At 69.1% G+C, this 224,340-nt stretch carries 197 protein-coding genes, 1 other RNA gene and 2 riboswitches (2 of these 200 cut by a window edge); of the genes, 105 read left to right on the forward strand and 93 right to left on the reverse strand.

The genetic code is table 11. The features are described from left to right. Both mutY and KHC28_RS24510 read left to right on the forward strand, forming a co-directional pair. On the forward strand, positions 1-757 hold the 3' portion of the coding sequence (gene mutY, locus KHC28_RS24505) for an A/G-specific adenine glycosylase (RefSeq protein WP_214011001.1). Its footprint begins 356 nt before the window's first position; 757 of the gene's 1,113 nt are visible here — the last part of the coding sequence; the start codon falls outside the window, past its left edge; it ends in the stop codon at positions 755-757. A gap of 85 nt (positions 758-842) precedes the next feature. Beyond that, positions 843-1,031 carry a CsbD family protein gene (locus tag KHC28_RS24510; RefSeq protein WP_214011002.1) on the forward strand — a complete coding sequence of 63 codons (189 nt, stop codon included), beginning with the start codon at positions 843-845 and terminating at the stop codon, positions 1,029-1,031. Between the two features lie 138 nt (positions 1,032-1,169). Here KHC28_RS24510 and KHC28_RS24515 read toward each other — a convergent pair whose 3' ends face one another. Next, on the reverse strand, positions 1,170-1,775 hold the full coding sequence (locus KHC28_RS24515; protein WP_214011003.1) for a glutathione S-transferase family protein: 606 nt from the start codon (positions 1,773-1,775) through the stop codon (positions 1,170-1,172). Positions 1,776-1,881: 106 nt separating this feature from the next. Continuing rightward, entirely contained in the window at positions 1,882-3,075 is a 1,194-nt protein-coding gene (locus tag KHC28_RS24520) for a site-specific DNA-methyltransferase (RefSeq protein WP_214011004.1), read from the reverse strand. 110 nt (positions 3,076-3,185) lie between these two features. On the opposite strand from KHC28_RS24520, the gene KHC28_RS24525 reads away from it, so the two are divergent. Then, positions 3,186-4,235 carry an FUSC family protein gene (locus KHC28_RS24525; protein ID WP_214011005.1) on the forward strand — a complete coding sequence of 350 codons (1,050 nt, stop codon included), beginning with the start codon at positions 3,186-3,188 and terminating at the stop codon, positions 4,233-4,235. Between the two features lie 41 nt (positions 4,236-4,276). Here KHC28_RS24525 and KHC28_RS24530 read toward each other — a convergent pair whose 3' ends face one another. From KHC28_RS24530 to KHC28_RS24540, 3 genes are all read right to left on the reverse strand, one after another. After that, positions 4,277-4,930 (reverse strand): methyltransferase family protein, encoded by a 654-nt coding sequence (locus KHC28_RS24530; protein WP_214011006.1) that lies wholly within the window; start codon positions 4,928-4,930, stop codon positions 4,277-4,279. Positions 4,931-4,986: 56 nt separating this feature from the next. Beyond that, positions 4,987-5,955 carry a DMT family transporter gene (locus KHC28_RS24535; RefSeq protein ID WP_214011007.1) on the reverse strand — a complete coding sequence of 323 codons (969 nt, stop codon included), beginning with the start codon at positions 5,953-5,955 and terminating at the stop codon, positions 4,987-4,989. Positions 5,956-6,098: 143 nt separating this feature from the next. Further along, complete coding sequence (locus tag KHC28_RS24540; RefSeq protein WP_214011008.1) at positions 6,099-6,650, reverse strand: Lrp/AsnC family transcriptional regulator; 552 nt, start codon at positions 6,648-6,650, stop codon at positions 6,099-6,101. 257 nt (positions 6,651-6,907) lie between these two features. Here KHC28_RS24540 and smc point away from each other — a divergent pair, with 257 nt between their 5' ends. Then, positions 6,908-10,408 carry a chromosome segregation protein SMC gene (smc, locus tag KHC28_RS24545; RefSeq protein WP_214011484.1) on the forward strand — a complete coding sequence of 1,167 codons (3,501 nt, stop codon included), beginning with the start codon at positions 6,908-6,910 and terminating at the stop codon, positions 10,406-10,408. A gap of 271 nt (positions 10,409-10,679) precedes the next feature. After that, positions 10,680-11,060, forward strand: coding sequence for an AtpZ/AtpI family protein (locus KHC28_RS24550; RefSeq protein WP_214011009.1), 381 nt, complete (start codon positions 10,680-10,682; stop codon positions 11,058-11,060). Between the two features lie 3 nt (positions 11,061-11,063). Here the strand turns inward: KHC28_RS24550 and KHC28_RS24555 are convergent, their stop codons facing one another. Then, the gene (locus KHC28_RS24555; RefSeq protein ID WP_214011010.1) at positions 11,064-11,234 is read right to left on the reverse strand and encodes a hypothetical protein; all 171 of its coding nucleotides are present in this window, start codon (positions 11,232-11,234) and stop codon (positions 11,064-11,066) included. Positions 11,235-11,316: 82 nt separating this feature from the next. Between KHC28_RS24555 and KHC28_RS24560 the strand changes: the two genes are divergently transcribed. The 4 genes from KHC28_RS24560 to KHC28_RS24575 all read left to right on the forward strand — a co-directional run bounded on the left by KHC28_RS24560 (position 11,317) and on the right by KHC28_RS24575 (position 13,555). Continuing rightward, positions 11,317-12,075 carry a F0F1 ATP synthase subunit A gene (locus tag KHC28_RS24560; protein ID WP_214011011.1) on the forward strand — a complete coding sequence of 253 codons (759 nt, stop codon included), beginning with the start codon at positions 11,317-11,319 and terminating at the stop codon, positions 12,073-12,075. A gap of 65 nt (positions 12,076-12,140) precedes the next feature. Further along, on the forward strand, positions 12,141-12,368 hold the full coding sequence (locus KHC28_RS24565) for a F0F1 ATP synthase subunit C (protein ID WP_029350478.1): 228 nt from the start codon (positions 12,141-12,143) through the stop codon (positions 12,366-12,368). A 74-nt stretch (positions 12,369-12,442) separates the two neighbouring features. Beyond that, entirely contained in the window at positions 12,443-13,066 is a 624-nt protein-coding gene (locus tag KHC28_RS24570) for a F0F1 ATP synthase subunit B (protein ID WP_214011012.1), read from the forward strand. Between the two features lie 6 nt (positions 13,067-13,072). After that, a complete protein-coding gene (locus tag KHC28_RS24575) occupies positions 13,073-13,555 on the forward strand; it encodes a F0F1 ATP synthase subunit B family protein (RefSeq protein WP_214011013.1) in 483 nt (160 codons plus the stop codon). 283 nt (positions 13,556-13,838) lie between these two features. On the opposite strand, the gene KHC28_RS24580 is transcribed toward KHC28_RS24575, so the two are convergent. The 3 genes from KHC28_RS24580 to KHC28_RS24590 form a co-directional block, all read right to left on the reverse strand. Beyond that, entirely contained in the window at positions 13,839-13,982 is a 144-nt protein-coding gene (locus tag KHC28_RS24580; protein WP_214011014.1) for a hypothetical protein, read from the reverse strand. 469 nt (positions 13,983-14,451) lie between these two features. Then, positions 14,452-15,825: a cell wall hydrolase gene (locus tag KHC28_RS24585; protein ID WP_246565177.1), complete on the reverse strand. Its 1,374-nt coding sequence runs from the start codon at positions 15,823-15,825 to the stop codon at positions 14,452-14,454. Positions 15,826-15,950: 125 nt separating this feature from the next. Further along, a complete protein-coding gene (locus tag KHC28_RS24590; RefSeq protein ID WP_376772804.1) occupies positions 15,951-16,934 on the reverse strand; it encodes an L-threonylcarbamoyladenylate synthase in 984 nt (327 codons plus the stop codon). A gap of 306 nt (positions 16,935-17,240) precedes the next feature. Here KHC28_RS24590 and KHC28_RS24595 point away from each other — a divergent pair, with 306 nt between their 5' ends. From KHC28_RS24595 to KHC28_RS24605, 3 genes are all read left to right on the forward strand, one after another. Further along, positions 17,241-18,170 (forward strand): histone deacetylase family protein, encoded by a 930-nt coding sequence (locus KHC28_RS24595; protein ID WP_214011016.1) that lies wholly within the window; start codon positions 17,241-17,243, stop codon positions 18,168-18,170. 61 nt (positions 18,171-18,231) lie between these two features. Next, complete coding sequence (locus KHC28_RS24600) at positions 18,232-18,477, forward strand: exodeoxyribonuclease VII small subunit (protein WP_214011017.1); 246 nt, start codon at positions 18,232-18,234, stop codon at positions 18,475-18,477. Positions 18,478-18,490: 13 nt separating this feature from the next. Beyond that, entirely contained in the window at positions 18,491-19,003 is a 513-nt protein-coding gene (locus tag KHC28_RS24605; RefSeq protein WP_214011018.1) for a DUF1284 domain-containing protein, read from the forward strand. On the opposite strand, the gene KHC28_RS24610 is transcribed toward KHC28_RS24605, so the two are convergent. Genes KHC28_RS24610 through KHC28_RS24620 form a run of 3 tightly spaced genes read right to left on the reverse strand, consistent with a single transcriptional unit; the run spans position 18,969 to position 21,183 of the window. Further along, positions 18,969-19,220: a DUF1272 domain-containing protein gene (locus KHC28_RS24610; protein WP_214011019.1), complete on the reverse strand. Its 252-nt coding sequence runs from the start codon at positions 19,218-19,220 to the stop codon at positions 18,969-18,971. The two genes, KHC28_RS24605 and KHC28_RS24610, sit on opposite strands and share 35 nt — an antisense overlap. A 35-nt stretch (positions 19,221-19,255) precedes the next feature. Further along, entirely contained in the window at positions 19,256-19,843 is a 588-nt protein-coding gene (locus tag KHC28_RS24615; RefSeq protein WP_214011020.1) for a protein-S-isoprenylcysteine O-methyltransferase, read from the reverse strand. Then, a complete protein-coding gene (locus KHC28_RS24620; RefSeq protein WP_214011021.1) occupies positions 19,840-21,183 on the reverse strand; it encodes an alpha/beta fold hydrolase in 1,344 nt (447 codons plus the stop codon). The genes KHC28_RS24615 and KHC28_RS24620 overlap by 4 nt, the downstream gene beginning before the upstream one ends. Positions 21,184-21,518: 335 nt before the next feature. On the opposite strand from KHC28_RS24620, the gene dxs reads away from it, so the two are divergent. Next, positions 21,519-23,459, forward strand: a complete 1,941-nt coding sequence (gene dxs / locus KHC28_RS24625; RefSeq protein WP_214011022.1) for a 1-deoxy-D-xylulose-5-phosphate synthase — start codon at positions 21,519-21,521, stop codon at positions 23,457-23,459. Positions 23,460-23,554: 95 nt separating this feature from the next. Further along, a complete protein-coding gene (locus tag KHC28_RS24630; RefSeq protein WP_214011023.1) occupies positions 23,555-24,307 on the forward strand; it encodes a TlyA family RNA methyltransferase in 753 nt (250 codons plus the stop codon). Positions 24,308-24,342: 35 nt separating this feature from the next. Here KHC28_RS24630 and KHC28_RS24635 read toward each other — a convergent pair whose 3' ends face one another. Further along, complete coding sequence (locus tag KHC28_RS24635; RefSeq protein WP_214011024.1) at positions 24,343-24,879, reverse strand: DUF1097 domain-containing protein; 537 nt, start codon at positions 24,877-24,879, stop codon at positions 24,343-24,345. A gap of 186 nt (positions 24,880-25,065) precedes the next feature. On the opposite strand from KHC28_RS24635, the gene KHC28_RS24640 reads away from it, so the two are divergent. Continuing rightward, the gene (locus tag KHC28_RS24640) at positions 25,066-26,343 is read left to right on the forward strand and encodes a class I SAM-dependent RNA methyltransferase (RefSeq protein ID WP_246565178.1); all 1,278 of its coding nucleotides are present in this window, start codon (positions 25,066-25,068) and stop codon (positions 26,341-26,343) included. A 265-nt stretch (positions 26,344-26,608) separates the two neighbouring features. On the opposite strand, the gene KHC28_RS24645 is transcribed toward KHC28_RS24640, so the two are convergent. Together KHC28_RS24645 and ribB are read right to left on the reverse strand one after the other, a co-directional pair. Beyond that, entirely contained in the window at positions 26,609-27,439 is an 831-nt protein-coding gene (locus KHC28_RS24645; protein WP_214011025.1) for a DUF1194 domain-containing protein, read from the reverse strand. Between the two features lie 200 nt (positions 27,440-27,639). After that, positions 27,640-28,737, reverse strand: a complete 1,098-nt coding sequence (gene ribB / locus KHC28_RS24650; protein ID WP_246565179.1) for a 3,4-dihydroxy-2-butanone-4-phosphate synthase — start codon at positions 28,735-28,737, stop codon at positions 27,640-27,642. Here ribB and KHC28_RS27595 point away from each other — a divergent pair. Further along, positions 28,736-29,014 carry a hypothetical protein gene (locus tag KHC28_RS27595; RefSeq protein WP_246565180.1) on the forward strand — a complete coding sequence of 93 codons (279 nt, stop codon included), beginning with the start codon at positions 28,736-28,738 and terminating at the stop codon, positions 29,012-29,014. The two genes, ribB and KHC28_RS27595, sit on opposite strands and share 2 nt — an antisense overlap. A gap of 16 nt (positions 29,015-29,030) precedes the next feature. On the opposite strand, the gene aroC is transcribed toward KHC28_RS27595, so the two are convergent. After that, positions 29,031-30,155: a chorismate synthase gene (gene aroC, locus KHC28_RS24655; RefSeq protein WP_214011027.1), complete on the reverse strand. Its 1,125-nt coding sequence runs from the start codon at positions 30,153-30,155 to the stop codon at positions 29,031-29,033. A 167-nt stretch (positions 30,156-30,322) separates the two neighbouring features. Here aroC and KHC28_RS24660 point away from each other — a divergent pair, with 167 nt between their 5' ends. Continuing rightward, complete coding sequence (locus KHC28_RS24660; RefSeq protein ID WP_214011028.1) at positions 30,323-31,642, forward strand: hemolysin family protein; 1,320 nt, start codon at positions 30,323-30,325, stop codon at positions 31,640-31,642. Positions 31,643-31,816: 174 nt separating this feature from the next. On the opposite strand, the gene KHC28_RS24665 is transcribed toward KHC28_RS24660, so the two are convergent. Together KHC28_RS24665 and hrpB are read right to left on the reverse strand one after the other, a co-directional pair. Continuing rightward, positions 31,817-31,996, reverse strand: coding sequence for a hypothetical protein (locus KHC28_RS24665; protein ID WP_246565181.1), 180 nt, complete (start codon positions 31,994-31,996; stop codon positions 31,817-31,819). A 270-nt stretch (positions 31,997-32,266) separates the two neighbouring features. Further along, entirely contained in the window at positions 32,267-34,750 is a 2,484-nt protein-coding gene (gene hrpB / locus KHC28_RS24670) for an ATP-dependent helicase HrpB (RefSeq protein WP_214011030.1), read from the reverse strand. 147 nt (positions 34,751-34,897) lie between these two features. Between hrpB and KHC28_RS24675 the strand changes: the two genes are divergently transcribed. Continuing rightward, positions 34,898-36,274: a penicillin-insensitive murein endopeptidase gene (locus tag KHC28_RS24675; protein WP_214011031.1), complete on the forward strand. Its 1,377-nt coding sequence runs from the start codon at positions 34,898-34,900 to the stop codon at positions 36,272-36,274. Positions 36,275-36,365: 91 nt separating this feature from the next. Here KHC28_RS24675 and aptA read toward each other — a convergent pair whose 3' ends face one another. Continuing rightward, positions 36,366-37,715: an omega-aminotransferase AptA gene (aptA, locus tag KHC28_RS24680; RefSeq protein WP_214011032.1), complete on the reverse strand. Its 1,350-nt coding sequence runs from the start codon at positions 37,713-37,715 to the stop codon at positions 36,366-36,368. A 257-nt stretch (positions 37,716-37,972) separates the two neighbouring features. Here aptA and KHC28_RS24685 point away from each other — a divergent pair, with 257 nt between their 5' ends. From KHC28_RS24685 to hisG, 7 genes are all read left to right on the forward strand, one after another. After that, entirely contained in the window at positions 37,973-39,934 is a 1,962-nt protein-coding gene (locus KHC28_RS24685; RefSeq protein ID WP_214011033.1) for a tetratricopeptide repeat protein, read from the forward strand. Between the two features lie 88 nt (positions 39,935-40,022). Continuing rightward, entirely contained in the window at positions 40,023-41,144 is a 1,122-nt protein-coding gene (locus KHC28_RS24690; protein ID WP_214011034.1) for a TIGR03364 family FAD-dependent oxidoreductase, read from the forward strand. 37 nt (positions 41,145-41,181) lie between these two features. Next, complete coding sequence (gene phnX / locus KHC28_RS24695) at positions 41,182-41,982, forward strand: phosphonoacetaldehyde hydrolase (RefSeq protein ID WP_214011035.1); 801 nt, start codon at positions 41,182-41,184, stop codon at positions 41,980-41,982. A 466-nt stretch (positions 41,983-42,448) separates the two neighbouring features. Continuing rightward, positions 42,449-43,963, forward strand: a complete 1,515-nt coding sequence (hisS, locus tag KHC28_RS24700; RefSeq protein ID WP_214011036.1) for a histidine--tRNA ligase — start codon at positions 42,449-42,451, stop codon at positions 43,961-43,963. 13 nt (positions 43,964-43,976) lie between these two features. After that, positions 43,977-44,882, forward strand: coding sequence for an NADP-dependent oxidoreductase (locus KHC28_RS24705; protein WP_214011037.1), 906 nt, complete (start codon positions 43,977-43,979; stop codon positions 44,880-44,882). 665 nt (positions 44,883-45,547) lie between these two features. Continuing rightward, positions 45,548-46,666, forward strand: a complete 1,119-nt coding sequence (locus KHC28_RS24710; RefSeq protein WP_214011038.1) for an ATP phosphoribosyltransferase regulatory subunit — start codon at positions 45,548-45,550, stop codon at positions 46,664-46,666. Then, positions 46,663-47,649 carry an ATP phosphoribosyltransferase gene (gene hisG, locus KHC28_RS24715; RefSeq protein ID WP_214011039.1) on the forward strand — a complete coding sequence of 329 codons (987 nt, stop codon included), beginning with the start codon at positions 46,663-46,665 and terminating at the stop codon, positions 47,647-47,649. The genes KHC28_RS24710 and hisG overlap by 4 nt, the downstream gene beginning before the upstream one ends. A 2-nt stretch (positions 47,650-47,651) precedes the next feature. Here hisG and cysG read toward each other — a convergent pair whose 3' ends face one another. From cysG to KHC28_RS24735, 4 genes are all read right to left on the reverse strand, one after another. Continuing rightward, on the reverse strand, positions 47,652-49,169 hold the full coding sequence (cysG, locus tag KHC28_RS24720) for a siroheme synthase CysG (RefSeq protein WP_376772797.1): 1,518 nt from the start codon (positions 49,167-49,169) through the stop codon (positions 47,652-47,654). Between the two features lie 108 nt (positions 49,170-49,277). Then, complete coding sequence (locus tag KHC28_RS24725; RefSeq protein WP_214011040.1) at positions 49,278-49,775, reverse strand: TIGR00645 family protein; 498 nt, start codon at positions 49,773-49,775, stop codon at positions 49,278-49,280. Positions 49,776-50,026: 251 nt separating this feature from the next. Then, the gene (gene msrA, locus KHC28_RS24730) at positions 50,027-50,680 is read right to left on the reverse strand and encodes a peptide-methionine (S)-S-oxide reductase MsrA (RefSeq protein ID WP_214011041.1); all 654 of its coding nucleotides are present in this window, start codon (positions 50,678-50,680) and stop codon (positions 50,027-50,029) included. Positions 50,681-50,744: 64 nt separating this feature from the next. Continuing rightward, positions 50,745-51,032, reverse strand: a complete 288-nt coding sequence (locus KHC28_RS24735; protein WP_214011042.1) for a hypothetical protein — start codon at positions 51,030-51,032, stop codon at positions 50,745-50,747. A 280-nt stretch (positions 51,033-51,312) separates the two neighbouring features. Here KHC28_RS24735 and ccoN point away from each other — a divergent pair, with 280 nt between their 5' ends. From ccoN to KHC28_RS24790, 11 genes are all read left to right on the forward strand, one after another. After that, complete coding sequence (gene ccoN / locus KHC28_RS24740) at positions 51,313-52,998, forward strand: cytochrome-c oxidase, cbb3-type subunit I (protein ID WP_214011488.1); 1,686 nt, start codon at positions 51,313-51,315, stop codon at positions 52,996-52,998. Between the two features lie 12 nt (positions 52,999-53,010). Next, a complete protein-coding gene (gene ccoO, locus KHC28_RS24745; protein ID WP_214011043.1) occupies positions 53,011-53,775 on the forward strand; it encodes a cytochrome-c oxidase, cbb3-type subunit II in 765 nt (254 codons plus the stop codon). Positions 53,776-53,785: 10 nt separating this feature from the next. After that, positions 53,786-53,941, forward strand: coding sequence for a cbb3-type cytochrome c oxidase subunit 3 (locus KHC28_RS24750; protein ID WP_214011044.1), 156 nt, complete (start codon positions 53,786-53,788; stop codon positions 53,939-53,941). Between the two features lie 2 nt (positions 53,942-53,943). After that, positions 53,944-54,822, forward strand: a complete 879-nt coding sequence (gene ccoP / locus KHC28_RS24755) for a cytochrome-c oxidase, cbb3-type subunit III (protein WP_214011045.1) — start codon at positions 53,944-53,946, stop codon at positions 54,820-54,822. Between the two features lie 145 nt (positions 54,823-54,967). Next, the gene (gene ccoG, locus KHC28_RS24760) at positions 54,968-56,443 is read left to right on the forward strand and encodes a cytochrome c oxidase accessory protein CcoG (RefSeq protein ID WP_214011046.1); all 1,476 of its coding nucleotides are present in this window, start codon (positions 54,968-54,970) and stop codon (positions 56,441-56,443) included. 3 nt (positions 56,444-56,446) lie between these two features. Further along, a complete protein-coding gene (locus tag KHC28_RS24765; protein ID WP_214011047.1) occupies positions 56,447-56,944 on the forward strand; it encodes a FixH family protein in 498 nt (165 codons plus the stop codon). A gap of 134 nt (positions 56,945-57,078) precedes the next feature. Beyond that, positions 57,079-59,205, forward strand: coding sequence for a heavy metal translocating P-type ATPase (locus tag KHC28_RS24770; RefSeq protein WP_246565204.1), 2,127 nt, complete (start codon positions 57,079-57,081; stop codon positions 59,203-59,205). Next, positions 59,202-59,354, forward strand: a complete 153-nt coding sequence (gene ccoS, locus KHC28_RS24775) for a cbb3-type cytochrome oxidase assembly protein CcoS (RefSeq protein WP_214011049.1) — start codon at positions 59,202-59,204, stop codon at positions 59,352-59,354. Before KHC28_RS24770 ends, ccoS begins: the two co-directional genes overlap by 4 nt. An 11-nt stretch (positions 59,355-59,365) precedes the next feature. Beyond that, positions 59,366-60,523 carry an MFS transporter gene (locus KHC28_RS24780; RefSeq protein WP_214011050.1) on the forward strand — a complete coding sequence of 386 codons (1,158 nt, stop codon included), beginning with the start codon at positions 59,366-59,368 and terminating at the stop codon, positions 60,521-60,523. Between the two features lie 84 nt (positions 60,524-60,607). Continuing rightward, the gene (locus tag KHC28_RS24785) at positions 60,608-64,021 is read left to right on the forward strand and encodes an acyl-[ACP]--phospholipid O-acyltransferase (protein WP_214011051.1); all 3,414 of its coding nucleotides are present in this window, start codon (positions 60,608-60,610) and stop codon (positions 64,019-64,021) included. Positions 64,022-64,023: 2 nt separating this feature from the next. After that, positions 64,024-64,626, forward strand: a complete 603-nt coding sequence (locus KHC28_RS24790; RefSeq protein ID WP_214011052.1) for a TetR/AcrR family transcriptional regulator — start codon at positions 64,024-64,026, stop codon at positions 64,624-64,626. A 4-nt stretch (positions 64,627-64,630) separates the two neighbouring features. Here KHC28_RS24790 and KHC28_RS24795 read toward each other — a convergent pair whose 3' ends face one another. The 3 genes from KHC28_RS24795 to ffs all read right to left on the reverse strand — a co-directional run bounded on the left by KHC28_RS24795 (position 64,631) and on the right by ffs (position 67,281). Continuing rightward, positions 64,631-64,951, reverse strand: a complete 321-nt coding sequence (locus tag KHC28_RS24795) for a YbaB/EbfC family nucleoid-associated protein (RefSeq protein ID WP_214011053.1) — start codon at positions 64,949-64,951, stop codon at positions 64,631-64,633. Between the two features lie 54 nt (positions 64,952-65,005). Then, positions 65,006-66,991, reverse strand: coding sequence for a DNA polymerase III subunit gamma/tau (locus tag KHC28_RS24800; protein ID WP_214011054.1), 1,986 nt, complete (start codon positions 66,989-66,991; stop codon positions 65,006-65,008). Positions 66,992-67,185: 194 nt separating this feature from the next. Next, positions 67,186-67,281, reverse strand: an RNA gene (gene ffs / locus KHC28_RS24805) — signal recognition particle sRNA small type. A 259-nt stretch (positions 67,282-67,540) separates the two neighbouring features. On the opposite strand from ffs, the gene KHC28_RS24810 reads away from it, so the two are divergent. Together KHC28_RS24810 and nudC are read left to right on the forward strand one after the other, a co-directional pair. Next, positions 67,541-67,966 (forward strand): HIT domain-containing protein, encoded by a 426-nt coding sequence (locus KHC28_RS24810; protein ID WP_214011055.1) that lies wholly within the window; start codon positions 67,541-67,543, stop codon positions 67,964-67,966. Beyond that, positions 67,963-68,931, forward strand: a complete 969-nt coding sequence (nudC, locus tag KHC28_RS24815; RefSeq protein WP_214011056.1) for an NAD(+) diphosphatase — start codon at positions 67,963-67,965, stop codon at positions 68,929-68,931. The genes KHC28_RS24810 and nudC overlap by 4 nt, the downstream gene beginning before the upstream one ends. A gap of 93 nt (positions 68,932-69,024) precedes the next feature. Here the strand turns inward: nudC and KHC28_RS24820 are convergent, their stop codons facing one another. Both KHC28_RS24820 and KHC28_RS24825 read right to left on the reverse strand, forming a co-directional pair. Beyond that, positions 69,025-69,552: a hypothetical protein gene (locus KHC28_RS24820; protein ID WP_214011057.1), complete on the reverse strand. Its 528-nt coding sequence runs from the start codon at positions 69,550-69,552 to the stop codon at positions 69,025-69,027. A 148-nt stretch (positions 69,553-69,700) separates the two neighbouring features. Beyond that, positions 69,701-70,846: a 2'-deoxycytidine 5'-triphosphate deaminase gene (locus KHC28_RS24825; protein WP_214011058.1), complete on the reverse strand. Its 1,146-nt coding sequence runs from the start codon at positions 70,844-70,846 to the stop codon at positions 69,701-69,703. A 132-nt stretch (positions 70,847-70,978) separates the two neighbouring features. Next, a riboswitch (SAM riboswitch) is annotated at positions 70,979-71,060 on the forward strand. A 47-nt stretch (positions 71,061-71,107) separates the two neighbouring features. Here KHC28_RS24825 and KHC28_RS24830 point away from each other — a divergent pair. The 5 genes from KHC28_RS24830 (at position 71,108) to KHC28_RS24850 (ending at position 77,669) form a co-directional block, all read left to right on the forward strand. Then, positions 71,108-72,322: an O-succinylhomoserine sulfhydrylase gene (locus KHC28_RS24830; RefSeq protein ID WP_214011059.1), complete on the forward strand. Its 1,215-nt coding sequence runs from the start codon at positions 71,108-71,110 to the stop codon at positions 72,320-72,322. A 1,179-nt stretch (positions 72,323-73,501) separates the two neighbouring features. Then, positions 73,502-73,894 carry a Co2+/Mg2+ efflux facilitator ApaG/CorD gene (gene apaG / locus KHC28_RS24835; protein WP_214011060.1) on the forward strand — a complete coding sequence of 131 codons (393 nt, stop codon included), beginning with the start codon at positions 73,502-73,504 and terminating at the stop codon, positions 73,892-73,894. A 101-nt stretch (positions 73,895-73,995) separates the two neighbouring features. After that, positions 73,996-75,447, forward strand: a complete 1,452-nt coding sequence (locus KHC28_RS24840) for a TrkH family potassium uptake protein (protein ID WP_214011061.1) — start codon at positions 73,996-73,998, stop codon at positions 75,445-75,447. 87 nt (positions 75,448-75,534) lie between these two features. Beyond that, positions 75,535-76,695, forward strand: coding sequence for an acetylornithine deacetylase (gene argE / locus KHC28_RS24845; RefSeq protein WP_214011062.1), 1,161 nt, complete (start codon positions 75,535-75,537; stop codon positions 76,693-76,695). 74 nt (positions 76,696-76,769) lie between these two features. After that, positions 76,770-77,669: a hypothetical protein gene (locus tag KHC28_RS24850; protein ID WP_214011063.1), complete on the forward strand. Its 900-nt coding sequence runs from the start codon at positions 76,770-76,772 to the stop codon at positions 77,667-77,669. Between the two features lie 45 nt (positions 77,670-77,714). On the opposite strand, the gene KHC28_RS24855 is transcribed toward KHC28_RS24850, so the two are convergent. The 5 genes from KHC28_RS24855 to KHC28_RS27600 all read right to left on the reverse strand — a co-directional run bounded on the left by KHC28_RS24855 (position 77,715) and on the right by KHC28_RS27600 (position 82,174). After that, positions 77,715-78,746: an Hsp33 family molecular chaperone gene (locus KHC28_RS24855; RefSeq protein WP_214011064.1), complete on the reverse strand. Its 1,032-nt coding sequence runs from the start codon at positions 78,744-78,746 to the stop codon at positions 77,715-77,717. A 136-nt stretch (positions 78,747-78,882) separates the two neighbouring features. After that, positions 78,883-79,821 carry an ornithine carbamoyltransferase gene (argF, locus tag KHC28_RS24860; protein WP_214011065.1) on the reverse strand — a complete coding sequence of 313 codons (939 nt, stop codon included), beginning with the start codon at positions 79,819-79,821 and terminating at the stop codon, positions 78,883-78,885. Beyond that, on the reverse strand, positions 79,818-81,020 hold the full coding sequence (locus tag KHC28_RS24865) for an aspartate aminotransferase family protein (RefSeq protein WP_214011066.1): 1,203 nt from the start codon (positions 81,018-81,020) through the stop codon (positions 79,818-79,820). The genes argF and KHC28_RS24865 overlap by 4 nt, the downstream gene beginning before the upstream one ends. A gap of 263 nt (positions 81,021-81,283) precedes the next feature. Beyond that, a complete protein-coding gene (locus tag KHC28_RS24870; protein ID WP_246565183.1) occupies positions 81,284-81,814 on the reverse strand; it encodes a Spy/CpxP family protein refolding chaperone in 531 nt (176 codons plus the stop codon). Between the two features lie 24 nt (positions 81,815-81,838). Beyond that, the gene (locus KHC28_RS27600) at positions 81,839-82,174 is read right to left on the reverse strand and encodes a GCG_CRPN prefix-to-repeats domain-containing protein (RefSeq protein WP_376772805.1); all 336 of its coding nucleotides are present in this window, start codon (positions 82,172-82,174) and stop codon (positions 81,839-81,841) included. 466 nt (positions 82,175-82,640) lie between these two features. Between KHC28_RS27600 and KHC28_RS24880 the strand changes: the two genes are divergently transcribed. Together KHC28_RS24880 and KHC28_RS24885 are read left to right on the forward strand one after the other, a co-directional pair. Beyond that, positions 82,641-83,150: a GcrA family cell cycle regulator gene (locus KHC28_RS24880; protein WP_214011067.1), complete on the forward strand. Its 510-nt coding sequence runs from the start codon at positions 82,641-82,643 to the stop codon at positions 83,148-83,150. A 127-nt stretch (positions 83,151-83,277) separates the two neighbouring features. Beyond that, positions 83,278-84,057 carry a M48 family metallopeptidase gene (locus KHC28_RS24885; RefSeq protein ID WP_214011068.1) on the forward strand — a complete coding sequence of 260 codons (780 nt, stop codon included), beginning with the start codon at positions 83,278-83,280 and terminating at the stop codon, positions 84,055-84,057. A 563-nt stretch (positions 84,058-84,620) separates the two neighbouring features. On the opposite strand, the gene KHC28_RS24890 is transcribed toward KHC28_RS24885, so the two are convergent. The 7 genes from KHC28_RS24890 to KHC28_RS24920 all read right to left on the reverse strand — a co-directional run bounded on the left by KHC28_RS24890 (position 84,621) and on the right by KHC28_RS24920 (position 93,995). Then, positions 84,621-86,777: a transglycosylase domain-containing protein gene (locus KHC28_RS24890; RefSeq protein WP_214011069.1), complete on the reverse strand. Its 2,157-nt coding sequence runs from the start codon at positions 86,775-86,777 to the stop codon at positions 84,621-84,623. Between the two features lie 190 nt (positions 86,778-86,967). Beyond that, positions 86,968-87,303 (reverse strand): DMT family transporter, encoded by a 336-nt coding sequence (locus tag KHC28_RS24895; RefSeq protein ID WP_214011070.1) that lies wholly within the window; start codon positions 87,301-87,303, stop codon positions 86,968-86,970. Between the two features lie 17 nt (positions 87,304-87,320). Next, positions 87,321-90,170, reverse strand: coding sequence for a [protein-PII] uridylyltransferase (locus KHC28_RS24900; protein WP_214011071.1), 2,850 nt, complete (start codon positions 90,168-90,170; stop codon positions 87,321-87,323). Positions 90,171-90,428: 258 nt separating this feature from the next. Continuing rightward, the gene (locus KHC28_RS24905) at positions 90,429-90,977 is read right to left on the reverse strand and encodes a PRC-barrel domain-containing protein (protein WP_214011072.1); all 549 of its coding nucleotides are present in this window, start codon (positions 90,975-90,977) and stop codon (positions 90,429-90,431) included. A gap of 131 nt (positions 90,978-91,108) precedes the next feature. Next, positions 91,109-91,687: a hypothetical protein gene (locus KHC28_RS24910; RefSeq protein WP_214011073.1), complete on the reverse strand. Its 579-nt coding sequence runs from the start codon at positions 91,685-91,687 to the stop codon at positions 91,109-91,111. Positions 91,688-91,857: 170 nt separating this feature from the next. Beyond that, positions 91,858-93,183 carry an HWE histidine kinase domain-containing protein gene (locus KHC28_RS24915; protein ID WP_214011074.1) on the reverse strand — a complete coding sequence of 442 codons (1,326 nt, stop codon included), beginning with the start codon at positions 93,181-93,183 and terminating at the stop codon, positions 91,858-91,860. Between the two features lie 8 nt (positions 93,184-93,191). Then, positions 93,192-93,995 (reverse strand): response regulator, encoded by an 804-nt coding sequence (locus KHC28_RS24920; protein WP_312893334.1) that lies wholly within the window; start codon positions 93,993-93,995, stop codon positions 93,192-93,194. Between the two features lie 249 nt (positions 93,996-94,244). On the opposite strand from KHC28_RS24920, the gene KHC28_RS24925 reads away from it, so the two are divergent. Both KHC28_RS24925 and KHC28_RS24930 read left to right on the forward strand, forming a co-directional pair. Next, positions 94,245-94,442, forward strand: coding sequence for a NepR family anti-sigma factor (locus KHC28_RS24925; protein ID WP_214011491.1), 198 nt, complete (start codon positions 94,245-94,247; stop codon positions 94,440-94,442). Beyond that, positions 94,439-94,993 (forward strand): sigma-70 family RNA polymerase sigma factor, encoded by a 555-nt coding sequence (locus KHC28_RS24930; protein ID WP_312893335.1) that lies wholly within the window; start codon positions 94,439-94,441, stop codon positions 94,991-94,993. The genes KHC28_RS24925 and KHC28_RS24930 overlap by 4 nt, the downstream gene beginning before the upstream one ends. A gap of 188 nt (positions 94,994-95,181) precedes the next feature. Here KHC28_RS24930 and KHC28_RS24935 read toward each other — a convergent pair whose 3' ends face one another. The 3 genes from KHC28_RS24935 to KHC28_RS24945 all read right to left on the reverse strand — a co-directional run bounded on the left by KHC28_RS24935 (position 95,182) and on the right by KHC28_RS24945 (position 97,673). Beyond that, the gene (locus tag KHC28_RS24935) at positions 95,182-95,355 is read right to left on the reverse strand and encodes a DUF1328 domain-containing protein (protein WP_214011076.1); all 174 of its coding nucleotides are present in this window, start codon (positions 95,353-95,355) and stop codon (positions 95,182-95,184) included. 131 nt (positions 95,356-95,486) lie between these two features. Continuing rightward, on the reverse strand, positions 95,487-96,386 hold the full coding sequence (locus KHC28_RS24940) for a LysR family transcriptional regulator (RefSeq protein WP_214011077.1): 900 nt from the start codon (positions 96,384-96,386) through the stop codon (positions 95,487-95,489). Between the two features lie 111 nt (positions 96,387-96,497). Continuing rightward, positions 96,498-97,673, reverse strand: a complete 1,176-nt coding sequence (locus tag KHC28_RS24945) for a DNA recombination protein RmuC (RefSeq protein WP_214011078.1) — start codon at positions 97,671-97,673, stop codon at positions 96,498-96,500. 101 nt (positions 97,674-97,774) lie between these two features. On the opposite strand from KHC28_RS24945, the gene def reads away from it, so the two are divergent. The 3 genes from def to KHC28_RS24960 are packed head-to-tail and all read left to right on the forward strand — an operon-like array spanning position 97,775 to position 99,737. Continuing rightward, positions 97,775-98,320, forward strand: a complete 546-nt coding sequence (gene def, locus KHC28_RS24950) for a peptide deformylase (protein ID WP_214011079.1) — start codon at positions 97,775-97,777, stop codon at positions 98,318-98,320. A gap of 56 nt (positions 98,321-98,376) precedes the next feature. Beyond that, the gene (gene fmt, locus KHC28_RS24955) at positions 98,377-99,294 is read left to right on the forward strand and encodes a methionyl-tRNA formyltransferase (protein WP_214011080.1); all 918 of its coding nucleotides are present in this window, start codon (positions 98,377-98,379) and stop codon (positions 99,292-99,294) included. Next, complete coding sequence (locus KHC28_RS24960; protein ID WP_214011081.1) at positions 99,294-99,737, forward strand: GNAT family N-acetyltransferase; 444 nt, start codon at positions 99,294-99,296, stop codon at positions 99,735-99,737. The genes fmt and KHC28_RS24960 overlap by 1 nt, the downstream gene beginning before the upstream one ends. A gap of 71 nt (positions 99,738-99,808) precedes the next feature. On the opposite strand, the gene KHC28_RS24965 is transcribed toward KHC28_RS24960, so the two are convergent. Continuing rightward, positions 99,809-100,444: a peroxiredoxin gene (locus KHC28_RS24965; protein ID WP_214011082.1), complete on the reverse strand. Its 636-nt coding sequence runs from the start codon at positions 100,442-100,444 to the stop codon at positions 99,809-99,811. A 178-nt stretch (positions 100,445-100,622) separates the two neighbouring features. Here KHC28_RS24965 and KHC28_RS24970 point away from each other — a divergent pair, with 178 nt between their 5' ends. After that, entirely contained in the window at positions 100,623-100,886 is a 264-nt protein-coding gene (locus tag KHC28_RS24970; protein ID WP_370638228.1) for a YMGG-like glycine zipper-containing protein, read from the forward strand. Positions 100,887-100,981: 95 nt separating this feature from the next. Here the strand turns inward: KHC28_RS24970 and KHC28_RS24975 are convergent, their stop codons facing one another. Further along, positions 100,982-101,605, reverse strand: coding sequence for a S24 family peptidase (locus KHC28_RS24975; protein ID WP_214011083.1), 624 nt, complete (start codon positions 101,603-101,605; stop codon positions 100,982-100,984). A 168-nt stretch (positions 101,606-101,773) separates the two neighbouring features. On the opposite strand from KHC28_RS24975, the gene KHC28_RS24980 reads away from it, so the two are divergent. Both KHC28_RS24980 and KHC28_RS24985 read left to right on the forward strand, forming a co-directional pair. Beyond that, positions 101,774-102,121, forward strand: a complete 348-nt coding sequence (locus KHC28_RS24980) for a DUF952 domain-containing protein (protein WP_214011084.1) — start codon at positions 101,774-101,776, stop codon at positions 102,119-102,121. Beyond that, a complete protein-coding gene (locus KHC28_RS24985) occupies positions 102,118-103,194 on the forward strand; it encodes a quinone-dependent dihydroorotate dehydrogenase (protein ID WP_214011085.1) in 1,077 nt (358 codons plus the stop codon). Before KHC28_RS24980 ends, KHC28_RS24985 begins: the two co-directional genes overlap by 4 nt. Positions 103,195-103,215: 21 nt before the next feature. Here the strand turns inward: KHC28_RS24985 and KHC28_RS24990 are convergent, their stop codons facing one another. From KHC28_RS24990 to KHC28_RS25005, 4 genes are read right to left on the reverse strand one after another with little or no spacing between them, the layout of a single operon-like run. Further along, positions 103,216-104,547: an MATE family efflux transporter gene (locus tag KHC28_RS24990; RefSeq protein ID WP_214011086.1), complete on the reverse strand. Its 1,332-nt coding sequence runs from the start codon at positions 104,545-104,547 to the stop codon at positions 103,216-103,218. Between the two features lie 3 nt (positions 104,548-104,550). Continuing rightward, positions 104,551-104,820, reverse strand: a complete 270-nt coding sequence (locus KHC28_RS24995) for a DUF6460 domain-containing protein (protein WP_214011087.1) — start codon at positions 104,818-104,820, stop codon at positions 104,551-104,553. A gap of 19 nt (positions 104,821-104,839) precedes the next feature. Then, complete coding sequence (locus KHC28_RS25000) at positions 104,840-106,648, reverse strand: cisplatin damage response ATP-dependent DNA ligase (RefSeq protein ID WP_214011088.1); 1,809 nt, start codon at positions 106,646-106,648, stop codon at positions 104,840-104,842. Then, positions 106,645-107,736 carry a ligase-associated DNA damage response exonuclease gene (locus KHC28_RS25005; RefSeq protein WP_214011494.1) on the reverse strand — a complete coding sequence of 364 codons (1,092 nt, stop codon included), beginning with the start codon at positions 107,734-107,736 and terminating at the stop codon, positions 106,645-106,647. Before KHC28_RS25005 ends, KHC28_RS25000 begins: the two co-directional genes overlap by 4 nt. A 128-nt stretch (positions 107,737-107,864) precedes the next feature. On the opposite strand from KHC28_RS25005, the gene KHC28_RS25010 reads away from it, so the two are divergent. From KHC28_RS25010 to pdeM, 3 genes are all read left to right on the forward strand, one after another. After that, positions 107,865-108,794 carry a methyltransferase domain-containing protein gene (locus tag KHC28_RS25010; protein WP_214011089.1) on the forward strand — a complete coding sequence of 310 codons (930 nt, stop codon included), beginning with the start codon at positions 107,865-107,867 and terminating at the stop codon, positions 108,792-108,794. Positions 108,795-108,858: 64 nt separating this feature from the next. After that, entirely contained in the window at positions 108,859-111,390 is a 2,532-nt protein-coding gene (locus tag KHC28_RS25015) for a ligase-associated DNA damage response DEXH box helicase (protein ID WP_214011090.1), read from the forward strand. Further along, positions 111,374-112,096, forward strand: coding sequence for a ligase-associated DNA damage response endonuclease PdeM (gene pdeM / locus KHC28_RS25020; protein ID WP_312893356.1), 723 nt, complete (start codon positions 111,374-111,376; stop codon positions 112,094-112,096). Before KHC28_RS25015 ends, pdeM begins: the two co-directional genes overlap by 17 nt. A 56-nt stretch (positions 112,097-112,152) precedes the next feature. Here the strand turns inward: pdeM and KHC28_RS27930 are convergent, their stop codons facing one another. Further along, positions 112,153-115,170 carry an SEL1-like repeat protein gene (locus KHC28_RS27930; protein ID WP_214011091.1) on the reverse strand — a complete coding sequence of 1,006 codons (3,018 nt, stop codon included), beginning with the start codon at positions 115,168-115,170 and terminating at the stop codon, positions 112,153-112,155. A gap of 364 nt (positions 115,171-115,534) precedes the next feature. Here KHC28_RS27930 and KHC28_RS25030 point away from each other — a divergent pair, with 364 nt between their 5' ends. From KHC28_RS25030 to KHC28_RS25040, 3 genes are all read left to right on the forward strand, one after another. Continuing rightward, a complete protein-coding gene (locus KHC28_RS25030; protein WP_214011092.1) occupies positions 115,535-115,963 on the forward strand; it encodes a MerR family transcriptional regulator in 429 nt (142 codons plus the stop codon). A gap of 202 nt (positions 115,964-116,165) precedes the next feature. Further along, positions 116,166-116,786: a 2-hydroxychromene-2-carboxylate isomerase gene (locus KHC28_RS25035; RefSeq protein WP_214011093.1), complete on the forward strand. Its 621-nt coding sequence runs from the start codon at positions 116,166-116,168 to the stop codon at positions 116,784-116,786. A 48-nt stretch (positions 116,787-116,834) separates the two neighbouring features. Next, complete coding sequence (locus tag KHC28_RS25040; protein ID WP_214011094.1) at positions 116,835-117,341, forward strand: hypothetical protein; 507 nt, start codon at positions 116,835-116,837, stop codon at positions 117,339-117,341. 53 nt (positions 117,342-117,394) lie between these two features. On the opposite strand, the gene KHC28_RS25045 is transcribed toward KHC28_RS25040, so the two are convergent. Continuing rightward, the gene (locus KHC28_RS25045) at positions 117,395-118,414 is read right to left on the reverse strand and encodes an alpha/beta hydrolase (protein ID WP_214011095.1); all 1,020 of its coding nucleotides are present in this window, start codon (positions 118,412-118,414) and stop codon (positions 117,395-117,397) included. A gap of 305 nt (positions 118,415-118,719) precedes the next feature. On the opposite strand from KHC28_RS25045, the gene KHC28_RS25050 reads away from it, so the two are divergent. The 3 genes from KHC28_RS25050 (at position 118,720) to KHC28_RS25060 (ending at position 120,492) form a co-directional block, all read left to right on the forward strand. After that, on the forward strand, positions 118,720-119,184 hold the full coding sequence (locus KHC28_RS25050; RefSeq protein ID WP_214011096.1) for a secondary thiamine-phosphate synthase enzyme YjbQ: 465 nt from the start codon (positions 118,720-118,722) through the stop codon (positions 119,182-119,184). Positions 119,185-119,366: 182 nt separating this feature from the next. Further along, on the forward strand, positions 119,367-120,032 hold the full coding sequence (locus KHC28_RS25055; RefSeq protein ID WP_376772806.1) for a response regulator transcription factor: 666 nt from the start codon (positions 119,367-119,369) through the stop codon (positions 120,030-120,032). 112 nt (positions 120,033-120,144) lie between these two features. Beyond that, the gene (locus KHC28_RS25060) at positions 120,145-120,492 is read left to right on the forward strand and encodes a DUF3088 domain-containing protein (protein WP_214011098.1); all 348 of its coding nucleotides are present in this window, start codon (positions 120,145-120,147) and stop codon (positions 120,490-120,492) included. 348 nt (positions 120,493-120,840) lie between these two features. On the opposite strand, the gene KHC28_RS25065 is transcribed toward KHC28_RS25060, so the two are convergent. After that, a complete protein-coding gene (locus tag KHC28_RS25065) occupies positions 120,841-124,410 on the reverse strand; it encodes a PAS domain-containing hybrid sensor histidine kinase/response regulator (protein WP_214011099.1) in 3,570 nt (1,189 codons plus the stop codon). 213 nt (positions 124,411-124,623) lie between these two features. On the opposite strand from KHC28_RS25065, the gene mscL reads away from it, so the two are divergent. After that, entirely contained in the window at positions 124,624-125,043 is a 420-nt protein-coding gene (mscL, locus tag KHC28_RS25070) for a large conductance mechanosensitive channel protein MscL (RefSeq protein WP_214011100.1), read from the forward strand. A gap of 482 nt (positions 125,044-125,525) precedes the next feature. Next, a complete protein-coding gene (gene rfbB, locus KHC28_RS25075) occupies positions 125,526-126,581 on the forward strand; it encodes a dTDP-glucose 4,6-dehydratase (RefSeq protein ID WP_214011101.1) in 1,056 nt (351 codons plus the stop codon). A gap of 110 nt (positions 126,582-126,691) precedes the next feature. On the opposite strand, the gene KHC28_RS25080 is transcribed toward rfbB, so the two are convergent. Further along, positions 126,692-127,333, reverse strand: a complete 642-nt coding sequence (locus KHC28_RS25080) for a class I SAM-dependent DNA methyltransferase (RefSeq protein ID WP_214011102.1) — start codon at positions 127,331-127,333, stop codon at positions 126,692-126,694. A 7-nt stretch (positions 127,334-127,340) separates the two neighbouring features. Next, complete coding sequence (locus KHC28_RS25085) at positions 127,341-129,476, reverse strand: glycosyltransferase family 2 protein (protein WP_214011103.1); 2,136 nt, start codon at positions 129,474-129,476, stop codon at positions 127,341-127,343. A gap of 365 nt (positions 129,477-129,841) precedes the next feature. Between KHC28_RS25085 and KHC28_RS25090 the strand changes: the two genes are divergently transcribed. Together KHC28_RS25090 and KHC28_RS25095 are read left to right on the forward strand one after the other, a co-directional pair. Further along, positions 129,842-131,050, forward strand: a complete 1,209-nt coding sequence (locus KHC28_RS25090) for a pyridoxal phosphate-dependent aminotransferase (RefSeq protein WP_214011104.1) — start codon at positions 129,842-129,844, stop codon at positions 131,048-131,050. A gap of 125 nt (positions 131,051-131,175) precedes the next feature. After that, entirely contained in the window at positions 131,176-133,128 is a 1,953-nt protein-coding gene (locus tag KHC28_RS25095; RefSeq protein ID WP_214011105.1) for a methyltransferase domain-containing protein, read from the forward strand. A gap of 53 nt (positions 133,129-133,181) precedes the next feature. Here KHC28_RS25095 and KHC28_RS25100 read toward each other — a convergent pair whose 3' ends face one another. Both KHC28_RS25100 and KHC28_RS25105 read right to left on the reverse strand, forming a co-directional pair. Further along, entirely contained in the window at positions 133,182-134,495 is a 1,314-nt protein-coding gene (locus KHC28_RS25100) for an HlyD family type I secretion periplasmic adaptor subunit (RefSeq protein WP_214011106.1), read from the reverse strand. Then, positions 134,492-136,297: a type I secretion system permease/ATPase gene (locus KHC28_RS25105; RefSeq protein ID WP_214011107.1), complete on the reverse strand. Its 1,806-nt coding sequence runs from the start codon at positions 136,295-136,297 to the stop codon at positions 134,492-134,494. The genes KHC28_RS25100 and KHC28_RS25105 overlap by 4 nt, the downstream gene beginning before the upstream one ends. A gap of 308 nt (positions 136,298-136,605) precedes the next feature. Between KHC28_RS25105 and KHC28_RS25110 the strand changes: the two genes are divergently transcribed. From KHC28_RS25110 to KHC28_RS25165, 12 genes are all read left to right on the forward strand, one after another. Beyond that, complete coding sequence (locus KHC28_RS25110) at positions 136,606-138,609, forward strand: M10 family metallopeptidase C-terminal domain-containing protein (RefSeq protein WP_214011108.1); 2,004 nt, start codon at positions 136,606-136,608, stop codon at positions 138,607-138,609. 71 nt (positions 138,610-138,680) lie between these two features. Continuing rightward, positions 138,681-141,317, forward strand: a complete 2,637-nt coding sequence (locus KHC28_RS25115) for a M10 family metallopeptidase C-terminal domain-containing protein (RefSeq protein ID WP_214011109.1) — start codon at positions 138,681-138,683, stop codon at positions 141,315-141,317. Positions 141,318-141,849: 532 nt separating this feature from the next. After that, a complete protein-coding gene (locus KHC28_RS25120) occupies positions 141,850-143,361 on the forward strand; it encodes a M10 family metallopeptidase C-terminal domain-containing protein (protein WP_214011110.1) in 1,512 nt (503 codons plus the stop codon). 176 nt (positions 143,362-143,537) lie between these two features. Then, positions 143,538-144,512, forward strand: a complete 975-nt coding sequence (locus KHC28_RS25125; protein WP_214011111.1) for a UDP-glucuronic acid decarboxylase family protein — start codon at positions 143,538-143,540, stop codon at positions 144,510-144,512. A gap of 44 nt (positions 144,513-144,556) precedes the next feature. Next, positions 144,557-145,609 (forward strand): UDP-glucose 4-epimerase GalE, encoded by a 1,053-nt coding sequence (galE, locus tag KHC28_RS25130; protein ID WP_214011112.1) that lies wholly within the window; start codon positions 144,557-144,559, stop codon positions 145,607-145,609. Between the two features lie 26 nt (positions 145,610-145,635). Further along, positions 145,636-146,433 (forward strand): hypothetical protein, encoded by a 798-nt coding sequence (locus KHC28_RS25135; RefSeq protein WP_214011113.1) that lies wholly within the window; start codon positions 145,636-145,638, stop codon positions 146,431-146,433. Between the two features lie 13 nt (positions 146,434-146,446). Then, positions 146,447-147,394 (forward strand): hypothetical protein, encoded by a 948-nt coding sequence (locus tag KHC28_RS25140; RefSeq protein ID WP_214011114.1) that lies wholly within the window; start codon positions 146,447-146,449, stop codon positions 147,392-147,394. Then, positions 147,391-148,164: a glycosyltransferase family 2 protein gene (locus KHC28_RS25145; protein WP_214011115.1), complete on the forward strand. Its 774-nt coding sequence runs from the start codon at positions 147,391-147,393 to the stop codon at positions 148,162-148,164. Before KHC28_RS25140 ends, KHC28_RS25145 begins: the two co-directional genes overlap by 4 nt. Before the next feature lie 111 nt (positions 148,165-148,275). Next, on the forward strand, positions 148,276-149,463 hold the full coding sequence (locus tag KHC28_RS25150) for a two-component system sensor histidine kinase NtrB (RefSeq protein ID WP_214011116.1): 1,188 nt from the start codon (positions 148,276-148,278) through the stop codon (positions 149,461-149,463). Continuing rightward, the gene (locus tag KHC28_RS25155; RefSeq protein WP_214011117.1) at positions 149,447-150,064 is read left to right on the forward strand and encodes a response regulator transcription factor; all 618 of its coding nucleotides are present in this window, start codon (positions 149,447-149,449) and stop codon (positions 150,062-150,064) included. The genes KHC28_RS25150 and KHC28_RS25155 overlap by 17 nt, the downstream gene beginning before the upstream one ends. 103 nt (positions 150,065-150,167) lie before the next feature. Continuing rightward, entirely contained in the window at positions 150,168-150,515 is a 348-nt protein-coding gene (locus KHC28_RS27805) for a response regulator (RefSeq protein ID WP_312893336.1), read from the forward strand. A 132-nt stretch (positions 150,516-150,647) separates the two neighbouring features. After that, positions 150,648-151,340, forward strand: coding sequence for a Crp/Fnr family transcriptional regulator (locus KHC28_RS25165; protein WP_214011118.1), 693 nt, complete (start codon positions 150,648-150,650; stop codon positions 151,338-151,340). Positions 151,341-151,490: 150 nt separating this feature from the next. Here the strand turns inward: KHC28_RS25165 and hemN are convergent, their stop codons facing one another. Then, complete coding sequence (gene hemN, locus KHC28_RS25170; RefSeq protein ID WP_214011119.1) at positions 151,491-152,810, reverse strand: oxygen-independent coproporphyrinogen III oxidase; 1,320 nt, start codon at positions 152,808-152,810, stop codon at positions 151,491-151,493. 63 nt (positions 152,811-152,873) lie between these two features. On the opposite strand from hemN, the gene KHC28_RS25175 reads away from it, so the two are divergent. Further along, positions 152,874-153,989, forward strand: a complete 1,116-nt coding sequence (locus KHC28_RS25175) for an AbrB family protein (protein WP_214011120.1) — start codon at positions 152,874-152,876, stop codon at positions 153,987-153,989. A gap of 30 nt (positions 153,990-154,019) precedes the next feature. Here KHC28_RS25175 and hemA read toward each other — a convergent pair whose 3' ends face one another. The 3 genes from hemA to KHC28_RS25190 form a co-directional block, all read right to left on the reverse strand. Next, positions 154,020-155,246 carry a 5-aminolevulinate synthase gene (hemA, locus tag KHC28_RS25180; protein WP_214011121.1) on the reverse strand — a complete coding sequence of 409 codons (1,227 nt, stop codon included), beginning with the start codon at positions 155,244-155,246 and terminating at the stop codon, positions 154,020-154,022. A gap of 197 nt (positions 155,247-155,443) precedes the next feature. Further along, positions 155,444-155,956 (reverse strand): hypothetical protein, encoded by a 513-nt coding sequence (locus KHC28_RS25185; RefSeq protein ID WP_214011122.1) that lies wholly within the window; start codon positions 155,954-155,956, stop codon positions 155,444-155,446. A gap of 298 nt (positions 155,957-156,254) precedes the next feature. Then, positions 156,255-157,460 (reverse strand): agmatinase family protein, encoded by a 1,206-nt coding sequence (locus tag KHC28_RS25190; protein ID WP_214011123.1) that lies wholly within the window; start codon positions 157,458-157,460, stop codon positions 156,255-156,257. A 91-nt stretch (positions 157,461-157,551) separates the two neighbouring features. Further along, positions 157,552-157,673, reverse strand: a riboswitch (guanidine-I (ykkC/yxkD leader). A 119-nt stretch (positions 157,674-157,792) separates the two neighbouring features. On the opposite strand from KHC28_RS25190, the gene KHC28_RS25195 reads away from it, so the two are divergent. Continuing rightward, on the forward strand, positions 157,793-158,431 hold the full coding sequence (locus KHC28_RS25195; protein WP_214011124.1) for a VOC family protein: 639 nt from the start codon (positions 157,793-157,795) through the stop codon (positions 158,429-158,431). 91 nt (positions 158,432-158,522) lie between these two features. On the opposite strand, the gene KHC28_RS25200 is transcribed toward KHC28_RS25195, so the two are convergent. The 3 genes from KHC28_RS25200 to upp all read right to left on the reverse strand — a co-directional run bounded on the left by KHC28_RS25200 (position 158,523) and on the right by upp (position 160,458). Further along, positions 158,523-159,137, reverse strand: coding sequence for a HupE/UreJ family protein (locus KHC28_RS25200; RefSeq protein ID WP_214011125.1), 615 nt, complete (start codon positions 159,135-159,137; stop codon positions 158,523-158,525). 151 nt (positions 159,138-159,288) lie between these two features. After that, the gene (nikR, locus tag KHC28_RS25205) at positions 159,289-159,774 is read right to left on the reverse strand and encodes a nickel-responsive transcriptional regulator NikR (RefSeq protein ID WP_214011126.1); all 486 of its coding nucleotides are present in this window, start codon (positions 159,772-159,774) and stop codon (positions 159,289-159,291) included. Between the two features lie 21 nt (positions 159,775-159,795). Continuing rightward, positions 159,796-160,458: a uracil phosphoribosyltransferase gene (upp, locus tag KHC28_RS25210; RefSeq protein WP_214011127.1), complete on the reverse strand. Its 663-nt coding sequence runs from the start codon at positions 160,456-160,458 to the stop codon at positions 159,796-159,798. 218 nt (positions 160,459-160,676) lie between these two features. Here upp and KHC28_RS25215 point away from each other — a divergent pair, with 218 nt between their 5' ends. From KHC28_RS25215 to KHC28_RS25225, 3 genes are all read left to right on the forward strand, one after another. After that, positions 160,677-161,945 carry a GTP cyclohydrolase II gene (locus KHC28_RS25215; protein WP_214011128.1) on the forward strand — a complete coding sequence of 423 codons (1,269 nt, stop codon included), beginning with the start codon at positions 160,677-160,679 and terminating at the stop codon, positions 161,943-161,945. Between the two features lie 65 nt (positions 161,946-162,010). Further along, entirely contained in the window at positions 162,011-162,313 is a 303-nt protein-coding gene (locus KHC28_RS25220; protein ID WP_214011129.1) for an alkylphosphonate utilization protein, read from the forward strand. Positions 162,314-162,341: 28 nt separating this feature from the next. Beyond that, a complete protein-coding gene (locus KHC28_RS25225) occupies positions 162,342-163,568 on the forward strand; it encodes a URC4/urg3 family protein (protein WP_214011130.1) in 1,227 nt (408 codons plus the stop codon). A gap of 63 nt (positions 163,569-163,631) precedes the next feature. Here the strand turns inward: KHC28_RS25225 and KHC28_RS25230 are convergent, their stop codons facing one another. Continuing rightward, positions 163,632-164,636 carry a Bug family tripartite tricarboxylate transporter substrate binding protein gene (locus KHC28_RS25230; RefSeq protein WP_214011131.1) on the reverse strand — a complete coding sequence of 335 codons (1,005 nt, stop codon included), beginning with the start codon at positions 164,634-164,636 and terminating at the stop codon, positions 163,632-163,634. Positions 164,637-164,966: 330 nt separating this feature from the next. On the opposite strand from KHC28_RS25230, the gene KHC28_RS25235 reads away from it, so the two are divergent. The 5 genes from KHC28_RS25235 to KHC28_RS25255 all read left to right on the forward strand — a co-directional run bounded on the left by KHC28_RS25235 (position 164,967) and on the right by KHC28_RS25255 (position 169,718). Continuing rightward, positions 164,967-166,061 (forward strand): ABC transporter ATP-binding protein, encoded by a 1,095-nt coding sequence (locus KHC28_RS25235; protein ID WP_214011132.1) that lies wholly within the window; start codon positions 164,967-164,969, stop codon positions 166,059-166,061. A 57-nt stretch (positions 166,062-166,118) separates the two neighbouring features. Then, entirely contained in the window at positions 166,119-167,405 is a 1,287-nt protein-coding gene (locus KHC28_RS25240) for an ABC transporter substrate-binding protein (protein WP_214011133.1), read from the forward strand. Between the two features lie 212 nt (positions 167,406-167,617). Then, positions 167,618-168,469: an ABC transporter permease gene (locus KHC28_RS25245; protein WP_214011134.1), complete on the forward strand. Its 852-nt coding sequence runs from the start codon at positions 167,618-167,620 to the stop codon at positions 168,467-168,469. Positions 168,470-168,488: 19 nt separating this feature from the next. After that, positions 168,489-169,319: an ABC transporter permease gene (locus KHC28_RS25250; RefSeq protein ID WP_214011135.1), complete on the forward strand. Its 831-nt coding sequence runs from the start codon at positions 168,489-168,491 to the stop codon at positions 169,317-169,319. Positions 169,320-169,496: 177 nt separating this feature from the next. Further along, a complete protein-coding gene (locus tag KHC28_RS25255; protein ID WP_214011136.1) occupies positions 169,497-169,718 on the forward strand; it encodes a hypothetical protein in 222 nt (73 codons plus the stop codon). Positions 169,719-169,738: 20 nt separating this feature from the next. On the opposite strand, the gene lhpI is transcribed toward KHC28_RS25255, so the two are convergent. After that, positions 169,739-170,671 (reverse strand): bifunctional Delta(1)-pyrroline-2-carboxylate/Delta(1)-piperideine-2-carboxylate reductase, encoded by a 933-nt coding sequence (lhpI, locus tag KHC28_RS25260; protein ID WP_214011137.1) that lies wholly within the window; start codon positions 170,669-170,671, stop codon positions 169,739-169,741. A 156-nt stretch (positions 170,672-170,827) separates the two neighbouring features. Continuing rightward, a complete protein-coding gene (locus tag KHC28_RS25265; protein WP_214011138.1) occupies positions 170,828-171,499 on the reverse strand; it encodes a GntR family transcriptional regulator in 672 nt (223 codons plus the stop codon). Positions 171,500-171,739: 240 nt separating this feature from the next. On the opposite strand from KHC28_RS25265, the gene KHC28_RS25270 reads away from it, so the two are divergent. The 6 genes from KHC28_RS25270 to KHC28_RS25295 all read left to right on the forward strand — a co-directional run bounded on the left by KHC28_RS25270 (position 171,740) and on the right by KHC28_RS25295 (position 179,166). Next, a complete protein-coding gene (locus tag KHC28_RS25270) occupies positions 171,740-173,368 on the forward strand; it encodes an ABC transporter substrate-binding protein (RefSeq protein WP_214011139.1) in 1,629 nt (542 codons plus the stop codon). Positions 173,369-173,435: 67 nt separating this feature from the next. Further along, positions 173,436-174,449 carry an ABC transporter permease gene (locus tag KHC28_RS25275; protein ID WP_214011140.1) on the forward strand — a complete coding sequence of 338 codons (1,014 nt, stop codon included), beginning with the start codon at positions 173,436-173,438 and terminating at the stop codon, positions 174,447-174,449. A gap of 10 nt (positions 174,450-174,459) precedes the next feature. Further along, complete coding sequence (locus KHC28_RS25280) at positions 174,460-175,335, forward strand: ABC transporter permease (protein WP_214011141.1); 876 nt, start codon at positions 174,460-174,462, stop codon at positions 175,333-175,335. Positions 175,336-175,388: 53 nt separating this feature from the next. Next, the gene (locus KHC28_RS25285) at positions 175,389-177,080 is read left to right on the forward strand and encodes a dipeptide ABC transporter ATP-binding protein (protein ID WP_214011142.1); all 1,692 of its coding nucleotides are present in this window, start codon (positions 175,389-175,391) and stop codon (positions 177,078-177,080) included. Positions 177,081-177,176: 96 nt separating this feature from the next. Further along, positions 177,177-178,157: an HlyD family secretion protein gene (locus KHC28_RS25290; protein WP_214011143.1), complete on the forward strand. Its 981-nt coding sequence runs from the start codon at positions 177,177-177,179 to the stop codon at positions 178,155-178,157. A gap of 16 nt (positions 178,158-178,173) precedes the next feature. Next, positions 178,174-179,166, forward strand: a complete 993-nt coding sequence (locus KHC28_RS25295; protein WP_214011144.1) for an FUSC family protein — start codon at positions 178,174-178,176, stop codon at positions 179,164-179,166. A gap of 3 nt (positions 179,167-179,169) precedes the next feature. Here KHC28_RS25295 and KHC28_RS25300 read toward each other — a convergent pair whose 3' ends face one another. From KHC28_RS25300 to KHC28_RS25325, 6 genes are all read right to left on the reverse strand, one after another. Next, the gene (locus KHC28_RS25300; protein ID WP_214011145.1) at positions 179,170-179,502 is read right to left on the reverse strand and encodes a (2Fe-2S) ferredoxin domain-containing protein; all 333 of its coding nucleotides are present in this window, start codon (positions 179,500-179,502) and stop codon (positions 179,170-179,172) included. 147 nt (positions 179,503-179,649) lie between these two features. Further along, positions 179,650-180,378, reverse strand: a complete 729-nt coding sequence (locus tag KHC28_RS25305) for an amino acid ABC transporter ATP-binding protein (protein WP_214011146.1) — start codon at positions 180,376-180,378, stop codon at positions 179,650-179,652. Beyond that, a complete protein-coding gene (locus KHC28_RS25310) occupies positions 180,356-181,015 on the reverse strand; it encodes an amino acid ABC transporter permease (RefSeq protein WP_214011147.1) in 660 nt (219 codons plus the stop codon). The genes KHC28_RS25305 and KHC28_RS25310 overlap by 23 nt, the downstream gene beginning before the upstream one ends. A gap of 10 nt (positions 181,016-181,025) precedes the next feature. After that, on the reverse strand, positions 181,026-181,697 hold the full coding sequence (locus KHC28_RS25315) for an amino acid ABC transporter permease (protein ID WP_214011148.1): 672 nt from the start codon (positions 181,695-181,697) through the stop codon (positions 181,026-181,028). A 389-nt stretch (positions 181,698-182,086) separates the two neighbouring features. Continuing rightward, positions 182,087-182,884 (reverse strand): transporter substrate-binding domain-containing protein, encoded by a 798-nt coding sequence (locus tag KHC28_RS25320; protein WP_214011149.1) that lies wholly within the window; start codon positions 182,882-182,884, stop codon positions 182,087-182,089. 3 nt (positions 182,885-182,887) lie between these two features. Beyond that, positions 182,888-183,643, reverse strand: a complete 756-nt coding sequence (locus tag KHC28_RS25325; RefSeq protein ID WP_214011150.1) for a GntR family transcriptional regulator — start codon at positions 183,641-183,643, stop codon at positions 182,888-182,890. An 82-nt stretch (positions 183,644-183,725) separates the two neighbouring features. On the opposite strand from KHC28_RS25325, the gene KHC28_RS25330 reads away from it, so the two are divergent. After that, entirely contained in the window at positions 183,726-184,547 is an 822-nt protein-coding gene (locus tag KHC28_RS25330) for a pYEATS domain-containing protein (protein WP_214011151.1), read from the forward strand. Positions 184,548-184,581: 34 nt separating this feature from the next. Here the strand turns inward: KHC28_RS25330 and scpA are convergent, their stop codons facing one another. From scpA to KHC28_RS25350, 4 genes are read right to left on the reverse strand one after another with little or no spacing between them, the layout of a single operon-like run. Beyond that, the gene (gene scpA / locus KHC28_RS25335; RefSeq protein ID WP_214011152.1) at positions 184,582-186,753 is read right to left on the reverse strand and encodes a methylmalonyl-CoA mutase; all 2,172 of its coding nucleotides are present in this window, start codon (positions 186,751-186,753) and stop codon (positions 184,582-184,584) included. Positions 186,754-186,796: 43 nt separating this feature from the next. Continuing rightward, on the reverse strand, positions 186,797-188,665 hold the full coding sequence (locus KHC28_RS25340) for a methylmalonyl-CoA mutase family protein (RefSeq protein WP_214011153.1): 1,869 nt from the start codon (positions 188,663-188,665) through the stop codon (positions 186,797-186,799). A gap of 12 nt (positions 188,666-188,677) precedes the next feature. Next, positions 188,678-190,693 carry an acetyl-CoA carboxylase biotin carboxylase subunit gene (locus KHC28_RS25345; RefSeq protein ID WP_214011154.1) on the reverse strand — a complete coding sequence of 672 codons (2,016 nt, stop codon included), beginning with the start codon at positions 190,691-190,693 and terminating at the stop codon, positions 188,678-188,680. 9 nt (positions 190,694-190,702) lie between these two features. Continuing rightward, positions 190,703-192,235 (reverse strand): acyl-CoA carboxylase subunit beta, encoded by a 1,533-nt coding sequence (locus tag KHC28_RS25350; protein ID WP_214011155.1) that lies wholly within the window; start codon positions 192,233-192,235, stop codon positions 190,703-190,705. A gap of 239 nt (positions 192,236-192,474) precedes the next feature. On the opposite strand from KHC28_RS25350, the gene KHC28_RS25355 reads away from it, so the two are divergent. Further along, on the forward strand, positions 192,475-193,923 hold the full coding sequence (locus KHC28_RS25355) for a helix-turn-helix domain-containing protein (RefSeq protein WP_214011156.1): 1,449 nt from the start codon (positions 192,475-192,477) through the stop codon (positions 193,921-193,923). 9 nt (positions 193,924-193,932) lie between these two features. Here the strand turns inward: KHC28_RS25355 and KHC28_RS25360 are convergent, their stop codons facing one another. After that, positions 193,933-194,253 (reverse strand): winged helix-turn-helix domain-containing protein, encoded by a 321-nt coding sequence (locus KHC28_RS25360; RefSeq protein ID WP_214011157.1) that lies wholly within the window; start codon positions 194,251-194,253, stop codon positions 193,933-193,935. A gap of 129 nt (positions 194,254-194,382) precedes the next feature. On the opposite strand from KHC28_RS25360, the gene KHC28_RS25365 reads away from it, so the two are divergent. Continuing rightward, positions 194,383-195,159, forward strand: coding sequence for a DUF1194 domain-containing protein (locus tag KHC28_RS25365; protein WP_214011158.1), 777 nt, complete (start codon positions 194,383-194,385; stop codon positions 195,157-195,159). Positions 195,160-195,180: 21 nt separating this feature from the next. Here the strand turns inward: KHC28_RS25365 and glnT are convergent, their stop codons facing one another. The 5 genes from glnT to KHC28_RS25390 all read right to left on the reverse strand — a co-directional run bounded on the left by glnT (position 195,181) and on the right by KHC28_RS25390 (position 200,382). Then, positions 195,181-196,482, reverse strand: coding sequence for a type III glutamate--ammonia ligase (glnT, locus tag KHC28_RS25370; RefSeq protein ID WP_214011159.1), 1,302 nt, complete (start codon positions 196,480-196,482; stop codon positions 195,181-195,183). 106 nt (positions 196,483-196,588) lie between these two features. After that, positions 196,589-197,926, reverse strand: coding sequence for an FMN-binding glutamate synthase family protein (locus KHC28_RS25375; protein WP_214011160.1), 1,338 nt, complete (start codon positions 197,924-197,926; stop codon positions 196,589-196,591). A gap of 11 nt (positions 197,927-197,937) precedes the next feature. Next, positions 197,938-198,666, reverse strand: a complete 729-nt coding sequence (locus tag KHC28_RS25380) for a GltB/FmdC/FwdC-like GXGXG domain-containing protein (RefSeq protein ID WP_214011161.1) — start codon at positions 198,664-198,666, stop codon at positions 197,938-197,940. Beyond that, positions 198,663-199,544: a class II glutamine amidotransferase gene (locus KHC28_RS25385; protein WP_214011162.1), complete on the reverse strand. Its 882-nt coding sequence runs from the start codon at positions 199,542-199,544 to the stop codon at positions 198,663-198,665. Before KHC28_RS25385 ends, KHC28_RS25380 begins: the two co-directional genes overlap by 4 nt. Before the next feature lie 127 nt (positions 199,545-199,671). After that, positions 199,672-200,382, reverse strand: coding sequence for a helix-turn-helix domain-containing protein (locus KHC28_RS25390; RefSeq protein WP_376772798.1), 711 nt, complete (start codon positions 200,380-200,382; stop codon positions 199,672-199,674). A 106-nt stretch (positions 200,383-200,488) separates the two neighbouring features. Between KHC28_RS25390 and sthA the strand changes: the two genes are divergently transcribed. The 3 genes from sthA to KHC28_RS25405 all read left to right on the forward strand — a co-directional run bounded on the left by sthA (position 200,489) and on the right by KHC28_RS25405 (position 205,464). Beyond that, positions 200,489-201,883, forward strand: a complete 1,395-nt coding sequence (gene sthA, locus KHC28_RS25395) for a Si-specific NAD(P)(+) transhydrogenase (protein WP_214011163.1) — start codon at positions 200,489-200,491, stop codon at positions 201,881-201,883. A 555-nt stretch (positions 201,884-202,438) separates the two neighbouring features. Then, on the forward strand, positions 202,439-203,791 hold the full coding sequence (locus tag KHC28_RS25400; RefSeq protein ID WP_214011164.1) for an MFS transporter: 1,353 nt from the start codon (positions 202,439-202,441) through the stop codon (positions 203,789-203,791). Positions 203,792-203,958: 167 nt separating this feature from the next. Then, entirely contained in the window at positions 203,959-205,464 is a 1,506-nt protein-coding gene (locus tag KHC28_RS25405) for an FAD-binding oxidoreductase (protein WP_214011165.1), read from the forward strand. Positions 205,465-205,483: 19 nt separating this feature from the next. Here KHC28_RS25405 and folD read toward each other — a convergent pair whose 3' ends face one another. From folD to KHC28_RS25435, 6 genes are all read right to left on the reverse strand, one after another. Continuing rightward, the gene (folD, locus tag KHC28_RS25410) at positions 205,484-206,359 is read right to left on the reverse strand and encodes a bifunctional methylenetetrahydrofolate dehydrogenase/methenyltetrahydrofolate cyclohydrolase FolD (RefSeq protein ID WP_214011166.1); all 876 of its coding nucleotides are present in this window, start codon (positions 206,357-206,359) and stop codon (positions 205,484-205,486) included. Between the two features lie 47 nt (positions 206,360-206,406). Beyond that, complete coding sequence (purU, locus tag KHC28_RS25415; protein ID WP_214011167.1) at positions 206,407-207,291, reverse strand: formyltetrahydrofolate deformylase; 885 nt, start codon at positions 207,289-207,291, stop codon at positions 206,407-206,409. 124 nt (positions 207,292-207,415) lie between these two features. Next, positions 207,416-208,012: a sarcosine oxidase subunit gamma gene (locus tag KHC28_RS25420; RefSeq protein WP_214011168.1), complete on the reverse strand. Its 597-nt coding sequence runs from the start codon at positions 208,010-208,012 to the stop codon at positions 207,416-207,418. Positions 208,013-208,048: 36 nt separating this feature from the next. After that, entirely contained in the window at positions 208,049-211,021 is a 2,973-nt protein-coding gene (locus KHC28_RS25425) for a sarcosine oxidase subunit alpha family protein (RefSeq protein WP_214011169.1), read from the reverse strand. Further along, positions 211,018-211,281, reverse strand: coding sequence for a sarcosine oxidase subunit delta (locus KHC28_RS25430; protein ID WP_214011170.1), 264 nt, complete (start codon positions 211,279-211,281; stop codon positions 211,018-211,020). The genes KHC28_RS25425 and KHC28_RS25430 overlap by 4 nt, the downstream gene beginning before the upstream one ends. Then, complete coding sequence (locus KHC28_RS25435) at positions 211,281-212,531, reverse strand: sarcosine oxidase subunit beta family protein (RefSeq protein ID WP_214011171.1); 1,251 nt, start codon at positions 212,529-212,531, stop codon at positions 211,281-211,283. Before KHC28_RS25435 ends, KHC28_RS25430 begins: the two co-directional genes overlap by 1 nt. Before the next feature lie 107 nt (positions 212,532-212,638). On the opposite strand from KHC28_RS25435, the gene KHC28_RS25440 reads away from it, so the two are divergent. Further along, positions 212,639-213,604 carry a LysR family transcriptional regulator gene (locus KHC28_RS25440; protein WP_214011172.1) on the forward strand — a complete coding sequence of 322 codons (966 nt, stop codon included), beginning with the start codon at positions 212,639-212,641 and terminating at the stop codon, positions 213,602-213,604. A gap of 33 nt (positions 213,605-213,637) precedes the next feature. On the opposite strand, the gene KHC28_RS25445 is transcribed toward KHC28_RS25440, so the two are convergent. The 4 genes from KHC28_RS25445 to KHC28_RS25460 form a co-directional block, all read right to left on the reverse strand. Beyond that, positions 213,638-214,849 carry a beta-ketoacyl-[acyl-carrier-protein] synthase family protein gene (locus KHC28_RS25445; protein ID WP_246565187.1) on the reverse strand — a complete coding sequence of 404 codons (1,212 nt, stop codon included), beginning with the start codon at positions 214,847-214,849 and terminating at the stop codon, positions 213,638-213,640. Continuing rightward, a complete protein-coding gene (locus KHC28_RS25450; RefSeq protein ID WP_214011173.1) occupies positions 214,849-215,118 on the reverse strand; it encodes an acyl carrier protein in 270 nt (89 codons plus the stop codon). The genes KHC28_RS25445 and KHC28_RS25450 overlap by 1 nt, the downstream gene beginning before the upstream one ends. Before the next feature lie 160 nt (positions 215,119-215,278). Further along, positions 215,279-216,745, reverse strand: coding sequence for a GH1 family beta-glucosidase (locus tag KHC28_RS25455; protein WP_214011174.1), 1,467 nt, complete (start codon positions 216,743-216,745; stop codon positions 215,279-215,281). A gap of 23 nt (positions 216,746-216,768) precedes the next feature. Beyond that, positions 216,769-218,100 carry a GntT/GntP/DsdX family permease gene (locus KHC28_RS25460; protein WP_214011175.1) on the reverse strand — a complete coding sequence of 444 codons (1,332 nt, stop codon included), beginning with the start codon at positions 218,098-218,100 and terminating at the stop codon, positions 216,769-216,771. 385 nt (positions 218,101-218,485) lie between these two features. On the opposite strand from KHC28_RS25460, the gene KHC28_RS25465 reads away from it, so the two are divergent. Beyond that, positions 218,486-219,781 (forward strand): glycoside hydrolase family 5 protein, encoded by a 1,296-nt coding sequence (locus tag KHC28_RS25465; RefSeq protein WP_214011176.1) that lies wholly within the window; start codon positions 218,486-218,488, stop codon positions 219,779-219,781. Between the two features lie 60 nt (positions 219,782-219,841). Here the strand turns inward: KHC28_RS25465 and KHC28_RS25470 are convergent, their stop codons facing one another. Further along, positions 219,842-220,117 carry a metal-sensitive transcriptional regulator gene (locus tag KHC28_RS25470; RefSeq protein ID WP_213350629.1) on the reverse strand — a complete coding sequence of 92 codons (276 nt, stop codon included), beginning with the start codon at positions 220,115-220,117 and terminating at the stop codon, positions 219,842-219,844. A gap of 72 nt (positions 220,118-220,189) precedes the next feature. Here KHC28_RS25470 and KHC28_RS25475 point away from each other — a divergent pair, with 72 nt between their 5' ends. The 3 genes from KHC28_RS25475 to KHC28_RS25485 form a co-directional block, all read left to right on the forward strand. Then, positions 220,190-222,781: a heavy metal translocating P-type ATPase gene (locus KHC28_RS25475; protein WP_376772799.1), complete on the forward strand. Its 2,592-nt coding sequence runs from the start codon at positions 220,190-220,192 to the stop codon at positions 222,779-222,781. Positions 222,782-222,890: 109 nt separating this feature from the next. Continuing rightward, on the forward strand, positions 222,891-223,736 hold the full coding sequence (locus KHC28_RS25480; RefSeq protein WP_214011177.1) for an O-fucosyltransferase family protein: 846 nt from the start codon (positions 222,891-222,893) through the stop codon (positions 223,734-223,736). 170 nt (positions 223,737-223,906) lie between these two features. Then, positions 223,907-224,340 carry the 5' portion of an O-fucosyltransferase family protein gene (locus KHC28_RS25485; protein ID WP_214011178.1) on the forward strand. It continues 358 nt past the right edge of the window, so the window shows 434 of its 792 coding nt (coding positions 1-434); it begins with the start codon at positions 223,907-223,909; its stop codon lies beyond the right edge, outside the window.

Consider the following 224,340-nt stretch of genomic DNA (forward strand, 5'->3'; position numbering starts at 1 on the left):
CGCCCGCGCGGTGGCCGGCGAGCATGGCGGGCGCTTCCCGGACAGCGTCGAGGGCCTGCTCGCCCTGCCGGGCGTCGGGCCCTATACCGCCGCCGCCATCGCCTCCATCGCCCATGAGCGCCGGGCGGCGCCGGTGGACGGCAATTGGGAGCGGGTGGTCGCCCGGCTGTTCGCGGTAGAGGAGGCGCTGCCCAAGGCGAGGAAGCAGCTGCGCGCGCTCGCCGAGACGCTGCTGCCCGCCGCCCGCTTCGGCGATTTCGCGCAGGCGATGATGGATCTCGGCGCCACAGTCTGCACGCCGAGGAAGCCGGCCTGCATCCTCTGCCCCTGGCGGGAGAACTGCGCGGCGCAGGCGGCTGGCAACCCGGAAGCCTACCCGGTCAAGGCGGCCAAGGCGGCGCGGCCGACGCGGCGCGGCGTCGCCTTCCTCGCCGTGCGGGCGGATGGCGCGGTGCTGCTGCGCACCCGGCCGGAAAAGGGGCTGCTCGGCAGCATGACCGAGGTGCCCTCGACGCCGTGGCAGGAGGATGAAACCGCCGATCCCGCGCGCCATGCACCGCTGAAGGCGCAATGGCAGGCGCTCAATGCCGGGGTGAGCCACGTGTTCAGCCATTTCGCGCTGGAGCTCGCGGTGTGGCGGGCCCGGCTGCCGGCCGGCACCCCGGCCCCCGCTGGCCATCGCTGGGTGAAACCGGCGGGCTTTCCGGCGGAGGCCTTTCCCAGCGTAATGGTCAAGGTATTGGAGTATCTCGAATAATTTGTCTGTGGATTCGAACCTCCGTGCCGCTTGCGCGTTATCGCCTCGGCCCGCGCGGGTTGCGGGCGATCAGGAGACCATGACCATGCGTAGTGCAATGGACAAGGGCAGAGGCCACGCCCGCGAATCGTCGGGCCAGGCCAAGCATGCCGCCGGCAAGATGGCGGAGACGAAGAACATGGAAGCCGAGGGCCGGACCCAGGAGACGAAGGGCGAGGGCCACAAGGCCATGGGCAAGGAGAAGGACGCGGCGAAAAAGCCCGCCCATCACTGAGCCGGTCAACGTGACCAATGAAGGGGCCGCCGAGAGGCGGCCTTTTCATTTTGCGGGCGCCGCCGCGGTCGGCCACCCGGCCGGGGCTGCCCGCGCGCGGCAGCGTTCGCGTGGGTTGCCGTTCGTGCGCGCTGCGGCTCAGGCCGACAGCCCGATATGGGCCGGCAGGGCGGCGATCCGTGCCATCCAGCCGACGATGCCGGGATAGAGCGCGAGGTCGTAGCCGCCTTCCTCCGCGGTGTGGGTGTAGGCGTAGAGCGCGATGTCGGCGAGGCTGAGGGCGTCGCCCGCCAGCCAGTCATGCCCGGCGAGCCGGGTTTCCATCACGGTGAGTGCCCGGTTTCCGGCGTCGAGCAGCTGGGCGAGCCGCTCGGGTGTCGCCAGATGCCGGCGCTCCTCATAGACGAACAGCGCCCGGCGCACGGCGATGGCCGGCTCGTGGCTGTACTGCTCGAAGAACAGCCATTCATACATCTTGGCGCGGTCATAGGAATCGGCCGGCACCAGCGCCGAGCCCTCCGCCAGATACAGCATGATGGCGTTGGATTCGGCGAGGAAGCGGCCGTCGGCAAGTTCGATGGTCGGCAGCTTGCCGATCGGGTTCTTGGCGAGGAAGCCGGGGCTGCGGGTCGAGCCGTCGCGCGAGGACATGGTGACGCGCCTGAGCGGCCGGCCGAGATGGGCGGCGGCCAGCCGGACCTTGTAGCTGTTGCCGGAGTCCGGCATGTCGTAAAGCGTGATCATCGGCTGGCCCCCCGGTTGCGGCGGGAAGCTTAGAGGCCTTTCCGATCGGGCGGAACGTCCGATCGACAAGAAGGTGCTCTCAAGTCAATGGGCTGGGAGCCCAACGCTATTCCGCCGCCATCGCCATTTCCGAGCGCACCACCGCGCGCAGGCTGTCGATCGGCTTCAGCCCCTCGCGGGTCTCGATGTGCCAGTAGGTCCAGCCATTGCAGGCCCCCGCGCCCTGCGCCACCGCGCCGGCGCGGTGGATCGAGCCGACCATGCCCAGCCCCGGCGCGGTCTCCACCGACAGCGTGCCGTCGGCGCGCACCATCGCCTTCACCTGCGCTCGCGCATCGGTGAGCAGCGTGCCGGGCGTCACCAGCCCGCGCTCCACCAGCGAGGCGAAGGCCACGCGCGGCGCCTCGCGGGCCGAGGGAGCCGGGGCGAGCGCCGCCTCGGGCAGCGGCTCGGCGGCATCGACCCGCGCCTGCGCCGCCTCGGCATAGCCGGGATCGCGCTCGATGCCGATGAAATGGCGGCGCAGCTTCTTGGCTACCGCCGCCGTGGTGCCGGAGCCGAGGAACGGGTCGAGCACCACGTCGCCGGGCTTGGAGGCGGCGAGCAGCAGCCGCGCGATCAGCGCCTCCGGCTTCTGGGTCGGGTGCAGCTTGTGGCCGTCGGCGTCCTTCAGCCGCTCGCCGCCCGAGCAGATCGGGAACAGCCAGTCGGAGCGCATCTGCACGTCCTCGTTGGCGGCCTTCATCGCCTCGTAATTGAAGGTGTAGCCGCGGGCGTTCGGCTCGCGCGCCGCCCAGATCAGCGTCTCGTGCGCATTGGTGAAGCGCCGGCCGCGGAAATTCGGCATCGGGTTGGTCTTGCGCCAGACGATGTCGTTGAGGATCCAGAAGTCGAGGTCCTGCAGCATCGAACCGACGCGGAAGATGTTGTGGTAGGAGCCGATCACCCACAACGTGCCGGTCGGCTTCAGCACCCGACGCACGGCGAGCAGCCAGGCGCGGGTGAAGGCGTCATAGGCCTGGAAACTCTCGAACTGGTCCCAGGCGTCGTCCACCGCGTCGACCCGGCTTTCGTCCGGCCGCTTCAGTTCGCCCTGGAGCTGGAGATTATAGGGCGGGTCGGCGAAGACGAGGTCGACCGACTTGGCCGGCAGCCGCGACAATTCGGCGATGCAGTCGCCGTTGAGGATGGTATCGAGCGGCAGGGCGTCGGCCGACGCCGCCCGGGAGGCGCGGGGGACGGAGCGGGAGGCGAGGCGGGGAAGGGCCTCGACGGCCTCGGCCTTCGGCACGACTTTCATGAAACGGCACCCGACGCTTGAACGCAGACTGGAACGCAACAGCACGCGTCCACAATCTCCGCTGTTCAGGGTAAAGAGCGGGTAAAAGGTTCCGATTGGATTTTACGCAAATGGGCGCCACCCCCTCCCATTGGCATGGCGACGGCCTCGGCGCCCGCTCCATGCGCTTCGCGCTGACGGTGATGGCGCCGATCTCGGTCGCCCTGACATTCGGCGTCGATGTGTGGCTGGTCTACGCGATGATCACCGGCATCCTCGCCTTCACGCTCGATACCGGCGGGCCGGCGCTGCCGCGACTGGGCTGGATGGGAGCGGCCGGCGTCATCGTGGTGGCGGGCACCGGGCTCGGCACGCTGGCGGCCGGCCAGCCGGTGGCGATCATGGCCGGCTTCGCGCTGGCCGGCGTCTCCTATGCGCTGGTGGAGAGCCTCGACGACACGCTGGCGGCCGGTGCCCGCTTCCTGTGCCTCACCTTCGCGGTCGGCGCGCTCTATACGCCGCTGGAGGCGCGCGACGTCGGCGTGGTCGCGGGCTTTGTAGGCTACGCTTGGCTGGTGTCGCTGTTCTGGGACGCGCTTGGCGGCGGGCTGCGCGCCTCGACGGCGCCGGCGCTGCGCGAGATCTATGCGCGATTGCGGGCCACCGAGCGGCAGCGCTGGATGTTCGCGCTCGCCGTCGCCATCACCATTCCGCTCGCCTATCTCGCCAGCCATGCGCTGGGGCTGCGCCATCCCTATTGGGCGCTGATCGCGGTGGTCATCGTGCTGCGGGCGGATGCGCTGTCGAGCCGCCGGCTGATCGGGCAGATGCTGCTCGGCACCGCGCTCGGCATCGTGGCGGCGCTGCTCTACGGCCTCGGCGCCACGGAATTGCGCCGGCGCGGCCTCGACCTGCCGCAACACTCGCTGCTGCTGGTCGGCATGGCGATGGCGGCGCTACTGCGCTGGCCGTTTCAGCAGCTCAGCGGCATGCTCGGCACCGCCGCGCTCACCGCCTTCATCATGCTGTTCCTGGAGGTGATCGCCGGCACGGTGGGCGGCGCCGCCACCGCCATGGCGGAGCGGCTGATCGATGTCGCCATCGGCTGCGGCTTCGCCCTGCTGGCCCTCGGCATCGACCGGCTGGGCCAGCGCGGTCTCGCGCGGCTGCGGCCGCCCTAGTCGTACGCGCCTAGTCGTACGCGACGCTCAGGGTGCCAGGCTCAGGGCACCAGCCATAGCACCGGCAGCCAGCCGGCGGCCTGCGCCATCTCGATGCCTTCGGCGAGCGGGATGGCGGCGAGGAACACGCAGGCATCGATGAAGGTCTGCATCACCATACGCGGGCGGATTTCCAGCGTGTCGACGTTCTGCCACAGCCGGAAGTTCGGCCAGAAGCGCGGCACCCGCGCCTTGTAGATGAGATAGGTTTCCCCGAAGCGCTCGGCGAGGAAGCGTTCTTCCTTGCGCACCACGACGGAGAACACCAGCCAGGTGAGCAGCGTGGCGGCCACCGCCGCGACGAGCGAGCCGAACTGCGCGCCGGCGCCGGCGGCGCCGATGAAGGAGAACACGTAGAGCGGGTTGCGGCTGATCGAATAGGGCCCGAGCGCCACGATCTCCGACTTCTTGCGGCCGCTGATATAGAGCGAGCACCAGGTACGCCCGGCGATCGCCACGAACAGCAGGACCACGCCCACCGACTCGATGATCTCGTGCGGGCTGTCCTCGCTGTCTGGCCACAGCGAATGGCCGGTGAGCAGGATCAGCACCGCGAGGCCGCCGAGGGCGAACAGCGCGAGTTTGCGCAGGCTCTGTACGGCGCCAAGGTCGATGCTCGGCGTCGGCTGGCCCACCGGCGGGGACTTGTCGTTCATGGCTGGCTGATTCCCGGAGAATGTAGCCGGCCACTAATTCACGCTTGCGGCGAATTTCAGGCCGGCATCACCCGCCTGTCGCGCAGGGCGAGCCCGGCGGCGACCAAGGCGAGGCCGGCGACGTGGTAGAGATGCAGGCTCTCGCCGAGCAGGCCGACCGCGAGCGCCGCGCCGAACACCGGCATCAATTGCAGGAATTGGCCCGCGCGGGTCGGTCCGAGCACCGCGACGCCGCGGGCCCACAGCACGAAGCCGATGGTCGGGAAGATCGCGGTATAGGCGATCAGCAGCGCCGCCTCGCCGGCATGGGCGGTGCCGAAGCCGCCCTGCGCCATCTCCAGAGCGGCGAAGGGGGTGAGCGCGACCAGGCCGAACGGGATCGACACCGCCAGCGCGGCGGCGGCGGACAGCCCGCCGGGGAAGCGCTTCAGCAGCACCGCATAGAGCGCGAAGGCGCTGATGCCGCCGAACAGCACGAGGTCGCCGGGATTGAGCGCAAGGCTGGCGAGGTTGGCGATGTTCCCCCGCGTGACGATCAGCGCCACGCCGAGGGTGGAGACCCCGAGCGCCAGCCGCGCCCGGCGGCTGGTGCGCTCGCGCAGGATCAGCCAGCCGAGCAGGCCGACCAGGATCGGCGCCGCCGAGCCGATGATCGAGCCGTTGACGAGGGTGGTATGGGCGAGCCCGGCATAGATCATCACGGTGAACACCGCGATGTTCAGTACCCCGGCGGCCAGCCACAGCGGCCAGCGGCGCTTCAGCTCGTCGGCCTTGGCGCGGATCTCGCGGAAGGTGAAGGGCAGCAGCAGCATGAGCGCGACGGCCCAGCGAGCGGCGGAGAAGGTGGCCGGCGGTAGCACCTCGGCGGCCATGCGCCCGGCGAGGAAGTTGCCGGACCACAGCAGCGCCGCCCCGGTGAGCGCCAGCGCGGCGAAGGTGGCCGGCTGCATCTGCGGCCGGCGAGCCTCGCGGTACTTTGCCGTGCCGGAGACGAGCGGATTCAACGTGTCTGCCACGAATGCCATGACGCTGCCTCCTCGCTTTCAAGAAACGCCGGGGCGGTGGATGTCACCGCGGATCACCGATATAGGTCAGTGTAGTTGACCTATGGCCGGCATGTCCTTGCGTTCTGCGGGAGGGCGACGGCGTTGCGCGGCAGATTCTGCCGTCAGCGCCGTATTTTTGGCTCGCGGCTGTCGCTGCCTATCTTTTCGGCAACGGAATCGGGCGTGGCGGGCGAGGGGCGCAGATGGCCGAGCGGCAGCGTGCCGCTCTCCTTCACCCGCTTCAGCGCCAGCGAGGAGCGCACGCCGCGCACGCCGGGCAAGCCCATCAGCACGTCATGGGCGAAGTGGGCGAAGCCGTCGAGATCCTCGCACACCACATGCAGCAGGTAGTCGCTGTCGCCGGTGACGCTGTAGCAGGCGATCACTTCCGGCCGGTCGAGCACCGCCGCCTCGAAATCCCGCGCCGCTTCCTCGACCTGCCGCTCCAGATGCACCTGGATGAAGGCGAGCACGCCGAGCCCCAGCCGGGGCGCGTCGAGCCGCGCCTGATAGCCGGCGATCAGCCCGTCCTCCTCCAGCCGTCTTGTGCGCCGGAGGCAGGGCGAGGGCGACAGGCCGATGCGCTCGGACAGTTCGGCATTGGTCAGCCGCCCATCCTGCTGCAGCTCCTTCAGGATGCGCATATCGAAGAGATCGACCACGGGAATGCGCATGCTCTGTCTCCATGGAGAGGAAATGCGGCAGGATCGGCTTCGGGATGTGAGTTTGCCGGCAGAAGTCGCCATACGGCAATTGGCCTTTCGGTCAGGAAAGCTGACATTTCCATCCCGCCACCCGCGTCGCCGGGGCGTCGCGCCGGCCGCCACCGGGGTGTCGCCAGGGCGGGCAACCGTGCAGAATCCCCAACATGTCGTGGATCGCCGCCCGCCGGACACTTGAACTTGTGTCCGGTCGGCCGCACCCTAAGGGCATGAAATTCACCCGGCTGCGCCTTCTCGGCTTCAAGACCTTCGTCGAGCCGACCGAGATGCTGATCGAGCCCGGCCTTACGGGCGTCGTGGGCCCGAATGGCTGCGGCAAGTCGAATCTCGTCGAAGCGCTGCGCTGGGTGATGGGCGAGAATTCCTACAAGGCGATGCGCGCCGAGGGGATGGACGACGTCATCTTCGGCGGCACCACCACCCGCCCGGCGCGCAACACCGCCGAGGTGATGCTGGTCATCGACAATGAGGACCGCACCGCGCCGGCGATCTTCAACGATGCCGACCGGCTGGAGGTCTCCCGCCGCATCGAGCGCGAGGCCGGCTCCTCCTACCGCATCAACGGCCGGGAGGTGCGCGCCCGCGACGTGCAGATCCTGTTCGCCGACGCCTCCTCCGGCTCGCGCTCGCCCTCCATGGTGCGGCAGGGGCAGATCGGCGAACTGGTCGGCTCCAAGCCCACCGCGCGCCGCCGCATCCTCGAGGAAGCCGCCGGCGTCGCCGGCCTGCACGCCCGCCGCCACGAGGCGGAGATGCGGCTGCGGGCGGCGGAGGCGAACCTCGGCCGCCTGGAAGACGTGATCGGCCAGATCGGCACCCAGCTCGACGCGCTGCGTCGCCAGTCGCGGCAGGCCGGCCGCTATCGCGCGGTTTCCGGCGACATCCGCAAGGCGGAAGCGGCGCTGCTGTGGCTGCGCTGGTCGGAAGCCGCCTCGACCCTCGCCGAGGCCAGCCGCACCCTCGACCTCGCGGTGCGCGAGGTGGCGGCCTGCACGCTGGCGCAGGGCGAGACCGCCCGCGCCGCCGCTGTCGCCGCCCATGGCCTGCCGGCACTGCGCGAGGCCGATGCCGCCGCCGCCGCCGGCTTGCAGCGCCTCACTTTGGCGCGCGGCGAGCTCGACGGTGAGGAGGCGCGCGCCAGCGCCCGCGTCGCCGAGCTGGATCGCCGGCTTGCCCAGCTGGCCGGCGACCTGCAGCGCGAGGCGGCGCTGGCCGCCGATGCCGGGGCGATGCTGGCGCGTTTCGCTGAGGAAGCCGCGACGCTGCAGGACGCGGAGGAGGGTTCCGCCGAGGCGCTGGAGGCGGCGCAGGAAGCGCGGGTGATCGTCGAGGAAGGGCTTGCCGCCGCCGAGGCTGCCTTCGCCGAGGCGACCGCGCTCGCCGCCGAGGGCACCGCCCGCCGCGGCGGCGCCGAGCGCGCGCTGCGCGAGGAGAGCGACCGGCTGGCGAAGCTCGAGCGCGAGCTCGTGCAGCTATCCGAGCAGGCGCGCACCGTGGCCGCCGCCGCCGGTGCCGACCGGCTGGAGGAGCGCCGTGCCGCCGCCGAGGCGGCGCAGGAGGCCTTCGCCGAGGCCGAGGCGCTCGCCCACGACATCGAGGCGGTGCATGTCGAGGCGCGCGCCGCGCTCGACCGGGCCCGCCGTCCGCTCGCCGAGGCCGAGCGTACCGCCCAGCGGCTCGACACCGAGCAGCGCACGCTGATGAAGCTGCTCGATATCGGCACGCCGAAGCGTTTTCCGCCGGTGCTGGACCAGATCACGGTGGCGCGCGGCTTCGAGACGGCGCTCGGCGCCGCGCTCGGCGACGATCTCGACGCCCCGGCGGTCGATTTCGCCGCCGCCGGCGAGGCGCCGGTCCGGTGGTCGCCGACCGGGCAGGGCGAACTGCCGCTGGAGCCGCCGCGTCCAGACGATCCGGCCCTGCCGCCGGGCGCCGAGCCGCTGGCCGATCATGTGACGGCGCCGTCGGTGCTGGGGCGCCGGCTCGCCCAGATCGGCGTGGTCGCGCGGGCGGACGGGCCGTATCTGCTCGCCCGTCTGGCGCCTGGTCAGCGCCTCGTCTCCCGCGAGGGTGACCTGTGGCGCTGGGACGGCTTCGCCGCCGCCGCCGATGCCCCGACCGCCGCCGCCCGCCGGCTCGCCGAGCGCAACCGGCTTGCCGATATTGCCGATCAGCTTGCCGCCGCCCGTGACGAGGTGGCGACGCATCGGGCCGCGCTGACCGCTGCCGAGCAGGCGCTGCGCGCCGCCGGCTCGAAGGAGGCCCATGCCCGCGAGGCCCGGCGCGCCGCGCTGCGCGCCATGGAGACGACACGCGAGGATTATGCTCGCGCCGAGCGGGCCGGCGCCGAGCGGGCCGCCCGTAAGGCGGCGCTCGACGCCAGTCTGGAGCGCGCCGAGGCCGAGCGCGAGCAGCATGCCATCGCGCTGGAGGAGGCGCGGGAGGCGCTGGCGGGGCTTCCCCCGCCCGGCGCCGCCGAGGCGCTGCTCGCCGAGGCGCGCCTCGCCGTCGCGCAGCATCGCGCCGAGCTGGCTGAGGTCCGTTCCGCCGCCGAGGGGCTGGTGCGCGAGCGCGACCAGCGCCAGCGTCGGCTCGCCGCCCTTACCCATGAGGAGCAGTCGTGGAAGGCCCGCGCCGCCGGCACCGGCGAGCGGGTCGCTGCCATCGAGGACCGCCGCGAGGAGGCCGCCATCGAGCGCGCCGAGCTCGACGACGCCCCCGCCGTCTTCGCCTTCCGCCGCCGCGAGCTGCTCTCCGCCATCGAGCGCGCCGAGGCGGCCCGCCGCGCGGCGTCCGATTCGCTCGCCGCGGCCGAGGCCGCCAGCCGCCAGGCCGAGCAGGACGCCCGCGCCGCGCTCGATGCGCTGGCCACGGCGCGCGAGGCCGCGGTCCGCGCTGAGACCCGGCTGGAGGGCGCCCGCCAGCGGCGCGAGGATCTAGTGCGCGAGATCGCCGACACGCTCGATGCCCCGCCGGAGACCGCGCGCGAGATCGCCGGCTTGCCCGCCGATTCGGGGGAGGCTCTGCCGGCCCCGCAGGTGGTGGAGGCCGAGCTCGACCGGCTGAAGCGCGAACGCGAGCGGCTCGGCGCCGTCAATCTGCGCGCCGAGGAGGAACTGGCCGAGGTCGAGACCCAGCAGCAGGGCCTCGCCGCCGAGCGCGACGACCTCACCGAGGCGATCAAGCGGCTGCGCCAGGGCATTGCCAGCCTCAACCGCGAGGCGCGCGAGCGGCTCAACGCCTCCTTCGCGGTGGTGGACGGGCATTTCCGCCAGCTGTTCGGCACGCTGTTCGGCGGCGGCGAGGCGCAGCTGATCCTCACCGATTCGGAAGACCCGCTGGAGGCCGGCCTCGACATCGTCGCCAAGCCGCCGGGCAAGAAGCCGCAATCGCTGTCGCTGCTGTCGGGCGGCGAGCAGGCGCTGACCGCGATGGCGCTGATCTTCGCGGTGTTCCTCACCAATCCGTCGCCGATCTGCGTGCTCGACGAGGTGGACGCACCGCTCGACGACGCCAATGTCGAGCGCTTCTGCAATCTGCTCGACGAGATGCGGCGGCTGACACAGACCCGATTCGTCACCATCACCCATAATCCGATCACCATGAGCCGGATGAATCGGCTGTTCGGCGTCACCATGGCCGAACGGGGTGTGTCGCGGCTGGTTTCGGTCGATCTCGCCACTGCGGAGAGCTTTCGCGAGGCCAGCTGACCCTCGGGCAGGCGGCGCGCGCGGCGCGGGCGGCGATCCCTGGCATGCCAAAAACGGCTTCTGGCATGCCAAAAACACAGCGAACAGCTTCCCTTGGTGCCGCGAGCCGTGCAAAACACCTGCGACAAGGCGTCCGTCTGCGGCTTTTATTGATTATCTTCAATGACTTAAAAGATGTGAACGTCGCCTTGACACCCCTCCGGGCGATCACTATGGTGCGCCCGGTTTCGGGGGTAGGGAAACCTTCTCCGGTCAAGGCTGGGCACAGATCATGGACGACCGGAAAAAAACGGACGGCCAGGGCGGCGCAGGTAAGCCGGAGCTCTCCGATTCCGAACTCTCCGGCCGGCTTCGCGGCCTCGGCTCGGCACTCCAGCGGGTGCAGGCCGAACGGAAGGCGGAGGAGGCGGATCCGAAGGCGGACCCGACCTCCACGGCTTCCGGCATGGCGCTTGCCTTCCGGTTGGGAGCCGAGTTCGTGGCGGGGGTTCTGGTCGGTGCCGGCCTCGGCTGGGGTATCGACTATGTCCTCGGCATCGCGCCGTGGGGGATGATCGTGTTCCTGCTGCTGGGCTTCGGGGCCAGCGTGGTGAACATGATGCGGGCGGCCGGCGAGTTCGGCCGCAAGACGCCGCCAAAGGGCGGTGCATAAGGATTAGGCGTTCGCCGCCAGGCGACGCCGGTGCCGGGATCCCGCCGCAGATGCGGCGCGCGGGTCGAGGCTGTCGCCGAAAGGCGGCGTGAAGATGACCAGCCGCCGCCTCGCGCGGCGCCCGGAAGATGGTGTGCCGCGGTCGCCGGCATCGCTCCGGATCGAGAAATTCATGCGTGCCGTCCGTCCGGGCGGTGCGGTCAGGTAGGGCGGGCGCTCCATGATGGGGCGATCCGGATGAGGGCAGCGACCGGCGATGGCAGTCGAGATCGATCCGATCCATCAGTTCCAGATCTTCAATATCGTGGATCTGGGAGCGCCGGGCGGCGTTCATCTCGGCTTCACCAACTCCGCCGCCTTCATGGTCGGCATCGTTGCCGCCATCTTCTTCTTCCTGACCTACGCCACCCGCGGGCGCACTTTGGTGCCTGGGCGGCTGCAGTCTATGGCCGAGCTTTCCTACGAGTTCGTCGCCTCAACGGTGCGCTCGACGGCCGGCAATGAGGGGATGAAGTTCTTCCCCCTCGTCTTCTCGCTGTTCATGTTCGTGCTGTTCGCGAACTTCGTCGGCATGATCCCCTATTCCTTCACGGTCACCAGCCACATCGTCGTCACCGCCGCGCTGGCGTTGGTGGTGATCGGCACCGTGATCATCTACGGCTTCGCCCGCCACGGGACGCATTTCCTGCACCTCTTCGTGCCGTCGGGCGTGCCGGCCTTCCTGCTGCCCTTCATGGTGGTGATCGAGCTCATCTCCTTCCTGTCGCGCCCGATCAGCCTGTCGCTGCGTCTGTTCGCCAACATGCTGGCCGGCCATATCGCCATGAAGGTGTTCGCCGGCTTCATCGTGATGATGACGGCGGGCGGCGTCGCCGGCTTCTTCGGCGCCGTGCTGCCGCTGGCCATGGTGGTGGCGCTCACCGCCCTCGAATTCCTGGTCGCTGCCCTGCAAGCCTATGTGTTTGCGGTGCTGACCTGCATCTATCTCAACGACGCGCTGCATCCGGGCCACTGATCGGCGCGCTCGCGGGACCCCTCAAAGCCTTCAACTCAATCTTGCGAATTTAATAGGAGAAGATCATGGAAGCGGAAGCCGCCAAGTTCCTCGGCGCCGGTCTCGCCTGCCTCGGCATGGGCCTCGCTGGTATCGGCGTCGGTAACATCTTCGGCAACTTCCTCTCGGGCGCCCTGCGCAACCCGTCGGCGGCCGATGGCCAGTTCGCTCGCGCCTTCATCGGCGCGGCGCTTGCCGAAGGTCTGGGCATCTTCTCGCTCGTCGTCGCCCTCGTCCTGCTGTTCGTGGTCTGACGTCCTGACTTGAGGTGGCGGGCGTGCCTTGATGGCGCGCCCGCTTTGCCCAATCGATCGAGGAAGCCCGCACCATGTCCGAGACCCACGGTCCGGCCGGTACCTTCATTCTAGCCCAGTCCAGCCCGACGCCCGAGGCGCCCGCGCCTGGCACGGGCACCCATAGTGGCGTGGAGATCGGCGTGCCCCCCGCGGAAGCCCATGGCAGCGGATTCCCGCCCTTCGATGCAACGACATTCCCTTCGCAGCTGATCTGGCTGGCGATCACCTTCGTCGCGCTCTATCTGCTGATGAGCCGGATCGCGCTGCCGCGCATCGCCACCATTCTCGAAGAGCGTCACGATCGCATCGCTGACGATCTCGAGGAGGCCGGCAAGCTGAAGTCGGAGAGCGAGACGGCGGCCAAGGCCTATGAGCAGGCGCTGACCGGCGCCCGCGGCAAGGCGACGGCCATCGCGTCGGAAACTCGCGAAAAGCTGTCGGGCGAAGCCGAGACGGGCCGCAAGGCGCTCGAGGCCGAACTCGCCGCCAAGCTCGCCGATGCCGAGGCGAAGATCGCCGCGACCAAGACGAGCGCCATGGCCAATGTCCGCGGCATCGCCGTCGACGCCGCCGGCGCCATCGTCAACCAGCTGACTGGAGCCGAACCCGCCCCGCAGGCGGTCGAGGCGGCGGTCGACAAGGCCATCGGGAGCTGACGCGCCATGGGTAGCGATACTTTCTGGGTTGCCGTCGCCTTCATCATCTTCATGGTGATCCTGGCCAAGTACGGCGCGTTCTCCGGCATCATCGCCAAGCTCGACTCCCGCGGCGAGCGCATCCGCGCCGAGCTGGAGGAAGCCCGACGGCTGAAGGAAGAGGCGCAGAAGCTGGTGGCGGAATATCGCCGCAAGCAGCATGAGGCGGAAGCCGAGGCCGAGGCGATCATCACCACCGCCAAGGCCGAGGCCGAGCGCCTCGCCGGCGAAGCCAAGGCCAAGCTGGAAGATCTTGTCGCCCGCCGCACCAAGATGGCGGAGCAGAAGATCGCCCAGGCCGAGGCGCAGGCGCTGGCCGATGTGCGCGCTGCCGCCGCCGATGCCGCTGTGAAGGCGGCCGAGGTGGTGCTGGCGGCGAACGTCACCGGCGAGACCGCCGACCGCCTGCTTGATTCGGCGGTTGCCGAGGTGAAGTCCCGGCTCAACTGAGCAGCCTTCACCAACTCACGACATCTGAAAGCCCGGCTTCGCGCCGGGCTTTTTGCGTCTGTCGGCACCCGGTGGATCTCGCGGGAATGCCGACGCCGGTCCTTTCCGCGTGGCCGACCGGAGGCGAATGCGACATCTGAATGTCTCATGCATATCGCCGGCAGGAACAACCAAAAGATGTTTGGTAAAAAAATACAATTATAAGATGATTCCCGCCTGAGCCACCCGCACTGGGCGAGGCGCAAGAGGAGGGGGCCATGAGCATTGACGACGTCGCGAGCCACTACATGGAGAGCGTGCCGCTTTCCAAATCGCTTCCGATCAATGTCGGGCTCAGTTCCGCGCGCGACACCACGATGGCGTCGATCCTCGGCTCGCCGCACCAGCCGCTGACCACGAGCTGCCAGAACAGTCTGGCGTCGGACAAGACGCAGTCCTTGCGCGCCACCCGCAAATTCACGCCGCATCTGCGCGCGACCGGCGTGACGCCGGCCCTCGATTCGCTGGAGCGCGTGCTCGCCGCGGCCTTCGCAGCGCACCCCGATCTCGACGAGGTGCTCAGGACCCAGGGCATGCTGTGCGTACGTCGGCGCAAGCCGACCAATGGCTCGGTATCGTACAAGCCCAGCAACCACAGCTGGGGCACGGCAATCGACCTCAACATTGTCGGCTATGCCGCGCCCGGCAATACCGGCCAGAGCATTCCCCGCTTCATCGCGGTGCTGCTGCCCCTGTTCCATGCCGAGGGGTGGTATTCCGGCATCGCGTTCCAGGCACGATGCATTTCGAGGTGGCCGAAGAGACCATCCGCCATTGGTCGCAGACCGGCGTCATCTGATGCCGGTTGCCGACCCATGCGATGCCCGCGAAGATGCGGAGCCTGTCGCGCGTGCGCCTCAGCTGGTCCAGCGGCGCGGGCGGTAGAAGGTGTGCTCGCCGATACGGTCAAGCTTGCGCATCTCGCTGATCCAGAACGGTCGCACCGATTGCGCGTGGTAGTGCGTCGCCCGCCCGACCCTCGTATCCCACAGCTTGCCGTCCAGCATGTCGGCGGCGATGCGTTGGGCCTGCTTCCACAGTCGCGGCTCGGTGACGACGTCGCGGATATTGTCGCAGGCGAAGGTGAACTGGCAGGCGAATTTGCGCTTGGCATTCTGGTAGACCGCGCGGCAGACATCGGCGGGGTAGTAGCCGGAGAACACCCGGTTCATCACCACCTGCGCCACCGCGATCTGCCCGCGCTCCGGCTCGCCGCGGCTCTCGAAATACACGGCTTCGGCGAGGCACTTCTCCGCCCGCTCGCGCCGGCGGCCGTCGAGGCCGAGCCGCTCGGCCGGCGCGGCGCCGGCCATGCGGCCGAGCGTCGGCGTCTGCGCGCCGTCGATGGCGTCGACATCGCCGCTGCCATCGCCATCCCCGTCCTTGGCGGCGACCGAAGTGCCGGCCTCGTCGTCCGCCTCGCCGCCGAGGAAGCGCTGCGCCGGCGTGCCGTCCAGCCCGAAGATCAGGCTGGCCTGACGATAGATCGGCAGCGCGCCTTCCGGCGTGCCCATCAACTGGCCGCCGGTCTCGGCGAAGGGATCGGCATAGGCCGGCCCGGCGGTGGGGCCGCCGGCTCCGGCGATGAAGACGGTCTCGGCGGCGGCGCTTTCCAGCTCGGTCGGGTCGCCGGTCGGGTCGCCGGCGTCGCTGGAATAGGCGGCGAGATCGTTGGCATCGGCGAGGTCGTCGCCCGCCTCGAACGGATCGGTGCCCATGCCCACGCTGATGCCCGTGCCGACGTCACTGCCAGTCGTGCGACCAGTCCCGGTTCCCGCGCCCGCCGTGGCGGAACTGGTTCCGCTGCCGGCCGGGGCGGTGGCGCTGGCGATGCCGGCATCGGCGAGCGCCTCGGGCAGGCCCGGCTCGGACGGCTGGTCGGTGACGGCGAGGCGGTCGCCCTTGTCTGCGCGATCACCCTTGTCGGTCCGGTCGACATTGATGGCGAGCGGCAGCAGCCGGGGCGGCGCCGGTATCGCCGAGCCCGGCGGCAGCGAAGAGGCTGTCGGCCAGGCGAAGGTCGCCGCCTTCAGCGTGCGGAAGGTACCGGGCAGCACGTCAAGGCGGGCTTTCGCCACCACCTCGGGGCTGTGGGTGAACAGTGCGGCGATGTCCTGGTGGCCGATGCCGCTAGCGAAGAACGGGGTGACCATGCCGGCCAGCGCCAGCCCGGCGACGACGCAGCGGGCCTGCCACCGCGAGGATCGGATCGACCGATGCGAGAAGCTCATGACGCGACGCCTACGCAACCTGGCCGCCCGGCGGCCCCCAACTCCGCCCGGCGTGGCGGGCGCGCATCAGGCAAGCCGCCACGCGCCGGGCCTTATGGTTGTCGCGTATTAACCTTGCTGCGCGGTTAACGCGGCGCCGCCGCCCGCCGGAGCCGGTCGGCGATGGCCTCGCCCAGCCCGTGCGCCGGCAGCCCGACCACCGCGATACCGGACACGCCGGGCGCGTCGAGTTCGCGCAGATAGGCGTAGAGATTGGCCGCCGCCTCGACGAGGTCGCCTTCCGGGCTGAGGTCGCGGGTGCGCACCGGCGGCGCCCCGTGCAGCGCTTGCCCGCCGAAGGTCAGCAGCGCCTCGCCGGCGCGCAGCTGCTCGGCCATCAGCCGAACCGGCACCGAGGGCGCGTAATGCGAGGCGAGCATGCCCGGCGCCTGCGGGGCCTCGTCGTCGGTGACGCGCTCGGGCACCGCGAGCGCATGGCCGAGCACCGCCTCGATCTCCTCGCGCGCCAGCCCGCCGGGGCGCAGCATCGCCGGGATGTCGCCGGTGCAGTCGAGGATGGTGGATTCCACCCCCACCGCCGCCGGCCCGGCGTCGAGCACCAGGTCGATGGCGCCGAGCAGGTCGGCCATCACATGGCCGGCGGTGGTCGGCGAGACATGGCCGGAACGGTTGGCGCTCGGCGCGGCGATCGGCCGGTCGGCGGCGCGCAGCACCGCCTGCGCCACCGGATGCGCCGGCACCCGGATCGCGACGCTCGACAGCCCGGCGCGGGCGAGAGGGGAGGTGGCGTCCTCGATCGCCGGCACCACCAGCGTCAGCGGCCCCGGCCAGAAGGCGCGGGCAAGCGCGGAAGCCGTCGGCGAGAATTGCCCGACCCGCAGCGCCGCCTCGACATCCGGAACATGGGCGATCAGCGGGTTGAAGCTCGGCCGCCCCTTGGCGGCGTAGAGCTTGGCCACCGCATGCGGGTCGGTGGCGTCGCAGGCGAGGCCGTAGACCGTCTCGGTGGGAATGGCGGCCAGCCCGCCGGAACGCAGCACCCGCGCAGTCTCGGCGATGCCCTCCTCGTCCGCCGGAACCAGGCGGGTCGCAATGATCGGGGTGGCCAGGCTCACGGGGTCGTCCTCGGGAAAAGCGTTCTCCCGGCTTAAGAGCCGGGCCGGCGCCGGTCAACCTCCGGCCGCTCGGCGCGCCCGGTGCGGCGAAAAAAGCCGTTCGCGCCGGGCGCCGCCGCTGGCCTGTCGCGCGGGCGTGGCATATCGTCCACCATCGGATGGTTCAAGAAGACCGATAAAGGCCGTCCGTATGGCTGCATCTTCGAGCGGTGCCGGTTCGCCCGCGGAAGATGCGGAGAGCAACGAACCCGAAGGCTTCGCGTTTCCCGAGACGACGAAGCGCCCGTCCCAAGGATGCCCATGAACACGCTGCTGATCGCGCACGACGCCTGCCTCGACCATGTCACGCCGCCCGGCCATCCCGAGCGTCCGGACCGGGTGCGGGTGCTGAACCGCCTGTTCGAGAAGGAGGAGTTTGCCACGCTGGTGCGCGAGCCGGCGCCGCTCGCCAGCCGCGAGGACATCATCCGCGTGCATCCGGCCGACTATGTCGACGCGCTGGCCGAGGCCAACCCGACCGAGGGGCTGGTGCGCATCGACGGCGATACCGTGCTGTCCCCCGGCACCGGCGAGGCGATCTCGCGCGGCGTCGGCGGCTCGGTGCTGGCGGTGGACGAGGTGCTGGCCGGCAAGGTGGCGAACGCCTTCGTCTCCATGCGCCCGCCCGGCCACCATGCCGAGACGCGTACGCCGATGGGCTTCTGCCTGTTCAACAACGTCGCCATCGCCGCCCGCCACGCGCAGAAGGTGCACGGCATCGGCCGCGTCGCCATCGTCGATTTCGACGTGCACCACGGCAACGGTACGCAGGAGATCTTCTGGTCGGATCCGAGCGTGATGTACGCATCGACGCATGAAATGCCGCTGTTCCCCGGCACCGGATCGGTGGGCGAGCGCGGCACCTCAGACAACATCGTCAACGCGCCTCTGCGTGCCGGCGACAATGGCGAGCGCTTCCGCGAGGCCTTCGAGAGCCGCATCCTGCCGCGCCTCAACGCCTTCGGTCCGGAGCTCTTGATCATTTCCGCCGGCTTCGACGCCCATGTGCGCGATCCGCTGGCGAATATCTGCCTCCTGGAGGACGACTATCGCTGGGTGACGCTGAAGCTGATGGAGGTCGCCGAGAAGCACAGCGGCGGGCGCATCGTCTCGGTGCTGGAGGGCGGCTACGACCTCGACGGGCTCACCCGCTCGGCCGAGCAGCACGTGCTGACGCTGATGCGCGGCTGATCCTGTATAAGGCGGGACGCGAGGGCGGCGATTCGTCTCTCTCGCGCAAGCGGAGGATGCCATGGCCGATTTTGCGGATGTCGGGACGCTGAGCTTCGAGAAGGCGCTGGCGGAGCTCGAGACCATCGTCGGCAAGCTCGAGGGCGGCAATGTCCCGCTGGAAGAGTCGATCACCCTCTATGCGCGCGGCGAGGCGCTCAAGGCCCGCTGCGACGCGCTTTTGAAGGACGCCGAGGCGCGGGTCGAGAAGATCACCCTCGGTGCCGACGGCCGTCCGGCCGGCACCGTGCCGCTCGACGGCGAATGAGCCTGCACGGGCGATGACCGTCCGCCTGCGCGGTCACCATCTGCTCTGCCTGATGACCTATGTCGGCCGGGGCTACAGCCCGGCCTTCACCGCCAATTACGATGCCCTTGTCATCCGCCTCGACGCCGGCGAGCCCGCCGAGCTGGTCGAGGGGCCGGACGATATCTGCGCGCCGATGCTCGGCGAAGCCGGCCATCATTGCCTGAACGACAGCGTCGTCGAGCGCGACCGGCAGGCCCGCGCCGCGCTGGCCGGGCTGTTCGGCGGCGGCTTCGCGCCGGGTGACCGCCTTGACCTGTCGGCACCGCGCCTCGCCGCGATGCGCGCGGCCTTCGCCAGCGGCGCCAGCCGCGCTGCCTGTGCCGGCTGCCAATGGACGCGATTGTGCGACGACATCGCTGCCGGCGGCTTCCGCCGGGTGCGCCTGAAAGGCGCGGCGGGCGAGGGCGGTGCACCCGAACCCAGCCCGCCGGAAGTCAGCTCGCCGTCACTCAGCCCGCCTTGCGCGCCGCGCAATCGGGATTGAACACCCGCACCGTCGAGGCCGGGTGACGGGCCAGTGCCGCTGCCGGCCTAACCGGTCGGCGCACCAGCTCGCCGGAGCAGTTCGGGCAGATGCCGCCGAGCACGTCGCGCGCGCAATCGGCGCAGAAGGTGCATTCGAAAGTGCAGATCATCACGTCGCGCGAGGCTGGCGACAGGTCGCGGTCGCAGCACTCGCAGTTCGGGCGCAGTTCCAGCATGCGGGACTCCCTGGAGAATACGACGAGACGATACCCTAGAGCACGCCCGGCACGATGCGGGCGGTGCGGGCCATGTAGGCGCGGTATTCGTCGCCGAAGGTGTCGAGCATCATCGCCTCTTCCCGGCCGACGCGGAAGAGGTAGAGGATGCCGAAGCCGATCACCCCGGCCGGGCCGGCGATCCAGTTGGGGATGAGGATCAGCTGCGCCACCGCCCACAGGAAGAAGGCGGAATACATCGGGTGGCGCACATAGCGGTAGACGCCGCCGGTGATCAGCTTGTGGCTGTCCTTGATCTCCAGCGTCACCGACCAGTTCTTGCCGAGGTCCTCATGGGTGCGGCGGAACAGCCACAGCGAGAAGGCGAAGGTGAGCGCGCCCAGCACCAGTTGCACCGCCGAATAGGGGTAGTCGGCGAAGTCGAACAGCTCGGAGGTCGCCCACAGCAGCGGGATGATGCCGAGCCCGCAGGTGGAGCAGGATAGCAGGATCAACTCGCGGACCTTGTGGCGGGCGTCGACCACCCTTTCGCGCTTCACCTTCTGCTCGAAGGGGATGCGGATGACGTACCAGCCGACGACGCCGATGGCCCAGATGATCTTGGCGGCGATGAGCAGGTTCATGAGGCGTCCTCTCGGGCGTCGTGCGGCGCAGGGGCCGGGGCGGTGATATCCGTCGCGGTATCGGGGGGGAGCAGCGAGCCGTCGTCGGCGAACCGGCTGATCGGTCCGTTTCGCGAGGCACACAGCTCGGCGAGGGGCAGGGGCCCCAGCGCGATCATGAAGAAGTCGTAGGGTGCCTTCATCTCGTTCGCCAGCAGGAACTGGTAGTGCAGGCGCATGATGTGCCAGCGCAGCGCCCGCAGCTTCTCGCGCGAGATCATCTGCTTGAGATTGGCGTTCTTCAGGATCGGCTGGCCGTATTCCGCCGTGTCGAACTCCGCCCGGCACAGCTTCACCGGGTGGTACTTGTAGAAATTGATGGCGTCGTGCCGCGCCTGATATTCCGCCCAGAACAGATCGGGATGCGCCGAGACGCGCGCGGCATCGGCGCGCACGGCGCCGGCATCCGGATGCAGCGAGAATTTCGGTATGGTGGCGCCGCAGGTCAAAAGGTTGAGCCGGGTGCCGCGCCGTCCCAGCTCGGGATCGCGAGCGAAGGCCTGCACCAGCACCCTCAGGGCCAGCGTGGCGCCGAGGCTGTGGCCGACCAGCACCACCTCGTCATAGTCGCCGCTCTGAACCTTCTGCACGAAATAGTCGGTGAAGCGCTCAAGCCGCTCGTCCATCAGCGGACTGCGTCCGTGCAGATAGTCGCGGGCGAGATCCCAGTCGTCGAGCGCCTGATGCAGCCGCCATCGTCGCCCCGGCTGAACGAACAGGCCGAGGAACAGCAGGAGTGCGGTGGTCAGCCCGACGAGGGTGGCCGCGTGCCCGCTGGTCTCCGGCGGCAGCAGCCAGCCGGCGAAGAGGCTGGCGACCAGCCCGCCCAGCAGGCCGGCGAGCAGGAACAGCACGAGGATGCCGACCGGAAACAGGCAGAAGATGCCGTAGCGCAGCGTCGCCTTGAAGTAGCGGCGGCTTGTGCCGTTGCGGGCGAATTCGAGCAACGCCGCCAGCCCGCGCCACAGCCGCACCACCGAGGGCCGCTCGTCGAGCGCCACCACGATGTCGTCCCAGCGCAGTAGGGCGAAATCGGTCGATTGCCGCCAGTTCGGCCCCTCGCTGCGGGTGCTCCACAGGCTCACCGGCAGGCCGGGCTCGTCGCGTCGCGCCGAGACCTCGGCGCCGCAGGACCACAGCTTGGCGAAGCGCCCGGCCTGGTTGGCGAAGCGCCCGTGATGATAGTCCATGTCGGTGGGGTCGTGGCCGGGCAGGAACAGCACGAGCCGCCGACCGGCGTCGACGTCGGTGGGGCGCGAGGCGTCGAGGCCCGGCGAGTCGGGAGCATCCCCTGCTGTCATGGCGTGGTTCTAATGTATGCAGGCGGGCGTTTCCATGTCCGTGGCGTGCACAACCGGCGGTCTCCACATGGTTTGGTGTCGCGGCGGGGCCTGGACCGCGCGGGAGCGGTACCAGCGGGTGGCCCGGCGTCGGCCGTTGGCCCGCACTGGCTTGAAATCCGCCCCCCGGTGGCCACTTAACCCGGCACGGGCCCGGGCGAATGGGGCGACGAGGCCGCTATCGCCGGGTGCGAAGGGTGCGCGTTGCACGCCTGCGCGCCAGCGTGTATGCCCTAGAACTTCGTCCGGCGGGCGGGAGCCTCCCGCGCTGGCGGACGTGTGCACCGAGGTAGTTCTTGACCCGTCCTTCCACGCCGCTTCTCGACAGCATCCGGGAGCCGGTCGATCTGCGCCGGCTGACGGACGAGCAGCTGCCCCAGCTCGCCGCCGAGCTCAGGGAAGAGACGATTTCTGCTGTCTCCGTGACCGGCGGCCATCTCGGCGCCGGGCTCGGCGTGGTCGAGCTCACCGTCGCGCTGCATCACGTTTTCGATACCCCGAACGACCGGCTGATCTGGGACGTCGGCCACCAGTGCTACCCGCACAAGATCCTCACCGGCCGGCGCGAGCGCATCCGCACGCTGCGCCAGGGTGCCGGCCTGTCCGGCTTCACCAACCGCGCCGAGAGCCCCTACGACCCGTTCGGCGCCGGCCATTCCTCGACCTCGATCTCCGCCGGCCTCGGCATGGCGGTGGCGCGGGATCTGGCGGCCGAGACCGATCCGGCGGTGGCCAAGCGCAACGTGGTCTGCGTCATCGGCGATGGCGCCATGTCGGCCGGCATGGCCTATGAGGCGATGAACAATGCCGGGGCGATGGACAGTCGCCTCATCGTGATCCTCAACGACAACGACATGTCGATCGCCCCGCCGGTGGGCGCCATGTCGGCCTATCTGGCGCGCCTGCTCTCCGGGCGCACCTATCGTTCGCTGCGCGAGACCGCCAAGCAGCTTGCCGGCAACCTGCCGAAGTTCTTCGAGCGCCACGCCGCCCGGGCGGAGGAGTTCGCCCGCGGCTTCCTCGCCGGCGGCACGATGTTCGAGGAGCTCGGCTTCTATTATGTCGGCCCGATCGACGGTCACAATCTCGACCACCTGCTGCCGGTGCTGCGCAATGCACGCGACAGTGACACCGGGCCGATCCTTGTCCATGTCGTCACCCAGAAGGGCAAGGGCTACGCGCCCGCCGAGGCCTCGGCCGACAAATATCATGGCGTGCAGCGCTTCGACGTCGCCACCGGCGCGCAGGCCAAGGCGATCTCCAACGCCCCGTCCTATACCCGCGTCTTCGCCGACAGCCTGATCGTCGAGGCGCGGCGCGACCCGAAGATCGTCGCGGTGACCGCCGCCATGCCGGCCGGCACCGGACTCGATCTGTTCGAGCAGGCGTTCCCCGAGCGGACCTTCGACGTCGGCATCGCCGAGCAGCACGCCGTCACCTTCGCCGCCGGCCTCGCCACCGAAGGCTACAAGCCGTTCTGCGCCATCTATTCCACCTTCCTGCAGCGCGCCTATGACCAGGTGGTGCACGACGTCGCCATCCAGCGGCTGCCGGTGCGCTTCGCCATCGACCGCGCCGGGCTCGTCGGTGCGGACGGCTCCACCCATGTCGGCGCCTTCGACGTGCCGATGCTCGCCTGCCTGCCCGGCATGGTGGTGATGGCGGCGGCCGACGAGGCCGAACTGGTCCACATGGTGGCGACGGCGGCGGCCTATGACGAGGGGCCCATCGCCTTCCGCTACCCGCGCGGCGAGGGCGTCGGCGTCGAGCGTCCCGAGCGGGGCGTCCCGCTGGAGATCGGCCGCGGCCGCATCGTGCGCGAGGGCTCCAAGGTGGCACTGCTGTCGCTCGGCACGCGGCTGGCGCCCTGCCTCGTCGCCGCCGATCAACTGGCGGCGTTCGGCCTGTCGACCACTGTCGCCGATGCCCGCTTCGCCAAGCCGCTCGACCGCGACCTCATCCTGCGCCTCGCGCGCGAGCATGAGGTGCTGGTGACGGTGGAGGAGGGCGCGGTGGGCGGCTTCGGCGGCCACGTGCTGACATTGCTCGCCGAGGCCGGGGCGCTGGAGCGCGGGCTGAAGATCCGCACGCTGCAGCTGCCGGACCGCTTCCTCGACCACGACACGCCGGCCGCCCAATTGCGTGAGGCCGGGCTCGACGCGGAAGGCATCGTGCGCGGCGTGTTCGGCGCGCTCGGCCGTGCCGAGGACGCACCGTCCGCCCTGCTGCGGGGCTGAGCGCCGGGAACGGCCGGCTGGAAGACCGGCCTGCGGGATCTTGGCCTATGAGAATCTTGGTCTGAGCAAAGAGCTGGGTCTGGAGGAGGCTTGCCATGGCGGATGCCGCACCGGTTCCCAAGCGCCAGCGTGCCGACCGCGTGCTGGTGGAGCGCGGCCTTTTCGACAGCCGCGCCCGCGCGCAGGCCGCCATCGAGGCCGGCCTCGTCACCGCCGACGGCAAGGTGCTGGCGAAGTCCTCCGAGACCGTCGCTCCCGACGCCGTCATCGAGGCGCGCGAGGCCTATGAATGGGTGTCGCGCGCCGGGCTGAAGCTGGAGGCGGCGCTCGACGCCGCCGCGCTCGACATCACCGGCTTTGAGGCGTTGGATGTCGGCGCCTCCACCGGCGGGTTCTCGCAGGTGCTGCTGGCGCGCGGCGCCGCCCGCGTTCATGCGGTGGATGTCGGCCACGACCAGCTGGCGGAGAAGCTGCGCATCCATCCGCGCCTCGTCTCGCTGGAAGGCACCGATATCCGCAAGCTCGCCCCCGGCGAGGTGCCGCCGGCGGAGATCATCACCATCGACGTCAGCTTCATCGCGCTGGAGCAGGTGCTGCCGGCCGCACTCGCCCATGCGGCGCCGAATGCATGGCTGGTGGCGCTGGTGAAGCCGCAATTCGAGGTTGGCCGCGAACACCTGTCCAAGGGAGGCATCGTGCGCGACCGCACGCTGGGCCTGATGGCGGTGGACCGGGTGGTCGCCCGGCTCGGCGAGCTCGGCTATCTGGTGACGCGCCGCCTCGCTTCGCCGATCCTCGGCGGCGACGGCAATGAGGAGCATCTGGTCGTGGCGGCGCGGACGGCATGAGCCGCCCGCGCGCCGTGTCGGCCGGCCGGTCGCGCTCAGGCGCGCCGGGTCTGGCCGCTGCCGGCGACCAGAGCGCCGGCGAGTTTTTCAGAGACGTAGCCGAAGGCGGCGCCGGCGATCATCGACAGGATGATGGTCACCAGCGGGTTGCCGAGGCTCGCCGCCGTGAGGTTGGCGAGGCCGTCGGCCGAGAGCAGGGCGAAGGCGGCGGTGGCGGCAAACCCGTAGACCAGCGCCGGAATGGCGGCGAAGGCCGGGATGTTGGCGAGCAGGATCATCACCAGCACGCCGACGCCGACGCAGATGCCGGCCCACAGCGGCAGGCCGAGGCTTGCGCCGAGTCCGCCCTTGGTGACCGCCAGCAGCGTGAGCCAGGCCATGACGGCACCGGTGATATTGGCGAGCACCACCGCCTTGAAGCCGCCTTCCTTGCCACCGCAGTGGAAGAAGGCCGCCCAGGCGATGAAGGCGGCCCAGATCTGCAGGCCGCCGGCGAGAGGTCCGAGGAACAGCCAGGTGGCGACGCCTCCAAGAACACCGATACTGATGGCGAGTGCGGAGATAAGCGACATTGTTTTCCCCCTATGCCTGTGTTTCGTGACTTATTATTATGTGATTTTGCTAGGTAGATGATGCTGTCCGTTCGAAGACTTGGAATCAGCCGGATGATGGTACATCGATTCGATGCAAGAGGCATGTCGTCGCGGGTGTCATGTCAAAATGACGCACGTCATTACTTGTAGAATACATAATATTTCATGGATGATGGCGAGTACATGCCGCAATTGAACTGGACGGAACTGCGTATCGACCGTATCGGCCATCGTGGCGACGGCATCGCCGACACGCCGGACGGTCCTGTCTTCGTGCCGCTGGCGCTGCCCGGCGAGCGGGTCGAGGTGGAGCGGCAGGGCGAGCGCGCCCGCCTCGTCTCGGTCCTCGAGGCGAGCCCGGAGCGCATCGATCCGTTCTGCCGCCATGTCGGCGTCTGCGGCGGCTGCGCCTTCCAGCACTGGCAGACCGAGCCCTACCGGGCATGGAAGCGCGGCCTCGTCGTCGAGGCGCTCGCCCGCGTCGGCATCGAGACCGAGGTGGCCGCACTGGTCGATGCCCATGGCGAGGGCCGCCGTCGCGCCACCTTCCATGCCCGCGGCACCGGTGGCTCAGCGCCGAAGGGGCTCGATACGCTGGCGGTGGGCTTTGCCGGCTGGCGCAGCCATGCCGTGGTCGCCATCGATGCCTGCCCGATCCTCGCCCCGGCGCTCGACGGCGCGCTGCCGGCCGCCTGGGCGCTGGCGCAGGCCCTGGCCCCGGTCGCCAAGCCCTTGGACATTCAGGTCACCGCCACCGAGGCCGGACTTGATGTCGACGTGCGCGGTTCCGGCCCGCTGAAGCCGCGGAGCGTCGCGGCGCTGGCCGAGCTCGCCGGCATTCACAAGCTGGCCCGGCTGACCCGCCATGGTGAACTGGTGCTGCAGCGCGAGCCGCCGCTGCTCACCATGGGCCGCGCCCGCGTGCCGCTGCCGCCCGGCTCGTTCCTGCAGGCGACCGCGGCCGGCGAGGCGACGCTGGCGGCGCTGGTCGGCGAGGCGGTCGGCCGTGCGAAATCCATCGCCGACCTGTTTTCCGGCGTCGGCACCTTCGGCCTCCGCCTCGCCGAGCGCGCCCGGGTCGCCGCCTATGAATCCTCCGCGCCGGCCATCGAGGCGCTGGGCAAGGCGGTGCGCGGCACGTCCGGCCTCAAGCCGGTGACAGGGGAGGCGCGCGACCTGTTCCGCCGGCCGCTGCTGCCGCTGGAGCTGAAGGCCTTCGACGCGGTGGTGTTCGATCCGCCGCGCCAGGGCGCCGAGGCGCAGTCGGCGCAACTGGCGGCGAGCAAGGTGCCGCTGGTGGTGGGCGTATCCTGCGATCCCGCCACCTTCGCCCGCGACGCCGGGCTGCTGGTGAAGGGCGGCTACCGGCTGGAGCATGTCACGCCGGTCGACCAGTTCCGCTACTCCGCCCATGTCGAGCTGGTCGGGGTGTTCCGCCGCTGAGGGGCGGCGGGCCGACGCATTCCTTTGGCTCGCGCTGAACCAATAGGACCACCCCTCTCCCCCACGGGGAGAGGGGTGGGGTGAGGGGCGTTCGACACCTCCCGATGGCGTCCCTCATCGATCCGCTACGCGGGTCGGCATTCCGTAACGGCAGGCCATTTCCGACGGCGATCTTGCCGGACCCGAATTCGGCGGCAGCCGCGTTCGGGTGGGGGAGGGACGGAAGGAAAGGGGTCGTTCAAGGGGCCTTGGGCGCCGCCTCCGCTCAATTCCCCCAGCGCTCCATCCACATGCGCTCGCCGATCGAGCAGGAGACGCGCTTCTCCGCGGCCACCTTGTGAACCTCCGGCGTCGTGCCGAGGCGCGGCGCCGGCGGCATCAGCCCGGCGATCTCCAGCACCAGCTTGGTCTTGATGGCGGTGGCGAATTCATGCATGCCGCGCACCGGCACCACGAAGGCGCCCGGCCCGCCGATCACGCAATCCTCGTAGTAGACGTCGAGCTGGCCGATATCGAGCATGGAGCCGGCCGGCTCCTTCAGCATCAGCGGCAGGCCGTTGATGGTGATGCCCTGCTTGACCAGCTCGTCGCGGGTGACGTCCACCAGCGGGCCCTGATTGTTGGTGCCGTCGCCGGAAATGTCGACCACCCGCTTCAGCCCCTTGAAGCCGTTGCTGCGAATCTGCTCGGCGCTGAAGGCCATCGCGCCGGAGATCGAGGTGCGGTAGACGCGGCGCAGCGGCGCGGCGCGGATGGCGGCGGCGAAGGCCTTGGCGTCCTCCTCGCTGCCGATCTCGGTCCAGTCGACCACCAGCTTCTGGTCCTCGACGCCGGCCCATTCCACATAGGCCAGCGCCACCTTGCCATTGGGGCCGAGCTTCAGGGCATTGAGGAATTCCGGCGAGGTCACCGCGCCGATATAACCGTCGCGCTGCAGCGCGAGCTCGTCGAGATCCATCGAATAGGAGACGTCGACCGCCAGCACCAGCTCGACATCGACGATCTCGTCGGCGACGGCGGGCGAGGCCGCCGGACCCGCTGCCAGCACCGCCAGGAACGCGGCGACGGCCGACAGCACCACACGCACACCCGGCATTGCGACCTCCGTCCGAGAGGCACCACGACGATGGCACTATGGGGTCTCGGGAACAGAGGCAGCGATCCGCGACCCATGACGGCATGGTGACACGCGCCCGGCGCCGCCAGAAGCCGAAATTGCGGGCAGGCATGGCGCGCCGGATGCCGTTCGCGTGAGCGGACGTTACCGGGGTATGGAATTGCTGCGGCGGGTTACCGTCAGACGTCCAGCACCTCGGTGTCGACGATCTCGATGCCGAAGCCGGCGACGCCGACATAGGTGCGGGCGCGCGAGGCGATCAGCCGAATCGAGGTGATGCCGAGATCCTTGAGGATCTGCGCCCCGAGTCCGACCTCGCGCCAGGCCTCGTCGCGCAGCCGCGTCGATTCGGTCTTGCCTTCCTCCTGGCCGACCGAGGTGGTCGGCACGCCGGCGGTGCCGTCACGCAGATAGACCAGCACGCCGCGCCCTTCCGCCTTGATACGCTCCAGCGAGGTCTGGATCGCCTTGCCGCCGGTGAATACGTCGCCGATCGGGTCGGCGCGGTGCAGCCGCACCAGCACGTTGCGCCCGTCGCCGATCTTGCCGTGCACCAGCGCAAGGTGGTTCACCGGCTCGAACGGGGTGACATAGGAGATGCCGTGCATGTCGCCGACCACGGTGGGGGCGGTGAATTCGGCAGAGCGCGTCACCAGCTTCTCGCGTGACTGGCGGTAGGCGATCAGGTCGGCCACCGAGACGCGGGTCAGCTTGTGGGCATTGGCGAAGTCGCTCACCTGCGGGCCACGCATCACCGTGCCGTCGTCGTTCACCAGCTCGCAGATGACGCCGACCGGCTCGACGCCGGCGAGCTTGCACAGATCGACCGCTGCCTCGGTATGGCCGGAGCGCATCAGCACTCCGCCCTCTCGGGCGATCAGCGGGAAGATGTGGCCCGGCCGCACGAAGTCGGCGGCCCCGGCATTGGGGTTGGCGAGGCCGCGCACCGTGGCGGTCCGGTCCTCGGCCGAGATGCCGGTGGTGGTGCCGTGCTTGTAGTCGACCGAGATGGTGAAGGCGGTGGAGTGCGGCGCGTCGTTGTCGCTGACCATCGGGTTGAGCCGCAGCTTGCGCGCATGCTCGGCGGTGATCGGCGTGCAGACGATGCCGGAGGTGTGGCGGACGATGAAGGCGAGCTTTTCCGGCGTGGCGTGGATGGCGGCGAGGATGATGTCGCCCTCGTTCTCGCGGTCGTCGTCGTCGGTCACCACCAGCATGTCGCCGCGGGCGAAGGCCTCGATGGCCGCCTGGACGCGGGCCTGGAGATTGTCGGTCATGATCTTCACCTCGCTGATGGTGAGTCCGAGGAAGTCGTTCGGCGTCACCGCGCCGCCCGTCGCCGCGGCGATACGCGCCGCCGCCTCCCGCGAGACCCAGGCCGGGTCGTCCTTGCACAGGGCGGTGATGCTGGCCGGCGACAAGCCGCAGGCGCGGGCGAACGCGCTGCGGGTGGTTCCTGTCGCTGTCAGCCAGTCCGCCAGTTTCATGGGGGGGAGTATAGGCGCGCGAAAATTCATCCGCAATGAAATCTCATTGCGCTTTCAGCGATACTGAAATTTATAACCTAACGTCAGCGCTGGAACGGCCAGGCCGGCGGCGTCGCCACCTGTGCCCGCGCGCGCAGAAGATGGTCGGCCAGCACGCAGGCCATCATCGCCTCGCCCACCGGGACGGCGCGGATGCCGACGCAGGGATCGTGCCGGCCCTTGGTGAGGATCTCGGCGTCCTCGCCGAACCGCGTCACCGTCTTGCGCGGTGTGAGGATGGAGGAGGTCGGCTTAACCGCGAAGCGCGCCACCACCGGCTGGCCGGTGGAGATGCCGCCGAGGATGCCGCCGGCATGGTTGGCGAGGAAGATCGGCTTGCCGTCATTGCCCATGCGCATCTCGTCGGCATTGTCCTCGCCGGTCAGCGTCGCCGCCGCGAAGCCCTCGCCGATCTCGACGCCCTTCACCGCGTTGATGCTCATGAAGGCGGCCGCCAGATCGGCGTCGAGCTTGCCGTAGATCGGTGCGCCGAGGCCGGGCGGCACGCCGTCCGCCACCACCTCGATCGCCGCACCCACCGAGGAGCCGTTCTTGCGGATGCCGTCGAGATAATCGACCATCTTCGCCGCCGCCTCGGCATCCGGGCAGAAGAACGGGTTGTTGCCGATCTCGTCCCAGTTCCAGTTGCCGCGGTCGACGGTGATCTCGCCCATCTGCACCAGTGCCCCGCGCACCGCGATGCCGGGCAGCGCCTGCTCCAGCACCTTCATGGCGAGCGCGCCGGCGGCGACCCGCACGGCGGTCTCGCGCGCCGAGGAGCGCCCGCCGCCGCGATGGTCGCGAATGCCGTATTTCACGTCATAGGCATAGTCGGCATGGCCCGGCCGGTAGCTGGCGGCGATCTCCGAATAGTCCTTGGAGCGCTGGTCGACGTTCTCGATCAGGAACGCGACCGGCGTGCCGGTGGTGGTCAGCACGCCATCTTCGCCTTCCAGCGTGCCGGACAGCACCTTCACCTGGTCGGGCTCGCGCCGCTGGGTGGTGAAGCGCGACTGGCCGGGCCGGCGCTTGTCCAGCGCCGCCTGGATCTCCTCCAGCCTGAAGGCGACGCCGGGCGGGCAGCCGTCGACGACGCCGCCAATGGCGAGGCCGTGGCTCTCGCCGAAGGTGGTCACCCGGAAGGACTGGCCGAACGTGTTGAAGGACATCGCGGGAAATCACGCTGAACGGGGCGGGAGCAGGGGTTCAGCACCGGCTTCTAGGCGCCGCGCCGGCCGGCGTCAAACCGCCGATGGTGGCCCTGTACGCCTGCCGCATCGCAATTCGCCGGCTTTGTGCTATAGGGTCGGCGTGGCTTCTCCCCAACCTGGAACCGATGCCCCTATTTGAAATCGCTGTCGTCGTTCTCCTCGTCCTGTTGAACGGCGTCCTCGCCATGGCCGAACTGTCGGTCGTGTCGTCCCGTCCGGCCCGGCTGCGTTCGCGCGCCGAGCAAGGCTCCGCTGGCGCCCGCGCCGCCCTCCAGCTCGCTGCCGATCCCGGCCGCTTCCTCTCGACCGTGCAGATCGGCATCACGCTGATCGGCATTCTGGCCGGTGCCTTCTCAGGCGCCACGCTGGGCGAATCCCTCGGCTCCTGGCTGGAGACACAGGGCGTCTCGTCCAATCTGGCCGAGGGCCTCGGCTACACCATCGTCGTCGCCGCCATCACCTATGTCTCGCTGATCATCGGCGAGCTGATCCCCAAGCGCCTCGCGCTGCAGAGCCCGGAGACGCTGGCGAGCCTGGTCGCCCCGGCGATGGTGCTGCTGTCGCGCGTCGCTGCGCCGGCGGTGTGGCTGCTCGATTTGTCCTCGCGTCTGGTGCTGCGGCTGATCGGCGATCGCGCCGGCGGCGGCAACAACAACGTCACCGACGAGGAAATCCGCGCCATCGTCGCCGAGGCCGAGACCGCGGGCGTCATCGATCCGGAGGAGCGCCGGATGATCGCCGGCGTCATGCGCCTCGCCGACCGCCCGGTGCGGGCGGTGATGACGCCGCGCCACGACATCGACTGGATCGACCTCAACGACGACCCGGAGGTGGTGCGCCAGACCATCCGCGAGACCCGGCACACCCGCATGCCGGCCTGCGAGGGTTCGCCGGACGAGCCGGTCGGCGTCATCGACATCCGCGACCTGCTTGAGGCCTATCTGCAGGGCGTCACGCCGGACCCGCGCCAGCTGGTCAAGCAGGGCGCCGTGCTGGTGGAGACCGCCGGCGCGCTCGACGCCATGAAGCAGCTGCGCCATGCCGAGTCGCCGCTGGCGCTGGTGGTCGACGAATACGGCACCATGGTGGGCATCCTCACCCCGGCTGACCTGCTCGACGCCATCGCCGGCACGGTGATGGTGGACGAGGACGGCGTGTCCAGCCCGCACGCGGTCGAGCGTGAGGACGGCTCCTATCTCGTCGCCGGCGCCACGCCGACCGACGAGCTGGCCGACCTGCTCGGCATCAGCATCCCGCAGGATTCCGGCTTCCACACCGCGGCGGGCTACGCGCTGCACGAATTGAAGGCGATCCCGCAGGAAGGCGTCGCCTTCACCGCCAAGGGCTGGCGCTTCGAGGTGGTGGACATGGACGGGCGGCGCATCGACAAGCTGCTGGTGTCGCGCGCCGTCGCGCCGCGTCGCCGGGCGCCTCTGGGCGCCTGACGCCGTCCGGCGCGGGCCTCGCGCGCGCCGTCGGTGGATTCCAGCTGTCGATGTCGGAGTTTGGCGGCCGGCGCCTGCTGCGGCCTCGCCCGTATGGGCGCTCATGCCGCCCTTGGCATCGTCTCCGGCGCGCCGGCCAAACTGGCGCAGCCGACTCTGCCGTATCGGGTGCGCTCAGCGCACCGTCTGCACGATCTCCGAAGCGTTGGCGGCCGAGGCCCGATCGCCATAGCGCGCGCCGAGGCCCGCCACCACCGTGACGATGGCTACCGCCAGCGCGGCGGCGATCAGCCCATATTCGAGCCCGGTGCCTTGCGGCCGGCGGGCTGCCACCGCGCGCCGACGCTGGGACATGTCCCGCATCGCCGGCTCTCTCACCGCTGCCTCTCTCATCGCCGTCTCTCTGCTTGCGCTCATCTCGCCGATATCTGCCTTGGGACAGATTTTATTGTGGGAGCACCTTGGCGCCGCAGATGTTGACCGCTCCTTAAGGCGGCTCCCCGGGGGAAGACCGGCCGATTCCGTGGTTAATGCTTTGCGTCCGCGACCTCGCGGGTCCGTGAACCGGCGCCGGCCGCCTCCGGCGGGCGCGACTGCCATGCGACGTTTCAGCCGCGCGGCCTCTCAGCTGCGCGGCTTGGCCCGCCGCGTTGCCTCGGCACTGGCCGGGTCCTCCGGCCAGGGATGGCGCGGATAGCGCCCGCGCATCTCGGCGCGCACGTCCTTCCACGAGCCTGCCCAGAAGGCCGGCAGGTCGCGCGTCACCTGGATCGGCCGATGCGCCGGGGAGAGCAAGGCGAGCACCAGCGGCACCCGCCCGCCGGCGAGCGCGGGATGCTCACCGAGCCCGAACAGCTCCTGCACCCTGACCGAGATGGTCGGCCCGCCTTCGGCAGCATAGTCGACGGCAAGGCGCGAGCCGGTCGGCGCCTCGAAATGCGTCGGCGCCTCGGCGTCGAGCCGGCGCGCCAGCTCCCAGTCGATGAGGCCCGGCAAGGCGCGGCCGAGCAGTTCGGCGTCGAGCGCGTTGAGGCTGGTCGCCTCGGTCAGCAGCGGCGCCAGCCAGTCGTCGGCGGCCGCCGCCAGCGCCGCGTCCGAGAGATCGGGCCAGAGATCGGGCGCAGCGGCGTGGAGGAAGCGCACGCGGTCGAGCCATTGCCGCTGCGCCGCCGACCAGGGCAGCCGCGCCATGCCCCGCGCCACCGCCGCCCGCGCCAGCGCCCGGCCTGTGGCCTCACCGGCCGTGACTCTTGCCGGCTTCTCCGACAGCACCAGCGCCCCGAGCCGCCGCACCCGGCGTGCCCGCAGCGCACCGGCGGCGGCGTCGAAGCTGATTTCCTCGGCCTCGGTGATGTCCTCGCCGAACTCGGCCTCGATCTCTGTCTCGTCGAGTTCCGCGGCGAGCAGGATGCGGGCCTCCTCGGCGCTGCCGCTCATCTCCGCTACCGCGAGGAATTTCGCGCGGGCGAGCGCCGAGGCCGGGTCCATCGCCCCGCCGCGCCCATTGGCCAGCACGAACCGCCGGCCGTCTCCCCGAGAGCGGGCGAGCCGGTCGGGAAAAGCATGGGCGAGCAGCGCCGCCGGGGAGGGGGAGGCGGCCGCTTCCCGCGCCACCAGCCGTCCCGCTTCCTCCGCCCAGCGGGACGCCATGCGCCGCGCCTCCTCGCCGCGCCGCGAGCGGTCGGCGGCGAGCATGTCGAGGCGGTGGGAGAGGTCGACATCGGTGCCGCCGAGCCCGCGCTCGGACAGCACGGCGGCGATGCGCGCCGCCCGTTCGCCGGCGCCGCGCCGCGCGCCTTCCAGCACCAGTCGCGACAGCCGTGGCTCCAGCGGCAGCCGCGCCATTGCCCGGCCATGCGTGGTGACCTGTCCGTCGGCGTCGAGCGCGCCGAGCGCCCGCAGCAGGCTGCGCGCCTCGTTGAGCGCGGCGGCGGGCGGCGGGTCGAGAAAGCCGAGCGTCGAGGGATCGCTCACCCCCCACAAAGCGAGGTCGAGCACCAGCCCGGCGAGATCGGCGGCGAGGATTTCCGGCGTCGCATAGGCCGGCAGGCTGGCGGTCTCCGCCTCGTTCCACAGCCGGACGCAGACCCCCGGCTCGGTGCGCCCGGCGCGGCCGCGCCGCTGGTCGGCCGCCGCGCGCGACACCCGCACCGTCTCCAGCCGGGTCATGCCGACGCCGGGCTCGTAGCGCGGCACCCGCGCCAGCCCGCAATCGACGACGATCCGCACCCCCTCGATGGTGAGGCTGGTTTCGGCGATGGAGGTGGCGAGCACCACCTTGCGCGTGCCCGCCGGCGCCGGCGAGATCGCCCGGTCCTGTGCCCGGGCATCGAGCGCGCCATAGAGCGGGGCGATCTCGACGGCCGGGTCGGAAACCGCCTCGCGCAGCAGGTTCTCGGTACGCCTGATCTCCGCTGCGCCGGGCAGGAAGGCGAGAACCGAGCCCGTTTCCTGCGCCAGCGCGCGGCGCACCGCCTCCGCCATCTGCCGCTCGATGGGCGCGCGGGGATCGCGCCCCGCATAGAGCGTCTCCACCGGAAAGGCGCGTCCGAGGCTCTCGATCACCGGTGCCGGCGTCTGCGTATCACTGAGCAGCCTCGCCACCCGCGCCCCGTCCAGCGTCGCCGACATCACGACGAGGCGCAGGTCCTCGCGCAGCGCCGATTGCGCGTCGAGGGCGAGGGCGAGGCCGAGATCGGCGTCGAGCGAGCGCTCGTGAAACTCGTCGAACAGTACCCCCGCGACGCCGATAAGCTCGGGGTCGTCCAGCATCATGCGGGTGAAGATGCCCTCGGTGATCACCTCGATCCGCGTCGCCCGGCCGATCTTCGAGCCGAAGCGGGCGCGGTAGCCAACCGTCTGCCCGGCCTGTTCACCGAGGGTGGCGGCCATGCGCTCGGCGGCGGCGCGGGCGGCGAGCCGGCGCGGCTCCAGCACGAGGATCTTGCGGCCGGACGTCCAGGGTTCGTCGAGCAGCGCGAGCGGCACCCGCGTGGTCTTGCCGGCGCCGGGCGGGGCGACCAGCACCGCGCGCGTACCGGCGGCAAGCGCCGCTGTCAGCGCCGGTAGGACGTCGTCGATGGGCAGCGGGAACGGGTGATGAGCCATGGCGCGATGCTTAGCGCGGGCGCGCGCACACGGCCAGCCGGGCGGAGCCCTTCGCGTCCCGGGAAGTCCTTCTTTCGGAAATACAACCTATAGGAGAGTGAAAAGAACTATGCAATTTTAGAGGTGGGTGAATGCAGGGGGCAAGACATGGGCGACGCACTGCAGATCGATGAGGAATTGATACCGGCCGGCCGAAAAAATCGACCCGGTGGGGGTTTGAAGCCGGGCTTCATTACCATTCACAATACCGATAACCCCCGCCGTGGGGCCGACGCGCGCGCGCATTCCAAATTCGTGCGGGAGACTGGCTATTACGTCCATAATGGCCGCAAGATCTATGTGTCCTGGCACTTTTCGGTAGACGACCGGCGGGTCATCCAGCACCTGCCGCTCAACGAGGTCGCCTATCACGCCGGTTCGGAGGCGAATGCTCGCAGCATCGCCATCGAGATCTGCATGAATGCCGGGATCGACCAGGAGGCGGCCAATCGCCGTGCCGCCCTCCTCGTCGCCCATCTACTGGCCCGCCTCCGGCTCGATGCCGACAGGATCCGCCAACACAAGGACTGGACCGGCAAGAGGTGTCCTTCGCTGCTCATGGGGCCGAAATGGGACGCGTTCCTCGCACAGGTAGAGAAGTATAGGACATCCTCAAGAGCCGCTGCCTCGCTCTTCATCGAGGCGGGTGAGGCCGAGACGCCCGCCTCGCCGGATGCGGCGGACGACGTGGCCGATTTCGATATCGACCACCATCTGCTCACCGCCGCCCTGGCGGACGCTCCGTCGGACGAGGGGGCCGCTCTTCAACTCGGCGATGCGCTTGCCGATCTGGCGGTACGCCTGGAGGGGCTGCGCGACCGGGCGGGGCACGACGCTAGTGGGCTGCCCTGGCTGTTTCCTGGCGGCATCAATGAGATAGCGCTGACGATCGGCGGCGGGGAGGCCTCGGTCACGGTCAAGGGGCCGCCGGCGGTCGGCCCGGTCGGTGAGACCGGAGGCGCGCTGGAGACCGCCTATGACAGTGTACCGGAGTCCCTCGATGCCGACCCTCCCGAGACGGAATTTCTCCACGAGCCGGCGCTGGCCGAGCCGGTGACGACCGAACTCGATCTGCCGAGCGACAGTCTCTATGCGACACGGCCGGGCTCTGCCAATCATTACGGAACGGCGCTCACCATCCGGGCGATCATGGCAGCCGCGGCGCTCTTCCATCGCGCGACAGGCCAGCGGGTCGGCGTGGGCGACATCAGCAAGCGGGGAGGGGGGAGGCTGTCGGGCCACGTCTCCCATCGCAAGGGCATCGACGTCGACATCCGCCTTCAGCGCGCGGATAGCCTCGAGCGGCCGGTCGACTTCCGTTCCGGCGACTATTCCCGCGTTCTTACGCAGCAACTGGTCGACGCCTTCCGCAAGAACGGCGTCGTCCCCGTCGAGCTGATCTTCTTCAATGACCCCGACATACGCGGCGTGCAGCCGTACAGGGGGCATGACGATCACCTGCACGTCCGGTTCCGCGTGATCTGAGCCGAGCGGTCTTGCCGGCTCACCGAAAGAGCCGGCGCCTTGCGGGAGCAGGGCGCCGGCCGTCATTCGGCTGATGGCGCGGTGCTCCCCGTCACATCACCGCGTCGATGGTCTTGCCGATCTTCTCGACCAGTTCGCCGACCTGCGCCTCGCTGATGATCAGCGGCGGGCTCACCGCGATGGTGTCGCCGGTCACGCGGAACATCACCCCCTCGTCGTGGAAGCCATGCTCCATCGCCTGGTAGCCGCGCTTGCCCGGCCCCTCGGCGCTGGGCGCCATGTCGAAGGCGGCGACCAGGCCGACGGTGCGGATGTCGAGCACGCCCGGCTTGCCCTTCAGGCTCATCACCGCATCGGCGAAGATCGGCTCCATCGCCCGGGCGCGCTCGAACAGCGCCTCGTCGCGGTAGAGGTCGAGCGTCGCCAGCGAGGCGGCGCAGGCCAGCGGGTGGCCGGAATAGGTGTAGCCGTGGAACAGCTCGATCACGTGCTCCGGGCCGTTCATGAAGGTGTCGTGGATGTGCTTGCGCACGATCACGCCGCCCATCGGCACCGCGCCCGAGGTCACGCCCTTGGCAAAGGTGATCATGTCCGGCACCACGCCGTAGCGTTCGGCGGCGAAGGGGAAGCCGAGGCGGCCGAAGCCGGTGATGACCTCGTCGAAGATCAGCAGGATGCCGTATTTGTCGCAGATCTCGCGCAGTCGCTTGAGATAGCCCTTCGGCGCCGGCAGGCCGCCGGTGGAGCCGGCCATCGGCTCGACGATGACGGCGGCGATGGTCTGGGCGTCGTGCAGGGCGACGAGACCCTCCAGCGCGTCGGCCTTCTCGGCGCCCCAGTCCGGCTCGCCCTTGGAGAAGGCCTGCTTGTCGCGGTCATAGGTGTGCGGCAGGTGGTCGACGCCGGTGAGCATGCCGCCGAAGAAGCGGCGGTTCGGCGAGATGCCGCCCACCGAGATCCCGCCGAAGCCGACGCCGTGATAGCCGCGCTCGCGGCCGATCAGCCGGGTGCGGGTGCCCTTGCCGGTAACGGCGTGATAGGCGAGGGCGATCTTCAGCGCTGTGTCGCCGGCCTCCGATCCGGAATTGCAGAAGAACACGTGGTCGAGGTCGCCCGGCGCCAGCTCGGCGATGCGCGAGGCCGCCTTGAAGGCCAGCGGGTGGCCGAACTGGAAGGTGGGGGCAAAGTCCATCTCCGCCGCCTGCTTCTGGATGGCGGCGACGATGGAATCCCGGTTGTGGCCGGCGTTCGAGCACCACAGCCCGGCGGAGCCGTCGAGGATCGGCCGGCCCTCGGGGGTGAAATAGTGCATGTCCTTGGCGCGCGAGACCATGCGCGGGCGGGCCTTGAAGGCGCGATTGGCGGTGAAGCCCATCCAGAAGGCTTCGAGATCGTTGGGCGCCGCGCTGCCGACGGTGTCGAGATCATAAACGAGAGACATGAACCGCTCCGGAAACTGGCCTGCAATCGGCCGTGATTTTGGTCATGTATAATGCGTGGGCATCTTCCCGCTCACGAGAAAATTCGATGATGTGATCGCCACCGCTTCTGGCCGGCCGGGATATCCACCCCCGCGTGCTTGACCCGAGGGAGTGCCGCGTCCATCAACTTGTCCCCGTGACATTATCACGTAACGTCATATATTCCGCCCGCCGGGGGTTGATCGCGAAGGGAATGATTCCCGCTTAAAGGAACCTCGTGTCCGATACCTTGTCCCTATCGACCGCGACGGATGTGCCCGAGGGCGAGGACCAGGCGCCCGGCTCCGGCAACCCATCGTCGGAGGTGGCCGAGCCGTCCGAGGTCGGCGCGTCGGTGGCGCGCGAGGCACTGGCGCGCGTGCTGGAAGCGGACGACCTCAAGGCGTCGCCGCAGCTCTCCACCATCTTGCGCTTCGTGGTCGAGGCGACGCTGGACGGCCGGCGCGAGGCGATCAAGGGCTACACCATCGCGGTCGAGGCGCTGGGGCGCGACCCCTCCTTCGATCCGCAGATCGACCCCATCGTGCGGGTGGAGGCGACGCGGCTGCGCCGCGCGCTGCAACGCTATTACGCCGGCGCCGGCGCCAATGACGAGATCGAGATCGTCATCCCGCGCGGTTCCTATGTGCCGCTCTTCGTGCCGCGCCGCCCGGGCGTGCCGGCCGGCGAGCCGGCGGAGACCGCCGCGAGCGGCGACGTGGCCGTGCCGGCCGCGATCCCCGCCGCCGATACTGCCTTGCCTTCCGTCCTTCCCGCGGCCGTGCCCTCCCGCGTCGGTGGCCTGCGCCCGTGGCGCTGGGTCGGTGGGCTGGTGGTGCTGCTCGTTCTCGCCACCGCCATCATGATGGCGGTGGACGTGGTGGAGACCTCGAACTTGCGGGCGTTGTTCCCCGGCTTCGCCCTGCGTTCGATCGAGCGCACCAACCGGCTCGGCATTCCCATGGTCGAGGTGCGCGCCTTCGACATGACCGGCGCCACGCCGGTGGCGGCCGCGGCCGCCGGCACGTCGTCCCCCGCCCGCCCGCCGGGCGGCGAGTTCCCGGCGCGGGCGCTGGAGATGCGCATCCGCGACGCGCTGGCCCGCTTCGACCTTCTCGACGTGCTGGCGAGCCCGGATGCCCGGCCGCGCCTCGAATGTGGCGTCGGCGGCGCCGCGCCGCATTCGGCCTTCGCGCTGGGCGGGCTGGTGGAAAGCCACGAGGACGGCTCGATCTCGCTGCTGCTGCGCCTGTCGGACCTGTGCGACGGCACCATTGTCTGGTCGCGCGAATTCGACGCGCTGCGCCCCTCCGAGGACCCGACCGCGGTCGAGAACGAGCTGGTGCGCGAGATCATGGCCTCGCTGGCCGAGCCCTATGGCGTCATCCAGGCTCGGGCCCGCGCCCGCGTCATGTCGTCGGGCGGCCTCGCCAAGGCCGGCCCCTATGGCTGCGTGCTGCTCGCCTATGATTATTGGCGCAGCTACCTGCCGGCCGACCACGCCGCCGCGCGCGCCTGCCTGGAAAAGGCGGTGGCGGCCGACAACACCTTCGCGCTCGGCTATGCGCTGCTCGCCGAGCTCTATCTCGACGAGGTCCGCAACGGCGCCAATCCGCGCCCGGACCCGCCGGCGGTCAACCGGGCGCTGGCGAGCGCCGAGCAGGCGATCGAGCTGTCGCCGACCAGCGGCTTCTTCCGCCGCGTCGCGCTCGACGTGCACGCCTATCGCGGCGAGCGCGGCTCGGCGCTGGCGCAGGGCGACATCGCGCTGCAGCTCAATCCCTACGACGTCGACACGCTGGCGACCTATGGCGGCCGGCTGGTCACCTTCGGCGAACTCGAGCGCGGCGAGGCGATGCTGGCGAGCGCGCTCAAGGCGGCACCGGCCATGCCGCCTTCGGTGGACTACTTCCGGGTGATTGCCGCCTATCTGCGCGGCGACGCCGTCGGTGCCTCCGCCGCCGCCGACCGGCTGATGGGCGAGGTCTACGCGCCGGGCCTGCTCGCCCGCGCCCTCGCCACCCATCTCGCCGGGGACACGGCCGCCGCCCGCGCCGATCTCGACCGGCTGGTGACGCTGGTGCCGGCGTGGAAGACCGATACCTCCGGCATGCTCGCGCGCTTCTTCCCCGCCCCGCATGTGGCGAAGCAGGTCGGCGCCGACCTCGCCGCCCTCGGGCTGGGGACAGCCGCGCGCTGACGCTGCGTCACGGTCCAAACGTCGCGTGGTGTTCGGGCCGCCGACAGGCTAAGCAAAGCTCCGTCGTCCACCGCGCCGGAATCCATACATGTCGCAGGCTTTCGATCTTGCCGTCGTCGGCGCGGGCGTCGTCGGCCTTGGTCATGCGCTGGCTGCCGTGCGCCGCGGCCTCCGCGTGGTGGTGATCGACCGCGATGCCCAGGCCAACGGCGCCTCGATCCGCAATTTCGGCTTCGTCACCGTCACCGGCCAGCAGCGCGGCGAATGCTGGCGCCGCGCCATGCGTTCGCGCGATATCTGGGCCGAGGTGGCGCCGCAGGCCGGCATCGAGGTGGTGCATCGCGGCCTGCTGGTCAGCGTGCGCCGGCCGGAGGCGGAGGCGGTGCTGGAAGCCTTCCTCGCCACCGAGATGGGCGAGGGCTGCGCGCTGCTTTCCGGCGGCGAGGCCCGCGCGAGGCTGCCGGCGCTCGATGCGCAGCAGCTCGCCGCGCTGTGGAGCCCGCACGATATGCGGGTAGAATCGCGCCAGGCGATCCCCAAGCTCGCCCGCTGGCTTCAGGAAGCGAAAGGCGTCACTTTCCACCGCTCCACCGCCGTCACCGGGGTAGAGCCCGGCAGGGTGCATACCGCAACCGGCACCATCGAGGCCGCCCGCATCGTCGTCGCCCCCGGCGACGACTTCCGCACCCTGCTGCCCGAGCGCTTCGAAGCCTACGGCCTCACCCGCTGCAAGCTGCACATGCTGCGCGTTGCCGACCCGGCACTGGGCACGCTGCCCGGCTCGGTGATGAGCGATCTCTCGCTCGGCCGCTATCTCGGCTATTCCGAATTGCCCGAGGCCGAGCCGTTGAAGGTCCGGCTGCGGGCCGAGCAGGGCGAGCTGCTCGACAATGGCGTGCACCTCATCGTGGTGCAGTCGGCCGACGGCTCGCTGGTGGTCGGCGACAGCCACCATTACGCGACGACGCCGGATCCCTTCGCGCCCGAGCATGTCGACGAACTGATCCTCGACGAATATGAGGCGGTGTTCGGCCGCCGCCCGTCCGGCATCGTCGAGCGCTGGACCGGCACCTACGCTTCGGCGCCCGACCGCCTCGCCTTCATCGACCGGCCGGATCCGGCGATCCGCCTGGTGGTGGTGACCAGCGGCACCGGCGCCTCCACCGGCTTCGCCATCGCCGAGGAGGCGGTGGCCGAACTGTTCGACTGACGTTTTCCGCAGCGGCTTTTTCAACCGGGGGGATTTCATGGCGCTGAAGGCACTCATTCTCGACTGGGCCGGCACGGCGGTCGATTTCGGCTCGCGCGCGCCGATGGGCGCCTTCGTCGAGGCGTTCGCGCAGGTGGGCATCCCGCTCACCATCGAGGAAGCGCGCGGCCCGATGGGCCTGCCCAAGCGCGACCATGTCGCGGCGCTGATCTATTCCCCGGCGGTGTCGCAGCGCTGGCACGCGCTCTACGGTGTCGCGCCGACCGAGGCCGATGTCGACCGCGTGCTCGCCATCTTCGAGCCGCTGAACGTCGAGGTGATCCCGCGCCATGCCGACCTGATCCCCGGTCTGCTCGACGTGGTGGCGAGCGCCCGCGCCCGCGGCCTCAAGATCGGCTCTACCACCGGCTACACAAGGCCGATCATGGAAAAGCTGATGCCGCTCGCCGCCGAGGCCGGCTACGCGCCGGACAATGTGGTGTGCGCCGGCGACCTCGCCGCCGGGCGGCCGAGCCCGCTGATGATGTACCGTACCTTCGCCGATCTCGGCGTGTGGCCGCCGCAGGACTGCGTGAAGATCGACGATACCGAGCCCGGCATCGCCGAGGGCCTCGCCGCCGGCACCTGGACGGTCGGCCTCGCTTTGTCCGGCAACGCCGCCGGCCTGTCGAAGGACGAGCTGGCCAATCTCGCCCCCGACGAGCGGGCCGCCCTGCGCACCCGCGCCTCGGCCAAGCTGTTTGGCGCCGGCGCGCATTTCGTCGTCGACACCATCGCCGAGCTGCCGCCGGTGCTGGAGGCCATCGAGGCGCGATTGGCGGCGGGGCTTCGTCCCTGAGCGAGGGCGTGGTCCGGCTGGTGGCGTGGCTGCTTGTCGGAGTGGCTCGCCGGCCCGCCTCGCGGCAGCGCCGCGTCCGGGAGGGTTGATCTGTTTGCCTATCCTCTCCCCGCCCGAAGTCGACTGCTGCCGAGTTCGGTTCTGGCATGGCCGAAGCCGGAAACATCCGGCTTCGGCGGAGAGGTGGCTCGCGAAGCGGGTCGGTGAGGGGTAAGGCATCAGGATCGTCGAGGGCCCCCTCGACCTCCAGCCCTGTCCATCGACACCGGATGCATCCGGTGTCGATCTTCCCGAAGGCCGAACGTGGCAACAGCCGGGTTCGCCGGGGGAGACGGCGCAATGCGGCCCCGCGGACATTGTCCGTTGGGGCGAGTGAGCCGCGCCGTGCCGCCCTCCACCATTGCCGCCGCGCCGCCCATCCTCTACACCGCGCGCCAGCAGAGTTTCAGGAAGACGGCGCCCCATCATGGCCAAGGACAAACCCACCAAGCTCAAGGCGCGCATGCCGCGCGGCCTCGCCGATCGCGGCCCGGCCGAGCTCGGCTCCACCCGCGCCATGCTCGAGACCATCCGCAGGGTCTACGAGCTCTACGGCTTCGAGGCGCTGGAGACGCCGTTCATCGAGTACACCGACGCGCTCGGCAAGTTCCTGCCCGACCAGGACCGCCCGAACGAGGGCGTGTTCTCCTTCCAGGACGATGACGAGCAGTGGCTCTCGCTGCGCTACGACCTCACCGCGCCGCTCGCCCGCCATGTCGCGGAGAATTTCGACCGCCTTGCCAAGCCGTTCCGCAGCTACCGCGCCGGCTGGGTGTTCCGCAACGAGAAGCCCGGCCCCGGCCGCTTCCGCCAGTTCATGCAGTTCGACGCCGACACGGTGGGCGCCCCCACGGTGGCCGCCGATGCCGAGATCTGCATGATGGCCGCCGACACGCTGGAGGCGCTCGGCATCAAGCGCGGCGACTATGTGATCAAGGTCAACAACCGCAAGGTGCTTGACGGCGTGCTGGAGGCCATCGGCCTCGGCGGCGAGGACAATGCGGGCCGCCGGCTCACCGTGCTGCGCGCCATCGACAAGTTCGACAAAGTCGGCATCGACGGCGTGCGCGACCTGCTCGGCGAGGGCCGCTGGGAAAACCCGGCCGCCAAGAGCGGCGACTTCACCAAGGGCGCCGGTCTGGACGTGGCGCAGGCCGCCGTCGTGCTGTCGCTGCTCGACAAGCAGGCCGCTTATGAGAAGCCGGCTAACGAGACCTACGCCGCCGGCCTCGCCGAGCTGGCCGAAATCGATGCGCTGGTCACGTCCGCCGGCTATGAGGGGCGGGTGAAGATCGACCCGTCCGTGGTGCGCGGCCTCGAATATTACACCGGCCCGGTCTTCGAGGCCGAGCTGACCTTCGAGGTGAAGGACGAGAAGGGCCGCCCGGTGCGCTTCGGCTCGGTGGGCGGCGGCGGGCGCTATGACGGCCTCGTCGGCCGCTTCCGCTCCGAGCCGGTGCCGGCCACCGGCTTCTCCATCGGTGTCTCCCGTCTCGCCTCGGCGCTGAGCTACCTCAAGACCGCCGACGCCGCGCCGGAGTACGGCCCGGTCGTCGTCGTGGTGATGGATCGCGACCAGACCGCGCATTACATGGGCCTGGTCGCCACGCTGCGGAGCGCCGGCATCCGCGCCGAGATGTATCTCGGCAACCCGAAGAATCTCGGCAACCAGTTCAAATATGCCGACCGCCGCAACGCGCCCTGCGTGGTCATCCAGGGCTCGGACGAGCGGGCCGCAACCGACGAAGTCGGCAACCCTAACCCCCAGGTGCAGATCAAGGACCTGATCGAGGGCGCCAAGGCGGCGGCCGCGATCACCGACAATGCCGAGTGGCGTTCGTCCCGCCCGGCGCAGTTTGCCTGCGACGAGTCCGAGCTGGTCTCCAAGGTGCGCGAGCTGCTCGACCATCACGGCGTCCCGCACGGCGCCGCGCTGGGCTGAGGGCGCTTCGCCCATGAAGGCGGTCCAGTTCGCGGAATATGGCGGCCCGGAGGTGCTTCGGGTCGTCGACCTCGAGCCGCCGCGCCCCGGTCCGGGCGAGGTGCGGATCGCCGTCCGCGCCACCGGCGTCAATCCGTCCGACTGGAAGCGCCGCGCCGGCCTCTACCGCGATGTCGACCCGGTGGCGTTTCCCTCCGGCGTCGGCGTCGAGGCGTCCGGCATCGTCGACGAGATCGGTCCCGGCGTGTCGAACGTCGCGGTCGGGGATGCCGTGTTCGGCATGGGCCGGGGCACCGTCGCCGAGCAGGCCGTCCTCACCAACTGGGTCCGCAAGCCGGACGCGATGTCCTTCGAGGTCGCCGGTGGCCTGTCGGTGATCGTCGAGACGGCGCTGCGCAGCCTCGGCGATCTCGGGGTGGAGCGCGGGCAGACGCTGCTGGTGAGCGGCGCGTCCGGCGGCATCGGCTCAGCGGTGGTGCAGATCGCTCGTTCGCGCGGCATCGTGGTGGTCGGTACTGCCGGCGAGCGCAATCAGGACTATCTGCGCGATCTCGGCGCGACCCCGACGACTTATGGGCCGGGCTTGAAGGAGCGGGTGCACGCCCTCGCTCCGCATGGCATCGACGCGGCGCTGGACGTCGCCGGATCGGGCATCCTTCCCGAGTTGATCGAGATCGTCGGCGCGGCGTCCGGCGTCGTCTCCGTCGCGGATTTCTCGGCCTCCCGCTACGGCGCGCGGTTTTCCGCCGGGCCGCCGCGCGACCCGGACCGCGTGCTCGCCGAGGCGGTGCGGCTGTGGGTGGATGGTCATCTGCACCTGAATATCGACCGGCTGTTCCCGTTCGTGCGCACGGCGGAGGCTCATGAGGTCAGCGCCCGCGGCCATGTCGCCGGCAAGCTGGTGATCACCGTTCCCTGAGCGCCGGCTCGGCCCGTCACCGCCCCACGAGAAAACGTATCCGTCCCCCCTCGCGGCCGGCAGCATCCTTCCCGCACCTCGCTCGATGAAGGGGCGCAACCGGAGCGACCGATCGCGCGGGCGGTGGGCGGTGGTCCTGCGCGCGGCATAACGCACCGCGTGCCGGACGGCCCAAGCTCTGTGGTCTCGGCCGGCCGTTCCGCCGGTCACGCGGAGAAGCGTCCCTCGCGACGATGATCTTCGGGCGGGACGCGCCGCATAGCGGAGGATAGCAAGGCCCAATTCCTCCGGGGGCCGCAGGGAGCAAGCCACAAAACACCGCGCGCGGGACGCCGGGTTCGGGGGGCGGTTGGTTGACCAAAGGCTTGCGCCACCTATCAAACCTGGGTGCAGGTGACCGCCTGAGCGATCCGGTCCGGCGTCCCGCGTGCCCTTCGGGCGCAAGGGAAAAGACTGTCCTGCGTGCCCTTAGGGTGCGGGGTGACGCGCCCGCCACACCTCCGGTCGCTCCCGGCACGGAGCCCTTGGCGTATCCGCCGCACCCTTCCGGCAACCATGTCACGCACCGTGCATGGACCCGGCGGGCCCGCTTTGCTAGAAGCCGCGGACCCGATGCCGGCCGGGGAGCCTCCTTCCGGACCGGCGCGCACGTCAGAGACGAGACCATGACCGCCGCCCCCACCCATGCCGACGAACTGCTCGCGCTCTATGACCGCGCCGGCTATGGGCGTGTCGACCCGCCGGTGCTGCAGCCGGCCGACGCCTTCCTCGACCTCTCCGGCGAGGCGATGCGCCGGACCATGTTCGTCACCGTCGCCGAGGATGGTAGCGAACTCTGCCTGCGCCCGGACATCACCCTGCCGGTGTGCCGGCTCTATATCGCCGACGGCGCCTCGCAGCCGCGCGACTTCTCCTATCTCGGCCCGGTGTTCCGTTCGGATGCGGAGAATGGCGAGTTCCTGCAGGCCGGCGTCGAATCCTTCGGCCGGCCGGACCGCGAGGCGGCGGATGCCGAGTTGCTGGCGCTCGGCCTCGAGACCGCCGCGCTGTGGGGCGTCACCGAGCCGAATGTCCGCCTCGGCGATGCCGGCCTGTTCGCCGCGCTGCTCGACGCGCTCGACCTGCCGCCCGGCTGGCGGCGCCGGCTCGTGAAGGACTTCGCCCGCTCCGGCGATCTCGGCGCCGATCTCGCCATGCTGCGCGAACGCCCCGCCGGCGGCGGCGTCGCCGCCCATGCCGGCGTGCTCAAGGCGCTGGCCGGCTCGGATAAGGCGGCCGCGCACGCTCTCGTCACCGACCTCATCTCGATCGCCGGCATCTCGACGGTCGCCGGCCGTTCGGTGTCGGAGATCGCCGAGCGCTTCCTCGAACAGGCCGCCTCCGGCGATGCCGAGGGTCTGCCGCCGGAGAAGGTGGCGGTGCTGGAACGCTATCTCGCCATTGCCGGCGAGCCGGACGCCGCCGCCCGCGCGCTCAGGGCGCTGGCCACTGACGCCGGGCTCGACCTCGCCGCGCCGCTCGACGCCTTCGAGACCCGCACCAATTTCCTCGCCGCCCAAGGCGTCGAGGTCGAGCGGCTGCATTTCGCCGCCGCCTTCGGCCGCCCGCTCGACTATTACACCGGCATGGTGTTCGAACTGCACGAGAATGGCGGCGACACCCCGCTGGTCGCCGGCGGCCGCTATGACGGGCTGCTGTCCCGGCTCGGCGCCCCGACGCCGGTGCCGGCGGTCGGCTTCGCCGTCTGGCTCGGCCGGCTCGATGCCCTGGAGGCCCGTTCATGAGCGCGTTGCAACATTCCTCGCTCATCGTCGCCGTCCCCTCCAAGGGCCGCCTGCAGGAGAACGCCTCGTCCTTCTTCGGCCGCGCCGGCATGACGCTCGCCCAGTCGCGCGGCGCCCGCGACTATCGTGGCACGCTCACCGGCGTCGAGGGGGTGGAAGTCGCCTTCCTCTCGGCTTCGGAGATCGCCGCGCAGCTCGCCGCCGGCGCGGTGCATCTCGGTGTCACCGGCGAGGATCTGGTGCGCGAGAACATCCCCGACGCCGATTCCAAGGTGCTGCTGGTCGAGGGACTCGGCTTCGGCCACGCCAATGTGGTGGTGGCGGTGCCGCAGGCCTGGATCGACGTGCGCACCATGCGCGACCTCGACGACGTGGCGACGCATTTCCATGCCTCGCGCGGCCGGCGCATGCGGGTGGCGACCAAGTATCTCAACCTTACCCGCGGCTTCTTCGCCCGCCACGGCATCGTCGACTACCGCATCGTCGAGAGCCTGGGCGCCACCGAGGGCACCCCGGCGGCCGGCACGGCGGAGCTGATCGTCGACATCACCACCACCGGCGGCACGCTGGCGGCCAATGCGCTGAAGGTGATCGACGACGGCGTCATGCTGCGCTCGGAGGCCAATCTCGTCGCCTCGCTCAACGCGCCATGGACGGCGGGAGCCCGCGCGGCGGCCCGCGCGCTGTTCGACCGCATCACCGCCGCCAAGCGCGCCGCCACCATGCGCGAGGTCAAGACGCGCTTTTCCGCCTGCGACACCGCCATCGTCGCCGAGGCGGTGCAGCGCTTCCGGGCGGTGGCGCCGTTCGGTGCGCCGACCTCGTCGGGCATGGTGACGCTGCACTGCCCGCCGGACACGCTGCATGGCCTTGCGGTGTTCCTGCGCGAGAAGGGGGCGTCGAGCGTCTCGGTCGGCCCGCTCGACTATGTGTTCGCCGCCGAGAACCCGCTGTTCGAGAAGCTGGAGGCGCGGCTGGGTTAGCCTCAGCCCCGCGCCGCCCAGTCGGCGCCGAGTTCCGCCATCCGCGCGGCGGCGAAATCCTCCGCCTCGCCGATGGCGAAGCCGAACAGGATCAGGCACGGCCCCGGCGAGGCGTCGCCGAACTTATCCGCCAGTGCCGCCGCGAGCTTATCCTGCAGCGTCGAGACGGTCGCCGCCACCCGGAATTCCTCCGGACGGGTGGCGGAGAACACGGCGAGGGCGGGGGTGTGCGGATCGAGGCCGGCGGCCATCGCCTTGCCGGCGAGCTCGCCCCAGGTGCGCTGGGGCATGTAGACTACCGTGGTCGCCGCCTTGTCGGCGAGCGCCGTCCAGTCGAGGTCAACAGGCAGCTTGCCATCGCGGGCATGGGCAGTGATGAATTGCAGCCGGCGCGCATGGTCGCGATGGGTCAGCGACACCGCCACCCGGCTGGCGGCGCCCTGCGCGGCGGAGATGCCCGGCACCACCTCGATCGGCAGGCCGGCGGCGCGGGCGGCGGAGATCTCCTCGCCGGCACGGCCGAACACCATCGGGTCGCCGCCCTTCAGCCGGACCACACGCTTGCCCTGCTTCGCCAGCGACACCATTAGCGCGTTGATGTCGTCCTGCTTGCAGGAGGGGCGGTAGCCGGATTTGCCGACCAGCGTCTTCTTCGCCTCGCGCCGGGCGACGTCGAGCACCGCCGGCGCGACGAGATCGTCATAGAGCACCACGTCGGCGGCCTGCAGCACCCGCACCGCCTTCAGTGTCAGCAGCTCCGGATCGCCCGGCCCGGCGCCCACCAGCGCGATGGAGCCGCGTCCCTCCTCGTCGCGCTCGGCGCGCGAGCGGGCCAGCAGCACGTCGCGCAGCGCATCGTCCGGGGCGTCGTTGGGGGTTTCCAGCGCGTGGCGGGTGAAGCGTTCCCAGAAGCGCCGTCGCCCGTGATGGCCGAGCCCGAGCGCGGTAACGAAGGGCCGCCAGACCCGCGCCGCCTCGGCCCAGTGGCGGAAGCCCTGCGGGATCACCGATTCGATCTTAGCCCGTACCGCCTGGCCGAACACTGGGGCGGCACCGTCGGTGGAGATGCCGACCACCAGCGGCGAGCGATTGACGATGGCGCCGAAGGCGAAATCGCAGAAGGCCGGCTTGTCGACCACGTTCACCGGCACGCCGGCGGCCCGTGCCGCCTGCGCGAAGCGCTCGCCCTCGCTGTCGTCCTCGATGGCGCCGATGGCGAGGGCGGCGCCGGCGAGGTCCGCCGGGGCCCAGTCGCGCGGGTGCAGCGCGATGCGCCCGCCGGCCTCGTCGGCGAAGGCGGCGAGGGCGGGGGAGGTGTCAGCGGCGTAGATGTCGAGCCGCGCCCCGGTGGCGGCGATCAGCTCGGCCTTCCAGGCGGCGGCATCGGAGCCGCCGGCCAGCACCACCCGCCGGCCTTCCAGCGCGAAGAACACCGGCAGCCGGGCGAGCGGCGCCATGCGCCCGCCGCTCTGCTCGGAGGGGCGGCGCGGGGAGGGAGAATCGCCCGTGGGGTCGGCCATAAGGTGTCTCGTATCGGCGTCGGGGCGCAGCGTGGCTGCGCGGTAAACCGCCATTATACCACGGCCGCGCCGGCGGTGAACGCCGGGCGCGACGCGGATGGACGGCGTTCAGTGGTTCTTTTCGGACAGCTTGTCAGTCCAGGCCAGCACCACGCCGGAGACCACGAACACCACATGGATGATGACCAGCCAGGTCAGCTGCTTCTCGTCGACGCCCCGGTCGAGGTTCATGAACGCCTTTAGCAGCGCGATGGCGGAAATAGCGACGATGGAAGCGAGCAGCTTCTGCTTCAGCCCGGCGAAGTCGACCTTGGTCATCCATTCCGGCCAGTCGGCATGGCCCTCGGCGTCAATCTTGGAGACGAAGTTCTCGTAGCCGGAGAAGATGACGATGATCACCAGGCTGCCGGTGAAGGTGAGGTCGATCAGGGCGAGGATGCCGAGGATGGTGTCGTTCTCGTCGAAGCCATTGGCGTGGCTGACGAAGTGCCACAGCTCGATACCGAACTTGTACAGCAGCACCGCCAGCGCGATGACGAGGCCGATATAGAACGGCGCCATGATCCAGCGGCTGACGAAGATGAAGCGTTCGATCAGTTTTTCCATGTTCGGCTCGTTCTCCGTCTGGCCGTGCCCGGCGCCGCTCGCCGGCGCCGCCTTTTCGCAGATGCGAAGAGGGGTGGCATGACGCGGCGGGAGGTTCAAGGGGGCAGCGGCGGATCGGGGACGGTGTCGCACCTTGCGGCAGGCGCAAGCACCCGCGCCGGCAGGCGCCCGGGTCGTGAGCAGGACGGCCGAAACGACAACGGCCGGGAGAGGTCCCGGCCGCCGCCTTCATTCACAGAAAAGGAGTGATCTCAGGCGTTGACGCCGCTGCCGATCGGGCAGGAGACGCCGGTGCCGCCAAGACCGCAATAGCCGCTCGGGTTCTTGGCGAGGTATTGCTGGTGGTAGGTTTCGGCGAAGTAGAATTCCGGCGCCGATACGATCTCGGTGGTGATGGGATCGTAGCCCTTCGCCTTCAGCGCCGCGTCGTAGGCGGTCCGGCTCGCCACCGCCGCCTGCTGCTGCTCGGGCGACAGCGTGTAGATGCCGGAGCGGTACTGCGTGCCGATGTCGTTGCCCTGCCGCATGCCCTGGGTGGGGTTGTGCGATTCCCAGAACAGCTTGAGCAGTTCCTCGTAGCTCACCACCTTGGGATCGAAGACCACCAGCACCGCCTCGGTGTGGCCGGTGCGGCCCGAGCAGACCTCGTCATAGGTGGGATTGAGCGTCGGCCCGTTGATGTAGCCGACCGCGCTCACCCACACGCCCGGCGTCTGCCAGAACTTGCGCTCGGCGCCCCAGAAGCAGCCCAGAGCGAAGATGGCGGTCTCCAGCCCCTCCGGATAGGGCCCCTTGAGCGCATGGCCGTTGACGAAATGCGTCGCCGCGGTCGGCAACGGATTCGCCCGTCCCGGCAGCGCCTCGGACGGGGTGGGCAGTTCCAGCGATTTCTTGAAGAAGAACATGTTGTCGTCCCTCGCTTTTCCGCCGGCCAATATGGGGATTGGCCGGTGCGATTGCGAGGGGGCTTCAGGCGCGCTTGCGTCCGAGTACGATCAGCACAAGGCCGATCACCACCAGCACCGCCGCCAGCGGCGCCTGCATCAGTGGCGTCGCCAGGCTCTCCCAGCCGGCGGCCGGCAGTTCTGCGTCGAGCGCCCGCCCCAGCCCCGTAGCGCTCACCGCAGCCCAGGCGTCGCCGAGCGGCGTGTACAGCACGCGCGAGGAGGCGATGGAGCGGGTGCCGTCCAGCACCAGCGCCACGAAGCCGCCGGCGAGCAGCCACAGGCCGAGGAAGCGCAGCAGGAAGCGGATCATGCTCAGTCCTTTTCCACCTCGTGCCGGCGGAAGGAGCCCGTCCGGGAACGGGTCCCGCGCCTCCCGCCCGCCCGGCAAGACGTGGCCTGTCTAAGCGCCGGGTGGCGGCGACGCAATACCGCGTCATTCCGCCGCCCGGCGCACGGGTCCGTGATGTTCCTTAGAGTTGATGTGAATCAAGGCTGCCTCGCGCCTCCGCCCCGATGGTCCGGCCGGACTGTGGAAGACGCCTGCGCCGCTTCGGCGCCGGGCGGTGGAGGGTTTCATGCCACAAGCGGCAATGGGCGCGGCGCCGGATCCCGTCGGGGTGCCCCGGCAAATTCAGAAGAGCCTCACCTTCGGCGAGGGTGGGCTGGCGGCGACCTTCGTGCTGCTGGCGCTTTCCTCGCTCACGGTGGCCTCGGGAGCGGAAACGGCGGCTTATGCTTTTCATGCCTATCTGACCGCACTGGCCAGCATCGCCGCCGTCTTCGTGATCATCAACCATCATGTCGAGCGGCCGGCGGCGCTGCCGGCGCGCGAGATCGACGGCCGGCCCAACTACAATTTCGGCCCGGTGAAGTTCGCCACCGTGGCGGCGGTGTTCTGGGGCATCGCCGGCTTCCTGGTGGGCGTCATCATCGCCTTCCAGCTCGCCTTTCCGGCGCTGAATTTCGACCTTCCCTGGACCGCTTTCGGCCGGCTGCGGCCGCTGCACACCTCGGCGGTGATCTTTGCCTTCGGCGGCAATGTGCTGATCGGCACCTCGTTCTACGTGGTGCAGCGCACCTGCCATGCCCGGCTGGTCGGCTATCTCGCGCCGTGGTTCGTGGTGCTGGGCTACAATTTCTTCATCGTGGTGGCCGGCACGGGTTACCTGCTCGGCATCACCCAGGGCAAGGAATACGCTGAGCCGGAATGGTATGCCGACCTGTGGCTGACCGTGGTGTGGGTGACCTACCTCATGGTCTTCCTCGGCACCATCTGGCGCCGGCGCGAGCCGCACATCTATGTGGCGAACTGGTTCTACCTCGCCTTCATCGTCACCATCGCCGTGCTGCATCTCGGCAACAACGCCGCCGTGCCGGTGTCGATCTATTCGCCGAAGTCCTACATCGTCTGGTCGGGCGTGCAGGACGCGATGGTGCAGTGGTGGTACGGCCACAACGCGGTGGGCTTCTTCCTCACCGCCGGCTTCCTCGCCATCATGTACTACTTCATCCCCAAGCGGGCGGAGCGGCCGGTCTATTCCTACCGGCTGTCGATCGTGCATTTCTGGGCGCTGATCTTCATCTACATCTGGGCCGGCCCGCATCACCTGCACTACACCGCGCTGCCGGACTGGGCGCAGACGCTGGGCATGACCTTCTCGATCATCCTGTGGATGCCGAGCTGGGGCGGCATGATCAACGGCCTGATGACGCTGTCCGGCGCCTGGGACAAGCTGCGAACCGACCCGGTGCTGCGCATGCTGGTCGTCTCGGTGGCCTTCTACGGCATGTCGACCTTCGAGGGGCCGATGATGTCGGTGAAGTCGGTCAACTCGCTCAGCCACTACACCGACTGGACCATCGGCCACGTGCATTCCGGTGCGCTGGGCTGGGTCGCCTACATCTCCTTCGGCGCCATCTACTGCCTGGTGCCGTGGCTGTGGAACCGCCGCCAGCTCTATTCGCTGAAGCTGGTCAACTGGCACTTCTGGATCTCGACGCTCGGCATCGTCTTCTACATCTCGGCGATGTGGGTGGCGGGCATCCTGCAGGGCCTGATGTGGCGCGCCTACACCTCGCTCGGCTTCCTCGAATATTCCTTCATCGAGACCGTCGAGGCGATGCACCCCTTCTATGTGATCCGGGCGATCGGCGGCGTGCTGTTCCTGGTCGGCGCCCTGATCATGGCCTTCAACCTATGGATGACCGTGCGCTCGCCGGACGTCGAGGCCGCGGTCTCCCCCGCCCAGAATCCAGCCCTGCTGCCGGCCGAGTGAGGAGCGCGCATCATGACAACCGCAACCACGCCCGCCCCCCGCAAGTCGCTCTGGCAGAAGCATGCCTTCTTCGAGAAGAATTCGATCTGGCTGGTCATCGGCATCTTGCTGGTGATCTCGGTCGGCGGCCTCGTCGAGATCGTGCCGCTGTTCTACCTGAAGAGCACCATCGAGAAGGTGGCCGGCGTGCGTCCCTGGACGCCGCTGGAACTGGCCGGGCGCAACATCTATGTCCGCGAGGGCTGCTACAACTGCCACTCGCAGATGATCCGCCCGCTGCGCGACGAGGTGGAGCGCTACGGCCACTACTCGCTGGCGGCCGAGAGCATGTATGACCGCCCGTTCCAGTGGGGCTCCAAGCGCACCGGGCCGGACCTCGCCCGCGTCGGCGGCAAGTATTCCGACGAGTGGCAGCGCCAGCACCTCGCCGATCCGCGCTCGGTGGTGCCCGGCTCGATCATGCCCGGCTATCCGTTCCTGGCGCAGGACCGGCTGGAAGCCGCCGACATCGGCCAGGACATGAAGGTCAACGCCCTCTATGGCGTGCCCTACACCGAGGAGATGATCGCCGCGGCGCAGGCCGACCTGCGCACCCAGGCGACCACCGACGCCGCGGACGCCGACGCCCTTCAGGCCCGCTATCCCGGCGCGCAGATCCGCGACTTCGACGGCAACCCCGCCTTCGTCTCCGAGGCCGACGCGCTGATCGCCTATCTGCAGGCGCTCGGCACCATGGTCGACTTCCGGCTGTACGACGACAAGGCCAACATCAGGTGAGGCCCCGCACATGAACGAGACCTATAGCGCGCTCGCCGCCTTCGCCCAGACCTGGGGTCTTCTGTACTTCGTCGCGTTGTTCGCCTGCGTGCTCGCCTATGCGCTGTCGCCCCGGCGCCGGCAGGAGTTCGACGCGGCCGCCCGCCTGCCTCTCAGCGAGGACTGATCATGGCCGATACGCATCGCCACGAGATCGACGCCCATAGCGGCGTCTCCACCACCGGCCATGAATGGGACGGCATCCGCGAGCTCAACAACCCGCTGCCGCGCTGGTGGCTGTGGACTTTCTATGCCTGCATCCTGTGGGCGGTGGTCTACTGGCTGCTGTTCCCGGCCTGGCCGCTGGTGACCGGCTATACCTATGGCGTGCTGGGCTGGAAGTCGCGCGACGCCATCCAGACCGACCTCGCCCAGCTGCGGGCGCAGCGCGCGGTGTTCGCCGACAAGCTGGCCGCCGCCAACCTGCCGGAGATCGAGCAGAATCCCGAGCTGCTCGCCTTCGCCCGCGCCCAGGGCCGTGCCGCCTTCGGCGACAATTGCGCGCCCTGCCATGGCAGCGGCGCCGCAGGGACGAAGGGCTATCCGAACCTCAACGACGACGACTGGCTGTGGGGCGGCACGCTGGAGCAGATCCACGCCACCATCCAGCATGGCGCCCGCTCGGCCGATCCCGACGCGCATGTCGGCGACATGCCGGCCTTCGGCCGCGACGGCATGCTGCCGCGCGCCGACATCGTCGCCGCCGCCGACTATGTGCGCCACCTTGCCGGACTGCCGCCGGCGGCGGACGCGCAGATCGACAAGGGGCAGGCGGTGTTCGCCGCCAATTGCGCCGCCTGCCATGGTCCCGAGGGCAAGGGCAATCCGGAGCTCGGCGCGCCCAACCTCACCGACCCGATCTGGCTCTACGGCTCCGACCGCGCCACCCTCATCCAGACCATCAGCAACGGCCGCGCCGGGCTGATGCCAGCCTGGAAGGGGCGGCTCGACGACGGCACCCTCAAGGCGCTCACCGTCTACGTTCACACGCTGGGCGGTGGTCAGTAACGCCGGCGACTTCGGCGGGGCGTCCCGGCGACATCCCGCCGCATAAGCATTTTCCCGCCCGTCATCGCCCGGATCAAAAGCGAGGGCGGGGCCGGTACAAGAGGAGCGGCGGCGCGCCAGCGCCGCTGCCTGCCGGGAAACGAACATGGCCACCGTCAATCTCATTCGCGCCGCCGCGCCGCAGGCTGTCCCGCCGGCGGACGACGATGCCCCGCTCTACGAGGCGCGGCGCAAGATCTACCCGATCGCGGTGCGCGGCACCTTCCGGCGCATCAAGTGGACGCTGCTCGTCGTCACGCTTGGCATCTACTACCTGCTGCCCTTCGTGCGCTGGCATCGCGGTCCGGACGCACCCTCGCAGGCGGTGCTGGTCGACTTCCCCAATAGCCGCTTCTACTTCTTCTTCATCGAGATCTGGCCGCAGGAGATCTACTACCTCACCGGGCTCCTGATCCTCGCCGCGCTGGTGCTGTTCCTGATGAACGCGGTGGCCGGGCGGGTCTGGTGCGGCTATCTCTGCCCGCAGACGGTGTGGACCGACCTGTTCCAGACCATCGAGCGGCTGGTCGAGGGCGATCCGCGCCAGCGCCGCGAGAAGCTGAAGAACGCCTCGCGCACCCGTCGTGCCTTCGAGGCGGCAGCCAAGCACGTGCTCTGGCTGATGGTCGCTTGGTGGACCGGCGGCGCCTGGGTGCTCTATTTCGCCGACGCGCCGACGCTGGTGATGCAGCTGATCAAGGGCGAGGCGCCTGTCGTCGCTTATGTCTGGATCGGCATCCTCACCGCCACCACCTATGTGCTCGCCGGCCACATGCGCGAGCAGGTCTGCACCTATATGTGCCCGTGGCCGCGCATCCAGGCAGCGCTCACCGACGAATACGCCCTTAACGTCACCTATCGCTACGACCGCGGCGAGCCACGCGGCTCGTTCAAGAAGACCGAGGCGCTGAGGCGGCAGGGCCTGCCCGGCGGCGATTGCGTCGATTGCCGGCAATGCGTCGCCGCCTGCCCGACCGGGGTCGATATCCGCCAGGGGCTGCAGCTCTCCTGCGTGCAGTGCGGCCTCTGCATCGACGCCTGCGACACGGTGATGAAGAAGATCGGCCGTCCCGCCGGCCTCATCGCCTACGACACCGAGATGAACGTGCAGCGCCGCCAGCACGGCGAGGCACCGGTCTACCGGTTGCTGCGCGCTCGCACCGTGCTCTATGCCGCGCTGATCGTGCTGATCGGCGGGCTGATGGCGGTCGTGCTGGCGACGCGGGGCTCGGAAGGGCTGTCGGTCATCCACGACCGCAACCCGCTCTTCGTCCAGCTGTCCGACGGGTCGATCCGCAACGGCTATACGCTGCGCCTGGTCAACAAGCTCTTGGTGCCGCGCCGCTTCGCCCTCTCGGTCGAAGGCGTGCCCGAGGCGCGGCTGGAGGTGATCGGCGAGGCCGCTTCCCCCGGCGCCGATCCCGTGGTCTCGGTCGGGCCCGACCAGACCTACGAGATCCGCGTGCTGGTCTCCACCGCCGCGCGGCTGCCGGCCGGCGCCTCGCTTCCCGTTGCTTTCCGCCTCACCGACGTCTCCGGCGGCGAGACCATCTCGGTAGCGGATCATTTCAAGGGACCCTGAGCCATGGCCGCACATCCGCTTCCCTCGTCGCCGACCGATGGCCGCCCGCTGACCGGCCGCACGGTGCTGTTCTGCTTCCTTGGCTTCTTCGGCGTGGTGTTCCTGGCCAATGGCCTGCTGGTGCGGGCGGCGCTGTCGAGCTTCGGCGGGGTGGAGACGGAAAGCTCCTACAAGGCCGGCCTCGTCTTCGCCCAGGAGGTCGATGCGGCCGCCCGCCAGGCGACGCTGAATTGGCAGGTCTCGGCCCATCTCGCCGACGGCGCCTTCGAGGTGCGCGCACGCGACGCCGCCGGCAACCCGATCCCCGGCCTCGATCTCGTCGCCACCCTGCATCACCCGACCGACCGCCGGCTCGATATCACCATCGATGCGGTGCCGGCCGGTCCCGCGTCCTGGACCGCCGCCCCGCATGTGCCGGCCGGGCAGTGGGAGCTGATCATCGACCTCACGCGGGACGGCGAGCGGCAATTCCGCTCGATGAACCGGGTGGTGACGAGATGACAGCCCTCAGTTCGGTCCACGCCCCGGGCGACACCTTGCGCGAACTGCCGGCCGCCGTCCCGAACGCCATTGTCCCGCCGCTTGCGCCCGACCTGTCGCTCTATCTGCGCGAGGAGGCGGACGGGCGGCGGGCGATGGATTTCGCGGTGGAGGGCATCGATTGCGCCGCCTGTATCGACGAGATCGAGGACGCGGTGGAGGCGCTGCCCGGCATCGCCTCCGCCCGGCTGAACTATACCAGCCACCGCCTCGCCGTCGTGTGGCGGAGTGCGGCGGATCCGGCGGCGGTCTTCGCCGGGCTGTCCCGCATCGGCTACAAGGCCTATCCCTTCGGCACCGACAAGGCCGAAGAGATCGAGCGCAACGTCTCGCGCCATTTGCTGCGCTGCCTCGCCGTGGCGGGCTTCGCGGCGATGAACATCATGCTGCTCTCCGTCTCGGTGTGGTCGGGCAACGTCACCGACATCGACCCGGAGACGCGCGACCTGTTCCATTGGCTCTCCGCGCTGATCGCGCTGCCGGCCTGCGCCTATGCCGGTCAGCCCTTCTTCCAGAGCGCGCTGAGGGCGTTGCGCAACCGCACGCTCAACATGGACGTGCCGATCACGCTCGGCGTCATGCTGGCGCTCGGCGTGTCCGTCTACGAGACGCTGCACAGCGCCGAGCACGCCTATTTCGACTCGGCGGTGATGCTGCTGTTCTTCCTGCTCACCGGCCGCTATCTCGACCACGCCATGCGGCGCAAGACTCGCATCGAGGCCTCGAACCTCGCGGCGCTGAAGGCTGAGACCGCCAACCGGCTCGACGAGGCCGGGGGGGTTACGCTGGTGCCGGCCGCCGCCGTGCGACCCGGCGACAGGGTGCTGGTGCGGGCCGGCGAGCGGGTGCCGGTCGACGGCATCGTCGTCTCCGGCCGCGCGGCGGTGGACGAGAGCCTCGTTACCGGCGAGACGCTGCCGCGCGACGTCGTCGCGGGTGGGACGGTGCATGCCGGCGCGCTGATCCATGACGGGGTGCTCCAGCTGCGCACCACCGCCGCCGGCGAAGACACCTTCCTCGTCGAGGTGGAGCGGCTGCTGGAGCGTGCCGCCACCGCCCGCAGCGGCTATGTGCGCCTCGCCGACCGCGCCGCCCGGCTCTATGCGCCGATGGTGCACACGACGGCGCTGCTGTCGCTGGTCGGCTGGCTTGCGGTCGGCGCTTCTCTGCATCAGGCGGTGCTGATCGCGGTGGCGGTGCTGATCATCACCTGTCCCTGCGCGCTGGCGCTCGCGGTGCCGGCGGTGCAGGTGGTGGCCTCCGGGGCGCTGATGCGGGCCGGGGTGCTGCTCAATGCCGGCGACGCCTTCGAGCGGTTGGCGGACATCGACACCATCGTCTTCGACAAGACCGGCACGCTCACCGCGCCCGAGCCGCATCTCGCCAACGCCGATCAGCTGTCGCCGGACCTACTCGCCATCGCCGGCCGCCTCGCCGCCGGCTCGACCCATCCGCTGGCCCGCGCCGTGGCGGCCGCCGTGCCCGGCGCGGCTCCGTATCCGGAGATGCGCGAGGTCGCCGGGGCCGGCGTGGAGGCGCAGCTGGACGGCGTGACGGCGCGCCTCGGCAGCGCGGAGTTCTGCGATTGCGGTGCGTTGCTCACCGGGATCGAGGCCGCCGACGCCTCCTTCGTCGCCCTGTGTGTCGGCGAGCAGCGCGCGCTGCTGATGATCCGCCAGACGCTGCGTCCGGATGCGGCGGAGGTGATCGGCCGGCTGCGTGCGATGGGCAAGTCGCTCGTTATCGTCTCCGGCGACCGGCCGGTGGCGGTCGCCCCCGTCGCCGCCGCGCTCGGCATCGAGGAATGGCAGGGCGCGGCGACGCCGGCAGACAAGATCGCGACGCTGGAACGCCTCAAGGCCCGTGGGCGCCGCGTGCTGATGGTCGGCGACGGCATCAATGACGCGCCCTCGCTCGCCGCCGCGCAGGTGTCGATGTCGCCCATCGCGGCGGCCGATGTCACGCGCGCGCAGGCCGACCTGGTGTTTCTCGGCGAGAAGCTGGCGCCGGTGGCCGCCGCCATTGCCGTGTCGGCCAAGGCACGCCGGTTGATGCGCGAAAACCTGATCATCGCGGTGATCTACAATCTGTTCGCGGTGCCGCTGGCGATCGCCGGGTTCGTCACGCCGCTGGTGGCGGCGGCGGCGATGTCCGGATCCTCGGTCATCGTCACGCTGAACGCTCTTCGCGCCCGTGGCGCAGCAAAGGAGGCCGGCTCATGAGCGTGCTGATTTACCTGCTGCCGATGGCGCTGGGGCTGGGACTGACGGGCCTCGTCGGCTTCATGTGGACGTTGCGTTCCGGGCAGTACGATGATCTCGACGGCGCGGCGGTGCGTGTGCTCAGCGACGACGACCTGGCCAAGCACTGAGGGGCGGGGCGATGAGCGCGGAGGGATTCAGCGCCGATGTGTCACCGGCCCGTGCCGGCCGGCTCGGCTGCGCCTGTCCGCCGGACAGTGCTCGTCTCTTGCGTCGCGTGCCGGGGCAGGGGCGGCTTGCCGCCGGCTTCGCGCTGGTGGTGCTGGCGCAGGCGCTGACCGTCGGCGTGCTGCCGCTCGCCGGGGCGATGCTGGCGCCCGACCCGCGCCTTGCCGCCCTGCCGCTCGCGGTGCTGATGCTGGGCGCGGCGGTGGCGAGCGTACCGGCGGCCTTCCTGCTCGATTCCTTCGGCCGCCGTGCCGGCTTCGCGCTCGGCGCCAGCCTCGGCATGGCCGGCGGGCTGATCGGTGCCCACGGACTCTATCTCGCGTCCTTCCGTGAACTGCTGATCGGTTGCGCCTGGCTTGGGGCGGCGCAGGGCTTCGGCATGTTCTATCGCCACGCCGCCGCCTTCGGCACCGGGACGGGCATGCGGGCCGGCGCGGTGGGCAAGCTGCTCGGCGCCGGCGTTCTGGCGGGGCTGGCCGGGCCGGTTCTGGCCGGCTGGGCGGAGGGACTGTCCAGCCCCTTCACTTTCGTCGGCACGCTGATCCTCGCCGCCCTTGCTCAGCTCGGCGTGCTGATCTTCGCGGTGGCGCTGCCGGAAGCGCGGTTCTCCCATGCCGATGCGCGACCCGCGGACGCTCTCGTGACGGCGGCTCCGCGGCGCGTGCTTGGCTGGCGCGCCCTTGTCGGGCCGACCCTGATCGCTGCCGCCGCCTGGGCGGTGATGGGCGCTGCCATGTCCGGCGTGCCGGTCGGGCTCGTAGTCTGCGGCGTAGCGGCACCGACGGTGACCGGAATCGTCGCGTGGCATGTGGTGGCGATGTACGCCCCCGCGCTGGCCGGAGGCCGGCTGGCGGAGCGCTTCGGCGCCGGCCGGCTGGCGCTGTCGGGGCTGGCGCTGGCGCTTGCCGGCGTCGCGGTGGTGCGTCTCGCCACTGAACCGGGACCGCTGGCAGTCGCCTTCATCACCGTTGGTGTTGGCTGGTCGCTCGCCACCCTCGGCGCGACGCTGGTCCTGCATGCGCGCGGGGCGGCTAGCCGGTTGCAGCTCGCGCTCCATGACGGCACGATCCTGCTCTGCGCCCTCGCCGGAGTCCTTCTCGCCGCGATCTGACAGCGAGGCGCCATCCGCCCGTTGACCTCGCGTTCTTCATTTTGTAAGTGATCGTTCACTAACAAAATAGGGAGCGTGCGCCGTATGTTCACGTTGTTGATGAAGTCGCGGCGCTTCGCGCCCCTGTTCTGGGCCCAATTCTTCAGCGCCTTCAACGACAATTTCGTGAAGAACGCGCTCGCTTTGCTCATTCTCTACGGGATGGGCGAGACGCATGGCGGCGCCCTTGTCACCGCGGCCGGCGGCGTGTTCATCCTGCCCTTCTTCCTGCTCTCGGCGCTGGGGGGCCAGCTGGCCGACCGCTACGACAAGGCGCTGGTGGCGCGCCGGCTGAAATTCGCCGAGATCTGGATCATCCTCGTCGCGGTGATCGGCTTCGTGCTGCAATCGCTGCCGCTGCTGTTCGTCGGCCTGTTCTTCATGGGGGCGCTCAGCGCGCTGTTCGGCCCGGTGAAATACGGCATCCTGCCGGACCATCTCGCCAAGCAGGAACTGGTCTCCGGCAATGCGCTGATCGAGATGGCGACCTTCATCGCCATCCTCGCCGGCACGCTGGGCGGCGCGATCGCCATCACCCACACCGGCGAGTGGTCGGTCGCCGTCTTCACCTTCGCCGTGACGGTGCTCACCTGGCTGGCGGCCCGCTTCATCCCGCCGACCGGCCCCGCGGCGCCGGACCTCCGCATCGACGCCAACATTTTCCGTGCCACCGCCCGGCTGCTCGGCGAGCTCAGGACCCGCCGCCCGGTGTGGATCGGTGCGCTGATCGTCAGCTGGTTCTGGCTGGTCGGCGCGGTGGTGCTGTCGCTGCTGCCGACCATGGTCCGGGAGGATATCGGCGGCGACCAGAGCGTCGTCACGCTGTTCCTCCTGCTGTTCACCGTTGGCGTCGCCATCGGCTCCACTCTGGCCGCCAAGCTGTCGGAAGGGCATATCCTGCTGGCGCTGGTGCCGCTCTCCGGCCTCACGATGGGCATCTTCGCGCTGCTCATCGCCTGGGCCATCGCTGGCGAGCCGGCACCGGGGGCGTTGATCGGCTGGTGGGAATTCCTCACCACCGGTTGCGGCCCCTGGATCGCCCTCGCGCTTACCGGCCTTGCGGCCTCGGGCGGCGCCTTCGTGGTGCCGACCTTTGCCTATGTGCAGAGCGAGGCGCCGGAAGACCAGCGGGCCCGCGTGATCGCCGCCAACAATGTGCTCAATGCCGCCTTCATGACGGGTGCGGCGGTCATCGTGGCGCTGCTGCAATTCGCCGGCGCGGGCGTGTCGCTGCTGATGATGCTGGTCGGCCTCTCCACGCTCCTGGTCGCGGCGGCGGTGGGACGTGCCTTCCAGGGGCATGTGCTGCGCGACCTGATCCGCGTCATCTTCCGCGTGGTGTTCCGCGTCGAGGTGACCGGCGCCGAGCATCTGCGCGCCTCCGGCGAGCGCACCGTGGTGGCGATCAACCATGTGAGCTTCCTCGACGCGCCGCTGATCATGGCGTTGCTCGACAATGATCCGATCTTCGCGGTCGATGCCGGCATCGCCCAGCGCTGGTGGATCAAGCCGTTCCTGAAAATGGTGCGCGCCTTCCCGCTCGACCCGACCCGGCCGCTGGCCACCCGCGACCTCATCCGTCTGGTGCAGCAGGGCGAGACGCTGGTGATCTTTCCCGAGGGGCGCATCACCGTCACCGGCTCGATCATGAAGATCTATGACGGCTCGGCGCTGATCGCCGACAAGTCGGAGGCTCAGATCGTCCCGGTGCGCATCGAGGGCCTCGAACAGACGCCGTTCTCGCGGCTCACGCCCGATCAGACCCGCAAGCGCTGGTTCCCCAAGGTACGCGTCACCATCCTGCCGCCGCGCCGGCTGAAGGTCGATCCCGAGCTGTTCGGCCGCAAGCGGCGCCGGGCGGCGGGCGCGGGCCTCTACGACGTGATGAGCGATCTGGTCTTCGAGACCAGCCATACCGGCATCACGCTCTACGAGGCGGTGGAGGCGACCGCCGATCGGCTCGGCCGCAAGCGCATGATCGTCGAGGATCCGCTCGGCACCCAGCTCACCTACAGCAAGCTGCTCCTCGGCGCGAAGATCCTCGGCGCCAAGCTTGCCGCCCTCACCGGGCCGGGCGAGACGGTCGGCGTGCTGCTGCCCAACGCCGCCGGCATCGCCGTGGTGCTGCTCGGCCTGCATCGGCATGGCCGGGTGCCGGCGATGCTCAACTACACGGCGGGCCCCGCCAATCTCGTTTCCGCCTGCAAGACGGCGAAGCTCACCACCATCGTCACCTCGCGCGCCTTCATCGAGAAGGCGCGGCTGGAGGCGGAACTCGCCGAGCTCGAAAAGCACGTGCGGATCGTAATGACCGAGGATGTCCGTGCCAGCATCACCACGCCTGACAAGCTGAAGGGTTTGCTGCCGGCGCGGCTGCCGGTGAAGATGGATCCGGACGGGCCGGCCTTCATCCTGTTCACCTCCGGCTCGGAGGGCGTGCCGAAGGGCGTGGTGCTGAGCCATCGCAACGTGCTGTCCAATGTGGCGCAGGTGGCGGCGCGCATCGATTTCTCGCCGGCCGACATCATCTTCAACGTGCTGCCGGTGTTCCACTCGTTCGGCCTGTTGGGCGGGCTGATCCTGCCCATCGTCTCCGGCACCAAGACCTTTCTCTATCCCTCGCCGCTGCACTACCGGATCATCCCGGAGCTGGTCTACGCCACCAATGCCACGGCGATCTTCGGCACGGACACCTTCCTCGCCGGCTATGCCCGCACCGCCAATCCCTATGATTTCCGCTCTCTGCGCTTCGTGGTCGCCGGCGCCGAACCGGTGAAGGCGGAGACGCGGCGGGTGTGGATGGAGCGCTTCGGCCACCGCATCCTTGAGGGCTACGGCGTCACCGAATGCTCGCCGGTGGTGGCGGTGAACACGCCGATGTTCAACAAGGCGGGCACGGTCGGGCGCATCCTGCCCGGCATCCGCCATCGCCTCGACCCGGTTCCGGGGATCGAGGAGGGCGGCCGGCTGCATGTGAAGGGGCCGAACATCATGATCGGCTATCTGCGCGCCGAGGCGCCTGGCGTGCTGGAGCCGCCGGAGGCGGGGTGGCACGACACCGGCGATATCGTCGCGCTCGACGAGGAGGGCTTCGTCGCCATTCGCGGCCGCGCCAAGCGCTTCGCCAAGGTCGCCGGCGAGATGGTCTCGCTGGCTGCCGTCGATGCCATGGTGGCGGCGCTGCGGCCGGATGCCGAGCATGTCGCCGTCGCCGTGCCCGACGCGAGGAAGGGCGAGCGCATCCTCCTGCTCACCACCGCCACCGACCTGACCCGCGGGGCACTGCAGGCGCATGGCCGCGAGATCGGCGCGACCGAGCTGATGATCCCGGCCGAGATCCTGCCGATGGACAGCCTGCCATTGCTGGGTTCCGGCAAGGTCGACTTCATGGCGGCGCGGCGCACGGCGCTCGAGGCGATAGCGGCCCGCAGCGTCGCGCCGCGCGGCGGCGAGGCGTGAGCGTGGCGAGCGCTCCCGAGAAACGCGGCCGCGACGGCGCGCGGACGCGGCTGCGCATCGAGGAGGCCGCGCTACGGCTCTTCGCGGCTCGTGGCGTTGCCGGTACTTCGGTGCGGGATATCGCCGAGGCGGTCGGGGTGTCGGAGGGTGCTCTCTACCGCCATTTCGCCTCCAAGGAGGAGCTGGCGCGGGCGCTCTTCCTCGATCGCTATGCCGTGCTGGCGCAGGCGATTCGCGAGATCGGCCAGATACATAGGGATCTGCCGTCGCGGCTGGCGGCGATGGTTCGCCTCGGCTGCACGCTGTTCGACGAGGAGCCGGCGCTGTTCGCCTATCTCCTGATCAACCAGCACGACCACCTTGCCCATGTGCCGGACGATCCGGCACGCAACGCGGTGGCGGCGCTGGCGGAACTGCTCTCAGACAGCGCCGCCAACCTGCCGCAGCCGCCGGCATTGGCGGCGGCGATGGCACTGGGGCTGCTGGTGCAGCCGGCGGCGTTCGCGCTCTATGGTCGGCTGGAGGGGCCGCTGTCGCGCCACGCCCCGGTCATCACCGAGGGCGTGCTGCGCCTTTGCATGCCGGACGGCACAGCAGAAAGATAAGCGATCAGAACAGCTTGAGGCCAGGCGGGATCGGCAGGCCGGCGGTGAGCGCCTGCGTGCGCTCCTGGATCAGCCGCTCGCCCTTGCCGCGGGCGTCGCTGTGGGCGGCGACGATCAAATCCTCAAGGATTTCAGCCTCTTCCGGCTTGATCAGGCTGGGGTCGATGGTGACGCCCTTCAGCGCGCCCTTGGCGCTCATGACGACCTTCACCATGCCGCCGCCGGAGACACCCTCGACCTCGATGGCGTCGAGCTCGGCCTGCATCTGCTCCATGCGGGCCTGCATCTCCTTCACCTTGGACATCATGCCGAGCAGGTCTTTCATAGCGGACTCCTTAACCAGTAAACGTGTCGCGCAAAAGCACGCAGAAACAAGGGATTAGAACTCGATCTCGTCATCGGCGCCCGGGCCGTCGTCGCGGGCGGCCATGAGGTCGTCGTCGCTCGCATAGTCGTCGAGCGCGGGGGGAATCTCCGCCGTGGTGCGCACATCGACGATCTTGGCGCCGGGGAAACGCGAGAGCACCGCTTCCACCAGCGGGTTCGCCTGCACGTCGCTGAGCAGGGTTTCGCGGGCGGATTTTGCTTGTTCCGCAACGGTTTGCTCGCCCTGCTCGCGGGAGAGGGCCACCAGCCAGCGCCGGCCGGTCCAGTCGCTGAGCTTGTTCTGCAGCTCGGTGACGAGGCTGGCGCCGGCCTCCGAGGTGAGGGCGATTTCCAGCCTGCCATCCTCGAAGGCGACAGGCCGGACGTGATTCTCCAATGAAAACTTGAGCTTGAGGTCACGACGGGTGGAGGCGAGGGCCACCAGATCCGCCATGGTCTCGATGCGGATGCCCGGCGCCGCCTCTGCCGGCCGCTCGGCCGGGCGTGGGGTCTCGGTGCGGCTGGCGAGCGCGAGATGCGAGGCCGGTGCGGTGGCCGATGCGGCCGACGGCGCCGTCGCGGTGGCCGGTGAGGCCAGTTGCCTCGACATCGGGGCCGATTGCAGGGCGGCGGCGGTCGCCGTCCCGGATGAGCGCGCCTGCGGCGCCGAGGTGGGAGCGCCGGAGGAGGGGGCACCGAGGCGGGGCGAGGGGGCCTCGCCGCCACCCGTAGTGCCTTCGAGGTCGCGCAGCTTGCGCAGCGCCTCGTCGGGGGTCGGCAGGTCGCTGGCATAGGCGAGGCGGACGAGGGCCATCTCCGCCGCCTGCATGGGCTTGGCCGCCTGCTGCACCTCGGCGAGGCCCTTGACGAGCATCTGCCACGCGCGGGCCAGCACCCGCATCGACAGCCCCTCGGCGAGCGCCCGGCCACGCACCCGCTCGGCCTCGACCAGCGCCGCGTCCTCGGCCGCCTGCGGCAGGATCTTCAGCCGCGTCACCAGATGGGTGAACTCGGCGAGGTCGGCGATCACCACCGCCGGGTCGGCGCCGGTGTCGTACTGCTCGCGCAGCTCGACCAGGGCGTTGCCGATATCGCCCTTCATCAGCGATTCGAACAGGTCGATGACCCGGCCGCGATCGGCGAGGCCCAGCAGCGAGCGCACCTGTTCGGCATGCACCGTGCCGCTTCCATGGGCGATGGCCTGGTCGAGCAGGGAGAGCGAATCGCGCACCGAGCCTTCCGCCGCGCGGGCGACCAGGCTGAGCGCCTCGGCATCGATGGTGACGCCTTCCGCCTCGCAGATGCCGCGCAGGTGGTGGGCGAGCACGCCGGAATCGATGCGCCGCAGATCGAAGCGCTGGCAGCGCGACAGCACCGTCACCGGCACCTTGCGGATCTCGGTGGTGGCGAAGACGAATTTCACATGCTCCGGCGGCTCCTCCAGCGTCTTCAGCAGGCCGTTGAAGGCCGCCGTGGAGAGCATGTGCACTTCGTCGATGATGAACACCTTGTAGCGCGCCAGCACCGGCTTGTAGCGGGCCGCTTCGATGATCTCGCGCACATCGCCGATGCCGGTATTGGAGGCGGCGTCCATCTCCTGCACGTCGACATGGCGCGATTCGATGATGTCGCGGCAATGCCGACCAAGCTCGGGCATGTCGAGCGTGGGGGCGCCGCCGCCCGCCGGGCCGTCCATCGGCTCGTAATTGAGTGCGCGGGCTAGGATGCGGGCGGTGGTCGTCTTGCCGACCCCGCGCACCCCGGTGAGGATATAGGCCTGCGCGATGCGGCCCGAGGCGAAGGCGTTGCGCAGCGTGCGCACCATCGCCTCCTGCCCGATCAGATCGGCGAAGGTCTGCGGCCGGTACTTGCGGGCGAGCACCCGATAGGGCGTCGCCGGGCCGGTCGACGACGAGGCCACAGCCGGGGCAAGGCCGAGCATCGCGTTGTCATCTGGCATCGCGTCGTCGTCGGGCATGTCGGGGCGATCCGCGCTCATGGTGCCTTCATAGCATCGCGGGGGGACGGGAATGCAACGCCGCCGAGCCGGGGGGCGGAAAAAACCGGGGAAGGCGGCCGGCCCGGGCGCGGCGAGGGAGAGCCGATATGCCCCGGCGGAGAGACCACGGCGGTGGCCCGCAGGCGACGGCTCTCAATGTGCGGAGGAATGCCCGGCAGCGGCGGGCAAAGAGGGTGGGAGGCTGACATGCGACCCGAGACGGGCTCGTTGGGGCTGCTTCCTTCCGGACCTGACCCGGTTGGCGAGTGGCTCGTCCACCGCCAACCTCCCGGCGCCTATATCGGGCAGATGCGCCCGCGATGCAAGGGGCGGCTGCGTGTCCATCTGCCCGATAGAGCTGCTGGCAAAGTGATGCGCCGGTGCGGGGAGGCGACCGGCGCCCGTCGGACGGCCCGGCCCAGCGGGGGGCACGAAGCTCCGCGTCGCCGCCGGGCCGGCATGGACGCCGCTCGGCACGTCGGCATGGCCCCGCGCGCGGCGAGCCGCTATAGAGGGCGCGCAGGGAGGACGGGGCAGCGAATGGACGACATGACGACTTCCGACGGTTTCACCCTCGACACCCGGCTGGCGGCCGACACCTTCCCCATCGTCGAGCTTCGGCGCTCGACGCTGCTGCTGATGAACGACGCCCGCTATCCCTGGCTGATCCTGGTGCCGCGCCTCGCCGATGCGCGCGAGCTGATCGACCTCGACCCGGCGACCCGCGCGGTGGTGATGCACGAGCTCGACCAGGCAGCGCGGGCGCTGAAGCAGCTGACCTCCTGCGACAAGCTGAACGTCGCGGCGCTGGGCAACATGGTGCCGCAGCTGCACATCCACATCATCGCCCGCTTCGCCACCGACGCCGCCTGGCCGAACCCGGTCTGGGGGCGCGGCGCGCCGGTGCCCTATGCCAGCGCGGCGGCGCAGGACCTGATCGCGCCGCTGAAGGCCGCGCTGGAGGACAGAAATTGAGCGTGGGGGATGTCGACACCGCCGGACTGGGTGAATGGCCGCATCTCGGCTACAGCGCCTTCCGGCTCGACCGGGCCAGCGACCGGCGCGCCCGCATGCCGGAATTCCTTGCCGATCCGCGTGCCCGCGCCTGCCTGATCGCCGGCGAGACCGTGGTACTGGCGCGGCGCGGCGAGGGGCCGCACGGGGCCATGCTGCCGCTCGCCGAGGCGGTGGCGCTGGGCGGACGCACCGCCGAGGCCTGCCTGCTCGGGCTCGATGACGCGGGCGCGGTGCCGCACATGGTGCTGCCGCTGCACGCGGCGTCGGCCGGGGCGCTGGCCGAGCGGGAGGAGCTCCTGCTCACCGATTTGCGCTCCATCGCGGTGCAGGGGCTGGTGTCGCGCGAGGAGCTCGCCGAACTCGCCTGCGCCAAGGCGATGCTGGCCTGGCACGCCCGGCGCAGCTTCTGCTCGAACTGCGGCACCCGGCTGGAGGTGGCGGAGGCCGGCTGGCGGCGCGAATGCCCGCATTGCGGCGCGCAGCACTTCCCGCGCACCGACCCGGTGGCGATCATGCTCACCATCGACGGCGACGCGTGCCTGCTCGGCCGCTCCGCCCGCTTCGCGCCGGGCATGTGGTCGTGCCTCGCCGGCTTCGTCGAGCCGGGCGAGACCTTCGAGGAGGCGGCGCGGCGCGAGACCCTCGAGGAGGCCGGCATCCGCACCGGGGCGGCGCGCTATCTGTGCTCGCAGCCCTGGCCGTTCCCGATGTCGGTGATGATCGGCTTCCATCTCGAAGCGGCGAGCCGGGAGATCCGCATCGACGACAACGAGCTGGAAGGCGCGCGCTGGTTCCACCGCGACGAGGCGCGGCTACTGCTGACCCGCACCCATCCGGACGGGCTGGTGGCGCCGCCGCCGATGGCGATCGCCCACCACCTGATCCGCGCCTTCGTCGAAGGCCGCGACCCGCCGGCGGGATGAACCCGCCGCGCGGGAGCGTCAGCGGTTAGCGGGTCAACGCTTGGCGAGTAGACGCTTGGCAAGTAGACGCTTGGCAATTCGACGTTTGGCAGGTCAACGTTTGGCCAGCGCCGCCCTCTCGATGCTCTTGGCGAAAAGCGGCGTCTCGCCCTGATTGTGGACCGACGACGCCTTCTGGCGGGCGGCGGCGGCCTCCTCGAAGGCGATGCCGTGCTCCTTGATGAAGGCGTCGAAGGCATCGGTGGCGCGGGCGGTGACGCTGTTGCGGTATTCGACGCGGCCGTCTTCCAGCTGCCGGGCGGAGAGCTCCCAGGTCACTTCCGAGGTGGAACGGCCCTGAGGCCCGAAGACGTCGGTGATCGAGACGAGCTTCAGATCGTGCGGATCGGCGTGGTGCTCGACATAGTTCTGCACCAGCAGCGCCCCGCCGATACGCTCCACATTGATCGACATGCGGGTACCGTCATCGGCGAAGGTCGCGCCGCAGGCGATGTGGTCCGGCGAGCAGCGCTTGTACTCGGCGGTCGGCAGCGCATAGAGCCACGCGGGAATGTCGATCTTCTCGAACGGCGCGTCGATGATCGCGGTGAAGGACGACTGCGAAAGAATGGCTCCGGCCATGATCCTGCTCCTGCTTGGGTCCGCCTTTCGGACCGACGGGAGCATCTCATTGCGGTGCAGCATCCACCATCAGACGGTGGTTTTGCCGAGGACATCCAAAGGTTTGCCGGCCGTGACCTTCGTCTGGTCGCGGCCCGCCGCTCGCGTGTCAGCCCTCGCGCGTCCACGGGCGGAAATGCTTGGAGAGCTTCAGCCCCTGCGCCTGGTAGTTGGAGCCGAGGCCCTCGCCATAGAGCGAGCGCGGCTTGGCCAGCATGCGCTCATAGACGAGGCGGCCGACGATCTGGCCGTCCTCCAGGATGAACGGCACCTCGCGCGAGCGCACCTCCAGCACCGCGCGGGCGCCGCCATGCGCATTGTCGCGCCCGCCCGCCGCCGCATGGCCGAAGCCGGGATCGAAGAAGCCGGCATAGTGGACGCGGAACTCGCCGACCAGCGGATCGAACGGCACCATCTCCGCCGCATGGCTCGGCGGCACGTGCACGGCTTCCTTCGAGGCGAGGATGTAGAAGGCGTCGGGATCGAGCACCAGCTCGCGCCGGCCGCGCGTCACCAGCGGCTCCCAATAGTCGTCGACGTCGCACTGGGCGCGCCTGTCGACGTCGATGAGGCCGGTGTGGCGCTTGGCGCGGAAGCCGAGCAGGCCGCCGAAGCCGGCGCCCGACAGATCGACGCTCACCGCGATGCCGCCGCCGGCGACGTCCGGCTGCGGGGTGTCGACGAGGCGCTCGGCGGCGTTGAGCGCCACGGTCTCGGCCTCGCCGAGGCGAGCATCGCCGCGGCGGAAGCGGATCTGCGACAGCCGCGAGCCCTTGCGCACCAGGATCGGGAAGGTGCGGGGGGAGATCTCCAGATACAGCTTGCCGGCATAGCCCGCCGGGATGATGTCGAAGGAGCGGGCGCGGTCGGCGATGACGCGGGTGAACACGTCGAGCCGGCCGGTGGAGCTCTTCGGGTTGGTCGAGGCGGCGATGCCCTCCGGCAAGGCGAGGGATTCCTGCAGCTCGACCAGATAGACGCAGCCGGTCTCCAGCACCTCGCCGCCGGCGAGGTCCAAGCGGTGCAGGGCGAGCCGGGACAACCGGTCGGCGACGTCGGCGTCGGCACCCGGCAGGAAGCTGGCGCGGATCCGCCAGGCGGTGTCGCCGAGCCGCAGGTCGAGGCTGGCCGGCTGCACCTGGTCGGCGTCGAAGGGCGAGGCCGTGCGGATGGCGCCGGCGGCATGGAGCGCGACGATGGCGTCGTCCGGCAGAATGCCGTCACCCGTCGAAGGCAGACCCAGTTCGGATACCATTGATGCTCCTGCGCCCTGCTCACTGATTCCGACATGAAGGCGACAGACGCCGAATGTGCGAAATTCGCATAAGACATCGTTCGCTTTACCGGACGCGCCCCTTGACGCCAAGCGGGTGGCGGCGCTAATTGCCTCCCACCACGTGGTCATTTGAAGCCGACCGGCTTGCCGCCACGCTAAACAAGGTTGCTAAAAAGGTCGGGGCCGCGCGGCGTACGCGCGTGGGCGACCCCGGTCTATCGATGAACCCGGAGCCGCCTAATGTCTGAAGCCCCCACCGAAAAGCTGACCGCCGCCGAGATCGCCGAGCTGCGTCCCGATACCCGCCTCGTGCATGGCGGCATCCTGCGCTCGCCCTTCGCGGAAACCTCCGAGGCGCTGTTCCTCACCCAGGGCTATGTCTACGACACCGCCGAGCAGGCCGAGGCGCGCTTCAAGGGCGACGACCCGGGCTTCATCTATACCCGCTACTCCAACCCGACCACGGCGATGTTCGAGGCCCGCCTCGCGCTGCTCGAAGGCGCGGAAGTGGCGCGCGCCACCGCCTCCGGCATGGCGGCGGTCACCTCGGCCATGCTGTGCCAGCTGAAGGCCGGCGACCATGTGGTGGCGGCCCGCGCGCTGTTCGGCTCCTGCCGCTATGTGGTGGAAGAGCTGCTGCCGCGCTTCGGCGTGACCACGACGCTGGTCGACGGAACCGACCTTGCCGCCTGGCAGGCGGCGGTGACGCCGGAAACCAAGGTGTTCTTCCTGGAGAGCCCGACCAACCCGACGCTGGAGCTGGTCGACATCGCCGCCGTGGCGAAGATCGCCCGTGCCGCCGGCGCCCGGCTGGTGGTCGACAATGTGTTCGCCACCCCGATGCTGCAGAGCCCGATCGCGCTCGGCGCCGACATCGTGGTCTATTCGGCGACCAAGCACATCGACGGGCAGGGCCGCTGCCTCGCCGGCGTGATCCTGTGCTCGCAGCAGTTCCTCACCGACCATCTGCAGACCTTCCTGCGCCAGACCGGCCCCTCGGTGTCGCCGTTCAACGCCTGGGTGATGCTGAAGGGGCTGGAGACGCTGCCGCTGCGCGTCGAGCGCTCGCAGGCGAGCGCGACGGCGCTGGCCGACCGGCTGGCCGGCGAGGCCAAGATCGGCAAGGTGATCTATCCCTACCGCGCCGACCATCCCCAGCATGAGCTGGCCAAGCGGCAGATGCGCGGTGGCGGCACGCTGGTGACCTTCGAGGTGGATGGCGGCAAGGCCGGGGCCTTCCGCTTCCTCAACCAGCTGAAGGTGGTGCGCATCTCCAACAATCTCGGCGATGCCAAGAGCCTGGTGACGCACCCGGCGACCACGACGCATCAGCGCTTCTCCCCCGAGGCGCGGGCGGAGATGGGGATCTCCGACGGCATGGTGCGCCTGTCGGTCGGCCTCGAGCATGTCGACGACCTCACCGACGACATCCGCCGCGCGCTGAAAGCGGTGTGAGGGCGGACGGCAAGCCCGCTCCGCGGGGGAGGGGAAGCCGCTCGACGCTTCCCGGCCGTGTCCCCTGACCGACCCGCTTCGCGGGCCACCTTTCCGTCGAAGCCGGATGTTTCCGGCTTCGACCTTGCCGGACTCGAACCCGGCTACAGCCGGACTCGGGTGGGAAGGGGCCCACCGGTTGCTTCCACCATTGCACTCCGGACCACGGTTGGAAGAGGGGAGGCCCCGTCTCCCTGTCGGGGAGAGCGATGGGGTGAGGGGGCTTCGGCACCTCCCGAGGTTGTCTCTCCTCACCGACCTGCTTCGCAGGCCACCTCTCTCCAACGGGGAGAGGTGGCCGGTGGGGTGCGCCTTCCGCCGTGGCGTCGTCCCGACCGTCAGTTGCGGGAGAGTATGCTCCCTCTCTCCGTCGGGGAGAGGGATGGGGATGAGGGGCCTTTGGCACCTCCCGAGGTTGTCTCAGCTCACCGACCTGCTTCGCAGGCCACCTCTCTCCAACGGGGAGAGGGAAGGCATGTGGGGTGCGTCTTCCGCCATGCTTTCTCCTGAACGTCAGTTGCGGGTGAGTATGCTCCCTCTCTCCGTCGGGGAGAGGGATAGGGATGAGGGGGCTTCGGCACCTTCCGAGGTTGTCTCAGCTCGCCGACCTGCTTCGCAGGCCACCTCTCTCCAACGGGGAGAGGGAAGGCATGTGGGGTGCGTCTTCCGCCATGCTTTCTCCTGAACGTCAGTTGCGGGTGAGTATGCTCCCTCTCTCCGTCGGGGAGAGGGATAGGGATGAGGGGGCTTCGGCACCTTCCGAGGTTGTCTCAGCTCGCCGACCTGCTTCGCAGGCCACCTCTCTCCAACGGGGAGAGGGAAGGCCGGTGGGGTGCGTCTTCCACCGTGGCGTCGTCCCGACCGTCAGTTGCGGGAGACGAAAGGGAGCGCGCGCATTAGCTTTCCTAGAGTGCGCCCGCAGCTTCGGTCGCCACCTTCGGTCACCGCCCGCCGCGTTGCGCCAACGCTTTAGGTACCCGTTCTCCGCCGCGGCCTTCCGCCCGCGCCTGCCGCGCGGCGGTTCGCTGGCGCCTTCCACCGCCGGCTCGCGCCCGCCGTCCACCGGCGCCTTCCCCTGCGGCCTTGCCCCGGCGGCGCAATCGGCTTTCACTGGCGGCGCCGGATTCGAGGAGAATGGGGATGTACAGGGCGACCACGCGCGGCGTGCAGGTGACGGTGACGCCGCGCTTCGCGTCGGAGCGTTCCGATCCCGCGCGCAGCCAGTATTTCTGGGCCTACACCATCGAGATCGTCAATCTCGGCGCCAGCACGGTGCAGCTCATGACCCGCCACTGGATCATCACCGACGCGCTCGGCCGGGTGCAGGAGGTGCGCGGCGCCGGAGTGGTGGGCGAGCAACCGGTGCTGCCGCCTGGCGCGCATTTCGAATATACCAGCGGCGTGCCGCTGCCGACCTCCACCGGCTCGATGGAGGGCAGCTACGGCCTCGTCGACGAGGCCGGCGCCGTGTTCGACGTCGAGGTGCCGGGCTTCTCGCTCGACATGCCCGGCACCTCGCGCACGCTCAACTGAATGAAGGGCAGGGCTGGGACGTTGCCGCTTCCGGCGCATCGGCGAAGCGGCTATGCTCGCTTTCCGTGCAACCCGCCGTGACGAGCCGAGTCCTCGCTTCCGTGATCGATTTTCGACCGATCGCCGCCGTACTCGGCGTGCTGCTGGCCGTGCTCGGCACATCGATGATGATTCCCGCCCTGGTCGACGTGCTGGCGGGGGAGGGTGACTTCATCATCTATGCCGCCACCGCCGCCATCACCGTGTTCGTCGGCCTGTCGCTGTGGCTCGCCGGACGCACCGGCGAGGTGGAACTGCTCGGCCTGCGCCAGGCCTTCGTGCTGACCACGCTGAGCTGGGTGCTGCTCTCCTTCTTCGCCGCCATTCCCTTCATGTGGTCGGAGACCCGACTGTCCTTCGCCGACGCCTATTTCGAGGCGATGTCGGGGCTGACCACCACCGGGGCGACGGTGATCGACCATCTCGACGACCGGCCGCCCGGCATATTGATCTGGCGCGCCTTCCTGCACTGGTATGGCGGCATCGGCATCATCGTCTTCGCCATGGCCTTCCTGCCGATGCTGCAGATCGGCGGCATGCAGCTGTTCCGCGCGGAATCCTCCGACAAGTCCGAGAAGGTGCTGCCGCGCGCGGCGCAGCTCGCCAAGGGCATTCTCGGCACCTATGTGGCGCTGACCTTCATCTGCGGGCTCGCCTACCTGCTGGCCGGGATGGACGCGTTCGACGCGCTCACCCATGCGATGTCGACCATCTCCACCGGCGGCTTCTCCACCCACGACGCCTCGATCGGCTACTTCCACAGCGCCGCCATCGAATATGTGGCGATCGTGTTCATGATCGCCGGCTCGCTGCCCTTCCTGCTCTATGTGCGGGTGCTGGCCGGCGACTTCTCGCGGCTGTTCGCCAATACCGAGGTGCGGCTGTTCCTCAGCCTCATCCTGCTGTTCACCCTGGTCTCGACGTTCGAGCAGGTGCGCGGCGGCATCGCCGGGGGCGAGACGGCGCTGCGCCACGCGCTGTTCAACGTGGTGTCGCTGATGTCGACCACCGGCTTCGTCGCGGTCGACTTCACCCATTGGGGCCCGCCGACCGACGCGCTGTACTTCCTGCTGCTGTTCCTCGGCGGCTGCACCGGCTCGACCTCCGGCGGGCTGAAGACCTTCCGTATCGCCATTCTCGGCTCGGCGCTGGTGCAGCACCTCAAGCGCATCGTCTACCCGAACGGCGTGTTCCCGGTGCGCTATGGCGGGGCGCCGCTCGACGACGCGGTGGTCGCCTCGGTGCTGTCCTTCGGCTTCCTCTATCTCGGTGGCTTCGCGGTGATCGCCATCGCGCTGAACTGGATGGGCTTCGACCTCGCCACCGCCCTGTCCGGCGCCATCACCGCCATCGGCAATGTCGGGCCGGGCATCGGCCCGCATATCGGCCCGGCGACCAATTTCGCCGGCCTGCCGGACAAGGTGATCTGGATCATGTCCTTCGGCATGCTGCTCGGGCGCCTGGAGCTGTTCACCGTGCTGGTGCTGTTCCTGCCGAGCTTCTGGCGGCGGTGAGGATAGCGGCTGTAACGGACTTGCCGCGAACCGCGTGATACCGTCTATGCTCGGATGGATCGACGAAGCGGGAATCCGGGAGCGTTCATGCTGGCAGGCCGTACCACCACCGAGGAATTGCTGGCCTATCTGGTGAGTTTCGACACCACCAGCCGCAATTCCAACCTGCGGCTGATCGGCTTCGTGCGCGACTATCTGGAGGCCTTCGGCGTCGCCTCGGTGCTGGTGCCGAGCGAGGATGGCGAGAAGGCCAGCCTGTTCTGCACCATCGGCCCCGAGGGCGTCGGCGGCGTGTGCCTCTCCGGCCATTCCGACGTGGTGCCGGTGGACGGCCAGCCCTGGACCACCGACCCCTTCACGCTGACGCCGAAGGACGACCGGCTCTACGGGCGCGGTTCCTGCGACATGAAGGGCTTCGTCGCCGCCTGCCTCGCCAAGGTGCCGGACATGGTGGCGTCCAAGCTGTCGACGCCGATCCACATATTGGTCTCCTATGATGAGGAGCTGGGCTGCACCGGGGTGATCCCCGCTGTGCGCAAGCTGGGCGTCGACCTGCCGCTTCCCCGCGCGTGCATCGTCGGCGAGCCGACGCTGATGAAGGTGGTGGACGCGCACAAATCCGGCACCGGCTATGTGACGACGGTGACTGGCCGCGAGGCGCATTCCTCGATGCCGCAGCTCGGCGCCAACGCCATCTTCGCCAGCGCCGAGCTGATCGCCGAGCTCGACCGGCTGCGGGCGGAGCTGATCGCGGCCGGCGACGCCTCCGGCCGCTTCGATCCGCCGAACTCGACCTTGCAGGTGGTGGGCATCGAGGGAGGCACCGCCGGCAACATCGTGCCGCGCCGCTGCGTGGTGAAGTGGAATTTGCGCGGCCTGCCGAATTTCGACGAGGAGGCGCTGGTCGCTCGCTTCGAGCGCTTCGCCCGCGACGTCGTGCTGCCGAAGCTGCGTGTCGAGGCGCCCGAAGCGGAGATCGAGACCCACTTCACCTACCGCGTGCCGCCGCTGGCGCCGCAGCCGGGCTCGCCGGCCGAGCGCCTGGCGCTGCGGCTCGCCGGGCAGAACGCCACCTTCGCCGTCTCCTACGGCACCGAGGGCGGGCATTTCCAGGCGCAGGGCGTGCCGACCGTGATCTGCGGTCCCGGCTCGATCGACCAGGCGCACAAGCCGGACGAGTTCATCGAGGTGGCTCAGCTCCGCGCCTGCGAGCGCTTCCTCGACGGGCTGATCGCCGAGTGCACTTGAAAGTTGAATTTTCTAGATTCTACTCCTTATATGGCCGTGTGGAGGTACTTCAATAGGATTGGAGGGGCGGTCGAATGCACATGCTTGCGTTGCTGAGGTCGATTTCGTTTGAAAAATACGACGCATGGATCGTCATCATATTTGCCGCGCTCGGCTCTCTCCTGATGGTCCCAATGGGGATAGATACGCGGCTGTCGTTTCTCTATCTGTTCATGGGCGTCGTACTGTCCGTCGGCCTGAAAATCTCGAACGGGATGACGGTCAGATATTTCGCGATCCGCGAAATGGAGCTCGGCAAGACCAATGAAAAAGACAAGGCTGCGCTGGATCAGAAAATAAATGAAAATAAATCACGATTTTTCAATGCGGCGTTGTTTGCCATCATCGCCATGTTTCCGCCGCTCTTGTATTTCGGGCTGAAGAATTCGGATGCAAAATTCGATCTGAGAGGAATTGAGCTCTATCGGATCGAGGGCGGAATGCCATTGTTCGACGACCAGCTGCGAGAGATCGAGATCACGAACCTACCGCTCATGCGGAAGGATAATTTCCCGAGCTTCTTCGATATCCATCTGAAATACGCGAATGACAACATCCGAATGCTATCAAAAATGCAATCCGTATCGGACGGACCCATGATATCGGCGGTGATCGAAGACTACAGGTCGCTGACCGAGCTGATGTCGAACTATGTTCGTCTGGCCCATGAACTGCAGGCGCTGGAATATGAGCCCACACAGGCGAATCTCAGTACAAGAAATAGCCTGAAGAGTGAATTGGATCCCTATGTAGATAACATAAAGACCGGCTTTCCTGTCCTGAAGAAGGATTATTGTGCTTATATAAAATCCGACGAGTATAAGGTCGTCGCGGATGAGGTGGCGAAATATACCGGAAATAACTATAAATTCACGTCGGGTTTCTGCCTGAATGTCAATGTCAGCCGGCCGGTCAATCCGTTCCTGCTGAAATAGGCGGTACGATCGCGGGCGCCGCAGGACGCCGCCCGCGACGACGGGCTATTCGCCCTCTTCCGGGCCGACGATCTCCTCGGCCTTGAAGCCGTAGGAGCGGCCGCAGAACTCGCAGGTGACGACGATCTTGCCGTCCTCGACGAGGCTCTCGCGCTCCTCGCGGGAGAAGTTCGCCAGCACGCTGGTGACGCGCTCGCGCGAGCAGGAGCACTTGGCGACCACGTTCTCCGGCTCGAACACCCGCACGCCGCGCTCGTGGAACAGCCGGTACAGCAGCCGCTCGGCCGACAATTCGCCGTCGACCAGCTCGACATCCTCCAGCGTGCCGACCAGCGACTGGGCTTCCATCCAGGCGTCGTCTTCCTCCGCCGAAGGCAGCTCGGTGCCTTCCGGCGCGTCGCCCGGATGCAGGTCGACCGGGCGCAGGCGGCCGCCCTCGGTCGGCAGGAACTGCACCATCAGCCCGCCGGCCCGCCAGGACGAGGCGGCACCGCCCGGATGCACCTCCTCCGCCACCGCGAGGCGGACACGGGTGGGGATCTGCTCCGACTGGGCGAAATAGCGGTGCGCGGCATCCTCGAGCGTACCGCCCTCCAGCTGCACGATGCCCTGGTAGCGGTTGACGCTGAGGCCCTGGTCGATGGTCATGGCGAGATGGCCGGCGCCGAGCAGCTTGCCGCTGTCGAGCGGCTGGCCATGGCCGGTCGCGGCCTGCAGGGCCTCCAGCCGCTCGGCATCGAAACGCGCATAGGCGCGCACGTCCTGCGGTGCGGTGAAGTCGACCACCAGAAGGTCGACCGGCCCGTCGGTGCGGGTCTGCAGGATGAAGCGGCCGGAAATCTTCAGCGTCGAGCCGAGCAGCACGGTGAGCGCCACCGCCTCGCCGAGCAGCCGCTTGACCACCGGTGGATAGGCGTGATGCGCCATGACGGCATCAAGCGCGGTTCCGAGGCGGACGACGCGGCCGCGCGCGTCGAGGCCGTCGACGTGGAAGGGAGTGACCTGGTCGTCGACCGGCTCGGCGAGCGGGGCGCGGGAGGTCAGATCGGGATCGGGGGTGGGGATGGTGTGTGTCATGTCGCCCGCCGATATAGGTGCAAGGGTGGCATTGCGCGAGGGGCACAGGTCCGCGTCCCACGCGGGGCCGGGGCGCGGCCCGGCGCTGAAACCAGGAGGCGCCCCGCAGGGCGCCTCGCAAGTCTAACTCGCAGGCCTAGATCGCGGCGCCGTCGAGGCACCAGGCGAGGATGCCCTTCTGCGCGTGCAGCCGGTTCTCCGCCTCGTCGAACACCACCGATTGCGGGCCGTCCATCACCTCGTCGGTGACTTCCTCGCCGCGATGCGCCGGCAGGCAGTGCATGAAGATGGCGCCCGATGCCGCCCGCTTCATCAGCGCGCTGTTGACCTGGTAGGGCTTGAGCAGGTTGTGGCGGCGCTCGGCCTCCACATCGCCCATGGACACCCACGTATCGGTGACGACGCAGTCGGCGCCCTCGACCGCCTCTTCGGCGCTCGTGCCGAAGCGCACGCGCGCGCCGGTCTTCTTCACCCAGTCGGTGAGCGCCGGGCGCGGGGCGAGCTCGGGCGGGGTGGCGACGTTGAGCGCGAAGTCGAAGCGCTCCGCCGCCTGCACCCAGGAGGCCAGCACGTTGTTGGCGTCGCCGGTCCAGGCGACGGTGCGACCCTGGATCGAGCCCTTGTGCTCCTCGAAGGTCATCACATCCGCCATGATCTGGCAGGGATGGCTGTCGCGGGTCAGCCCGTTGATCACCGGCACGGTGGCGTGCGCGGCGAGCTCCTCCAGCGCGGCATGATCGAGGATGCGGATCATGATCGCGTCGACATAGCGCGACAGCACCTTGGCGGTGTCGGCGATGGTCTCGCCGCGGCCGAGCTGCATCTCGGCGCCGGTGAGCATGATCGTCTCGCCGCCGAGCTGGCGCATGGCGATGTCGAAGGAGATGCGGGTGCGGGTGGAGGGCTGGTCGAACACCATCGCCAGCACCTTGCCGGCGAAGGGCTTCTCCAGCGCCACCTTCTGCCGGCGCTTCTTCAGGTCGTGCGAGAAGCGCATCAGTTCGCGCAGTTCGCCGGCCGGCAGGGCGTCGAGGTCGAGGAAGTGCTTCACGCCGTTCTTGCTGTCGGTGCTCATGCCGCCGCTCCCGTCGAGGCGGCCAGCGAGGTCTCGATGCGCGCGCAGGCGGCGTCGAGCTTGGTGAAGGCGGCGTCGATCTCGGCTTCGCCGATATTGAGCGGGGGCAGCAGGCGCACGACGTTCTCCGCCGCCGCCGGGGCGAGCATGTGCTCGGCCCGCATGGCGGCGATCAGATCGCCATTCGGCACCAGCGTGCGCAGGCCGATGAGCAAGCCTTCGCCGCGCACCTCGGCGATAACAGCCGGGTGGCGGTCCTTCAGCTCGGCAAGACGCTGGCGCAGCCGGGTCGTGGTCGCCTGCACCTGATCGAGGAAGCCGTCGGCCAGCACCACGTCGAGCACGGCATTGGCGACGCTCATGGCGAGCGGGTTGCCGCCATAGGTCGAGCCATGCGTGCCCGCCGTCATGCCCTTGGCCGCCTCTTCCTTGGCGAGGCAGGCGCCGACCGGGAAGCCGCCGCCGATGCCCTTCGCCACCGCCATGATGTCCGGCGTGATGCCGGCCCATTCATGGGCGAAGAACTTGCCGGTGCGCCCGACGCCGCACTGCACCTCGTCGAGGACCAGCAGCAGCCCCTTCTCGTCGCACAGCGCGCGCAGGGCGCGCAGGAACGGCCACGAGGCCGAGCGCACGCCACCTTCGCCCTGCACGGGCTCGATGAGGATGGCGCCGGTCTCCGGGCCGATGGCGGCCTTCACCGCCTCGAGATCGCCATAGGGCACCTGGTCGAAGCCTTCCAGCGCCGGGCCGAAGCCTTCGAGATATTTGGCGTTGCCGCCGGCCGCGATGGTGGCCAGCGTCCGGCCGTGGAACGCGCCCTCGAAGGTGACGATGCGGCTGCGCTCCGGCGCGCCGTTCGCGTAATGGTACTTGCGCGCCATCTTGATCGCGCATTCCAGCGCTTCCGCACCGGAATTGGTGAAGAACATGGTGTCCGCGAAGGTCGCCTCGACGAGACGGTGCGCGAGTTTCTCCGCGCCCTCGATGCGGAACACGTTGGACAGGTGCCACACTTTGCCGGCCTGCTCGGTCAGCGCCGCGACGAGGTGCGGATGCGCGTGGCCGAGGACGTTCACCGCGATGCCGGCGGTGAAGTCGAGATATCGCTGTCCGTCCTTGGTAAAGAGCCAGGCGCCTTCGCCACGCTCGAAAACCAGGTCGACACGATTATAGGTCGGCAGGACGGGGTCGATCACCTGCCCCTCCTCTATTGATGACGGCTGTTGAAAGCCTGGGCCCAAAACGAAACGTGCCGCCCTTGCGGGGGCGGCACCCGATGTAGCGGATTTTAAAGCAACGCCGCCGGGGGTCAACATGGCTGGTCAATATGACAGACCGACAACGAGGGATCGGCAATGAAAAGCCGGCGGCATGGGATGCCGCCGGCCTCCCGGGCAGGCCCTGGGGCAGGCTCTGGGTCGGGGAAACGCCGGGTCGAGCCGGGGCTCGACCCGTGGCGTCACTCCTGCTCGTCCTCGAAGATCCACAGCTCCAGCGTCGGCTGCGGCTGGCCGGCGCGGTCGGACATGCCGAGGAAGCCCGGCACGCGGCGCTTCTGCTCCGGCGTCAGCGCGGCCACCAGCGGCTTGGCCGCGGCGATCACCGTCTTGAGGTCTTGCGCCCGCGCCGCCTCGGCGTCGGCGAGGCGCTCCAGTACCACGAGGAAGTCGGTCGCAGGCTCGGCCTTGGCGCGGGTCGCGGCGCGGGCGGCGCCGTTCTTCGCCGCCTGGCGGATGGCGGCCTCCACCGGGTCCCACAGCTTGGCCTGGTCGGGGGTGAGGCCGATCACCGTCTTCAGCGCGATCAGGCGGGCGTCGAGCACCGCCTGGGCGTCGGCCTCGGTATAGAGGTCGACCACCGGCGGCGGCGCATCGGCGGCCGGCGCGCCCGGCGGGGTGGTCTGCGCCAAGGCGGGACCGGCCAGCAGGGCGGCGACGGCGAGGGCGGCCATCGGGGCGAGGCCGGAAAGGCGGGTAAAGATGCGTGTCATGGGAGGTCTCCGCTCAGGCCGGGTTCACTGCCAGCCGCCATCGGGCAGGCGGCCATGGTAGGGCGTGTCGCGGCAGTGGCCCCAGGGCCCGCGCCACCAGCCGGGAGGGCAGCCATTGCCGTAATAGACCGGGGCGCCGGGCGGCACCGCATAGCCGCCGCCGGGCAACGGGCCGGTATAGGGGGTGTCGCGGCAGCCGCCCCACGGGCCGCGCCAGGCGCCGGGGCCGCAGCCCTGGGCGACCTTGGTGACGAGGGCGTCGGGGGAGGGCAGCGTCGCGGCGATCGAGGTGGCGGCGACCGGGGCGGCCGAGGCCGGCAAGGCGAGGAAGGCGGAGGCGGCCAGCACGGCCGAGGCGATCAGGCGGGAGGCAGCAGGCCGGGAAGTACGGCGGGCCGGCGCGGGGGCGGCGGCGTTTGGATACGGCGTCATCGGCTTCTCCATCAGGCGCAAATCAGGCGCGCCATGGATGCATGCCGGGCTTGCCGGAACAATGCCCCGGAAGGGGCACAAGGTCATTTCAGAGCCGTTCCAAACCGGACCGTGATCGGGCGGGCCGGACGTGCCGAGTCAAGTTGTTGATCCGACTCGCATCCTTAACCAAGTGTTGCGCCGGGGACTCTCAACTGGGGAAAACGATCGTTTCGGCTCTGAACGGACTGGGCGAGAGTCTACGCATATTGTAGCCTCACGACCGTCAGATACGACATCTCGTGCGACGGCAAATTCCATCGTGGCGTCAGCGGCAGCAATCCGGCCGATCATGTTCGGCCGGAAGCCTATTGGATTTTGCCTGCGCGGTCGATGAGCTTAAGGAGAAACAGCGATGAACTGGACGGACGAGCGCGTCGAGCTCCTCAAGAAATTGTGGTCTGAAGGCCTGTCCGCCAGCCAGATCGCCGCCGAGCTCGGTGGCGTGACGCGTAACGCGGTCATCGGCAAGGTCCATCGCCTCGGCCTCTCCGGCCGCGCCAAGGCGGCGCCCGCCCCGGCGGCCCGCCCGCGCAAGCCGCGCCCGGTGGTGGCCGTCGCCGCCCCGGCCCGCCCGATGGTCTCCGGCAACACCGCGCTCGCGCCGGTGATCCGCCCGGTGATCGAGGTCGAGCCGGAGGAAATGCCGGATCCGGTCGCCAACGTCATCCCGATGGCCGAGCGCTGCTCCATCCTCGAACTCACCGAGTTCACCTGCCACTGGCCGGTCGGCGAGCCCGGCAAGGGCGACTTCTATTACTGCGGCAGCCGCACCAAGACCGGGCTGCCCTACTGTGCCTACCATGCCCGCATCGCCTATCAGCCGGTGCAGGACCGCCGCCGCGACCGCCGGGTCGCGCGCTGAGGCGTTCCCGCTGAGGTCTCGCGCCGGCCGCCATGTGGCCGGCGTTTCGAGGCCGGCGTTTTCAGGCTGACATTGGCGCAGGCGTGGAGCAGCCCCATATTGGGGCGCATCCATCCCCGGGCCGAGCATGCTGTTTCGAAGGCCATCGACCACCCGTACCGAAACCCGGACGCCCGCGCCGCGCGAGGCGACCTCGCTGGCGCTGCGCGTCGACGGGCGCGAGGTGATCGTCACGCTGCGCCGTGACGCGCGGGCACGGCGCTACACGCTGCGCGTCCGAGCGGCGACCCGCGACGTGGTGCTCACCATGCCCGCGCGCGGCAGCCTGAAGGAGGCGATAGCCTTCGCCGAGCGCCATACCGGCTGGATCGCCGTGCGCCTCGCCCAATTGCCGGTGGTCGTCGCCTTCACCCCCGGCGCGACGGTGCCGCTGCGCGGCGTGCCGCACGTCATCGTGCATCGCCCCGGCCAGCGCGGCACGGTGTGGACCGAGGCCGGCGCCGACGACGCGCCGCTGCTCTGCGTTGCCGGGGAAGTGGCGCATGTGGCGCGCCGGGTCGCCGATTTCCTCAAGCGGGAGGCGCGGCGCGACCTCACCGAGGCGAGCCGGCGCCATGCCGCGGCGCTCGGCGTTTCGATCAGCCGCATCACCCTGCGCGACACGGCGAGCCGCTGGGGCTCCTGCTCCTCGACCGGGGCGCTGTCCTATTCCTGGCGGCTGATCCTCGCCCCGCCCGAGGTGCTGGACTATCTCGCCGCCCACGAGGTGGCGCATCGCCGCGAGATGAACCACGGCCCGCGCTTCTGGGCGACGGTGGACAGGCTGTTCCCCCGCCGGCACGAGGCCGAGGCGTGGCTGAAGCGGCGTGGCGCCGAGCTGCACCGTTTCGGCGCCGAGGCGGAGTGAGGCGGGGCCGGTGCGATCCGGCCCGCTGCCGGTGTCGGCGCGGCGTCTCCGGCAGAGGAGGTGTCCGGGCCGGCCGAGCATGGGGCGGTTTCAGGCCGGGAAGCTCATGTCGGACGGTTGTCGCTCGGGAGTTCCTGGAGAGGGGTGGCCCGTGCAGCGGTGCGGGGCTGTGCGACCGGGACGCGAAGAAGACCCCTCTCCCCAACGGGAAGAGGGAGAAGAGGGTGCGGCTCTCAATCCTGGCGTTCGTCCCGGACGGTCCGTCAGGACCGGGCCGGGATCGTACGGGAGGCGAAGAGCGGACGGGCGGAACGTGCTCCCGGCTCTCCGCTGGGTGGGCCTGCCCTGGCGGCTCTGAAGGCAAGATCCAAGCGGCCGGACGGCAGCTGCGGGGGGCGTGGGACGGCCGTCGAACCCGGTTTTCCGGTGGGGGGAGCCTGCCTTTGACGTACTGGCGGCGAGATCCGAGGGACCGGGACGGCGGCTGCGGGCGGTCGTGGGGTGGCCGGGAGCATGGCGGGGATGGCAATCGCCCGGGGCGCTCCGCCGGCGGGGCCGACGCCTCAGCCGCCGAACAGCTTGTCGAGCAACCAGTTGTCGATGGTGGCGGGCTTGCGCTGCGCCTGCGGGCCGCCGGTGACGACCGGCTCTTCCGGCACGTCGCCGGGAGGCAGGTTGGAGGGCGCGATCTGCGGCTGCTCCATGCCGGCGCCGGGCAGCGGCACCGGCGGCACGTCCTTGTGTGCCGCCTTCATCACCTGGCTCCACACCTCCACCGGCACGCCGGCGCCCGACGCCTTCTTGGTCGGCGAGGAATCGTCGTTGCCGAGCCAGACGGCGGCGATGAGCCGGCCCGTATAGCCGATGAACCAGGCGTCGCGATAATCCTGGCTGGTGCCGGTCTTGCCCGCCACCGGCCAGCCGGGCAGGTCGACGCGCTTGGCGGTGCCGGTGAGCACCACCTGCTGCAGCATGCGGTTCATCATCGACACGTGCGGCGGTGCCATCACCAGGCCGCGGTTCGGCGAGGGGGCGTTGTAGAGCAGCTTGCCGCTGGCGCTGTCCTTGACCTGCTGGATCACATGCGCGGCGACGCCGTAGCCGCCATTGGCGAAGGGCGCATAGGCGTCCGCCATCTCCAGCACCGAGACTTCCGAGGTGCCGAGCGCGATGGAGGCGTTGGGCTCCAGCTTGGAGGTGACGCCGAGGCGCTGGGCGGTCTTCACCACCTCGGCCGGTCCGACTTCCAGCGCGAGGCGCACCGCCACCGTGTTGAGCGACAGCGAGATCGCGGTCTTCAGATCGACCGGGCCGCGATACTCCTTGCTGAAATTCTCCGGCTTCCAGCCCTTGATCTGGATCGGCGCATCCTCGCGCACGCTCTCCGGGGTGAGGCCGCGCTCCAGCGCGGTGAGATAGACGAACGGCTTGAAGGACGAGCCCGGCTGGCGGCGGGCGGTGACCGCGCGATTATACTGGCTCTCCTCATAGGAGCGTCCGCCGACCAGCGCCTTGACCCCGCCATCGGTGTCCATCACCACCAGCGCGCCCTGCTCGACGCCGAGCTTCTTGCCGCTCTTGGCCAGCGCGTCCTTCAGCGCCTTGTCCGCCACCGCCTGCAGCGACATGTCGAGCGTGGTCTGCACCACGACGTCGTGCTCGATCGACGGCAGGATGGTCTTGAGCTGGTCGGCGACCCAGTCGGCGACGTAGCCAGCGACGTCGGAGGAATTGTTCTTCGCCACCGTCGCCGGCTTGGCGAGCGCCGCCTGCTCCATGTCGGCGGAGATGAAGCGGGCATCGACCATGGCGTCGAGCACGACGGACGCGCGCTGCTGCGCGGCTTCGAGATTGCGCGTCGGCGCCAGCGAGGAGGGCGACTTGACGAGGCCGGCGATCATCGCCGCCTCGGCGAGCGTCAGCCGGCTCGCCGGCTTGTTGAAGTAGCGCTGCGCCGCCGCCTCGATGCCCCAGGCGCCGGCGCCGAAATAGACGCGGTTCACATAGAGCTCGAGGATCTCGTTCTTGGAGTATTTGGTCTCCAGCCAGATCGACAGGATCAGCTCCTGGATCTTGCGCGAGAGGGTGCGCTCCTGGGTGAGGAACAGGTTCTTGGCGAGCTGCTGGGTCAGCGTCGAGCCGCCCTCGCGCAGCCGCCCGGAGGTGAGGTTGGTGACGAGCGCGCGGGCGAGGCCCATCGGGTCGATGCCGAAATGCGAGTAGAAGCGCCGGTCCTCGATGGCGACGAAGGCCTGCGGCACGAAGGGCGGCAGCGAGCGCAGCGGCACGGCCGAGCCGCGCATCTCGCCGCGCGTGGCGATGGTCTTGCCGTCGTCGGACTGGATGATGATGGTCGGCGGCCGCTCGGGAATGGCGAGGTTCTGGATCGGCGGCAGCTGGCCCGCCTCGTAGAAGATGAGGCCGGCGACGCCGACGACACCCCAGATGCCGAGCACGAAGCTCCAGTAGAACAGCCGCGACAGCAGGCCGCGACGCTGCGGGCCGCGCCCGCGTCCGCCGGAGGAGGCGCGGGAGCCGGCGCTGCCCTTGCCGGAGGATCCCTTGCCGGACGAGCCGCCGGATTTGCGCGAGGAGGAGCCGCCGCCATTGCGGGCCATGGTGGTGGGACGGTCGTCGGGCGACAGGCGCAGGTCGCCGTGAGCCGTCGATGCGCTCAGCATCGGCTCGCGCCGTTCCCTCTCGCCATTACGTCCTGCCATACGCGCGGAATGCCCCCGAAAACCGCCGGTAAACGAAACCTAAACCGTGGCGGTTAAACGTGGGGTTAAGGGCGAAATCGCGGCGCGTTATTATTCTCAACAGGTTGCGCCGCAAGCGTTCCGGTCGTTCCCGTGGGGCATGCCCGCGCGGGCGGGCGCTCGTCCGGCGGTCCCTCGGTGCCGTCCTGGGTCAGTGCGCGACCGAGTTCGAGAACAGGCTGACGGTGACGACGCCGGCGAGGATCAGGCTGAGGCCGATGATCGCGGGCAGGTCGAGCGGCTGCTTCAGCCACAGCCAGCCCGCCGCCGAGACCAGCACGATGCCGATGCCGGTCCAGATCGCATAGGCGATGCCGGTCGGCAGCACCCGCAGCGCCAGCGACAGGAAATAGAACGAGATGCAGTAGCCGACCAGGGTGATCACCGTCGGCACCAGCCGGGTGAAGCCCTCGGTCGATTTCAGCGTCGTGGTGGCGATCACCTCGGCGGTGATGGCGATCAGCAGATAGACATAGGTGAGTAGCATAGGGGTTCCGGCGGGCATCAGGCGGCGGGAGAGGCGTCGGAGGTCGCGCCGGCATTGGCTTCGTCGTCGGCGTCGAGCACCTGAAGCAGCGCCCGGCGGATCGCCGAATGCCGGGCGGCGCCGATGATCTTCGCTCCCATCAGGTCGGTGACGTAGAACACGTCGACCACCCGCTCGCCGAAGGTGGCGACATGCGCCGAGGCGATGTTGAGGTTGAGCCGCGACAGCGTCTGGGTGAGGCCGTAGAGCAGGCCGGGCCGGTCGAGGCCGGCCACCTCCACCACGGTGTGGCGGTTCGACCAGGAATTGTTGAGCGTCACCTCCGGCTCGACGGTGAAGGCGCGCGGCCGCTTGGGGATCTTCTTCGCCACCACTTCCGGCAGCCGGATCTCGCCCGACAGCGACTTCTCGATCGCCGAGGCGATGCGGTCGGCGCGGCGGATCTCGTCGCTGTCCTGCTCGAAGGCGCGGGTGAGCGCGATGGTATCGAGCGCCCGCCCGTCGGTGGTGGTGCTGATCTGCGCGTCGACGATGTTGGCGCCCGCCGCCGCGCAGGCGCCCGCGATCACCGCCAGGAGCTTGGGATGGTCGGGCGCGAACACGGTGAGCTCGGTGATGCCGCGCCTGGGGTCGGTGCGGCTCGCCGTGGCCAGCGCCCGGCCCTGCGCTTCCGCCGCCAGGATGAAGTTGGCGTGCTCGACCTTGTGCTCGAGATCGACCCGCAGCCAGTAGCTGGGGTAGAGGCGGTCGATGTAGCGCTCCAGCGCCTCCGGCTCCCAGCCGGAGGCGGCGCCGGGCACGGAATCGCCCGACATGGCGGCGCGGAACTCCGCCTGCGCCCGGCCGACGCGCTGGTTGCGGTTGGATTCCGAGAAGCCGCCGGTGACCACCGGCTCGGTCTCGTAGAACAGGGTGCGCAGCAGCTGCGACTTCCAGTTGTTCCACACGCCGGGGCCGACGGCGCGGATGTCGGCGGTGGTGAGGATGAGCAGCAGCTTCATCCGCTCGAGGTTCTGCACCACGGCGCCGAAATTCTCGATGGTCTTGCGGTCCGACAGGTCGCGCGACTGGGCGATGGTGGACATCACGAGGTGCTCCTCGATCAGCCAGGCGACGGTCTCGGTGTCGGCGGCCGACAGGCCGAAGCGCGGGCACAGCTTGCGGGCCACGCGGGCGCCGGCCACCGAATGGTCCTCCGGCCGGCCCTTGGCGATGTCGTGCAGGAACACCGCGACATAGAGCAGCTGGCGGTTCTTGATCTGGTGGATCACCTCGTTGGCGATGCCGTATTCCGGGCGGTCGCCGCGCTCGATCTCGGCGAGCACGCCGATGGCGCGGATGAGATGCTCGTCCACCGTGTAGGAGTGGTACATGTTGAACTGCATCATCGCGACGATCTTGCCGAATTCCGGCACGAACCGCCCGAGCACGCCGGTCTCGTTCATCCGCCGCAGCACGATCTCCGCGGTGTCGCGCGCGGTGAGGATCTCGACGAACAGCCGGTTGGCTTCCGGATTGTCGCGCACGCCGGCGTCGATGAGCTTCAGCGAACGGGTGGCGAGGCGCATCGCGTCGGGATGGAAGGCGAGGCCCTTCTTCCCGGCAAAATAGAAGATGCGGATCAGGTTGACCGGATCGCGCTCGAACACCCCGGCATCGGCGATGTTGATGCGGTCATGATCGACGATGAAGTCCGGGCTTTCCTTCAGCAGGCGGTTCGGCGAGCGGCGCAGCCGGGCGATCATGCGGTTGAGCCGCGGCACCGGCTTGTCGTGCCGCTCCTCCAGCGCCGAGGAGACGATGGCGGTGAGGTCGCCGACGTCCTTCGCCACCAGGAAATAGTGCTTCATGAAGCGCTCGACGTCCTTCAGGCCGGGATGCTCGACATAGCCGAGCCGCTCGGCCATCTCGCGCTGCAGGTCGAAGGACAGCCGCTCCTCCGCCTTGCCGGCGAGGAAGTGCAGATGGCAGCGCACCGACCACAGGAAGCTCTCGCAGCGGCGGAACAGCGTCGCCTCTTCCGGCGTGAACACGCCCTTGGCGACGAGGTCGCGGGTCTCGCGCACCCGGTAGACATATTTGGCGATCCAGAACAGCGTGTGCAGGTCGCGCAGCCCGCCCTTGCCGTCCTTGACGTTCGGCTCGACGAGGTAGCGCGAGGCGCCGGCGCGCTTGTGGCGGTCCTCGCGCTCGGCCAGCTTGGCGGCGACGAATTCCGCCGCCGTGCCCTCGACCACCTCGGCATCGAAGCGGCGGATCAGCTCGCTGAACAGCTCCTCTTCGCCGAGCAGCAGGCGGGCTTCCAGCAGCGAGGTGCGGATGGTCATGTCGCCGCGCGCCTGGCGGATGCACTCGTCCACCGAGCGGGTGGCGTGGCCGACCTTCAGCCCCATGTCCCACAGCACGTAGAGAATGGATTCGGCGACGCTCTCGCCCCAGGCAGTCTGCTTGTAGGGCAGGAGGAACAGGATGTCGGTATCCGAACCCGGCGCCATCAGGCCGCGGCCATAGCCGCCCACCGCGACGATCGCCATGCGCTCGGCGGTGGAGGGGTTGTCGGACGGGTAGAGATATTTCACCACCAGCTCATGGACCAGCTGGATGATCTCGTCCTGCAGCCGCGACAGCCGCTCGGCGCAGCGGCGGCCGGAGCCATCCGCCATCAGCCACTTCTCGGCGACCTTGTGCCCTTCGCCATAGGCGAGCTTCAGCCGGCGGGCGACGGCGCTGCGCAGATCGATGCCGTTGCCGGGCTTGTCGCCGTTGAACACACCCTCGGCGAGTACCTCCAGCTCGGCGCGCATGGCGTCGATGTCGAACAGCTCCCGGAAGGGCGGCTCGGTACGGCGGCGGCGGGGCTCGATCATGGCAGGGTCCGGCGTGAAGGGTCTTCCGCTTTAGCCGATCCCGCCGCCGCCGTCATCGGCGGCGAGGCGGTAGCGGGCGGATCGGCGTGCTTTTCGAACGAGATACCGGCGAAGCGTACCCCCAAACGCGCACATGCCCGGCTCGCGCCGGGCATGTCGGAATGTCGGTCGGTGACGGCCGGGGTGGCACCGGGGAAAGTGCCTCTTGGCCCGGCATCACCGGGGCGCCGTCAACTGGACGACGTCACCGGGATGGCGTCACTGGGTCTTGGGCGCCGTGGCGCTGGTGCTCTGCTCCAGCGTCTTGAATTCCGGAGCGGAATTCAGCTCCTCCTTGGTCAGGGCTACGACGATCTTCTCGCCGTCCTGGGTCGGCGTCGCGGTCAGCGATTTGAACGACACGGCGACGGGCTTGGCACCGATGCCGAGGAATCCGCCTACATCGATCACCGCGGCGGCGATCGTGCCGTCACGCTCCACCAGCACGTCGCTGATCGAGCCGAGCTTCTCGTCGGTCGAGGTCACGACATCGGTGCCGATCAGGTCGGAGCCGAGCCACTGGGTGCCCGTCTGGGCGCTGACGAAGATCGGGGTGTTCGGCACCGCCGTGCTCTGCGCGCTGGCGCTGGGCATGGTGGAGGCCGGAGCATTCGGCGAGGCCGGCGAGGGCGACGTCGCATTGGGCAGGGTCTGCTCGTTGGCCGTGTCGGGCTGCTGCGAACTGGGCGAGGGGCTCTGGGCAAACGCCACGGCGGGGGCGAGAGACAGGGCCGCGAGGGCGGTATAGGTAACAATCCTGTTCGTCATCATCGTACTCCCGTCAAAGATAAAATTTGATCTTCAAGCGGTCTTGCGACCGTCTGCCGGGATAACGACACCTATACTGTTTGGTTCCGAATTTTTATCTGAGCATCTGGCAGATATTACATTCATACCATTCATTCAATCGTCGAAATATCTGCCAAGCAGACGGTGAGATTCTCGGTGGGGATGTTCGGCCGTAGGCCGCCGAGCGCGGAGAGGCAGCCGCGCGGCATGGCGGCGGGGGCCGTGCCGGCCGGTGTCGGCGGCGTGCCCGGCGCCTTGATCTCGATGGCGGGCTTCGGCAGAGCCGGCGGCACGTCGCGGGCGAGATCGGGAGCCGGGGCCGCCGCCGGGGCGGGCGGAACGAGCGTCGCCGGCACGGTGACGTCGAGGCGGTGGCCCTTGGCGGCGCGGTTCACCATCGGCGACTGCGCCACCGCCGGCGCCTCGATCACCCGCGGCAGCGGCGCCGGCACGCGTTCGGGGGTGAAGGCGAGCGCGGCGAGCGGAAGCGCCGCCGCCAGCCCGGTCGCGGCGCCGAAGAGGTAGGCGGTGCCCATGAAGCCGGCTCTTGCCAAGCCGGCTCTTGCCAAGCCTGCCCCGGTCTTGCCGGCGTGCGTGGGAGCGATGCGCGAGGTCGCGGCGCCCGGCTTCACACGTTCCGGCGTGGCGCGTTCCGGCGTGGCGCGTTGTGGTGAGTGGCGGCCAAACATGTCTCGAACCCTCCGGCGAAGGCGCGTGACGGCATCGCGCGCGAGGGCGCGGCATCCGCGTCCTCGTCGGGAAGTCCCACGAGCTTTTGAGAAAACCAGCGACGCCCCGCCTGCTGTGCCAGCGGCGTCGCCATAGTTAACGCAGAGCTAACCGTGAAGTTCCGACCCGCTCAACGGGAAAGGGTGAGGTGATGCTCGGGCACCGAAACGTGGCAGACCAGCCCGTCCGGGTTGAAGGCGAGCTCGACCTCGCCGTCGAGGCCACGGGCGAGATTGCGCTCGATCACCAGCGAGCCGAAGCCGCGCGAGGCCGGCGGGACGACGCGCGGGCCACCCTTCTCGGTCCAGCTCAGTTCGAAGCCGCCGCCGGCCTCCGGCTGGCGCCGCGCCCAGTGGATCGCCACCTTGCCGCTCGGTACCGACAGGGCGCCATATTTGGCGGCATTGGTGGACAATTCGTGCAGCGCGAGGCCGATGTTCTGCGCCGCCTCCGGCTTCAGGAACAGGTCCGGGCCGGCGATGGAAATGCGGTTGGTGTCCTGGTCGAGATGATGGCCCAGCTGCGAACGCACCATGTCGTGCAGCGAGGCGCCGTGCCAGCTTTCCTGCACCAGAAGGTCGTGCGAGCGCGACAGTGCCTGCAGCCGGGCGCTGAACTGCTCGACGAAATGGTCGATGGTGTCGGAGTGGCGGGCAGTCTGCCGCGCCATCGCCTGGATCACCGCCAGAAGGTTCTTGGAGCGATGCGTCAACTCGCGCATCAGCAGGCGCAGATGGCGCTCGTTCTCCTTGCGGTCGGTGATATCCACCGCCGCGCCGGTGAGCCCGACCGTGGTGCCGGCGAGGTCGCGCAGCGGTTCGATATGGACGTCGTACCACATCTGCGCGCCGGCCTCCTCAACCTCCACTTCGCCCTTGCGCGGCTCGTTGCTGGCGAGCGCCTCGCGCTTGAGCAGGGCGAGCGGGTGGGCCCGCATCTCGCCCAGCAGGTCGGCGTCGCTGGCGCCGAGCACCTGCTCGACAGGGAAGCCGAAGAGCGGCTTGCTGATCGAGGTGTAGCGCAGCTCGCGGTCCTGGGTGAAGATCGATACGTTGGAGCCGCGCAGCGCCATCTCGTAGCGCTGCAGCGCGGTGGCGAGCTCCAGAGCCAGCCGCCGCTGCTCGGTGGCGACATGCCCCGGCGAGGGCAGCGCGACGAGCGCCTTGAGATTGGTCCACAGCGCCACGGCGCCGATCACGATCAGCCCGGCGAGCCCGAAGCGGATGGTCGACTGCACCCAGGGCGCGACGCCCTCATAGTCGATGGCCGCGGCCAGCGACAGCATCCCGATGGTGAGCATCAGCGAGGCGAGCAGGAACACCAGCAGGCGCATGCGCAGCGACAGGTCGGTGCGCAGATACAGAAGGCGCATGAGCGCAAGCGTCATGGCGAAGGACGACACGACACTGACGGTGCGCGCCATGTCGTCCACGAAGTTGAGCTCGATGAACGGCATGCCTCAACTCAGGCGGTGGCGCGCTGCTCCCGGGGCCGCGCCTTGCGCTCGAAGAAGAGGGCCTGGCTGATCACGGCAGCGACCATGGAGGGCTGGAAGGGCTTGGCGATCAGGAAGGCCGGCTCCGGTCGCACGCCGGTGAGGAAGCGCTCGGGATAGGCGGTGATGAAGATCACCGGCACCTCGACGCTCTCGATCAGCTCGTTCACCGCTTCGAGGCCGGAGGAGCCGTCCGCCAGCTGGATGTCGGCGAGCACGAGGCCCGGCGGCTTGCGGCGGGCGAGGCTGACCGCCTCGGAATGGGTGCGGGCGATGCCGGTGACCCGGTGACCGAGGCTCTCCACAAGCCCTTCGAGATCGAGGGCAATGAAGGGCTCGTCCTCGATGATGAGGACATCGGTGGCGATCTCCGCCGCCAGTTCACGCCCGGCCTCCTCGACGAGGTTGCGCAGCGTGGCGACGTCGATGTCGAGCACCGCCGCGGCTTCCTCCTCGCTGAAGCCCTCGAGCGAGACCAGAAGGAAGGCCTGCCGCACCGGCGGGGTGATATGGCCGAGCCGCTGCTCGCCCCTGATCGGCGGCGGGCCGGGATCGGCGCGCCCGTTCAGCGTCACCGAGTCCCACAGGCGGGTAAGGAGCTTGTAGAGTGCGATGCGCGGACCGGCCGGATTGTCCAGGACGCCCGGATCGGCGATCAGGGTTTCCAGCAGGGCCGTGACATACGCGTCGCCAGCGGCCTGGCTCCCGCTCAGCGCGCGGGCATAGCGGCGCAGGAACGGCAGATGCTGCGCGACAATTTGCGAGGTGCTCACACGCGTCTCCCCAAGATGCATTCGGCAAAGCGTTGGTTAACTCTCAACAGCGAGCATGGTTCCTGACGGGCTGGCATTATTCGTTTCAAATTTTTCCGCGACGCGGGAACTCACTTGCCCATCATCGGTTATCGACAGCATGAAGCGACGGAGGCTCCTGTCCAACCGGTTTTCGGAGGCTCGATGTCGGGAAGAGATAAAATGACGACCGAAGACGAGAATGAGGGACGGGCAACAGGGGGCGATGCCATGGCAGCCATCCCGCCGCGCGCGCCGTCTAGCGTACTGGATGGCGACATCCAGGCGAAGATCGGGCAGCATCTGCGCGCCATGTATGACGACGTGGTCCGGCAGGGGGTGCCCAACCGCTTCCTCGACCTGCTTGCCCAGCTCGACCAGCCGCCCGCTGCGGGCAGCAAGAAGCCGGGCGGAGGTGCTGGCACGTGAGCAACCTGGATCCCGGGCTGCGTGACGAGATCATTGGCGCCATCCCCAATCTGCGGGCTTTCGCCATCTCGCTGAGCGGCAGCGTCGACAAGGCCGACGACCTCGTGCAGGAAACCCTGCTGCGCGCCTTCGCCAACATATCGAGCTTCCATCCCGGCACCAATCTGTCGGCGTGGCTGTTCACCATCCTGCGCAACCTGTTCCGCTCGGAATACCGCAAGCGGCGGCGCGAGGTGCCCGATCCCGACGGTGCCTTCGCGGCGACGCTGACCACCAGTCCGGACCAGAACAGCCATCTCGACTTCGAGGATTTCCGCACCGCGCTCGAAAAGCTGCCGCCCGACCAGCGCGAGGCACTGGTGTTGGTCGGCGCCTCCGGCTTCTCCTATGAGGAGGCGGCGGAGATCTGCAAATGCGCGGTCGGCACCATCAAGAGCCGCGTCAACCGCGCCCGCAACCGCCTCGGCGAACTGCTCGCCCTCGATTCCGCCGAGGATCTCGCCCCCGAAAAGCCGATGAGCGTCTCGCTCTCCGCGCCCGAACGCTTCTGAACCTTCCGCATCCCGTAAAGGCCCGGTGGAGCGTGGCGTCGCGCTCCGCCGGGTTTTTGCGCGTGCGCGCCTGCGCGCTCGGGCCGGCAAGGCATCCGCTCGAACAAGGCATCCGCGCGAACAAAAACGCCCCGCCGCCGTGTCCGGCGCGGGGCGTCGTCGCAGGGTCGGGCGCCGGGAGGAGGAGGCTACGGCGCGCGCCGGCCGCGCAGCATCCCGAACACCGCGGAGACGACGAACAGTATGATGGCGACGAAGAAGATGATCTTGGCGATCTCGATCGCGGTGCCCGCAATGCCGCCGAAGCCGAGCACGGCGGCGATCAGCGCGATCACGAGAAAGGTCAGGGCCCATCCCAGCATGACAGAACTCCCAGCTATGCGGCGGCGACGGCCGCCTTGCCGATGCGCGGGCGTCGATGCCGCCCTGCCGGATCAACGGCACAATCGCGCGGGAGTTCCGTAACCGGCTCAGGACCGGAGCGGATTCGGATTCAGATCCGCTTGGCGAGGTCGGGAGCGACCGCCTTGGCCTCGGCGATCAGCGCCGCGACCAGCGGGGTCATCGGCTCCCGGTCGAGGGCGACGAGGCCGATCTGGTGCACGATCTCCGGCTCGGCGATCGGGATGGAGCGGATCGAATTGGGGAAGGCGAACACGTCGGCCAGCGTCTTGGCGACCACGCTCGACCACTGGCCGGTGCGTACATGCGACAGGAGCGCGATGGTGGAATTCGCCTCCAGCATCGGCTCGGCGGACTGGCCGGTCTCACGCAGCTGCCGGTCGACGATGCGGCGGTTCTGCATGTCCGGGGTGAGCAGGCACAGCGGCACCCGGGCGATCTCCTCCCAGGTCACCTTCTGCCGGTCGCCGAGCGGCGCGTTGACCGAGGTGAGGAAACGGTAGCTCTCGGTATAGAGCGGCACCGCCTTCACCCGGCCGAGCGGGTCATTGTCGAGATAGGTGACGCCGGCATCGGCCTCAAGATTCTCGATGAGGCGCAGCACCTCGTTCGAGCTCGCCGAGATGAGGGTGAAGCGCACGTCGCCATGCTTCTGGTGGAACGGTGTCGTCAGCTCGGAGAGCATCGGCATGGCGGTCGGGATGGCGGCGATGCGCATGTGGCCGGACAGGCCCTTGCGCAGCGTGGCGATCTCCTGCCGCATGGCGCGGGTGTCGGCGATGATGCGCCGCGCCCATTCCAGCGCCCGCTCGCCTTCCGGCGTGAAGCCGATAAAGCGCGAGCCGCGCTCGACGAGGCGCACGCCGAGCGCCTCCTCCAGCTGCTTCAGCCCGGCCGACAATGTCGGCTGGGTAATGCCGCAGGCTTCGGCGGCGCGGCCGAAATGGCGTTCCTTGGCGAGGGCGAGCAGTAGTTCGAAACGGTCGATCACTCGTACGCATTCCCGGCGCGTGGGCGAAAGCCGTTATGTATCAGAGGTGATAGCTTTTGCGAATTAGACAGTTGAAAAACGCGATGCTTCGTCGCGCCACCCCGGCCGGGGCTATTCCGCCGCGCCGCGCAGCCCGGAGGGATCGGCCGCTTCGCCCTCCGGCGGCTCGGAGAACTCCATCTGGGCGATGCGCCCGCCGCGCCGGGCGATCTTGTCGGCGGAGGTGAGCGCCTGGGCGACGTCCTCGCTCGCCTGCCCGAAATGCCGGGCGAGATTGCCGACGCGCTCGCGCAGCCGCTTCACATCCTCCACCAGCGCGCCGCACTCGGCGCGGATGCGGTCGGCCTGCTCGCGCATGCGCGCATCCCGGGCGATGGCCTGCACCACCTGCACCGCCAGCATCAGCAGTGAGGGCGAGACCAGGATCACCCGGGCGCGGAAGGCCCGCTGGATGACCTCGTCGAAATGCTCGTGCAGCTCGGCATAGACCGACTCGGACGGCACGAACATCAGCGCGACGTCCTGCGTCTCGCCCACCACCAGATAGCGCTCGGCGATGTCGGCGATGTGCTTGCCGACATCCTGCTTCAGCCGGGTCTCGGCCTGCCGGCGTGCCTCGGCGCTGGGGGATTCGCGGAAGGCGGTGATCGCCTCCAGCGGGAACTTCGAATCGATCAGCAGCGGCCGGCCGTCGCCGGGCAGGAACACGGCGCAATCGGCCCGTCGGCCGCTGGCCAGCGTGTGCTGGAAGGCGAAGGTTTCGCGCGGCAGCGCGTCCGAGATGATCGCCTGTAGCCGGCCCTCGCCGAAGGCGCCGCGCGCTTGCTTGTTGGCCAGCGTCTCGCGCAGGCTCATCACTTGGCCGGAGAGCTCGCCGAGGCTGGCGCGCGCCTGATCGACCATGGCGAGCCGCTCGTTGAGCTTCATCAGGTTCTCATGCGTCGCCTCATTGGCGCGGGCGAGGCTCTCGCCCATGCGGTAGGAGCTGGCGTCGAGCCGCTCGGCCACCGCGCGGGCGAGCTCGCTCTGCCGGTGGGCGAGGAGTTCGCCCATCGACTGCACGCGGCCGGCGGTTTCCGACTGGATGCGGGCGAGCTCGATCAGCCGGGCCTCCAGCTCCTCGGCACGCTCAGCCTGCTCGTCGGCCTCAACAGTACGGGCGCGCGCCTGCCGCGCCACCGCCACCAGCACGGCGACGAGCAGCAGGAAGGCGAGTGCGGCGCCGCCGGCCACGAGCTCGGCGAGGGTCACGGCATGCCCGGCGATGACGAACAGAAGCTGGTCCATGGCTCCGCTTCTAGCAGATTCCGCGCCGTATACGAACGAAAAGGGAACATCGTGGTTTCGAGACCGTTGACCGGCGGGCGCGCGTCGCTTATCTCCCCGGCATGTCCGTACGCCCGCTTGTCATCATTCCCGACAACCGCCTGCGCCTCGTCTCCGACCCGATCGTGCGCGTGGATGCGCGCGTGCGCGCGCTCGTCGACGACATGTTCGAGACCATGTACGACGCGCCGGGCATCGGCCTTGCCGCCGTGCAGATCGGCGTGCCCGAGCGCATCGTCACCGTCGACGTCGGCAAGCGCCGGGCGAAGGAGGAAGAGGGCGACGAAGAGGGGGAAAAGAACCCCATCGCGCTGATCAACCCGGAGATCGTCTCCGCCTCCGAAGAATTGTCGGTCTACCAGGAAGGCTGCCTGTCGATCCCCGATTACTACGAGGACGTCGAGCGGCCGGCGCGGGTCAAGGTGCGCTACATGGACCTCAATGGCGAGATCCAGGAGATCGACGCCGACGGCCTGCTCGCCACCTGCGTGCAGCACGAGATCGACCATCTCAACGGCGTGCTGTTCATCGACCACATCTCCAAGCTCAAGCGCGACCGGGTGATCAAGAAGTTCACCAAGGCGGCCAAGGAGCGGACCGCCCGCTAGCGCGGGCGCGACCGACCCGCCTTTCCTTCCTTATCTGTTCCGGCGCGGAGACCCTCATGCGTGTCGTCTTCATGGGAACGCCAGATTTCGCGGTGCCGACCCTGGTCGAGATCGTCGGGGCCGGCCACGAGGTGGTCGCGGCCTACACCCGTGCGCCGGCGGCGGCGGGGCGGCGCGGGCTCGACCTCGTGCCCTCGCCGGTGCATCGCACCGCCGAGCGCTTCAGCATCCCGGTGCTGCATCCCGCCTCGCTGAAGGGCGAGGAGGCCGCCGAGACCTTCGCCGCCTTCAATGCCGATGTCGCGGTGGTGGTGGCCTATGGCCGCATCCTGCCGCCGGCCATCCTCAAGGCGCCGGGGCTGGGCTGCCTCAATCTCCACGCTTCGCTGCTGCCGCGCTGGCGCGGTGCCGCACCGATCCAGCGCGCCATCATGGCGGGCGACAAGGAGACCGGCGTCGCGGCGATGCGCATGGAAGAAGGGCTCGATACCGGCCCGGTCGGCCTCGTCGAGCGGGTGAGCATCGGCCCGGACATGACCGCCGGCGAACTGCACGACCGGCTGATGGGGATCGGCGCCGACCTGATGGGCCGGGCGCTGGCAGCGCTGGAGCGCGGCGCGCTCGGCTTCACGCCGCAGCCGGCTGATGGAGTTACCTACGCCGCCAAGATCGACAAGGGCGAGACCCGCATCGACTGGCGCCGGCCGGCCGGCGAGGTGCACGACCACATACGCGGGCTGTCGCCGTTTCCCGGTGCCTGGTTCGAACTCGACGGCGCGCGGGTGAAGGTGCTGCGCTCGACGCGTGGCGAGGGCGCCGGCGCGCCCGGCACCGTGCTGGACGACCGGCTGACCATCGCCTGCGGCGACGGCGCGGTGCGCCTCGTCGAGGTGCAGAAGGCCGGCGGCAAGGCGATGCCGGCGGAGGAATTCCTGCGCGGTCACGCGCTGAAGGCGGGCGACGGGGTGGAGTGATGATCCGGGCGGTGCGGGCGGACGACTACCAGATCTGGCTGCCGCTCTGGCAGGCCTATCTCGCCTTCTACGAGGCAGAACTGCCGGCGCAGGTGACGCGCACCACCTGGGAGCGGCTGATCAACCCGGCCGAGCCGGTGCATGGCGCGCTCGCCTTCGACGCCGACGGCCGGGCGGTGGGGCTGGTGCAGTGGCTGTTCCATCGCTCGACCTGGAGCGAGGGCGACGTCTGCTACCTCAACGACCTGTTCGTCGATCCCAGCCAGCGCGGCAAGGGGCTCGGACGCGAGCTGATCGCCCATGTCCATGCCGATGCCGCCACGCGCGGCGCGCCGGAGGTCTACTGGCTGACCCACGAGACCAACCTCACCGCGCAGAAGCTCTACAACGCGGTGGCCGAGCGCCCCGGCTTCATCCAGTACCGCCAGCTGACCGGCGAATAGCGACGGGCGGCCCGCAGGCGCCCGCCACCTGATCGTTTCGCCGGCTTACTTGGTCGGCTCACTTCGCCGCGTCACTTGCCCGGCTGGGGGACGACGCGCAGATAGGGCTTCAGCGTCTTCCAGCCATCGGGGAACTTCTCCTTCGCCGCCTCGTCGCTCACCGAGGGGACGATGATGACATCCTCGCCATCCTTCCAGTTCGCCGGCGTGGCGACGGAATGCTTGGCGGTGAGCTGCAGCGAATCGATCACCCGCAGGATCTCGTCGAAGTTGCGCCCCGCGCTCGCCGGATAGGTGAGGGAGAGCTTCAGCTTCTTGTCCGGCCCGACGATGAACACCGAGCGCACCGTCATGGTGTCCGACGCGTTGGGGTGGATCATGTCGTACAGGCCGGAGATCGTGCGGTCCTCATCGGCGATCAGCGGGAAGTTCGGCGCGTAGCCCTGGGTCTCGGCGATATCCTGCGACCATTTGGCATGGGCATCGAGCGGGTCGACCGAGAGGCCGATCACCTTGACGTTCCGGCGATCGAATTCCGGCTTGAGCCGGGCAACCTGTCCGAGCTCGGTGGTGCAGACGGGGGTGAAGTTCTTCGGATGCGAGAACAGCACGCCCCAGGAATCGCCGAGCCACGCGTGGAACCGGATCGGCCCCTCGGTGGTCTGCGCTTCGAAATCGGGCACGACGTCGCCAAGGCGGATGCTCATCGGAAGGCTCCAAACATAATACACATGAAAATCATGTGTATATATTATAAACCACGATCATGCTCCGGGGAAGGAGATCGTGGCTTCTACGGTATCGTACGGAGGGAACCGATGCCGTAGGATGACGTTACTAGCGGTGGAAACAGGGTGCTTCCGCTGGGTGTTCTGGAGAGAAACAATGATGATGAAGGTTCTTGCCATTTCCGCCGTCGCGCTGAGCCTCGCGGCCTGCACGACCACCGAGCGTCGCGCCACCGGCGGCGCGCTGATCGGCGGCGGTACCGGCGCGATCATCGGCGGCATTGCCGGCGGCGGCACCGGCGCGGCGGTTGGCGGTGCGATCGGCGCCGGCACCGGCGCGCTCATCGGCGCGGCGACCTCGCCGGGCGATTGCTGGGCCCGCGACGCCTATGGCCGCCGGGTGGCGGTTCCCTGCCGCTGAGCCACGGCACCTTAGCACGACGAGCGGCCCCCTCGCGGGGCCGTTCGCATGTCTGGAGCCTGCGTCTCTGCAGTCGTCGTCGGTCCGCCTCCGGCCTATTGGCTCGCCCACATGACGCGGGCGACCCAGGCGATGTCGGCTTCCGGGATGATCTGGTCGGGATGGCCGGGCGTGAGCGGACGCAGTTCCAGCGTGCGGGCGGTGCGCCGCTTCATTTCGCGGGCGAGCACCTCGCCGCGGCGGGTGCGGACGATCACCCGGTCCCCGCGCCGGACCGCAGCGGCGGGCGAGACGACGACGATGTCGCCGTCACGGTAAAGCGGCATCATCGCGTCGCCGGCGATCTCCAGCGCATAGGCGTGCGCGTCGTCGATGTCGGGGAAGATCGCTTCCTCCCAGCCGCCGCCGACCGGCAGCCCGGCCTCGTCGAACAGCGTGCCGTCGCCGGCCCGGGCGAAGCGGATCAGCGGCAGCGCGCGGCCGCCGCGCGGGCTCTGCACCAGATGCATGAAATCGTCGAGGCTGGCGCCGGTGGCGGCGAGGATCTTGGCGATGCTCTCGGTGGACGGCCAGCGCGGTCGCCCGTCCGGCGCCTCGCGCTTCGAGCGGTTGAAGGTGGTGGCGTCGAGCCCCGCCCGCTTGGCCAGTGCCGACGCCGTCAGGCCGTGGCGCTCGGCGAGCCGGTCCACCGCTCGCCAGATCTGGGCGTGGGTCAGCATGGTGCAATCCAGACGTGTTTATTATGGTTAACGCAATCTAGAATTAGGAATTATACCCTATTGCAGGGGCCGTCCAGTACCGCTTGCAAGCGAAGTCCCGCAGGGTTACAGCCGGTCGCGGGCGTGTCGCCGGGGACGGGGAGGCGCTGCCGCGCGATGGGGACGTCGATGGCCGGTTTCATCTACAAGATATCCCCGCGCGGGGCATGGGTGCAGGCCGAGGCGGCCGGCCGGTTCGACGGCGCGCCCGTCGACCTCGCGGACGGCTTCATCCATTTCTCCACCGCCGCCCAGGCGCGCGAGACGGCCGCCAAGCATTTCGCCGGCCAGGCGGACCTCGTGCTGGCGGCGATTCGGGTCGACGCGCTCGATCCGGCGGCGCTGCGCTGGGAGCCCTCGCGCGGCGGCGACCTGTTCCCGCATCTCTACGCGCCGCTGCCGATGAGCGCGGTCGCCTTCGTCCGCGACCTGCCGCTCGGGCCGGACGGCATCCACCAGTTCGGAGAGCTCGCATGAGCGCCCTGCTCGACCTCGCCCTGCCGTTCGCGCGGATCCTCGATCCGGAGACGGCGCACCGGCTGACCGTGCGCGCGCTCGCCGCCCTGCCGGTACCGACGCCGGCGCCGGACGATCCCAACCTCGCGGTGCGGGCCTTCGGGCTCGACTTCCCGAACCCGGTGGGCCTCGCCGCCGGCTTCGACAAGGAGGCCGAGGTGCCCGACGCCATGCTGGGGCACGGCTTCGGCTTCGTCGAGGTCGGCACCATCACCCCGCGCCCGCAGCCGGGAAATCCGCGCCCGCGCAATTTCCGCCTCGTCGAGGACCGCGCGGTGATCAATCGCTACGGCTTCAACAGCGGTGGCCAGATGCCGGCGCGCGAGCGGCTGCGACGGCGGCGCGCCCGGGGCGGCATCGTCGGGGTGAATGTCGGGGCCAACAAGGAGGCGCTGGACCGCATCGGCGACTATGCCTCGGGCGTCGAGGCCTTCGCCGACTATGCCAGCTATTTCACCGCCAACGTCTCCTCGCCGAACACGCCGGGACTGCGCGACCTGCAGGAGGAGCGCGCGCTCGACGAACTGCTCGCCCGCATGCTGGAGGCCCGCGAGCGCTGGGCGCCCGGCGTGCCGCTGCTGCTGAAGATCGCCCCCGATCTTGCGCTCGCCCATCTCGACGCGGTGGTGCAGGTGGCGCGCCGCCGCAAGGTGGACGGGCTGATCGTCTCCAACACCACCATCACCCGTCCGGCGACCCTGCGCGCGCCGCAGCGCAAGGAAACCGGCGGCCTGTCCGGTCGGCCGCTGTTTCCGCTGGCGACACGCATGCTGGCGGAGAGCTATGTGCGGGTGGAGGGCGCCTTCCCGCTGATCGGTGCTGGCGGCATCGACAGCCCGGAGGCGGCCATCGCCAAGATCGAGGCCGGAGCCAGCCTGATCCAGCTCTATTCGGCGCTGGTCTATGAGGGGCTCGGCCTGGTCGGCCGGATCAAGCAGGGGCTCGCCGCCCATCTCGCGGCCGAGGATCGCTCGCTGTCCGAAGTGGTCGGCACGCGGGCGCGGACGCGCGTCGCCGAGCCGTTCCCCGGCTAGGTCGGGCAAGCCGTTCCCCGGCTAGGTCGGGAAAGTGCGGCGGATGAGCGCCGGCACGCGCAGCGCCTGCAGCAGGCCGCGCCCCGCCATGAAGGCGAGATAGGCGCACCACAGGCCGGTATTGCCGAAGGGACGGCCGATCCACCAGGCGGCGAAAAACATCAGCGCGGCGCCGAACATCAGGTTGCGCATGTCGCGCGACCAGGTGGAGCCGGCATAGATGCCGTCATAGGCGAAGGCGGCGACACCCATGACCGGGGTGAGCGCCGCCAGCGGCAGATAGGCCCGCGCCGCCTCGCGCACCTGCGGGTTGCTGGTGAGGGCGTCGACCACCGCGCCGCCGCCGAGCAGCAAGGCGAGCGTCGCCGGCACCGCGAAGCCGAAGCCCCAGAACAGCACCATGCCGACCGAGCGGCGGAAGCCGGCGCGGTCGCGGGCGCCGACGCTCTGGCCGCAGATCTGCTCGGCGGCGGTGGAGAAACCGTCGAGGAAGAAGGCGGTGACCATCACCATGTTGTAGAGCACGGCATTGGCGGCCAGCGTCACGTCGTCGGCCCGCGCGCCCTGGGCGGTGAAGAACAGCAGCACCAGCATCAGCACGCCGGTGCGGATCATGATGTCGCCATTGACGCCGATGGTCTCGACGAGCCGGGCGCGGTCGAACAGCGTGGCGAGCGGCAGCCGCCAGCCCGGCCCGATCAGCCGGCGGGCGGCGACGAGCCCGGCCACGGTGCCGACTATCTCGGCGGCGACGTTGGCGAGCGCCGCGCCGGCGATGCCGTAATCCCAGTGCAGCACCAGCAGCAGGGTGAGCGCGGCGTTGATGCCGGCGATCACCACCTGCAGCCCGAGGCCGATATCGGTGCGGGCGATGCCCACCAGCCAGCCGAGCAGCGCGAAATTACCGATGGCGAACGGCGCCGAGAACACGCGGATCGAGAAATACACCGCGGCGGCGGTCGTGACCGCCTCGCTGGTGCCCATCAGCCGGAAGGCCAGCGCGCTGAGCGGCACATGGGCGAGGATGACGACGAGGCCGATGGCGGCGCACAGCACCAGCGCGCGGGCGAGGGCGGCGCGCACCTCCAGCGCGTCGCCGCGCCCGAGCGCCTGGGCGGTGAGCCCCGCCGTGCCCATGCGCAGCGAGCCGAACACCCAGAACAGGAAATCGAACAAGAGCGCCCCGACCGCCACCGCGCCGAGCAGCACGGCATCGCCGAGCCGCCCCACCGCCGCCGTGGCGACGAGGCCGAGCAGCGGTGTCGTCATCTGCGCCAGCGTGGCCGGCAGGGCGATGGCGAGGAAGCGCCGGTGCGTGACCTCGATCCGGCCGGCGGCGGCGGTGAGGTTCATGGCCTATTTGCCGCGCTGGGCGACGCGCATGATGAGCCAGAGCGGCACCACCACCACCGCGCCGAGCAGGAAGTAGCGCCAGAGCTTCTCGACCGCCTCGAAACCGAAGCCGAACAGGCCGTGGACGAGGCGTTGCAGGCTTTCGAGGATGTTGAGCGGATCGAGGCCGAGGGCGCTCATGATCACGCCGATGACCACGGACAGGATGACGAGGCGCACCAGCACCCAGAGCGGCGAGCCGCCCATCAGCCGCGAGATCTGGTTGTCGGACATGGAATCGGCACTCCCCATTTCAGGTCGCATCCCTATCACGCCGGGCAGCACGGCGGGAGGCGGGCGGCGCCGCCCCGCCGTCACCATCGCCCGCGCCTTCACCCGCGCCTTCACCCGCGCCTTCACCCGCGCCTTCACCCGCGCCTTCACCTGCGCCTTCACCTGCGCCTTCACCTTCTTGGCGCAGCAGCGCCTCGAGGGTCGCGAGCCGGTCGGCCTCGCCGGGCGGCTTGTCCCAGCGCAGCCGGGCGATGCGCGGGAAGCGCATGGCGACGCCGGAGCGGTGGCGGGCGGAGCGGGCGAGGCCCTCGAACGCCACTTCCAGCACCAGCCCTTCGGTTGCGGTGTGCACGACTTCCCGCACAGGTCCGAAGCGGTTCACCGTGTGGCGGCGCACGAAGCGGTCGATCTCGGCGAGCTCGGCGTCGGTGAAGCCGAAATAGGCCTTGCCGACCGGCACCAGCTCACCCTCGCCGGCGTTCTCACCAGTCCAGACGCCGAATGTGTAGTCGGAATAGAAGGATGACCGCTTGCCGTGGCCGCGCTGGGCATACATCAGCACCGCGTCGACATTGTGCGGATCGCGCTTCCACTTCCACCACGGCCCCTTCGGCCGGCCGGGCACATAGGGGCTGTCGGCGCGCTTGAGCATCACGCCTTCCACCGCCTCGGCATCCGGGCCGGCGCCGTGGCCGGCCGGGTCGGCGCGGGCGGCGGTCAGTTCCTCCCATGTGGAGAAGGGCACCAGCGGCGAGAGGTCGAGCCGTCCATCGGCCGGTTGGGCGGCGATCAGCGCCTCCAGCCGGGCGCGACGGGCGTCGAAGGGTTCTTCGCGCACGTCCTCGGTGCCGTCGACCAAGAGGTCATAGGCGCGGATATGCGCCGGGAATTCGGCGATGAGCTTCGCCGACACCACTTTGCGGTTCAGACGCTGCTGGAGGACGTTGAAGGACTGCACGCGGCCCTCGCGCAGGATCAGCAATTCGCCGTCCACCGCGCCCTCGAAGGCAAGCGCGTCCGCAAGATCGGGGAAGGCGCCGGTGATGTCCTCGCCGGTACGGCTGTAGAGCCGGGTGGCGGGATGGCCATCCACTGTGTGCGCCCGCACCGCCTGGATGCGGATGCCGTCCCATTTCCACTCGGCGCGGAACTCCTGCGGGACAAGGTTGTCCCGGTCCGCTTCCTCCAGGGGGTGGGCGAGCATCACCGGGCGGAACGGCGTCGGGTCGGAGGTCTCCGGCCGCTCGCCGCGGCCCTCCGCCCAGGCGAACAGCTCGGCATAGGGCGGCGACAGGCCGGGCCAGACCAGCTCGATGTCGTCGGGTGCGAGAGTGCCGAGCGCCGCCACCGCCGTCTTGGCGAGCCGGGCCGAGACGCCGATGCGCAGCGAGCCAGTGATCAGCTTCAACAGCGCCCAGCGGCCGGTCTCGTCCAGCCGGTCGAGCAGGCCGGCGAGCACCGCATGCATCTCGCTGCGGCCCATATGGGTGAGGGTGTCGACGACGGCGGCGAGGGATGGCGAGGGCGTCGGGAGGCCGGCCTCCTCCGGCTTTGGCAGCGCCGGCCACATCAGCGCGACCGTCTCGGAGAGGTCGCCGACATAGTCATAGGACAGCGCGAACAGCACCGGGTCGGTGCGCTCGGCAATCAGCTGGCGGATCAGCCCCGGCTTGGCGTTGCGGAACGACAGCGCGCCGGTGAGCGCCGCCAGCGCGAAGCCGCGGTCCGGGTCCGGCACGTGGCGGAAGTAATCGGCGATCAGCCTTATCTTGCCGTTGCGGCGCGGCTCATAGGCGAGGCGGTCGATAAGGGCGGCGAAGCGGTTCACGATGCGCTTCCCTTGAGGCTTCCCTCGGGACTTCCTCCCGCACCGTCCTCCGCCGCCGGCGGGGTGGCCGGGGCGGCGCCGCTCTCCGCTTCCTCCTCGCCATAGCCAACGAGGTGCAGCGGGCGGGCGGCCAGCCCGGCCTGGCCGGCCCAATGGACGAGGGCGTCCTCCTGGCCGTGCGTCACCCAGAGTTCCGCGCAGCCGGTGGCGAGGATGGCGTGCTGCAGGTCGTCCCAGTCGGCATGGTCGGAGACGACCAGCGGCAGTTCGACACCATGCTGGCGGGCGCGGGCGCGGATGCGCATCCAGCCCGAGGCGAAGGCGGTGACCGGATCGGCGAAGCGCCGCGACCAGACTTCCGCGAGCGAGCCGGGCGGTGCGATCACCACCGCGCCGGGCAGCTCCGAAGGCTGGGCGTCGCGGGCAGGCTTCACCGGGCCGAGCGCGATGCCCTGGCTCTCATAATAGGCCGTGAGCCGCTCCATGGCGCCGTGCAAGAGGATCGGCCGGTCGTGTCCGGCGGCACGCAACAGCGCGATCACCCGCTGCGCCTTGCCGAGCGCATAGGCGCCGACGATGTGGGTGCGCTCGGGAAACAGGGCGAGCGAAGAGGTGAGCTTGGCCGTCTCCTCCATCGGGTCGGGATGGCGGAACACCGGCAGGCCGAAGGTCGCCTCGGAGATGAACACGTCGCAGGCGACCGGCTCGAAGGGCGTGCAGGTGGGATCGCTGCCGGGCTTGTAGTCGCCGGAGGCGACGATGCGGCAGCCGTCCTTTTCCACCCGGATCTGCGCCGAGCCGAGGATATGGCCGGCCGGGAAGAACGTGACCTTGACGCCGGAGACCTCCACCGTCTCGCCATAGGAAATCGCCTGCGTCTGGCCGGCGAAATCCTCGCCGTAGCGGATCGCCATGATGTCGAGCGTCTGGCGCGTGGCCAGTACCGCGCCATGGCCGGCGCGGGCATGGTCGGAATGGCCGTGGGTGACGAGCGCGCGCGGCACCGGCCGGGTCGGATCGATGAAGAAATCGCCGGCAGGCGAATAGAGCCCGCGCGGCGTCGGGCGCAGCAGGTCTTCCGGGCGCAGGGTGGAAGGCGCGGTAGAACGCTCCGTCGAATTCATGGGCCTTGCGAAACTCTCTTACCAAGCGGCGTCGGGAAGGATATAGGGCGTCGCCCCGCGATTTGCCGACCCCTCGGCTACAGAGACCTCCCATGGCTGGCGTCCCGCTTTTCCTGTCGTCCGGCGATCCCACCCTCGATCGCCGCATCGACTGGGCGCGCTCGCTGATGGCCGAGGGCAATGCCGCCGACGCGGCGGCGCTGCTCAACGAGGTGGCCGGGCGGGCGCCGGACTTCCTGCCCGGCTGGTTCCTGCTCGGCGAGGCGCGCGAAGCGCTGGGTGACACGGTCGGTGCCGGCGACGCCTATGCCCGTGCCCGCGCGCTCGATCCCGAGGACCGGCTCGGCGCGGTGCTGCGGCTCGCCCGGCTGGGTCGGAGCGACGTGCCGGAGATGAGCGCCGCCTATGTGCGCACCCTGTTCGACCAGTATGCCGAGCGCTTCGACAAGGCACTGGAGCGGCTCGACTATCGTGGGCCGGAGCTGATCCATGGCGTGCTGGCGGCGGCCTGCGACGGGCTGGGCCGGCCGTTCGCCTTCGCCCGCGCCCATGATCTCGGCTGCGGCACCGGCCTTGTCGGGGGGCGGCTCTTCGACCAGGTCGGCGAGATCGACGGGGTGGACCTCTCGCCCAACATGATCGCGCTCGCCCGGGCCCGCGGCGTCTATGCGCGGCTGGTGGCCGGCGACATGGTGGACTATCTGCGCGAGGTGCCGGCGCGCGAGGCCGATCTCGTCTTCGCCGGCGACGCCTTCTGCTATCTCGGCGATCTCGTCCCGGTGCTCGTCGAAAGCCGGCGGGTGCTGGAGGAAGGCGGGCTGCTCGCCTTCACCGTCGAGACCCATCAAGGCGAGGGCATCCTGCTGCGCGATACGCTGCGCTATGCGCATGGGGAGGCCTATGTGCGCGGGGCGCTGGCGACGGCGGGCCTCGCCCTCTTGTCCTGTGCCACGGCTTCCACCCGCACCGAGAAGGGCGCGCCGGTGCCCGGCCTCGTCATCGCGGCGATGCGGGCGACGTAGTCTTTTCGACCGATGTTCCCGTTTTGCCCTCGCTTTTCCGGCGGAACGCGCTAGCCTCTCGCCTGTGACCGTCCTCGACCGCCAGAGCGCTACCGATCTGCCCGAGCCGTTCCGCAGCTGGTTCGCCAGCCGCGGCTGGGCGCCGCGTGCGCATCAGCTCGCCTTGCTGGAGCGGGCGCGGCAGGGGCGCTCGACGCTGTTGATCGCCCCCACCGGCGCCGGCAAGACGCTGGCCGGTTTCCTGCCGACGCTGGTCGAGCTCGCCGAGCGGCCGCGCAACCGCAACACTCCGCGCCCACCGGGGCTGCATACGCTCTACATCTCGCCGCTGAAGGCGCTGGCGGTCGACGTCGCCCGCAATCTGGAGCGGCCGGCGGAAGAGATGCGGCTCCCCATCCGCATCGAGACCCGCACCGGCGACACGCCGGCCTCGCGGCGCCAGCGCCAGCGCCGCGACCCGCCGGACATCTTGCTCACCACGCCCGAGCAGATCGCGCTGCTGCTCGCCTCCGCCGACGCGCCGCATCTGTTCGGCGAGCTCCGGCGCATCGTGCTCGACGAGCTGCACGCGCTGGCCGGCTCCAAGCGCGGCGACCTGCTGAGCCTCGGCCTCGCCCGCATCCGCGCGCTGGCACCGGAGGCGCAGACGGTCGGCCTCTCGGCGACGGTGGCCGATCCCGATACGCTGCGCCGCTGGCTGGTGCCGCAAAATTCTCGTGAAGAATCTGGCGGGGACGGCGAGATGGGCGATCTCGTCATCGCCGAGGCCGGGGCGGCACCGGAACTCTCTATGCTCGACAGCGTGGCGCATGTGCCTTGGGCCGGGCACACGGCGAAGCATTCCTTGAGCGAAATCTACGCGCTGATAACGGCCAACACCACGACGCTGGTGTTCGTGAACACCCGCATGCAGGCGGAGCTGCTGTTCCAGGAACTGTGGCACATCAACGAGTTGAACCTTCCCATCGCCCTGCATCACGGCTCGCTGGACGTGTCGCAGCGCCGGCGTGTCGAGGCGGCGATGGGCGAGGGGCGGCTCAAGGCGGTGGTGTGCACCTCTTCGCTCGACCTCGGCATCGACTGGGGGGCGGTGGATCTCGTCATCAATGTCGGGGCGCCGAAGGGCTCCTCGCGCCTCATGCAGCGGATCGGCCGCGCCAATCACCGGCTCGACGAGCCCTCGCGCGCCGTTCTGGTGCCGGCCAACCGCTTCGAGGTGCTGGAATGCCGCGCGGCGATGGAGGCGGTGCGCGCCGGGGCACAGGACGGCGCCGTGGAGCGCTCCGGCGCGCTCGACGTGCTCGCTCAGCATGTGCTCGGCATGGCCTGCGCCGGTCCGTTCGACGCCGACGCGCTCTATGAGGAGATCTGCTCGGCCGAACCCTATTCCGCCTTGCCGCGCAAGGACTTCGACGACGTGCTGGCCTTCGACGCGACGGGAGGCTATGCGCTGCGCGCCTATGAGCGCTTCGCCCGCATCCGCCAGATGAAGGATGGCCGCTGGCGGGTGGCCAATCCGATGGTGGCGCAGCAATACCGGCTCAATGTCGGCACCATCGTCGAGGCGACCATGCTGAAGGTGCGCCTCGTCGGTGGGAAAGCGCGGTATGGCGGGCGAGTGCTCGGCGAAGTGGAGGAGTATTTCGTCGAGACGATGAGCCCCGGCGATACCTTTGTCTTCGCAGGGGAAATCCTCGAATACCGCGCCATCGTCGAGGACACCGTGCTGGTGGTGCGCTCGCACGCCAAGGAGCCGAAAGTGCCGTCCTATGAGGGCGGCAAGTTCCCGCTCTCCACCTTCCTCGCCGCCGGCGTGCGGGCGATGCTGGCCGATCCGGCGCGCTGGAAGAGCCTGCCCGCCCAGGTGCGCGAGTGGCTGGAAATCCAGCGCTGGCGCTCCAGGCTGCCGGGGCGTGAGGACCTGCTGGTCGAGACCTTTCCGCGCGGCGGGCGGCATTATCTCGTCGCCTATCCCTTCGAGGGGCGGCTCGCCCACCAGACGCTCGGCATGCTGCTGACGCGGCGGCTGGAGCGGGCGAGGCTCAAGCCGCTCGGCTTCGTCGCCAACGACTATGCGCTTGCGATCTATGGCATTTCCGATCTTTCGCTGGCCATCCGGCAGGGCCGGCTCGACCTTGGCGATCTGTTCGACGCCGACATGCTGGGCGACGATCTGGAGGCGTGGCTGGCGGAGGCGGCGCTGATGAAGCGCACCTTCCGCCAATGCGCCATCATCGCCGGGCTGATCGAGCGGCGCTTTCCCGGCAAGGAGAAGAATTCCCGGCAGGTGACGATGTCGACCGACCTCGTTTACGACGTATTGCGCGCGCATGAGCCCGACCATGTGCTGCTGCGCGCCGCCCGGCAGGACGCCGCCACCGGGCTGATGGACCTCAAGCGGCTTTCCGGCATGCTGATGCGCATCCGCGGGCGAATCGACCATGTCGAACTCGATCGGGTGTCGCCGCTGGCGGTGCCGGTGATGCTGGAGATCGGCCGCGAAATGGTCGGCGGCGAGGCGGCGGACGCGCTGCTGGCGGAAGCCGAGGACGAACTGGTCGAGGAGGCGATGCGTGGCGATCACCGCGTGCAGTGAGGTGGCCGATGCGGCCGATCCGTCCGATGCGGCCGGAACGATCGCGCTCGCCGGGGCCGAGCTGCGCCTCGACCCGGCCGGCGGGCTGTTCTGGCCGGCCGAGCGGATGCTGATCGTCGCCGACCTGCATCTCGAGAAGGGTTCTTCCTTCGCCGCGCGCGGCATCGCTTTGCCGCCCTATGACAGCCGCGCCACGCTGATGCTGCTCGCCGCCATGGTGGAGCGCTGGCGGCCGCGCGCGGTGGTGTCGCTGGGCGACACGCTGCACGACCGCCGCGCCGGCAGCCGGCTCGGCCCGGCGGAACGCGATCTGCTAGCGCGGATCGGCCATGGCCGGGAGATGCTGTGGATCGCCGGCAACCACGATCCCGATGTCGTGCCGGAACTCGGCGGCGTGCATCTGCCGGAATTGGCGGTCGGCGGCCTCGTGCTGCGGCACGAGCCGCGTGCGGGGGCGGTCCGCGAAATCGCCGGCCACCTGCATCCGGTGGCGCGGGTGGTGCGGCGCGGGCGGGCGGTACGCCGGCGCTGCTTCGCCACCGATGGGCGGCGCCTCGTCATGCCGGCGCTCGGCGCCTATGCGGGAGGCTTGAACGTGCGGGACCGGGTGCTGGCCGGGCTGTTCGCGCCTTCGTTCGAGGCGCATCTGATCGGCGGGGCGCGGACCTATCGCCTCGCCCACCATGTCTGCGCGCCGGATCGCTGAGCGGCGATGCGCCGACCCGGCTGCGCGAGGCGGGGGCTAGCCGCGTGAAGCGGGGATCAGCCGCGTGACGCGGTCTTGCGGGCGGCGGGGACATCGAGGTCCGTGAGGCCGGAACCGCTGTTCGCCCGCGCGTCGATCTCCGCCGGCGCCCAGAGCTGCAACGCCTTGCGGGCGGAGGCGAGGGTGTCGGTGTCGAGCCGGGCGGCGATCTCGTCGCGCCTCGCCGCCGCTTCCTGGTCGCCGCGCGCGGCGGCCAGCGCGAACCAGCGCCAGGCCTGTAGCTGATCGGCCGCGACGCCGAAGCCGCGCGCATAGAGCACGCCGAGATTGTACTGGCTGTCGCGCACGCCGTAGCCGGCCGCCTTCTGGAACCACACCGCGGCGCCGGCATAATCCGGCGCGCCGGCGCTGCCATCGGCGAGCATCACGCCGAGATTGTGCATGGCCCGCACATTGCCGCCGGCGGCGGCGGCCTCGTAGAGCGCCCGCGCCCGGGGCAGGTCGCGCGGCACGCCGTCGGCGCCCTTCTCATAGAGGGCGCCCAGCCGGTAGGCGGCGGGGATGGAGCCGTGGGCGGCGGCGACGGCGAACCATTGCGCGGCGCGCGCGGTGCTGGGCGCAACGCCGTCGCCCTCGGTGTAGCGATGCCCGACCTCATAGGCGGCGTCGGCATCGCCGGCCAGCGCCGCGACCCGCAGACCCTGGCCGCCTATGCCGTTCGGCAGGTCGCCCGGCACCGGAGGGAGGTCGAGGCTGGAGGAGCCGGGCAGCGGCGCCGCCGGGCGTGCCGGCGTGGATTCGGGCAAGGCCGGGATCGGCAGGGTCGGCGCGGCCGGGGCCTCCGGGGCGAAGGCGGGCGGCGCCGGGCGCGGCGATACCGAGCCGGTGATGTCGTCCGGGGTCGGCTCGAATGGCAGCGAGCGGGCGGTGGAGGTGGCGGCCGGCGCCGAAGCGCGCAGCCGGCCTTCCTTCATGCCGCTGAGCAGGTGCCAGGAAGCGAAGGCGAGCGCCGAGCCGCACACCCCGACCAGCAGCATGGCGCGGATGCGGGCCAGCCAGCGGGTGGAGCGGGCGCGGCTGGCGCGGCCCTCGGCGATGCGGGCGCTGCGGCTGGGAGCGACATGCGGCACGGTGGCCGGCGCGCCACGGGCGGCGCGGCGGGCCTGGGCGATGAAATCGATGCGCGCCGGCCCGGCGCCCGAGACCTCGGCGCTGTCCGGCTCCGATGCTTCCGGCGCCCGGTCATTGGCGGGCAGGGCGGCCGGCGCTTTGACCGCGGCCTCGACCGGCGGCGGCATCGGGGCTTCCACCGCCGGGGACGTGGCGGCGATCGCCATGTCGGCGAGCCGGGCGGTGCTGTCGGCCGATGCAGCCGGGGCGGCGGCAGGGGAGCCAGAAACGAGAGCGGTTGGAGCGAGGGCCGCGGATTCCGGCGGCCGGGGCGGCTCTCCCCCGCGCGGCGCCGGATCGACCGGCGGGCGCGGCGGCGGGACGCTCACCAGGCTGGCGCGGGTTTCCTCCATCTGAATGAACAGGTCGTTCAGCGCCCGTTCGATACCGGCGAGCCGATTGGGCTGGGCGTGCTGCGCCTCCAGCCGGTCGGCCAGCGTGGCGATCTGGCGGCTCAGTGTCTCGAACGCTCCGGTGTCGGGGACCGGGATCGGCGCGGGAGCCTCGGGCGGGACCGGGCGCTCGATGCGTTCCAGCCGCTCGCCGAGGCCGCGCAGCAACTGCTCGACACCCGCCGGGGCCTGGTTACGCAGGGAGGAGAAATTCGCGCTGATGTTTTCCTGGAGGTCGTCGAGCCGGCGATGGACGCCGCCGAGATCGACCTCGACCGGCCGGGCGGCCTGCGCCTCGATACGGGCGGCGAGCTGGCCGAGCCGCTCGTCGATGCCGGCAAGCGCCGCACGCAGCGCGTTCTCCTGCGACCCGGCCTCGCGGCTGACGCGGCCGACCAGCAGCGTCACCTGCTCGACCAGCTGGCGCACCGTGTCGTTCGACAGCGCCCGGCCGATGACGGCGCGGATCTCGCCGGCCTGCGCCTGCAGCCGGGCGATGGCGGCGCCGTCCACCTGCTTGGCGGCGATCAGGTCCAGCTTGCGCGACAGCGCGTCGATGCGGCCCTGCGTCACCGCCTGATATTCCGGCAGCCGCAGCGCGGCGATCATGTCGCGCAGCGCCGTCAGCGTGGCGCAGAGCTCCTTGTCGCGCAGCCCGGAGGCCTCCACCCGCGCGGCGAGGCGGGTGACGGTGCGCTGCAGCTCGTCCACCGCCTGGCGTGGCGCGAGGTCGCCGAGCGCGGCGCGCAGCTGCGCGACCTCGCCGCGTAGCGTGTCGAGGGCGAGCGGGGTGGGGGCCGCAGCCGCCACATGCGGCGCGCCCGGCGGGATGGCGGTGGAAGTGGCGGGGGACGGGGACGCGGTCCTGGACGTCGCGGGTCGCGACGGGGCACGCAGCTCGACCGACGGTGCGGCCGGTACGGGGGTAGTGGCCTGCGCGGCGGAAGCGGCAGGCACCGATGCGGAAGACGTGATGGCGGCACGCCCGGGGGCCGGGCGGGCGGGCGTCGAGCGGCCGGCTCCCGGGGCGGGCGGGGCGGCGACGTCCAGCTCGCGCTGGCGGGCGGCGATCTCGGCGACGGCGGCCTCGATGCTGGCGGCGCTCGGCGCCTGCGTGTCGTGCTGGGGAGAGGCGAGGGGCGCGGTGGTGCGCAGCCGGGCGCCGGAATCGCCGACCAGCGTGTCGAGCTGCGAGCGGATGTCGTCGAGGGCCGCCTCCACGCGCGACGTGGTGGGCGATGCGGGAGCCGTGGCCGCCTGAGTGAGGGCGGCCTGTTCGGAGGCCTGCGAGGCGGCGAGGTGGTTCATCGTGCCGGTGAGCTCGCGGATGCGGCGACGCAGATCGGCGATGTCGCCGACGGCGGCTCCGCGCTCGCCGCCGCCGAGAGGGCCGAGCAGGCGCTGGTGCAGCCACTCGTCCAGCGGCAGGCCGGCGCGCCGGGCGGCTTCGTTCATCGCGGTCCAGGCGGCGGGGGGAATCTGCCCGGCCTGGGTGGGGGCGCCTTGCCTCACCGTCTTCTCCGTCGCGTCAGGCGTCGGCGACGGGAGAATCACCCGGTGCGACGCTGGAGGCTGCTCCGGTCGACTGTTTCGTTTCTTGGTAAATGACGGGTTAATGCGTAACGCCATCCGGCATTTTGCTACCGCCGCCGGATAGGGAAAGGTGGCTTTACCTCGGGTAGGGGAGGGATAAGGCAGTCAGAGGTAATATCGTATTTAAATATAAATATCATATATTTATATACGCATTTAACAGTAAGTTTCCCTAACGGAGGGTGCTACTTTCTCCCCTTACGGCAGGTGGGTCAGTACAAATTCGGACAACGCTGCTGACGCGATCCCTTTGCGTCCCGTTAACCGACCAGGAGACCCCGCGATGGACTTCACTTCCTACGAGCAGGATCGTGCCGTCGACACCGCCACCTCGTCCTCGGGTGACGCCCTCTATTTCACCATCGGCGACCTCGCCCGCGAGTTCGACGTGACGCTGCGCGCCCTGCGCTTCTATGAGGACAAGGGCCTGCTGGCGCCGCGCCGCGAAGGCCTGACCCGCCTCTACACCCCCTCCGACCGCTCGCGCCTTTCCATCATCCTGAAGGGCAAGAAGCTCGGCTTCACCCTCGCCGAGATCAAGGCGATGGTCGCCCTGCGCGAAGGCACCGCCACCATGAGCGGCCTCGCCCTGACCCGCGAGAAGTGCGTCGAGCAGCTCGGCCTCCTCGAGCAGCAGAAGGCCGAGATCGAGGAAGCCATTGGCGAGCTCAAGCAGATGATCGCCTCCTACCCGGTCCGCACCGCCGCCTGAACGACGCCTGCGACGACCATCGAAGCGGCGCCCCTGGGGCGCCGTTTTCGTTTCTAGCCCTGCGATAGGGCCCGCGCCGGGCTTGAAGCGCCGGCGCCGCTGCGCTTCAAAGGAGGCGCGGTGGCCGCCCGGTCGCCGGACAGCGAACAAGAGGGCCGCGCGCCGTCCGGGCTTGCCGGTGGCCGGCCCCAGCGAGGCGCGGATGAGCCGTTCCGTCGACTATTTCTTTTCCGTCGTCAGCCCCTGGGCCTTCATCGGCCACGCCGCCTTCACGGGCGTGGCGCAGCGCCACGGGCTCGACGTGCGCTATCGGCCGGTGCAGCTCGGCGGGCTGTTCGCCGAGACCGGCGGCCTGCCGCTGCCCAAGCGCCACCCGGCGCGCCAGCGCTACCGGCTGGTGGAATTGCAGCGCTGGCGGGAAGCGCGCGGGCTCGACCTCAACCTGCACCCGGCGCATTGGCCGTTCGACGGCGCGCTGGCCGACCGGCTGGTGCTCGCCGCCGCCGAGGCCGGCCACAATGCAGGTCCGCTGGTCGGCCGGCTGATGGCCGGGGTGTGGCAGCGCCAGGAGAACATGGCCGATCCGGCGCAGCTCGCCGCGGTGCTGGCCGAGCTCGGCCTGCCGGCGGCGCTGCTGGACGCGGCCGCAACCGAGGCGACCGGGGCGCTCTACGAGGCCAACCGCGCCCGCGCGGTCGAGGCCGACGTGTTCGGCTCGCCCGCCTATGTGCTCGACGGCGAGGTGTTCTGGGGGCAGGATCGGATCGATCTTCTCGATGCGGCGTTGTCCAGCGAACGGGCGCCGTTCGCGCCGGAGGCGTAAGGGCAGCCCCGGCGGCAACGCCCGAAAACCGGCAGCAGGGAGGCTTCCATGATTCGCATCGCTCTCGCCGCGCTGTTCGCGCTCCTGCTCGCCACCGGCGCCCGCGCGCAGCCTACCGCCGTTCCGCCGCCGCCGGGCGGGCCGGAGGCGCCGCCGCATTTCACCATGCAGCCGGTGGAGGGCGGGGTGTTGCGCCTCGACACCCGCTCCGGTGCGATGAGCTTCTGCGCCAGCCGTGGCGGCGTGTGGCGCTGCGAGGCGCTGCCCGACGAGCGGGCGGCGCTGGAGGCCGAGATCGCCCGGCTGCGCGACCGGCTGGCCTCTGCCGGCGGGGGCGGCGTGCCGGACATTGCCGGGCCGCCGCGCCAGCCACCCTCCGCCGACGCCACTCCACCGGCGCCGGACGCCACGCCGCCGGCCAAGCCGGACGAGGAGCGCGGCCGCTTCGACGCGGCGATGGAGGAGGCGATGCGCAAGGCGGAGGCGATGTTCCGCCGCTTCTACGAGATGATGGAGCGGCTGCGCAGCAACCCGCCGCAGGGCGAGAAGCTCTGAAGACGGGAAGCCTTGAGGGCGAGAAGCCCTGAGGGTGTGTGTCCTCCCGCCGCTCAGCTGGCGGCGAGGAAAGCGACGATGCGGGCCAGCGCCTTGTCGGCGAGCGAGCCGGGAAAGCCGATGAAGACGTGGCAGCCGCCGGGATAGACGGCGATCTCGGCGCGGTTGCCGGCGGCGAGCCAGCGAGGCGCCATGAACAGCGTGTCGTCCAGCAGCGCGTCACGGGTGCCGATGGTGAACAGCGCCGGCGGCAGGCCGCGAAGATCGCCATGCAGCGGCGAGATGTCCGGCGTCGCCACCTCGCCGCCCTCGCGCAGGTAATGGCCGACGAAGACGTTGATGTCGCGGGTGTTGAGCACCAGCGGCTCGTCGCCCCAATTGCGGGCGCTGGGGGTGAGGCCGAGATCGTAGCAGCCGGCATTGAGATTGGCGGCGCGGAACGGGGAGAGCCCGTGCCGGTCGCGCAGCCGCAGCAGCGTTGCCACGGAGAGATTGGCGCCGGCGGATTCGCCGCCGATGACGAAGTGCTCGGTGCCGAAGCGGGCCTTGCCCTCGCGCACCAGCCACAAGGCGGCGGCCTCGCAATCGTCCGGCGCCGCCGGCCAGGGGGCCTCCGGGGCGAGGCGGTAGTCGACCGACACCACGGCGAAGCCGGTGCGCTCGACGAGCCGGTGGTTCAGCCCGTCATTCTCGCGCGCCGAGCCGAGGCACCAGCCGCCGCCATGGATGTGCAGATAGACGCCCTTGGCCGGCTCCGGCGGTGTGTAGATGCGCAGCGCCACCGGGCCGTGCGGGCCGTCGATCTCCTCGACGCTGGCATAGGGGCTTTCCGGCGCCAAGGGGAACGGCCCCTTGCCGTCCAGCCGCAGCTTGCGCAGCAGCGCCATCGGGAACACCCAGCGGTCCGGCACCGCCCCCAGCGCCTTGACGATGCCGGCATTCACCGCACGGGTCTCCGGCGAGACCGCCGAGGGCGCGAACACCGAGGGATCGATGACCAGCTCGGGCAGGCTAGCGACAGAGTCGCCGGCGGCGGAAGGGGCGGAGGCGGGCGTGGAGGACGAGACGGTCATAAGCGGGAGACGCTCCATGATGGCGTGGGTCGAGGACCGTGGGGTCGAGGATCGGGGTGCCTTGGCCCGTGAGGTCGTGGACTTGGCAGTCAGGGACTTGGCGGTCAGGGACTTTGTAGCCAGAGACTTGGTGATCAAGGAGCTGGCAGTCGGGAAATCGACAATCGGATTCGGTCAACCAGTAACTGCGCGGAACACCTTGTCGACCATGTGGCGATCAAGGGCGTGCATCCGCGATCGAACGCGCCTATCCAAACCCAGCGACGCCCATTCGTCCAGCGCCGCCCGATAATGGGAGCCATGCCGTGACCGAGATACGACAGAGCGCACCGCGTGAAAGCCGGGTGACGCGGCGGGTCAGCGCCGAGCTCGCCATCGACACGCAGGGGCGCGGTTTCACCGACATCACCCGCGCGGTGGCGCGCTTCCTCGCCGATATCGGTGCCGGCGACGGCGAGGTGTCGCTGTTCTGCCGCCACACCTCGGCCTCGCTGACCATCCAGGAGAACGCCGATCCCGACGTGCGGCTCGACCTCCTGACCGCGCTCGACCGGCTGGCGCCGGAGGATGCCGGCTGGGTGCACGACCTCGAGGGACCCGACGACATGCCCGCCCATGTGAAGGCGGTGCTGACCGGCATCCACCTCGCCATTCCGGTGGTGGAAGGGCGCATGCGGCTCGGCACCTGGCAGGGGATCTATCTGGTCGAGCACCGCGCCATGCCGCACCGCCGCGAATTGACGGTGGCATTCGTCGGCGATGGCAACTAAAGCTCTTCGTCGGAGACGAATGTACAGTTTGGCATTGCCGCAGTGCCGTCGCCGGGATAGGCATCCGATGGTGCGTGTTATGGCGGTAATGCTTGCATGCGTGGTGTGACCGAACCATGATCGCGCGGCGGCATATGCGACCAACGGCGTATGCCGGCTGAAACCGAGAGGGCCTTTTGCAGGTGGTTACGACGAGTTTCAGGCTGGCCATCGCCGATGACCACCCCTTGTTTCGCGGCGCGCTGCGCGAGGCGGTGACGCGGCAGTTTCCCCAGGTCGAACTGTTCGAGGCCGGCGGCTTCGAGGATCTCCAGGCGCTGCTCGAGCGGGAGAGCGAGATCGACCTCGTGCTGCTCGACCTCACCATGCCCGGGGTGCGCGGCTTTTCCGGCCTGATGTATCTGCGCGCGCAGTATCCGGCGATCCCGGTGGTGGTGGTCTCCGCCAATGAGGAGGCGGGGGTGATCCGCCATTGCATGGAATTCGGCGCCGCCGGCTTCATCCCCAAGACCAGCGCGGTGGAGACGATGCGCGACGCCATCGCCGCCGTGCTGGAGGGGCAGACCTGGACGCCGCCCGATATCGACCTCTCCGCCGGCAGCGACAAGGAGACGGCGGCGCTGGTGGCGCGGCTCGCCACGCTGACCCCGCAGCAGGTGCGGGTGCTGATGATGCTGTCGGAAGGCCTGCTCAACAAGCAGATCGCCTATGAGCTCGGCGTCTCCGAGGCGACGGTGAAGGCGCATGTCTCGGCGATCCTGCAGAAGCTCGGGGTAGAAAGCCGCACCCAGGCGGTAATCGCCGCCTCCAAGATCGAGGCCGGGCAGTGGTCGCAGGTGGCGAGCTGAGGCCGAGGGGCTGACCGGGCACCACGCCCGGACCCCGCCTGCCTGTTCCCTGCGCGATCTTTCCGCTGGCGCGGCGCGCGCCGGTCTCCCGCACCCACCGTCGAGCCCCGCCATGTCCCGCGACACGCTGTTGCTGTTGAAGCCGGGCTTCGCCGATCCGGCCTATCCCGGACAGCTGTTCTATTGCTGGCATTGCGCGCTGATCGAAGGGGTGCTGGCCTCATTCCTGGAACTGGCCGAAGGTCTCGATGTCGAGCGGATCGCCTGGCCGCGCCCGCGACAGGCGGTGATCGACCTCGTGGGCGAGGCGAACCAGTCGCTGCCGCTCCTGGTGCTGGCGGCAGGGGCCTCCTCGCGTCACCAGACCGGCACGCATGCCGGACGCGGCTTCATCGCCGACAAGGACGCCATCCTCGCCGCGCTCGCCGAGCGGCACGGTTTCCCCGACCCGCATCCCTGAGACGTCGCGGCTTTCCTTCTTCGCGCTGTAAACCGCGAGCGACCGGCTGCGCATGGGCGTCGTCGAAGCCGGACGCATCCGGTTTTGGTGCGGCCGCGTGGGGAGGCTGCTCCCCAATCTATCCCTATTGGGAGGTGGCCTGCGAAGCGGGTCGGTGAGAGGCCTCGCGGCCGCGAGGTTTCAGAAGGCCTTACGATCACGGAACGCGGGGTTAGGGGAGGCGCGCGAGGGCCATCTCCGGATGGGGAGTGGGGAGCCGTTGCGAGGCCGGGGAGGGTTTTGCGGGGCGGGTTCGGGCTTCAGGTGCGTTCCCTGCACGGCCTTCGCTCCGCCGACCGTCCCGCCCCCTTACTCCGCCGCCATGCGTGCCGCCCGCCACTGGGCGAGCAAAGCGCGCAGGGCGGCCGGGCGCACCGGCTTGTTCAGGACTTCCATCTCGGTCGCCTTGGCGGTGTCGCGCACCTTCTTCGAGCGGTCGGCGGTGATCAGCACCGCCGGCAGCGACTGGTCGAGCTTCCAGCGCAGGTGCTTGGTCGCCTCGATGCCGTCGCCCTCGTCGAGATGGTAGTCGATGAGCAACACGTCCGGCCGGGCGCGGGCCTCGCGCAGCATGGCGAGCGCGCCGGGCACGTCGGCCGCCTTCAGCACCTGGCAGCCCCAGCCCGACAGCAGCGTGTCCATGCCGTCGAGGATCGCCGGGTCGTTGTCGATGCACAGCACCGACAGCCCGTCGAGCCCGGCGATCGGCACCGCCGCCGCACGCGGGACCGGGCCGGCCTCGGCCGGAATCGGCGGGGCGGTCGGCACCTCGACCGCGAACATGCTGCCGCGACCGGGCTGCGAAGCTAGCTCGATCGGGTGGTCGAGCACCCGCGAGATGCGCTCGACGATCGAGAGCCCCAGCCCCAGCCCGCGCGCGGCCTTGGCGCCCTGGTCGAGGCGCTGGAACTCCTTGAAGATCAGTTTCTGCTTGGAGGCAGGCACGCCGAGCCCGGTGTCGAACACCTGGATGCGCAACCGGCCGCGCCGGTGCCTGACGCCGATCAGCACCCGCCCGCGCGGGGTGTATTTGATGGCGTTGGAGACGAGGTTCTGCAGCAGGCGCCGCAGCAGCCGGCGGTCGGAGCGCACCGCCGCCGAGCTGGCGGCGAAGGTGAGGCGCAGCCCCTTCTCCTTGGCCAGCGGGGCGAATTCCACCTCCAACTGGCGGAAGATGTCGTCGAGGCGGAACGGCCCGAGATCCGGCTTCATCGCGCCGGTGTCGAGGCGGGAAATGTCCAGCAGCGCGCCGAGGATCTCCTCCACCGCCTCCAGCGAGGCGTCGACATTCTGGGCGAGGCGGATGTTCTCCGCCGTCACCGCGCGCTCGACCAGGCTGGTGGCGTAGAGCCGGGCGGCGTTCAGCGGCTGAAGGATGTCGTGCGAGGCGGCGGCGAGGAAGCGGGTCTTGGAGATGTTGGCGTCCTCGGCGTCCGACTTCGCCTGCGCCAGCTCGGTGTTCAGGTGCTCCAGCGCCTTGGTGCGCTCCTTGACCCGCTTCTCCAGCGTCTCGTTGGCGCGTTCCAGCGCTTCGGCGGCCTCCACCGTCGGGGTGATGTCGGTGAAGGTCACGACCACGCCGCCATCCGGCATGGTGTTGACGCGCACCTCCATCACCACGCCGCGCGGCGACAGCCGTTCCTGGAAGCTGGCGTTGCGGCGGTTGTAGCGGCTGAGGCGCTCGCGCACGATCTGCTCGATCGGCCCCGGCCCGAACAGCCCGCTGCTGGCGGCGATGCGCAGGATCTGGTCGATGCCCACCCCGATGCGCACCGCTTCCGACGGCAGGTCGAGCATCTCGCCGAACTGGCGGTTCCAGAAGACGAGGCGCAGATCCCGGTCGAACACCGCGATGCCCTGGCGGACATGGTCGAGCGCGGTCTGCAGGATCTCGCGATTGTACTGGATGGCGGCGGAGGCGTCGTCGAGCAGCTTCAGCGCCGCCTTGGTGGAGACGGTGCGCTTCCTCAGCATCAGCGACAGCACGAGACGTGAGGAAGCGGCGCCGATCGCCGAGGCGAGCAGGTGCTCGGCATAGCGCACCAGCTGGAAATCCGCCTCGCGGCCGGGGTCGAGCGACAGGCCGCGCATCGCCGACACGCTCTCGAAGGAGGCGCGGGTGCGCTCCTCGCCGAGATAGCGCGCCACCGTGGCGGTGAGCTCGCCCACCGTGACCGGGGAGCGCCACAGCCGGAAGCTCGGCGCGGAAGGCGAGCGGTCCGCCTCGACGAAGACGCTGGCCTGCAGCCGCTCGATCGGGCTGGGATGGCGCATCATCGACACGGTGACGAAGACGATGAGATTGATGCTGAGGCTCCACAGCACGCCATGGGTGAGCGGCGCGGCGTGCAGGCCGAGCAGCGCCTGCGGGCGCAGGAAGCCGAGGCCGAATGGGCCGTCCGTCAAGAGCGTGCGCGCCACCAGGCCGGCATCGGCGAGGCTGGGCAGCAGCAGCGTATAGGCCCAGAGCGCCACGCCGGCGGCGATGCCGGCCATCGCCCCCAGCGCGGTGCCGCGCCGCCAGACCAGGCCGAGCAGCAGCGCCGGGCCGAACTGCGCCACCGCGGCGAAGGACAACAGGCCGATCTGCGCCAGTTGCGCCTCGCCGGTGATGCGGTAGTAGAGATAGGCCAGCAGCAGGATGGCGAAGATCGCCGCCCGCCGCACCAGCAGCAGTTTGTGGCCCATGTCGGACTGCGCCGGCGCGCCGTCGCCGCGCGGTGGCGCGAGGGCCGGCAAAGCGGGCGGGGCCGCCTCGGTGGAATGGCGCCGCGCCCGCACCAGCAGCGGCATGACGAGATCGTTCGACACCATGACCGCCAGCGCCACCGTCTCGACGATCACCATGGCGGTGGCCGCCGACAGGCCGCCGACGAAGGCGAGCAGCGCCACGCCCTGCGCCCCGACCGACATCGGCAAGGCGAGCAGGTACATGTCGCCGTCGATGAAGCCGGGCGGGAAGGAGACCAGCCCGGCAATGGCGATGGGAATGACGAAGATGTTGATCAGCACCAGATAGGCGGGGAACAGCCAGGCGGCGGTACGGATCTCGCCTTCCGAGGTGTTCTCCACCACGGCGACGTGGAACTGGCGCGGCAGCATGAGGATGGCGAGCGCGGAAAGCACCGACATGGTGCCCCAGTCGCCGAGCGAGAAATGCCGGGTCAGCACCGGCAGCACGTCCTTTTCCTGCGCCTGCGCGACGAGGTCGAACGGGCCGGCGAACATCACGAAGGTGACGAACAGGCCGACGGCGAGGAAGGACACCAGCTTGACGATGGATTCCGCCGCTACCGCCAGCATCAGTCCTTCCTGGTGCTCGGTGGCGTCGATGTGGCGGGTACCGAACAGCACCGCGAACACCGCCATTGCCATGGCGACCAGCAAAGCGAGGTCGCCGATGACCGGGTAATGCAGCCCCAGTCCCTCGAAATCGCCGAGCAGCGCCACCAGCGAGATCGCCACCGCCTTCAGTTGCAGGGCGATGTAGGGCAGCGAGCCGAGGATGGCGACCAGCGCCACCACGGCGGCGACGCCCTGGCTCTTGCCGTAGCGGGCGGCGATGAAGTCGGCGATGGAGGTGATGTTCTGCGCCTTGGCGAGGCGCACCAGCCGCAGCAGCAGCGGCACGCCGAGCGCGAATACCAGGATCGGCCCGACATAGATGGTGAGGAAGTCGACGCCCTGCGTGGTGGCGAGGCCGACCGAGCCGAAGAAGGTCCAGGAGGTGCAGTAGACCGCCAGCGACAGCGAATAGATGTAGGGGCGGCCGCGACTGCGCTTGCCCCGCGCCTGCCGGCGGTCGCCATAGCTCGCCACGGCGAAGAGGAAGCCGATATAGGCGAGGGCGACGGCGATGATGACCCAGGCCTGAAGCATGGGATCTCCGGTGAGCGGGGCGGCAATGCATCGGCGGCGGCCGATCGTTCTTTATGCCTCCGCCGGGGCAGGCGGGGCAAGGGCGTGGGGCGGTGGGCAGGGGAGCGACCGGCGGCCGGCGAAGGTGCGTGCTTGCCGCTGCGCCCGATGGCGCTAAAAAGGCGGGAGTGGCGCGGCCATGGGGCGCCGCGCGATTCGGCCGGAGGAGAAGCGATGCTCAAGGAATTCCGGGAATTTGCCATCAAGGGCAATGTCGTCGACCTCGCCATCGGCGTGATCATCGGCGCCGCCTTCGGCCAGATCGTCACCTCGGTGGTGTCCGACCTGTTCATGCCGATCGTCGGCGCCATCTTCGGCGGCCTCGACTTCTCCAACTACTTCGTCGGCCTGTCGTCCAACGTCACCGCCAACTCGCTGGAGGCGGCGCGCCAGCAGGGCGCGGTGTTCGCCTATGGCCACTTCCTCACCGTGGTGATCAACTTCATGATCATTGCCTGGATCCTGTTCCTGGTGGTGAAGGGCATCAACAAGCTGCGCCGCAAGGCGGCCGACACCCCGCCGCCGCCGGCGCCGCCGACCAAGGAAGAAGTGCTGCTCGGCGAGATCCGCGACATCCTCGCCAAGAAGGCGTGAGGCGGCGCCCGGCTGGGCAGCCCCCGACAGGACGCCAGCGCCCGCCCACCCCGGCAGTGGCCGTCGGCGGGCGGATGTCGATCTTCGGCCTTGCTGCCGCGCCTGTGGGCGTGCCGGTCGAGAGTAGATCGCCGGGGCTGGTCGCGGGCCGGGTGCCCGGCCTGGTGGCCGCGGTCGCGGTGTTCGGCACGATGCTCGCCGCCTGCCGTTCAAGGCTGCCCGGGACCAGGAGGGCGCGGTGCCACGCGTCCCGCCGTGGCGCCCGGCGGCGCCCGATGTGGCGCGCCACCGATGGATGCGCGAGCGGAGTGCCTGCCGCGCCGCGCCGACAGCGAGGGATCGGAACGTTTCCGTTTGACTGTTCCGGGCCTTTGCCGATGTGGGCCCGGGCGAGGGACGCTGGTATCGTTGCCGGCCTCCCCTAGGCAATCGCGTTGGCGCTGTGCTAGCCAGCAGCCCATGGGTTGCGTGGCAGGAACGACATGACGCGGCGAGTGCTTGTGACCGGCGGTGCCGGCTTCATCGGATCGGCAGTGGTGCGCCGCCTCGTGCGCGCCGGCTGGGAGGTGCTGAATGTCGACAAGCTCACCTATGCCGGCAACCTCGCCTCGCTGAACGAGATCGACAACAGCCCGAATTACCGCTTCCTCAAGGCCGATATCGGCGATGGCGCGGCGATGCGCGAGGCGCTGGACACGTTCCGCCCCGATCTCGTGATGCATCTCGCCGCCGAATCCCATGTCGACCGCTCGATCGACGGGCCCGGCGACTTCATCCAGACCAATGTGGTCGGCACATTCACCCTGCTGCAGGAGGCGCTGCGCCACTGGCGGGGGCTGGACGCGGCGGCACAGAAGGCATTCCGCTTCCACCACATCTCCACCGACGAGGTGTATGGCTCGCTCGGCGAGGACGGGCTGTTCCGCGAGGACACGCCCTACCAGCCCAATTCGCCCTATTCCGCCTCCAAGGCGGCGTCGGACCATCTGGTGCGCGCCTGGTTCCACACCTATGGCCTGCCGGTGGTGATGTCGAACTGCTCGAACAATTACGGGCCGTACCATTTCCCCGAGAAGCTGATCCCGCTCACCATCCTCAACGCGCTGGAGGGCAAGCCTCTGCCGGTCTACGGCCGCGGCGAGAACGTGCGCGACTGGCTCTATGTCGACGACCACGCGGCGGCGCTGGAGCTGATCGCCACCACCGGGCGGCTCGGCGAGAGCTACAATGTCGGCGGCAATAATGAGCGCCGCAACATCGAGGTGGTGCGCACCATCTGTGCCATCATGGACCGGCTGGTGCCCGACGCCGCGCTCGGCGCGCGAGAGGGGCTGATCACCTTCGTCACCGACCGGCCGGGGCACGACGCGCGCTACGCCATCGACGCGGGCAAGCTGAAGAACGAGCTCGGCTGGGTGCCGTCCGAGACCTTCGAGAGCGGCATCGAGAAGACGGTGCGCTGGTATCTCGACAATGCCGCCTGGTGGGAGCCGTTGAAGGCGCGCTACGACCGCGCCCGCCTCGGCGCGAAGGGCTAGCGGACCGCCAGAGCAATTCCGGCGAACTCCGGTTCACCAGAATTGCTTTAAGCCTTTGTTGTTACGCATTTTCTTCACGCGAACCGATACCCACTTCGCTCGAAAATGCTCTAGCGACGCCGCGCCAGCCACACGGTGTGGCCGCCGCATTCCGGGTCCTCCGCCCGGTGGGCGACGAGGTCGAAGCCGGCGGCGTCGAGCCGCGCGCGATACTCCGCCGGATCGAGGCTGGCATGGTAGAGCGGCTCGCCCTCCAGCGTGCCGATCGCCTCGCCCTCCGCCGGCCCTGAGGTGAACATCAGCGGCGCACCCGGGGCGGCGTGATCGGCGAAGACTTGGAACATGCCGCGCTGCGGCTCCGGCGACAGGTGGAAGAAGCTGTCCCAGGCGACCACCCCGCCGAAGGTTCGGCCGAGCGCGAGTGCGCGCATGTCGGCGACCACGGCATCGGCTTGGGCGGCAGGCAGGTTGCGGCGGAACAGCGCGATCATTTCCGGCGAGCTGTCGATGCCGGTGACGCGGTAGCCGTGCGCGACGAGGTGGCCGGCAATGGGCAGGCCGGGGCCGCAGCCGATGTCGAGAACCCCGGCCCCCGGCACCAGCAGCGCCCGGAAGCGGGCAAGCCAGGCCTCCTCCATCGGCCGGGCGCCCGGCGGCGTCGCGGTGCGCGCGCCGGCCCAGGCCTGCGCATGGCGGCGATAGAGATCGACGATCCGGTCGGCGGGCGAGGCATGATCGGCGGGTGCGGGCATCGGCGCGCTACCCGCTCCCACCGGCGCCTGTCCGATCGGTGCGCGGCGCGCGCGGGCCGGCCGGATCGCGCGCCGGCAGGGCATAGAGATTGTCGCGGCGCAGATTCGGACTGTAATACGGGTCGACATGGCGCGCCGGCGCCCATAATTCCGCGAAACGCGCCCACTCGGCCCGCCGCTTCTCCGAGATCGGCGCCTCGGGATTGTCCCGCCGCGAGGCGGATTCGTAGTGGATCAGCCGCGCGAAGGGGGTGAACACCACTTCGAAGCCGGCACCGCGCGCGCGCAGGCACAGGTCGATGTCGTTGCAGTCCTCGGCGAAGCGCTCGGCGTCGAGCGGGCCGGCCGCCGCCAGGCAGGCGCGGGTGACGAGCAGACAGGCGCCGGTGACGGCCGAGAGGTTCTGCCGCATGGCGAGCCGGCCGCGATAGCCGCCGGCCCGTGCATCCGCCCCGACGAACCAGTGGCTGCCGGCTCCCTCGCGCATCCCGACGATGAAGCCGGCATGCTGCACGTCGCCGGAGGGATAGAGCAGCTTGGCACCGACGATACCCGTGCCGGGCAGCGCGGCGAGGGACACCATCTCGCCGAGCCATCCGGCCTCGATGATCTCCATGTCGTTGTTGAGCAGCAGGATCATCGCGCCGGACGCGGCATCGATTCCGGCGTTGCAGATGCGGGCGAAATTGAAGTCGCCGCCGTCGCTGACGATCTTGGTCGCCGGCCACAGCGCGGCGATCTCGTCGAACAGCGCGAAGGTTTCCGGCTCGCGCGAGCCGTTGTCGACGATGACGATCTCGAAGGCCCGGTAGGCGGTGAGCGCGATCAGGCTCTTCAGCGTGGTGGAGAGCAGCTCGGCACGGTCGCGGGTCGGCACGACGATGGAAACCAGCGGCGCCGGCTCGGGAACGGCGAAGCCGGTGCGCAGCTGCAACCGGGCGCCGGCCGGCTCGATCGGCGCGGTCTCGACGGGAAGACCCAGCCGGGCGGCAAGGGCGTCACGGGCGAGGGCGGCCTCGGCGGGGACGAAGCCGTCGGCGTCGCGCGCGGGACCCTCATAGGCGATGCGCGGCAGGTGCAGGATGCGCGACGGCGCGACCGCCTCGATCCGGCGCAGCAGCAGATCGTGCAGCGCCGCGCCGCCGAGTTCGGGCCGCAGGCCGAGGGCCCGCGCGTCAGGAGCCGGCAGGGCGACGAGGTGGCCCATATAGTTGCCGCCGATCTGCAGATGTCGATTGAAGGCCGGCTTGAAGGCGGCGCCGGCCGGGCGGCCCGCCTCGTCGCGGAAGCCCTCGTCGGTGTAAGCGAGGGCGCAGTCGGGCTTGCCGGCGAAGGCGGCGCGGATCATCGCCACCGCGTCGCGGGTCGGCTCGCCGGCGAGGTCGAGCGGCACCAGCAGGCCGTCGCCGCTGGCGGCGATGGCGGCGGCGAGCCCTGCGGCGGGCTCGCCCGGCGCGTCGACAAGGACGGCTCCCAGCCCGGCGAGGACCGCGCCCTCGCTCGCCCGCCGCGCCGGCGGTACCGCGAGGATCCAGGAGAAATGGCGATCGGTCTGGGCGGCGAGCGCCGCCGCCACGGCCTTCAGCCGGGCCGGCGGCAGGTCCCCGGCGGCGCTGGCGAAGATGACGGGCGGCGCCGCGGCCGGCGGGACGTTGCCGTCGAAATCCCCGACATGGCGGGCATGGTAGCGTCGATAGTCGGGACGGTTGAACAGATCTGCGGCGGGCGAGGTCCATACCGCCCGCTTCAACTGCGTGCGCAGCCGGCGCAGCGCCTCGCGCGGCGCCGCCACCTTGTGGCACAGGGCCTGCCAGCGCAGCGCGAAGCGGGAGAGCGGATACCAGCCGAGGCGGGCGGCGGGCGCGCCCTGTTCCCCCGCATGGCGCAGGACCAGCGCCGCGGTGCCGCGCGGCAACCGCACGGCGAAGGGACGCTCCGCGACCTGCGGCCAGTGATCGAGCGTCCGGCCGGCGGCATCCTCGAACGACAGGCTGGCGTCGGGTGCCGCCTCGGCCAGCAGCACCAGCGGGCGTGGGCCGCCGCGTGCGAGCAGACGCAGCAGCAGCGGCAGGCGGAAGCGCAGGGCGCCGGGACCATGCGGCGTCGCCGTGAGCCGGAAAGGCGGAATTCGGCCGGTGGTCATGGGCACGGACATCGCATGGGTTGGGACGTCGCGCCCGATCGGCCGGCGCGGCTGAGGCGCAGCCTCTCGACTGGCGCGCCTCACGACCGGCTTACGCGACCCGGGCCCGCTTCACAATGGAAACGATCCAGAGCAGGAAGCGCTCCAGAGAGGCGACCCGCAAGCACCGCGCCGTTCGGCTGCCCCCAATGGCCCACATGCGGAGTTGCGCGGCCGACGTGCCTGCGGCCGGGATGACGAGGCGCCGTGTCGGAGAGCGCCACCGTCCATCACCACCGCCGATGGGTCGTCGCACAGCTTTTGATGAACGCGACGGCATCGGCCGGCTATGCTAGGAGCGTCGTCGAACCAGCCGGGAACTCCTCATGTCGACCGCTACCAGTCCTTTCGTGCCGCGTCCCTCGCTTCTCGACTTCGTGCGTCCGCAGGCGCTGTCGCTGCCGGAAAGCGGCATCGTCGAGGTGTTCAACTACGGGCGCACCCGCGAGGGGCTGATCCCGCTCTGGGCCGGCGAGGGCGACCTGCCGACCCCGGCCTTCATCAGCGAGGCCGCGACCCGTTCGCTCGCCGCCGGCGAGACCTTCTACACCTGGCAGCGCGGCATTCCCGACCTGCGCGCCGCCATCGCCCGCTACATGACCGGGCTCTACGGCATCGCCGAGGACCCGGAACGCTATTTCGTCACCGGCTCCGGCATGCACTCCATCCAGATCGCGCTGGCGCTCACCGTCGGGGCCGACGAGGAGGTGATCATTCCCTCGCCGGAATGGCCCAACGCGGCGGCGGCGGCCCAGGCGGCCGGCGCGCGGCCGGTCTTCGTGCCGCTCGACTTCGATCCGGCGGATGGCTTCTCGCTCGACCTCGGCCGGCTGGAGGACGCGGTGAGCCCCCGCACCCGTGCCATCTTCATCAACTCGCCAGCCAACCCGACCGGCTTCGTCGCCTCCCACGATGTGCTGCGCGGCGTGCTCGACATCGCCCGCCGCCACGGGCTGTGGATCATCGCCGACGAGATCTATGGCCGCTTCTACTACGAGGCCGGCGAGGGCGGGCGCGCGCCGTCCTTCCACGACGTGATGGAGCCGGAAGACCGCATCCTGTTCCTGCAGACCTTCTCGAAGAACTGGGCGATGACCGGCTGGCGCATGGGCTGGCTGGAGGCGCATCCCTCACTGGGCGACGTCATCGAGAACCTGATCCAGTACACCAATTCCGGCGTCGCGGCCTTCATGCAGCGCGGCGGCGTGGCGGCGCTGGAGCGCGGCGAGAGCTTCGTCGCCCACCAGATCGAGCGGGCGCGGCGCGGGCGCGACATCGTCGCCGACGGGCTGCTGCCCACCAACCGGGTGCGGCTCGCCCGCCCACCGGGGGCGTTCTACGCCTTCTTCGGCGTCGAGGGCGAGACCGACATGCGGGCGCTGGCACTGAAGCTGGTCGACGAGGCCAATATCGGCCTCGCGCCGGGCACTGCCTTCGGGCCGGGCGGCGAGGACTTCATCCGCCTGTGCTTCGCCCGTGGCGAGGCGCAGCTGACCGAGGCGACCCGCCGCCTCGCGGACTGGCTGACGCGCTGAACCGGCGGTACTGGCCACAGGTAACTGGCGACGCCGCCGGCTTTGCATTACCCATGAACCCATGGGGACGATGACGCGCGGCAATTAACGTGCGGCGTGCGTCGCGCCGGGCCGGGGGGCGGACAGTGGACGAGACGGGCGAGCGCTTCATTCCGGGAACCGCCGGCAGCATCGCCGTCGAGCACCAGCACCGCTACGCCTTCGCCGCCGGGCTGGTCGCCGACGCCGTCGTGCTCGACGTCGCCTGCGGCGAGGGCTATGGCGCGGCGTTTCTTGCCGGCAGCGCCGCGCGGGTGGTAGGCGTTGACCTCGATGCCGACGCCGTCGCCCATGCCGCCCGCGCCTATGGCGGCATCGACAACCTGTCCTTCGAGGCCGGGGACGTCGGCGGGCTGCCCTTCGCTGACGCCAGCTTCGACGCGGTGGTGAGCTTCGAGACCATCGAGCATGTCGGCGATCCGCGCGCGGCGCTCGCCGAGCTCAGGCGGGTGCTGAAGCCCGGCGGCCTGCTGGTCGTCTCCACGCCGGACCGCGAGGTCTATACCGACCTCCTCAACAACCGGAACCAGTTCCACCTCGCCGAGCTGTCGGCGGCCGAGTTCGACGGCGCGCTGCGGCAGCACTTCGCCCATGTCGCGCTGTGCGGGCAGGCGGTCGGCCTCGCCTCGGTGATCGCGCCTGCCGGCGCGGCCCCGGTGGCCGGGCCGGACCTCTGGTGGCTGCACGGGCGCGCGCCGGGCCGGGCGCCGCTGCCCCCGGCGCGGCCGGTGTTCCTGGTCGCGCTGTGCTCCGACGCGCCGCTGGAGGCCGTGTCCGCCTCGGTGCTGGTCGATGGCGGTGGCAGCGGCACCGGCGCCCTCGCCGCGCTGGAGGCGCGCGGCAACGAACTCGCGGGAACGCTCGACGCGGTACGCCGGCAGGCGAGCGAGGATTATGACGGTCTCGTCCGGCAGGTCGCGGCCTTGCAGGCGGACGCCGTCGAGCGGGACAGGCTGCTGGCCGGCAATGACCGGACCCTGCGCGAGCAACTGCGCATCCTCGATGAGCGCCAGGCGCTGATCCAGGTGCAGGCGGCGCAGCTTGCCGAGCAGCGCGCGGCGCATCTCGCGCAGGAGCGGCGGCTCGCCGACAAGGATCGGGCGCAGGCCCGCGAGATCGACCAGCTGACGCGCGACGTCGAGGCCGCGCGCGCCGATGGGCTGACACAGGCGCAGGCGAACCACCGGCGGGAGCTGGCCGCGTGGGAGCAGGAAGGCCGCGCGCGGTCCGAGGCGGTGGAGCGCGAGGGCGCGGAACGGCTCGCGGCGGTGCGCTCGATGGTCGCGCAGACCGAGCAGCTGGTTCTCGCCTTTGGCGAGGTCCGCGACGAGCAAGCGCGCGCGCTGGGGATCCGCCCGAAGACGTTGCGCCAGCGCCTCGTGCAGTGCGTACCGTCGAGCCTGCGCAGGCTGCTGCGGCTGAACGGCCGGAGCGGGCGCGAGCGGCGGGCCGGCGCGGCGGCGCAGGCCGCAGCTCTGCGGGGGGCGGTGCTGCTGCAGCAGTGCCTCGACCAGCAGCGCGATATTCGCGAGCTGCTTGCGGCGCCGTTCGCCGCAGCGAGCGCGCCGGTGGAGGCCGTCGCGGCCCCGGTGGAGCCGGCGGTGGAACAGGTCGCGGAGTCGCTCGTCGAGCCATCCCTGGAGGCGCCTGTCGTAGAGGCATTCGACGAGGCGCCGACGCGCGTGCCCGATCCGCAGCAGGACGACATCCGGCTGCTGGAGGCCAGCGCGCTGTTCGACCGGCTCTGGTACGCCGAGGCCTATGCGGTCGAGCCGCACGAGGCCGCGCGGCACTATCTCGACAGCGGATTCCGCAATGGCTGGAATCCGAGCCCGCTGTTCAGCACCGACGATTATTTCCGTCGCAACAGGGACGTGTCGCTCGACCACAACCCGCTGGTGCACTATCTGCGCCACGGCATGCGCGAGGCGCGCGCGCTGCATGCGGCGGAGGGGCTGGCGGTGTCGCTGGCCGACCGCTTCTGGCGCTACGGCCTGCGCGGCATGCCGGACGCGGGCGCCACGCGGTCGCGCGACTGACGCGCCTCGCCGTCCGTCTCGCGACCGGGATGGCCGCGTGACGTCCGCCCCGCTCAGCGGCCACGGAACGAACGGGCGACCTGGTCGGTGAGCGGCTTCACCAGATAGGACAATACGCTGCGGTCGCCGGTCTTGATGAAGGCCTCGAGCTGCATGCCGGGCATCAGCCTGACGCCGTCGAGCCGGGCCAGCTCGGCCGGCGACAGCGTGATGCGGACCGAATAGAAGCCCTCGCCGCCATTCTCCGTCGGCGGCACGATGTCCGGCGAGATGCGGCCGACCGTGCCAGCAAGCTCCGGGGTCTCCCACTGCGCCATCGCCGACAGGCGCACCACGGCCGGCTGGCCGACCGCCAGCTGGTCGATGAAGGGTGGCGCCACCCGCGCCTCTGCCTCCAGCTGGTCGTTGTTCGGCACCACCAGCATGATCGGCTCGCCCGGCCCGACCACCCCGCCAATGGTGTGCGCCGCCATCTGGTGGATCACGCCGTCCTGCGGCGCGCGGATCTCCACGCGGCTGAGCTGGTCGCGCGCGGTGACGATGCGCTCGCGGGTTTCCGACAGCTTGGCGCGAAGGTCGGCGAGCTCGGTGGCGACCTCGCTGCGCATGTCCTGGTCGATCTGCAGGATCTGCAGCTGGGTCTCGACGATGCGGCCCCTGGTCTGGGCGATGTTGGCGATCAGCAGGCCCTTCTCGCCCTCCAGCCGAGCGCCGTCGCGCTCCAGCGCGGTGACCCGCTGGATGGAGACGAGGTTGTCGCTCCACAGCTGGCGCACGCTCTTCAGCTCGGTACCGATGAACTCGATTTCCCGCGTCTTGGAGGTGAGCTGGAATTCGAGGCCGTGGATCTCCTCCTTGAGCTGGGCGATGCGTTCCTCCAGCTGCGCCTTGCGCCCGTCGCGCAGGAAGCGGCGGGTGTCGAACAGCTTCTTCTCGCCGGCAAGGATGCGCGCGACATCGGGGTCCTCGGCACGGGCCAGCAGGTCCTCGTCGAACACCAGCTCGGCGGCGCCGTCGCGCTCGGCCTCGTTGCGGGCCTGTCGGGCCTCGAACTCGTCGAGGTTGTTGGAGAGGATGGCGAGATTGGCCTCGGCCACCGTCTTGTCGAGGCGCAGCAGCACGTCGCCGGCATGGACGCTGTCGCCTTCCTTGACCAGCAGCTCGCCGACGATGCCGCCGGTCGGATGCTGCACCTTCTTGAGGCTGGACGAGACGACGATCTGCCCCGGCGCGATGACGGCACCGGAAATCTGCGTCGCCACCGCCCAGCCGCCAATGCCGAACACCACGACGACCACCAGCAGGAGGCCGAGCGCGAGGTGGCGGCGGATCGAGCGGTGCGGGTTCGCGTAGGTCGGGTCCGTCACGGCAGCGACCCCTCGAAGTCGCCGCGCGGGTGCTCCTCCGCCTCGGGAAGCGCCCGTGCCGGCGCCAGCGGCTTCTCGCCGCGCGCGCCCATAACGACGACATCGGCGCCGCCGGCGGGCACCGGCGCGGCGGAGGACTGCGCCAGCTTGCGCAGCACCTGCTCCTTGGGGCCGAAGGCGCGGACGCGGCCCTCATGCAGCACCAGCAGCCTGTCGATGCTGGCCAGCGCGCTGTGCCGGTGCGCGACGATGACGACGATGCCGCCGCGCGCCCGCACGCCGGCCACCGCCTGGTTCAGCGCCACCTCGCCATCGGCGTCGAGATTGGAGTTCGGCTCGTCGAGCACCACCAGGAACGGCGCGCCGAACAGCGCCCGCGCCAGAGCGATGCGCTGGCGCTGGCCGGCCGACAGCGCGGTGCCGTTCTCGCCGATCGGTGTCTCGTAGCCCTCCGCCAGCCGCAGGACGAGCTGGTGCACGCCGGCCGCCTCGGCGGCGGCGATGATCGCCGCCGGGTCGGGCGAAGGATGGAAGCGGGCGATGTTCTGCGCCACCGTGCCGGCGAACAGCTCGACGTCCTGCGGCAGATAGCCGATGGCGGCGCCGAGTTCCTCCGAGCGCCACTGCTCGAAAGCGGCGCCATCCAAACGCACCTTGCCTCGCGCCGGCTGCCACACCCCGACCAGCGCCCGGACGAGGCTGGACTTTCCCGAGCCGGACGGCCCGACGATGCCGAGGCACTGGCCGGCCTCCAGCGAAAAGCCGACCTCCTGCACCACCAGCTTGCGGCTGCCCGGCGGCGCGACGGAGATCGTCTCCACCGCCAGCGCCTTGTGCGGCCTCGGCAGGGCGATCGGCTCGCCATCGGCGGGAAACGCCTTCAGCAGATCGCCGAGCCGCTTCCAGCCCTGCCGCGCGGCGACGAAGCCCTTCCAGTGGGCGATGGCGAGCTCCACCGGCGCCAGCGTCCGCGCGCTGAGGATCGAGGCGGCGATCATGATGCCGGCGCTGGCCTCGCCGCGGATCACCAGCACGGCGCCGACGGCGAGCACGGCGGATTGCAGGGCGAGGCGCAGGCCCTTGGAGAGCGAGCCGAGGCCGTTGCCGATATCGGCGGCGCGCTGCTGCTCGCGGGTGTAGCGCCGGTTGGCCGCCGCCCAGACCGCGCCGAAGCGCTCGGTCATCGCCATGGCGGCGAGCACCTCGGCGTTGCGGCGCCCGACTTCCGACAGCGCATTGCGCTGGGTCATCTCGATCATCGCCTGCCGCACCGGGTGCCGGGTCAGCGTCTCGGTGAGGACGGTGAAGCCGATGAGGATGAGGCAGCCGATCAGCGCGGTGACGCCGATGAGCGGATGGAACAGGAAGCAGATGGCGAGGTAGAGCGGCATCCACGGTATGTCGAACAGCGCGGTCGGCCCGAGGCCGGAGAGGAAGCCGCGCAGCTGGTCGAGATCGCGCATCGGTTGCAGCCCGTCGCCGGACGGCACCAGCCGCAGCGGGGCGCGCACCACGGCGCCATAGACGCGCGCGCCGATGCCCTCATCGAGCGCGAGCCCGATGCGCGACAGGATGCGCAGGCGCACGATGTCGAGCGCCACCTGGAAACCGTAGAGCCCGGCGGCGAGGATGGAGATAGCGACCAAGGTGGGGATGCTGCGGCTGGGCAGCACGCGGTCATAGACCTCCAGCATGAAGATCGAGCCGGTGAGGTAGAGGATGTTGATGACGCCGGTCATCAGCCCGATACCGATAAAGGCGGAACGGCAGGCCCGCATCGCCTGGGCGAGTTCGGAAATCATCGCGCTTCGGTCCCGGACATGCGCCGGACCACCAAAGCCGCTGGTTGCGGCCGGTCGTGTCCGAATGCGCCCCTCGCTTGCAATCCCGGGTCATGATGCCCGCAGGCGGGGGCGGAAGCTATCGGTTTCTCGACGCTTCCGCCGTCGTCGAGCTGTAGCCGGGCGGTATTAAGCTGCCGGCTGACATTGCGGCACCGTCAGGCGAGGACTTTGTTGACGGGGGACGACTTCAATTTAGAGTGGCAGTAAATATGGCGTCGGCGGTGGAATACGTTGCTGTCCGGCAGGCAGGCGCGGGAGGGCGGGGTATGGCGGGTGCGGGTACGACGACGGTAGCGGCGACGGGTGATGATTATCTCGATGGCCTGATCGACGGCGTCAAATGGGCGGGGCCGACGACCTTCAGCTTGGGTGTCTCCGTCTATCAGCGAGCCTCCATTGGGGCGACGTTTCTTGGCAACTTTATCGATTGGGCTGGTGACGGGGACATTTATTGGTCGCTGAAGCTGTATGGAGGCGTAACGTCTCTCATCAATCTCGACCTGACGCGCGAAGCGCCGACCTCCTACGACAACTGGGGGGATCCGAGATACTCCAATAACGGAGACATCCGGACCAGCAACGGCAGCCTAGGCGAAGTAGTGTATAGCGCCGACTCTCCCGCGGCAGGAACGGGAGCGGACATTGTATTCAACAGTGATCTCAACAATACCGCCCAAGATCTGCGCCATCCCGGCCTCGGCAATTACGCGTTCCTCATCGACTTGCAGGCGATCGGTCACGCGCTCGGACTGAAGTCGGCCAGCGAGGCCGGCGGGGTCGCCGATGTCGCGGTGCCGGCGGACAAGGATTCGCTCGAATACACGGTGATGAGCGAGCGCTCCTATGTCGGCGGGCCGAAGGGGGACGGTGCCTACACGACCGGCGAGTGGGACAATCCGCAGACCTTCATGGCGCTCGACATTCAGGCGCTGCAAAAGCTTTACGGTGCCGATTATACCACCAATGCCACCAACACGACCTACACGTGGGACCCTTCCACCGGCGCGATGTCGGTGAACAAGGTAAAGCAGGGAGTTCCCGGTGAGTATCTTGGGATAGATAAAAACGGATATATCAACCCGCTCTTCGCGACCAACGCGAACAAGATCTTCCTGACCATCTGGGACGGCGGCGGCAACGACACCTACGACTTCTCGAACTACACCGACAACATGACGATCGACCTGTCGCCGGGCGGCGCGAGCCTGTTCTCGCAGGCGCAGCGTGCCTCGCTCGGCGACGGCGTCTATGCGCAGGGCAACGTCTACAATTCCTATCTGTACAACGACAATCCGCGCTCGCTGATCGAGAACGCCATCGGTGGCAGCGGCAACGACACGCTGCTCGGCAACATCACCAACAACGTGCTGAACGGTAATGCCGGCGCCGACACCATGGTCGGCCTCGCCGGCAATGACAGCTACGTCGTCGACAATCTCGGCGATGTCGTCGTCGAGGCGACGGGCGAGGGGACGGATCTCGTCTATGTCCGGGTAAGCAGCTATGTGCTGCCGGCAAATGTCGAGAACGCCAAGGCCGAGGAAGGCTTCGGCAACATCGATGTCTGGGGCAATGGGCTTGCCAATACCATGTCGGGCAATGCGGCCAACAACGTGCTGCACGGCGGGGCGGGCGCCGATACGCTGTACGGCCTCGCCGGCAACGACCACCTCGACGGCGGTGCCGGGCCGGACGCGATGCTCGGCGGGCTCGGCAACGACACCTACATCGTCGACAGCTATTCCGACGTGGTCTACGAGGCACCGGGCGAGGGTGTGTCCGACACGCTGTGGACCTCGGTGAACCGCGGCCTCGACGCCGACTTCGAGAACATCGTGCTGTTCGGCACGGCGACAGACGCCGGCGGCAACGACAAGAAGAACATCGTTGCCGGCAACGAACTGAACAACAACCTCTATGGCGGCGGCAATGTCGACAGCCTCTACGGCCATGACGGCAATGACCGGCTGTTCGGCGAGGACGGCAACGACTACATGACCGGCGGCAAGGGTACCGACGCCTATTATGGCGGGGCGGGCTATGACTACGCGATCCTGGAGAAGGGCGGCGGGGTCGACTATTTCGTCGACTGGAACGTGACGCGCGACCGCGTGGTGTTCGACAGCGCCATCTTCTCCTCGATCGGCGCGGCGATGAACGCGGCGTTCCAGAACGGCACCGACGTGGTGATCTGGGACGGGCATGACGGCATCGTGCTGCAGAACGCCAAGCTTGCCGACCTCACCACGAGCAACTTCCTGTTCACCTGAGGCACAGAGGGCTGTGCTGCGCGGACGGTGCCCGTTCGCCGGCGTGCCGGTCGTCGCTTGAGTAGGTAACCTTGCAGTGGCGCGCGACCGGCAGACAGCAGCAACGACTTGACGAGAGCGCCCCCTTCAAGCTCCGGTTCACCGAGGACGACGATATGGCCCAGCCTTGGGATCTATTGCATTCCTGGTCTTCGGACAGGATCGAGAGCCTCAATCGGATCATCGCGACGGCCGACGGCCAGATGCTCGACGGTACGCCTGCCGGCGACTGGATGCGGTCCGACGAATATGACGACGTGACGCTCAATGGCAGTGACGGCGACGACGCCATCACCGCCGATGGCGGCAACAGAGGCGAGTTCAATGCCGGCGCCGGAAACGACTATCTGAGCGCCGGCCGGGTCGGTTCCGATTTCGAGGACTATCCGCAGAATACTGGCGGCGTCTTCAACGGAGGCGACGGCGACGACCTGTTTGACGGCAACGAAGGCTCGAATGTCACCTTCAACGGCGGTGACGGAGGTGATGTTTTCACGACCTCCTTGGCAACAGACAGCACGTTCAACGGAGATGCCGGCGACGATTTCTTTTTCCTCGATGGACTGGAGTCCGGCGACTCGACGAATACCTACAATGGCGGGACCGGAATCGATACCGCCATGTTAGAAGATTTGTTCGATACCTATGACTTCAAGCGAATCGGGCAGACGCTGACCATAATAAAAGAATACAGCACGGCTACGGTCACAAACATCGAGTATTTTAGATTCCAAGGTCCGGGTCCGGGAGAATACACGGAGCTCACATTGGATCAGCTTGCCATGGATCGTGTCGCCACCATCGACGCGACGGGCGATGACTATGTCGATGGCCTGTTGCAGGGCAGCAAGTGGATTTCTCCTGTGACATATACTCTTCCGAGAGTGTGGTATTCGGGCTTCGATCTAACAAAAGGCATGCCGGCAGCCTTGATTAGAATATATAGTCAAGTTGAAAATATCATGCAGCTCAATATAAATGAAAAATGGGAATACCGAGACGATGATGAGGGGGAGCACTATCCCGCAAGAGACGCCGATATCCACATCTACTTCCTAGAAGGGGGGCATTCCGCCCCGGCGGTGGTCCAGGGCCCGGATGAAGGGGGAAACGCCGACATCTATCCCAACGACCCGCTCTTTCGGCAGCGTGCCGTTGCCGGCAACGAAACCTATCTCGTGGCTCTCCAGATCGTGGCGCAGTCGCTCGGCCTCAAATTCGCCGGCGAGACCGGCAGGGTCGCCGATGTGGCGGTGCCGGCGGACAAGGATTCGCTGGAATATACGGTGCTGAGCCAGCGTTCCTATCCCGGCGGCCCGGCCGGCGACTACACCGTAGCCGCCAACAACTTTCCGCAGACCCTCATGACGCTCGATGTCCAGGCGCTGCAGACGCTTTATGGCGCGGACTACAGCTACAACCGCTCGGACAACGTCTATCGCTGGAATGCGACGACGGGATGGATGTCCATTGATGGCGCCTTGCAGAACGCTCCTGCCGGGAACACGATCTTTCTGACCATCTGGGACGGCGGCGGCAACGATACCTACGACTTCTCGAACTACACGGACGCGATGTCGATCGACCTGTCGCCGGGTGGCGCCAGCCTGTTCTCGCAGGCGCTGCGCGCCTCGCTCGGCGATGGCGTCATGGCGCGGGGCAATGTCTACAACGCCTATCTCTACAACGACAATCCGGCCTCGCTGATCGAGAACGCCATCGGCGGCAGCGGCAACGACACGCTGCGCGGCAATGTCGCCGCCAATGCGCTGAACGGCAATGCCGGCGCCGACACCATGTCCGGCCTCGCCGGCGATGACAGCTATGTGGTCGACAATCTCGGCGATGTCGTCGTCGAGGCGGCGGGCGAGGGCACGGATCTCGTCTATGTGCGGGTCAGCGGCTATGTGCTGCCCGCCAATGTGGAGAACGCCAGGGCCGAGAATGGCCGCGGCGACATCGAAATCCGGGGCAACGAACTGGGCAACGTGCTGGCCGGAAATCTCGACGGCAACGCGCTCTACGGCAATGCCGGGGCCGACACGCTTTATGGCAGTGTCGGCAATGACCATCTCGACGGCGGCACCGGGCCGGACGCCATGGTCGGCGGCTCCGGCGACGACACCTACATCGTCGACAACTATTCCGACGTGGTCTACGAAAAGCCGAACCAGGGTACCGATACGTTGTGGACCTCGGTGAGCCGCGGCCTCGACAACGACTTCGAGAACATCGTGCTGTTCGGCGCCGCCACCGATGCCGGCGGCAATTCCAAGAACAACATCGTTTCCGGCAATCAGCGCGGCAACAACCTCTATGGCGGCGGCGGGTCGGACAGCCTCTATGGCAAGGCCGGCAGCGACCGGCTGTTCGGCGAGGACGGCAATGACTACATGACCGGTGGTACCGGTCGGGACGCCTATTATGGCGGGGCAGGCTACGACTACGCCATCATCGAGAAGGGCGGCGGGGTCGACTATTTCGTCGACTGGAAGGTGTCGGAGGACCGGGTGGCGTTCGACAGCGACCTCTTCCCGTCGATCGGCGCGGTGCTGACGGCGGCGTTCCAGAACGGCACCGACGTGGTGATCTGGGACGGCCATGACGGCATCGTGCTGCAGAACGCCCAACTGACGCAGCTGACGACCAGCAATTTCCTGTTCGTGTAGCTAGCTGACGGGAAGGAACGGGCGACGGCGGGCTGCAGGCTGGCGCGTCGAGCAGGGATGGTTCGACGAGTGCGACACGGCTCCAGGTGAGGCCGGCACCGCACCATCATCAGGATGATGTGGCTTCCCCAGCGTGGGGGCGCGATAGGGCAAGAAGGGGGGCGTCATGGCAAGCGTGGCGAAGGTCGGTGCGGCTGAGAGTGCGTACATCAATGGACTTATTGAAGGATACAAATGGGTTGGGAATGTAATATATGCATTCCCGAGCTCAGGGTCGGATTATTACTACCCATCGTCCAGCGAGCCGTCCGGGTTTCGCCCGGGAGCGGTTGTAACGCACAGCGACGTTGCGTTCATTTTTGCTGGCGAAGTATCTAATTTTACCACGTTGAATATAGTAAGAGAATCTAGCTCTTGGGGCGACATCCGGATCGGAAAGTCGTTCTATGCCGCCACGGCGCATGCCTATGCCCCGCAGGAAGCCTATCGGGGCGGTGACATCTGGCTGCCTCCGACAAGCACCGCGCCCTTGATGGGCGATGCCGGCTATATGGGGTTCCATGCCCTTCTGGGCCGTGCGCTCGGCTTGAAGGCGAGCGGAGATCTCGGCGGTGTCGGCAACGTCGCGGTGCCGGCCGACAGGGATTCGATCGAATACACGGTGATGAGCCAGCGCGCCTATCCCGGCGCGCCGGCCGGCTCGCTGTCATCGGTCGAGGCGAACGGCTTCGCGCAGACCTTCATGGCACTCGACATATTGGCGCTGCAGACGCTCTACGGTGCCGACTACAGCTACAATAGGGGCAACTCGGTCTATACGTGGGATCCGGCCACCGGCGCCCGCTACGTCGATGGCGCGGAGAGGGCGTCGCCGGTCAACCGGATCTTCCATACCATCTGGGACGGTGGCGGCATCGATACCTACGACCTGTCGAACTACACGACGGCGGTCTCGGTAGACCTCGCGCCGGGTGCCTCCAGCCTGCTGTCGCAGGCGCAGCGCGCCTATCTCGGCGACAATGTCTATGCGCGCGGCAACGTCTACAATGCGTATCTGTTCAACGACAATCCGGCCTCGCTGATCGAGAATGCCGTCGGCGGCTCGGCCAACGACACGCTGCGCGGCAATGTCGGCAACAATTTTCTGAATGGGGGCAAGGGCCTCGACACGATGATCGGCCTCACCGGCAATGACGGCTATGTCATCGACAATCTCGGCGACGTGGTCGTCGAGGCGGAGAATGCCGGCACCGACACGATCTATCTGCGGCTGAACGGTTATGCTCTGCCGACCAATGTCGAGAACATCAAGATCGACGAGGGCTACGCCAATATCGAAGCGTGGGGCAACGGCGCCGCCAACCTGATAGCCGGCAACATGCTGGAGAACACGCTCCACGGCGGCGGCGGCGTCGACACGCTCTACGGCATGGAGGGCAATGACCGTCTCGATGGCGGCACCGGAGCCGACATCATGATCGGCGGCGTCGGTGACGATACCTATGTCGTCGACACCCTCTCCGACGTGCTGTTCGAAGGGCGCGAGCAGGGCGTCGATACGGTGTGGACCTCGGTCAATCGCGGCCTCGACAAGGAGTTCGAGAACATCGTGCTCTTCGGCACCGCCACCGATGCCGGGGGAAATGACGACGACAACATCGTGTCCGGCAATGCGCGCGGCAACAACCTCTATGGCGGCGGCGGCTCGGACAGCCTCTACGGCCAGGCCGGCAGCGACCGGCTGTTCGGCGAGGACGGCAACGACTACATGACCGGCGGCACCGGCCGGGACGCCTATTATGGCGGGGCGGGTTACGACTACGCCATCATCGAGAAGGGCGGCGGGGTCGACTATTTCGTCGACTGGAAGGTGTCGGAGGACCGGGTGGCGTTCGACAGCGACATCTTTTCCTCGATCGGCGCGGTGCTGACGGCGGCGTTCCAGAGCGGCACCGACGTGGTGATCTGGGACGGCCATGACGGCATCGTCCTGCAGAACGCCAAGATCGCTGACTTCACGACCAGCAATTTCCTGTTCGTGTAGCAATTATCCGCGCTCCGGCCGGCGCTGTGGTCGTCCGGAAGCGACATTTTGCGTGGGAGCGGCCCGGTTTTATCGCCAGCCCGGGTCGTTCTCATGATCCGACTTTAGCGAAACCTTCATCGCCATTGCCGTAAGCGAGGTAAAGACATCCGCGCTCCGCTACCCGGAATCGATCCATGCACCTCGAACGACGCGTCCTCATCACCGGCGGAGCCGGGTTCCTGGGGTCGCATCTGGCGGAATTCCTGCTCAAGCGGGGATGCCAAGTCCTATGCGTCGACAATTTCTTCACCGGCACCCGGCGCAACATCGAACATCTGATCGGCCATTCCGGCTTCGAACTGCTGCGGCACGACATTGCCCATCCGCTCTTCGTGGAAGTCGACGAGATCTACAATCTCGCCTGCCCGGCCTCGCCGATCCACTACCAGCGCGATCCGGTACAGACCACGAAGACCAGCGTGCTCGGCGCGATCAACATGCTGGGTCTCGCCAAGCGGCTCAATGCCAAGATCCTCCAGGCCTCCACCAGCGAAGTCTATGGCGATCCCCAGGTGCATCCGCAGTCGGAGGACTATTGGGGCAATGTCAATCCGATCGGGCCGCGCTCCTGCTACGATGAGGGCAAGCGCTGCGCCGAGACCCTGTTCTTCGACTACTGGCGCCAGCATCGATTGCAGGTCAAGATCGCGCGGATTTTCAATACCTACGGCCCGCGAACCCATCCCAATGACGGGCGGGTGGTGTCGAGTTTCATCGTGCAGGCCCTGCTGAATCGGGATATTACAGTCCATGGTAGTGGCGAGCAGACGCGTTCTTTTTGCTATGTTGATGATATGATTGATGGTTTGATCAAGCTTATGGAAAGTCCGGCACAGGTGACGGGGCCGATCAATCTCGGAAACCCCAGCGAGTTCACCATTCTGGAACTGGCCAACCTGGTCATTGATCTTGTCGGATCGCGCTCGAAGATCGTGTTCAAGCCGCTGCCGGAGGATGATCCGCGCCAGCGCCGGCCGGATGTGGCGCGGGCGCGCCAGCAACTCGGCTGGCAGGCGGTGACACCGCTGCGTGAAGGCCTGAAGCGGACCATCCCCTATTTCGAGGCGTTGGTTTCGCAAGGACTGGTGCAGCGTGTTATCGCTGTCTGAGCGGAAACGGCGATGGGGGCGGTGACATTGGAACGAAAGTGGTGATGGCGGAACGAATCCTGGTGGTCGGTGGGGCCGGCTATATCGGCGCCCATACCTGCAAGGCGCTCGCGCAAGCCGGCTTCCTGCCGGTGACCTTCGACAATCTCTCCACCGGCCACCGCGATTTCGTGCGCTGGGGGCCACTGGTCGAGGGCGATATCCACGATGCTGCCGCCGTGGCCGCCGCCGTGCGCGAGCATGGCGTGGTGGCCGCCATCCATTTCGCCGCCTCCGCCTATGTCGGCGAATCGATGGTCGACCCGGCCAAATATTACGAGAACAACGTCGTCGGCTCGCTGTCGCTGCTGAACGGGCTGCGCGCCGCCGGCTGCGACAAGCTGGTGTTCTCCTCGACCTGCGCCGTCTACGGCCAGCCCGAGCACATGCCGATCGACGAAAGCGTGCCGACCGTGCCGGTCAATCCGTACGGCCAGACCAAGCGCATGGTCGAGCACATGCTCGACGATTTCGGCATGGCCTACGGCCTGAAATCGGTGGTGCTGCGCTATTTCAACGCCTGCGGCGCCGATGCGGACGGCGATCTCGGCGAACTGCGCGATCCCGAAACCCACATCATCCCGCGCGCGCTGATGACGCTGCAGGGCTATATCGACGATTTCAGCGTGTTCGGCGCCGACTTCCCCACGCCGGACGGCACCGCGGTGCGCGACTACATCCATGTCGACGATCTGGCCGATGCCCATGTGCTGGCCTTGCACCGCCTGCTGCGCGGTGAGCCGGGCGGCACCTTCAACCTCGGCACCGGCGAGGGCTATTCGATCCGGCAGGTGCTGACGGTGATCGAGGAGGTGACCGGCCTGAAGCTGCCGGAGGTCGTCGGCGACCGGCGACCCGGCGACCCGGACATCCTGGTGGCCAATCCGGCACGGGCGCGCGAGGAACTCGGCTTCGAGACCCGACGTTCGGACCTGCGGCAGATCATCGAGACCGCCTGGCAGTGGCACCTGCGCGCCCATCCCCGGCGCAACGCACCCGTCGAGGCGGCGTCGGCTCTCGCCGCGGATGCTCTCGCCGTCAATGCCGCGAGACGGTGACCGTGCATCCCGCGGGAGAACCAGCCATGCGCCATCTCGCCGAAACCGGCCAGGAAGTGCCGACGCCGCTGCCCGCGCTGGCCAGCCGGCGCCAGCCGGGTTCGACCTGGACCGACGTGCTGGCCCTGCACCTCGAAGCGCGTCGTAACTGGCGCGAGCTGGCCGAGACCGCCGGCGATGGCGAGGACGCGCCCAACGAGGTGGATGTGTTCCTCATCGGCATCATCGCCCGTTTCGCCGGCGTCAGACGGGTGCTGGTCGCCTCCGCCGAGCTGGCGCGCCGGCTCGATCACTGCCGCGCCGATCCGGCTTTCGTCTTCGTGGCCGCCATGGACGAGGCGCCATCTCATGGTGCGATCTCCGGCGAGGTGTGGCTCTACCCGGTGACGGCGATCGAGCAGGCCGAACGGGCCGCCGCCGTCGGGGCTGTCGTGCTGGTGCACGGTGTCGGGCGTGACTGGCAGCCGCCACTGGCGTCGGCGGGCGTCGAGAGCGTGCGCCGCCGGCCGCTGGCGGGGCTGTCGCCGGCGCTCTGGAAGTCGTCGCTGCTGCTGCTCGCCGCCGAGAGGGCGTGCGCCGAGCGCGACCGCCTGCTGGGGCAGGTCACCACCCTATTGGCCGATCGCGCCATCGACCCGTTCTTCCTCCTGGGCCAGATCCAGGAATTGCGGGCCGCCGCCCGCCGGCCGGAGGCCGCGCCCGACGATGTCGACGCGCTCAAGACGCGCGTGGCCGAACTGGAGCTGGAGGTGAGTCGGCTGCGGCGCTACGCGCTGATGCAGCAGGAGAGCCTTGCGCGCCTCGGCGCCGCCGAACATCCGTAGCGGGTGCGGCGGCATGCTTCCGATCATCGCTCCCCTCGGCCTCAACTGGTTCTATGAGGATATCGCGACCAATCTGGCGCAGGACCTGACGGCGTTCGGGCTGCCGGCCATGGCGCGGTCCTCCCATGATGTCGATGCGCTCGGCACGCAGGCCGGCGGCACGGTGCTGATCGTCAACTATTCCGAATGCCTGATCGCGGCAGAGCGGGCGGCGCGGCGTGGCGAACTGGTCGCAGCGCTCGACGCCTTCGAGCATCGGATCCTCGTCAATTACGACACCATCTACTCGCACTGGTTCGGCAACCAGTTCCCGTCGGATGCGCCGCCGATCACCGCCATCGCCGACCTGACGATGATGCGGCAGGTGGAGGCGCCCCTCGTCCGGGGCGTGCCCTATAAATGGGTGCCGGAGGCGTTTTCGGACCGCGAGCGCGCGACGGTCCGCCCCTGGGAGGCCGCCCGCCCGCTGCCCTGGGCCATGCTCGGCCATGCCACCGCCGACCGGGCCGCCTTCCTGTCCGCCGCGATGGCGGCGCTGGGCAGCGACGGCTTCGCCTTCCTGCCTCCGCACCGGCCGTTCGACCGCCGCTCCGGCTTCGAGGCGGCGGAGATCGCGCGGGTGCTCGGCCGCGCCGACCTCTATCTGTGGAGCAGCCATCACAATTTCCCCTATCACGAGGGGTTCCGGGCGCTGCATGCCGTCGCCGCCGGCGCGGTGCCGGCCAAGGTCGATCCGCTGAATGCCGGCCATTTCGCCGATGTCCCGTGGGTCTATCCGAATCTCGAGGCGGTGCGGGAGGCGCGCGAGCGGCTAGGGCTGGCCGGGCTCTACCGGCAGGCCTTCGATTTCATCGAGGGGCATGGCCGGCTGGCCGCCAATGTCGCCGAGGCGATCGCGCCCTGGTACCCGGCGGCGCGCGCCCTGCTGAGCGGCGGTCGCCGGCTGGAGGTCGTGCAATGACCGGCGGGCGCAACCCTCACGGCGTGTCGATCTGCATTCCGAACTGGAACCACCGCAATTATCTCGGCCGGTCCGTCGGCAGCGCGCTGCGGGCGGCCGAGGCGCTGAAGGCCCGGGGCGTCGGCTGCCAGGTCATCGTGGTGGACGATTATTCGCGCGACGGCTCGCAGCGCCTGCTGGCGTCGATGGCGCTGGCCGACCGGCTGGGCGTGCTCGACCCCATCCTCGCCACCGAGAATGAGGGGCTGGCGGCGACGCGCAACCGCGCGATGCGCAACGCGCGCTACAAGTATGTCTGCTTCATGGACGCCGACAACGAGCTGGTGCCGGACAATCTCCAGCATTTCTGGCGTGCGGCGCGCGACACCGGCGCGGCGGTCACCTACGGCAATCTGGTGATGCACAATGGCGAGCGTTCGATCGGCCTCCTGTCGAACGATTTCGTCGACGAGCGCATCTACGACATGAACTATATCGACGCCTTCTCGCTGGTCGATGCCGACCAGGTGGAGGAGCTGGGCGGCTATTACGGCAAGCATGCCGCCGCGCATGAAGACTGGGAGCTGCTGCTGCATCTGTGCGCGGAGGACCGGCTGCTGGTCTTCGTGCCGATGGTCCTCGGCTATTATCACGTCGCGCCCCTGTCGATGATCCAGACCACCGCCTTCGATCACTCGAAGATGCGGCGCGTCTATGCCCAGCGCAAAAGCGGCCTGCCCCTTGGCTTTGACGGGCGGCGTATCTATCATCCCGACATAGGCTGGCTGTAGCGCGGCACCAGCGAGGGCGACGACGATCCGGGTGTGACGATCGGGAACGAGTTGGCGCGTCATGGGCCGCTCAAGACAGCCGTGTTGCGTATCACTGGACAGGCCGACGTCATGCGCGAAACGACTGGCGAGTGCGAGCGCATCGAGCCGAACACCGTGTCCGGTGCACGGTTGCTCTCGGTGCTCGACACGGCGGCGGATGGCATCATCGTCATCGACGAGCGCGGCCGCATCCTGGTGTTCAACAAGGCCTGCGAGAAGATGTTCGGCTTCCCGGCCACGCAGGTGATCGGCCAGAACGTCAAGGTGGTGATGCCCACCGAATATGCCGCCGACCACGACGAATATATCGGCAGCTATATCCGCACCGGCGAGAGGAAGATCATCGGCATCGGCCGCGAGGTGCATGGGCGCCATGCCGACGGCACCGTGTTCCCGCTGGAACTGTCGGTGGGCGAGGCGCAGACGCCGGAGGGGCGCCAGTTCATCGGCATCCTGCGCGACCTGCGCCCGCGCAAGGAGGGCGAGCAGCGCCTCGCCGAATTGCAGAGCGAGCTGGTGCATCTCGCCCGCGTCTCCGCCATCGACGAGATGGGCGCGGCGATCGCCCACGAACTCAACCAGCCGCTCACCGCCCTGATGCTCTATCTGCAGGCGATCCGTCGCGCCCATGCCAAGGGCGTCAACCTCAGCGTCTCGGTCGGCGACATTCTCGACAAGGCGACCGGCGAGGCCGAGCGCGCCGGCCATATCATCCAGCGCATGCGGCAATTCGTGGAGAAGCGCGACCCGGTGCGCCAGCTGCGCGCGCTCGATCCGCTGGTGGACGACGCGATCGAGCTGACCCTGCTCGGCCAGCGCCACCGCATCGCCATCGGCCGCGAGCAGCAGGACGGCCTGCCGCAGGTGCTGGTCGATCCGGTGCAGATCCAGCAGATCATCGTCAACCTGGTGCGCAACGCCATCGAGGCGGCGGCGCAGGCGCGGCGTCCGGCCATTCGTATCGCGACCTCCCGGACCGCCAGCCATGTGATGCTGGAGGTTTCGGACAACGGACCGGGTATTTCGCCCGACGCACTGCCGAAGCTGTTCCAGGCCTTCGCTAGTTCAAAACGTCGCGGCATGGGGCTCGGGCTTGCGATTTCCCGGACGATCGCCCAGAACCACGGCGGCGATCTGGTCGTCGATCCCGGTGGCGATGGGCGCGGCGCCTGCTTCGCCCTGTCGCTGCCGATCTGGGCCGACAGCCGCGGAACCAACGCCGATCAGGGAGGGCAGCCGCATGGCCGGGCTGGGTGACATCTTTGTCGTCGACGATGATCCGGCGATCCGCGACGCCCTTTCGCTGGTGATGAGCCTCGAGGGCTATCACGTGCGCAGCTTCTCCGACGGCGCCGCCTTCCTCGCCATCGCCCGGCAGAACGTGCCGGCCTGCGTCATCCTCGACGTGCACATGCCCGGCCGCTCCGGCCTCGACATATTGAAGGAGCTGGAGGCCGACCGCTATCCGGCGCCGATCTTCATCATCTCCGGCCAGGGCGACATCCCGATGGCGGTCGATGCCATCCGCCATGGCGCGCTCGACTTCATCGAGAAGCCGTTCGACGCCGACACGGTGGTGGAGCGGGTGCGCGAGGCGATCGCCGCGCAGGCGCAGCGCGCCGGCAACGGCTCGGGCGACCTGCTGACCGCGCATTTCCCCGGCCACGGCCTGCTGACCCCGCGCGAGCGCGAGGTGCTGGTGCAGATCGCCAACGGTGCCTCCAACAAGGAGGCCGGCCGCAAGCTCGGCATTTCGCCGCGCACCATCGAGGTGCACCGAGCCCGCATCATGGAGAAGCTCGGCGCCAAGAATGCCGCCGACCTCGTGCGCATCGTGCTCAAGGACGGACGCGCCTGACGCGCCCGTCCACACTGCCGGCCGACTGGCCTGCTGCGCATTCCTACGAATTGCCGCCATCGGTTGCCTTCGCCACCTTCGGGGAAAAGCGGGAGGCACGGCGGTGCGAATTCACGTGCTCGAGGACGATGGCGGGGTGAGCGATTCGCTCAGCTTCGCCCTGAACAACCTCGGCTACGACGTGGTCTTCCATAAGACGGCCGAGAGCTTCTTCTCGCAGTCGCCGCCTGCTGCCGGCGACGTGGTGCTGGTGGATCTCAGCCTGCCGGGCATAACCGGCGGCCAGGCGGTGCGCTGGCTGCAGGGCCTCGCCCATCCCCCGCAAGTGGTGGTGGTGACCGGCCAGTCCCAGACGGTGATCGATCACCAGCTGCGCGGCCTCGCGCCGCTCAGGGTGGTGCGCAAGCCGCTGGATTTCGAGGCGCTGGTGGCGGCGCTGCCGGATGCCTGACGCCGAGCGCGGCATTCCCGACGTTTCGCGCTTCCGCAGTTTCCCTTGCGCAGTTTCCCTTACGCAGCCGCCCCAACTGTGCGGCGCAACATTCGTCCGTATGGTCTGCCACACAGCGTAACGGAGGCTTCCATGCGACAGGCAATCGAGGATCGGATCGGCGCCAGCCACGGGCCTTCGCACGGCACCGCCGCCGAGCCCGGCCGCACGCTGTCCGACGCGCCGACCCCGGGTCTCCGGGTCGGGCCGCACGCGGTCCTGCTGCACGAGGGCGATCCGGCCCGCCGCATCATGGAACTGGTCGAGGGGGCGGTGATGCTCACCAAGCTGCTGCCCGACGGCCGCCGCCAGGTGGTGGAACTGCTCGGCCCCGGCGATGTGTTCGGCCTCGCCTGCGGCGACGTCTATGTCTGTTCCGCCGAGACGCTCACCGCCAGCGTGGTGGTCGCGCATGAGCGCGGCGCGCTGGAGCGTGACGGCGCGCTCGCCGCCCGGCTGCTGCGCTGCTTCGAGAGCCAGCTCTGCACCCTGCACGCGCATGCGCTGGTGCTCGGGCGCATGTCGGCGCTGGAGCGCGTCGCCTTCTTCCTGCTGCGGCTGATGCCGGAAGGTCGTCAGGAGGAGCGGCGCGACACGCGGCTGGACGGCTCCGTGCATATCGCCATGACCCGGCAGGAGATCGCCGATTTCCTCGGCCTGACGCTGGAGACCGTGAGCCGGGCGTTCTCCGAACTGAAGCGTCGCGGGCTGGTCGCGCTGCTGCGCGCCGACGAGGTGCGCATCCGCGACCGCGACAGCATGGAGCGGCTGGCCGGCGCCGCCTGAGATCGACGGAATACGCCGGAGGGGGACAAACAAGAACAAGTTCATCCGGTCGTGCGGCGCGAGGCGTTTGCCCCATTACGCTCTCGGCGCCGCTCCTTCACACGCCCCGTGGCTTGCCGCGGGGCGTTTTGTTTCAGTGGCCGGTACCGGTCACACCGCCACCGAGTGCCGCGCGGCCCCCTGTTGCAGCCGGGCGTCGAGCGCGGCGGCGGCGAGGCGCACGAAGGGGCGCCCGCTCGCGGTGACCTCGACATGGCCGCCCTCGATGCGGATCAGCCCGTCCGCCGCCAGCGGGGCGAGGCGCGGCGCGGCTTCGCTCAGGATCTCCTCGTCGAGATCCACCGCGAAGTCGCACATCAGCCGCTCGATGAGCCGGCCGCGCCGGATGTCGTCACGGGTGAAGGCGACGCCGCGCACCGTGGCAAAATGGCCGGCATCGAGCGCGCGGATATAGCCGTGCGAATCGGCGGTGTTCTGGGTGAAGCCCTGCGGGAAGCGGCTGATCGCCGAGGCGCCGAGCCCGATGAGCGCATCCGCCTGATCGACGGTGTAGCCCTGGAAATTGCGCCGCAGCCGGCCCTCGCGCGCCGCTACCGCCATCGGGTCGTCTGGCCTCGCGAAATGGTCGAGGCCGATGGCGACATAGCCGAGTGCGACCAGCGCCTCGCGCGCGGCCTCCGCCTGTTCCAGCCGCTCGGCGGCGCCGGGCAGGGCGCTCTGGTCGATCAGGCGCTGATTCGGCCGCACCCACGGCACATGCGCATAGCCGAACAGCGCGAGGCGGTCGGGCCGCAGCTGTGCTGCCATGTGGGCGGTGCGGCGCACGTCGCGCGCGGTCTGGCGCGGCAGGCCGTACATCAGGTCGAGATTGACGGCGGCGACGCCGGCCTCGCGGATCAGCGTCACCGCACGCTCGACGGTGCCGAAGGGCTGCACGCGGCCGATGGCGCTCTGCACATGGGCGGAAAAATCCTGCACGCCAAAGCTGACTCGGTCGACGCCGATGGCGGCGAGGGCATCGGCCAGCGCCTCGTCGGTCTCGCGCGGGTCGAGCTCGATGGCGTGTTCGGCCAGCGGGTCGAGGTCGAACGCCTCGGCGAGGCGGGCATGCAGCCGGCGCAGGGCATCCGGGCCGATGAGGCTGGGCGTGCCGCCGCCCCAGGCGATGTGGGTCACCGGCCGGCCGCCGGCCTCGACCGCCGTCAGGGCGATCTCGCGCTCCAGCCGCGCGACATAGGCCGCGACCGGACTGGCCCGTCGCGTCGCCTTGGTGGTGCAGCCGCAATAGAAGCAGAGCGCCGAGCAGAACGGCACATGCAGATAGAGCGACAGGCTGGCGCCGGGCGCCAGCGCCGCGAGCCATTGCGCATGCTGGCCGGTACCGATCTCCGCGCTGAAATGCGGCGCGGTCGGGTAGGAGGTGTAGCGCGGCACGGCGCGCTCGGCATGAAAAAGGGCGGAACTGGTCATGTGTGGAAATTGACCTTCGCGGGCGGGAGGCGCATTGATCCGGAACAAACGAAATAGCCGTTCATGCCGCATCCGCATTCTTCCGAATCCCGTCGCGCGCGTCTGCGCGGATATGCCCGACTTGCCGGAACGCTGGCGCTGGCCTTTGCCGGCGGTGGGCTGTTCGCGTTTCTCGGCATGCCCGCCGGCTGGCTGTCCGGCGCGCTGGTGGCCTGCGCCATCGCCTCGCTGGCCGGGGCGCCGATCGGCATCGGCCGACGGGTACGCGACGTCACCTTCGTGCTGCTCGGCACCTCCATGGGCTCGGCGGTGTCGCCGGAGACGCTGCGGGGCATCGCCACCTGGCCGGCCACCATGACGATCCTTATGGTCTCGCTGCCGGCGATGATGCTGGCGGTCGGGTTCTATCTCGAGAAGATCGCCAAATGGGACCGGCGCAGCGCCTTCTTCGCCGCCGCGCCGGGGGCGCTGTCCGCCGTGCTGATCATGGCCGAGACCTCGGGCGCCGATGTGCGCCGGGTGGTGTTCGGCCAGTCGCTGCGGCTGTTCGTGCTGGTGGCGCTGCTGCCGGCGGCGATGGGCGGGCTGGGGCACCAGCCGGCCGGCACGCTGCCGATCAATCCGGTGGCGCCCGATCTCTACAACCTGCTGCTGTCGCTCGGTGCCGGCGCGCTCGGCGGCTTTCTGTTCGAGCGGGCGCGGTTTCCCGGCGGCGCCATGGTCGGCGCCATGCTGACCAGCGGCGTGCTGCACGGCTCCGGCTTCGTCGAGGGGCGGCTGCCCGACCTCCTGCTGATCGTCTGCTTCGTCGTCCTCGGCGCCAATTCCGGCGCGCGCTTCGCCGGCACCTCGATGGCGACGCTGCGGCGCTTCTTCGTCGACGGGCTGGTGGCGCTGACGGTGGCGGTGAGTGTCGCCTTCCTCTTCGCGCTGCTGGCGGCGTGGGTTTCCGGCGAGGCGCTGCCCAAAGTGTTCCTCGCCTATGTGCCGGGCGCGCTGGAGGCGATGACCATCATGGCCTTCGTGCTGGGCGTCGATCCGGCCTTCGTCGCCGCGCACCATCTGGCACGCTTCGTCGGGCTGTCGCTGTGCCTGCCGCTGGTCGTGCGCTTCGTGTTCGGGCCGTCGGCAGTGCCGAAGCCCGGCACCGCCGATCCCGATGCCGAGCCGAAGGACTGACGGGCCGTCGGTTTCGCGGCGGCGGGTGCCTTATTCCGCGGCTTCGGCGCGGGCGACGAAGTCGAGCCCGAGCTTCGTCCACACATCGACCATCGCGGTGACGAGCTGCTCGACGAGGGCGTCGTCGTGCAGCGGGCCGGGGGTGATGCGCAGCCGCTCGGTGCCGCGCGGCACGGTCGGGTAGTTGATCGGCTGGATGTAGATGCCGTGCTCGGCGAGCAGCATGTCGCTCGCCGCCTTGCACAATTCGGCATTGCCGACCATCACCGGCACGATGTGGGTATCGGTGTCGAGCTGCGGCAGGCCGGCGGCCTCGAAGGCATTCTTCACCTTGGCCACCTGCTCCTGCTGGCGGGCGCGCTCGGCGCTGGACGCCTTGAGGTGGCGCACCGAGGCGGCAGCCGCGGCGGCGACCGCCGGCGGCAGCGCGGTGGTGAAGATGAAGCCCGGCGCATAGGAGCGCACCGCGTCGATCACCGCGCGCTTGCCGGTGATGTAGCCGCCGACCACGCCGAACGCCTTGCCGAGCGTGCCCTCGATGACGTCGACCCGGTGCATCACCCCGTCGCGCTCGGCGACGCCGGCGCCGCGCGGGCCGTACATGCCGACCGCATGCACCTCGTCGAGATAGGTCATGGCGCCGTATTTCTCGGCGAGGTCACAGATGGCCGCGATGGGGGCGACATCGCCATCCATCGAATAGATGCTCTCGAACACGACGAGCTTGGGCCGTTCGCCGGCGGCGATCAGCAGCTCTTCCAGATGCGCGAGGTCGTTGTGGCGGAACACCGCCTTGTCGCGCCCGGCATGCCGCACGCCCTCGATCATCGAGTTGTGGTTGAGGGCGTCGGAGAGGATCAGACAATCCGGGATCAGCCGGGCGATCGTCGAGATGCCGGTCTCGTTGGAGATGTAGCCGGAGGTGAAGACGAGGCCGGCCTGCTTGCCATGCAGGTCGGCGAGCTCGCGCTCCAACTCGACGATGGCGTGGCTGTTACCGGAAATGTTGCGGGTGCCGCCGGCGCCGGCGCCGACCGTGCGGGCGGAGGCGCACATCGCCTCGATGACGCTCGCGTGGCAACCCATGCCGAGATAGTCGTTGGAACACCAGATGACGATGTCGCGGGCACCATTCGGCGAATGCCAAGTCGCGCGGGGGAAGCGGGCGACGTCGCGCTCGATCTCGGCGAAGGTGCGATAGCGCCGCTCGCTCTTCAGCGTGTCGACGGCGGCCTCGAAAATCCCGGTGTAATCCATCAGTGCATCCACTCTGCTTCGCCGGGCGGTGGCGGCCGGGGATTCCGGCCGCCCCCTTCCCATGCGGGCGTCGAGGGCACCATGAACTTCAGAAAGGTTCCGATCAACCTGTCAAAATGCCCACGCGGCGATCGAACGCGTGGCATTGCGACACGTCGATGTCACGACTGCGCGAGCGCGCGGCACCGCGCCGATGCTCACGTCTCGGTCAGCTTGCGCACGTCCGCCAGCGGCAGCGGGCGCAGGCCCTTGCCGTCGAAATAGACGAAGCGCAGCTGCTGGCGGCGCGACACCATGGCTTTCGGCAACGGATCGTAGCGGAAGCTGCCGCCGCCCAGATGCGGCATCACCGCCCCGACATCGGTGGCGGCGTTGCTCTCGACACGCAACAGGCTGACGCGGGCGCCGTCCTCGGTGATGGCGTCGAACGGCACGCGGGCGAGGCGCAGGAAGCTGGTCGGGTCGGAAGCGGCCGCGAAGCCCTCGACGAAGGCCTGCTCGACGAGGTCGAGATCCGGCTCCTCGTGATGGTGCTCCTCCGGCGGCGGCGCATCGGGCAGGTGCGGCGTCTGCCACTGGGCGACGTGCGAGGGGCCGTGGCCGTGATTGTGGCCGGAGGCGTGGGAGTGGGAATGGCTGTGAGCGTGCCCGTGGGAATGGCCGCCGGCGCCGTGGTCGTGATGATGGTCGTGATCGTGGCCGCGATGCATGACTGATTTCCTTTTGTTTCCCTCTCCCCGCCCGAACCCGGCCGTTGCCGCGTTCGGTTCTGGCGAGGCCTAAGCCGGAAACATCCGGCTTAGGCGGAGAGGTGGCCCGCGCAGCGGGTCGGTGCGGTGCGGCGCGTTTGCGGAAGGTCGAGGACCCCTCACCCCACCCCTCTCCGCCGACTTCGGATGCATCCGAAGTCGGCCACTCTGAGTGCGAAATTCGGCAGCAGCCGAGTTCCGTGTGGGGAGAAGGAGCTTTCCAGCGTGCGTGCCGCTCCGAGGAGGGGGGAGGGTTCGCTCAGAAGCTCACCGGCTTGTCGATGATGTGCTTGTGCGAGCCGAGCTTGCCATGCGCCAGCATCGAGCCCAGCGCCTCGACCACCACGCGGGTGCCGAACAGCGCGGTGATGTCGGAGGTGTCGTAGGGCGGCGAGACCTCAACCACTTCCAGCCCGCACAGGCCTTCGGCGGCGACGAGGCCGAGGATCTTCAGCGCCTCGCGCGGCAGGAAGCCGCCCGGCTCCGGCCAGCCGGTGCCCGGCACGAAGCCGCAATCGATGCTGTCGACGTCGAAGGAGATGTAGACCGCGTCGGCGTCCTTCCAGGCGAGCTCGAGCGCGATCTCGGCGGTCTTCTCCAACCCGATCTTCTCGATGTCGTCGATGGTCAGCACGTTGGTGCCGCGCTTGCGGGCTTCCTGCACGCCGTAGCGCGGAACCTGCCAGCCGCCGATGCCGAGCTGCACGAGGTTCTTCGGCGAGACGTTCGGCAGGTTGGTCGCCCAGTACCACGGCGTGGTGTGCATCCGCTCGTCGAGATCCTTCTCCTGGATGTCGATGTGGCGGTCGAAATGGATGATGCCGATACGCTTCGAGGTACATTCGGCGATGCCGCGCACGCAGGGAAAGCCGATCGAGTGGTCGCCACCCAGCATGATCGGCAGCGCGCCGGAGGAGAAGACGTGGCTGACGCCCTTGGAGATCTGGTCGAAGCTCTTCTCCAGATTGGCGGGGATGGTGAACACGTCGCCGACGTCGCACAGCGTCATCTGCTCGCGCAGGTCGACGCCGAGCTCATAGTTGTAGGGTGTGTACAGCGCCGAGATGCGGCGGATGCCCTGCGGCCCGAAGCGGGTGCCGGGGCGGTAAGTCGTTCCCGAGTCGAACGGAATGCCCAGCACGGCGGCATCGTATTTGCCGACATCGCGGACGTTCTCGACGTAAGGGGCCTTCATGAAGGTGTTGATGCCGGCGAAATGCGGCAGCTCGCCGCGCGCGAAGGTCGGGATCGACTTGTCGTTGATCGAATCGGCGCCGGGCAGGCCCATGTCGAGGGCCCATTTCTGCTCCTTGCGCCAGCCGTCCTCGGAGAGCTTCTCCTCGGATTCCAGCGCCTTCCAGCCCTGCATCCCCTTGATCTCGAAATTGGGATGGTGGCGGCGGCGGCGGGCCGGTGCCGGGGCAAGGCCGGCGAAACGGGTCGAACGGGTGGGATGGGAACGCATCAGGTTCTCTCCTTGCGATCAGTCCTTGCGACCGGTCCTGGAGAACCCTTCGGGATGAGCCGGAGGGTCACGCCGCGAACCGCTCGCGCGAGCCTCCCGGGCTTTTATCCCGCCGTGGACCCGGCGAATGTGGTGGAACGAGGTTCCCCGCCGGGCTGTCCCTCTCGGCCCAGACGCATCGCGAACGATGCCGGAACCCTAGGGACACTGAAACGATATCCGGGGTCGCGGCGGATCGGAAGCCCTGATTTGCCGAACCGGCCGGAAGCGGCGCGTGTTTTCGCGGTAAGCTGGATCGGTATGTCGTTTGGGTTGGAAACGGAGTTCCGCGCATGCTCAGGCTCGACCACCTCACCGTCATCGCGCCGACTTTGAGCGAGGGGGTTGCGCATGTCCGGGACTGCCTCGGCCTCGACGTGCCGTTCGGGACTCGTCACCACTACATGGGAACCCACAATCACCGGCTTCAGCTCGGCAACGCGATCTATCTGGAGATCGTCGCGCTCGATCCGGCGGGGACAGATCCCGGCCGGGCACGCTGGTTCGGTCTCGACAATCAGGAACAGGTCCGGTCGGACTGGAACGAGGGCCGTCGCCTGAGAGGGTGGGTGGCAAACACCGATGTCATCGATCCCGTTGTGGCGGCATATGGCACGATGTTCGGCGACAAGGTTTCGCTTCCTGCGGAAAGCCCGACCTTCGATTTCACCATCCCGTCCGATGGCTCGCTTCCCCTTGGCGGCGCGCTTCCCTCCATCATCGACCACAGGGGCGATACGGCCTACATCGCCTCGATCCCGGATCTGGAGGCGCGCCTGACATCCTTCACGCTCGACCACCCGGATCCCGCCGCCATCGCGACGCTCCACCGCGAACTCGCCATCGAGCCGAGGCTGGAGATCGTCCGCGGCCGCGACATTCGCTATCGGGCGCTGATCCAGACGCCGGGCGGATTGAAGGAACTGACCTGACCGCGACCGCCCGGCGACAAATGCATTGAATCGTCATCCCGGCCGACGCAGGCGGCGTGGCCGGGATGACGGGCAGGTGCGGGTGAGGCGATCAGATGACGCCGGACAGCAGGCCGAGGCCGGCTACCGCCACCACGGCGCCGAGCGCCTGGGTGAGGCGCGGCGCGCGGGCTTCGCCGAGCTTGCCGACGGCGAGGCCGAGGCCGACGCCGACAAAATGCAGCGCCGCCGTGGCGAGCATGAAGCCGGCGGCATAGGCGAGGCCGGAGGCGTCGGCCGGCATTTCGGTGCCGTGGGCGTGGCCGTGGAACACGGCGAAGAAGCCGACCAGCGCCATGGCGACGCCGAGCGGCGCGTTCTTCCAGCCCATGGCGACCACGAGGCCGAGCGCCACGATGGAGCCGAGGATGCCGAACTCGACGAAGGGCAGGCCGATGCCGGCCATGCCGAGCGCGCCGCCGACCGCCATCAGCGCCACGAAGGTCGCCGGCACCGCCCAGATGGCGCGGCCGCCGAGCTGGGCGGCGAAGATGCCGACCGCCACCATGGCCAGCACGTGGTCGAGGCCGCCGATCGGGTGGGCGAAGCCGTGCACGAGGCCGGCGGCGCCTTCATGGCCGGGATGGGCGAAGGCGAGGGCGGGAGACAGCGCGAAGACGGCGGTAAGCGCGGCGCGGCGCAGCTGGGACGAAACGGCGTTCGACATGACAACCCCTGTGGAACAGGCAGGCCGCCTTCGGGAAAGACCCGGTGCGCGAGAATCCCGGTGCGTACGTCTGCGTATGATGATTTGACCAAATCAGCATACGTCCGGGGTAGTGCGGGTCAATCAGCTTTTTGCGAGCGCGAAGACTTTTTCACCGGGAGTGAACATGGTCGTGCGGGTGCCCGTGACCATGCTCATGCCCGTGCCCCTGCGCGGACGCTTCCTCGCCGGCCGGTACCAGATGCAAATTGCCGTAGCGCACGCCGCGCTGGGTGACGACGGTGTCGGCCAGCTGCTTCACCTCATCCGCCGGCCCGCGCAGCACCGAGACCTCGAGGCAGGTGCCGTGGTCGAGATGTACGTGCAGCGAGGCGACGGTGAGATCGTGATGCCCGTGCTGCACCTGGGTGAGGCGGCGCGCCAGCTCGCGCTTCTCGTGATCATAGACATAGCTCAGCGTGGCGATGCAGGGCTGCCTGTTCGCGTCCTCGTCGGCCGCCGGCGCCTCCTCCATGCCGAGCGCGGTGCGCAGCGCATCGCGGATCGCCTCGGAGCGGTTCTCATAACCGCGTCGCGCGGCATGGGCGTCGAGGGCGGCGAGCAGCGCGTCGTCGATGGTCACGGTCACGCGCTGCATGGTTCCCTCGCTCTGGAGCGTTCACTTGGTGCCGAAGATGCGGTCTCCGGCGTCGCCGATACCCGGCACGATATAGCCGTGGTCGTTGAGATGGCTGTCAACCGCCGCCGTGTAGACCGGCACGTCGGGATGCGCCTCGTGGAACACCTTCAGCCCTTCCGGCGCGGCGATGAGGCAGACGAACTTGATCGACTGGCAGCCGGCGGCCTTCACCTGGTCGACCGCCGCCGCCGCCGAATTGCCGGTGGCCAGCATCGGATCGAGCACGATGGCGGTGCGCTCGGAAATGTCGCGCGGCAGCTTGAGATAATATTCCACCGCCTGCAGCGACACCGGGTCGCGGTAGAGGCCGACATGGCCGACGCGGGCGGCGGGCAGGATTTCCAGCATGCCTTCGAGGATGCCGCCGCCGGCGCGCAGCACGGAGACGAGGCAGAGCTTCTTGCCGGACAGGATCGGCGCCTGCATCGTCGTCAGCGGCGTCTCGATCTCGGTCATCTCCAGCGGCATGTCGCGCGTCACCTCATAGGCGAGCAGCATGCTGATCTCGCGCAAGAGCAGCCGGAACTCGTTGGCCGGCGTGCGCGAGCGGCGCATCAGCGTCAGCTTGTGCTGGATCAGCGGATGATCGACCACGACGGTGGAGGGCGGGGCGGTGACGGGCGCGGTGTCGGTCGTGGTCATGGGACGCTCGCTGAAGGCGGGGTGGGAGGCGGGACAGAGTCCCACAAGCTAGCGGAAACGCGAAGGGCGATACATTCCGCCGATACAAATTTCGGACCAGTCCGTCCGAAAATTTTCGCCTCCCGCCACCTACCCCCTTGCAGAACGTCACATAACGCGCTCACATTCAGTGCTTCCCGAGGACCGGCCGCCAAGGCCGGGCGAGAAGCGAGCCCATCATGTCCGTCACTACCGGTTCCGGCGGTCGTTCCCGCAATCACATCGTCCTCACCTCCCATGGCGCGCCGACCGGCGTGTCCGCGAGCGCGCCGGTGCTCGACTGGGGCGCGCCGACGGCGCTCCAGCGCGGCCCGGTGGTCGCCACCCTCACCGATTCCAAGCGACGCAACGCCATCGGCACGCATGGCGGCGGCTACTCGGTGTATCGCGCGCTCGCCATCGCCGCCGGGGCACTGCCGGCCGACTTCAAGGCCGACCTCACCAATACCGCGCCGTCCGACCTGATCGGACCGCACCCGCAATGGGCGGACCCGACCAAGATCGTCTCCATCGATCCCTATGGCCACATGGTCGGCGAAGCCTTCGCCGACCTCATCGCCGAGGGCGTCGACGTGCGCCCGACCATCGCCATCACCCGCGCCCATATCGACATGCCGGAGATCCGCGACGCCATCCGCGCCGGACGGCTGAAGATCGACGGCGACATCATCGGCCCCAAGGGCGACGTGCGCGTCACCAAGGCGGCGATCGATCCCGTCTGGTACCTGCCCGGCATCGCCCAGCGCTTCGGCATGGGCGAGGGCCAGCTGCGCCGGGCGCTGTTCGAATATACCGGCGGCATGTTCCCCGAACTGGTCACACGTGGCGACCTGAAGGTGTTCCTGCCGCCGATCGGCGGCATGACGCTCTACATGTTCGGCGATCCCTCGAAGATCGGCGACGGGGTGACCCCGATTGCCTGCCGCGTGCATGACGAGTGCAACGGCTCCGACGTGTTCTCCTCCGACATCTGCACCTGCCGGCCCTATCTCGCCCATGGCATCGAATTGTGCGTGGAGATGGCGCAGAAGGGCGGCACCGGCCTCGTGGTCTACAACCGCAAGGAAGGCCGGGCGCTCGGCGAGGTGACCAAGTTCCTCGTCTACAACGCACGCAAGCGGCAGGAGGGCGGCGACCTGCCGGAGACCTATTTCAAGCGCACCGAATGCGTCGCCGGTGTGCAGGACATGCGCTTCCAGGAACTGATGCCGGACGTGTTCCACTGGCTGGGCATCACCCAGATCGACCGCTTCGCCTCGATGAGCGACATGAAGTTCAACGCGCTCGACCGCGCCGGTATCAAGGTGATCGAGCGGGTGGCGATCCCCGACGAGCTGATCCCGCAGGATGCCCGCGTCGAGATGGAGGCCAAGGTCTCGGCCGGCTATTACGGTGCCGGCTTCCAGAGCCAGTATGACGAGACGCAGGGGCGCGGGCTGAAGGAATAGGCCCGATCTCATCGTCCGCCTTGCGCTCGCGTGGGGCGGGCGATTTCACGAGGATAGAGGCGGACATGGCCGGCGACGACGAAGACTATGTGTATGACGAGGCGACCGGCGAATGGCGCCCATCCTCGGAGATGAAGGCGCAAGCCGCTGCGGCCAGCGCGGCGCGCGACGCCTCCGGAACCGTGCTGGCGGACGGGGATTCCGTGGTTCTCGTCAAGGACCTGAAGGTGAAGGGCGCCGGCCAGACGCTGAAGCAGGGCACGGTGATCCGCTCGATCCGCCTGACCGACAATCCGGAGGAGATCGACTGCCGCCACGACAGCATCAAGGGCCTGGTGCTGCGCACGGAATTTGTGCGCAAGCGCTGACGCCGGCCACTCCCGAGAAGGACGACGCATGATCCCGCCCGAACTCGCCGCCTTGCGTTCCCCCCACGCCGTGCGCGCCCGTAGTCACATGGTGCTGGACCACGTGCTGGCGGGGGCCTCGCCGTATTTCACTGTCGATGAAACCCGGCTCGGCGCGGTGGCGGATTATGTGGCGGAGGTGGCGCGCCGCGCCTATCCGACGCTCGACATCCCCTATCACAGCCGCTGGCGACACTTCGACGCCGGCGGGGTGGCGCGCTGGGATGCGCTCGCCGGGACGCTCACCAGCGTCGACACGCCGGAGCGCGCGCGGATCATGGTCGATCTCGCGGTGGTGAGCGTGCTGCTCGACGCTGGTGCCGGCGACGCCTGGCGCTACCATGAGGACGCGACCGGGCTCACCGTGACCCGTTCGGAAGGGCTGGCGGTGGCCAGCCTGCACATGTTCCAGGCCGGCGCGTTCTCTTCCGACCCGGCGGTGCCGTTGCGCGTCGACGCGCCGGCGCTGATCGCGCTCGACGCCGCGACGCTGGCCCGGCATTTCCAGGTGACCGCCGACAACCCACTGGTGGGCGTGCCGGGGCGGGTGACGCTGCTCAACCGGCTCGGTGAGGCGATGGCGGCGCGTACCGACCTGTTCGGCGACGGGGCGACGCGGCCGGGCGGGCTGATCGACGCGCTGCTGCCGCAGGCCAAGGTCGGTCGGCTGCCGGCGGCGCGCATCCTGGAGGCGCTGCTCGACGGGCTGTCGGCGATCTGGCCGGCGGGGCTGGTGGTGGACGGCGTGGTGCTGGGCGATGTCGGCCGGCACGGCGCGATCACCGTGCCGGACCGCTCGGCCGGGTTGGTGCCGTTCCACAAGCTCTCGCAGTGGCTGACCTATTCGCTGCTCGAGCCGTTCGAGGCCGCCGGCGTCGCGGTGGTGGATCTCGACGAACTCACCGCGCTGCCGGAATACCGCAATGGCGGCCTGTTGGTGGATCTGGAGCTGATCGTGCCGCGTCAGCCCATCGACCCCGCGCAGAAGCACCCGGTGGGCTCGGAGATGATCGTCGAGTGGCGGGCGCTTACCGTGGCGCTGATGGACCGGCTCGCGGGGGAGGTGCGCGAGCGGCTCGGGCTCGACGCCGACGCGTTCCCGCTCGCCAAGCTGCTGCAGGGCGGCACGTGGGCGGCCGGGCGGCAGATCGCCGCGCAGAAGCGCGCAGGCGGACCGCCGCCCATCGCCATCGACGCCGACGGCACGGTGTTCTGAACGCTGGAAACGCACATGCCCGGGACGAGCCCGGGCATGGCGCTGGCGGGGGGAGGCGCGGCGTCAGTCGATCTGCGCGCCGGAAGCCTTGACGATCGGCGCCCATTTGGCGAGTTCGGCCTTCACATGGGCGGCGAGCTCGTCCGGCGTCGAGCCGATGACGGTGGCGCTGAAATCGGCGAGGCGGGCCTGCACCTTCGGGTCAGAGAGCGACTTGTTGGCGGCGGCGTTCAGCTTGGCGACCACTTCCGGCGGCGTGCCGGCCGGGGCGAACAGCGCGTTCCAGGTATAGGTCTCGTAGCCGGGAATGGTCTCGGCGATGGCCGGGACGTCCGGGAAGGACGGCGCGCGCTTGGCGGTGGTGACGCCCAGCGCCCGCAGCTTGCCGCTCTTGATGTGGCCGGCCGAGGAGGGCAGGTTGTCGAACATGATCGGCACCTGGTTGGCCAGCACGTCGTTCAGTGCCGGGCCGGCGCCCTGATAGGGGATGTGCTGCATCTGCACGCCGGCCAGGCTCTTGAACAGCTCGCCGGAGAGATGCAGCGGCGTGCCGTTGCCGGAAGAGGCGTAGCTATACTTGTCCGGGTCCTTCTTGAGCAGCTCGACCAGCTCGGGAACGGTCTTGGCCGGGAATTCCGGGTTCACGACGAGCACGTTCGGCACCACCACCAGCAGCGAGATGGGCGCGAAGCTCTTTTCCGCGTCGTAGGGAATCTTCTTGTACAGCGCCGGGTTGAGCGCGTGGGTGGCCACCGTGCCCATCAGGATGGTGTAGCCGTCCGGATTGGCCTTCGCCACCTGCGCCGCGCCGAGATTGCCGCCGGCGCCGCCCTTGTTCTCGACCACGACCGGCTGGCCGAGCTCGGCGCTCATGCGCTCGGCGACGAGGCGCCCAACGAGATCGGTGGAGCCGCCGGCCGGGAAGGGGATGACGAGGGTGACGGGACGCTCCGGGAAGCCCTGCGCGAGCGAGGGAGCGGCGGCGAAGGCGAAAGCGGCGGCGCTGGCGGCGGCAAGAAGCGTGCGGAACTTGCCACCAAAGGCGGCGCGAGGCGTGGCGCGAAACATGGCGTATCTCCCATGGGGACGGATGGTGGCATCTTGTCGGGTGCCTTTTGGTCACGTTCCCCGATTTGGCGACCGGGCTCAACGGCTTCGCCGGTAAGTTCGACCAATGGACGGCGGGTTTTCCGTGATTGGATTCGATTATTCGTAAAATTGTATCCGATTTGACCAGCGCTCGCGCACGATGCCCAAAAGCTGGGCGCCCGATTGGCGGCTTTCCCGTCTCCACCTATCATCTTCGGGGCGATTTTCCCGTCCGGCGCCGCCCGCGACAACTGGCATAGGCCTTGCGAAGGTGGTCGCCGAGACGGACGGGCGAGGGTGACAGGCCAGATGAGCAAAGGCGCCGACATCGAGCTGATCCAGGTCACCAAGCGCTATGGGCTGGCGCTGGCGGTCGATGCGGTGTCGCTCAAGATTCCCAAGGGTACCTATTGTTGCCTGCTCGGCCCCTCCGGCTGCGGCAAGACCACGACGCTGCGCATGATCGCCGGCCATGAGAGCATCACCCAGGGCGACGTTCGCCTCGGCCCGGCGGTGGTCACCGACCTGCCGCCGGCCAAGCGCGGCACGGCGATGATGTTCCAGAGCTATGCGCTGTTTCCCCATCTCGACACCGTCGACAACGTCGCCTTCAGCCTGAAGATGAAAGGCGTCGACAAGCCGACCCGTCGCGCCAAGGCGATGGAGATGCTCAAGCTGGTGCAGCTCGATCATCTCGCCGAGCGCCGGCCGGCGCAGCTCTCCGGCGGCCAGCAGCAGCGCGTGGCGCTGGCGCGGGCGTTGATCACCGATCCGCAGGCGCTGCTGCTCGACGAGCCGCTCTCCGCGCTCGACCCGTTCCTCAAGATCAAGGTGCGGCAGGAGCTGAAGAAGCTGCAATTGCAGCTCGGCATCTCCTTCATCCACGTCACCCATAGCCAGGAGGAGGCGATGGCGCTCTCCGACCTGGTGGTGGTGATGAATGGCGGGCGCATCGAGCAGGCGGCGGAGCCGCGCGAGGTGTTCAACCGGCCGGCAACCGCCTTCGTCGCCCGCTTCATGGGCGACCACAACGTGATCGCCGGCCGCGTCGCCGGCAAGGCGGGCGATGCGTTCACCTTCGAGGTGCCGGGCGGCGCGTCCTTCGCCGCGCCGGACGGCGAGGGGCTTGAGCCCGGTGCGCCGGTGGAGATCGCCGTGCGCACCGACCGCATCCGCATCGGCGAGCCGTCGATCGCCGGCTGCGGGCTCACCGGCCTCGTGCAGAACATCGAATATCACGGCCAGAAGGTGCAGGTGGCGCTCTCGGCGCCCGGGGTCGACGACTTCGCGGTGCAGGTGCCGGAATCCGCCTTCTTCGCCAATCCGCTGTCCCTCGGCGAGGCGGTGCCGCTCGCCTGGACGCCGGACGACGTCCACCTGCTCAAGCCTTCGCCTTCCGCCTGAGAGAGACACGGCCAGCGGACGGGGGTCCGCGGCCAAACGACATATCGGGAGACAGACATGACGAAGAAGACCACCTCCAAGGGCGTCAGCCGCCGCCAGCTGCTCAAGGGGGCGGCCGCAGCGGGCGGCCTCGCCGCCGGCGCCGGCGTCGTCACCGGCTTCCCGACCATCTGGGCGCAGAACCCGATCACGCTGCGCCAGTTCGGTACCGGCGTGTCGAACATCAATGCCATCGCCGAGAAGTGTAAGGCGGACCTCGGCATCACCCTGCAGATGACGGCGCTCGATTCCGACGCGGTATCGCAGCGCGTGGTGACGCAGGCCAACTCCTTCGACATCGCCGACATCGAATACTGGATCTGCAAGAAGGTGTTCCCGGCCGGCACGCTGCAGCCGATGGACGTGAAGAAGATCAAGTATTACGACGACATCGTGCCGATCTTCACCACCGGCAAGCTCACCCCGGAATCGAAGATCGCCCAGGGTACCGCGCCGAATACCGTCGGCTTCGTCGAGGGGCCGGACTCCAAGACGTTCGCCAAGGCGCCCACCCAGTGGATGACGCTGATCCCCACCATCTACAACGCCGACACCTTCGGCATTCGCCCCGACCTCGTCGGCCGGCCGATCAAGAATTGGAAGGACATTCTCGATCCCGCCTTCAAGGGCAAGACCTCGATACTGAACATCCCGTCCATCGGCATCATGGACGCGGCGATGATCTGCGAGAGCGCCGGCGTCATCAAGTATGGCGACAAGGGCAACATGACCAAGGCGGAGATCGACACCACCATCGATTTCCTGATCAAGACCAAAAAGGCCGGCCAGTTCCGCGCTTTCTGGAAGACCTTCGACGAGAGCGTCAACCTGATGGCCTCGGGCGAGGTGGTGATCCAGTCCATGTGGTCGCCGGCGGTGGCGGCGGTGCGCTCCAAGGGCATCCCCTGCGTCTACCAGCCGCTGGAAGAGGGCTACCGCGCCTGGGGCGGCGGCCTCGGCATGGCCAAGCACCTGAAGGGCGCGCAACTCGATGCCGCCTATGAGTACATCAACTGGTACCTCTCCGGCTGGGTCGGCGCCTATCTGAACCGCCAGGGCTACTATTCGGCCGTGCTCTCCACCGCCGAGAAGAACATGACGCCGGACGAGTGGGCGTTCTGGATGCTCGGCCAGCCGGCCAAGGCCGACATTCTCTCGCCGGAAGGCAAGGTGATGTACACGGCGGGCGCGGTGCGCGACGGCGGCTCCTTCAAGGAGCGCATGGGCGCGGTGGCCTGCTGGAACTCGGTGATGGACGAGGACCGCTACATGGTCCGCCGCTGGAACGAGTTCATCGCCGCGTAAAAAGTGGCGGAAGCCAGTCGGAGCGCCCCTCCTTCTCCTTGCGCCGGACTCGGCAGTTGCCGAGTTCGGCCTCACGCTGGTCGAAATCGGAAGCATCCGATTTCGACGGCGAGGGACGAGGGGAGGGGCTCCGGGATTGGTAATCGCCATTCCCCTCGCCCAACCCTCTCCACATGGGGAGAGGGCTTCAGGTCCCCCACCGGAACGCCCGCATGACGCTTTCACGCCTCGCGCCCTATCTTCAGGCGACGCCGCTGACGCTGATCCTCGCGGCCTTTCTGGTGCTGCCCATCGCCACCATCGCGATGGTGAGCTTCTGGGACTATGATTCCATCCAGATCTTCCCGGCCTTCGTCTTCACCAATTACGAGGAGACGATCACCTCGCCGGTGACCTGGAACACCTACATCAACACCTTCAAATACACCCTGATCGTGTGGGCGCTGACGCTGCTCATCGGCTTCTGGGTGGCCTATTATCTCGCCTTCCACATCCGCTCGACGACGATGCAGATGGTGCTGTTCCTCGTCTGCACCATCCCGTTCCTGACCTCGAACATCATTCGCATGATCTCGTGGATCCCGTTCCTCGGCCGCAACGGGCTGTTGAACCAGACGCTGATGAGCATGGGGATCATAAACCAGCCGCTGGAGTTCCTGCTGTTCTCCGACTTCGCGGTGGTGCTCGCCATGGTGCATCTCTACACGCTGTTCATGGTGACGCCGATCTTCAACACGCTGATGCGCATCGACCGGGCGCTGATCGAGGCGGCGCGCGACGCCGGCGCCAATGGCTGGCAGATCCTCACCAACGTCATCATCCCGCTGGCCAAGCCCGGCATTGCCATCGGCTCGATCTTCGTCGTCACGCTGGTGATGGGCGACTTCATCACCGTGCGCTTCATGTCCGGCGGCCAGTCGGCCTCGGTGGGCCTGATGATGGCGAACCAGATCGCGCTGCTGCAATACCCGGCCGCCGCGGCCAATGCGATGATCCTGCTGATCATCGTGCTGATGCTGGTCGGCGCCATCTTGCGCGTCGTCAACATCCGCAAGGAACTGTGAGGCTGGGAAGGATCTCGCGATGAACTCGGAAAAGCGCAGCCTCGGTTTCTACGTCCTCACGGCCTTCTTCGCGCTGTTCGTGCTGTTCCTGTACGGCCCGCTGACGACGATCTTCATCCTGTCGTTCCAGGGCCCGAATGGCGGCCTCACCTTCCCGATGAACGGCTCCTCGGTACACTGGTTCAAGAACCTCCTGTTCGAGCAGCAGGCTGTGGGCGATTTCGGCGGCGCCTTCACCCGCTCGCTCCTCCTCGGGCTGATGACCATGCTGGCGACGGTGGTGGTGTCGCTGCTCGCCGGCCTCGCCTTTCGCCGCCGCTTCCTCGGCTCCGGCCCGCTATTCTACCTGACGATCGCCAGCCTGATCGTGCCCTCGATCCTGATCTCGCTGGGCATCGGCCTCGCCTTCCAGGTGTTCGGGCTGAACCCGGCCTGGTACTCGTCGGCCTTCGGCGCGCATCTCACCTGGACGCTGCCATTCGGCCTCCTGATCATGTTCGCGGTGTTCAACCGCTTCAACCCGTCCTACGAGGAAGCCGCGCGCGACCTCGGCGCCACGTCGTGGCAGACCTTCGCGCATGTGGTGCTGCCGATCATCCTGCCGAGCCTGGTCGGCGTCGGCCTGTTCGGCTTCACGCTCTCCTATGACGAGTTCGCCCGCACGCTGATGACCGCCGGCACCTTCAACACGCTGCCGCTGGAGATCTACGGCATGACCACCAATGTCACCACGCCGGTGCTCTATGCGCTGGGCACGGTGACGACGGTGTTCTCGATGGCGATCATCGTGGTGGCGCTCGTCGCCATCGCCGTCCTGCGGAAGCGCCGGGCGCGGAAGGTAGCGGGCTGATCTCGCCGCCCGTTTCCTGCCGCTGCGGAAAGATTTGCCTTCACAGAGGCTTGCGCAGAAAGTGCTTGCCGGCGACGAGAAGGAACCGGATAGTTCGTGGCGGGTTGATGTCCAGAATAAGTCGTGCGGCTGGAACCCACCGGGCCGAAGCGGCGTGGACGTTATGGGAGAAACGCCATGAACATCTGCACCACGGACCGCAGCATCTGCGATCTGCTCAAGGAAGTGGCCAAGGACGACCGCAAGCACGCCTTGATTATCAAGCTGCGCAGCGGCGACACCGTCACCGCCTATGGACCGATCGAAGTGGCGGACCGGTTCATGCTGTGCCGTCTGCACGACAACAACTATCAGGGCAACCAGCTGATCGCGCTCGATACCATCGAGTTCATCCGCTGAACGCGCGCCACTGAGGCGAATCAGCTCCCGACCACCAGACGCGCGGCGGCGAGATCCTCCAGCGCCGCGCCCACCGACTTGAACAGCGTCACCTCTTCCGCCGTGCGACGGCCGGGATGGCGGCCGAGCGCGAGGTCTTGCAGGTCGGCCCGCAGCGCCTCGGCCGACCACAGTCCGGCTTTCAGCGGCTGCAAGAGGTCGCCCGCCTCGGCCAATGCCCCCGCTCGCGTATCGACGAATACCTCGGCGCGCTGCACCAGCGCGTCGTCGCTCTCGCGCATCGCCGGGTTGAAGGCGCCGACCAGATCGATATGGGTGCCCGGGCGCACGTCGGCTCCCTTGACCAGCGGCGCCGTCGAGGTGGTGGCGCAGCTGACGATGTCGGCCTCGCCGAGCGCGGCGGCGATGTCGTCGACCGCCCGCGCCTCCAGGCCACAGGCACCGATGGTGGCGGCGAGCACCTCGGCCTTGTCGCGGCGCCGCCCCCACACCAGCACCCGCTCGATCGGCCGCACCGCGCGATGCGCGGCGGCGAGCTGCGCCGCGACATGGCCGGTGCCGACGATCAGCAGCGTGCGGCTGTCCGCGCGGGCCAGCCAGGAGGCGGCGAGCGCCGAGGCGGCGGCGGTGCGGCGATTGGTGAGCACGTCGCCCTCCATCACCGCGCGCGGCTGGCCGGTGACGCCGTCGAACAGCACATAGAGCGAGCCCACCGCGCCAAGCCCGTGCGCGGCATTGTTGGGGAACACGGTGACCAGCTTGGTGCCGATGGCCTCGCCACGCTTCCAGGCCGGCATGGTGAGCAGGTGGCCGGGGGCGGCCGGGGTGCCGACGTCGAAGGCGCCGCGCACCGGCATCGCCTCGTCATGCGTGGCGAAGGCCTCGCGCAGGGCCGCGATCAGGCGGGGATAGTCGAGGGCGGCCTCGATTTCCTCGGCGGCGTAGAAGCGCATGGGCTCGTCTCCTGAAGCGGCGGAAAGGCGAGCGCGAAGCTAGAGCATGTTCCCCGCCGGCGGAATGAGCCTTTGGAGGCGAGCGGCGCAGCCTGTTGAAATCTTGGGCTGTCCCAGTGACGGGCGCGCGGGTGGGCGCCTGCCTGCGACGCGACGTCAGTTCGCCTGCCAGCGGGCGGCGGGCGGGGTGGCGAGCTGCTCGAAAGCATCCTCGACCAGGCTGACATGGTGCAGCATGGCGGCATGGGCGGCGGAGGCGTCGCCGGTCAGCACCGCCCGCATCACCGCCCCGTGCTCGGCATGGGAGAGCGCCAGCCGGCCGGGAGCACGGAACTGCGCGTGGCGGAACGGCGCCAGCCGCCGGCGCAGTGTCGCGGTCATCTCCGCCAGCACCGGGTTGTGCGAGCCGGCATAGAACAGGGTGTGGAAATTGCTATTGGCGGCGGCATAGGCCTCGACGTCGTCGCGCGCCACCATGTCGGCCATGCTGTCATAGAGGGCGCCGAGCCGCCGCCGCTCGATCGGCGTCATGCTGAGCGCGGAGAGCCGGGCGCAGGTGGCCTCCAGCTCGCCCATGGCGACGAACAGCGTTTCCAGCTGCTGGGAGGTGACCTCGGCGACGATGGCGCCGCGGCGCGGGCGCAACTCGATCAGCCCGGTGGTGGCGAGCTTGCGCAGCGCTTCTCGGACCGGCGTGCGCGAAGTGCCGTAGCGGGCGGCCAGCATGTGCTCGTCGAGGCGAGTGCCGGGTTCCAGCGAGCCGTTGATGATGGCATCGGCGATCTCGCCGGCCAGCTTTTCGGTGCGCGTCTGCCGTTCGTCGGCCATGCGGGAATATGCCTGCTCGAAGAGGTTGTTTCCCCTGTCCTACAAACTCATCGCATGAATCGCGATCCGCATACAGCACAGAATTTCAGCGTCCGTGACAGCAATTTGAGCACGCAAGATTCAAAAATTGCATGCACAATATTGTCCCGAGAGTACAGAAATCGCCCTTTCCGTTGCCCGTTCATCGCCGCCGGCTCGTCATTGCCTGCCGCCCGGCGTCATCCCTCGGAGCCTCGCCTCATGAATCGTCGCGAATTCCTGAAGTCCGCATCCGTATTGTCCTCCGTGGCCGCCACCGGCGTCGCCGCGCCGGCCGTCTGGTCGTCGGCAAGCGCGCAGTCGGCACGGGCCGAGACGCTGCTGCTGGTCAGCGAGGCCGGGCCGAACAATCTCGACATCCATGGCGTCGGCACCAACCGCCCCGGCTATGAGGTGGCGTGGAACTGCTACGACCGGCTGATGAGCTACGGCACCAAGACGCTGGCGGACGGCTCGGTGAGCTACGACCAGAACAAGCTGGTACCCGAGCTCGCCGAGAGCTGGGACGTCACCGCCAATTCCGCCACCTTCAAGCTGCGCAAGAACGCCACCTTCCATGACGGCTCGCCGGTCACCGCGCAGGACGTGAAGTGGTCCTTCGACCGCGCGGTCTCGGTGGGCGGCTTCCCGACCTTCCAGATGAAGGCCGGCTCGCTGGAGAAGCCCGAACAGTTCGTGGTGGTGGACGACCACACTTTCCGCGTCGACTTCATCCGCCCCGACCGGCTGACCATGCCGGACCTCGCGGTGATCGTGCCCTCGGTGTTCAATTCCAAGCTGGTGCAGTCCAAGGCCACCGAGCAGGACAAATGGGGCATGGAGTTCACCAAGCAGAACACCGCCGGCGGCGGCGCCTACAAGGTGGCGAAGTGGACCTCCGGCACCGAGGTGATCTTCGAGCGCAACGAGAGCTGGGCCTGCGGCCCGATGCCGTCGATCAAGCGGGTGGTGTGGCGCATGGTGCCCTCCGCCGGCAACCGGCGGGCGCTGATCGAGCGCGGCGATGCCGACATCTCGTTCGATTTGCCGGCGAAGGACTTCGTCGAGCTCGACAAGGCCGGCAAGGTGAAGGTGGTGTCGAACCCGGTCAGCAACGGCGTGCAGTATATCGGCATGAACGTCACCAAGCCGCCCTTCGACAAGCTCGAGGTGCGCCAGGCGGTGGCCTATGCCATTCCCTACCAGAAGATCATGGACGCGGTGATGTTCGGCCTCGGCAAGCCGCTCTACGGCGCCGCCTCCAACAAGGTGAGCCAGCCGGTGTGGCCGCAGGCGCATGGCTACAACACCGATATCGCCAAGGCGAAGGAACTGCTGGCCAAGGCCGGCTATCCGGAGGGCTTCGAGACCACGCTGTCCTTCGACCTCGGCGCGGCGGTGGTGAACGAGCCGCTCTGCACGCTGGTGCAGGAGAGCCTCGGCCAGATCGGCATCAAGGTGACGCTGAACAAGATTCCGGGCGCCAACTGGCGCGGCGAGATCACCAAGAAGGAGATGCCGCTGATCGCCAACTTCTTCTCGGGCTGGCTCGATTACCCGGAATACTTCTTCTTCTGGGCCTATCACGGCCAGAACGCGGTGTTCAACACCATGGGCTACAAGAGTGCCGAGATGGACAAGCTGATCGACGGCGCCCGCGCCACGGCGGCAGCGGGCGACTGGCCGGCCTACGACAAGGACGTCACCGGCTTCATCGACCTCGCCTTCGCCGACATGCCGCGCGTGCCGCTGTTCCAGCCCTATCTCAACGTGGCCATGCAGAAGTCGATCGCCGGCTATCAGTACTGGTTCCACCGGCAGCTCGACTACCGCACGCTGCGCAAGGCGTGACGCCGGGCTAGCGACCCGACCGGCACGCCGCCGGTCGGGCGGAATCCTTGATCAGGGGGAGGTGCGCGTGCTCAAGCAGATCGTCCGCCGCCTCGGCACCGCCGTGCCGAGCCTTATCGGCGTCGTCATCGTCACCTTCCTGCTGACGCGGGTGCTGCCCGGCGACACCGCCGCCTATTTCGCCGGGCCGGCGGCGACCCCGCAGGCCATCGCCGAGATCAAGACCAAGCTCGGCCTAGACCAGCGGCTGCCAGTGCAGTTCCTCGCCTATGTGAAGGACCTCGCCACTGGCAATCTCGGCATGTCGCTGACCACCGGCCAGCCGGTGTTCGAGGACATCCGGGCCCGGCTGCCGGCCTCAGCTGAGTTGACCCTGCTCGGCCTCCTCCTCTCGGTGGCGGTGTCGGTGCCGCTCGGTATCCTCGCCGCGGTGCGGCAGGGCTCGTGGATCGATCACCTCTGCCGCGTCGTCGCTACCGCCGGCGTATCACTGCCGGTGTTCTTCACCGGGCTGCTGCTGGTCTATGTGTTCTACTACAAGCTCGGCTGGGCGCCGGCGCCGATGGGGCGGCTCGACTTCATCTATTCCGCGCCCGACACGGTGACCGGCTTCTACCTGATCGACAGCCTGATCGCCGGCGATGTCGAGCTGTTCCGCGCCGCCTGGTCGCAGATCTGGCTGCCGGCGGTGACGCTCGCCATCTTCTCGCTGGCGCCTATCGCCCGCATGACCCGCGCTTCCATGCTGTCCGTGCTCGCTTCCGACTTCGTGCGGACCGCGCGGGCGAGCGGGCTGAAGCCCTCCAAGGTCGTGATGGGCTATGCGTTCCGCAACGCGCTGCTGCCGGTGATCACCACGCTCGGCATGGTGTTCTCCTTCCTGCTCGGTGCCAATGTGCTGGTGGAGAAGGTGTTCGCCTGGCCGGGCATCGGCTCCTACGCCATCGAGGCGCTGATCACCTCCGACTATGCGCCGGTGCAGGGCTTCGTGCTCGCCATGGCCATTCTGTACGTGCTGCTGAACCTCGCGATCGACATCCTGTACGGGCTGGTCGATCCGCGCGTGCGCATCGAAGCCTGAGGAGGGCGCCATGAGCCTTGCCGCCACCGACGCCGCGCCGAAGGACAGCCTGTTCTCACATGCCCGGCACATCGTCGCCGAGAACCCGGTCACCGGAATCGCCTTCGGCCTGTTCGCGCTATTCGCTTTGGCGGCGCTGATCGGTCCTTATGTGGTGCCGCACGACCCGCTGGCGAGCAACACCTCGGCGGCGCTGCAGCCGCCGTCGGCGACCTACTGGTTCGGTACAGACCAGCTCGGGCGGGACATCTTCTCCCGCGTGGTGGTGGCGAGCCGGCTCGACATGATCATCGCCGTCGCCTCGGTGGCGTTGGTGTTCGTCGCCGGCGGCTTCGCCGGCATCGCCTCCGGCTATTTCGGCGGCTGGACCGACCGCATCGTCGGCCGCGTCTCCGACACCATCATGGCCTTTCCGCTTTTCGTGCTGGCGATGGGCATCGTGGCGGCGCTCGGCAACACCGTGACCAACATCATCATCGCCACCGCGATCATCAACTTCCCGCTCTATGTGCGCGTCGCCCGCGCCGAGGCCAATATCCGCCGCGAGGCGGGCTTCGTGCAGGCGGCGCGGCTCTCCGGCAATTCGGAGATGCGCATCCTGCTCGGCCACATCGCGCCGAACATACTGCCGATCATGATGGTGCAGGTGTCGCTCACCATGGGCTACGCCATCCTCAATGCGGCGGGGCTGTCCTTCATCGGCCTCGGCGTGCGCCCGCCCACCCCGGAATGGGGGATCATGGTGGCGGAGGGTGCGTCCTTCATCATCTCCGGCGAATGGTGGATCGCCTTCTTTCCCGGCGTGACGCTGATGCTGGCGGTGTTCTGCTTCAACCTGCTCGGCGATGGCCTGCGCGACCTCGTCGATCCGCAGCGGCGCACCTGAGGGAGGCGACGATGAACATTCATGCGGGAAACATGTCTGCGGGTGTCAACAACATGCAGCCGCCCCTGCTGGAGGTGCGCGACCTCACCGTCGAGTTCGCCACCCGGCGCGGCACCGTCCAGGCGGTGAAGCAGGTGGACCTGACGCTGGCCAAGGGCGAGACGCTCGGCATCGTCGGCGAATCCGGCTCGGGCAAGTCCGTCACCTCCTACGCGGTGATGCGCATCCTCGACCGTGCCGGGCGCATCGCCGAGGGGACGATCTCCTTTGGCGGCGTCGATATCGGGACCGCCTCGGAGGGCCAGGTGCGGGCGCTGCGCGGGCGGGAGATGTCGATGATCTTCCAGAATCCGCGCGCGGCGCTGAACCCGATCCGCAAGGTCGGCAAGCAGATCGAGGATGTGCTGATCGAGCACGTGCAGGCGCAGCCGGGTGACGCGAAGGAAAAGGCGATCGAGGTCCTGAAGGCGGTGCGCATCGCCCGGCCGGAGGAGCGCTACCACGCCTATCCGTTCGAATTGTCCGGCGGCATGTGCCAGCGCATCGTCATCGCACTGGCGCTGGCCTGCCGACCGCAGCTCTTGATCGCCGACGAGCCCACCACCGGCCTCGACGTGACGACGCAGAAGGCGGTGATGGACCTCGTGGTCGAGCTCACCCGCGAGCGCAACATGTCCACCATCCTCATCACCCACGATCTCGGCCTGGCCGCCGCCTATTGCGACCGGGTGATGGTGATGGAGAAGGGCAAGGTGGTGGAGACCGCCAATGCCGAGGCAGTCTTCCGCGCGCCGCAGCACGCCTATACCCGCAAGCTGATGCGGGCGACGCCGCGCAAGGGCGTCACCCTGCGCGACCTCTTGCCGGAGGATGCCGCGCCCGCCGCGCCGGCTCCGACGGCGCCGGTGGAGGGCGCCGGCACGCCGCTTCTGATCGTCGAGAACCTAGTGAAGGAATATCCGCGCCAGACTCCGACCTCGGGCATGGCCGGGCTGTTCGGCATCAAGGGCGCGGCGGCCGATCCGTTCCGCGCGGTGGACGGCATCAGCTTCTCGGTGGCGCGCGGCGAAAGCCTCGGCCTTGTCGGTGAGTCCGGCTGCGGCAAGTCCACCACCTCGATGATGCTGATGCGCCTCGTCGACCCGACCTCCGGGCGCATCGTGTTCAAGGGCGAGGAGTTGTCCGCCATTCCCGCCAAGCGCTTCGCCGGCTCGAAATGGCGCTCGCGCATCCAGCTGGTGTTCCAGGATCCGACCGACAGCCTCAACCCGCGCTACACTGCCGCCCGCGCCATCGCCGACCCGCTGATGCAGATGGGATCCGGCCTGTCCGGCAAGGCGCTGCGGGCGAAGGTGGAGGAACTGGCCGGCCTCGTCGGTCTGCCGGTGCACCTGCTGGACCGCTTTCCGCACCAGCTTTCTGGCGGGCAGAAGGCGCGCGTCGGCATCGCCCGCGCCATCGCGCCTGATCCGGACCTCGTCATCCTCGACGAGCCGACGGCGGCGCTCGACGTCTCCGTGCAGGCGGTGGTGCTGAACCTGCTGCAGGACCTCAAGCAGCGGCTTGGCATGAGCTACATCTTTGTCAGCCACGACCTCGAAGTGGTGCGCATGCTGTGCGACCGGGTGATCGTGATGCGCACCGGCCGCATCGTCGAGGAGGGCGCGACCGAGGCGATCATGGCAGCGCCCAAGGCCGAGTACACCCGCGAATTGCTCGCTTCGATCCCGCATCCGCCGATCTGAGCCGGAGCGAGTGGGGTTGCGGGCCGGCGGCGGATTGAGCTTCGCCGTCAAAGCCGCGATGATGCCGGCGCCCCGGCGCCGGAGATTCGTTCCCTGATGTTCACTGCCCTGCTGCGCCATCCGGTGAAGCTCATCATCGGCGTCGTGCTGGCGCTGTTCGCCGCCTACGAGGTCAGCGTCCGCTTTCTCGCCTATACCGCCGATGCCTATGTGATGAGCGACATCATCGTCATCTCCTCGGAGATCGAGGGGCCGGTCTCGACGCTGGCGGTGCAGAACAACCAGAAGGTTGCCGCCGGCCAACTGCTGTTCGAGATCGAGAAGACCCCCTATCAGCTGAAAGTGCAGCAGACGCAGGCGGCGGTGCAGCAGGCCGAAGCCGATCTGCAACTGGCCAAGGACGAGGTCGGCTCGGCGCAGGCGGGGGTCGCTGCGGCGCAGGCGGTGCTGACCAATGCGCAGGCTCAGCTCGGCCGGGTGAAGTCGCTGTCGACCGAAGGCTTCTCGCCCGAGGCGACGCTCGACGTCGCCACCCGCGACGTCGCCACCGCCACCGCCAATGTGCAGACCGCGCAGGCGGCGCTGGCGGTGTCGAGCCGGCGGGTGACGGTGGCCGGCGCCACCATCGCGGCGGCCAAGGCCGATTTCGACAAGGCGCAGTACGATTTCTCCAAGACCACGGTGGCGGCGCCGGAGCCCGGCCGCATCGCGCCCTTCACCATCCGCCAGGGCGATTATCTGAAGACCGGCACCGAGGTGCTGGCGGTGGTGACGGATCGCCGCCCGCGCGTGGTCGCCAACATCCCCGAGCGCCATCTCGCCCGCATCCGCACCGGCCAGCGCGTGTGGCTCACCCTCGGCTCCGATCCGTGGGTGCTGCATCACGGCCGGGTGAGCGGCATCGCCGCCGGCGTCTCGCGCTCGCCGGACAATCCGCAAGTGGTGCCCTATGTCGAGCCGACGACCGATTGGGTGCGGCTGCCGCGGCGCTTCCCCATCGAGATCACGCTCGACGACTGGCCGGCCGATCTCGCTCTGTTCTACGGCGCCGATGCCCGCGCGCTGATCTGGTTCTGAGCCGGGAGGCCGGGCGATGGACGACGTCACCCGGCAGGCCCTCGCCACCGCCTCGGGCGTTCTCGCGGCGGTGTATATCTCGCTCGCCATGGGGCTGGCCGATCCCTATTGGGCGGCGCTCTCGGTGATGATCATCGCCAATGTCGACCGCGACCAGCTGTTCACCAAGGGCGTGCTGCGCATCGCCGGCACCTTCATCGGCGTCATGCTGGGCTATGTCATCGGCCAGTGGGTGGAGGGGCTGCAACTGCCGCAGGCGGCGCTGGTGATGATCGCCGCCGGCATCGGCACCTATGGCCGCCAGCGCAGCGCCTATGGTTATGCCTGGTTCTACGGCGCGCTCACCTTCGCGCTGGTGATGCTCTACACCATGGTACAGCCGCAGGATCTGTATTCCTTCGCCTGGTACCGCTGCTACGAGATCGTCATCGGCGTCACCTGCGGCACGCTGGCGAACTGGGCGCTCGGCCCGCGGGCGGGGGAGCTCGGCCATATCGTCGCCGCGCCCACCGCCACCACGCCGGAAAGCGCGCTGAAGCAGTCCTATACCGCCGCTCTGGGTGCGCTGGTGATCATCCTCGCCTGGACCTTCTTCGACCTGCCGCAATTGCCGCAGGTGCTGATTTCCAGCCTGATCATCATCGATGCCGACCCGGCGGCCAGCCGCCATCGCGGCTATCAGCGCATCATCGGCTGCATCATCGGCGGTACCGCCGGGCTGGCGGTGATCGGCATCGACGCCACCGAGGAATGGTGGTGGGCGACCATGCTGTTCCTCGGCGTGTTCCTGTGCGCGCGCATCCATCTCGCCAAATCGGCGCAGACCTATATCGGCACCCAGTCGGCGATCGCCTACCTCGTCACCCTGGTATCGACCGGGCCGCCGACGACGCTCGACCCGCCGGTGGAGCGGCTGGTGGGGATCATCATCGGGGTGAGCATCATGACCGTGCTGGTCTGGGCGCTGAACGCCAGGCAGATCGCCGCCGAGAAGGCGGCCGGCGGCTGAGCCTCACGCGCCGCGCGGCGGGGCGATCTCGTCGAGCAGCGTGGCGAGGTCGTCGCCGCGCCGCACCAGCCGCCAGCGCTCCGGCGCGCCGGCCGGCACCACGACGGCGGCGCCCTTGGGGCAGACGCCGAGGCAGTCGACCTCGACCACCGCCACGCCGGCGCCCTTGCGCCGGGGCTTCTTCATCGGCTTGCCGCCTTCGCGATGGGCGACGGCGCCGCGCAGCGCCGGCGCGAGGCGGTCGCCGCCTTCCGCGCCGAAGCCCTTCTTGAGCTTCTTCGCGCATTTGCGGCAGACCAGCACCACGTCGGTCCAGTCGGAGGCGATCGGCTTCATCGGGCGGGTTTTCATCGCGCCCGATGTGCCATGGCGGGAGACGCTTGGGAAGCGAAGCCTGGGAAGCGACGCCTGGGAAGCGACGCCTGGGAAGCGAAGCCTGGGAAGCGACGCCTGGGAAGCGACGCCTGGGAAGCGCGCCGCGCCTCAGTGCGTCACGCCGAGGAACTGCTTCAGCTCCGGCGTCTTCGGATTGGCGAACACCTCTTCCGGCGGCCCGATCTCATGCACCCGGCCCTGATGCATGAACACCACGCGCGAGCACACGTCGCGGGCGAAGCGCATCTCGTGCGTCACCATGAGCAGCGTCATGCCCTCGGAGGCGAGCTCCTTCACCACCGCGAGCACCTCGTTGACCAGCTCCGGGTCGAGGGCGGAGGTGATCTCGTCGCAGAGCAGGGCGATGGGCTGCATGGCGAGCGCTCGGGCGATGGCGACGCGCTGCTGCTGGCCGCCGGAGAGTTGGTCCGGATAGGCATCGAACTTGTGGCCGAGCCCGACCCGCTCCAGCATCTTCTTCGCCATCACCTCGGCCTCGGCCTTCGGCGTCTTCTTCACCACCATCTGCGACAGCATGACGTTGCGCCCGGCGGTGAGGTGCGGGAACAGGTTGAAGCCCTGGAAGATCATCCCGACCTTCAGCCGCAGCGCCTTCAGGTGCAGCTCGTCCGGCAGCAATTGCGCGCCGGCCACCGAGATCGAGCCATCGTCGATGGTCTCCAGCCCGTTGATGCAGCGCAGCAGCGTCGACTTGCCGGAGCCCGACTTGCCGATGATGGCGATCACCTCGCCCGGCTCGACGTCGATATTGATGCCCTTGAGCACTTCGTTGTCGCCGAAGCGCTTCTTCACCTCAGTGATTTCGATGAGCGACATTGAGCTTCCTCTCGAGGATCTGGGAAGACTTGGACAAAGGCCAGCACAGGCAGAAATAGATCAGCGCCACGAAGCCGTAGACGGTGAAGGGCTCGAAGGTGGCGTTGGTCACCATGGTTCCGGCCTTGGAGAGCTCCACGAAGCCGATGATCGAGGTAAGCGCCGTGCCTTTCACTACCTGCACCGAGAAGCCGACGGTGGGCGGCACCGCCACCCGCAGCGCCTGCGGCAGGATCACCCAGCGCATCTGCTGCAGATAACCCATGCCGAGCGAGGACGACGCCTCCCACTGGCCCTTGGCGACGGATTCGACGCAGCCGCGCCAGATCTCGGCGAGGAAGGCGGCGGTCCACAGGATCAGCGCCACGGCGGCCGCCAGCCAGGCCGGCACGTCGATGCCGAACAGGCCGAGGCCGAAAAAGGCGAGGAACAGCTGCATCAGCAGCGGCGTGCCCTGGAACAGCTCGATATAGGTCTTGGCGAAGGCCGGCCCAAGCCGCCCCTTGCCGATGCGCGCGAACAAGAGCGCCACGCCGACGAGGCTGCCGCCGACGAAGGAGACGATGGAGAGCAGGACAGTCCAGCGCGCCGCCAACAGCAGGTTGCGCAGGATGTCCCAGGTGGTGAAATCGTTCATCGCCGTCTCCTCACCGTGCCGTTCGCCGTGGGAAGATCGTCCAGCCGAGCCCGCGCAGCAGCTGGCGCAGCACGATGGCCAGCGCCAGATAGATCAGCGTCGCGGCGAAATAGGTCTCGAAGGCGCGGAAGGTGCGCGACTGGATGAAGTTCGCCGCGAAGGTGAGATCCTCCGCCGCGATCTGTGACACCGCCGCCGAGCCGAGCATGACGATGACGATCTGCGACGACAGCGCCGGCCAGATGCGTTGCAGCGCCGGCACCAGCACGACGTACCAGAAGGTCTGGATGCGGCTCATGCCGAGGCTGGCGCCAGCCTCGAACTGGCCGCGCGGCGTCGCCTGGATACCGGCGCGGATGATCTCGCAGCCATAGGCGCCGAGATTGATCACCATGGCGAGGTTGGCCGCCGGCAATTCCCCCATGCGCAGCCCGAGCGCCGGCAGGCCGAAGAAGATGAAGAACAGCTGGATCAGGAACGGCGTGTTGCGGATCATCTCCACATAGGCCGCGACGATGGGCTTGAGCCATCCGGGGCCGAGCGCCCGCGCCCAGGCGCAGGCGATGCCGAGGCTGACCCCCAGCGCGCCGCCGACCAGCGTGAGCTCGACGGTGATGCCGATGCCCTTGAGCAGTACCGGCCAGTAATCGGCCAGCCAGCCGAAATCGAACGCGTAGTTCATGCCACTGAACTCCCGCTGGTGGGGTGATGTCGGGAAAGTCCTCGCCCCGTAGGGAGAAGGATCAGGCGATGGGGATGCAGGTAGCTCCCTTTCCCCGCCTCGAACCCGGCTGTTGCCGAGCTCGATCTTTGGTAGGTCAAACCCGGCAACAGCCGAGTTCGATGGAGAAGGGTGGGTGAGGGCCTTCGACGCTTCCCAGTCGAGCCGCCCCTCACCAACCGGCTGCGCGGACCACTTCTCCACCCGAGCCGGATATTTGCGGCTTCGGCCTTGCCCGACCCGAGCCCGGCAACAGCCGGGTTCGGGTGGGGAGAGGTTACGGGGGCGATCGGACCTGCGAGCGACGGGGCGCCTTCAGGTCAGTCCGGACGATCGGGCCACGAAGCCGCTCACAGATCGGCGGGCAGCTTGGTGCCGAGCCACTTCTCGGAGATGGCGTCCAGCGCGCCGTCCTTCTTGGCAGTGGCGATGATGCCGTCGACCTTGGCGAGCAGCGCCGGCTCGTTCTTGTTGAGGCCGATATAGCAGGGCGAGTTCTTGATCAGGAACTTGATCTCCGGCTTCTTCGGCGGGTTGCGCGCGAGGATGGCGGCGGCGACCACGTTGCCGGTAGCGATGACGTCGACCTGCCCGGACAGGAAGGCGGAGATGGTGCCGTTATTGTCCTCGTAGCGCTTGATGGTGGCGTCGGCGGGGGCGACCTTGGTCAGTTCGAGGTCTTCCACCGCGCCGCGGGTGACGCCGATGGTCTTGCCGGCGAGATCCTTCGCCTCCTTCACCGCCACGTCGGTCGGGCCGAACACGCCGTTGAAGAACGGCGCATAGGCGGCGGAGAAGTCGATGACCTTCTCACGCTCCGGGTTCTTGCCCAGCGAGGAGATGACGAGGTCGACCTTGTTGGTCTGGAGATAGGGGATGCGGTTGGCGCTGGTCACCGGCACCAGTTCCAGCTTCACGCCCAGCTTTTCGGCGATCAGCTTGGCCACGTCGACGTCATAGCCCTTGGGGGCCATGTCGGCGCCGACGCTGCCGAAGGGCGGGAAGTCCTGCGGCACGGCGATGCGGATGACCTTGCCGGCCTCGATGGTGGCGAGCGCGTCGGCATGCGCCGGCTGGATCAGGGCAGGCAGTGCCTGCGCGGCAACGACAGCGCCGGCAAGTAGGGCGAGCAGGGTACGGCGGTTCATGGATCAGTCCTCTTTAGTCGATGGATGATGATGCGCATGCGGTGCCGCGGCGCCGTGGGCGTGCGGCATGGAAGGGGCGACGTCGCTGAAGGTCGACGGGACCAGCAGTTCGCGCAGCGAGGCGAGCGGGTCGGGCTTGGCGGAGAGGTCGAGGCCGGCCTCCACCTTGCCGATGTGTTCGTCCATCAGCCGGGCGGCGCCGGCGAGGTCGCCGGCCTCCATCGCCGCGACGATGTCCTCGTGGTCGTGGCTGGATTCCTCGGCCTTCTCGGTCGGCTGGTAGAGCATGGAGATCAGCGTGGTGCGGGCGGTGAGGTCGCGGATGATCTCGGTGAGCAGCCGGTTGCCCAGCGCGTCGGCAAGATGGATGTGGAAGTCGCCGAGCAGGCACGCGCGCGACGACACGTCGCCCGTCTCGATGGCCTGCCGCTCGATGGCGACATGCTCCTTGAGGCTGGCGAGCACCTTGGGCGGCACCTCGCGCACGGTCTGCAACAGGCCGGTCTCGATGACGCGGCGGGTCTGGAACGCCTCGCGCGCCTCGTCGGCGGACGGCTCGACCACGAACCAGCCGCGCCGCGCGCTCACCTGCACGATGCCGCGCGTCTCCAGCCGCATCATCGCCTCGCGCACGCGGGTGCGGGAGACGCCGAACAGGTCGGCGAGCTTCTGTTCGCCGAGCCTTGTACCGGGCGGGATACGACCGGCCAGGATGGCGGAGAGGATCGCTTCTTCGATATTGGCGGTAGACGGGTTCATCACGCTGGGCTCACAGGCTTGTATACAAGACCTGTAAGCAATCGTTGTGCCAACGATCCCGTGTCGCAACCTGTTGCGAGGATTGTCGATCCATATACAATTTATGAGGGTATTTTTTCATCTGCCGGGGGGCAGTTTCATGGACAATGTCAGAGCCGCCGCCGCTGCGGCCTATGCCGGTTGGCAGAAGTCGCTCAACAAGCCTTTCATCATCATCGCCGTGATGTGCCTGATCATCGCCGCAGCGGAAGCTTTCGGCCAGATCGCTGGCGACGGATCGAAAGTCAGCATTCTCCTCGCCCTTGCCATCGTCACCTTGCTGGCGCCGAAGATCGAGTCGTTTTCCTTCGGGTCGGACGGGGTCAAGGCGGCGCTCGCCAAGATCGACACCAACAACATTGCCGCCACGACCGAGGTGGACAGCAACATCAATGTGAAGCTCGATCAGCTCTTCCGTGAGGTCGCCTCGCTCAAGGCGATGCTCGCACCGCCGGGCGAGACCCCCCTGTCCGAGGCGTTGCCGGAATTCGTCGAGCCGCCGCCGCCGATCCTGGCAAACGATCCGAACAAAGGTCGATTTGGAGGCAATGAGCGGCAAAATGGTCGCGTTTTGAGCGCGACGGTCGAGGAATCGATGCTGAATGGCGATTGGTGCAAGCTCACCCTGGCGGTGCGCCCGACCAGGGGAGCTGCGCCCGTCACCGGCAAGGTCGTGTTCTACCTGCACGATTCCTTCTCGCCGGACCGCTACACGATCAATGCCGAGCGTGGCGAGGCGGTGCTGACGCTGCGTTCCTACGGCGCCTTTACCGCCGGCGCCATCGTCGATGGATCGACGATGCTCGAACTCGATCTGGCGGAAAGTCCCAATGTCGGGGCTCCGGATGCCTGGAGGACGCGCTGAGCCAGGGAGGACGCGGTAGGGAAGGCCGGGCGCGCTACTCGGCTGCCGCCCGGCCATGCCCCAAGCGGCGGCTGATCGCCTCGACAAGTTCCCCCGCCGCCTCGGCTATCACCGTGCCGGGCGGGTAGATCGCCTCGGCGCCGGCGGCGCGCACCGCCTCATAGTCCTGCGGCGGCACCACGCCGCCGACCACGATCATGATGTCGCCGCGCCCCTCCGCCTCCAGCGCCGCCTTCACCTGCGGCACCAGCGTGAGATGGCCGGCCGCCAGCGACGAGATGCCGATGACGTGCACATCGTTCTCCACTGCCTGCCGGGCGGCTTCCTGCGGCGTGGCGAACAGCGGACCGATGTCGACGTCGAAGCCGAGATCGGCGAAAGCGGAGGCGATCACCTTCTGGCCGCGGTCGTGGCCGTCCTGCCCGACCTTGGCGACGAGGATGCGCGGGCGCCTTCCTTCCTCGCTCTCGAAGGCCTCGACCCGCTGGCGCACCGCCGCGACCTTGTCGCTCATGCCGCGAGCTCCCGTGTTTTCCGCCTCCCGCCGATAGATGCCCGACACGGCGCGGATTTCCGCGCGATGCCGGCCGAAGACGCTCTCCAGCGTATCGGAAATCTCGCCGACCGTCGCCCGCGCGCGCGCGGCGTCGATGGCGAGCGCCAGGAGGTTGCCGCCGCCGGCCGCGCCGTTGCGCAGCGCGGTGAGCGCGGCGTCGAGTGCCTGCGGATCGCGCCCGGCCTTCAGCTGGCGCAGCTTGTCGATCTGGGCGGCGCGGACGGCGGAATTGTCGACCTTGAGCACGTCGATGGGCGTCTCGCTCGCCGGCTTGTACTTGTTGACGCCGACCACGGTCTGCGCCCCGGCGTCGATATGCGCCTGCGTGATCGCCGCCGCCTCCTCGATGCGCAGCTTGGGGATGCCGGCCTCGATGGCCTTCGCCATGCCGCCCAGTGCCTCGACCTCGGCGATGTGCGCGCTCGCCCGCGCCGCGAGATCGGCGGTCAGCTTTTCCACATAGAACGAGCCGCCCCACGGGTCGATGGCGCGGGTGGTGCCGCTCTCCTGCTGCAAGAGGATCTGGGTGTTGCGGGCGATGCGGGCGGAGAAGTCGGTCGGCAGCGCCAGCGCCTCGTCGAGCGCGTTGGTGTGCAGCGACTGGGTATGGCCCTGCGTCGCCGCCATCGCCTCGACCATGGTGCGTATCACATTGTTGAACACGTCCTGCGCGGTGAGGCTCCAGCCGGAGGTCTGCGAATGGGTACGCAGCGGCAGCGACTTCGGATTCTCAGCCCCGAGATCGGCCATCAGCTTCGCCCAGATCAGCCGGGCGGCGCGCAGCTTGGCGACCTCCATGAAGAAGTTCATGCCGATCGCCCAGAAGAACGACAGGCGCGGCGCGAAGCTGTCGATCGGCAGGCCAGCCTTGACGCCGGCGCGGGCATATTCGAGCCCGTCGGCGAGCGTGTAGGCGAGCTCCAGGTCCTGCGTCGCCCCGGCTTCCTGCATGTGGTAGCCGGAGATCGAGATCGAGTTGAAGCGCGGCATCGCCGATGACGTGAAGGCGAAGATGTCGGAGATGATCCGCATCGAGGGCGCCGGCGGGTAGATATAGGTGTTGCGGACCATGAACTCCTTGAGGATGTCGTTCTGGATGGTCCCCGAGAGCTGGGCCGGCTTCACCCCCTGCTCCTCGGCGGCGACGACATAGAGCGCCAGCACCGGCAGCACCGCGCCGTTCATGGTCATCGACACGCTCATCTTGTCGAGCGGGATGCCCGAGAACAGCGTGCGCATGTCGAGGATGGAATCGATGGCCACCCCGGCCATGCCGACATCGCCGGCGACGCGCGGATGGTCGCTGTCATAGCCGCGATGGGTGGCGAGATCGAAGGCGACCGACAGGCCCTTCTGGCCGGCGGCGAGGTTGCGCCGGTAGAAGGCGTTGGAATCCTCCGCCGTGGAGAAGCCGGCATACTGCCGGATCGTCCAGGGCTGGGTGGCGTACATGGTCGGGTAGGGGCCGCGCAGGAACGGCGCCAGCCCTGGATAGCTGTCGACGAAGCCGAGCCCGGCGAGGTCGTCCGGGCCGTAGCTGCACTTCACCGCGATGCCTTCCGGCGTCATCCAGTCGGCGGCGCCGGGGTCCGGCGCGGCGAGCGCCGGCCGGCGCCAGTCGAGGCCGGAGAAGTTCGGGATGCGGCTCATCGGACAGCCTCCATGCCGAGATGGGTAAAGGCACTGCGCGGGCTCATGGTTCCGCTCCCGGCTTCAGCCCGAGCGCGGCATGCGCGGCGCGCAGCGACTCCAGCACGTCGCAGCCGGCAAAGATGAAGCCGTCCACTCCGGCTTCACGCAGCCCGGCCTCCTGCTCGGGCAGCCGCCCGGCGAGCCACAGGTGAGCGGCGCCAGCCTGTTCCAGCGCCCGCGCGGCCGCCTCCCCCCGCTCCGCATAGACGCCGTCCGACCCGCACAGGCAGGCCAGCCGCGTGCCGGAGGCGCGGAAGGCGGCGACGAGGGCGGCCTCGTCGGCAAAGCCGTCATTGCCGGGCGCGGCGATGCCGCCGGCCTCGAACAGGTTTTTCGCGAAACCGGCCCGCGCCGTGAAGTCGGCGGGCGTGCCGAGATTGGCGAGGAATACCGAGGGTGCCGGTTCGGTCCGTGCGGTGGCAGCGCGCAGCGCCTCGAAGGGCTCGGCGAGGCGCTTCGGCACCAGCGGCTCGACCAGCAGCGCGCCCTCGGCGGGGGGCGGCGCATCGAGGCGCGGCAGCGACGCCAGCACGGCTGGCACGGCGGCGCCGAGCAGCGGGAATTCCGAGGTGCCGGTGATCGGCGCCTTGCGGGTGGCGATGTCCTGCGCACGGGCGGCGCGGGCCTGCCCGATCTGCCGCTGCAGGCTGCCCGCTTGCAGCGCCTCGACGATCCCGCCTTCCTTGTCGAGGGCACGGAACAGCTCCCACGCGGCGGCGGCCAGCTCCTGCGTGCGTTCCTCGACCGCGCCGGCGCCGGCGGCGGGATCGGCGACGCGGTGAATGTTGGCTTCCTCGATGAGGATCAATTGGGTGTTGCGGGCCAGCCGGCGGGCGCTGGCCTCCGGCAGGCCGAGCGCTTGGGTGAACGGTAGCACGGCGAGGCTGTCGGCTCCGCCTGCCCCGGCGGCGAAGGCGGCGATGGTGCCGCGCAGCAGGTTGGTGTGCGGGTCGAGCCGGGTGAGGCTGCGCCAGGCGGTCTCCATGTGGATGGCGAGCGGCGGCGGGCTGGCGACGCCGCAGGCCTCCAGCGCCGCCGCCCAGATGAGCCGCAGCGCGCGCGGCTTGGCGAGGGTGAGGAACTGGTCGACATCGGCCACCAGCGTCGCCTCGATCAGCGGCGCGGCCTCCTCGATGGCGAGGCCGGAGGCCTCCAGCGCCCGCAGATAGGCGACGGCGGTGGCGAGCACGCTCGCCAGTTCCTGCGCGTCGGTGGCGCCGGCGACGTGGTACGGGCGTCCGTCCGCCCGCACCATCGGCGCGATGAAGCCGCGCAGCCGCAGCGCCGAGACGGTCTGGGCGAGGCGCAGCGACAGGCTGTCCCATTCCAGCGGCGAGGCGCCGAGCGCGGCGAGGTCGCCGATGGGATCGAGGCCGAAGCGGATGTCGAGCGTCCCGGGATCCTGGGCGTCGAGCAGCGATGCCAGCGCCAGGGCGATGTCGCGACCCTGGAAGCGCCCGGCCTCGACGCGCAGGGTGACGAGATCGGCCATCACCCCGTCAAGCGTGCCGGCGATCGCCGCGCGTGTCACCGGCAGGCCGAAGCCATGCGCCGAGGGGGCGCCGGCGAAGACGAGGGCGAGGCCGTCGGCGCCGTTGGCGAGGTCGTCCAGCGCCTGCGCATTGGCGGTGGCCGGATCGCTATGGTCGATGCGGGTCAGCACCTTCCACGGCGCGCCCGCCGGCCGGGCGGCGACCAGCCCGGCCTCGACGCGGCGCGGCGGCAGGGCGTCGAACGCCAGGCCGTCATAGGTGCGGGTGACCATGCGCCGGTCATAGGGCGCGCCCTTGAGCACGCCCTCGACCAGCTTGAGCCAGTCCGCGCGGGTGGCGGCCGGCGGGGCGGCGAGGTCGAGATCGAGGGGTTCCATAGAGGACTGTCCTCAGGCGAATTCGAGGATGACGGCGTCGACGGCGAGGCTGTCGCCGGCCTTGGCCAGCACCTTCTTCACCGTGGCGTCGCGCTCGGCGCGCAGCACGTTCTCCATCTTCATCGCCTCGACGATGGCAAGTGCCTCGCCGGCCTTCACCTCCTGCCCCTCGGCCACCGCGATGGAGACCACCAGCCCCGGCATCGGGCAGAGCAGCTGCTTGCCGCTGCCGGCCTCCAGCTTCTCGGGCATCAGCGCGGCGAGCTCGGCCTCGCGCTCGGTATAGACCACCGCCGCCACCGCCACGCCGCGATGGCCGAGCGCGACGCCGTTGAGGCGCGGGCGTACCTGCACGCTGATCCGCTCGTCGTCGAACGTCCCGTGCCACACCGGCTCGCCCGGCTTCCAGCCGGAGCGCAGCTCATAGGTGCCGGTGGCACGCCCTTCATCGTCGAGGAAGGTGACGATGAAGCCGCCGGCGGCGCGGTCGACCTCGCAGGACAGCGACAGATCGCCGAGCCGCACCACCCGGCGATGCTCGAACACCACGCTGCGTCCGGGCAATTGCTGGGAGATTGCCCGCTTGCGGGCATTGCCGATATTGTCGATCACCGCCGCCACCGCCGCCAGCCGGCGGGTGAGGGCGGGGGTGAGCGCGGCGCCGGCAAAGCCGCCCTTGTATTCCTCGGCGATGAAGCCCGTGGAGAGCCTGCCCTCGCGCCAGCGCGGGTGGTCCATCAGCGCCGACAGGAACGGGATATTGTGCTGGATGCCGTCGAGGGCGAAGGCGTCGAGCGCGTCGGCTTGCGCCTCGATGGCGGCAAGGCGCGTCGGTGCGTGGGTGATCAGCTTGGCGATCATCGGGTCGTAGAACAGCGAAATCTCGCCGCCCTCATAGACGCCGGTGTCGTTGCGCACGGTGACCCCACTCTCGACCCGCTCCGCCGGCGGGCGGTAACGCGTCAGCCGGCCGATGGAGGGCAGGAAGTTGCGATAGGGGTCCTCGGCATAGACGCGGCTCTCCACCGCCCAGCCCTTCAGCTTCACGTCGTCCTGCGCGATGGCGAGCTTTTCGCCGGCGGCGACCCGGATCATCTGCTCGACGAGGTCGATGCCGGTGACGAGCTCGGTCACCGGATGCTCCACCTGCAGGCGGGTGTTCATCTCTAGAAAGTAGAAGCTACGGTCCTGCCCGGCGACGAACTCCACCGTGCCGGCCGAGTCATAGTTCACCGCCTTGGCCAGCGCGACGGCCTGCTCGCCCATCTTCTTGCGGGTGGCCTCGTCGAGCAGCGGCGAGGGCGCCTCCTCGATGACCTTCTGGTTGCGGCGCTGGATCGAGCATTCGCGCTCGCCGAGATAGATGACGTTGCCGTGCTTGTCGCCCAGCACCTGGATCTCGATGTGGCGGGGATCGACGATGAACTTCTCGACGAACACCCGGTCGTCGCCGAAGGAGGACTTCGCCTCCGAGCGGGCGCGGTCGAAGCCGTCCTGCACCTCGTCGCGGGAATGGGCGATGCGCATGCCCTTGCCGCCGCCGCCGGCCGAGGCCTTGATCATCACGGGATAGCCGATCTCGTCGGCGATGACAGACGCCTGTTCGGCATTCTCGATCACGCCGAGATAGCCGGGCACGGTGGAGACCTTCGCCGCCGCCGCCGCCTTCTTGGATTCGATCTTGTCGCCCATCGCCTCGATGGCGCCGGGGTTCGGCCCGATGAAGACGATGCCCGCCTTCGCCAGCGCCTCCGGAAAGGCGGCGCGCTCGGAGAGGAAGCCATAGCCGGGATGCACAGCCTCGGCGCCGGTCTTCTTGGCCGCGTCGATGATCTTGTCGATCAGCAGGTAGGACTGCGCGGCCGGCGCGGCGCCGATATGCACGGCTTCGTCGGCCATCGCGACGTGCAGCGCGTCCTTATCGGCATCGGAATAGACCGCGACGGTCTTGATGCCCATGCGGCGGGCGGTCTTGATGACGCGACAGGCGATCTCGCCACGGTTCGCGATGAGGATCTTACGGAACATGGATGAGCCTCACAGCGGCAGGTTGTCGTGCTTCTTGGCGGGCGCCTCGACATGCTTGGAACGCAGCATGGCGAGCGCGCGGGCGATGCGCTTGCGGGTCGAGCGCGGGGTGATCACCTCGTCGATATAGCCGCGCTCGGCCGCCACGAAGGGCGACAGGAAGCGCGCCTCATATTCCTTGGTCCGCGCGGCGATCTTCTCGGGATCGTCGATATCGGCGCGGAAGATGATCTCCACAGCCCCCTTGGCGCCCATCACCGCGATCTGCGCCGTCGGCCAGGCATAGTTGACGTCGCCGCCGACATGCTTGGACGCCATGACGTCATAGGCGCCGCCGAACGCCTTGCGGGTGATCACGGTGATCAGCGGCACGGTGGCCTGCGAATAGGCGAACAAGAGCTTCGCCCCGTGCTTGATCAGCCCGCCATATTCCTGCGCCGTGCCGGGCAGGAAGCCGGGCACGTCGACGAAGGTGAGGATGGGAATCTCGAAGGCGTCGCAGAAGCGCACGAAGCGCGCCGCCTTGCGCGAGGCGTCGCTATCGAGCACGCCGGCCAGCACCATCGGCTGGTTGGCGACGATGCCGACCGTGCGCCCCTCCACCCGGCCGAAGCCGGTGACGATATTGCCGGCGAAGGCGGCCTGGATCTCGAAGAAATCGCCCTCATCGACCACCTTCCCGATCAGCTCCTTGATGTCATAGGGCTTGTTCGGGTTGTCGGGGATGAGTGTGTCGAGCGAGGCATCGAGCCGCTCCCCGTCGTCGAAGCTCGGCCATTGCGGCACGCCGGACTGGTTGTTGGCCGGCAGGAAGTCGATCAGCCGGCGCATCTGCAGGAGCGCCTCGACATCGTTGTCGAAGGCGCCGTCGGCCACCGAGGACTTCGACGTGTGCACCTTGGCGCCGCCGAGTTCCTCGGCGGTGACGGTCTCGTTGGTGACGGTCTTCACCACGTCAGGGCCGGTGACGAACATGTAGGAGGTGTCGCGCACCATGAAGATGAAGTCGGTCATCGCCGGCGAATAGACGTCGCCGCCGGCACAGGGACCCATGATCAGCGAGATCTGCGGGATGACGCCGGAGGCGGTGACATTGCGCTTGAACACCTCGCCATAGCCGCCGAGCGCGGCGACGCCCTCCTGGATGCGCGCCCCGCCGGCATCGAACAGGCCGATGATCGGCGAGCGCGTCTTCAGCGCCATGTCCTGGATCTTGGTGATCTTGGCGGCATGCGCCTCCGACAGCGAGCCGCCGAACACGGTGAAGTCCTTGGCGAAGACGAAGACCTGCCGCCCGTTCACCGTGCCCCAGCCGGTGACGACGCCGTCGCCGGGGATCTTGTTGGCCTCCATGCCGAAATCGGCGCAGCGATGCTCGACGAAGGTGTCGAATTCCTCGAAGGAGCTGCTGTCGAGCAGCAGCTCGATGCGCTCGCGGGCGGTGAGCTTGCCACGCTTGTGCTGGGCGGCGATGCGCTTCTCGCCGCCGCCGAGGCGGGCATCCGCGCGGCGCTGATCGAGTTCGTCGAGGATATGCTTCATGGCATGCACCTTCTCCGGGGGCGCCAACCGGAGAGTCGGAAGGGCGCCCGCTCGCTTCGCCTCTTCTAAGCCCTTGTGACCCGCACGATAAGCTGTGAAAATGCGGATCGTAAAACTGTAAAAATTTCACAAGATCGACGCGCGGAGAGCAGAACCCCGCCAGCTCCCCCTCCGCGTCGGGAAGAGGGCGGGACGGCTGGATGATGCCGTTTCATCGGGAGCCCTCGCCGGAGGCCATCATGTCGAAGAAGGTATTCGCCGGTCATGCCGTGCGCAATCTGCGCGAAAGGCTGGGCCTTACCCAGATGGACTTCGCACGGCGCCTTTCGTTGTCGCCGAGCTACATCAACCAGATCGAGAGTAACCAGCGTCCGCTCACCGCCGCGGTGCTGCTGGCCATCGGCCGCACCTTCGACCTCGACATCACCCGTTTCGGTGCCGATGACCTCGACCGCATCGTCGCCGATCTGCGCGAGGCGCTGGCCGATCCGGTGTTCCGGGGGCTGGAGCCGAGCCTGCAGGACCTGAAGAACGCCACCACCCATGCGCCGGCCTTCGCCCACGCCTTCCTGCGCCTGCATGGGGCGATGCGCCGGCTGGTGGAGCGCCGCGCCGCGCTTGACGACGCGGTTACCTCGGCGGGCGGCGGCGAGGGCGACGGCGAGGCCCGCAACCTCGCCCCTTATGACGAGGTGCGCGACCATTTCCACTACATCGACAATTATGTCGACGGCCTCGACCGGGCGGCGGAGGAGAAGAGCGCCGCGCTCGACCTGTTCGCCCGCCCCGACGCCGGCGCGGTGCTGGAGCGGCATCTGCGCGAGCGCCACGATATCGGCGTGGAGACCGCGCCCTCCGACGCGGTGGAGGCGCCGCTGCTGCGCTTCGATCGGCATCGCCGGGTGGCGACGCTGGCGCGCGGGCTCGATCCGGCGAGCCGCGCCTTCCGCCTCGCCACGCTCATCGCCCGCTTCGAGCAGGGCGAACTGATCGACCGGCATGTGGCGGAGGCGGGCTTCCGCAGCACCGCCGCCCGCGAGGTGTGCCGGCTGTCGCTGCAGAATTACTATGCCGGGGCGCTGATCCTGCCCTATCGCCGGTTCGCGCGGCTGGCGCGGGAGCGGCGGCACGATCTCGACCTGATCGCCGCCATCACCGGCGCCAGCCTGGAGCAGGTGTGCCACCGGCTCTCGACGTTGCAGCGGCCGGGCGAGAAGGGCGTGCCGTTCTACTTCCTGAAGGTGGATCGCGCGGGCAACGTCATCAAGCGCCACAGCGCTACGCGCTTCCAGTTCGCCCGCTATGGCGGCGCCTGCCCGGTGTGGAACGTGCACGAGGCGTTCGAACAGCCCTCGAAGCTGCTGGCGCAGGTCGGCGAGATGCCGGACGGGGTGCGCTATCTCTGTCTCGCGCGGGGGGCCATCAAGCCCGTGCAGCGCTTCGGCCAGCGCGAGCGGCGCTATGCGCTCGGCATCGGCTGTGAGCTCTCCTATGCCGGGGAGATCGTTTATGCCGACGGGATCGACCTGAAGGCGGCCAGCATCGCTCCGCTCGGCGTCAATTGCCGCATCTGCCCGCGCACGAACTGCCCGGACAGGGCGTTTCCGCCGCTCGACCGGGCCATCGTGCTCGACCCGGACCGGCGCGGCGTGGTGCCGTTCGACGTGAAGGACGAGCTGCGCTTCTGAGCCCCGTCTTCACCCGCGTGTCGGCCAGGCGATCCAGACATAGCCCTCGCCATATCGGGTGGCGATGAAGCTCGGCGTCCGCGCCCGGTCTCCCAGCTTGGCGCGCAGCCGGTTGATCACAAAGTCGACGCAGCGGTCAGTGGAGTCCGAGCCGGGCCCCGCTATGGCGTCGAGCAGCTGGCCGCGGCTCATCACCCGCCGGGCATTGCCGGCCAGCGCCTCCAGCACGGCGCGCTCGGAGCGGGTGAAGTGGATCTCCACCTTCGACTCGCGAAGCGCGCAGGAAAAATCCTCGTCGAAGACAATCCCGTTGAAGCAGCGCGGGGGCATGGTTTCCTCCCGTCCCGATCCCGCCCGTCGTCCGATCAAACAATACTGCAACAATTGGCGCGCAGCCTCCCGGCCCCGCGGGGTGAAAACCGCGATCAAAAGGTGAGGGGCACCATGCGGGGGTGGCGTATGGTCGTGCGCGGGACGGCCATTGCCCTCGCGCTGTCGATAGCCGTCGCGGCGATGACCGTTGCGGCGCCCTGGCAGGGTTCGCACGCGCAGGGGGGAGAAGCCGTCGAGGTCGACCTGGAACTGGTGCTCGCCACCGATGTCTCCACCTCGATGGACCGCGCGGAAAAACAGCTCCAGCTTGCCGGCTTCGTCGCGGCCTTCCGTGATGGGACCGTTATCGACGCCATTCGTCAGGGCCGGCGCGGGCGGATCGCCGTCACCTATGTCGAATGGGGTGGGGAAGGGCGCGAGCGGGTCGTGTTGCCCTGGACGCTGATCGAGGGCGCAGCGGCAGCGCACGCCTTCGCCGACCGTCTTGCAGAGGGCTCGCCCGGGCGCCTTGTCTATGGCACCGCGATGGGAGAGGCGCTGTTGTTCTGCGCCGACCTGTTCGGCTCCGCCGGTTATGCCGGCGACCGTCAGGTGATCGACCTGTCCGGCGACGGCTTCAGCAATCGCGGACGCCCGCTTGGGGAGGCGCGCGGGGTGATACTGGCACGCGGCATCACCATCAATGGACTGCCGTTGGTCTACAAGGACCCCGACGACGACGAGACCGCCTTTCCCCCCGACGAACTCGTCCGCTATTTCGTCGAGGAAGTGATCGGCGGGCCGGGTGCTTTCGTCTTGCCGGTGCGCTCGGTCGACGCCTTCCCCATCGCGATCCGGCAGAAGCTCATCCGCGAGATCGCGGGCGCGCCTGTGCCGGGTCGGATGGCGGAGCGCCGACCGTGAGGCTGTTCTGTCTTCTGAAGCTCAGATGTCGAGCGTGTTGGCGCGTTCCCATTCCGTCAGGTGGCGCGAATAGGCATTCCATTCCTCGTGCTTCAGCTTGAGGAAGCCGTCGACCACCGGGGCGCCGAGCGCGTTCTTCAGCACCGAGGACTTCTCCAGCGCCCGCAGCGCGTCGAGCAGGTTCAGCGGCAGCTTCTTGGCGCCGCGCACCTTGTGGCCGTCGGTGTACATGTTGATGTCGAGGCGCTTGCCGGGATCGCGCTGGTTCTGGATGCCGTCGAGGCCGGCGGCCAGTACCGCCGCCGGGGCGAGGTAGGGGTTGGCCGCGCCGTCCGGCAGCCGCAGTTCCAGCCGGCCCGCATCGGGGATGCGGATCATGTGGGTGCGGTTGTTGCCGGTATAGGTGACGGTGTTGGGCGCCCAGGTGGCACCGGAGACGGTGCGCGGCGCGTTGATGCGCTTGTAGGAGTTCACCGTCGGGTTGGTGAAGGCGCACATGGCGTCGGCCGAGTGGATCAGGCCGCCGATGAAGTTGTAGCAGAGGTCGGAAACGCCGAGCTCGCCGTCCTCGTCCTCGAACAAATTGGTGTCGCCCTGCCACAGCGAGGTGTGCATGTGGCAGCCCGAGCCGGTGAGGTCGATGAACGGCTTGGGCATGAAGGTCGCCCGCAGCCCGTGCTTCTCGGCGATGGAGCGCGCCATGTACTTGAAGAAGACGTGGCGGTCGGCGGTGACGAGGGCGTCGTCGAAGTCCCAGTTCATCTCGAACTGGCCGTTGGCGTCCTCGTGGTCGTTCTGGTACGGGCCCCAGCCGAGGGTGAGCATGCAGTCGCAGATTTCCTTGATCACCTCGTAGCGGCGCATCAGGGCGGACTGGTCGTAGCAGGGCTTGGTGGCGTCGTCGGAGGCGTCGGAGATCTTCTTGCCGTCCGGCGTGGTCAGGAAGAACTCGCACTCGACGCCGGTCTTCATCTGGTAGCCGATGGATTCGGCACCCAGCATGGTGCTCTTCAGCACGTTGCGCGGCGCCTGCGCCACCAGTTCGTCGTTCATGACGAGATCGGAGGCCAGCCAGCCGACTTCCGGCTTCCACGGCAGCTGGATCAGGCTGTCGGCGTCCGGTACCGCGAACAGGTCGGCATCGGCCGGGCTCATGTCGAGCCAGGTGGCGAAGCCGGCGAAACCCGCGCCGGACTTCTGCATGCCGCCGATCGCCTGGGCCGGCACCAGCTTGGCGCGCAGCGAGCCGAACAGGTCGACATAGGAGATCAGGAAATACTTGATGCCGAGCTCTTTGGCGGCGTGAGCGAGATCATTGGCCATCTGAAACGGTCCTGCTGCAATCGGTGTTCGTGCCATTCCCCCGGCCCGTTGGCGGGCTCGTTGAGGCGATGAATGTGCAAATGCCGCGCCGAAGCGCGGCATCTGGTCAGAAATTCCCGTTGCTGCCCGGGATCCAGTTGGTGCCAGCCAGCGGCACGTTCGCCATCGCCGCCGCCTCGATGGTCAGCGCGACGAGATCCTCCGGCTCGAGATTGTGCACATGGCTCTTGCCGCAGGCGCGGGCGATGGTCTGGCACTCCAGCGTCAGCACCGCGAGGTAGTTGGCGAGCCGGCGGCCGGCGGCGACCGGGTCGAGCCGCGCCATCAGCGCCGGGTCCTGCGTGGTGATGCCCGCCGGGTCGCGGCCCTCGTGCCAGTCGTCATAGGCGCCGGCGGTGGTGCCGAGCTTCTCGTACTCGCCCTGCCAGTGCGGGTCGTTGTCGCCGAGCGCCACCAGCGCCGCCGTGCCGATCGCCACCGCGTCGGCGCCGAGCGCCAGGGCTTTCGCGACATCGGCGCCGTTGCGGATGCCACCGGAGACGATCAGCTGCACCTTGCGGTGCATGCCGAGGTCCTGCAGCGCCTTCACCGCCTGGCGGACGGCGGCGAGCGTCGGGATGCCGACATGCTCGATGAAGATCTCCTGCGTGGCGGCGGTGCCGCCCTGCATACCGTCGACGACGACGACGTCGGCGCCGGACTTCACGGCGAGCGCGGTGTCGTAATAGGGCCGCGCCGCGCCCACCTTCACATAGATCGGCTTCTCCCAGTCGGTGATCTCGCGCAGTTCCTCGATCTTGATCTCGAGGTCGTCCGGGCCGGTCCAGTCGGGGTGGCGGCAGGCGGAGCGCTGGTCGATGCCGACCGGCAGGGTGCGCATGCCGGCGACGCGCTCGGTGATCTTCTGGCCGAGCAGCATGCCGCCGCCGCCGGGTTTGGCGCCCTGGCCGACCACCACCTCGATGGCGTCAGCGCGCTTGAGATCGTCCGGGTTCATGCCGTAGCGCGAGGGCAGGTACTGGTAGACGAGCTGGGTCGAGTGCCCGCGCTCCTCATTGGTCATGCCGCCGTCGCCGGTGGTGGTCGAGGTGCCCATCGCCGAGGCGCCACGGCCAAGGGCCTCCTTGGCGTTGGCCGAGAGCGACCCGAAGCTCATGCCGGCGATGGTGATCGGGATCTTCAGCTCGATCGGCTTCTTGGCGAAGCGGGTGCCGAGCACCACCTCGGTCGAGCACTTCTCGCGATAGCCTTCCAGCGGGTAGCGCGACATCGACGCGCCGAGGAACAGGAGGTCGTCGAAATGCGGCAGCTTGCGCTTCGCGCCGGCGCCGCGGATGTCGTAGATGCCGGTCGCCGCGGCGCGGCGGATCTCCGACAGCGTGTACTCGTCGAAGGTCGCCGAGGTACGGGGCTTGGTGCGCGGGGTATTGGTGAGATCGTTCATGGTCCCGCCCCTCAGTAGCTCGACACGTTGTCGACGTGGAAATGGTAGAGCGTGCGGGCCGAGCCGTAGCGGCGGAACTCGCCGATATCGACCTCGCCGAGGATGCCGGCGGCGTCGAGCTTCGACGCCAGCAGCGCCTTGTGCTCGTCGCGCATCTTCTTCTCGATGCAGTCGGCGCCGAGGCCGGCGACCTTGCCGCGCACGAACAGCTTGGCCTCGTAGAGGCTGTCGCCGAGCGCCTCGCCGGCGTCGCCGAGCACGACGAGCGAACCCGCCTGTCCCATGAAGGCCGAGAGGTGGCCGACCGAGCCCTTCACAACGATGTCGATGCCCTTCATCGAGATGCCGCAGCGCGCCGAGGCGTTGCCGTCGATGACGAGGAGGCCGCCATGGGCGGTGGCGCCGGCCGACTGGCTGGCGTCGCCCTTCACATGGATGAAGCCCGACATCATGTTCTCGCCGACGCCGACGCCGGCATTGCCGTTGATGACGACGCGGCCGCGCTTGTTCATGCCGGCGCAGTAATAGCCGACCGGCCCGTCGATCTCGATGTCGATGGCGGCATCGAGGCCGGCGGCGATGGCGTGCCGGCCATTGGGGTGCGCCACCTTCCAGAAGGTCTGGTTGGTGTCGGGGCCGAGGGCGTGCAGCGCGGCGTTGAGCTCGCGCACGCTGGAGGTCGACAGGTCGACCAGCTGGAGGCCGGCGGCGTCGCCGGCAGGCTTCACGGAAAGGGTCATGCTGCGCGGTCCCAGAAATAAACCTTGGCCGGCTCCGGCTCGAAGACGCGGGCGTTCTCGATGCCCGGCAGGCCGGCGAGCGCGCGGTATTCCGAGCCGAAGGCGACATATTGATCGGTTTCGGCCATGACGGCCGGCTTGCAGGCGATGGGGTCGCGCAGCACGCCGAAGCCGCTCTCGGTGCCGACGACGAAGGTGTAGAAGCCGTCGAGATCGCCGAGCGAATGCTCCAGCGCCTCGCCGAGCGTGTCGCCCTCGCGCATGCGGTAGGTGAGGTACGCGGCGGCGACCTCGCTGTCGTTCTCGGTGGCGAGGTGGAGGCCCTCGCGCTCCAGCCGGCGACGCAGGCCGGCATGGTTCGACAGCGAGCCGTTATGCACCAGGCACTGGTCGGAGCCGGTGGAGAAGGGGTGGGCGCCGTCGGTGGTCACGGCGCTCTCGGTCGCCATGCGGGTGTGGCCGATGGCGTGGGTGCCGCTCATCGTCTCCAGCTTGAAGCGCTTGGCGACGTCGGCGGGCAGGCCGACTTCCTTGTAGAGCTCCATGCGGGCGCCGGTGCTGATCACGTCGATCGCCGGGAACCGGCTCTTGAGTGCCGTGCGCACATCCGCTTCCGCGGCGGCGGGGACGGTGAGCACCGCATGGGTGTCGCGCGGCGTCACCTCATGGCCGAGCGCCGCGCCGATGGCGGCGAAGTCGGTGCCGGCCGGGCCGCGCAGGGTGAGCTTCACCGTGCCGTCCTTGCCGCTGCCATAGACCGCGAAGCCGGCCGAATCCGGCCCGCGGCTGCACATCACGTCCAGCATTTCCGCCAGCAGGGCGCCGAGCTGGGGTTCCAGCTTCGGGTCCTTGATGAAGAGGCCGACAATTCCGCACATCCGCGCGTCTCCCGCAAACCGTTCCGGTTGATCGTGAGGGAGATGTACGGGCAACGCGGCGTGGCGTCAATGTGGGGGAATAAATTTTTCCTGTTAGGAAAAGTTCGGAGGTGAGAGGCGGCGGCGGTCAGATCGGGTCGCGCGGGTAGATGATGATCGACAGATAGGTCATCGGCCGCACCAGCAGCTCCTCCGGCCCGTGGGTGGCGGCGGAATCGAACATCAGCGAATCGCCCGGCCGCAGGTGATAGGTGCGGTCGCCGTGGCGGTACACCACCTCGCCGGTGAGCATGTGGATGAACTCCACCCCGGCATGGCGGAAGCCGGTATAGGGCACCGCTTCCTCGCTCAGCGTGATGAGATAGGGCTCCACCGCCACCTCGCCACCGAGCGCATGTCCGAGCAGCTCGTACTGGTGGCCGACCTTGGTGCCGCGCCGCTCGATATGCACGCCCTGTCCAGCGGGCACGAAGGAGCAGTCGCGCTTTTCCTCGAAGCCGGAGAACAGGCTGGAGATCGGCACGTTGAGCACGCTGGAGATCGCCTGCAACGTGCCGAGCGACGGCGAGATCAGCCCGTTCTCGATCTTTGACAGCATGCCGACCGAGATGCCGGCGGCGCTGGCGAGATCGGAGACGGTGAGGTCGAGCTCGCGGCGGATGGCGCGCACCTGCAGGCCGAGCGCCTGTTCCAGCGTGCGCTCATTGGTGGCCGGCGCGCCCGAGCCGGTGCGCAAATCCTCCGCGCTGGCTTCCGTCCCGGCCGCTTCCTTTGCGCCGGCGCCCTCCGCCTGCTGCCGCTGTTCTGCCAAGACCCGTCTCCTCTGCTCGCTCCACATTGTTTTTAGCCGGGAAATGTCGGGGCGGAAACGCGGAACGTCATACCGGCTTGGCATTCATCGTGCATTGGGCAGGGAGCGAGGCCCGCAGGAGCGACGGCGACCCATGCCTGATTATGAGATGATCGTCATCGGCAGCGGCCCGTCCGGCCGTCGCGCCGCCGTGCAGGCCGCCAAGATCGGCAAGTCGGTGCTTGTGGTGGAGAAGGGGCGCCGGGTGGGCGGCGTGTCCGTGCACACCGGCACCATCCCCTCCAAGACCCTGCGCGAGACGGTGCTCAATCTGTCGGGCTGGCGCGAGCGCGGCTTCTATGGCCGTTCCTACCGGGTGAAGCAGGATATCGGCGCCGCCGACCTGCTGGCGCGGCTGCACAAGACGCTCGATCACGAGGTCGACGTGCTGGAACACCAGTTCAGCCGCAACGGGGTCAAGACCGCGCGCGGCGAGGCGCGCTTCGTCTCGCCCTATGACATCGAGATCACCGGCGAGACCGGCGAGCACACCACCGTCTCCGGCTCGCACATCCTCATCGCCGTCGGCACGCGGCCGTTCCGGCCGGATTATGTGCCGTTCAACGGCACCAACGTGTTCGACAGCGACGAGATCGTCGAACTGCCGCGCCTGCCGCGCAGCCTCGCGGTGATCGGCGCCGGGGTGATCGGCGTCGAATACGCCACCATCTTCAGCGCGCTCGACGTGCAGGTGACGCTGATCGAGCCACGCTCGAGCTTCCTCGACTTCATCGACAAGGAACTGATCGAGGAGTTCGTGCACGAATTGCGCGACCGCAACGTCTCGCTGCGGCTCGGCGCCAATGTCGGCTCCATCGAGCTCGGCAATGATGGCCGCCCGATCTGCCGGCTTTCCGACGGGCGTACCGTCACCACCGACATGCTGCTGTTCGCCGCCGGCCGGGTCGGCGCCACCGACACGCTCAATCTCGGCGCGGCGGGGCTCGATGTCGACCATCGCGGCCGGCTCAAGGTCGATCCGAAGACGCTTCAGACCTCGGTGCCGCACATCTATGCCGCCGGCGACGTGATCGGCTTCCCCAGCCTCGCCTCCACCTCAATGGAGCAGGGCCGCGTCGCCGCCTGCCACGCCTTCGGGCTGGAGCCGCCGCCGCCGCCGGAATTCTTCCCCTACGGCATCTATTCGGTGCCGGAGATGTCGACGGTCGGCATGAGCGAGGAGGAGGTGCGCCGGCGGGAGATCCCCTATGAATGCGGCATCGCCCGCTTCCGCGAGACCTCGCGCGGCCACATCATGGGGCTGAACACCGGCATGATGAAGATGATCTTCTCGGTGAAGACCCGCCGCCTGCTCGGCGTGCACATCGTCGGCGAGGGCGCCACCGAGCTGATCCATATCGGCCAGGCGGTGCTGAACCTGAAGGGCACCATCGACTATTTCATCGAGAACACCTTCAACTACCCGACGCTGGCCGAGGCCTACAAGATCGCCGGCCTCGACGCTTGGAACCGGATGTCGCGGGTGTGAGAGGTGGGCCTGCCCGGCTAGGTCCGACCATTTTTCGCGGCGGTCCGTGGCTGGGTCATCTCGATGTCTTTCCCGTCACTACCCAAAGAGCGGCGATGCTCCCTCTTCCCGCACGCAACCCGGCTGCAGCCGGGTTCCGCACTCGATGAGTCCAACATCGGATAGATCCGATATTGACGGAGAGGGGCGGGGTGAGGGGGGACGACGCTCCAAGGCTCCGCAATGGGGCTCCTTCACCGTCTCGCTGCGCGGGCCACCTCTCCCCAACAGGAGGGGATGAGAAGGAGGCGGCAATTTCGAGTGGTGGGCGGCTGGGGCGGATGCAGAAACGCAGCCCGGCAAACTGGCCCTCCACACCGCGCAAGAAAATGTCGTGGTCTGCGCGTCTACGACCATAGAATTATAAGCCATGCGCTGAGCGCGGTTCATTCCGTCGCAGGCTCGGTATATGACGGGCGCCAATCGCGCGCGGCCATGGGCCGAAGCTGGCCCCGCCGCGCTTTCGTCTGGCGCCGCGCCCCGATGGGCCGCGCCACCCACGGAGCCTTTTCGACGATGTCCTTTGCAGCTGCCGCGGAGCGGGCGGAACCCGCCGTCGCCAATCCGCGATCCCGCGTCATTCTCGCCAGCCTGATCGGCACCACGATCGAGTTCTACGATTTCTACGTCTACGCTACCGCGGCGGTGCTGGTGTTTCCGCACCTGTTCTTCCCGGCCGGCGACGACACCGTGGCGCTGCTCGCCTCGCTCGCCGTGTTCGGCGCGGCGATGGTGGCGCGTCCGCTCGGCGCCATCTTCTTCGGCCATCTCGGCGACAAGCGCGGCCGCAAGGCGACGCTGGTCGGCGCGCTGCTCACCATGGGCATCGCCACCTTCCTGATCGGCGCTCTGCCGACCTATGAGATGGCCGGCTGGTTCGCCCCGGCTCTGCTGGTCATCATGCGTCTCGCGCAGGGCTTCGCGCTCGGCGGCGAGTGGAGCGGTGCGGCCCTGGTCGCTACCGAGAACGCGCCTCCCGGCAAGCGGGCGGTGTACGGCACCTTCCCGCAGCTCGGCGCGCCGATCGGCTTCATCGTCGCCAACGGCCTGTTCCTGATCATCGCCGCTGTGCTGCCTTCCGACGATCCCTCGCGTCCGTCGCAGGCCTTCCTCGAATGGGGCTGGCGCATCCCGTTCCTGTTCTCGATCGTCATGGTGATCGTCGGCCTGTGGGTGCGTCTCAACCTGGTCGAGAGCGCGGCCTTCGAGAAGACGGTGCAGAAGGGCAAGGTCACCCGCGTGCCGCTGGCCGCCGCCTTCCAGAACCACTTCAAGGCGATCGTGCTCGGCACCTTCTACATGCTGGCGACCTATGTGCTCTTCTACCTGATGACCACCTTCTCGCTCAGCTATGGCCGCGCCGCGCCCGGTGCCGGCGTGCCCGGCCTCGGCTACGACTACCGCACCTTCGTGCTGATGATGATCGGCGGCGTGGTGTTCTTCGGCATCTTCACCCTGCTCTCCGGCCCCTGGGCCGACCGCTGGGGCCGTCGCCGCACGCTGATCTGGATCACGCTGGGCATCATCGCCTTCGGCTTCGTCTGGGTGCCGATGCTGGCCGCCGGTCCGCTGGGCGTGATGGCGTGGCTGGTCCTCGGCTTCACGCTGATGGGCATGACCTTCGGCCCGATGGGGGCGCTGCTGCCGGAGCTGTTCCCGGCCAATGTGCGCTACACCGGCTCGGGCATCGCCTACAACGTGTCGTCGATCCTCGGCGCGGCGGTGGCGCCGTTCATCGCGGTGGCGCTGTGGCGCTATGGCAATGGCTCGCCATTCTGGGTCGGCATCTACCTGTCCTCGATGGCCTGCATCACGCTCGTCGCGCTGCTGCTCGGCCCGGAGACCAAGGACGTCGACATCGAGCACTGAACGACCCGGCTTCGACGCTGCAACGCCCGCGACGGGAGACCGTCGCGGGCGTTTTGCTGTGTGCGGTCGCGGGGCGCCGGCGGGCGCTAACACTTCCCCAACCGGCGGCGGCGTAAGACATCGCGCAGGACAAGACGCCGGTGATATCGGCGCGAGGGGAGGGCGAGATGAGCGATCGAGCACGGGTGACACGCCGCGGCCTGCTGGTTGGCGGCGCAGCAGCCGCCACCGCACTGGGGATCGGGCCGCTTCTCGGTCAGGAAACCACGTCGCCCGTCCCCGCCGCGTCCGCCGTCGTGCCGGATCGCTGGGGTCGCCTCGCCCGCATCACCGAGGGCGGCCTGCTGCGCCCGTCGAGCCCGCAATTCGCCGCCGAGGCGCTGCCGAACAATCTGCGCTTCGAACAGGTGCGGCCCGAGGCGGTCGTGCCGTGCCGGACGCCGCAGATGATCGCCGAGGTGCTGGCCTGGTGCCAGGATTACGAGATGCCGTTCGCCATTCGCGGCGGCGGCCATTCCTATACCGGCTTCTCCACCAGCCGGGGCGTCGTCCTCGACATGTCGCCGATGAACGCCATCGCCTATGACGCGGCGAGCGGACGGGTGCGCGTCGCCGCCGGCGCGCTCAATGCGCAGGTCTACGAGGCGCTGCGCGGGGCGGGCCGGATGATCACCCACGGGCGCTGCCCGACCGTCGGCGCCGCCGGCTTCCTGCTCGGCGGCGGCATCGGCTTCAACATGCGCCGCTTCGGCGTCGGGGCCGACCGGTTGGTCGCTTCCGAGATCGTCACCGCCGACGGCCGGGTGCGGGCGTTGTCGGGCGATGAGGAGACCGATCTGTTCTGGGCGATCCGTGGCGGCGGCGGCGGCAATTTCGGCGTCAGCACCTCGTTCACGCTGGAGACCCAGCCGGTCGACGCGCGGCTGACGGTGGCGCGGCTGGTCTGGCGCGACAAGACGCTGGAGGCGGCGAAGGCGCTGTTCGCCTGCACCGATGCCGGCCCGCGCGTGCTCGGTTCGCGCATCGCGCTCGGTGGCGTCACCCCGGCGCTGGCGGCGAAGGGGCGGCAGGTGCCGCTTACGCTGCTGGCGCAATATGCCGGGTCGCGCGAGGAGTTCCTCGCCCTGCTGGCGCCGGTGCTGGCCGTGGCCGTGCCGGACTTCACCGATGTGCGCGAGCTCGCCTATTGGGAGGCGCAGCACTTCCTCATGGAACCCGGCGAACCGGGCTGGTACCGCGAGCGCTCCGCTTTCCTCGCGAGCGCGCCGTCGGAGGAGTTCCTCGAAACCACCATCGAGCATCTGCGGCAGTGGCCGGGCACCGGGGCGCAGGCCAGCCTGTTCTTCTTCCAGACCGGCGGGCAGGTGAACGAGACGCCGCCGGAGGCGACCGCCTTCGTGCATCGCGACAGCCGGTGGCTCGGCGTGGTCGGCGCGGTGTGGAATGCCGAGGACGCCGCGCGGCCCGAGGCCGTGCGCGCCGCCAAGGCGTGGCAGGACGCGCTTTATGGCGTGGTGAACCGCTTCGGCGGTGCGGGCGCGTTCCAGAATTTCCCGGACGCCTCGCTGGTCGACTGGCGCGCCCGCTATTACGGCGCCAATCTCGGTCGGCTCGAGCGGATCAAGGCGGCGGTGGACCCGACCAACCTGTTCAGCTTCCCGCAGTCGATCTGAACGGGGGCGCCGGCCCCCGTCAGCCGACCGCCAGCTGCCGCTTGGCGGCGGTCAGCGTGTTCTGCAGCAGGCAGGCGATGGTCATCGGCCCGACGCCACCGGGCACCGGGGTGATTAGCCCGGCAATGCCCTGCGCCTCGTCGAAGGCGATGTCGCCGACGAGGCGCGTTCCGCCGCCTGCCTTCTCCACCCGGTTGATGCCGACATCGATCACCGTGGCGCCCGGCTTGATCCATGAGCCGCGGATCATCTCCGGCCGCCCGACCGCGCCGATCAATATGTCGGCGCGCCGGCATTCCTCCGGCAGGTCACGGGTGCGCGAATGCGCGATGACCACCGTGCAGTCCTCGCGCAGCAGCAGCTGCGCCAGCGGCTTGCCGACGATGTTGGAACGGCCGACCACCACGGCGCGCAATCCGGCGAGGCTGCCGAGATGGTGCTTCAGCAGCATCACGCAGCCGAGCGGGGTGCAGGGCACCAGCGCGTCGAGCCCCACCGCCAGCCGGCCGGCATTCACCACATGGAAGCCGTCGACATCCTTGGCGGGGTCGATGGTGGCGAGCACTTTCTGCGCGTCGATATGGCCGGGCAGCGGCAGCTGCACGAGGATGCCGTGCACCGCTGGATCGGCATTCAGCGTCTCGACCAGCGCCAGCACCTCCGCCTCGGCGGCCGAGGCGGGGAGCTTGTGCTCGATCGAGGCCATGCCGGCCTCCAGCGTCTGCTTGCCCTTGTTGCGGACATAGACCGCACTGGCCGGGTCCTCGCCCACCAGCACCACGGCAAGGCCAGGGGTGGCGCCGGTCGCCGCCTTGAAGTCGGCGACCTCGCCGGCGATCCGCTGGCGCAGGTCCTCGGCAAAGCCCTTGCCGTCGATGATGCGGGTCTCGACCATGTCGTCCTCGTAAAGCGTCAGTCGCGCAACAATCAGTCCCGCAACAATCAGTCGCGGAAGACCACGGTCTTGTGGCCGTTGGTGAGCACCCGGTCGTCGAGATGCCAGGCGAGCGCGCGGGCGAGCACGCGGCGCTCGATGTCGCGGCCCTTGCGGACCAGCGCCTCGGCGGAATCCTGATGGGTGATGCGCTCGACATCCTGCTCGATGATCGGGCCCTCGTCGAGGTCGGAGGTGACGAAATGCGCGGTGGCGCCGATGAGTTTGACACCCCGCGCGTGCGCCTGGTGATAGGGCTTGGCGCCCTTGAAGCCGGGCAGGAACGAATGGTGGATGTTGATGCACCGCCCCGACAGCTTGGCCGACAGCCCGTCGGACAGCACCTGCATGTAGCGGGCGAGCACCGCGACTTCCGAGCCGGTCTTCTGGAACAGCTCCCAGAGCTGGGTCTCCTGCTCCATCTTGGTCGCCTTGGTGATCGGCAGATAGTGGAACGGGATGCCGTCGAAATCGAGATGCGCGTAGGTCTCGCGCGGGTAGTTGGCGACGATGGCGGTGATCTCCATCGGGATTTCGCCGATGCGCCAGCGATAGAGCAGGTCGGCGAGGCAGTGGTCGAATTTCGACACCAGCAGCATCACCTTGCGCTTCTGGCTGCGCAGCCGCAGCCGCCAGCTGAAGCGGAAGGTGTCGGCCACGGCGGCGAAATCCGCCGTCAGGCTCTCCAGCGCCGCCTCGCCGGACACGCGCTCGAAGGAGACGCGCATGAAGAACCGGCCGCTCTCGGTGTCGTCGAACTGCTGCGCCTCGAGGATGTTGCACCCGTGTTCGAACAGGAAATTGGCGACGCCGGCGACGATGCCGGGGCGGTCCGGGCAGGAGAGGGTGAGGATGAAGCTGTCGGCGGTGGCGTCGGCGGTGGCGTCGGTCATGGCGGGTCTCTCGGCGGGTCGCCTGCCTCGCCCGGACCCGCGCGTGTCGGCGGTCCGGGGCGAGGCGGTTCGGCGCGGTTTTAGGGGAGATGCGGCTTTGAGGGAAGCGCGCTTCGCGCCGCGGTCAACCTCGATGGGCGAAGGCGATCCCATATTCGGCGCCGGAGGCGATCAGGAAGCGGGCAAAGGCCACGCGGTAGCTGCGTGCCACCAGGAACACGAAGCGCTCCTCGCCCGGCTCGCGCCAGAAGGTGACGTTGATATGGGCGACATTGGTGGTCGCCGCCGCCCCGGGCGGGAAGGCCGCCGGATCGAGGTCAACCGCCACGCCCTTGGCGAGCACGTCGCGCGTCCGCACGCCGGAAAGCTCGAAGCCGACATAGCCGTCGGTCTGCTCGGTGATGGCGGCGTGGGCGGCTAGCGGGGCGAGGCGGGCGGTGAGGTCCTCCGGCGCCTCGGCCAGCACCAGCCAGCGACCGGGGCCGGCGCCGATGGTACCGAGGCCATTGGCGCGGGCGAGGCGCGGCGCATCGGCGAGCGCGAGGCCGAGCGTGGCATGCGCCGCCACGGTCAGCGCGGAAGCGCCGCCGCGACGGGCGGCGAGCAGGGCGAGCGCCGGCGGGTCGAAGACGCGGACGCTGACGCCATGGATGCCGGCCGGGCCGTAATGACCGTCCGCCGGCATCTGCGTGACCGGGAATGTGTCGAGCGCGGAGGTCATCGGGCGAGCCTTCCTGCGGGTGGGAAAGTAAGGTGATCAGCCACGCAGCCGCTCCCCGTTCGGGTCGATGAAGGCCGGCGAGCAGACCTCGACCTCGAAATCGTTGCCGCGCACCGGGTCATAGGCGCGCACGCGCTCGCCGATGCGGGCCGGCCCGTTCTTCAGAAGGCCGAGGCCGATCCAGTGGCCGAGATGCGGCGAATGCGCCACCGAGGTCATGTAGCCCTCGTCATGCGCCATGTCGGCGGGCGCGCCGATGGTGAGGAAATGCGCACCGGCGCGCAGCCGCTGACCCTTGTCGACCGGCTTGAAGCCGACGAAGGCCGGCCGGTCGGGATCTTTGAGCCCGGGCCGCGCCGCCATGACGCGACCGATATAGTCCTTCTTGGTCGAGGCCATCTTGCCGAAGCCGAGATCGCCGGCGCTGGTCTGGCCGGACAGCTCGTTGCCCGAGACATGCCCCTTCTCGATGCGCATCACGCCGAGCGCCTCGATGCCATAGGGGGTGATGCCGAACTCCTCGCCCGCCGTCATCAGCGCCCTCGCCAGCGCCTCGCCATAGCGGGCCGGCACCGCGATCTCGTAGCCGAGCTCGCCGGAGAAGGAGAGGCGGAACAGCCGCGCCTTCACCCCGCCCATCACGGTGCGCTCGATGGCGCCCATGAAGGGCAGGCCCTCGTTCGAGACGTCGACGCCGGTATCCACCACCCGCGCCAGCACGTCCCGCGCACGGGGGCCGGCGATGGCGATCTGCGCCCATTGCTCGGAGACCGAGGCCAGCGTCACGTCGAGCTCCGGCCACAGCACCTGCAGGCAGAATTCGAGATGCTGGAACACCTTGGCGGCATTCGCCGTGGTGGTGGTCATCACATAGTGCTCAGGCGCCAGCCGCGCGGTGGTGCCGTCGTCCATGACGATGCCGTCCTCGCGCAGCATCACCCCGTAGCGCGCCTTGCCGACCGCCAGCGTCGAGAAGGTGTTGATGTACACCCTGTCGAGGAAGGCGCCGACATCGCGGCCCTGCAGGTCGATCTTGCCGAAGGTCGAGACGTCGATCAGCCCGACCGAGGCGCGCACCGCCTTCGCCTCGCGGTTCACCGTGGTCAGCCAGTCGGTCTCGCCGGCCTTGGGGAAATACTGCGCCCGCAGCCACGGCCCGGTCTCGATGAACACCGCGCCCTGCTCGGCCGCCCAGGCATGGGTCGGGGTGAGGCGGGTGGGACGGAAGTCCTTGCCGCGATGGTGGCCGCCGAGCACGCCGAGCGACACCGGCGTATAGGGCGGGCGGAAGATGGTGGTGCCGGTCTCCATGATGCTCGCGCCCGTCAGCTCCGCCATGATGGCGAGGCCGTTGACGTTGGAGGTGCGGCCCTGGTCGGTCGCCATGCCCAGCGTGGTGTAGCGCTTCATCAGCTCCACCGCGCGGAAGCCTTCCTTGTAGGCGATGCCGAGATCCTTGGCGGTGACGTCGTTCTGCTGGTCGACGAAGGCCGGTCCCTTGGAGCCCTGCACGTGCCAGAAGGCGGTGATGCCGGCCGGGGTATCTTCGGTGGCCGGCAGGTCGGGGAGGGCAGCGGCGAAGCCGAGATCGCCGGCCGCCTCGGTGCCCCGGCGCGCGCCCTCGGCGAGGGTGTCGCCGAGCCCATAGGTGCCGCGCGCGGCACCGGCGACGCTCAGCCCCGGCGGCGTGCGGCCCGGCACGAAGGCGGCGATGTCCTCCTGCCACACCGGCTTGCCGCCGTGATGGCAGGTGAGGTGCACGCTCGGCGACCAGCCGCCGGACATGGCGAGCGTGTCGGCGGCGAGGCGCCCATTGCGCCCGCCGGTGCGGATGGAAAGGCCGGTCAGCGCGCCGCCGAAAGGCTGGCCGGTGGTGCCGGTCACCTGCGTGTCGGTCCGCACGTCGATGCCGAGCGCCTTCGCCCGCGCGGCCAGCGCCGGCGCGACCTCGCGGCGGATGTCGATCAGCGTGGTGACGTTGACGCCGGCCACCTTCATGTCGAAGGCCGAGGTCCAGGCGGAATCGTTGTTGGCGAAGAAGGCGACGCTCTTGCCCACGGCGACGCCGTAGCGATTGGCGTAGCTGCGGGCGGAGCCGGCCAGCATCACGCCCGGCCGGTCGTTGCCGCCGAACACGATCGGCCGTTCGGTGGCGCCGGCGCACAGGATGGCGCGCTTGGCGGCGATCTTCCACAGACGCTGGCGCGGCTGGAACGGGGCCGGGGTGGCGAGATGGTCGGACACCCGCTCTACCGCGCCATATTCGCCGTCATAGATGCCGAACACGCTGGTGCGGGTCATGATCCGCACATTGGGCAGGCTCGCCAGCTCGGCCACCGTCCGCGCCGCGAAGGCGTGGCTCGGCTCGTCGCCGATGCGGGCGACGTCCGAATTGAGACGGCCGCCGGCCAGGAAGTCCTCGTCGGCGAGAATGACCCGGGCTCCCGCGCGACCGGCGGCCAGTGCCGCCATCAGGCCCGCCGGGCCGGCGCCGATGACGAGCACGTCGCAAAAGGCATGGGCCTTGTCGTAGTGGTCGGGATCCTTGCCCGGCGCGGCGCGGCCGAGGCCGGCGGCGCGGCGGATCGCCGGCTCGTAGACGCTCTCCCAGAACTTCGCCGGCCACATGAAGGTCTTGTAGTAGAAGCCGGCGCCGAGGAACGGCGCGACGAGGCCGTTGAGGCTCAGCGCGTCCAGCGCCAGCGAGGGCCAGCGGTTCTGGCTGGCGGCATCGAGGCCGTCATAGAGCTCGGCGACGGTGGCGCGGGTGTTCGGCTCGCGGCGGTCGCCGGAGCGCAGCTCGACCAGCGCGTTCGGCTCCTCCGGCCCGGCGGAGAGGATGCCGCGCGGCCGGTGATATTTGAACGAGCGGCCGACCAGGCGCACCTGGTTGGCGAGCAGCGCCGAGGCGAGGGTATCGCCGGCAAAGCCCCGATAGGTCTTGCCGTCGAAGCGGAAGGAGAGCGGGCGCGCGCGGTCGACGCGGCCGCCGGAGGGGAGGCGGCTCATCGGGCGCCTCCCGCCAGTTCGGCGCCGGCGATCGCGTGGCTGGTGGTGTCGCGCGCCACCTTCACCCAGCGGCGGCAGCCGCCGGAATGATACCACCATTCCGAATGGGCGCCGGCCGGGTTGTCGCGCAGATAGACATAGGCGTGGAAGGCTTCGTCCGCGTCCGGCGCCGCCGGATCGGGACGGGTGAGGGTCGCGTCGCCGAGATAGGCGAATTCGCTGGCGTCGCGCGCGCCGCAATAGGGACAGGGGATGCGCATCAGTGCAGGTTCGGCTGGGCGCCGACTCCCTTCTCGTCGATGAGATGGCCGGTGCGGAAGCGGTCGAGCCGGAAGGCGGTGCCGGTCGCGTGCGGGGTGTCGGTGGCGAGCAGGTGCGCGAAGCACCAGCCCGAGGCCGGCGTGGCCTTGAAGCCGCCATAGCACCAGCCGGAATTGAGGTAGAGCCCCGCCCGGGGCGTGCGGTCGATGATCGGCGAGCCGTCCATCGACATGTCCATGATGCCGCCCCACATGCGCAGCAGCCGCAGCCGGCCGATGCGCGGCATCAGCGCCATGCCGCTCTCGGCGACGTCCTCGACCACCGGAAGGTTGCCGCGCTGGGCATAGGAATTGTAGCCGTCGATGTCGCCGCCGAAGACGAGGCCGCCCTTGTCGGACTGGCTGATGTAGAAGTGCCCGGCGCCGAAGGTGATGACGCCGTCGACCAGTGGCTTCAGCCCCTCGGAGACGAAGGCCTGCAGCACGTGGCTCTCCATCGGCAGCCGGAGGCCGGCCTGCTTGGCCACCCGCGAGGAGGAGCCGGCCACCGCGAGGCCCACCTTCTTCGCCCGGATGGCCCCACGCGATGTCTCCACCCCGACGATGGCGTCGCCCTCGGTGAGGAAGCCCGTCACCTCGCAATTCTGCACGATGTCGACGCCGAGCTGGTCGGCGGCGCGGGCATAGCCCCACACCACGGCGTCGTGGCGGGCGGTGCCGCCGCGGCGCTGCGCCAGCCCGCCCTGGATCGGGAAGCGGGCATTGTCGAAGTCGAGGAACGGGTACATCGCCCGCACGCCCTCGCGGTCCAGCAGCTCGCTGTCGGCTCCGGCGAGGCGCATGGCGTTGCCGCGCCGGGCATAGGCGTCGCGCTGGGCGTCGGAATGGTAGAGATTGAGGATGCCGCGCTGGCTGACCATGGCGTTGTAGTTGAGCGCCTGCTCCAGCCCTTCCCACAGCTTCATCGACCATTCGTAGAACGGTTCGTTGCCGGGCAGCAGGTAGTTGGAGCGGATGATCGTGGTGTTGCGCCCGGCATTGCCGGAGCCGATATGCCCCTTCTCCAGCACCGCGATGTTGCGGAGGCCGTGCTCGCTGGCGAGGTAGAAGGCGGTGGCGAGGCCGTGGCCGCCGCCGCCGACGATGATCACGTCATAGGCGGGCCTGGGGGCGGCGTCGCGCCAGGCGGGTTTCCACCCGGACTGGCCGGTGAGGCCGTTCTTGAGGACACTCAGGAAGGAATAGCGCATTCGGGGCAGCTCGCTGGCTCTATGTAGATAGCTATAGAGGCTGCGCGGGATGGTGATAATATAAGTTTTGATTATAGTGCGGCGCTTCCCGCCACGAGCCGGTGCCCATGGCCGATACGCTGCCCTTCGACCTGCGCGGACTGGATATCTTCCTCGCCGTCTGCGACGCCGGCACCATGGCGGCGGCGGCGCGGCGCCTCGCGCTCACCCAGCCGGCCGTATCGCAGGCCATCGCCGAGCTGGAGCGCCGCATCGGCGTCGCGCTGTTCGACCGCAGCGCCCGCCCGCTCGCCCTCACCGCCGCCGGAGGCGCGCTGCGCCAGCGGGCGAGCGCGCTGCTTTCGGAGGCGCGGCAGATCGCGCCGCTGCTGCGCGAGGCCGAGCATGCCCGCCTGCCGCTGCTGCGCGCCGGGCTCGTCGATTCGTTGTCACGCACGCTGATGGCGCCGCTCGCCGGCAAGCTCACCGAGATGGCCGAGCAGGCGTCGGTGCTCTCCGGGCTCACCGCCTCGCATGCCGGGGCGCTGCTCACCCGCCAGCTCGACCTTCTGGTCGGCGCCGACGACCTCGACGAGATCGAGGGGCTGGAGCGCTGGTCGCTGCTCACCGAGCCCTATGTGCTGCTGATGCCCGCCGCCCTGCCGGCGCCGGCGCGGCCCGCCGATCTGGCGCAGCTGTGCGAGCGCCTGCCGCTGGTGCGCTTTTCCGCCCGCTCCAAGACCGGCATGGAGGTGGAGCGGCATTTGCGGCGGCTACGGCTCGACCTGCCGCGACGGCTGGAATTCGACACGCCCTACGGGGTGACGGCCAGCGTCGCCGCCGGCGCCGGCTTCGCGGTGACGACGCCGCTCTGCATCCTCGAGGCGGCGGTGCCGCTCGACGGCTTCGCCTGCCGGCCGCTGCCGGGCCCGGCCTTCGCCCGCCACCTGACGCTGATCGCCCGGCGGCAGGAGCTCGGGCGCCTGCCTCGCGAGATCGCCGCCTTCTGCCGGGCACAGCTGGCGGCGCAGCTTCCCACCGTGCAGGCGCTCGGCGGCGACGGGCTGGCGGCGGAATTCCGGGTCGAGCCCTGAGCGGCGTGCCTCTCCCTTCGGGGAGAGACGGCGTCAGCCCTGGTAGCGCTTCAGCGCCAGCACCGCGTTCAGCCCGCCAAAGGCGAAGCTCGACGACAGCGCATGCTCCGGCGCACCGGCGCGCGCGGCATTCGGCACGCAGTCGAGGTCGCAGTCGGGATCGGGCGTGGTGAAGCCCATGGTCGGCGGCAGGAAGCCTTCGCGCAGCGCCAGCACGGTGGTGACGAAGTCCAGTGCGCCGGAGGCATTCATCGTGTGGCCGTATTGTGACTTCGACGACGATACCGGCAACTTGCCGAGATGCTCGCCGAACACCAGCCGCAGCGCCGCCGCCTCGGTCTTGTCGTTCAGCGCGGTGGCGGTGCCGTGCGCGCTCACATAGTCGATGTCTTCCGGCGCCAGGCCGGCATCCTCCAGCGCGAAGCGCATCGAGGACGCCGCGCTCGCCATGTCCGGGGCGGTGATGTCCATGCCGTCGGCGCTCATGCCGAAGCCGATCAACTCGGCATGGATGGTGGCGCCGCGGGCGATGGCGCGGTCCATGTTCTCCAGCACCGCCGCGCCGGCGCCCTCGCCGATGACGAGGCCGTTGCGGTCCTTGGAGAACGGCCGGCAGCCGTCAGGAGAGAGCACGCGCAGCGCTTCCCAGCTCTTCAGCATGCCATAGGTGAGCTGCGATTCCCCGCCGCCGGCGATGGCGACGTCGAGAATGCCGGAGCGGATCATGTGGAAGGCGGTGCCGATCGAATGCGACGCCGAGGAGCAGGCCGAAGCGATGGAGAAGGCCGGGCCGTGGATGCCGAGATCCATGGTCACATGGCTCACCTGGCTGCTCGGCATGGCGCGCGGCACGGTGAAGGGGTGCGGGCGCGGCGCCTTCTCGGCATAGAGCTTGTGATAGCTGTCGTCGACGGCGTGGAAGCCGACCGAGGCGGCGAAGACGGCACCGGCGCGGTGGCGCTCCACGCCTTCGAGCGCCGGGCCGGCATCGGCCAGCGCCTGCCGGGCCACAGTGACGGCGAATTGCGAGGTGCGGTCGATCAGCCCGAGCTGGCGCGGCTCGAAATGCTGCTCCGGCGCGAAGCCCTTCACCTGCGCGGAGATCTTCGTCTTCATCGAGGAGACGTCGATGCCCTGCGTCTCGCCGATGCCGACCGTGCCGGCCTTGAGCCCGGCGAGATGCGCGGCGACGTCGTTGCCAAGCGCCGAGAGCGAGCCGAGCCCGGTAATGGCGACGCGGGGCATCAGGCGGTGCCGGCCTGCTTGGCGTGGATCAGCGCCGCGACATGGCCGGCCAGCGCGCCGACGGTGACGTCGGTGCCGTTGAGCGGGCCGTCATTGGGGATCTCGATGCCGAAGCGGCCTTCGAGCTTGAAGATCGTCTCGATGAGGTCGAGCGAGGAGATGCCGAGTTCGGACACCGGCGTGTCCGGGGTCAGCAGGGACGAATCGACCCCCACCTCGGCGGAGATGAAATCGACGATTTCGGCAATGGCGGGGTCGTCTGTACGCATGCCTCGGCTCGGTCTGTGGCGCTCCGCGCGGGGCGCGGGCTCGGGAGGATGTTAGGTAGCACGAACTGGGGCGGTTCGAGCAACATGCGTCATTGACCGACATATGTGTCGGTTGCATGTCGGGTCCCCGCCGGGCGGGCACCGGCCGCCCATCAGTCGCTCAGGGGCCGGTGAGGATCGTGCCGGTCGGCGCGCCGCTCGCCACCGCCGCCAGATAGGCGAAGGAGGCCTTCGGCGTGCGCTGGAGCGTGGCGAAGTCGACATGGATGATGCCGAAGCGACGGCTATAGCCTTCCGCCCATTCGAAATTGTCGAGCAGCGACCAAACGTAATAGCCCTTCAGCGCGCAGCCATCGGCGATCGCCCGCTGGCAGGCGAGCAGATGGTCGCGGATGAACGCGGTGCGCGCGGGATCGTCGACCGTGCCGCCCTTCGGCGCCGGGTCGTCATAGGCAGCGCCGTTCTCGGTGATGAAGGTCTGCGGGTTGCCGTAGTCGTCGCGCAGCCGGGCCAGCACCTCGACGAGGCCCTGCGGCTCGATCGGCCAGCCCATGGCGGTGGTGCGGGTGCCCGGCGGGTGCGGCCCCCAGCCGGCGCCGGCAATCACCCCGTTGGGGTCGTCGACCACATGGGCGCGGCCGTAATAGTTCACCCCGAGGAAGTCGACTGGCACCTTGATGGCGTCGAGGTCGCCTTCCCTGATGAAGGGCGCGAAGTCGGCGGCGCTGATCTCCGGGTAGCGGCCATGGAACAGCGGGTCGAGATTGTTGCCGTTCCAGGCGGCGTCGAAGCGCACCGCCGCCGCCGCGTCCTCCGGCTTGCCGGTCGCCGGCAGCACCGGCTGCAGCGAGAACACCGTTCCGAGGCCGAGCTTCGGGTGCGCGGCGCGCAGCGCGCGGATGGCGCTGCCTTGCGCGAGGTTCATGTGGTGCTGGGCGGCGAGGTAGTTCTTCCAGCCGGTCATGCCCGGCGCGTGATTGCCGAAGGCATGGCCGAAGATGGCGTGCACCGAGGGCTCGTTCAGCATCGCCCAGCGCGGCACCCGGTCGCCGAGCCGGGTGGCGACCAGCTGCGCGTAGTCGGTGAAGCGGCCGACGATGTCGCGGTTGGTCCAGCCGCTCTTGTCCTGCAGCGCCTGCGGCAGGTCCCAGTGGTAGAGGCAGGCGAAGGGCTTCACCCCGCGCGCCAGCAGCCGGTCAGTGAGGCGGTCGTAGAAGTCGAGGCCGGGCACGTTGGGGGCGCCGGCGCCGTCCGGCTGCACCCGCGGCCAGGCGACGGAGAAGCGGTAGGAGCCGAAGCCGGCCTGCGCCATCAGCTCCACATCCTCGGCGAAGCGGTGATAGTGGTCGCAGGCGACGTCGCCGTTGGAGCCGTCCTTGATGCGGCCGGGCGTGTGGGAGAACGTGTCCCAGATCGAGGCGCCGCGCCCGTCCTCGTTCACCGCGCCCTCGATCTGGTAGGACGAGGTCGAGGCGCCGAGGGTGAAGCCGGCAGGTAGCTTGGGCTCCAGCTTCGGCTCGGCCGCTGGCGTGGGAACGACGGTCTGGGCGAGCGCGAGGTCGCGCGGCAGGGCGCTGGCGGCCAGCCCGGCGGGCATGGCGAGCAGAAGGTCGCGGCGTCGGATCATGGACAGGTCTCCCCCCGAAAGTCTCAGCTAGCGACCAAACGCAGCAAGATGAGGGCAAGGAGCGCTACGCCGCCCTGGATCGCGGTGCCCAGCGAGAACCTCGCCACCGCCGCCGCCGGCGACAGGCGGCCGGCATGGGCGACCAGCCAGAACAGCCCGTCATTGAGGTGCGAGGCGGTCATCGCCCCGGCGCCTATGGCGAGCGCGGTCAGAGTTCGTCCGGCAGGGTCGCCGAGGCCCAGCGGCGCGACGAGCTCCATCATCATGCCCGCCGCGGTGATGGCGGCGACCAGCGAGGAGCCCTGCAGCGTCTTCATCACCGCCGCCACCGCGAAGGGCAGCAGCAGCGCCAGCGCGCCGGCCGGATGGCAGCCCAGCAGCCGCTCGGCATTCATTTCCGGCATGCCGGTTTCCTGCGCCATCTTGGCGAGGCCGCCGGCGACGCCGAGGGTGAGGATCAGCCCGGCGGCCGAGGCGAGGCCGCGCCCGACCCAGCCCTGCTCGCCGAAGCCGCCTTCCTCCCGGTGCAGGCTGACCAGCAGCATCAGCGCCACGCCGGCGATGAGCAGCACCGGCGGCCGGCCGAGCGCCAGCAGGAATTCGCGGTTGGAGCCGCCGCCCAGCGGCTCGGAGGCGATGTCGCCGAGCGACTGGGTGACCAGCAGCGCCACCAGCCCGATGCTGACGAGCAGCAGCGCGAGCGCCGCCCGCCTCGGCGCGTGCAGGCTATTCCCATCCATCGCCGCGCTCGAATTGGCCTCGACCGGCCGGCCGGACGCGGTGGCGCGGGCGAAGCCGAAGCCGACAAGGGTGACGAGCACCGCCACCGGCAGGCCATAGGCGAGGGCAAGCGTCCAGTCGGCGGCGAGGATGGTGGCGCTCGCCAGCATCACCGGCGCCGGGATCAGCAGGCCGTGTGCGCCCGACAGCGACAGGCCGAGCGTCAGGGCCGAGCGCGGCGCCCCGCCGCCGAGCGCGCGCAGCAGCGGGGTGAGCATCGCGAAGGCGGCGGCCGGCGTCGAGGCAACGCCGGAGACGAGGCCGATCGCCGCCAGCGGCACCGAGCGGGTGCGCCATCCGCGCGCCTTCTCCCGCAGCCACGCGGTGGCGCCGGCGGCATCGGCGATGGCGGCGAGGAACGCTGCCGCCAGCACGGTGAGGCCGAGGCCGTTCACGCTTTGCGCGAAGCCGAGCCCGAATGCCTTGGTGAAGTGGCTGGTCGACATGCCCGCCGCGTAGCCGAAGCCGGCGGCGCCGACGAGGAGCGCCAGCAGCGGCAGCACCCGGCCGCGCGCGGTGACGAGCAGGACGAAGACGATGGCGACGAGGAAATAGGCGGCCTGGTAAAGCGACATGGACGGGAGAGGACCGTGATGATGCGCCGGGCGGCGGGGCGGGAAGGGCAGCGTGCCCAAAGGTCTAGCCCGAGCCTCCCGCGCTGTCACCCCGCCTCCCGCGCCGCAGCAGAGGCCGGCCACCTTCCGCCTCCCTCGTCTGCCGCGCCAGCGGCGGGGAGGTTCGACCCCGTCTCCTGGTTTGGCGCCGGCAAGGCCGGAGCGTCGATCCGGAACCCGGCGCCGGTAGTCGCCGCAGGCGTCTCCGGGGGTCGTCGTCCGGCCGCGTCACGGCTTCCGGGAGCTGGGCGCCGCGCATGGCGCGCTCGTCCACAAGCCGCCTTTCCTCGCATCATCGCATCGCGACGATTTCCCGCGCCGCCGACATCGGCTAGCTTGCCACGCCATGATCGCTCGCCCTGCACGCCTCCTCCCGGCCCTCCTCGCCGCCCTCCTTGCCCTCGCCGCACCGGCCCTCGCCCAGCAGGAGCCGGCGTCCGCCGCCGCGCCGGGCGCTTCCGGCTTCATCCGCGCCGAGGGGCCCCGCTTCGTCCGGCCGGACGGCTCGACCTTCCCGGTCAAGGGCATGAGCTTCGGCAACTGGCTGCTGCCGGAAGGCTACATGTTCAAGTTCAAGGTCCAGCGCTCGCCGCGCGAGATCGAGGACGTGATCGACTATCTCGCCGGTCCTGAAGAGGCGGCGCGGTTCTGGAAGGATTTCCGCGACGTCTATATCCGCGAGGACGACCTCGCCTTCCTGTCCGCCGCCGGCTTCACCACCGTGCGCGTGCCGCTGCACTGGAAGTTCTTCCTCGACCCCGCCGATCCCTCGCGCGTCGATCCGCATGGCGAGGGCTGGGCGCTTATCGACCGCGTCGTCGGCTGGGCGAAGGCGCATGACATCAAGGTCATCCTCGACATCCACGCCGCGCCGGGCGGGCAGACCGGAGTGAACCACGATGACGGCGTCGGCTACCCGCTGACCTTCTACGTGCCGGAGTTCCGCCGTCGCACCCTCACGCTGTGGCGGGCGATCGCCGAGCGTTACAAGGACGAGACGGCGGTGCTGGGCTACGATCTGCTCAACGAGCCGATCTCGCCCTATCACGACATGGACTATCTCAATCCGCGGCTGGAGCCGCTCTATGCCGAGATCACCCAGGCGATCCGCGAGGTGGACCCGAACCATCCGGTGATCCTCGCCGCCGCGCAGTGGAGCACCAATTTCGGCGTGTTCGGCCCGCCCTTCGCGGAGAATGTCGGCTACACCTACCACAAGTTCTGGGCCAGCCCGGAGCGGCGCGAGGTGCAGGACTACGTCAATTTCGCCAATCGCTGGGGCGTGCCGATCTTTCTCGGCGAGACCGGCGAGCTCACCGACGAGTGGAACGCCAAATACCGGGCGATGAACGAGAAATTCGGCATCGGCTGGAGCTTCTGGACCTACAAGAACCTCGATTCTCGCTCCACCGTGGCCTCGATCGCCAAGCCCGAGGGCTGGGACGCCATCGCCGCCTTTGGATCAGTGCCGCGCTCGGAATGGGCGTCGATGCAGAAGCCGCCCCGCGAGCAGGTGGTGGCGACGCTGCGCGCCTATCTCGACAATGCCCGCTTCGCCAATACGACGATCAATCGCGGCTATGTCGCCTCGCTCGGGCTCACCGCGCCCGCCGGCAGCGGGAGCACTGCGTCCGGCCAGTAAGGTGCGGCCATAATGTGGGGCGCATGACGTCCGGCGCTGCGCCGGGCGCCGCGGCGGCGCTCAGCCGTTCACCTTGCCCAGCGTCTCGACCAGCTCGGTGATCTTGCGGCGCTGCTCGTCCGGGTCGCCGGAGGCGATGGCGTGTTCGACGCAATGCGCGACATGGTCGCGCAGCACCTCTTCCTCCACCCGCTTCAGCGCCGCCCGCACCGCCGCCACCTGGGTGACGATGTCGATGCAATAGCGGTTGTCCTCCACCATGCGGGAAATCCCCCGCACCTGGCCCTCGATGCGGCTCAGCCGTTTCAGACAGGAACTGCGCGTGTCGTTCTGCATGCTTGTCATATACCCTCAGGGGGTATATATCGCAAGTGTCGGATACCCTGTGGGGGTATGAGGAGGATGGCGATGGCGCGCGACGGTCACGATCAGGCGGCTCACAAGCACGCGGAGGGCGGCTCGTGCTGCGGCGGTCACACCGAGCCGACGCCTGCCGTGCAGACACCTGCCGTGCCGGCGCCGAAGGAGGCGGCATCCTCCTGCTGCGGCGGCCACGGTCACGGCACTGACGAGACGGCCGAGGCCACCGGCGCCTGCTGCGGCGGCCATCATCATGATCATGCCGACGCGGCCGCTCCTGCCCATTCGCACGACCACGCACACGCGCATCACCACCACGCGGCTCCGGCGGCGGGCGCGCACGGTGCCGTCCATATGGCCAAGGACCCGGTCTGCGGCATGGACGTCGACCCGCACACCGCGACGCTGAAGGCCGACCATAACGGCGTCACCTATTATTTCTGCTCGCCCGGCTGCCGCACCAAGTTCGTCGCCGACCCGGAAAAGTATCTCGGTGACAAGGCACCGGCGGCGCCGGTGCCGGAGGGCACCGAATATACCTGCCCGATGCACCCGGAGATCCGCCAGATCGGCCCCGGTTCCTGCCCGATCTGCGGCATGGCACTGGAGCCGGTGCTGGTCAGCCTCGACGACGGCCCGAACCACGAACTGATCGACATGACCCGGCGGTTCTGGATCGGCCTCGTGCTGACCCTGCCGGTGTTCGCGCTGGAGATGGGCAGCCATCTCGTGCCGGCGCTGCATCACCTCGTGCCGCCGGAGATGTCGAGCTGGATCCAGCTGGTGCTCGCCACCCCGGTGGTGCTGTGGGCCGGCTGGCCGTTCTTCCAGCGCGGCTGGGACTCGGTCGTCACCCGCAACCTCAACATGTTCACGCTGATCGCGCTCGGCACCGGCGTCGCCTATCTCTACAGCCTCGTCGCGGTGCTGGCCCCCGGCCTGTTCCCGGCGGCGTTCCGCGCCGCCGACGGTACGGTGGCGGTGTATTTCGAGGCGGCCTCGGTCATCACCGTGCTGGTGCTGCTCGGCCAGGTGCTGGAGCTGCGCGCCCGCGAGCGGACCTCCGGCGCGCTCAAGGCGCTGCTCGACCTCGCGCCGAAGACCGCCCGCCGCCTCAATGAAGACGGCTCGGAGGAGGAGATCGCGCTCGACGCCATCGTCGTCGGCGACCGGTTGCGCGTGCGTCCCGGCGAGAAGGTGCCGGTCGACGGCACGGTGGAGGAGGGCCGTTCGGCGCTCGACGAGAGCCTCGTCACCGGCGAATCCATGCCGGTCACCAAGCAGGCCGGGGACAAGCTGATCGGCGGCACGCTGAACCGCTCCGGCGGTCTCGTCATGGTCGCCGACAAGGTCGGCCGCGACACCATGCTGTCGCGCATCGTGCAGATGGTCGCCGAGGCGCAGCGTTCCCGCGCGCCGATCCAGCGCCTCGCTGACCGGGTCGCGGGCTGGTTCGTGCCGCTGGTGGTCGCCTGCGCGCTCGTCGCCTTCGTCGCCTGGGCGGCCTTCGGGCCGGATCCGAAATTCGCCCATGGCCTCATCGCCGCGGTGGCGGTGCTGATCATCGCCTGCCCCTGCGCGCTCGGGCTGGCGACGCCGATGTCGATCATGGTCGGGGTCGGGCGCGGCGCGCAGATGGGCGTGCTGATCAAGAACGCCGAGGCGCTGGAGCGGCTGGCTTCGGTGGATACCCTCGTCGTCGACAAGACCGGCACGCTCACCGAAGGCCGCCCCAGCCTCGTCGCCATCGAACCGGCAGAGGGCTTCGACGAGGCCGGCGCGCTGCGCCTTGCCGCCGCCGTCGAGGCGCCGTCCGAGCACCCGCTGGCCCATGCCATCGTCGAGGCGGCGAAGGCGCGGGGTATCGACCTTCCCAAGGTGCGCGGCTTCGATTCGCCGGTGGGCAAGGGTGCCTATGGCATGGTCGAGGGCAAGCGGGTGATGATCGGCTCGGCCAGCTTCCTGTCGGGCCTCGGCATCGACGTGTCGTCGCTCAAAGCCCGCGCCGATGTGCTGCGCAAGGATGGCGCCAGCGCGATCTATCTGGCGGTGAACGGCAAGCCGGCCTCCATCCTCGCCATCGCCGACCAGGTGAAGGTGACCACGCCGGACGCGCTCAAAGCGCTGGCGGCCGACGGCGTGCGCGTCGTCATGCTCACCGGCGACAACCGCACCACGGCTGAGGCGGTGGCGGCAAAGCTCGGCATCAAGGAGGTCGAAGCGGAAGTCTCGCCGGAGGACAAGGCGGCGGTGATCGCCCGGCTGAAGAAGGAAGGTCGCGTCGTCGCCATGGCCGGCGACGGGTTGAACGACGCGCCGGCGCTGGCGGCGGCCGATGTCGGCATCGCCATGGGCCACGGCACGGATGTCGCCATCGAGAGCGCCGGGGTGACGCTGCTCAAGGGCGACCTGATGGGCATCGTCAAGGCGCGGCGGCTGTCGGCGGCGACGATGGCGAACATCCGGCAGAACCTGTTCTTCGCCTTCGTCTACAATGCCGGCGGCGTGCCCATCGCGGCGGGCGTGCTCTACCCGATCTTCGGCCTGCTGCTGTCGCCGATGGTGGCGGCGCTCGCCATGTCGCTCTCCTCGGTGAGCGTCATCGGCAACGCGCTGCGGCTGCGCGCGGCTCGGCTCTAGGAAGACGTGGCTCTCGGAAGACACGACCGGGGTTCCTCGCCGCCATGTTGTGGCGAGGAACCCCGGTGCCTATAGTTACCGCCGGGATTTGTGGTGTCCGGGATCGACTATGACGTCGCGTTCGTTGACCGTCTTTACGGAAGGCGGCCTGGGTAATCGCATGCGGACGCTGCTCGCCGCGCTCACCCTGGCAAAGCTTCAGGAACGGACATTCACCTATATTTGGCCGATGAACCACAAGTTCAGTGCGCATCTCAACGATGCGTGGGGATTTCGCTACCGCTGCATCAGCACCGATTTCAGCTGGGTGACCCGTAACCCGGACGTGAAATTCCACGACGAGCACATCGACGATCTGGAGGCCGTCGCGCGGGAGCGCGAGGTCTGGATCCGGACGCTGCACGGCATGCGCCATCCCTCGCTCAAGGCAGGATGGCGCAAGGAGTTCCGTGCCCTCAAGCCCGTCCCCGAGGTCGAGCGCCGGGTGCGGGCGACCTGGAGCAAGGGCCTCGGCGATGCGCCTTATGTCGGGGTGATGATCCGGGCGCATCCGACGGCGCCGCCGCGAACCCTGCAGCGTTCGCCGGTCAGCTGGTATCTGGAGCGGATGCAGGGGATCGTCGACCGGTTCCCCGGCATCGGCTTCTTTCTGAGCGCCGATACCCCCGAGGTCCATGAGGCCGTCCTCAAGCGCTTCGAGCGCGTGATCGTCCAGGACGACAAGGGGGTCTTCAATGCAGCGGCCGGCATTCAGGCCGCCGCCGCCGACCTCTATCTCCTGGCGTCCGCCTCCTTCGTGCTGCAGCCTTATTGGTCGAGCTTCCCGGAAATGGCGAGGGCGCTGGCCGACCGCCGGGTGGGCTTCGTCCACTCATTGTCCGACGGCGAACCCGCCACCGCCTGTTTCGATCTGCCGCCGCCGGCCGATCCGCTGCGTCCCTTCGCCCGGGCGTGAACCGGGCCGCGACCGGCGAGGTCGCGGCAGGTGCCTGCGATGGGACGTGCCTTTGCCGTTTTCAGCTATTGCGATTTCCATTCGTCGGGTTTGTTGCGGTGAGTTTCATGGATGACGGTATGACGTCGCGATCCCTGGTCGTCTTCACGTCTGGCGGACTGGGAAACCGGATGAGGACGCTGGTCGGTGCGCTGGCCCTCGCCAAGATGCAGGGGCGAGAATTCAGCTACCATTGGGCGATCGACCATCGGTTCGGCGCCGAGCTCTCCGATCTGTGGGAGTTCCCGTACCGGAGCCTCGACGACGACCTCGCCCGCGATATCCTCAAATCCGGCGTGGCGCTCCATAATGAGCAGCTCGCCGATCTTGAGGCGGTCGACGGCGAGGCCGCGCTGTTCATCAAGACCATTCACGAGATGCGCCATCCGGTGCTGCGGGAGAGCGGCCGCATGGAGCTCCGCCGCCTTGATCCGGTGGCGGAGGTGAGACGACGGGTGCTGGAGACCTGGGACAAGGGGCTGGGCGCCGCACCCTATGTCGCGGTAATGATCCGCGCCCACGCGGCATCCCATGCGACCACCCTGCGCACTTCGCCGCTCGAATG

This window comes from Ancylobacter sonchi (assembly GCF_018390695.1).
GTDB lineage: Bacteria > Pseudomonadota > Alphaproteobacteria > Rhizobiales > Xanthobacteraceae > Ancylobacter > Ancylobacter sonchi.

Excerpts from the sequence above, each read along its gene's own strand:
- KHC28_RS25255 (WP_214011136.1), top strand. The coding sequence starts at position 169,497 with ATGAACATCTGCACCACGGACCGCAGCATCTGCGATCTGCTCAAGGAA.
- KHC28_RS25345 (WP_214011154.1), bottom strand. The coding sequence starts at position 190,693 with ATGTTCCGTAAGATCCTCATCGCGAACCGTGGCGAGATCGCCTGTCGC.
- argE (WP_214011062.1), top strand. The coding sequence starts at position 75,535 with ATGCTGGCAGGCCGTACCACCACCGAGGAATTGCTGGCCTATCTGGTG.
- folD (WP_214011166.1), bottom strand. The coding sequence starts at position 206,359 with ATGGTCGAGACCCGCATCATCGACGGCAAGGGCTTTGCCGAGGACCTG.
- KHC28_RS24560 (WP_214011011.1), top strand. The coding sequence starts at position 11,317 with ATGGCAGTCGAGATCGATCCGATCCATCAGTTCCAGATCTTCAATATC.
- KHC28_RS24600 (WP_214011017.1), top strand. The coding sequence starts at position 18,232 with ATGGCCGATTTTGCGGATGTCGGGACGCTGAGCTTCGAGAAGGCGCTG.
- KHC28_RS24595 (WP_214011016.1), top strand. The coding sequence starts at position 17,241 with ATGAACACGCTGCTGATCGCGCACGACGCCTGCCTCGACCATGTCACG.
- KHC28_RS24710 (WP_214011038.1), top strand. The coding sequence starts at position 45,548 with ATGACCGCCGCCCCCACCCATGCCGACGAACTGCTCGCGCTCTATGAC.
- KHC28_RS24925 (WP_214011491.1), top strand. The coding sequence starts at position 94,245 with ATGGCAGCCATCCCGCCGCGCGCGCCGTCTAGCGTACTGGATGGCGAC.
- KHC28_RS25350 (WP_214011155.1), bottom strand. The coding sequence starts at position 192,235 with ATGAAGCATATCCTCGACGAACTCGATCAGCGCCGCGCGGATGCCCGC.
- KHC28_RS24615 (WP_214011020.1), bottom strand. The coding sequence starts at position 19,843 with ATGAACCTGCTCATCGCCGCCAAGATCATCTGGGCCATCGGCGTCGTC.
- KHC28_RS25165 (WP_214011118.1), top strand. The coding sequence starts at position 150,648 with ATGCGACAGGCAATCGAGGATCGGATCGGCGCCAGCCACGGGCCTTCG.
- msrA (WP_214011041.1), bottom strand. The coding sequence starts at position 50,680 with ATGTTCTTCTTCAAGAAATCGCTGGAACTGCCCACCCCGTCCGAGGCG.
- ccoP (WP_214011045.1), top strand. The coding sequence starts at position 53,944 with ATGGCCGATACGCATCGCCACGAGATCGACGCCCATAGCGGCGTCTCC.
- KHC28_RS24725 (WP_214011040.1), bottom strand. The coding sequence starts at position 49,775 with ATGGAAAAACTGATCGAACGCTTCATCTTCGTCAGCCGCTGGATCATG.
- KHC28_RS25400 (WP_214011164.1), top strand. The coding sequence starts at position 202,439 with ATGTCCTTTGCAGCTGCCGCGGAGCGGGCGGAACCCGCCGTCGCCAAT.
- ribB (WP_246565179.1), bottom strand. The coding sequence starts at position 28,737 with ATGACCGACAATCTCCAGGCCCGCGTCCAGGCGGCCATCGAGGCCTTC.
- KHC28_RS24665 (WP_246565181.1), bottom strand. The coding sequence starts at position 31,996 with ATGTCCCAGCGTCGGCGCGCGGTGGCAGCCCGCCGGCCGCAAGGCACC.
- KHC28_RS25065 (WP_214011099.1), bottom strand. The coding sequence starts at position 124,410 with ATGCTTCAGGCCTGGGTCATCATCGCCGTCGCCCTCGCCTATATCGGC.
- nikR (WP_214011126.1), bottom strand. The coding sequence starts at position 159,774 with ATGCAGCGCGTGACCGTGACCATCGACGACGCGCTGCTCGCCGCCCTC.
- scpA (WP_214011152.1), bottom strand. The coding sequence starts at position 186,753 with ATGAGCCGCATCCCGAACTTCTCCGGCCTCGACTGGCGCCGGCCGGCG.
- aptA (WP_214011032.1), bottom strand. The coding sequence starts at position 37,715 with ATGTCTCTCGTTTATGATCTCGACACCGTCGGCAGCGCGGCGCCCAAC.
- KHC28_RS25090 (WP_214011104.1), top strand. The coding sequence starts at position 129,842 with ATGTCGACCGCTACCAGTCCTTTCGTGCCGCGTCCCTCGCTTCTCGAC.
- KHC28_RS25285 (WP_214011142.1), top strand. The coding sequence starts at position 175,389 with ATGCAGCCGCCCCTGCTGGAGGTGCGCGACCTCACCGTCGAGTTCGCC.
- KHC28_RS24945 (WP_214011078.1), bottom strand. The coding sequence starts at position 97,673 with ATGGACCAGCTTCTGTTCGTCATCGCCGGGCATGCCGTGACCCTCGCC.
- mscL (WP_214011100.1), top strand. The coding sequence starts at position 124,624 with ATGCTCAAGGAATTCCGGGAATTTGCCATCAAGGGCAATGTCGTCGAC.
- upp (WP_214011127.1), bottom strand. The coding sequence starts at position 160,458 with ATGACCACGACCGACACCGCGCCCGTCACCGCCCCGCCCTCCACCGTC.
- KHC28_RS25145 (WP_214011115.1), top strand. The coding sequence starts at position 147,391 with ATGACCGGCGGGCGCAACCCTCACGGCGTGTCGATCTGCATTCCGAAC.
- KHC28_RS24520 (WP_214011004.1), bottom strand. The coding sequence starts at position 3,075 with ATGAAAGTCGTGCCGAAGGCCGAGGCCGTCGAGGCCCTTCCCCGCCTC.
- KHC28_RS25215 (WP_214011128.1), top strand. The coding sequence starts at position 160,677 with ATGTCCGTCACTACCGGTTCCGGCGGTCGTTCCCGCAATCACATCGTC.
- KHC28_RS24995 (WP_214011087.1), bottom strand. The coding sequence starts at position 104,820 with ATGTCCGACAACCAGATCTCGCGGCTGATGGGCGGCTCGCCGCTCTGG.
- KHC28_RS25230 (WP_214011131.1), bottom strand. The coding sequence starts at position 164,636 with ATGTTTCGCGCCACGCCTCGCGCCGCCTTTGGTGGCAAGTTCCGCACG.
- KHC28_RS24960 (WP_214011081.1), top strand. The coding sequence starts at position 99,294 with ATGATCCGGGCGGTGCGGGCGGACGACTACCAGATCTGGCTGCCGCTC.
- KHC28_RS24525 (WP_214011005.1), top strand. The coding sequence starts at position 3,186 with ATGGGCGCCACCCCCTCCCATTGGCATGGCGACGGCCTCGGCGCCCGC.
- KHC28_RS24935 (WP_214011076.1), bottom strand. The coding sequence starts at position 95,355 with ATGCTGGGATGGGCCCTGACCTTTCTCGTGATCGCGCTGATCGCCGCC.
- KHC28_RS25480 (WP_214011177.1), top strand. The coding sequence starts at position 222,891 with ATGACGTCGCGTTCGTTGACCGTCTTTACGGAAGGCGGCCTGGGTAAT.
- KHC28_RS25310 (WP_214011147.1), bottom strand. The coding sequence starts at position 181,015 with ATGAACGATTTCACCACCTGGGACATCCTGCGCAACCTGCTGTTGGCG.
- KHC28_RS25420 (WP_214011168.1), bottom strand. The coding sequence starts at position 208,012 with ATGACCTCCGCGCTCGACACATTCCCGGTCACGCAGATGCCGGCGGAC.
- KHC28_RS25360 (WP_214011157.1), bottom strand. The coding sequence starts at position 194,253 with ATGCCCCCGCGCTGCTTCAACGGGATTGTCTTCGACGAGGATTTTTCC.
- KHC28_RS25185 (WP_214011122.1), bottom strand. The coding sequence starts at position 155,956 with ATGCATCGCGGCCACGATCACGACCATCATCACGACCACGGCGCCGGC.
- def (WP_214011079.1), top strand. The coding sequence starts at position 97,775 with ATGTCCGTACGCCCGCTTGTCATCATTCCCGACAACCGCCTGCGCCTC.
- KHC28_RS25105 (WP_214011107.1), bottom strand. The coding sequence starts at position 136,297 with ATGATTTCCGAACTCGCCCAGGCGATGCGGGCCTGCCGTTCCGCCTTT.
- KHC28_RS25240 (WP_214011133.1), top strand. The coding sequence starts at position 166,119 with ATGACGAAGAAGACCACCTCCAAGGGCGTCAGCCGCCGCCAGCTGCTC.
- KHC28_RS25315 (WP_214011148.1), bottom strand. The coding sequence starts at position 181,697 with ATGAACTACGCGTTCGATTTCGGCTGGCTGGCCGATTACTGGCCGGTA.
- KHC28_RS25435 (WP_214011171.1), bottom strand. The coding sequence starts at position 212,531 with ATGCGCTATTCCTTCCTGAGTGTCCTCAAGAACGGCCTCACCGGCCAG.
- argF (WP_214011065.1), bottom strand. The coding sequence starts at position 79,821 with ATGAGCACCGACAGCAAGAACGGCGTGAAGCACTTCCTCGACCTCGAC.
- KHC28_RS24880 (WP_214011067.1), top strand. The coding sequence starts at position 82,641 with ATGAACTGGACGGACGAGCGCGTCGAGCTCCTCAAGAAATTGTGGTCT.
- KHC28_RS24810 (WP_214011055.1), top strand. The coding sequence starts at position 67,541 with ATGACGACTTCCGACGGTTTCACCCTCGACACCCGGCTGGCGGCCGAC.
- KHC28_RS25455 (WP_214011174.1), bottom strand. The coding sequence starts at position 216,745 with ATGATCCGACGCCGCGACCTTCTGCTCGCCATGCCCGCCGGGCTGGCC.
- KHC28_RS25030 (WP_214011092.1), top strand. The coding sequence starts at position 115,535 with ATGGACTTCACTTCCTACGAGCAGGATCGTGCCGTCGACACCGCCACC.
- cysG (WP_376772797.1), bottom strand. The coding sequence starts at position 49,169 with ATGGCCGACCCCACGGGCGATTCTCCCTCCCCGCGCCGCCCCTCCGAG.
- lhpI (WP_214011137.1), bottom strand. The coding sequence starts at position 170,671 with ATGCGCTTCTACGCCGCCGAGGAAATCGAGGCCGCCCTCGACTATCCC.
- KHC28_RS24705 (WP_214011037.1), top strand. The coding sequence starts at position 43,977 with ATGAAGGCGGTCCAGTTCGCGGAATATGGCGGCCCGGAGGTGCTTCGG.
- KHC28_RS24565 (WP_029350478.1), top strand. The coding sequence starts at position 12,141 with ATGGAAGCGGAAGCCGCCAAGTTCCTCGGCGCCGGTCTCGCCTGCCTC.
- ccoG (WP_214011046.1), top strand. The coding sequence starts at position 54,968 with ATGGCCACCGTCAATCTCATTCGCGCCGCCGCGCCGCAGGCTGTCCCG.
- KHC28_RS24635 (WP_214011024.1), bottom strand. The coding sequence starts at position 24,879 with ATGTCGCTTATCTCCGCACTCGCCATCAGTATCGGTGTTCTTGGAGGC.
- aroC (WP_214011027.1), bottom strand. The coding sequence starts at position 30,155 with ATGTCCTTCAACACGTTCGGCCAGTCCTTCCGGGTGACCACCTTCGGC.
- KHC28_RS24910 (WP_214011073.1), bottom strand. The coding sequence starts at position 91,687 with ATGTTTGGCCGCCACTCACCACAACGCGCCACGCCGGAACGCGCCACG.
- hrpB (WP_214011030.1), bottom strand. The coding sequence starts at position 34,750 with ATGGCTCATCACCCGTTCCCGCTGCCCATCGACGACGTCCTACCGGCG.
- KHC28_RS25440 (WP_214011172.1), top strand. The coding sequence starts at position 212,639 with ATGGCCGATACGCTGCCCTTCGACCTGCGCGGACTGGATATCTTCCTC.
- KHC28_RS24575 (WP_214011013.1), top strand. The coding sequence starts at position 13,073 with ATGGGTAGCGATACTTTCTGGGTTGCCGTCGCCTTCATCATCTTCATG.
- KHC28_RS24690 (WP_214011034.1), top strand. The coding sequence starts at position 40,023 with ATGTCGCAGGCTTTCGATCTTGCCGTCGTCGGCGCGGGCGTCGTCGGC.
- KHC28_RS24630 (WP_214011023.1), top strand. The coding sequence starts at position 23,555 with ATGGCGGATGCCGCACCGGTTCCCAAGCGCCAGCGTGCCGACCGCGTG.
- KHC28_RS25380 (WP_214011161.1), bottom strand. The coding sequence starts at position 198,666 with ATGACCCTTTCCGTGAAGCCTGCCGGCGACGCCGCCGGCCTCCAGCTG.
- KHC28_RS25190 (WP_214011123.1), bottom strand. The coding sequence starts at position 157,460 with ATGCGTTCCCATCCCACCCGTTCGACCCGTTTCGCCGGCCTTGCCCCG.
- glnT (WP_214011159.1), bottom strand. The coding sequence starts at position 196,482 with ATGGCCAATGATCTCGCTCACGCCGCCAAAGAGCTCGGCATCAAGTAT.
- KHC28_RS24585 (WP_246565177.1), bottom strand. The coding sequence starts at position 15,825 with ATGAGCTTCTCGCATCGGTCGATCCGATCCTCGCGGTGGCAGGCCCGC.
- KHC28_RS24510 (WP_214011002.1), top strand. The coding sequence starts at position 843 with ATGCGTAGTGCAATGGACAAGGGCAGAGGCCACGCCCGCGAATCGTCG.
- KHC28_RS24965 (WP_214011082.1), bottom strand. The coding sequence starts at position 100,444 with ATGAGCATCCGCCTTGGCGACGTCGTGCCCGATTTCGAAGCGCAGACC.
- ccoO (WP_214011043.1), top strand. The coding sequence starts at position 53,011 with ATGACAACCGCAACCACGCCCGCCCCCCGCAAGTCGCTCTGGCAGAAG.
- KHC28_RS25295 (WP_214011144.1), top strand. The coding sequence starts at position 178,174 with ATGGACGACGTCACCCGGCAGGCCCTCGCCACCGCCTCGGGCGTTCTC.
- KHC28_RS25245 (WP_214011134.1), top strand. The coding sequence starts at position 167,618 with ATGACGCTTTCACGCCTCGCGCCCTATCTTCAGGCGACGCCGCTGACG.
- rfbB (WP_214011101.1), top strand. The coding sequence starts at position 125,526 with ATGACGCGGCGAGTGCTTGTGACCGGCGGTGCCGGCTTCATCGGATCG.
- KHC28_RS24905 (WP_214011072.1), bottom strand. The coding sequence starts at position 90,977 with ATGACGAACAGGATTGTTACCTATACCGCCCTCGCGGCCCTGTCTCTC.
- KHC28_RS25060 (WP_214011098.1), top strand. The coding sequence starts at position 120,145 with ATGTCCCGCGACACGCTGTTGCTGTTGAAGCCGGGCTTCGCCGATCCG.
- KHC28_RS25225 (WP_214011130.1), top strand. The coding sequence starts at position 162,342 with ATGATCCCGCCCGAACTCGCCGCCTTGCGTTCCCCCCACGCCGTGCGC.
- KHC28_RS25010 (WP_214011089.1), top strand. The coding sequence starts at position 107,865 with ATGGCTGGCGTCCCGCTTTTCCTGTCGTCCGGCGATCCCACCCTCGAT.
- KHC28_RS25445 (WP_246565187.1), bottom strand. The coding sequence starts at position 214,849 with ATGCCCCGCGTCGCCATTACCGGGCTCGGCTCGCTCTCGGCGCTTGGC.
- KHC28_RS25040 (WP_214011094.1), top strand. The coding sequence starts at position 116,835 with ATGATTCGCATCGCTCTCGCCGCGCTGTTCGCGCTCCTGCTCGCCACC.
- KHC28_RS25150 (WP_214011116.1), top strand. The coding sequence starts at position 148,276 with ATGCGCGAAACGACTGGCGAGTGCGAGCGCATCGAGCCGAACACCGTG.
- KHC28_RS25080 (WP_214011102.1), bottom strand. The coding sequence starts at position 127,333 with ATGCCCGCACCCGCCGATCATGCCTCGCCCGCCGACCGGATCGTCGAT.
- KHC28_RS24550 (WP_214011009.1), top strand. The coding sequence starts at position 10,680 with ATGGACGACCGGAAAAAAACGGACGGCCAGGGCGGCGCAGGTAAGCCG.
- KHC28_RS24895 (WP_214011070.1), bottom strand. The coding sequence starts at position 87,303 with ATGCTACTCACCTATGTCTATCTGCTGATCGCCATCACCGCCGAGGTG.
- KHC28_RS25120 (WP_214011110.1), top strand. The coding sequence starts at position 141,850 with ATGGGCGATGCCGGCTATATGGGGTTCCATGCCCTTCTGGGCCGTGCG.
- KHC28_RS24890 (WP_214011069.1), bottom strand. The coding sequence starts at position 86,777 with ATGGCAGGACGTAATGGCGAGAGGGAACGGCGCGAGCCGATGCTGAGC.
- KHC28_RS24785 (WP_214011051.1), top strand. The coding sequence starts at position 60,608 with ATGTTCACGTTGTTGATGAAGTCGCGGCGCTTCGCGCCCCTGTTCTGG.
- hemN (WP_214011119.1), bottom strand. The coding sequence starts at position 152,810 with ATGACCAGTTCCGCCCTTTTTCATGCCGAGCGCGCCGTGCCGCGCTAC.
- KHC28_RS24885 (WP_214011068.1), top strand. The coding sequence starts at position 83,278 with ATGCTGTTTCGAAGGCCATCGACCACCCGTACCGAAACCCGGACGCCC.
- purU (WP_214011167.1), bottom strand. The coding sequence starts at position 207,291 with ATGACCGACGCCACCGCCGACGCCACCGCCGACAGCTTCATCCTCACC.
- hemA (WP_214011121.1), bottom strand. The coding sequence starts at position 155,246 with ATGGATTACACCGGGATTTTCGAGGCCGCCGTCGACACGCTGAAGAGC.
- KHC28_RS24620 (WP_214011021.1), bottom strand. The coding sequence starts at position 21,183 with ATGACAGCAGGGGATGCTCCCGACTCGCCGGGCCTCGACGCCTCGCGC.
- KHC28_RS25035 (WP_214011093.1), top strand. The coding sequence starts at position 116,166 with ATGAGCCGTTCCGTCGACTATTTCTTTTCCGTCGTCAGCCCCTGGGCC.
- KHC28_RS24850 (WP_214011063.1), top strand. The coding sequence starts at position 76,770 with ATGCACATGCTTGCGTTGCTGAGGTCGATTTCGTTTGAAAAATACGAC.
- KHC28_RS25280 (WP_214011141.1), top strand. The coding sequence starts at position 174,460 with ATGAGCCTTGCCGCCACCGACGCCGCGCCGAAGGACAGCCTGTTCTCA.
- apaG (WP_214011060.1), top strand. The coding sequence starts at position 73,502 with ATGTACAGGGCGACCACGCGCGGCGTGCAGGTGACGGTGACGCCGCGC.
- KHC28_RS24750 (WP_214011044.1), top strand. The coding sequence starts at position 53,786 with ATGAACGAGACCTATAGCGCGCTCGCCGCCTTCGCCCAGACCTGGGGT.
- KHC28_RS24980 (WP_214011084.1), top strand. The coding sequence starts at position 101,774 with ATGGCCGGTTTCATCTACAAGATATCCCCGCGCGGGGCATGGGTGCAG.
- KHC28_RS25320 (WP_214011149.1), bottom strand. The coding sequence starts at position 182,884 with ATGAACCGCCGTACCCTGCTCGCCCTACTTGCCGGCGCTGTCGTTGCC.
- KHC28_RS25405 (WP_214011165.1), top strand. The coding sequence starts at position 203,959 with ATGAGCGATCGAGCACGGGTGACACGCCGCGGCCTGCTGGTTGGCGGC.
- KHC28_RS24975 (WP_214011083.1), bottom strand. The coding sequence starts at position 101,605 with ATGCTGACCCACGCCCAGATCTGGCGAGCGGTGGACCGGCTCGCCGAG.
- KHC28_RS25125 (WP_214011111.1), top strand. The coding sequence starts at position 143,538 with ATGCACCTCGAACGACGCGTCCTCATCACCGGCGGAGCCGGGTTCCTG.
- smc (WP_214011484.1), top strand. The coding sequence starts at position 6,908 with ATGAAATTCACCCGGCTGCGCCTTCTCGGCTTCAAGACCTTCGTCGAG.
- KHC28_RS24855 (WP_214011064.1), bottom strand. The coding sequence starts at position 78,746 with ATGACACACACCATCCCCACCCCCGATCCCGATCTGACCTCCCGCGCC.
- KHC28_RS24985 (WP_214011085.1), top strand. The coding sequence starts at position 102,118 with ATGAGCGCCCTGCTCGACCTCGCCCTGCCGTTCGCGCGGATCCTCGAT.
- KHC28_RS25340 (WP_214011153.1), bottom strand. The coding sequence starts at position 188,665 with ATGGAACCCCTCGATCTCGACCTCGCCGCCCCGCCGGCCGCCACCCGC.
- KHC28_RS25430 (WP_214011170.1), bottom strand. The coding sequence starts at position 211,281 with ATGCGCATCCCCTGTCCCTATTGCGGCGCGCGCGACGCCAGCGAATTC.
- KHC28_RS24765 (WP_214011047.1), top strand. The coding sequence starts at position 56,447 with ATGGCCGCACATCCGCTTCCCTCGTCGCCGACCGATGGCCGCCCGCTG.
- KHC28_RS24675 (WP_214011031.1), top strand. The coding sequence starts at position 34,898 with ATGGGCGACGCACTGCAGATCGATGAGGAATTGATACCGGCCGGCCGA.
- KHC28_RS24900 (WP_214011071.1), bottom strand. The coding sequence starts at position 90,170 with ATGATCGAGCCCCGCCGCCGCCGTACCGAGCCGCCCTTCCGGGAGCTG.
- KHC28_RS24640 (WP_246565178.1), top strand. The coding sequence starts at position 25,066 with ATGGATGATGGCGAGTACATGCCGCAATTGAACTGGACGGAACTGCGT.
- KHC28_RS24795 (WP_214011053.1), bottom strand. The coding sequence starts at position 64,951 with ATGAAAGACCTGCTCGGCATGATGTCCAAGGTGAAGGAGATGCAGGCC.
- KHC28_RS24610 (WP_214011019.1), bottom strand. The coding sequence starts at position 19,220 with ATGCTGGAACTGCGCCCGAACTGCGAGTGCTGCGACCGCGACCTGTCG.
- KHC28_RS25305 (WP_214011146.1), bottom strand. The coding sequence starts at position 180,378 with ATGTCGCTCATCGAAATCACTGAGGTGAAGAAGCGCTTCGGCGACAAC.
- KHC28_RS24990 (WP_214011086.1), bottom strand. The coding sequence starts at position 104,547 with ATGAACCTCACCGCCGCCGCCGGCCGGATCGAGGTCACGCACCGGCGC.
- KHC28_RS25045 (WP_214011095.1), bottom strand. The coding sequence starts at position 118,414 with ATGACCGTCTCGTCCTCCACGCCCGCCTCCGCCCCTTCCGCCGCCGGC.
- KHC28_RS25220 (WP_214011129.1), top strand. The coding sequence starts at position 162,011 with ATGGCCGGCGACGACGAAGACTATGTGTATGACGAGGCGACCGGCGAA.
- fmt (WP_214011080.1), top strand. The coding sequence starts at position 98,377 with ATGCGTGTCGTCTTCATGGGAACGCCAGATTTCGCGGTGCCGACCCTG.
- KHC28_RS25135 (WP_214011113.1), top strand. The coding sequence starts at position 145,636 with ATGCGCCATCTCGCCGAAACCGGCCAGGAAGTGCCGACGCCGCTGCCC.
- ccoS (WP_214011049.1), top strand. The coding sequence starts at position 59,202 with ATGAGCGTGCTGATTTACCTGCTGCCGATGGCGCTGGGGCTGGGACTG.
- KHC28_RS25250 (WP_214011135.1), top strand. The coding sequence starts at position 168,489 with ATGAACTCGGAAAAGCGCAGCCTCGGTTTCTACGTCCTCACGGCCTTC.
- KHC28_RS24825 (WP_214011058.1), bottom strand. The coding sequence starts at position 70,846 with ATGGTATCCGAACTGGGTCTGCCTTCGACGGGTGACGGCATTCTGCCG.
- KHC28_RS25110 (WP_214011108.1), top strand. The coding sequence starts at position 136,606 with ATGGCGGGTGCGGGTACGACGACGGTAGCGGCGACGGGTGATGATTAT.
- KHC28_RS27595 (WP_246565180.1), top strand. The coding sequence starts at position 28,736 with ATGATCTTCACCTCGCTGATGGTGAGTCCGAGGAAGTCGTTCGGCGTC.
- KHC28_RS25325 (WP_214011150.1), bottom strand. The coding sequence starts at position 183,643 with ATGAACCCGTCTACCGCCAATATCGAAGAAGCGATCCTCTCCGCCATC.
- KHC28_RS25425 (WP_214011169.1), bottom strand. The coding sequence starts at position 211,021 with ATGAGCCGCCTCCCCTCCGGCGGCCGCGTCGACCGCGCGCGCCCGCTC.
- sthA (WP_214011163.1), top strand. The coding sequence starts at position 200,489 with ATGCCTGATTATGAGATGATCGTCATCGGCAGCGGCCCGTCCGGCCGT.
- KHC28_RS25155 (WP_214011117.1), top strand. The coding sequence starts at position 149,447 with ATGGCCGGGCTGGGTGACATCTTTGTCGTCGACGATGATCCGGCGATC.
- KHC28_RS24970 (WP_370638228.1), top strand. The coding sequence starts at position 100,623 with ATGATGATGAAGGTTCTTGCCATTTCCGCCGTCGCGCTGAGCCTCGCG.
- KHC28_RS24830 (WP_214011059.1), top strand. The coding sequence starts at position 71,108 with ATGTCTGAAGCCCCCACCGAAAAGCTGACCGCCGCCGAGATCGCCGAG.
- KHC28_RS25290 (WP_214011143.1), top strand. The coding sequence starts at position 177,177 with ATGTTCACTGCCCTGCTGCGCCATCCGGTGAAGCTCATCATCGGCGTC.
- KHC28_RS24800 (WP_214011054.1), bottom strand. The coding sequence starts at position 66,991 with ATGAGCGCGGATCGCCCCGACATGCCCGACGACGACGCGATGCCAGAT.
- ccoN (WP_214011488.1), top strand. The coding sequence starts at position 51,313 with ATGGGCGCGGCGCCGGATCCCGTCGGGGTGCCCCGGCAAATTCAGAAG.
- KHC28_RS25365 (WP_214011158.1), top strand. The coding sequence starts at position 194,383 with ATGGTCGTGCGCGGGACGGCCATTGCCCTCGCGCTGTCGATAGCCGTC.
- KHC28_RS25175 (WP_214011120.1), top strand. The coding sequence starts at position 152,874 with ATGCCGCATCCGCATTCTTCCGAATCCCGTCGCGCGCGTCTGCGCGGA.
- KHC28_RS24780 (WP_214011050.1), top strand. The coding sequence starts at position 59,366 with ATGAGCGCGGAGGGATTCAGCGCCGATGTGTCACCGGCCCGTGCCGGC.
- KHC28_RS24515 (WP_214011003.1), bottom strand. The coding sequence starts at position 1,775 with ATGATCACGCTTTACGACATGCCGGACTCCGGCAACAGCTACAAGGTC.
- KHC28_RS25270 (WP_214011139.1), top strand. The coding sequence starts at position 171,740 with ATGAATCGTCGCGAATTCCTGAAGTCCGCATCCGTATTGTCCTCCGTG.
- KHC28_RS25390 (WP_376772798.1), bottom strand. The coding sequence starts at position 200,382 with ATGTGGAGCGAGCAGAGGAGACGGGTCTTGGCAGAACAGCGGCAGCAG.
- KHC28_RS25300 (WP_214011145.1), bottom strand. The coding sequence starts at position 179,502 with ATGAAGCCGATCGCCTCCGACTGGACCGACGTGGTGCTGGTCTGCCGC.
- hisS (WP_214011036.1), top strand. The coding sequence starts at position 42,449 with ATGGCCAAGGACAAACCCACCAAGCTCAAGGCGCGCATGCCGCGCGGC.
- KHC28_RS24540 (WP_214011008.1), bottom strand. The coding sequence starts at position 6,650 with ATGCGCATTCCCGTGGTCGATCTCTTCGATATGCGCATCCTGAAGGAG.
- KHC28_RS24605 (WP_214011018.1), top strand. The coding sequence starts at position 18,491 with ATGACCGTCCGCCTGCGCGGTCACCATCTGCTCTGCCTGATGACCTAT.
- KHC28_RS25460 (WP_214011175.1), bottom strand. The coding sequence starts at position 218,100 with ATGTCGCTTTACCAGGCCGCCTATTTCCTCGTCGCCATCGTCTTCGTC.
- KHC28_RS24530 (WP_214011006.1), bottom strand. The coding sequence starts at position 4,930 with ATGAACGACAAGTCCCCGCCGGTGGGCCAGCCGACGCCGAGCATCGAC.
- KHC28_RS24820 (WP_214011057.1), bottom strand. The coding sequence starts at position 69,552 with ATGGCCGGAGCCATTCTTTCGCAGTCGTCCTTCACCGCGATCATCGAC.
- KHC28_RS25465 (WP_214011176.1), top strand. The coding sequence starts at position 218,486 with ATGATCGCTCGCCCTGCACGCCTCCTCCCGGCCCTCCTCGCCGCCCTC.
- phnX (WP_214011035.1), top strand. The coding sequence starts at position 41,182 with ATGGCGCTGAAGGCACTCATTCTCGACTGGGCCGGCACGGCGGTCGAT.
- KHC28_RS25200 (WP_214011125.1), bottom strand. The coding sequence starts at position 159,137 with ATGTCGAACGCCGTTTCGTCCCAGCTGCGCCGCGCCGCGCTTACCGCC.
- KHC28_RS24645 (WP_214011025.1), bottom strand. The coding sequence starts at position 27,439 with ATGCCGGGTGTGCGTGTGGTGCTGTCGGCCGTCGCCGCGTTCCTGGCG.
- KHC28_RS25385 (WP_214011162.1), bottom strand. The coding sequence starts at position 199,544 with ATGTGCGGAATTGTCGGCCTCTTCATCAAGGACCCGAAGCTGGAACCC.
- KHC28_RS24535 (WP_214011007.1), bottom strand. The coding sequence starts at position 5,955 with ATGGCATTCGTGGCAGACACGTTGAATCCGCTCGTCTCCGGCACGGCA.
- KHC28_RS24735 (WP_214011042.1), bottom strand. The coding sequence starts at position 51,032 with ATGATCCGCTTCCTGCTGCGCTTCCTCGGCCTGTGGCTGCTCGCCGGC.
- KHC28_RS25475 (WP_376772799.1), top strand. The coding sequence starts at position 220,190 with ATGGCGCGCGACGGTCACGATCAGGCGGCTCACAAGCACGCGGAGGGC.
- KHC28_RS25140 (WP_214011114.1), top strand. The coding sequence starts at position 146,447 with ATGCTTCCGATCATCGCTCCCCTCGGCCTCAACTGGTTCTATGAGGAT.
- KHC28_RS24555 (WP_214011010.1), bottom strand. The coding sequence starts at position 11,234 with ATGAATTTCTCGATCCGGAGCGATGCCGGCGACCGCGGCACACCATCT.
- KHC28_RS24770 (WP_246565204.1), top strand. The coding sequence starts at position 57,079 with ATGGATTTCGCGGTGGAGGGCATCGATTGCGCCGCCTGTATCGACGAG.
- KHC28_RS25450 (WP_214011173.1), bottom strand. The coding sequence starts at position 215,118 with ATGCGTACAGACGACCCCGCCATTGCCGAAATCGTCGATTTCATCTCC.
- KHC28_RS25470 (WP_213350629.1), bottom strand. The coding sequence starts at position 220,117 with ATGCAGAACGACACGCGCAGTTCCTGTCTGAAACGGCTGAGCCGCATC.
- KHC28_RS24660 (WP_214011028.1), top strand. The coding sequence starts at position 30,323 with ATGCCCCTATTTGAAATCGCTGTCGTCGTTCTCCTCGTCCTGTTGAAC.
- KHC28_RS25195 (WP_214011124.1), top strand. The coding sequence starts at position 157,793 with ATGCTCAGGCTCGACCACCTCACCGTCATCGCGCCGACTTTGAGCGAG.
- KHC28_RS25265 (WP_214011138.1), bottom strand. The coding sequence starts at position 171,499 with ATGGCCGACGAACGGCAGACGCGCACCGAAAAGCTGGCCGGCGAGATC.
- KHC28_RS24870 (WP_246565183.1), bottom strand. The coding sequence starts at position 81,814 with ATGACACGCATCTTTACCCGCCTTTCCGGCCTCGCCCCGATGGCCGCC.
- KHC28_RS24915 (WP_214011074.1), bottom strand. The coding sequence starts at position 93,183 with ATGCCGTTCATCGAGCTCAACTTCGTGGACGACATGGCGCGCACCGTC.
- galE (WP_214011112.1), top strand. The coding sequence starts at position 144,557 with ATGGCGGAACGAATCCTGGTGGTCGGTGGGGCCGGCTATATCGGCGCC.
- KHC28_RS25375 (WP_214011160.1), bottom strand. The coding sequence starts at position 197,926 with ATGAACGATCTCACCAATACCCCGCGCACCAAGCCCCGTACCTCGGCG.
- KHC28_RS25085 (WP_214011103.1), bottom strand. The coding sequence starts at position 129,476 with ATGACCACCGGCCGAATTCCGCCTTTCCGGCTCACGGCGACGCCGCAT.
- hisG (WP_214011039.1), top strand. The coding sequence starts at position 46,663 with ATGAGCGCGTTGCAACATTCCTCGCTCATCGTCGCCGTCCCCTCCAAG.
- KHC28_RS24570 (WP_214011012.1), top strand. The coding sequence starts at position 12,443 with ATGTCCGAGACCCACGGTCCGGCCGGTACCTTCATTCTAGCCCAGTCC.
- KHC28_RS25235 (WP_214011132.1), top strand. The coding sequence starts at position 164,967 with ATGAGCAAAGGCGCCGACATCGAGCTGATCCAGGTCACCAAGCGCTAT.
- KHC28_RS25355 (WP_214011156.1), top strand. The coding sequence starts at position 192,475 with ATGTCGAAGAAGGTATTCGCCGGTCATGCCGTGCGCAATCTGCGCGAA.